At 65.7% G+C, this 226,316-nt stretch carries 204 protein-coding genes, 4 pseudogenes and 2 riboswitches (2 of these 210 only partly in view); of the genes and pseudogenes, 114 read left to right on the top strand and 94 right to left on the bottom strand.

The features are described 5' to 3' along the window. From OU995_RS00870 to OU995_RS00900, 7 genes are all read right to left on the bottom strand, one after another. On the bottom strand, positions 1-439 hold the beginning of the coding sequence (locus OU995_RS00870) for an MFS transporter (protein WP_267833463.1). Its footprint begins 947 nt before the window's first position; the window shows 439 of its 1,386 coding nt (coding positions 1-439); it begins with the start codon at positions 437-439; its stop codon lies beyond the left edge, outside the window. Positions 440-712: 273 nt separating this feature from the next. Next, positions 713-1,312, bottom strand: a complete 600-nt coding sequence (locus OU995_RS00875; RefSeq protein WP_267833464.1) for an exonuclease — start codon at positions 1,310-1,312, stop codon at positions 713-715. 227 nt (positions 1,313-1,539) lie between these two features. Further along, entirely contained in the window at positions 1,540-2,859 is a 1,320-nt protein-coding gene (gene hisD / locus OU995_RS00880) for a histidinol dehydrogenase (RefSeq protein WP_267833465.1), read from the bottom strand. 23 nt (positions 2,860-2,882) lie between these two features. Further along, entirely contained in the window at positions 2,883-3,551 is a 669-nt protein-coding gene (gene hisG / locus OU995_RS00885) for an ATP phosphoribosyltransferase (RefSeq protein ID WP_267833466.1), read from the bottom strand. 94 nt (positions 3,552-3,645) lie between these two features. Continuing rightward, positions 3,646-3,912 carry a BolA family protein gene (locus tag OU995_RS00890; RefSeq protein WP_267833467.1) on the bottom strand — a complete coding sequence of 89 codons (267 nt, stop codon included), beginning with the start codon at positions 3,910-3,912 and terminating at the stop codon, positions 3,646-3,648. A 16-nt stretch (positions 3,913-3,928) separates the two neighbouring features. Next, positions 3,929-4,714, bottom strand: coding sequence for an ABC transporter permease (locus OU995_RS00895; RefSeq protein ID WP_267833468.1), 786 nt, complete (start codon positions 4,712-4,714; stop codon positions 3,929-3,931). After that, positions 4,711-5,667 (bottom strand): ABC transporter ATP-binding protein, encoded by a 957-nt coding sequence (locus OU995_RS00900; protein WP_267833469.1) that lies wholly within the window; start codon positions 5,665-5,667, stop codon positions 4,711-4,713. The genes OU995_RS00895 and OU995_RS00900 overlap by 4 nt, the downstream gene beginning before the upstream one ends. 139 nt (positions 5,668-5,806) lie before the next feature. On the opposite strand from OU995_RS00900, the gene OU995_RS00905 reads away from it, so the two are divergent. Both OU995_RS00905 and OU995_RS00910 read left to right on the top strand, forming a co-directional pair. Continuing rightward, positions 5,807-6,538, top strand: coding sequence for a TetR/AcrR family transcriptional regulator (locus OU995_RS00905; RefSeq protein WP_267833470.1), 732 nt, complete (start codon positions 5,807-5,809; stop codon positions 6,536-6,538). A 161-nt stretch (positions 6,539-6,699) separates the two neighbouring features. Beyond that, complete coding sequence (locus OU995_RS00910; protein ID WP_267833471.1) at positions 6,700-7,035, top strand: hypothetical protein; 336 nt, start codon at positions 6,700-6,702, stop codon at positions 7,033-7,035. A gap of 40 nt (positions 7,036-7,075) precedes the next feature. On the opposite strand, the gene OU995_RS00915 is transcribed toward OU995_RS00910, so the two are convergent. Beyond that, positions 7,076-7,909, bottom strand: coding sequence for an enoyl-CoA hydratase-related protein (locus tag OU995_RS00915; protein WP_267833472.1), 834 nt, complete (start codon positions 7,907-7,909; stop codon positions 7,076-7,078). Between the two features lie 267 nt (positions 7,910-8,176). Between OU995_RS00915 and OU995_RS00920 the strand changes: the two genes are divergently transcribed. Then, on the top strand, positions 8,177-8,920 hold the full coding sequence (locus OU995_RS00920; protein WP_267833473.1) for a DUF695 domain-containing protein: 744 nt from the start codon (positions 8,177-8,179) through the stop codon (positions 8,918-8,920). A 134-nt stretch (positions 8,921-9,054) separates the two neighbouring features. Here the strand turns inward: OU995_RS00920 and OU995_RS00925 are convergent, their stop codons facing one another. Together OU995_RS00925 and OU995_RS00930 are read right to left on the bottom strand one after the other, a co-directional pair. Then, complete coding sequence (locus tag OU995_RS00925) at positions 9,055-9,888, bottom strand: alpha/beta fold hydrolase (protein ID WP_267833474.1); 834 nt, start codon at positions 9,886-9,888, stop codon at positions 9,055-9,057. Between the two features lie 423 nt (positions 9,889-10,311). After that, complete coding sequence (locus OU995_RS00930; RefSeq protein WP_267833475.1) at positions 10,312-11,802, bottom strand: wax ester/triacylglycerol synthase family O-acyltransferase; 1,491 nt, start codon at positions 11,800-11,802, stop codon at positions 10,312-10,314. A 108-nt stretch (positions 11,803-11,910) separates the two neighbouring features. Between OU995_RS00930 and OU995_RS00935 the strand changes: the two genes are divergently transcribed. Together OU995_RS00935 and OU995_RS00940 are read left to right on the top strand one after the other, a co-directional pair. Further along, entirely contained in the window at positions 11,911-12,162 is a 252-nt protein-coding gene (locus tag OU995_RS00935) for an acyl-CoA-binding protein (protein WP_267833476.1), read from the top strand. A gap of 8 nt (positions 12,163-12,170) precedes the next feature. Then, complete coding sequence (locus OU995_RS00940; RefSeq protein ID WP_267833477.1) at positions 12,171-12,527, top strand: polyhydroxyalkanoic acid system family protein; 357 nt, start codon at positions 12,171-12,173, stop codon at positions 12,525-12,527. A gap of 2 nt (positions 12,528-12,529) precedes the next feature. Here the strand turns inward: OU995_RS00940 and OU995_RS00945 are convergent, their stop codons facing one another. Together OU995_RS00945 and OU995_RS00950 are read right to left on the bottom strand one after the other, a co-directional pair. Then, positions 12,530-13,639, bottom strand: a complete 1,110-nt coding sequence (locus OU995_RS00945; RefSeq protein WP_267833478.1) for an aminopeptidase — start codon at positions 13,637-13,639, stop codon at positions 12,530-12,532. A 206-nt stretch (positions 13,640-13,845) separates the two neighbouring features. Continuing rightward, complete coding sequence (locus tag OU995_RS00950) at positions 13,846-15,936, bottom strand: molybdopterin-containing oxidoreductase family protein (protein WP_267833479.1); 2,091 nt, start codon at positions 15,934-15,936, stop codon at positions 13,846-13,848. A gap of 200 nt (positions 15,937-16,136) precedes the next feature. On the opposite strand from OU995_RS00950, the gene OU995_RS00955 reads away from it, so the two are divergent. The 4 genes from OU995_RS00955 to gshA all read left to right on the top strand — a co-directional run bounded on the left by OU995_RS00955 (position 16,137) and on the right by gshA (position 21,048). Then, positions 16,137-17,273 carry an ABC transporter substrate-binding protein gene (locus OU995_RS00955; protein WP_267833480.1) on the top strand — a complete coding sequence of 379 codons (1,137 nt, stop codon included), beginning with the start codon at positions 16,137-16,139 and terminating at the stop codon, positions 17,271-17,273. A 289-nt stretch (positions 17,274-17,562) separates the two neighbouring features. Beyond that, complete coding sequence (locus tag OU995_RS00960) at positions 17,563-18,756, top strand: M20 aminoacylase family protein (protein ID WP_267833481.1); 1,194 nt, start codon at positions 17,563-17,565, stop codon at positions 18,754-18,756. After that, the gene (locus OU995_RS00965; RefSeq protein WP_267833482.1) at positions 18,753-19,340 is read left to right on the top strand and encodes a DUF1415 domain-containing protein; all 588 of its coding nucleotides are present in this window, start codon (positions 18,753-18,755) and stop codon (positions 19,338-19,340) included. The genes OU995_RS00960 and OU995_RS00965 overlap by 4 nt, the downstream gene beginning before the upstream one ends. Before the next feature lie 181 nt (positions 19,341-19,521). Continuing rightward, positions 19,522-21,048: a glutamate--cysteine ligase gene (gshA, locus tag OU995_RS00970; protein ID WP_267833483.1), complete on the top strand. Its 1,527-nt coding sequence runs from the start codon at positions 19,522-19,524 to the stop codon at positions 21,046-21,048. Positions 21,049-21,280: 232 nt separating this feature from the next. On the opposite strand, the gene OU995_RS00975 is transcribed toward gshA, so the two are convergent. Next, positions 21,281-21,766 (bottom strand): acyl-CoA thioesterase, encoded by a 486-nt coding sequence (locus OU995_RS00975; RefSeq protein WP_267833484.1) that lies wholly within the window; start codon positions 21,764-21,766, stop codon positions 21,281-21,283. 189 nt (positions 21,767-21,955) lie between these two features. Between OU995_RS00975 and OU995_RS00980 the strand changes: the two genes are divergently transcribed. The 3 genes from OU995_RS00980 (at position 21,956) to OU995_RS00990 (ending at position 25,297) form a co-directional block, all read left to right on the top strand. Continuing rightward, complete coding sequence (locus tag OU995_RS00980; protein ID WP_267833485.1) at positions 21,956-23,629, top strand: FAD-dependent oxidoreductase; 1,674 nt, start codon at positions 21,956-21,958, stop codon at positions 23,627-23,629. 202 nt (positions 23,630-23,831) lie between these two features. Continuing rightward, positions 23,832-24,038, top strand: a complete 207-nt coding sequence (locus OU995_RS00985; RefSeq protein WP_267833486.1) for a hypothetical protein — start codon at positions 23,832-23,834, stop codon at positions 24,036-24,038. Next, positions 24,035-25,297, top strand: coding sequence for a PepSY-associated TM helix domain-containing protein (locus tag OU995_RS00990; protein WP_267836417.1), 1,263 nt, complete (start codon positions 24,035-24,037; stop codon positions 25,295-25,297). The genes OU995_RS00985 and OU995_RS00990 overlap by 4 nt, the downstream gene beginning before the upstream one ends. A gap of 567 nt (positions 25,298-25,864) precedes the next feature. On the opposite strand, the gene OU995_RS00995 is transcribed toward OU995_RS00990, so the two are convergent. Both OU995_RS00995 and OU995_RS01000 read right to left on the bottom strand, forming a co-directional pair. After that, positions 25,865-26,776, bottom strand: a complete 912-nt coding sequence (locus OU995_RS00995) for a 2-hydroxyacid dehydrogenase (protein WP_267836418.1) — start codon at positions 26,774-26,776, stop codon at positions 25,865-25,867. 225 nt (positions 26,777-27,001) lie between these two features. After that, positions 27,002-28,981 (bottom strand): DUF2968 domain-containing protein, encoded by a 1,980-nt coding sequence (locus OU995_RS01000; protein ID WP_267833487.1) that lies wholly within the window; start codon positions 28,979-28,981, stop codon positions 27,002-27,004. A 455-nt stretch (positions 28,982-29,436) separates the two neighbouring features. Here OU995_RS01000 and OU995_RS01005 point away from each other — a divergent pair, with 455 nt between their 5' ends. Together OU995_RS01005 and OU995_RS01010 are read left to right on the top strand one after the other, a co-directional pair. Next, a complete protein-coding gene (locus OU995_RS01005) occupies positions 29,437-31,164 on the top strand; it encodes an ABC transporter permease (protein ID WP_267833488.1) in 1,728 nt (575 codons plus the stop codon). Positions 31,165-31,184: 20 nt separating this feature from the next. Next, complete coding sequence (locus tag OU995_RS01010; RefSeq protein ID WP_267833489.1) at positions 31,185-32,498, top strand: nitrate/sulfonate/bicarbonate ABC transporter ATP-binding protein; 1,314 nt, start codon at positions 31,185-31,187, stop codon at positions 32,496-32,498. 37 nt (positions 32,499-32,535) lie between these two features. Here OU995_RS01010 and OU995_RS01015 read toward each other — a convergent pair whose 3' ends face one another. Next, positions 32,536-32,934, bottom strand: a complete 399-nt coding sequence (locus OU995_RS01015; protein ID WP_267833490.1) for a DUF3331 domain-containing protein — start codon at positions 32,932-32,934, stop codon at positions 32,536-32,538. Between the two features lie 112 nt (positions 32,935-33,046). Between OU995_RS01015 and OU995_RS01020 the strand changes: the two genes are divergently transcribed. After that, on the top strand, positions 33,047-33,781 hold the full coding sequence (locus OU995_RS01020) for a TetR/AcrR family transcriptional regulator (protein WP_267833491.1): 735 nt from the start codon (positions 33,047-33,049) through the stop codon (positions 33,779-33,781). A 445-nt stretch (positions 33,782-34,226) separates the two neighbouring features. Here OU995_RS01020 and OU995_RS01025 read toward each other — a convergent pair whose 3' ends face one another. From OU995_RS01025 to OU995_RS01035, 3 genes are all read right to left on the bottom strand, one after another. Continuing rightward, a complete protein-coding gene (locus OU995_RS01025) occupies positions 34,227-35,051 on the bottom strand; it encodes a fumarylacetoacetate hydrolase family protein (protein ID WP_267833492.1) in 825 nt (274 codons plus the stop codon). A gap of 162 nt (positions 35,052-35,213) precedes the next feature. Next, positions 35,214-35,555 carry a hypothetical protein gene (locus OU995_RS01030; RefSeq protein ID WP_267833493.1) on the bottom strand — a complete coding sequence of 114 codons (342 nt, stop codon included), beginning with the start codon at positions 35,553-35,555 and terminating at the stop codon, positions 35,214-35,216. Between the two features lie 11 nt (positions 35,556-35,566). Next, on the bottom strand, positions 35,567-36,430 hold the full coding sequence (locus tag OU995_RS01035; protein WP_267833494.1) for a helix-turn-helix domain-containing protein: 864 nt from the start codon (positions 36,428-36,430) through the stop codon (positions 35,567-35,569). A 295-nt stretch (positions 36,431-36,725) separates the two neighbouring features. Here OU995_RS01035 and pobA point away from each other — a divergent pair, with 295 nt between their 5' ends. Next, complete coding sequence (gene pobA / locus OU995_RS01040) at positions 36,726-37,904, top strand: 4-hydroxybenzoate 3-monooxygenase (protein ID WP_267833495.1); 1,179 nt, start codon at positions 36,726-36,728, stop codon at positions 37,902-37,904. 43 nt (positions 37,905-37,947) lie between these two features. On the opposite strand, the gene OU995_RS01045 is transcribed toward pobA, so the two are convergent. Then, on the bottom strand, positions 37,948-40,587 hold the full coding sequence (locus tag OU995_RS01045; RefSeq protein WP_267833496.1) for a hypothetical protein: 2,640 nt from the start codon (positions 40,585-40,587) through the stop codon (positions 37,948-37,950). A gap of 630 nt (positions 40,588-41,217) precedes the next feature. On the opposite strand from OU995_RS01045, the gene OU995_RS01050 reads away from it, so the two are divergent. Both OU995_RS01050 and OU995_RS01055 read left to right on the top strand, forming a co-directional pair. Then, positions 41,218-42,759 carry a methyl-accepting chemotaxis protein gene (locus tag OU995_RS01050; RefSeq protein ID WP_267833497.1) on the top strand — a complete coding sequence of 514 codons (1,542 nt, stop codon included), beginning with the start codon at positions 41,218-41,220 and terminating at the stop codon, positions 42,757-42,759. A gap of 102 nt (positions 42,760-42,861) precedes the next feature. Beyond that, positions 42,862-43,722, top strand: a complete 861-nt coding sequence (locus OU995_RS01055; RefSeq protein WP_267833498.1) for an isochorismatase family protein — start codon at positions 42,862-42,864, stop codon at positions 43,720-43,722. Positions 43,723-43,803: 81 nt separating this feature from the next. Here OU995_RS01055 and OU995_RS01060 read toward each other — a convergent pair whose 3' ends face one another. From OU995_RS01060 to OU995_RS01080, 5 genes are all read right to left on the bottom strand, one after another. After that, entirely contained in the window at positions 43,804-44,187 is a 384-nt protein-coding gene (locus OU995_RS01060) for a VOC family protein (RefSeq protein WP_267833499.1), read from the bottom strand. Between the two features lie 80 nt (positions 44,188-44,267). Continuing rightward, the gene (locus tag OU995_RS01065; RefSeq protein ID WP_267833500.1) at positions 44,268-44,756 is read right to left on the bottom strand and encodes a hypothetical protein; all 489 of its coding nucleotides are present in this window, start codon (positions 44,754-44,756) and stop codon (positions 44,268-44,270) included. A 188-nt stretch (positions 44,757-44,944) separates the two neighbouring features. Then, the gene (locus tag OU995_RS01070; protein WP_267833501.1) at positions 44,945-46,195 is read right to left on the bottom strand and encodes an MFS transporter; all 1,251 of its coding nucleotides are present in this window, start codon (positions 46,193-46,195) and stop codon (positions 44,945-44,947) included. A gap of 89 nt (positions 46,196-46,284) precedes the next feature. Further along, positions 46,285-48,315 carry a M13 family metallopeptidase gene (locus OU995_RS01075; protein ID WP_267833502.1) on the bottom strand — a complete coding sequence of 677 codons (2,031 nt, stop codon included), beginning with the start codon at positions 48,313-48,315 and terminating at the stop codon, positions 46,285-46,287. Positions 48,316-48,466: 151 nt separating this feature from the next. Then, positions 48,467-49,327 carry a cyanophycinase gene (locus tag OU995_RS01080; RefSeq protein ID WP_267833503.1) on the bottom strand — a complete coding sequence of 287 codons (861 nt, stop codon included), beginning with the start codon at positions 49,325-49,327 and terminating at the stop codon, positions 48,467-48,469. 256 nt (positions 49,328-49,583) lie between these two features. Here OU995_RS01080 and OU995_RS01085 point away from each other — a divergent pair, with 256 nt between their 5' ends. From OU995_RS01085 to OU995_RS01110, 6 genes are all read left to right on the top strand, one after another. Beyond that, positions 49,584-50,069, top strand: a complete 486-nt coding sequence (locus OU995_RS01085) for a (2Fe-2S)-binding protein (protein WP_420714912.1) — start codon at positions 49,584-49,586, stop codon at positions 50,067-50,069. Beyond that, positions 50,066-51,175 carry an FAD binding domain-containing protein gene (locus tag OU995_RS01090; protein ID WP_267833505.1) on the top strand — a complete coding sequence of 370 codons (1,110 nt, stop codon included), beginning with the start codon at positions 50,066-50,068 and terminating at the stop codon, positions 51,173-51,175. Before OU995_RS01085 ends, OU995_RS01090 begins: the two co-directional genes overlap by 4 nt. Beyond that, positions 51,172-53,523 (top strand): xanthine dehydrogenase family protein molybdopterin-binding subunit, encoded by a 2,352-nt coding sequence (locus OU995_RS01095; protein ID WP_267833506.1) that lies wholly within the window; start codon positions 51,172-51,174, stop codon positions 53,521-53,523. Before OU995_RS01090 ends, OU995_RS01095 begins: the two co-directional genes overlap by 4 nt. A gap of 123 nt (positions 53,524-53,646) precedes the next feature. Then, entirely contained in the window at positions 53,647-55,200 is a 1,554-nt protein-coding gene (locus OU995_RS01100) for a methyl-accepting chemotaxis protein (RefSeq protein ID WP_267833507.1), read from the top strand. A 184-nt stretch (positions 55,201-55,384) separates the two neighbouring features. Next, positions 55,385-56,575: a glycerophosphodiester phosphodiesterase gene (locus OU995_RS01105; protein WP_267836420.1), complete on the top strand. Its 1,191-nt coding sequence runs from the start codon at positions 55,385-55,387 to the stop codon at positions 56,573-56,575. 363 nt (positions 56,576-56,938) lie between these two features. Then, complete coding sequence (locus OU995_RS01110) at positions 56,939-58,066, top strand: ABC transporter substrate-binding protein (protein WP_267833508.1); 1,128 nt, start codon at positions 56,939-56,941, stop codon at positions 58,064-58,066. 221 nt (positions 58,067-58,287) lie between these two features. On the opposite strand, the gene OU995_RS27395 is transcribed toward OU995_RS01110, so the two are convergent. The 12 genes from OU995_RS27395 to OU995_RS01170 all read right to left on the bottom strand — a co-directional run bounded on the left by OU995_RS27395 (position 58,288) and on the right by OU995_RS01170 (position 72,873). Beyond that, positions 58,288-59,790, bottom strand: coding sequence for a PA domain-containing protein (locus OU995_RS27395; protein ID WP_324288686.1), 1,503 nt, complete (start codon positions 59,788-59,790; stop codon positions 58,288-58,290). A 5-nt stretch (positions 59,791-59,795) separates the two neighbouring features. Further along, positions 59,796-60,215, bottom strand: coding sequence for a post-PEP-CTERM-1 domain-containing protein (locus OU995_RS01120; protein WP_267833509.1), 420 nt, complete (start codon positions 60,213-60,215; stop codon positions 59,796-59,798). Between the two features lie 25 nt (positions 60,216-60,240). Beyond that, on the bottom strand, positions 60,241-60,885 hold the full coding sequence (locus tag OU995_RS01125) for a choice-of-anchor J family PEP-CTERM protein (RefSeq protein WP_267833510.1): 645 nt from the start codon (positions 60,883-60,885) through the stop codon (positions 60,241-60,243). 552 nt (positions 60,886-61,437) lie between these two features. Continuing rightward, positions 61,438-62,565: an acyl-CoA dehydrogenase family protein gene (locus OU995_RS01130; protein WP_267833511.1), complete on the bottom strand. Its 1,128-nt coding sequence runs from the start codon at positions 62,563-62,565 to the stop codon at positions 61,438-61,440. Positions 62,566-62,577: 12 nt separating this feature from the next. Beyond that, the gene (locus OU995_RS01135) at positions 62,578-63,246 is read right to left on the bottom strand and encodes an SDR family oxidoreductase (protein ID WP_267833512.1); all 669 of its coding nucleotides are present in this window, start codon (positions 63,244-63,246) and stop codon (positions 62,578-62,580) included. Then, positions 63,246-64,424 (bottom strand): acetyl-CoA C-acyltransferase, encoded by a 1,179-nt coding sequence (locus tag OU995_RS01140; protein WP_267833513.1) that lies wholly within the window; start codon positions 64,422-64,424, stop codon positions 63,246-63,248. The genes OU995_RS01135 and OU995_RS01140 overlap by 1 nt, the downstream gene beginning before the upstream one ends. A gap of 94 nt (positions 64,425-64,518) precedes the next feature. Next, positions 64,519-66,369 carry a bifunctional isocitrate dehydrogenase kinase/phosphatase gene (aceK, locus tag OU995_RS01145; RefSeq protein ID WP_267833514.1) on the bottom strand — a complete coding sequence of 617 codons (1,851 nt, stop codon included), beginning with the start codon at positions 66,367-66,369 and terminating at the stop codon, positions 64,519-64,521. Positions 66,370-66,435: 66 nt separating this feature from the next. Then, positions 66,436-67,131 (bottom strand): carbonate dehydratase, encoded by a 696-nt coding sequence (gene can, locus OU995_RS01150; RefSeq protein ID WP_267833515.1) that lies wholly within the window; start codon positions 67,129-67,131, stop codon positions 66,436-66,438. Positions 67,132-67,187: 56 nt separating this feature from the next. Further along, entirely contained in the window at positions 67,188-68,366 is a 1,179-nt protein-coding gene (locus OU995_RS01155; protein ID WP_267833516.1) for an isovaleryl-CoA dehydrogenase, read from the bottom strand. A gap of 334 nt (positions 68,367-68,700) precedes the next feature. Beyond that, positions 68,701-69,849, bottom strand: coding sequence for a PrpF domain-containing protein (locus OU995_RS01160; protein WP_267833517.1), 1,149 nt, complete (start codon positions 69,847-69,849; stop codon positions 68,701-68,703). Between the two features lie 267 nt (positions 69,850-70,116). Then, positions 70,117-70,584 carry a DUF1854 domain-containing protein gene (locus OU995_RS01165; RefSeq protein WP_267833518.1) on the bottom strand — a complete coding sequence of 156 codons (468 nt, stop codon included), beginning with the start codon at positions 70,582-70,584 and terminating at the stop codon, positions 70,117-70,119. A gap of 15 nt (positions 70,585-70,599) precedes the next feature. Continuing rightward, entirely contained in the window at positions 70,600-72,873 is a 2,274-nt protein-coding gene (locus OU995_RS01170) for an ABC transporter ATP-binding protein (protein WP_267833519.1), read from the bottom strand. 174 nt (positions 72,874-73,047) lie between these two features. On the opposite strand from OU995_RS01170, the gene cphA (OU995_RS01175) reads away from it, so the two are divergent. From cphA (OU995_RS01175) to OU995_RS01185, 3 genes are read left to right on the top strand one after another with little or no spacing between them, the layout of a single operon-like run. After that, complete coding sequence (cphA, locus tag OU995_RS01175) at positions 73,048-75,225, top strand: cyanophycin synthetase (protein WP_267833520.1); 2,178 nt, start codon at positions 73,048-73,050, stop codon at positions 75,223-75,225. A 26-nt stretch (positions 75,226-75,251) separates the two neighbouring features. Then, complete coding sequence (gene cphA, locus OU995_RS01180; RefSeq protein WP_267833521.1) at positions 75,252-77,840, top strand: cyanophycin synthetase; 2,589 nt, start codon at positions 75,252-75,254, stop codon at positions 77,838-77,840. Then, positions 77,837-80,062: an FUSC family protein gene (locus tag OU995_RS01185; protein WP_267833522.1), complete on the top strand. Its 2,226-nt coding sequence runs from the start codon at positions 77,837-77,839 to the stop codon at positions 80,060-80,062. Before cphA (OU995_RS01180) ends, OU995_RS01185 begins: the two co-directional genes overlap by 4 nt. On the opposite strand, the gene OU995_RS01190 is transcribed toward OU995_RS01185, so the two are convergent. The 3 genes from OU995_RS01190 to OU995_RS01200 all read right to left on the bottom strand — a co-directional run bounded on the left by OU995_RS01190 (position 80,063) and on the right by OU995_RS01200 (position 83,102). Beyond that, the gene (locus OU995_RS01190; RefSeq protein WP_267833523.1) at positions 80,063-80,521 is read right to left on the bottom strand and encodes an Hsp20/alpha crystallin family protein; all 459 of its coding nucleotides are present in this window, start codon (positions 80,519-80,521) and stop codon (positions 80,063-80,065) included. A 50-nt stretch (positions 80,522-80,571) separates the two neighbouring features. Continuing rightward, on the bottom strand, positions 80,572-81,039 hold the full coding sequence (locus OU995_RS01195; RefSeq protein WP_267833524.1) for an Hsp20/alpha crystallin family protein: 468 nt from the start codon (positions 81,037-81,039) through the stop codon (positions 80,572-80,574). 152 nt (positions 81,040-81,191) lie between these two features. Next, positions 81,192-83,102: a diguanylate cyclase domain-containing protein gene (locus OU995_RS01200; protein ID WP_267833525.1), complete on the bottom strand. Its 1,911-nt coding sequence runs from the start codon at positions 83,100-83,102 to the stop codon at positions 81,192-81,194. A gap of 171 nt (positions 83,103-83,273) precedes the next feature. Here OU995_RS01200 and OU995_RS01205 point away from each other — a divergent pair, with 171 nt between their 5' ends. Both OU995_RS01205 and OU995_RS01210 read left to right on the top strand, forming a co-directional pair. Continuing rightward, complete coding sequence (locus tag OU995_RS01205; protein ID WP_267833526.1) at positions 83,274-84,449, top strand: low temperature requirement protein A; 1,176 nt, start codon at positions 83,274-83,276, stop codon at positions 84,447-84,449. 75 nt (positions 84,450-84,524) lie between these two features. Continuing rightward, positions 84,525-84,716 carry a hypothetical protein gene (locus OU995_RS01210; RefSeq protein WP_267833527.1) on the top strand — a complete coding sequence of 64 codons (192 nt, stop codon included), beginning with the start codon at positions 84,525-84,527 and terminating at the stop codon, positions 84,714-84,716. A 74-nt stretch (positions 84,717-84,790) separates the two neighbouring features. Here OU995_RS01210 and OU995_RS01215 read toward each other — a convergent pair whose 3' ends face one another. From OU995_RS01215 to OU995_RS01235, 5 genes are all read right to left on the bottom strand, one after another. Continuing rightward, positions 84,791-85,156, bottom strand: a complete 366-nt coding sequence (locus tag OU995_RS01215) for a GFA family protein (protein WP_267833528.1) — start codon at positions 85,154-85,156, stop codon at positions 84,791-84,793. Between the two features lie 210 nt (positions 85,157-85,366). Then, the gene (locus tag OU995_RS01220) at positions 85,367-86,779 is read right to left on the bottom strand and encodes an efflux transporter outer membrane subunit (RefSeq protein ID WP_267833529.1); all 1,413 of its coding nucleotides are present in this window, start codon (positions 86,777-86,779) and stop codon (positions 85,367-85,369) included. 36 nt (positions 86,780-86,815) lie between these two features. Further along, complete coding sequence (locus OU995_RS01225; RefSeq protein ID WP_267833530.1) at positions 86,816-90,079, bottom strand: efflux RND transporter permease subunit; 3,264 nt, start codon at positions 90,077-90,079, stop codon at positions 86,816-86,818. Between the two features lie 122 nt (positions 90,080-90,201). After that, positions 90,202-91,434 carry an efflux RND transporter periplasmic adaptor subunit gene (locus OU995_RS01230; RefSeq protein WP_267833531.1) on the bottom strand — a complete coding sequence of 411 codons (1,233 nt, stop codon included), beginning with the start codon at positions 91,432-91,434 and terminating at the stop codon, positions 90,202-90,204. Between the two features lie 135 nt (positions 91,435-91,569). Beyond that, positions 91,570-92,427: an alpha/beta hydrolase fold domain-containing protein gene (locus tag OU995_RS01235; RefSeq protein WP_267833532.1), complete on the bottom strand. Its 858-nt coding sequence runs from the start codon at positions 92,425-92,427 to the stop codon at positions 91,570-91,572. Between the two features lie 272 nt (positions 92,428-92,699). On the opposite strand from OU995_RS01235, the gene OU995_RS01240 reads away from it, so the two are divergent. Beyond that, positions 92,700-93,710, top strand: coding sequence for a LysR family transcriptional regulator (locus OU995_RS01240; RefSeq protein WP_267833533.1), 1,011 nt, complete (start codon positions 92,700-92,702; stop codon positions 93,708-93,710). Between the two features lie 33 nt (positions 93,711-93,743). Here OU995_RS01240 and OU995_RS01245 read toward each other — a convergent pair whose 3' ends face one another. Together OU995_RS01245 and OU995_RS01250 are read right to left on the bottom strand one after the other, a co-directional pair. Next, on the bottom strand, positions 93,744-95,228 hold the full coding sequence (locus OU995_RS01245; RefSeq protein WP_267833534.1) for a sensor histidine kinase: 1,485 nt from the start codon (positions 95,226-95,228) through the stop codon (positions 93,744-93,746). 20 nt (positions 95,229-95,248) lie between these two features. After that, on the bottom strand, positions 95,249-95,929 hold the full coding sequence (locus tag OU995_RS01250; protein ID WP_267833535.1) for a response regulator transcription factor: 681 nt from the start codon (positions 95,927-95,929) through the stop codon (positions 95,249-95,251). A gap of 134 nt (positions 95,930-96,063) precedes the next feature. Between OU995_RS01250 and OU995_RS01255 the strand changes: the two genes are divergently transcribed. The 4 genes from OU995_RS01255 to OU995_RS01270 are packed head-to-tail and all read left to right on the top strand — an operon-like array spanning position 96,064 to position 98,530. Further along, entirely contained in the window at positions 96,064-97,002 is a 939-nt protein-coding gene (locus tag OU995_RS01255) for an alpha/beta hydrolase (RefSeq protein ID WP_267833536.1), read from the top strand. Continuing rightward, on the top strand, positions 96,986-97,261 hold the full coding sequence (locus OU995_RS01260; RefSeq protein ID WP_267833537.1) for an acyl carrier protein: 276 nt from the start codon (positions 96,986-96,988) through the stop codon (positions 97,259-97,261). The genes OU995_RS01255 and OU995_RS01260 overlap by 17 nt, the downstream gene beginning before the upstream one ends. Positions 97,262-97,301: 40 nt before the next feature. Continuing rightward, a complete protein-coding gene (locus tag OU995_RS01265) occupies positions 97,302-97,439 on the top strand; it encodes a hypothetical protein (RefSeq protein WP_267833538.1) in 138 nt (45 codons plus the stop codon). After that, complete coding sequence (locus tag OU995_RS01270; protein ID WP_267833539.1) at positions 97,436-98,530, top strand: beta-ketoacyl-[acyl-carrier-protein] synthase family protein; 1,095 nt, start codon at positions 97,436-97,438, stop codon at positions 98,528-98,530. The genes OU995_RS01265 and OU995_RS01270 overlap by 4 nt, the downstream gene beginning before the upstream one ends. A 194-nt stretch (positions 98,531-98,724) precedes the next feature. Here OU995_RS01270 and OU995_RS01275 read toward each other — a convergent pair whose 3' ends face one another. Both OU995_RS01275 and OU995_RS01280 read right to left on the bottom strand, forming a co-directional pair. Further along, positions 98,725-99,345 (bottom strand): response regulator transcription factor, encoded by a 621-nt coding sequence (locus OU995_RS01275; protein WP_267833540.1) that lies wholly within the window; start codon positions 99,343-99,345, stop codon positions 98,725-98,727. Continuing rightward, entirely contained in the window at positions 99,342-101,300 is a 1,959-nt protein-coding gene (locus OU995_RS01280; RefSeq protein WP_267833541.1) for a sensor histidine kinase, read from the bottom strand. Before OU995_RS01280 ends, OU995_RS01275 begins: the two co-directional genes overlap by 4 nt. A 195-nt stretch (positions 101,301-101,495) precedes the next feature. Here OU995_RS01280 and OU995_RS01285 point away from each other — a divergent pair, with 195 nt between their 5' ends. The 4 genes from OU995_RS01285 (at position 101,496) to OU995_RS01300 (ending at position 105,543) form a co-directional block, all read left to right on the top strand. Continuing rightward, complete coding sequence (locus OU995_RS01285) at positions 101,496-102,515, top strand: TRAP transporter substrate-binding protein (protein WP_267833542.1); 1,020 nt, start codon at positions 101,496-101,498, stop codon at positions 102,513-102,515. A gap of 39 nt (positions 102,516-102,554) precedes the next feature. Continuing rightward, entirely contained in the window at positions 102,555-103,187 is a 633-nt protein-coding gene (locus OU995_RS01290; protein ID WP_267833543.1) for a TRAP transporter small permease, read from the top strand. Further along, positions 103,184-104,512, top strand: a complete 1,329-nt coding sequence (locus OU995_RS01295; protein WP_267833544.1) for a TRAP transporter large permease — start codon at positions 103,184-103,186, stop codon at positions 104,510-104,512. Before OU995_RS01290 ends, OU995_RS01295 begins: the two co-directional genes overlap by 4 nt. Positions 104,513-104,847: 335 nt before the next feature. Then, on the top strand, positions 104,848-105,543 hold the full coding sequence (locus OU995_RS01300; protein WP_267833545.1) for a hypothetical protein: 696 nt from the start codon (positions 104,848-104,850) through the stop codon (positions 105,541-105,543). Between the two features lie 29 nt (positions 105,544-105,572). Here OU995_RS01300 and fdhD read toward each other — a convergent pair whose 3' ends face one another. From fdhD to OU995_RS01320, 4 genes are all read right to left on the bottom strand, one after another. Further along, positions 105,573-106,448: a formate dehydrogenase accessory sulfurtransferase FdhD gene (fdhD, locus tag OU995_RS01305; protein ID WP_267833546.1), complete on the bottom strand. Its 876-nt coding sequence runs from the start codon at positions 106,446-106,448 to the stop codon at positions 105,573-105,575. Then, complete coding sequence (locus OU995_RS01310) at positions 106,445-106,819, bottom strand: hypothetical protein (RefSeq protein ID WP_267833547.1); 375 nt, start codon at positions 106,817-106,819, stop codon at positions 106,445-106,447. The genes fdhD and OU995_RS01310 overlap by 4 nt, the downstream gene beginning before the upstream one ends. 13 nt (positions 106,820-106,832) lie before the next feature. After that, positions 106,833-109,187, bottom strand: a complete 2,355-nt coding sequence (locus tag OU995_RS01315) for an FdhF/YdeP family oxidoreductase (RefSeq protein ID WP_267833548.1) — start codon at positions 109,185-109,187, stop codon at positions 106,833-106,835. Between the two features lie 248 nt (positions 109,188-109,435). Continuing rightward, positions 109,436-111,106 (bottom strand): OFA family MFS transporter, encoded by a 1,671-nt coding sequence (locus tag OU995_RS01320; RefSeq protein ID WP_267833549.1) that lies wholly within the window; start codon positions 111,104-111,106, stop codon positions 109,436-109,438. A gap of 707 nt (positions 111,107-111,813) precedes the next feature. Here OU995_RS01320 and OU995_RS01325 point away from each other — a divergent pair. From OU995_RS01325 to OU995_RS01340, 4 genes are all read left to right on the top strand, one after another. Continuing rightward, positions 111,814-112,524, top strand: coding sequence for a YoaK family protein (locus tag OU995_RS01325; RefSeq protein ID WP_267833550.1), 711 nt, complete (start codon positions 111,814-111,816; stop codon positions 112,522-112,524). 217 nt (positions 112,525-112,741) lie between these two features. Beyond that, entirely contained in the window at positions 112,742-113,131 is a 390-nt protein-coding gene (locus tag OU995_RS01330) for a hypothetical protein (protein ID WP_267833551.1), read from the top strand. 37 nt (positions 113,132-113,168) lie between these two features. Next, the gene (locus tag OU995_RS01335; protein ID WP_267833552.1) at positions 113,169-114,017 is read left to right on the top strand and encodes a hypothetical protein; all 849 of its coding nucleotides are present in this window, start codon (positions 113,169-113,171) and stop codon (positions 114,015-114,017) included. A gap of 79 nt (positions 114,018-114,096) precedes the next feature. Continuing rightward, complete coding sequence (locus OU995_RS01340; protein WP_267833553.1) at positions 114,097-114,654, top strand: cysteine hydrolase family protein; 558 nt, start codon at positions 114,097-114,099, stop codon at positions 114,652-114,654. 81 nt (positions 114,655-114,735) lie between these two features. Here the strand turns inward: OU995_RS01340 and OU995_RS01345 are convergent, their stop codons facing one another. The 3 genes from OU995_RS01345 to OU995_RS01355 all read right to left on the bottom strand — a co-directional run bounded on the left by OU995_RS01345 (position 114,736) and on the right by OU995_RS01355 (position 116,554). After that, a complete protein-coding gene (locus tag OU995_RS01345; RefSeq protein ID WP_267833554.1) occupies positions 114,736-114,954 on the bottom strand; it encodes a hypothetical protein in 219 nt (72 codons plus the stop codon). 359 nt (positions 114,955-115,313) lie between these two features. Next, complete coding sequence (locus tag OU995_RS01350) at positions 115,314-115,454, bottom strand: hypothetical protein (RefSeq protein WP_267833555.1); 141 nt, start codon at positions 115,452-115,454, stop codon at positions 115,314-115,316. Then, complete coding sequence (locus OU995_RS01355) at positions 115,451-116,554, bottom strand: cation diffusion facilitator family transporter (RefSeq protein WP_420714791.1); 1,104 nt, start codon at positions 116,552-116,554, stop codon at positions 115,451-115,453. Before OU995_RS01355 ends, OU995_RS01350 begins: the two co-directional genes overlap by 4 nt. Positions 116,555-116,592: 38 nt before the next feature. On the opposite strand from OU995_RS01355, the gene OU995_RS01360 reads away from it, so the two are divergent. Both OU995_RS01360 and OU995_RS01365 read left to right on the top strand, forming a co-directional pair. Then, complete coding sequence (locus OU995_RS01360; RefSeq protein WP_267833557.1) at positions 116,593-116,868, top strand: metal/formaldehyde-sensitive transcriptional repressor; 276 nt, start codon at positions 116,593-116,595, stop codon at positions 116,866-116,868. Between the two features lie 276 nt (positions 116,869-117,144). Next, on the top strand, positions 117,145-120,813 hold the full coding sequence (locus OU995_RS01365) for a CheR family methyltransferase (protein WP_267833558.1): 3,669 nt from the start codon (positions 117,145-117,147) through the stop codon (positions 120,811-120,813). A gap of 9 nt (positions 120,814-120,822) precedes the next feature. Here the strand turns inward: OU995_RS01365 and OU995_RS01370 are convergent, their stop codons facing one another. Beyond that, positions 120,823-122,007: an acyltransferase family protein gene (locus OU995_RS01370; protein WP_267833559.1), complete on the bottom strand. Its 1,185-nt coding sequence runs from the start codon at positions 122,005-122,007 to the stop codon at positions 120,823-120,825. A 340-nt stretch (positions 122,008-122,347) separates the two neighbouring features. On the opposite strand from OU995_RS01370, the gene OU995_RS01375 reads away from it, so the two are divergent. Both OU995_RS01375 and OU995_RS01380 read left to right on the top strand, forming a co-directional pair. Next, positions 122,348-123,016 (top strand): hypothetical protein, encoded by a 669-nt coding sequence (locus OU995_RS01375; protein WP_267833560.1) that lies wholly within the window; start codon positions 122,348-122,350, stop codon positions 123,014-123,016. A 229-nt stretch (positions 123,017-123,245) separates the two neighbouring features. Further along, positions 123,246-124,349 (top strand): catalase family protein, encoded by a 1,104-nt coding sequence (locus OU995_RS01380; RefSeq protein ID WP_267833561.1) that lies wholly within the window; start codon positions 123,246-123,248, stop codon positions 124,347-124,349. 42 nt (positions 124,350-124,391) lie between these two features. Here the strand turns inward: OU995_RS01380 and OU995_RS27400 are convergent, their stop codons facing one another. Both OU995_RS27400 and OU995_RS01395 read right to left on the bottom strand, forming a co-directional pair. After that, complete coding sequence (locus OU995_RS27400; RefSeq protein ID WP_324288687.1) at positions 124,392-125,486, bottom strand: sensor domain-containing diguanylate cyclase; 1,095 nt, start codon at positions 125,484-125,486, stop codon at positions 124,392-124,394. A gap of 26 nt (positions 125,487-125,512) precedes the next feature. Beyond that, entirely contained in the window at positions 125,513-125,830 is a 318-nt protein-coding gene (locus tag OU995_RS01395; protein WP_267833562.1) for a hypothetical protein, read from the bottom strand. A gap of 160 nt (positions 125,831-125,990) precedes the next feature. Between OU995_RS01395 and OU995_RS01400 the strand changes: the two genes are divergently transcribed. Then, positions 125,991-126,278 carry a hypothetical protein gene (locus OU995_RS01400; RefSeq protein WP_267833563.1) on the top strand — a complete coding sequence of 96 codons (288 nt, stop codon included), beginning with the start codon at positions 125,991-125,993 and terminating at the stop codon, positions 126,276-126,278. Between the two features lie 13 nt (positions 126,279-126,291). Here OU995_RS01400 and OU995_RS01405 read toward each other — a convergent pair whose 3' ends face one another. From OU995_RS01405 to OU995_RS01415, 3 genes are all read right to left on the bottom strand, one after another. Beyond that, the gene (locus OU995_RS01405) at positions 126,292-126,471 is read right to left on the bottom strand and encodes a hypothetical protein (RefSeq protein WP_267836431.1); all 180 of its coding nucleotides are present in this window, start codon (positions 126,469-126,471) and stop codon (positions 126,292-126,294) included. Positions 126,472-126,537: 66 nt separating this feature from the next. Further along, positions 126,538-126,768 (bottom strand): hypothetical protein, encoded by a 231-nt coding sequence (locus tag OU995_RS01410; protein ID WP_267833564.1) that lies wholly within the window; start codon positions 126,766-126,768, stop codon positions 126,538-126,540. Positions 126,769-126,984: 216 nt separating this feature from the next. Further along, positions 126,985-127,998: a LacI family DNA-binding transcriptional regulator gene (locus OU995_RS01415; RefSeq protein ID WP_267833565.1), complete on the bottom strand. Its 1,014-nt coding sequence runs from the start codon at positions 127,996-127,998 to the stop codon at positions 126,985-126,987. Positions 127,999-128,151: 153 nt separating this feature from the next. Between OU995_RS01415 and OU995_RS01420 the strand changes: the two genes are divergently transcribed. The 4 genes from OU995_RS01420 (at position 128,152) to OU995_RS01435 (ending at position 130,030) form a co-directional block, all read left to right on the top strand. Next, the gene (locus tag OU995_RS01420) at positions 128,152-128,451 is read left to right on the top strand and encodes a hypothetical protein (RefSeq protein WP_267833566.1); all 300 of its coding nucleotides are present in this window, start codon (positions 128,152-128,154) and stop codon (positions 128,449-128,451) included. Next, positions 128,423-128,608, top strand: coding sequence for a hypothetical protein (locus OU995_RS01425; RefSeq protein ID WP_420714792.1), 186 nt, complete (start codon positions 128,423-128,425; stop codon positions 128,606-128,608). Before OU995_RS01420 ends, OU995_RS01425 begins: the two co-directional genes overlap by 29 nt. After that, the gene (locus OU995_RS01430; protein WP_267833567.1) at positions 128,605-128,928 is read left to right on the top strand and encodes a hypothetical protein; all 324 of its coding nucleotides are present in this window, start codon (positions 128,605-128,607) and stop codon (positions 128,926-128,928) included. Before OU995_RS01425 ends, OU995_RS01430 begins: the two co-directional genes overlap by 4 nt. Positions 128,929-129,049: 121 nt before the next feature. Then, on the top strand, positions 129,050-130,030 hold the full coding sequence (locus tag OU995_RS01435; RefSeq protein WP_267833568.1) for an aldo/keto reductase: 981 nt from the start codon (positions 129,050-129,052) through the stop codon (positions 130,028-130,030). A 105-nt stretch (positions 130,031-130,135) separates the two neighbouring features. Here OU995_RS01435 and OU995_RS01440 read toward each other — a convergent pair whose 3' ends face one another. Next, positions 130,136-131,200, bottom strand: a complete 1,065-nt coding sequence (locus OU995_RS01440; RefSeq protein WP_267833569.1) for an NAD(P)H-dependent flavin oxidoreductase — start codon at positions 131,198-131,200, stop codon at positions 130,136-130,138. A gap of 85 nt (positions 131,201-131,285) precedes the next feature. Then, on the bottom strand, positions 131,286-132,224 hold the full coding sequence (locus OU995_RS01445) for an amino acid ABC transporter substrate-binding protein (protein WP_267833570.1): 939 nt from the start codon (positions 132,222-132,224) through the stop codon (positions 131,286-131,288). A 261-nt stretch (positions 132,225-132,485) separates the two neighbouring features. Here OU995_RS01445 and OU995_RS01450 point away from each other — a divergent pair, with 261 nt between their 5' ends. Continuing rightward, entirely contained in the window at positions 132,486-132,728 is a 243-nt protein-coding gene (locus OU995_RS01450; RefSeq protein ID WP_267833571.1) for a glutaredoxin domain-containing protein, read from the top strand. A gap of 12 nt (positions 132,729-132,740) precedes the next feature. Here OU995_RS01450 and OU995_RS01455 read toward each other — a convergent pair whose 3' ends face one another. Then, entirely contained in the window at positions 132,741-135,107 is a 2,367-nt protein-coding gene (locus OU995_RS01455) for a S9 family peptidase (protein WP_267833572.1), read from the bottom strand. A gap of 299 nt (positions 135,108-135,406) precedes the next feature. On the opposite strand from OU995_RS01455, the gene OU995_RS01460 reads away from it, so the two are divergent. Continuing rightward, complete coding sequence (locus OU995_RS01460; RefSeq protein ID WP_420714793.1) at positions 135,407-136,246, top strand: transporter substrate-binding domain-containing protein; 840 nt, start codon at positions 135,407-135,409, stop codon at positions 136,244-136,246. Positions 136,247-136,252: 6 nt separating this feature from the next. Further along, on the top strand, positions 136,253-136,906 hold the full coding sequence (locus OU995_RS01465; protein WP_267833573.1) for an amino acid ABC transporter permease: 654 nt from the start codon (positions 136,253-136,255) through the stop codon (positions 136,904-136,906). Positions 136,907-137,008: 102 nt separating this feature from the next. Here OU995_RS01465 and OU995_RS01470 read toward each other — a convergent pair whose 3' ends face one another. Further along, positions 137,009-137,764 (bottom strand): MBL fold metallo-hydrolase, encoded by a 756-nt coding sequence (locus tag OU995_RS01470; RefSeq protein ID WP_267833574.1) that lies wholly within the window; start codon positions 137,762-137,764, stop codon positions 137,009-137,011. 137 nt (positions 137,765-137,901) lie between these two features. Between OU995_RS01470 and OU995_RS01475 the strand changes: the two genes are divergently transcribed. Then, complete coding sequence (locus OU995_RS01475) at positions 137,902-138,825, top strand: LysR family transcriptional regulator (protein WP_267833575.1); 924 nt, start codon at positions 137,902-137,904, stop codon at positions 138,823-138,825. Here the strand turns inward: OU995_RS01475 and OU995_RS01480 are convergent. Next, a complete protein-coding gene (locus OU995_RS01480; protein ID WP_267833576.1) occupies positions 138,798-139,679 on the bottom strand; it encodes an NAD(P)-dependent oxidoreductase in 882 nt (293 codons plus the stop codon). The genes OU995_RS01475 and OU995_RS01480 overlap by 28 nt on opposite strands. 31 nt (positions 139,680-139,710) lie before the next feature. Continuing rightward, a complete protein-coding gene (locus OU995_RS01485) occupies positions 139,711-140,229 on the bottom strand; it encodes an SRPBCC domain-containing protein (protein ID WP_267833577.1) in 519 nt (172 codons plus the stop codon). Between OU995_RS01485 and OU995_RS01490 the strand changes: the two genes are divergently transcribed. The 4 genes from OU995_RS01490 to OU995_RS01505 all read left to right on the top strand — a co-directional run bounded on the left by OU995_RS01490 (position 140,219) and on the right by OU995_RS01505 (position 145,584). Continuing rightward, positions 140,219-140,785, top strand: a complete 567-nt coding sequence (locus tag OU995_RS01490; protein WP_267833578.1) for a DUF2946 domain-containing protein — start codon at positions 140,219-140,221, stop codon at positions 140,783-140,785. The two genes, OU995_RS01485 and OU995_RS01490, sit on opposite strands and share 11 nt — an antisense overlap. A gap of 260 nt (positions 140,786-141,045) precedes the next feature. After that, the gene (locus OU995_RS01495; RefSeq protein ID WP_267833579.1) at positions 141,046-143,211 is read left to right on the top strand and encodes a TonB-dependent siderophore receptor; all 2,166 of its coding nucleotides are present in this window, start codon (positions 141,046-141,048) and stop codon (positions 143,209-143,211) included. A gap of 92 nt (positions 143,212-143,303) precedes the next feature. Beyond that, the gene (locus OU995_RS01500) at positions 143,304-144,722 is read left to right on the top strand and encodes a PepSY-associated TM helix domain-containing protein (protein ID WP_267833580.1); all 1,419 of its coding nucleotides are present in this window, start codon (positions 143,304-143,306) and stop codon (positions 144,720-144,722) included. 25 nt (positions 144,723-144,747) lie between these two features. Then, entirely contained in the window at positions 144,748-145,584 is an 837-nt protein-coding gene (locus OU995_RS01505; RefSeq protein ID WP_267833581.1) for a DJ-1/PfpI family protein, read from the top strand. Positions 145,585-145,675: 91 nt separating this feature from the next. On the opposite strand, the gene OU995_RS01510 is transcribed toward OU995_RS01505, so the two are convergent. The 5 genes and pseudogenes from OU995_RS01510 to OU995_RS01530 form a co-directional block, all read right to left on the bottom strand. Beyond that, positions 145,676-147,775: a TonB-dependent receptor gene (locus tag OU995_RS01510; protein ID WP_267833582.1), complete on the bottom strand. Its 2,100-nt coding sequence runs from the start codon at positions 147,773-147,775 to the stop codon at positions 145,676-145,678. A gap of 17 nt (positions 147,776-147,792) precedes the next feature. Beyond that, positions 147,793-149,922, bottom strand: a pseudogene (locus tag OU995_RS01515) (TonB-dependent receptor). Positions 149,923-150,030: 108 nt separating this feature from the next. Then, positions 150,031-150,414, bottom strand: a complete 384-nt coding sequence (locus OU995_RS01520) for a DUF2946 domain-containing protein (protein WP_267833583.1) — start codon at positions 150,412-150,414, stop codon at positions 150,031-150,033. Between the two features lie 121 nt (positions 150,415-150,535). Further along, positions 150,536-152,887, bottom strand: a complete 2,352-nt coding sequence (locus OU995_RS01525; RefSeq protein WP_267833584.1) for a PAS domain-containing protein — start codon at positions 152,885-152,887, stop codon at positions 150,536-150,538. Further along, complete coding sequence (locus OU995_RS01530) at positions 152,884-153,918, bottom strand: ABC transporter substrate-binding protein (protein ID WP_267833585.1); 1,035 nt, start codon at positions 153,916-153,918, stop codon at positions 152,884-152,886. The genes OU995_RS01525 and OU995_RS01530 overlap by 4 nt, the downstream gene beginning before the upstream one ends. An 812-nt stretch (positions 153,919-154,730) precedes the next feature. Here OU995_RS01530 and OU995_RS01535 point away from each other — a divergent pair. Then, positions 154,731-156,638: a DUF1631 family protein gene (locus OU995_RS01535; protein ID WP_267833586.1), complete on the top strand. Its 1,908-nt coding sequence runs from the start codon at positions 154,731-154,733 to the stop codon at positions 156,636-156,638. A gap of 11 nt (positions 156,639-156,649) precedes the next feature. Continuing rightward, positions 156,650-158,557 (top strand): AAA family ATPase, encoded by a 1,908-nt coding sequence (locus OU995_RS01540; protein ID WP_267833587.1) that lies wholly within the window; start codon positions 156,650-156,652, stop codon positions 158,555-158,557. A gap of 40 nt (positions 158,558-158,597) precedes the next feature. Here the strand turns inward: OU995_RS01540 and OU995_RS01545 are convergent, their stop codons facing one another. Further along, positions 158,598-159,173, bottom strand: a complete 576-nt coding sequence (locus OU995_RS01545; RefSeq protein ID WP_267833588.1) for a hypothetical protein — start codon at positions 159,171-159,173, stop codon at positions 158,598-158,600. A 212-nt stretch (positions 159,174-159,385) separates the two neighbouring features. Here OU995_RS01545 and OU995_RS01550 point away from each other — a divergent pair, with 212 nt between their 5' ends. Continuing rightward, the gene (locus OU995_RS01550; protein WP_267833589.1) at positions 159,386-159,892 is read left to right on the top strand and encodes a hypothetical protein; all 507 of its coding nucleotides are present in this window, start codon (positions 159,386-159,388) and stop codon (positions 159,890-159,892) included. A gap of 22 nt (positions 159,893-159,914) precedes the next feature. Next, entirely contained in the window at positions 159,915-160,238 is a 324-nt protein-coding gene (locus tag OU995_RS01555; RefSeq protein ID WP_267833590.1) for a hypothetical protein, read from the top strand. A gap of 30 nt (positions 160,239-160,268) precedes the next feature. Here the strand turns inward: OU995_RS01555 and OU995_RS01560 are convergent, their stop codons facing one another. Next, positions 160,269-161,183, bottom strand: coding sequence for a 4-hydroxy-tetrahydrodipicolinate synthase family protein (locus tag OU995_RS01560; protein WP_267833591.1), 915 nt, complete (start codon positions 161,181-161,183; stop codon positions 160,269-160,271). A 250-nt stretch (positions 161,184-161,433) separates the two neighbouring features. Further along, entirely contained in the window at positions 161,434-162,147 is a 714-nt protein-coding gene (locus OU995_RS01565) for a hypothetical protein (protein ID WP_267833592.1), read from the bottom strand. Between the two features lie 156 nt (positions 162,148-162,303). Between OU995_RS01565 and OU995_RS01570 the strand changes: the two genes are divergently transcribed. The 6 genes and pseudogenes from OU995_RS01570 to OU995_RS01595 form a co-directional block, all read left to right on the top strand. Next, complete coding sequence (locus OU995_RS01570; protein ID WP_267833593.1) at positions 162,304-162,804, top strand: GNAT family N-acetyltransferase; 501 nt, start codon at positions 162,304-162,306, stop codon at positions 162,802-162,804. Between the two features lie 199 nt (positions 162,805-163,003). Next, positions 163,004-163,510, top strand: a complete 507-nt coding sequence (locus tag OU995_RS01575) for a hypothetical protein (protein ID WP_267833594.1) — start codon at positions 163,004-163,006, stop codon at positions 163,508-163,510. Between the two features lie 77 nt (positions 163,511-163,587). Continuing rightward, a complete protein-coding gene (locus OU995_RS01580; RefSeq protein ID WP_267833595.1) occupies positions 163,588-164,004 on the top strand; it encodes a hypothetical protein in 417 nt (138 codons plus the stop codon). A gap of 126 nt (positions 164,005-164,130) precedes the next feature. Beyond that, complete coding sequence (locus tag OU995_RS01585; RefSeq protein ID WP_267833596.1) at positions 164,131-165,120, top strand: LacI family DNA-binding transcriptional regulator; 990 nt, start codon at positions 164,131-164,133, stop codon at positions 165,118-165,120. Between the two features lie 32 nt (positions 165,121-165,152). Continuing rightward, a complete protein-coding gene (locus OU995_RS01590; RefSeq protein WP_267833597.1) occupies positions 165,153-166,391 on the top strand; it encodes an AGE family epimerase/isomerase in 1,239 nt (412 codons plus the stop codon). A gap of 61 nt (positions 166,392-166,452) precedes the next feature. Continuing rightward, positions 166,453-166,569: pseudogene (locus OU995_RS01595) on the top strand (GNAT family N-acetyltransferase); the annotation flags it as partial. A gap of 63 nt (positions 166,570-166,632) precedes the next feature. Here the strand turns inward: OU995_RS01595 and OU995_RS01600 are convergent. After that, positions 166,633-168,273 carry a cellulase family glycosylhydrolase gene (locus OU995_RS01600; RefSeq protein WP_267833598.1) on the bottom strand — a complete coding sequence of 547 codons (1,641 nt, stop codon included), beginning with the start codon at positions 168,271-168,273 and terminating at the stop codon, positions 166,633-166,635. Positions 168,274-168,491: 218 nt separating this feature from the next. Here OU995_RS01600 and OU995_RS01605 point away from each other — a divergent pair, with 218 nt between their 5' ends. Next, positions 168,492-168,920, top strand: a complete 429-nt coding sequence (locus OU995_RS01605; RefSeq protein WP_267833599.1) for a VOC family protein — start codon at positions 168,492-168,494, stop codon at positions 168,918-168,920. An 81-nt stretch (positions 168,921-169,001) separates the two neighbouring features. Here OU995_RS01605 and OU995_RS01610 read toward each other — a convergent pair whose 3' ends face one another. After that, positions 169,002-170,096 (bottom strand): glycoside hydrolase family 5 protein, encoded by a 1,095-nt coding sequence (locus OU995_RS01610; protein WP_267833600.1) that lies wholly within the window; start codon positions 170,094-170,096, stop codon positions 169,002-169,004. Positions 170,097-170,790: 694 nt separating this feature from the next. Between OU995_RS01610 and OU995_RS01615 the strand changes: the two genes are divergently transcribed. From OU995_RS01615 to OU995_RS27410, 18 genes and pseudogenes are all read left to right on the top strand, one after another. Further along, positions 170,791-171,408, top strand: a complete 618-nt coding sequence (locus OU995_RS01615; RefSeq protein WP_267833601.1) for a PEP-CTERM sorting domain-containing protein — start codon at positions 170,791-170,793, stop codon at positions 171,406-171,408. A 17-nt stretch (positions 171,409-171,425) separates the two neighbouring features. Continuing rightward, on the top strand, positions 171,426-173,636 hold the full coding sequence (locus tag OU995_RS01620) for a phosphocholine-specific phospholipase C (RefSeq protein ID WP_267833602.1): 2,211 nt from the start codon (positions 171,426-171,428) through the stop codon (positions 173,634-173,636). 30 nt (positions 173,637-173,666) lie between these two features. Beyond that, a riboswitch (cobalamin riboswitch) is annotated at positions 173,667-173,885 on the top strand. A 129-nt stretch (positions 173,886-174,014) separates the two neighbouring features. Continuing rightward, positions 174,015-174,695, top strand: coding sequence for an energy-coupling factor ABC transporter permease (locus tag OU995_RS01625; RefSeq protein ID WP_267833603.1), 681 nt, complete (start codon positions 174,015-174,017; stop codon positions 174,693-174,695). Continuing rightward, positions 174,692-175,240, top strand: coding sequence for an energy-coupling factor ABC transporter substrate-binding protein (locus OU995_RS01630; protein ID WP_267833604.1), 549 nt, complete (start codon positions 174,692-174,694; stop codon positions 175,238-175,240). Before OU995_RS01625 ends, OU995_RS01630 begins: the two co-directional genes overlap by 4 nt. Further along, positions 175,230-176,000: a CbiQ family ECF transporter T component gene (locus tag OU995_RS01635; RefSeq protein WP_267833605.1), complete on the top strand. Its 771-nt coding sequence runs from the start codon at positions 175,230-175,232 to the stop codon at positions 175,998-176,000. Before OU995_RS01630 ends, OU995_RS01635 begins: the two co-directional genes overlap by 11 nt. Next, positions 175,997-176,866 (top strand): energy-coupling factor ABC transporter ATP-binding protein, encoded by an 870-nt coding sequence (locus OU995_RS01640; protein WP_267833606.1) that lies wholly within the window; start codon positions 175,997-175,999, stop codon positions 176,864-176,866. Before OU995_RS01635 ends, OU995_RS01640 begins: the two co-directional genes overlap by 4 nt. Before the next feature lies 1 nt (position 176,867). After that, positions 176,868-177,647 (top strand): precorrin-4 C(11)-methyltransferase, encoded by a 780-nt coding sequence (gene cobM / locus OU995_RS01645; protein WP_267833607.1) that lies wholly within the window; start codon positions 176,868-176,870, stop codon positions 177,645-177,647. Beyond that, entirely contained in the window at positions 177,644-178,699 is a 1,056-nt protein-coding gene (locus tag OU995_RS01650) for a sirohydrochlorin chelatase (RefSeq protein WP_267833608.1), read from the top strand. Before cobM ends, OU995_RS01650 begins: the two co-directional genes overlap by 4 nt. Beyond that, positions 178,696-179,418: a precorrin-8X methylmutase gene (locus OU995_RS01655; protein ID WP_267833609.1), complete on the top strand. Its 723-nt coding sequence runs from the start codon at positions 178,696-178,698 to the stop codon at positions 179,416-179,418. The genes OU995_RS01650 and OU995_RS01655 overlap by 4 nt, the downstream gene beginning before the upstream one ends. Next, entirely contained in the window at positions 179,415-180,626 is a 1,212-nt protein-coding gene (locus OU995_RS01660; RefSeq protein WP_267833610.1) for a cobalt-precorrin-5B (C(1))-methyltransferase, read from the top strand. Before OU995_RS01655 ends, OU995_RS01660 begins: the two co-directional genes overlap by 4 nt. 12 nt (positions 180,627-180,638) lie before the next feature. Next, positions 180,639-181,973, top strand: coding sequence for a precorrin-6y C5,15-methyltransferase (decarboxylating) subunit CbiE (gene cbiE, locus OU995_RS01665; protein ID WP_267836143.1), 1,335 nt, complete (start codon positions 180,639-180,641; stop codon positions 181,971-181,973). Then, entirely contained in the window at positions 181,966-182,820 is an 855-nt protein-coding gene (gene cobI, locus OU995_RS01670; protein ID WP_267833611.1) for a precorrin-2 C(20)-methyltransferase, read from the top strand. Before cbiE ends, cobI begins: the two co-directional genes overlap by 8 nt. Next, positions 182,817-183,683, top strand: coding sequence for a cobalamin biosynthesis central domain-containing protein (locus OU995_RS01675; RefSeq protein WP_267833612.1), 867 nt, complete (start codon positions 182,817-182,819; stop codon positions 183,681-183,683). The genes cobI and OU995_RS01675 overlap by 4 nt, the downstream gene beginning before the upstream one ends. Further along, the gene (locus OU995_RS01680; protein WP_267833613.1) at positions 183,680-184,090 is read left to right on the top strand and encodes a cobalamin biosynthesis protein; all 411 of its coding nucleotides are present in this window, start codon (positions 183,680-183,682) and stop codon (positions 184,088-184,090) included. Before OU995_RS01675 ends, OU995_RS01680 begins: the two co-directional genes overlap by 4 nt. Next, positions 184,087-185,097 (top strand): precorrin-3B C(17)-methyltransferase, encoded by a 1,011-nt coding sequence (gene cobJ / locus OU995_RS01685; protein WP_267833614.1) that lies wholly within the window; start codon positions 184,087-184,089, stop codon positions 185,095-185,097. Before OU995_RS01680 ends, cobJ begins: the two co-directional genes overlap by 4 nt. After that, positions 185,094-185,510 carry a (2Fe-2S) ferredoxin domain-containing protein gene (locus OU995_RS01690; RefSeq protein WP_267833615.1) on the top strand — a complete coding sequence of 139 codons (417 nt, stop codon included), beginning with the start codon at positions 185,094-185,096 and terminating at the stop codon, positions 185,508-185,510. The genes cobJ and OU995_RS01690 overlap by 4 nt, the downstream gene beginning before the upstream one ends. Before the next feature lie 11 nt (positions 185,511-185,521). Beyond that, positions 185,522-185,746 (top strand): annotated as a pseudogene (locus tag OU995_RS27405) (uroporphyrinogen-III C-methyltransferase); the annotation flags it as partial. 80 nt (positions 185,747-185,826) lie between these two features. Next, the gene (locus OU995_RS27410) at positions 185,827-186,273 is read left to right on the top strand and encodes a uroporphyrinogen-III C-methyltransferase (RefSeq protein ID WP_324288688.1); all 447 of its coding nucleotides are present in this window, start codon (positions 185,827-185,829) and stop codon (positions 186,271-186,273) included. Here OU995_RS27410 and OU995_RS01700 read toward each other — a convergent pair. Further along, the gene (locus OU995_RS01700; protein WP_267833616.1) at positions 186,263-187,339 is read right to left on the bottom strand and encodes a DUF4886 domain-containing protein; all 1,077 of its coding nucleotides are present in this window, start codon (positions 187,337-187,339) and stop codon (positions 186,263-186,265) included. The two genes, OU995_RS27410 and OU995_RS01700, sit on opposite strands and share 11 nt — an antisense overlap. A 308-nt stretch (positions 187,340-187,647) precedes the next feature. On the opposite strand from OU995_RS01700, the gene OU995_RS01705 reads away from it, so the two are divergent. The 3 genes from OU995_RS01705 (at position 187,648) to OU995_RS01715 (ending at position 190,554) form a co-directional block, all read left to right on the top strand. Next, on the top strand, positions 187,648-188,013 hold the full coding sequence (locus tag OU995_RS01705) for a glyoxalase superfamily protein (protein WP_267833617.1): 366 nt from the start codon (positions 187,648-187,650) through the stop codon (positions 188,011-188,013). 338 nt (positions 188,014-188,351) lie between these two features. Then, positions 188,352-189,410 (top strand): glycosyltransferase family 9 protein, encoded by a 1,059-nt coding sequence (locus tag OU995_RS01710; RefSeq protein ID WP_267833618.1) that lies wholly within the window; start codon positions 188,352-188,354, stop codon positions 189,408-189,410. Positions 189,411-189,465: 55 nt separating this feature from the next. After that, a complete protein-coding gene (locus OU995_RS01715; RefSeq protein ID WP_267833619.1) occupies positions 189,466-190,554 on the top strand; it encodes a glycosyltransferase family 9 protein in 1,089 nt (362 codons plus the stop codon). Here the strand turns inward: OU995_RS01715 and gmhB are convergent. The 5 genes from gmhB to OU995_RS01740 all read right to left on the bottom strand — a co-directional run bounded on the left by gmhB (position 190,529) and on the right by OU995_RS01740 (position 194,218). Continuing rightward, positions 190,529-191,125 carry a D-glycero-beta-D-manno-heptose 1,7-bisphosphate 7-phosphatase gene (gene gmhB, locus OU995_RS01720; RefSeq protein WP_267833620.1) on the bottom strand — a complete coding sequence of 199 codons (597 nt, stop codon included), beginning with the start codon at positions 191,123-191,125 and terminating at the stop codon, positions 190,529-190,531. The genes OU995_RS01715 and gmhB overlap by 26 nt on opposite strands. Beyond that, positions 191,125-191,631 (bottom strand): adenylyltransferase/cytidyltransferase family protein, encoded by a 507-nt coding sequence (locus OU995_RS01725; RefSeq protein ID WP_267833621.1) that lies wholly within the window; start codon positions 191,629-191,631, stop codon positions 191,125-191,127. The genes gmhB and OU995_RS01725 overlap by 1 nt, the downstream gene beginning before the upstream one ends. Continuing rightward, positions 191,628-192,572 carry a D-glycero-beta-D-manno-heptose-7-phosphate kinase gene (gene rfaE1 / locus OU995_RS01730; protein ID WP_267833622.1) on the bottom strand — a complete coding sequence of 315 codons (945 nt, stop codon included), beginning with the start codon at positions 192,570-192,572 and terminating at the stop codon, positions 191,628-191,630. Before rfaE1 ends, OU995_RS01725 begins: the two co-directional genes overlap by 4 nt. Continuing rightward, positions 192,569-193,138, bottom strand: a complete 570-nt coding sequence (locus tag OU995_RS01735) for a D-sedoheptulose-7-phosphate isomerase (RefSeq protein WP_420714794.1) — start codon at positions 193,136-193,138, stop codon at positions 192,569-192,571. The genes rfaE1 and OU995_RS01735 overlap by 4 nt, the downstream gene beginning before the upstream one ends. A gap of 111 nt (positions 193,139-193,249) precedes the next feature. After that, positions 193,250-194,218 (bottom strand): MBL fold metallo-hydrolase, encoded by a 969-nt coding sequence (locus tag OU995_RS01740; RefSeq protein WP_267833624.1) that lies wholly within the window; start codon positions 194,216-194,218, stop codon positions 193,250-193,252. Positions 194,219-194,550: 332 nt separating this feature from the next. Next, positions 194,551-194,640: riboswitch (cyclic di-GMP riboswitch) on the top strand. 60 nt (positions 194,641-194,700) lie between these two features. On the opposite strand from OU995_RS01740, the gene OU995_RS01745 reads away from it, so the two are divergent. The 5 genes from OU995_RS01745 to OU995_RS01765 all read left to right on the top strand — a co-directional run bounded on the left by OU995_RS01745 (position 194,701) and on the right by OU995_RS01765 (position 200,610). Beyond that, on the top strand, positions 194,701-197,358 hold the full coding sequence (locus OU995_RS01745; protein ID WP_267833625.1) for a S53 family peptidase: 2,658 nt from the start codon (positions 194,701-194,703) through the stop codon (positions 197,356-197,358). 228 nt (positions 197,359-197,586) lie between these two features. Further along, a complete protein-coding gene (locus OU995_RS01750) occupies positions 197,587-197,886 on the top strand; it encodes a DUF2282 domain-containing protein (RefSeq protein ID WP_267833626.1) in 300 nt (99 codons plus the stop codon). Positions 197,887-197,902: 16 nt separating this feature from the next. After that, the gene (locus OU995_RS01755) at positions 197,903-198,784 is read left to right on the top strand and encodes a DUF692 domain-containing protein (protein ID WP_267833627.1); all 882 of its coding nucleotides are present in this window, start codon (positions 197,903-197,905) and stop codon (positions 198,782-198,784) included. Next, the gene (locus tag OU995_RS01760) at positions 198,781-199,554 is read left to right on the top strand and encodes a DNA-binding domain-containing protein (protein WP_267833628.1); all 774 of its coding nucleotides are present in this window, start codon (positions 198,781-198,783) and stop codon (positions 199,552-199,554) included. Before OU995_RS01755 ends, OU995_RS01760 begins: the two co-directional genes overlap by 4 nt. A gap of 279 nt (positions 199,555-199,833) precedes the next feature. After that, on the top strand, positions 199,834-200,610 hold the full coding sequence (locus tag OU995_RS01765) for an alpha/beta fold hydrolase (RefSeq protein WP_267833629.1): 777 nt from the start codon (positions 199,834-199,836) through the stop codon (positions 200,608-200,610). 57 nt (positions 200,611-200,667) lie between these two features. Here the strand turns inward: OU995_RS01765 and OU995_RS01770 are convergent, their stop codons facing one another. Next, positions 200,668-201,759 carry a tartrate dehydrogenase gene (locus tag OU995_RS01770; protein ID WP_267833630.1) on the bottom strand — a complete coding sequence of 364 codons (1,092 nt, stop codon included), beginning with the start codon at positions 201,757-201,759 and terminating at the stop codon, positions 200,668-200,670. 67 nt (positions 201,760-201,826) lie between these two features. Here OU995_RS01770 and OU995_RS01775 point away from each other — a divergent pair, with 67 nt between their 5' ends. Together OU995_RS01775 and OU995_RS01780 are read left to right on the top strand one after the other, a co-directional pair. Further along, positions 201,827-202,459 (top strand): alpha/beta fold hydrolase, encoded by a 633-nt coding sequence (locus OU995_RS01775; RefSeq protein ID WP_267833631.1) that lies wholly within the window; start codon positions 201,827-201,829, stop codon positions 202,457-202,459. A 119-nt stretch (positions 202,460-202,578) separates the two neighbouring features. After that, complete coding sequence (locus OU995_RS01780; RefSeq protein ID WP_267833632.1) at positions 202,579-202,968, top strand: GFA family protein; 390 nt, start codon at positions 202,579-202,581, stop codon at positions 202,966-202,968. On the opposite strand, the gene OU995_RS01785 is transcribed toward OU995_RS01780, so the two are convergent. After that, on the bottom strand, positions 202,959-203,372 hold the full coding sequence (locus OU995_RS01785; protein WP_267833633.1) for a TetR/AcrR family transcriptional regulator: 414 nt from the start codon (positions 203,370-203,372) through the stop codon (positions 202,959-202,961). The two genes, OU995_RS01780 and OU995_RS01785, sit on opposite strands and share 10 nt — an antisense overlap. Positions 203,373-203,690: 318 nt before the next feature. Between OU995_RS01785 and OU995_RS01790 the strand changes: the two genes are divergently transcribed. The 4 genes from OU995_RS01790 (at position 203,691) to OU995_RS01805 (ending at position 206,715) form a co-directional block, all read left to right on the top strand. Further along, the gene (locus OU995_RS01790) at positions 203,691-203,996 is read left to right on the top strand and encodes a hypothetical protein (RefSeq protein ID WP_267833634.1); all 306 of its coding nucleotides are present in this window, start codon (positions 203,691-203,693) and stop codon (positions 203,994-203,996) included. 54 nt (positions 203,997-204,050) lie between these two features. Beyond that, positions 204,051-204,329, top strand: a complete 279-nt coding sequence (locus tag OU995_RS01795) for a hypothetical protein (protein ID WP_267833635.1) — start codon at positions 204,051-204,053, stop codon at positions 204,327-204,329. Positions 204,330-204,421: 92 nt separating this feature from the next. After that, positions 204,422-204,703, top strand: a complete 282-nt coding sequence (locus tag OU995_RS01800) for a hypothetical protein (protein WP_267833636.1) — start codon at positions 204,422-204,424, stop codon at positions 204,701-204,703. A 95-nt stretch (positions 204,704-204,798) separates the two neighbouring features. Then, complete coding sequence (locus OU995_RS01805) at positions 204,799-206,715, top strand: hypothetical protein (RefSeq protein ID WP_267833637.1); 1,917 nt, start codon at positions 204,799-204,801, stop codon at positions 206,713-206,715. Between the two features lie 31 nt (positions 206,716-206,746). On the opposite strand, the gene OU995_RS01810 is transcribed toward OU995_RS01805, so the two are convergent. Further along, positions 206,747-207,070, bottom strand: a complete 324-nt coding sequence (locus OU995_RS01810; protein ID WP_267833638.1) for an antibiotic biosynthesis monooxygenase family protein — start codon at positions 207,068-207,070, stop codon at positions 206,747-206,749. 23 nt (positions 207,071-207,093) lie between these two features. Between OU995_RS01810 and OU995_RS01815 the strand changes: the two genes are divergently transcribed. The 5 genes from OU995_RS01815 (at position 207,094) to OU995_RS01835 (ending at position 211,988) form a co-directional block, all read left to right on the top strand. Then, positions 207,094-208,008: a TauD/TfdA dioxygenase family protein gene (locus OU995_RS01815; protein ID WP_267833639.1), complete on the top strand. Its 915-nt coding sequence runs from the start codon at positions 207,094-207,096 to the stop codon at positions 208,006-208,008. Positions 208,009-208,029: 21 nt separating this feature from the next. Further along, positions 208,030-208,644 carry an NADPH-dependent FMN reductase gene (locus OU995_RS01820; RefSeq protein ID WP_267833640.1) on the top strand — a complete coding sequence of 205 codons (615 nt, stop codon included), beginning with the start codon at positions 208,030-208,032 and terminating at the stop codon, positions 208,642-208,644. Between the two features lie 83 nt (positions 208,645-208,727). Further along, positions 208,728-209,291, top strand: a complete 564-nt coding sequence (ribA, locus tag OU995_RS01825; protein WP_420714865.1) for a GTP cyclohydrolase II RibA — start codon at positions 208,728-208,730, stop codon at positions 209,289-209,291. 20 nt (positions 209,292-209,311) lie between these two features. After that, entirely contained in the window at positions 209,312-211,006 is a 1,695-nt protein-coding gene (locus OU995_RS01830; RefSeq protein WP_267833642.1) for a WD40 repeat domain-containing protein, read from the top strand. Continuing rightward, on the top strand, positions 210,978-211,988 hold the full coding sequence (locus OU995_RS01835) for a formylglycine-generating enzyme family protein (RefSeq protein ID WP_267833643.1): 1,011 nt from the start codon (positions 210,978-210,980) through the stop codon (positions 211,986-211,988). The genes OU995_RS01830 and OU995_RS01835 overlap by 29 nt, the downstream gene beginning before the upstream one ends. Positions 211,989-212,114: 126 nt before the next feature. On the opposite strand, the gene OU995_RS01840 is transcribed toward OU995_RS01835, so the two are convergent. The 4 genes from OU995_RS01840 to OU995_RS01855 form a co-directional block, all read right to left on the bottom strand. Continuing rightward, positions 212,115-212,450, bottom strand: a complete 336-nt coding sequence (locus OU995_RS01840; RefSeq protein WP_267833644.1) for a hypothetical protein — start codon at positions 212,448-212,450, stop codon at positions 212,115-212,117. 44 nt (positions 212,451-212,494) lie between these two features. Continuing rightward, positions 212,495-214,000 carry a DASS family sodium-coupled anion symporter gene (locus OU995_RS01845; RefSeq protein ID WP_267833645.1) on the bottom strand — a complete coding sequence of 502 codons (1,506 nt, stop codon included), beginning with the start codon at positions 213,998-214,000 and terminating at the stop codon, positions 212,495-212,497. A 374-nt stretch (positions 214,001-214,374) separates the two neighbouring features. Then, entirely contained in the window at positions 214,375-214,986 is a 612-nt protein-coding gene (locus OU995_RS01850; RefSeq protein WP_267833646.1) for a DUF4865 family protein, read from the bottom strand. A 23-nt stretch (positions 214,987-215,009) separates the two neighbouring features. Next, positions 215,010-216,161: an alpha/beta fold hydrolase gene (locus OU995_RS01855; protein ID WP_267833647.1), complete on the bottom strand. Its 1,152-nt coding sequence runs from the start codon at positions 216,159-216,161 to the stop codon at positions 215,010-215,012. Positions 216,162-216,265: 104 nt separating this feature from the next. Between OU995_RS01855 and OU995_RS01860 the strand changes: the two genes are divergently transcribed. After that, positions 216,266-217,171 (top strand): LysR family transcriptional regulator, encoded by a 906-nt coding sequence (locus tag OU995_RS01860; RefSeq protein WP_267833648.1) that lies wholly within the window; start codon positions 216,266-216,268, stop codon positions 217,169-217,171. A gap of 178 nt (positions 217,172-217,349) precedes the next feature. On the opposite strand, the gene OU995_RS01865 is transcribed toward OU995_RS01860, so the two are convergent. From OU995_RS01865 to OU995_RS01875, 3 genes are all read right to left on the bottom strand, one after another. Beyond that, positions 217,350-217,643, bottom strand: a complete 294-nt coding sequence (locus OU995_RS01865; RefSeq protein WP_267833649.1) for a YciI family protein — start codon at positions 217,641-217,643, stop codon at positions 217,350-217,352. A gap of 587 nt (positions 217,644-218,230) precedes the next feature. Beyond that, positions 218,231-220,396, bottom strand: coding sequence for a sensor histidine kinase (locus OU995_RS01870; protein ID WP_267833650.1), 2,166 nt, complete (start codon positions 220,394-220,396; stop codon positions 218,231-218,233). Beyond that, positions 220,371-221,066: a response regulator transcription factor gene (locus OU995_RS01875; RefSeq protein ID WP_267833651.1), complete on the bottom strand. Its 696-nt coding sequence runs from the start codon at positions 221,064-221,066 to the stop codon at positions 220,371-220,373. Before OU995_RS01875 ends, OU995_RS01870 begins: the two co-directional genes overlap by 26 nt. A gap of 339 nt (positions 221,067-221,405) precedes the next feature. Between OU995_RS01875 and OU995_RS01880 the strand changes: the two genes are divergently transcribed. The 6 genes and pseudogenes from OU995_RS01880 to istA form a co-directional block, all read left to right on the top strand. Beyond that, entirely contained in the window at positions 221,406-222,233 is an 828-nt protein-coding gene (locus OU995_RS01880; RefSeq protein ID WP_324288754.1) for an AAA family ATPase, read from the top strand. Next, complete coding sequence (locus OU995_RS01885; RefSeq protein ID WP_267833653.1) at positions 222,230-222,706, top strand: hypothetical protein; 477 nt, start codon at positions 222,230-222,232, stop codon at positions 222,704-222,706. The genes OU995_RS01880 and OU995_RS01885 overlap by 4 nt, the downstream gene beginning before the upstream one ends. After that, entirely contained in the window at positions 222,703-223,203 is a 501-nt protein-coding gene (locus OU995_RS01890) for an HORMA domain containing protein (protein WP_267833654.1), read from the top strand. Before OU995_RS01885 ends, OU995_RS01890 begins: the two co-directional genes overlap by 4 nt. Next, on the top strand, positions 223,203-224,108 hold the full coding sequence (locus OU995_RS01895; protein ID WP_267833655.1) for a CBASS oligonucleotide cyclase: 906 nt from the start codon (positions 223,203-223,205) through the stop codon (positions 224,106-224,108). The genes OU995_RS01890 and OU995_RS01895 overlap by 1 nt, the downstream gene beginning before the upstream one ends. Positions 224,109-224,115: 7 nt before the next feature. Beyond that, positions 224,116-224,883 carry a DUF6602 domain-containing protein gene (locus tag OU995_RS01900; RefSeq protein ID WP_267833656.1) on the top strand — a complete coding sequence of 256 codons (768 nt, stop codon included), beginning with the start codon at positions 224,116-224,118 and terminating at the stop codon, positions 224,881-224,883. A gap of 432 nt (positions 224,884-225,315) precedes the next feature. Further along, positions 225,316-226,316, top strand: a pseudogene (istA, locus tag OU995_RS01905) (IS21 family transposase) (it continues 551 nt past the right edge of the window).

Raw genomic sequence — 226,316 nt, forward strand, 5'->3', positions numbered from 1 at the left:
GCAGCCCGCCCAGCGGCGGGCCCAGCACCGGGCCGAAGAGCGCGGGCCAGACCAGCAGCGCCTGGATGCCAACGATGTCCTGCTTGCCTGCACCACGCAGTGCCATGGTCCGCCCGAGGGGCAGCAACAGGCCACCCCCGATGCCTTGCACCACCCGGGCCAGCACCAGTTGAGCCGGCGTCTGCGCCAGGCCGCACAACAAGGAGGCGAGCGTGAACACACCAACGCCGATCAAGAACATCTTGCGCAGCCCGTGCCGCTCGCCCAGCCAACTGGACAAGGGCAACACCGCCGAAGCGGCCAGCAGATAAGCGGTGACCACGGCACTGAGCGCCAGCGGCGGCACCCCCTGCGAGGCAGCAATGGCCGGCAACGAGGTGTTGAGGATGGAGCCATCCAGCACCAGCATGAACATCACTGCCGCGATGGCAAGCGTCATCCGGCGGCTTTGGGGAGCAAGAGACATTTGGGGGGGGTGTTGGCCGCGGCGGCGTGCAGGGAACGACCCCGCCGGCCACGTGATCGGGTCTTGTCGGAAAGACGGTCAGCTTAGGCGCGACCGTTGACAAGGTCAATCAATTGAGCCGTCTGAGGGGCTGTTCATCGCCCAGGTTTCCGCTGCGCCTTGGCCTCACTCAGCGGCCGCTGAGAGCGGCTACTGAGAGCTGCCGCTGAGAGCTGCCGCAGTCGGCGGCAGAGGCAGCGGAGGAGCTCAAGGGCCAGAGGTCGGGGCCGGACCTTGCTTGCCAGAGGCCACGGCATGCGCAGGGTTCTCGCGCAGGATGTTGCAGAACAGGGCGCCTTGCTCGATGGCATCGTCGAGTGCCACGTGGGTATGGGGCAAGCGGTCGAACCAGTGTCTGGGCATGCGGCGTTTGGTGGTGTCGCGGAAGGGGGTGCCCAGCACCGCCATGGCGTAACTCTTGATGTCCAGCGCGGAGAAGCTGAACGGGCTCTGGCCCGTGAAGCGGATGAGATACCAGTAGACAAACAGGAAGTCGAAACCTGCGGGATATCCGACAAACACGGGCTTGCCGGGCAAGGTGGCGATCCAGTCCACATAGCGCCGCATGGCCGCTTCGGGTGCTTCCAGGTCGGTTCGGCAGGCCGCCCAAGCCTCGGGCTGCGTGGCCCACCAGGCGGCCGTCTGCGGATGAGCGGTGGCGCCAGGCAGGGTTTCCAGATTCGCCGCGAAGGTCCCGATCAGTTGCTTGTCGGCGGTGTACGCCGCTGTGCCGAAGCTGAGCATCGAATGCGGGCCCGGAATCGGCCCATCGGTTTCAACGTCGGTGCTGAGGTAGATCTCGTTCATGACCTGGATTGTGCGCGGAGGTCGCCGCGCCCGCAGCCTTGTCTTGACACCTCACTGTTGTCACCTGAACTACGCCCCCCCCTGCTTCGGGCTTCCCGCCTATTCGCGCAAGCACGCTGACGCCGCGCGGGATGGCTCCCCCGCCCGTGCCGACCCGTGGCATAGACGCGCTGCGAATCCACCTAGGCGGCCTGGGCAGCCCCCCAGGTCCGGGCTTCAGCCGATCGTCAGTCGGCGGCCTTGCGCAGCCGGAATTCGGCCGCCTGCGCGTGCGCCTGCAAACCTTCACCGTACGCCAGCGTCGCCGCGATCGGCCCGAGCACCTGCGCGCCCGCTTCGCTCACCTCGATCAGGCTGGACCGCTTCTGGAAGTCATACACGCCCAGCGGGGAGGAAAAGCGCGCCGTGCCGGAGGTCGGCAGCACATGGTTGGGCCCGGCGCAATAGTCCCCCAGCGATTCGCTGGTGAAGGCGCCGAGGAAGATCGCGCCGGCATGGCGCAGCAAGGGCTCCCAGCGATGGGGATCGCTGCTGGAGACTTCCAGATGCTCCGGCGCAATGCGGTTGCTGATCTCGCAGGCCTCTTCCATCGACCGGGTATGGATCAGGGCCCCGCGTCCTTCCAGCGAAGCGCGGATCACCGCCTGGCGCGGCATGCCCGGCAGCAGGCGTTCGATGGCTTCCCGCACACGACCGATGTAGTCCAGGTCCGGGCACAGCAGGATGCTCTGCGCCAGTTCGTCATGTTCGGCCTGGCTGAACAGGTCCATGGCCACCCAGTCCGGCGGTGTGGTGCCATCGGCCAGCACCAGGATTTCGCTGGGGCCGGCGATCATGTCGATGCCGACCTGACCAAACACATGCTTCTTGGCGCTGGCCACGTAGGCGTTGCCCGGGCCGGTGATCTTGTCCACCCGCGGGATGGTGGCCGTGCCATAGGCCAATGCAGCCACCGCCTGCGCGCCGCCCACGGTAAACGCGCGATGCACACCCGCCACATAAGCGGCGGCCAGCACCAGCGGGTTTTTCTCGCCGCGCGGCGTGGGCACCACCATGATGATTTCCGGCACGCCAGCCACCTGCGCCGGAATGGCATTCATGAGCACGCTGGAGGGATAAGCCGCCTTGCCGCCCGGCACATAGATGCCGACACGGTCCAGCGGCGTGACCTTCTGGCCCAGCAGCGTGCCGTCTTCATCGCGGTAGCTCCAGCTTTCACCACAAGCCTTCTTCTGGCGCTCGTGATAGTGGCGCACCCGCTCGGCGGCCTGCGTCAGCGCTTGGGCCTGCGCCGGCGGCAGGCCTTCAAACGCGGCCTTGAGTTCGTCGCGGGTCAGTTCCAGCTGCCCGACCGAAGCCGCCTGCAGATGATCGAACCTGGCGGTGTAGTCCAGCACGGCCGCATCCCCGTGTTGACGCACCGCTGCCAGGATGTCGGCCACGCGGGACTCGATCTCCGCATCGGTCTCGGCGGACCAATGCAGCACCTGGCGGAAGGCCGCCTCGAAGTCAGCATCGGAGGTGTGCAGGGTACGAAGGTTCAGCATGGGGAACTCCAGGATTCCAGAACTCAGGCGTGGCGGCCGGCGGTAGCAGGTGCGGGCGCGGCCACCGCAGCAGCAATCGCGTCGATCATGGGTTTCAGGATTTCACGCTTGAGCTTGAGCGCGGCCTGGTTCACCACCAGGCGGGACGAGATGTCCATGATGCGTTCCACCTCCACCAGCCGGTTGGCTTTGAGCGTGCTGCCGGTGGAGACCAGGTCGACGATGGCATCGGCCAGGCCGGTCAACGGCGCCAGCTCCATGGAGCCATACAGCTTGATGAGGTCGACGTGTACGCCCTTGTCGGCAAAGTGCTGCCGGGCAATGCTGGTGTATTTCGTGGCCACCCGCAGGCGGGACCCCTGCTGCACCACACCGGCATAGTCGAAATCGTCGCGCACGGCCACGCTCATGCGGCAGCGGGCGATCTGAAGATCCAGCGGCTGGTAGAGGCCCACGCCGCCGTGCTCGATCAGCACGTCGCGTCCCGCCACGCCGATGTCCGCGCCGCCATATTGCACATAGGTGGGCACATCGGTGGCCCGCACCAGCACCACACGGACCTTGGGCTGGTTGGTGGGCAGGATGAGCTTGCGGGAACTCTCCGGATCTTCCAGCACCTGGATGCCGGCACTGGCCAGCAGCGGCAGGGTCTCTTCGAAGATGCGGCCCTTGGAAAGTGCCAGGGTGATCATGCGGTGTCCTCGTTGAACGTTGGGTTCAGCGGGACGGCAGCGGGATCACCGGACGGCGCCACACCGCCACCCGCTGTTCAGAGCTGGGTGGCTGTCAGGAATGGTGATGCAGGACGGTGCCCTGCTGGGCCCATTCAGCGGGAGTGAGGGTCTTCATGGACAGCGCGTGGATCTGTTCACGCATGCGGTCGCCCAGGGCCTGGTAGACCCGCTGATGGCGGCGCACCCGGCTGAGGCCCTCGAATTCGGCCGAAACGATGGTGGCAAAGAAATGCCGCCCATCACCTTCCACCTGCAGTTCGGTGCAGGGAAGGCCCTGGGCGATGTAGCTTTGCACTTCGGAGGGGGTCGGGTCAGCCATGGCCACGAGTTTACCCTCAGCCGCGAATCTTGTAGCCGCGGCGCAGCAGCTCCAGCGCGGTGCCGGCCACCACGCAGAAGCTCAGGCCCACCACGGCCAGGCTGGTCCAGGGGGAGACATCACTCACGCCGAAGAAGCCGTGACGGAAGCCGTCGATCATGTAGAAGAACGGATTCAGATGGCTCACGCCCTGCCAGAACGGCGGCAGTGAATGCACCGAATAGAACACGCCGGAGAGGAAGGTCATCGGCATGATGATGAAGTTCTGGAAGGCCGCCATCTGGTCGAACTTCTCCGCCCACAGGCCGGCGATCAAGCCCAGCGACCCCAGCATGCCGGCGCCCAGCACCGCAAACACCAGGATCCACAGCGGCTGGGCCAGGCCCGGCGGCGCAAACCAGCAGGTGACCAGGAAGACGCCCATCCCCACCATCAGGCCACGCACCACCGAGGCCCCCGCATAGGCCAGGTACCAGGCCCAATGGGACAGCGGTGTCACCAGCAGGAACACCAGATTGCCGGTGATCTTGCTCTGGATGAGCGACGACGAGCTGTTGGCGAAGGCGTTCTGCAGCACGCTCATCATCACCAGGCCGGGGATCAGGAAGCTGGTGTAGCCCACCGTCCCATACACCTTCACATGGTCTTCCAGCACATGGCCGAAGATCAGCAGGTACAGCACAGCGGTGAGCACCGGGGCCCCGACAGTTTGAAAGCCCACCTTCCAGAAGCGCAGCACTTCCTTGTAGAACAGGGTGCGGGCGCCCGCCAGGCGCATACCGCTGAAGATGCCGCCGCTCATGCGTGCGCTCCTTGCATGATTTCGAGGAAGACGTCTTCCAGGTCCGCCCGGCCGATCTCCAGATCTTCCACCGGGCAGGCGGCTTCCCGCAGCGTGGCCAGAATGTGCTCCACCTCGGCCGCGTCATGGGCCTTGATCTGCACGATCCGGCCAGTGATGCGGGACTGGTCCCGCAGCGACACCGGCAGCGCCGCATCCGTCTTGAACTGCAGCATGGTCGAGGCCCGGCCAGCCAGCAGCTCCGACGTACGGTCCAGCGCCACGATACGGCCGTGCTTCAGCATGGCGATGCGGTGGCACAGGGCTTCCGCTTCTTCCAGATAGTGGGTGGTCAGCAGGACGGTGTGCCCTTCGCGGTTCAGGCGGGCGATGAACTGCCACAGCGTCTGGCGCAGTTCCACATCCACCCCGGCCGTGGGCTCGTCCAGCACGATGACGGGCGGGCGATGCACCAGCGCTTGCGCCACCAGCACCCGGCGCTTCATGCCGCCGGAGAGTTGCCGCATGTTGGAGTGGGCCTTGTCCGCCAGACCGAGGTTGAGCAGCAGCTCGTCGATCCAGTCATCGTTGTTGCGCACACCGAAGTAGCCACTCTGGATGCGCAGGGTTTCGCGGACGCTGAAGAACGGGTCGAACACCAGCTCCTGCGGCACGATGCCCAGGCGCTTGCGGGCGTCGGCGTAGTCGTTCACCACATCATGACCGAGCACCGACACCGAGCCGCCACTGGCGCGCGACAGGCCGGCCAGGATGCTGATCAGGCTGGTCTTGCCAGCACCGTTCGGGCCCAGCAGGCCGAAGAACTCACCGGGCTGGATGTCAAAGCTGACCTCATCCAGCGCCTTGACCTGGCCGGAGCGGTAGGTCTTGCTGACCGAGTGAAAGCGGAGGGCGGGCGGACCGCCGGCCGGCGGCGACAGCGGCGCCGGCGTGGGAGGGGAGCTAACGGGCATGGGCCGGGATTGTAGGGAGCCCCTCGGGAACTCGCTGATTTGGGGAATTGGCCCACGATTGCCCCTCGAAGAAGGGCCCAGTGCAAGCATGGAGGGGTCCGCTTGATGACAGAATCGCCGCAAATTAGTATCAGACCCCATGGCCACCAAGAAGCCGCGCCGCACCGCCGAACGCATCCTCGAAGTCACGCTCGACCTGTTCAACCGCTTTGGGGAACCGAATGTGTCGACCACGCTGATCTCGGCGGAACTCGGCATTTCGCCGGGCAACCTGTACTACCACTACCCGGCCAAGGACGAGCTCATCAACGCCCTGTTCGGCCGTTATGAGAAGTCCCTCTCGGAGCTGCTCACGGCCACCGAGAATGTGCGCAATGTGGAAGACGCCTGGCTGTTCTTCCACATGCTGTTCGAACTGATCTGGCAGCACCGCTTTCTCTACCGGGACCTCAACGACCTGCTGTCCAAGAACCGCAAGCTGGAAACCCACTTCCAGAATGTGCTGAACCAGAAGAATCAGGCCATGGTCAGCATCCTGACCGGGCTGCAGCAGGGCGGCGCCCTGAGCATGCAGGTGCGTGAAGCCGTGCCCACCGCCAATGCAATGGTGGTGCTGCTGAGCTACTGGCTCAGTTATGAATATGTGCGAGACCCGCGCAACGCGCTGGAACCCGAACGGGCCGGCGAAGCCTTGATGCGCGGCGCTTTCCACGTGCTGGGCCTGCTGCTTCCCTATCTGGAACCGGCTTCCCGGGAGCATCTGTTCCAACTCGTCGGCCAATATCAATCGACACCGGCCCCGGTCCTGGGGCGCACGCCGCACGGAGGCCCGGGGCCGGCCAACGGCGGCAGCGCCGGGACCTCAGCCTGAGTCGGCAGCACGGGTCTGGTCTCTAGCAGCAAGACCGCCCCAACTCCTCGGCAGAAACCCTGAAAGCGGGCCGATCCGGACCCCCTGGGTGATGGTTGGCGCCGTAAAAAGCAAGCCTATAAGCTAGGGGGTCTTGTCACCGAATCATGGAGTGCAATTCAATGAAGCGCCTGCTGAGCACCGCCGCCGTTCTGTCCCTGGCCCTGGCCTCGATGGCCCAGGCGGCCACCGCCGAATCTTCCGAAGCCCAGGCCCTGCGCGCTGAATGCGCGGCCAAGAATGAGGTGAAGTTCGACGCACCGGCCGGCGACAACGAATACCGCTTTGTCTACAGCAAGGGCCAATATCGCGGCGAAGCCAAGGACGGCACCGCCATCGACTGCAGCGCCAAGCAATACACCCAGTTCCTGGCCAGTGCCGATCCGGTGCGGGTGATGGAGGCCTATCCGACAGCCGCCGGCCGCGCCAAGGTAGGCGCCAAGGCTGCCAGCAAATAAGTCGGGTTCTCCGGGTCCGCACGACGCCGCCTGCGGGCTCTTACCCCTCCCGAAAGAACTTCAGCGGCGCCAGGTCCGGAAAGACCGTGGGGCGTTTCCCCTGGGCGGCCGCAAAGGCTTCCATCAGGTTGGCGTTCTGCCAGATGGCCGCCTGCAACCAGCCCATCTGCTGCAGGCTGTCCTTGACGCTGTGATCGCGGGCGTAATGCAGCGCCTGCTTGCTGCCCCACACCGCCACCGGCGGCTTTTGCGCGATGTCCCGGGCGCACTGCAACGCGGCCTGCACGCAGGCCTCCTGCGTGCCCAGCACCTCGTTGACCAGGCCGACCGCCAGCGCTCGCGAAGCCGGCATCCGGCGTCCGGTATAGGCCAGCTCCTTCACCACACCCAGCGGCATCAGCTTGGGCAGACGCTGCAGCGTGCCGAGATCGGCGGTCATGCCGATATTGATCTCCTGGATGCAGAAGAAGGCATCTTCACTGGCAAAGCGAAGATCACAGGCTGCCACCATGTCCACCGCACCACCGATGCATCCCCCGTGAATCGCTGTCACGGTCGGCACCCGCAGGTCGTCCAGCCGGTTGAAGGCGTGCTGCATGTCGGCCAGTAGATCCACCACGGCGGCGCGGCCTTCGGCACTGCGGTCATCCAGCGTCACGGCGCCGCTTTTGAAGACATCCAGCGACATGCCCGCACTGAAATGTCGCCCGGTGGACGAGATCACCAGCGCCCGCACCGAGCTGCTGCGGTGCAGCCCGTCCAGCAGGCTTTCCAGTTCCCGCCACATCTGCGGCGACATCGTGTTCATCTCCGCCGGACGGTTGAGCACCAGGTGGGCCACGCCCGCGTCTTCGGTGAGGCTGAAGCATTCCATGCAGGTCTCCGTGATCAGCCATGATCGGCATTGATGGGGGAATGCTAGCGGCTGCCTCCTTGCGCACGCGTCCGGTTGGTGACGCCGCAAGGGCACAATCAGGGCATCAACGGCATCAACGGCAAACGGCATCCAGCGCGGCAGCCCCAACACTGCCACACCCACCCTGCCACACCCGTCTCTGCCACACCCACCCCTGCCACACCCGCTTCCGCCACCCCCGCCCCTGCCCTCGCCGCCTCCCTCCCCCTGCCAAACGAGCCTCCAATGACCGACCACTGGGACTTCTATTTCCTGCACATCGATGAGCACCCCGCGTCGATCTATGTGGATCTCGGCATGGAGTCGCAGGCGCCGCTGGCCGCCCTGCCGCACCTGGCGCTGTTGCGCCTGCCGATGCTCCGGCCGCGGGGCGACGGGCTGTCCAGCCGGGAAGAGTTCAACACCCTGTCGGCCATTGAGGACGCCCTCACGGCGCAAGTGCAGGGAGACGATGCAGGGTATGTTGGCCGCAATACCTGCGAGGGCCACCGCGACTTCTTTTTCTATGTGGCCGACCCCGCCGCCTGGGCCAAGCGGGTAGACCACGTCATGGCGCAGTACCCCGACTATCAGGGCCGCACCAGCACGCGGGAAGAGGCCGACTGGTCCACCTATTTCAATGTCCTGCTGCCCGGCCCCGCCAACCGGCAGAGCATGGAGAACCGGCAGGTCTGCGAGCGGCTGGAGGAACTGGGCGACCCCTTGACCGCTGCCCGCCAGTTGGACCATTGGAGCTATTTCCCCGACGAAGCCTCCGCCAGAGCCTTCATCGAAGAAGCGCAAAGCCTGGGCTTCTCCCTGACCGAGGGCCCGCTCCAGGCGGAAGACGGTGGCGCGTTCAGCGTCCAGTTGGCCCGTACCGACATCCCGTCTTTCCAAGGCATCGACGCCGTCACCCTGCCGCTGTTCGAAGCCTCGTTGCGCCACGGTGGCGATTACGACGGCTGGGCCTGCCACGTCGAGAAATAAAAAGACCCGCACTGCTGGCCTTGCGGACAGCGGGTGCGGGTCAAACACGGAGTCAGCGAGACTCTTTCACTGCCCCGGCCAAAGCCGGGTTGCAGGCGCCCGCCGCGAGGGGAAGCGGGACGCGCGTGCGGGGATCAGGCCTTGAAGAAGGCCAGCAGGTCCGGATTGATCACTTCCGGGTGGGTCGAGCACATGCCGTGCGACAGGCCCGGATAGACCTTCAGCGTGGAACCCTTGACCAGCTTGGCCGACAGCAGCGCCGAGTTGGCGATCGGGACGATCTGGTCGTCTTCACCGTGCAGGATCAGCGTGGGCACGTCGATCTTCTTCAGGTCTTCGGTGAAGTCGGTTTCCGAGAAGGCCTTGACGCCTTCATAGTGCGCCTGGATGGAGCCGGCCATGCCCTGCAGCCACCAGTGTTCGCGGATGCCTTCGGACACCTTGGCGTTCGGACGGTTATAGCCGTAGAACGGAATGGTCAGGTCCTTGTAGAACTGCGAACGGTTGCCCGCCACGCCGGCACGGATGCCGTCAAACACATCCATCGGCAGGCCGCCGGGATAAGCGGCCGTCTTCAGCATGATCGGCGGCACGGCGCCGATCAGCACGGCCTTGGCCACACGCTTGCTGCCATGACGGCCGATGTAGCGCGCCACTTCACCACCGCCGGTGGAATGGCCCACGTGGAGGGCGCGCTTCAGGTCCAGGTGTGCGGTCACTGCGGCCAGATCGTCGGCATAGTGATCCATGTCGTGGCCGGTGGCCACCTGGCTGGAACGGCCATGACCACGGCGGTCATGGGCAATGACGCGGTACCCCTTCTGGAGGAAATACAGCATTTGCGTATCCCAGTCGTCCGAGCTCAGGGGCCAGCCGTGGGAAAAGACCACGGGTTGGGCCGACTTGTCGCCCCAGTCCTTGTAGAAGATCTGGACGCCGTCCTTGGTGGTGACGAAACTGCTGCTCATGGATTGTTCTCCTTGCGGGTGATGGGAGTGGGACTGAGGGCTGTTGGGCGTGGCGGCAAGTGCTGCGCCCGGCAGTGCCAGGGACGCCGCCAGGCCTGCGCCACTCAACAAAAGGTCACGACGCGAAAGGTCCGCGGCGCTCAACGGGGGAGGTGTGGACACCTGAAGACTCCTTGGAGTTGCCTGAAGATTCGGGGTTACCGCCGAACTGCTGGTAGGCAGTGCAACGATTATTCGAAGACCGGCGTGAAAGCGCTTCCCGCGCTCGCCAGTCGAGGCTCTACTCCTTCCGGGCCATGCGGCCCTGCCCCCTTCTGCGCCCCTTCTGCGCCCGCTCTGCGCCGGTGCTGGGCCGGTTCTGCGCCCGCCCTCCACCCGTGCTCCGCCCGTGTTCCGCCCGTGTTCCGCCCTTGACGCAGGCCTTCAGCCGCCAGCTTCCCACGGGAGCATCAGCGCCAGCGTCAGCAGTTGCTGAAACTCCGGCTCGAACGCATCGATGATGGCCTGCGGGTCAGGGCACAGGCCGGCATCGGTGAGCAGCCCGAACTGCACCTGCCCGGCATAGGTCAGCAGGCTCACGCCCACGCCGACATCACCGGACTGCGGCACCCAGAACATCACCCGCTCCACCGTGGCGCCGCAGAACTGCAACGGCCGGTCCGGCCCCGGCACATTGGTCATCACTGCCGTCGCCTTGCGCTGGAAGTCATTCAGCAGCACCTGCTGCTCCGGTTTCAGCAGGCCCGCAGCAGCCATCAGACCAAAGGCCAACACCGGCTGAAGGCTGGATTTGAGGTCTCTCATCCGACTGTGCACGGCATACAGCCGTTGCACCGGATTGCTGATGCCGATCGGCAGCACCAAGGGCACCACACCGAAGCGATTGCCCAGTTGCCAGGCCTCCTCCATCGGCCGCAGATTCACCGGCACCATGGCGCGGATCTCCTGGCCACGAGGATCGTCGCCGTGGGCACGCAGGTAGGCACCGATGGCACCGGCCACACAACTCATCAGCAGGTCATTGACCGACACGCCCAGGGATTTGCTCACGGCCTGGACCGCATCCAGCGGCAGGCCCGGACTCCAGGCCACTCGCTTGGACACCCCGGGGCGGCCCTTGAGCCGGGTGGGGGAGTCGTCTTCCACACAAGCCAGAGCGGCCATGTCGCTGGCCACCTGGGCACTGAGGAAGTCCGCCGCATCGACGGGGGTCGCGCCCTTGGCCGACGGGCGCAACTGTCCAGCGCGCTGCTGGAGGGCCCGCACGGTCCAGTCGTTGATCGGTTTGAGGAAGGCATCGGTCCAACCGTCGGCTGGGGATGAGACTGTGCCCGCAGTCGCCGTTGTGGTCGCCGCTGCAGCCGCAGATGCAGGTGCCGCCGCTCCGCGACCCGAGCGAGGCCCGCCATCGGTGATGGACAGGATCACCGCAATCAACGCCAACCCGTCCGCAATGCAGTGGTGCACCCGCACGATCAGCGCGCTGCCACCGTCATAGGCTTCCACCAGATGCATCTGCCAGAGCGGATGGTCCGGGTCCAGCGGCTCGGCCGCCAACGCGGCCACGCGCGCTTTCAAGGCCGATTCCAGGCCCTGAGTGCGCTTGCGGGGCAGTGTCTCCGCCACCACCTGCTGCGCCAGATCCAAGGTGTCGTCCTCCACCCAGAGCGGCCCATCGGGGCTTTCCACCACCCGCTGGCGGAACCGGTCATGGCGCAGCAACCGCTCACGCACCCGTTCCCGCAACTGCGCCAGGGTGATCGACGGACGCAGCAGCCACAGGCTGAGAATGACCATCCGGCTGGAGGGCGATTCCAGCCGAAGCCAGGCAGCATCCATGGCGGCCATGCGTTCACCCTTCAGCGATGGCAGGCGCGGCGGCGCAGGGGCCACGGTGTCCCGGCGTTTCTTCATGAAGTAGAGAGCACGCCCCAGGCGGGGAAGCGCGGCAGGATGGTTAACATTGAGCGCAACCACCCCATTGTCATCAATGGGGCGACGGTCCACATTCTGGGAGACACCATGAGCCTCAAGGAACAATTCGACGCCGCCGTTGCGGATTCCAAGCAACTGCCGGAACGCCCGGACAACATGACGCTGCTGAAGCTGTATGCGCTGTTCAAGCAAGCCAGCAGCGGCGATGTGGACGGTGAACGCCCCGGCTTCACCGACATGGTCAACCGCGCCAAGTACGACGCATGGAAGGGTCTGGAAGGCACCAGCCAGGAAGACGCCATGCAGCAGTACATCGACCTGGTCGAAAGCCTGAAGTAAGGTCTCCCATGGCCGACATTCACGTCCATCGCGCCCATGCCTTCGGGCTCACGCGCGCCCGCGCCATTGCCTTGTCTTGGGCCGAAGAGCTGGAGGAGCGCTACCGGATGGACTGCACCATCCATGAAGGCGACGACAGCGACACCGTCACCTTCGTGCGCGACGGCGTGAACGGCAGCCTGGAGGTGCGGGCCGACAGCTTCGAGCTCCAGGCCAAGCTCGGCTTCCTGCTCAGCGCCTTCCGCCAGCAGATTGAAGCCGAGGTCGGCCGCGTGTTGGACGCCCTGCTGGCCAAGGAGGCCGGCACGGCGGGCAAGACACGCGTCAAGACAACCAGCAAGCCCACGAAGCCGCGCAAGCGCTGAGCTCATCCGCCCGCCGCGAGCTGGGCCCGCCGTTCATCCTTGGGCAGCTTCGCCAGGCGTTTGACCTCGGCATAGAAACGGTCCCAGTCCCGGCCCTGGCGCTCGAAAAGACGGATGAAGTCCGGCACCAGGTCGGTATAGCTGCCTTGGATGGCCAGTGCCGGAGTGTTGAGTGTCGAGAACCAGCGGTCGAAGCGGTCGTCACCCTTCCACTGATCGCGCTTGAGCACTTCGTACTGCTGGCGCAGCTGGGCAAAAACCTCGGCCTTGCCGGCCCGCTTTTCGTCATCACTGACGGTGCTCTGGAAGAGTTCCCGCAGCCGGTCGCGGCTGTTGCGCAGCAGCGCCTGCATCTGGTCCTGCCGCTGGCGTGAGTTCTCGTCCGAGGCCAGCGCCTCGGGCCGTTGCGCCAGCCACCGCGCCACGCCGATCTGCTCAACGGCCGTTGCGAAGCTTTCGTTGAAAGTAGTGTCGTCGTCCGCATAGGCCACCTGATGGGCCAGTTCGTGGAAGACCATCCGGGCCAGCTGACCTTCGGGATAGTGGATGAACGTGTTGAGCAGCGGATCACCGCCCATCCAGTTGCTCCAGCCCAGCGAGGAATAGGCAGGCACCCCATACACATACGGTTCCAGGCCTTCGCTCTTGAGCTGCGAGGCCAGCGCCAGCGCGTCCTCCCGCTTGAAATAGCCCCGGTAGCCGGCACACCCCATGATCGGATAACACCAGGTCTTGAGCTGCAGGCTCAGGGGCGGTGTGGCCACCACATTCCAGACGGCCGAGCTCCGGTGCAGGTCGGCGTACTGGCGATAGCTGCGGTTGTCCGGCAGATGCAGCTCGGTGGTGGCGAAGTCGCGCAGATGCTTGGAAAGCTCCAGTTGCTGGCGCAGCGTCGGGTCCAGGTCCGGTTGGGCCAGCCAGTCGTCCACCGGCTTGGCGGCCCGCACCAGCGACAGGTGGCCGGACAGCGACTGACCGTAATAGCCCCACTGCGCGCAGCCGCCCAGCGCACCGACCAACAACAGGGGGAGCAGGCGCAGTGGGCGCGTCAGGCGCGTCAGGTGCGTCAGGCGCGTCAGGCGCATCAGGCCCAGCAGAGGCCTCTGGCGCATCCACCAGGCGCGTCTGCGATGGTGGCACTGCACCGTGGTGGAGCCCCCCCAAACAACGACCCGGGCAGCCGCACCAGACGCAACAGCAGACACGACAGCACACGCGACCAGAGACGCAACAGCAGTTAGCCCAGCAGATACCGCAGCAACTAGCGCAGCAAATACCGCAGCGGATACCGCCGTGCAGGCAACAGCAGCGCGGGCCATCACGCCGCACTCACCTCTACGAGGCAATCGTAGAAGCACGGAGCCCGCCCCAGGTCGGTCAGTTGCTGATGCGTCACCTCATTCACATTGCGCCCGTCCAGGCCCAGCTTGCGCCACCAAATACCCAGACCATGCACCACCCCGGGCCGCGCGCGCGGCGAAATCGCCAGCCGGCAGCGGTAGCTGCCCCGGTCATTCAATACCCGCACCGTCTGCCCGTCGGCCAGTCCGCGGGCCTGTGCATCGGCCTCGTGCATTTCCAGCAACTGTTCCCCTTCGATATCGCGCAGGCTGGTGACATTCACAAAGCTGCTGTTGAGGAAGTTGCGGGCCGGCGGCGAGATCATCGCCAGCGGATAACGGGCCGCCAGCGCGGGCGCACTGCGCCGGCTTTCATAGTTGGGCACATAGTCGGCGCCCACGGCATTGGCCTTGCCGTTGGCCGTGGGGAAACCGCCGTTGGCAAACGGGGCTTCCGGCAGCGGCAGCGGGAACCAGCCGCGCTCCCGCAGTCGGTCCACCTCCACCACCGGACCAAACGCCTGCCGCAGCAGCGTTTCGTCGTCTTCCTGCAGGGCCGGTTCGTCCAGGCCCATGGCCGCTGCCAGGTCCCGGAAGATCTGGGTGTTGGACCGGGCCTCGCCCAGCGGCGCCACCGCCTGCTCGTTGATCAGCACATCGGTATGCCCATAGCTGGTGTGAATGTCCAGATGCTCCAGCTGGGTGGTGGCCGGCAGCACATAGTCCGCCAGGTCAGCCGTGTCGGTCATGAAGTGCTCCAGCACCACCGTCAGCAGGTCCGGCCGCTGGAAGCCCGCCACCACCTTTGGGGATTCAGGCGCCACCGCCACCGGGTTGCTGTTGTAGACGATCAGCGCCTCGATGCGCGGGCCAAACGTCGGCGAGGCCGGACGCAACAGGTCGTCCCCGATGGTGCTCATGTTGATGGTGCGGCTGGGCCGGCCGGCCCGGAGGTCCGCCCGCTCCAGCGCCGGATTGCGCACCGGGGCAAACCAGCCGGAACTCGACAGCAGCAGCCCGCCGGCACGATGCCGCCAGGCGCCGGCGAGACAGGGCAGCAGGGCAATCAGCCGCACGGCATTGCCACCGCCACGCACCCGCTGCATGCCGTAGTTCAGCCGGATGGCGGCCGGTGCGGTGGTGCCGTACTCCCGGGCCAGTGCGCGCACCACATCGGCCGTGAGGCCACATTCCTCGGCCGTACGCTCCGGCGTCCAGGCCAGCGCGCGTTCCCGCAGTTCGTCCCACCCCTCCACATGGCGGGCGATGTAGTCATGGTCCAGCCAGTCATGGGCCACCAGCTCGTGGATGAGGCCCAGGGCCAGGGCACCGTCGGTGCCGGGCAGCAGGGCCACATGCTGATGACACTTGTCGGCAGTTTCGGTCTTGCGTGGATCGATGCAGATCAGCCGGGCGCCCTGGCGCTTGGCCTGATTGGCAAAGGTCCAGAAATGCAGGTTGGAGGCGATGGAGTTGCTGCCCCAGATCAGGATCAGCTTCGATTCGGCATAAAACGGCAGGTGCATGCCCACCTTGTGCCCATAGGTGGCCGCCAGCCCGGCACCACCGGCCGAGGCACAGATGGTGCGGTCCAGGCAGGAAGCCCCCAGCCGGTGAAAGAAGCGGGCCGCCATCCCCTCCCCCTGCAGCACGCCCATGGTGCCGGCATAGCTGTAGGGCAGGATGGCCTGCGGGTCCCGGTCCGCGATCGCCTTCAGACGTCCACCGATTTCCGACAGCGCCTGTTGCCAGGTGATTCGCTCGAAACGAGGCGTATCGTGCTTGGCGCTCACCCGCTTCAGAGGGTGTAGCACCCGGTCGGGATGGTAGGTACGCTCCGGATAACGTGACACCTTGGTACACAAGGCGCCGTGGGTGCTGGGATGGTCCGGCTGGCCTTGCACCTTGACCACCCGGCCGTTGTCCACCGTCACCCGCAGGGCACACGTGTCCGGGCAGTCGTGGGGGCAGGCACCTTTGACGATGCGCTGCGCTGATGGGGAGGCTGGCAATACGGCCTCAGGCTGTGGCGTAAGGTTCACGGAAGATCCAGAGAGGACGACACTCATGCGCCAACTATTGCACAGCCGCCAAGCGCTTTCGTTTTCTTACCGAACGAGCCCTTCACAAGCAGCTAAGCTCGTGCAAATTAAGGCCTTTTTTGTCAGTCTGTTTTCCGGACAATCGCGTCAACAATACAAGTTGGCCTGTCGCCCGGTCTGTTGTCCCGCCTGACAGGTCCGCTACAGCCATCTCCGGGGAGTCCCTCTTGCATCGTCGTCAAGTCCTTGCCTCCATCAGCGCCCTGGGTGCGCTGGCCACTGTTCCCTTCAGCGCGCCTGTGGCGGCTCAGGATCGTCGCCGTCTGGTCCTCGGCCAGTCGGCCCCGATGAGCGGCCCGTCGGCCCAGTTGGGTCTGCAGATGCAGGCAGGCGCCCGGCTGTTCTTTGACGCCCAGAATGCGGCCGGTGGCATCAACGGCACCACCATCGAGCTGCGCTCGCTGGACGACGGCTATGAGCCGGATCGTGCCAAGGCCAACACCGAAAAGCTGATTGCCGATGACGTGTTTGCGTTGTTCGGCTATGTGGGTACACCCACCTCGCTGGCGGCGCTGCCGCTGGTCAATCAGGCCAAGGTCCCTTTCTTTGCCCCGCTGACGGGTGCGGAATCCCTGCGGGAGCCGTTCAGTCCGTGGGTGTTCCACATTCGCGCGTCGTACTACGACGAAACCGCGCTGATCGTGAAGCAACTGACCCATCTGGGCCTGATGCGCATCTCGGTCTTCCATCAGAACGACGCCTACGGCAAGGCCGGCCTGGACGGTGTGGTCCGGGCGATGAAGCCGCTGTCCATCCAGCCGCAGGCGATTTCCACGGTGGAACGCAACAGTGTGGACGTGGCCAAGGCGGTGAAGGAGCTGGTGCAGACCGGGTCCCCGCCGGAAGCGATCGTGATGGTGGGCGCGTACAAGGCCTGCGCAGCGTTCATTCGTGCGGCGCGCAAGGCCGGGTATGGCGGCGTGTTCTACAACGTGTCGTTTGTGGGCACGCAGGCCCTGCTGGATGAATTGGGCCCGGAAGCCATGGGCGTGGTGGTGAGCCAGGTGATGCCGTATCCCTTCGGGAATGGCATCGGCGTGGTGGGTGAGTACCAGGCAGCGGCCACCAAGGCCGGGCAGAAGTTCAACTACACCGCGATGGAAGGTTACATCGCGGCCAAGGTGATCAGTGAAGCCATCCGGCGCATGGCGCGCCCGACCCGTGAGGGGCTGGTGGCGGCGCTGGAAGGCATGACCAGCTACAACGCGGGCGGGTTCAACGTGGGGTTCCGGCCCAACAAGCATGTGGGCTCCGGGTTCGTCGAGCTCTCGATGTTGACGAGTGACGGGCGGGTGAGGAGGTGAGCCCCCGGTTCCGCGGGTACGCGGAACCACCCCCCGAGGGGGTGACCCTCGCTCGGGGCGAATGCCCCGAACTCGGGTCGATGCGGCCGGCTTGGGGCGGCCCGGCGCCAGCGCAAGTCGGTCAAGGCACGGACTGCGTGTGACAGGCTGGCGGGCGGGCGGGCGATTTCCTGCGCTTGGGGCGAGGCGGGCCGCTTGGGCGGCTTGGGCGGCTCGGGCATTGGGGCGGCGGTACACTGGGTTGATGGCGCGTCTTTGGGGGCGCAGCCTGTGATTTGGGAGCCCGTCCATGAAGCTGATCGAACCTATCCTGGCCGACGCCCCGGCCATCGCCGCATTGCGACGTGACTTGCATGCGCATCCGGAACTCTGCTTCCATGAGGACCGTACGTCCGACCTGATCGCCAAAACACTCACCGATTGGGGAATCCCCGTGCACCGGGGACTCGGCAAAACCGGCGTCGTCGGCATCCTGAAAGGGCGCGCTGGGCCTCGAACCCTCGGGCTGCGCGCCGATATCGACGCCCTGCCCATCACCGAACACAACACCTTCCCCCACGCGAGCAAACACCCCGGCAAAATGCACGCTTGTGGCCACGACGGCCACACCGCCATGCTGATGGCCGCCGCTAAACACCTGGCCCAGCATCGCGACTTCGAAGGCACCGTGTATCTGGTCTTCCAGCCCGCCGAAGAAGGCGGCGGCGGCGCCCGGGAAATGATCAAGGACGGCCTGTTCGATAAGTTCCCAATGGACGCCATGTTCGGCGTACACAACTGGCCCGGCATGGCCGCCGGCCAGTTCGCACTAAAGACCGGCCCAGTGTTCGCCTCGTCCAACGAGTTCAAGATCACCATCAAGGGCAAGGGCGCCCACGGCGCCATGCCCCATCTGGGCAACGACCCCGTGATCGTGGCCACCCACCTCGTCCAGGCCTTCCAGACCATCATCACCCGCAACAAGCGCCCCATCGACGCCGGCGTGATCTCGGTCACCATGATCCACGCCGGCGAGGCCACCAACGTCATCCCGGAAAGCTGCGAGATGCAGGGCACCGTGCGCACCTTCACGCTCGAAACCCTCGACCTGATCGAGCAGCGCATGCGCACCATCACCGAAGCCACCGGACAGGCCTTCGAGGTGAGCTGCGATTTCCACTTCCATCGCAATTACCCCCCCACCATCAACCATCCCGCCGAAACCGAATTCGCTCGGCAGGTGGTGGTCGACATGGTCGGCACCACCAATGTGCAGGAGTTCGAGCCAACCATGGGCGCGGAAGACTTCAGCTACTACCTGCAGAAGGTCCCCGGCTGCTACTTCCTGATCGGCAACGGCGACGGCAGCCATCGCGAGGGCGGCCACGGCCTCGGCCCCTGCATGCTGCACAACCCCAGCTACGACTTCAACGACGATCTGATCCCTCTGGGCGGGTCAATGTGGGTCCGCCTCGTGGACGCCTGGTTCAAGCAAGCCCAATGACCGACGCCCAGGTATCCACCGTCCGCAACGACACCCATCGCTGGGTGCAGCGCGCCGTGATCGGCCTGAACCTCTGCCCGTTCGCCAAGAGCGTGGAAGTGAATCAGCGCCTGCGCATCGTGGTGAGCACCGCAGACACCCCCGAAGCCCTGCTGCAGGACCTGGCCCGCGAGCTGCTGGCCCTGCGCCGCGCCGACCCGGAACAGATCGAGACCACCCTGCTGGTGCACCCCCGGGTGTTGAACGACTTCCTCGACTTCAATGACTTCCTCGGCGCTGCCGATGCCCTGGTGGAAGACCTTGAACTCGACGGTCTGCTGCAGGTGGCCAGCTTCCATCCGGACTACCAGTTCGAAGGTACCGAACCGGATGATGTGGACAACTACAGCAACCGGTCGCCCTACCCCACACTGCACCTGTTGCGCGAGGAAAGCATCGAGAAGGCCATGGACAGCATGCCGGACACGGACGCCATCTACGAAGCCAACATCGACACCCTGCGTCGCATCGGCCTGAAAGGCTGGGCCGCGCTGGATGTCGGCCCCCACGCCGTCGACCTGCCAAAGCCCCGCCAGGACGACTGACCCCGCCCTACGCTCCCTCCAACCTCGCTCCAACCTCCCCCAAACCCCCATCAACCCTCCGCCAACCTTCCCTCAACGGGAATGGCCTTTATGTGCCTAACACACCGCGCATTAATCCGCGTCAAGCGGGTTTCGCACACTTCTGGTAACTTGCGCGCCCACGACGAATAAGGAGCGGGTTTTGAGCGATTGGTTGCAGCGATGGAAGGCCTTGGATCCGGCACGGCTGGCGGGTATGCGCCGGGGTGTGGAGAAGGAGAGCCTGCGTGCGCTGCCTGGCGTGAGCAGCCTGGCGCTGACGCCGCACCCCGCCGCGCTTGGGTCGGCCCTGACCCATGAAACGGTGACCACCGACTTCAGCGAATCGCAGCTGGAGCTGATCACCGGCGTGCATGCCAGCGCCGAGGCCTGTGTGGGCCAACTCACCGAAATCCATCAGGCCGTCTACCGCAGCCTGGGTGAGGAACTGATGTGGGCCTCCAGCATGCCCTGCCTGCTGCCGCCGGACGAAACCATTCCGCTGGGCCGTTATGGGTCGTCCAACATCGGCCGGGCCAAGAGCGTCTACCGCATGGGGCTGGGCCACCGCTATGGCCGGCGCATGCAGACCATCTCCGGCATTCACTACAACTGGTCGCTGCCCGGGCTGGGCAATGAAGAGTATTTCGGGCTGATCCGGAACTTCCGCCGCCATTCCTTCCTGCTGCTCACCCTGTTTGGCGCCTCTCCGGCCCTGTGCGGCAGCTTTGTGGCAGGGCGTGACCACGGCCTGCAACCGCTGGGCACCAACGGCGATGGCGCGCAGCACCTGCCCTACGCCACCTCGCTGCGCATGGGCCGCCTGGGGTATCAGAGCGATGCCCAGTCCACACTCTCGGTGAGCTACAACAGCCTGGACGGTTACGCCGCTTCGCTGCAGGAGGCGCTGACCCGCCCCTACCCGGCCTACGAACAGATCGGCATCGTTAATCCAGGCGGCGAGTACAACCAGCTCTCCACCACGCTGCTGCAGATCGAAAACGAGTTCTACGGCACCATCCGGCCCAAGCGCACCATCCGCTCCGGTGAGCGTCCGCTGCACGCGCTGCGCGAGCGCGGCGTGGAATATGTGGAAGTGCGTTGCATGGACCTGGACCCGTTCGAGCCGGTTGGCATTGCCGCCAGCACGATGCGCTTCCTGGACATCTTCCTGCTGCACTGCTGGCTGACCGACAGCCCCAACGACTCTCCCGCAGAACTGGCCGCGCTGGCCCGCAACCAGCAACGCACCGCCTCGGCGGGCCGCGAGCCGGGCCTGCAACTGGAACGGGGCGGCAGCACCATCACCCTGCAAGCCTGGGGCCAGGAACTGCTGGAAGCCTTCGGCCCGATTGCAGAGCGTCTGGATGCCGAATTCGGCGGCCCGCTTTACACCGAGGCCCTGGCGCAGGCCCGCCAGAAGTGGGCGTCACCGGAACAATTGCCCTCCGCCCGGGTGCTGGCGGTGATGCAGGAACGGCATCACGCCTCGCACCTGCAGTTCATCGGCAGCCAGTCCGAATGGGCGCGTCGTCTCGTGCTGGATCAACCGGCGCCTGAAGGACTGATGGAACGCTTTGAAGCGTCGGTGCGCCGTTCCCAGGAGGCGCAGGCAGCGATTGAAGCGGCGGATACCCTGGACTTCGAAACCTTCCGTCAGCAGTACATCGACCCCGCCCATCTGCGCTGAGGTGGGCTGAGGTGAGGTGAGGTGAGGTGAGGTGAGGTGAGCTGAGGTCAGCGGATTCACCGGATCTGGTCTTCTCCCTTTGGGTCGCTGCTAGGCCGCGGCCCGTCCACTGCCAGTCCGCCGCCTCACTGGCGTCTGACCGCGGCCTCACCACGACTGGCCGCTGCCTCACCGCTGACTCACCGTTACCGGCCGCTATTTGGCCGCTGCCAGGCCGAAGACTTCACCTGGCCTACAGCACCGAACTGCGCAGCTCGTCCTGGCGCTTCTGAAGTTCCATGCGCAGCTTCTTGCGCTCCTTGGCCGCTTCGTAGCGCCGCTTTTCATCAGGTGTGGCGGGCTGCAGCGGCGGCACAGCCACCGGGCGCCCTTCATCGTCCACCGCCACCATGGTGAAAAAGCAGCTGTTGGCATGCCGCACCGCCTGCTCCCGGATGTTCTCGGTCACCACCTTGATGCCGATCTCCATCGACGAGGTGCCGGTGTAGTTCACCGACGCCAGGAAGCTGACCAACTCCCCCACATGGACCGGCTGGCGGAACATCACCTGATCCACCGACAGGGTCACCACATACCGCCCGGCATACCGGCTCGCGCAGGCGTAGGCCACCTGGTCCAGCAGCTTGAGGATGGTGCCGCCGTGGACATTGCCCGAAAAGTTGGCCATATCGGGCGTCATCAGCACCGTCATGGTGAGCTGGTGGGAGGGCAGATCCATATCAAAGCTCCTGGGGAACGGACAAGAACGGCATCCTGCCAGAGTTCGAACCGGCTGACGCCAGCACGAGACCTCCTGCGTGCGAGGCCCCACCCCGGCAGTATTCAACTTCTGGAGCCGTCTGGCTCTACCCCTAACGGCGCTTGCCGCCACCCCCGCCCTCGGTTAGGGTAAGCGCAGGAGATATGAATGGCTCAGCCCAATCACTTGGACAACCGGCGTGATCAGATGTTCCCCACCCTGGGGATGGCGGACATGGCACGCGTGGCCCGTTTCGGCCAGCTGCGGCGTTATTCGGCCGGCGAGTGGGTGGTGCGGACCGGCGAAGAAGGCATGGGCATGCTGCTGGTGCTCAGCGGCGAAGTGGCCATCACCCAGCGCGACAGCCTGGGCCACAGCACCCCCATCGTGACCCACGGTCCCGGCCAGTTCATGGGCGAGGTGGGCCAGCTCAGCGGCCGACCGGCGCTGGTGGATGCGCAAGCCCAGAGCGAGGTGGAAGCCATCGAGGTCTCGCCGCCACAGCTGCGGGCCTTGCTGATTGCGGAAGCCGACCTGGGCGAACGGCTCACCCGTGCCTTCATCCTGCGCCGCGTGGGCCTGATTGAAACAGGCGCCAGCGGCGCCACGCTCATCGGCAGCCCGGGCGCGGGGCCGGTGATGCGGCTGCGCAGTTTCCTGGGCCGCAACGGCTTCCCGCATCAACTGCTGGACCCCAGAGACAACAACGACGCCCGCACCATCGCCCAGCAATACATGCAGGACGGCACCGAGCTGGTGGTGCTGTGCCCGGATGGTGCGGTGCTGGTGAATCCGTCAGATGACGAGGTGGCGCGCTGCTTTGGCATGGTGGATGGCCGCGAGCGGCCCGACCTGTTGGATGTGGTGATCATCGGCGCCGGGCCGGGTGGCCTGTCGGCGGCGGTGTATGCGGCCTCCGAAGGCCTGTCGGTGCTGGTGGTGGACTGCCGCGCGTATGGCGGCCAGGCCGGCGCCAGCTCCCGCATTGAAAACTACCTGGGCTTCCCCACCGGCATCTCCGGTCAGGCGCTGGCGGGACGGGCCTTTGTCCAGGCCCAGAAATTCGGCGCCGACATGCTGATTCCGGCCAAGGTCACCCGCATGACCTGCCACCGGGAGAGTGATCAGCGCGAACTGCGCCTGACGCTGGAGGACGGGCGCACCCTGCGCGCCCGCACCGCCGTCATTGCCACCGGCGCCCGTTATCGCCGTCCGGACATCAACGAACTGCAGCGCTTCGAGGGACGCGGCATCTTCTATTGGGCCTCACCCATCGAAGCCCGGGTGTGCAGCCGCAAGACCGTGGTGCTGGTCGGCGGCGGCAATTCCGCCGGGCAGGCCGCCGTGTTCCTGGCCAATCATGCGGCCCGGGTGATCATCCTGGTGCGTGGACCTGGCCTGGCCGAGACGATGTCCCGCTACCTGATCGACCGCATCAAGAGCACGCCCAACATCGAGCTGATTCCCCATCAGGAGATCTGCCGGCTGGAAGGCGGCGACAGCCTGGAGGCGGTGACCTGGCGGGATCGCCGCAACGGCCAGGAGCGTCGGCTGGCCACCCAGCATCTCTTCCTCTTCATCGGCGCCGAGCCGGAAACGGGTTGCGTGGTGGATTGCGGCCTGGAGCTGGACAAGTCCGGCTTCATCATCACCGGCCAGGCTTGTGAGTGCTCGCTGGGTACCTATGCGCCGTCCTTGCTGGAATCCAGCGTCCCTGGTGTGTTCGCCGTGGGTGATGTGCGGGCCGGTTCAGTCAAGCGGGTGGGCGGCGCGATTGGTGAAGGCGCCCAGGTGGTGGCCAGCATCCACCAATATCTGGCTCGCGAAGCACAGGGGGCCTGAGCGACGTCCGCCTTCCGTCCGCTCTCCGTCCGCTCGCCGCCCGCTCGCCGCCCGACTCCCTCGGGCTTCCCAAGGCCTCCTCACGGGGTTCGCCCCACCCCCACATCGGGAAGACGCGGATACGCAGCGGCCGCCGGCCCTGCGGAATTGGAGGCCCCTCCGGCTAAGATGAGAACAGCTTTCATTTGAGAAGACCTCGCAAATGTTTTCATCGGAATTCCGCCGGCTCTGGGGATGGCCGCTGTTGCTGGGGCTGTTGACCGCCAGCGGGCTGTTCAGCGCGCTGGTGTCGGACCACTGGGGGGACGTCTGGTCCTGGATCGCCCTGGGCCTGCCGGTGGGCGTGATGGCCTGGTTCGGGTGGCGACGGGCGCCCGCCACGCACTCCCCAGGACGCAAGCCATGCTGAGCGCCCGCGCCATTCGCACGTGGACCTGGTGGCACAAATGGACCAGCCTGATCTGCACGCTGTTCATGCTGATGCTGTGCCTGACCGGTCTGCCGCTGATCTTTCATCACGAAATCGGCCATCTGCTGGGGGACGAGATCGAAGCCCCGCCACTGACCGCCGCCCAGGCCCATCTGGCCGAGACGCCGCCCGTCAGCCTGGATGTGATGGCACAGGCCGCAAAGGCTCGCTATCCGGACCGCGTGATCCAGTTTGCCGGCCCCAGCGAGGACGACCCGCATCTCTGGTGGTTCACCATGACCCCGACGCCGGCCCCGACCAACGACTACAAGTCGATTGCGGTGGACACCCGCACCGGCCTGGTGGTGGGCGACTACAAGGTGGGTGAAGGCTTCATGGACCTGATGCTGAGGCTGCATGTGGACATGTTTGCCGGCCTGCCGGGCAAGCTCTTCCTCGGCTTCATGGGCCTGCTGCTGCTGGTGGCGTTGGTGAGCGGCGTGGTGCTGTATGCCCCGTTCATGCGCAAGCTGGCCTTTGGAGAGGTCAGACGGGAGCGCTCCACCCGCATCAAGTGGCTGGACCTGCACAACCTGATGGGCATCGTCACCCTGGTCTGGTGCTTCGTGGTGGGAGCCACCGGCATGATCAACACCTGGGCCGACCTGCTGGTGAAGTATTGGCAGTATGACCAGCTCAGCGCCCTGCTGGCCCCGTACAAGGACGAACCCGTCACGCCGATGGCTCAGCGGGGCTCGCTGCAACAGGCAATGGACAACGCGGTGAGCCACGCGCCTGACATGAAGGTGTCCTTCATCGCGTTTCCGGGCACCGCCTACTCCAGCCCTCACCACAACACGGTGCTCCTCAAAGGATCGAGTCCGCTGAAGTCCCGTCTGCTGGCGCCCATGCTGATGGATGCCAAGACCGGTGCCCTGACCGCCGCGCCGGAACTGCCCTGGTATCTGACAGCCCTGCTGGTGTCGCAGCCGCTGCACTTTGGTGATTACGGCGGCATGCCGATGAAGGTGCTGTGGGCGCTGCTGGACGTGGCCACCCTCCTGGTGCTGGGGTCGGGTGTTTATTTGTGGCTGCGCAAACCGCAGGGGGCACGGCGCAAGGCCGGAGCACCGGCCACGGCGGCGACGCTGGCGCTGGAAGAAGCGCTGGATGAAGCACTGGATGAAGCGGGGAGTGGATCATCAGCGGGATCGCCGGAGGGATCGCTGGAACAAGCCCCTGCCGCTTCGACGGCTTGATGCAACAGCCGTTGACTACTGTATGCCCATCCAGTACATTGGCTTCGTCGCGGTGGGCGCTTCGAGGGAGTTCGAAGCTGCCAACCCAACCCGCCCGGGCGGGGCATGGTGGCCAACCCGCTAGGGCAGGTCGTGGTGTCCCCATGGTCCGGCCTTCGAGGCAGCAACAGGGAGATGGCAATGCAAGTGCTCAAGCAACGAGTCTGGTCTTCATTGAACAACGCGGACGCCTGGGTCCTCGGCATCGGTCTTTTGTCCTGCCTCGGTCTGGTCACTGGCGTGCTGGGTTAACCCCCCACACCGCGGTTCGTCATTTCAGTTCAAACCCCCTTGGTCCGCCCTGTTGGAGCGGCCTGACGCCGGTGCTTGCACCTTCGTCGGCCCTCCCGGGCGGATATTTTTTTGGCGGCCTTCAAGAAGGCGCTTCGACGCCCCCTGTGAGGTGGCTCTTCGGCTGCTCTTCGGCTGCTCTTCGGCTGCTCTTCGGTCGCTCTTCGGCTGCTCTTCGCTAGCTCTTCGCTAGCTCTTCGCTAGCTCTTCGGTAGATCTTTGGGTGCCTGTGGGGCTTTACAGCGGCGTTTGCAGCGGCTGCCCGTTCTGCCAGCGCTCCACATTCAGCAGGAACAGGTCCACCGTGGCCTGAATCGATTCTGGCGACCAGCCCGCAATGTGCGGCGTGAGGATCACGTTCGGGAAGCCCAGCAGTGCCTCAGGCGGATGCGGCTCCGATTCATACACATCCAGCGCGGCGCCGGCCAGTTGCCCGGCTGCCAGCGCTGCCGCCAGGGCCGCCGTGTCCACCAGGCTGCCTCGGGCAATGTTCACCAGATGCCCCTGTGGGCCCAGCGCTTGCAGCACCTCGGCATTGATGATGTGCCGGGTGCCCGGGCCGCCGGGCGCCGCCACCACCAGAAAATCCGCCCACTCGGCAAGGCCGAACACGGAATCGACATACAGGCAGCCCTGCGCATCGTGGCGCTGGCGGCGGTTGTGATAGGCCACTTCCATGTCAAAGGCCAGGGCCCGACGTGCGATGCGCATGCCAATGGTGCCCATGCCCAAAATGCCCAGGCGGCGTCCGTTCACGCTGGGGCGCAGCGGTAGATCGTCACGCCAGAGACCAGCCCGCAGCGCCTTCTCCTGTTGCGGCAGTGCCCGCACGCTGGCCAGCAGCAAGGCCATGGCATGGTCGGCCACGCAGGCGTCATTCGTCCCGGCGCCGTTGGCCAGCACAATGCCGCGGGCCTTGGCAGCGGCCACGTCGATGTTTTCGTAACCAGCCCCCAGCGCAGCGGCAAAACCCAGCTTGGGCATGGCCGCGATTTCGTCGGCCCGCAGGCCCACCGCACCAATGGTCAGCACCAGTTCGATGCTGTTGCCTTGCTCGGCCACCGCCCGGGCGCGCAAGTCGCCGGTCGGAGCGTAGATCACGTCAAAGCGCTGGCGCAGCTGCGCCTGATGCTGCTCAGCCATGGGCATCAACAGCAGCAGGCGAGGAAGGGCGTTGGTGGCGCGCGGACGGGTGTCGTTCACAGGAGTCCCCAGGATGATCACATCGCTGGGGATGATAGGACGCTGGCCCAGAAAGACGGCCGGCGAAGGGGCGGGCAGCGCACCGCGTGCAATCTGCCTGCCCCAGACCCAGAGCGCATTCAGGGTGCGCATTCAGGATGTGCCTTAGGGGCTCGCGTTCAGGGCTCGCGTTCAGGGCGCCTGGGTACGGGGCCGTCCGTCCGGGCCACACAACGGAAGTTCTCGCTCCGCCGCCGACACCGGTTGACCCGGTCGCGCCACGCGGCAGTCGGCCTGCCCGCTCCTTCTTCCACCGGCCGCAACACCGGTCTGTGCGGCGGACGGATCCAGTTGCCGACGCAGTTCCATGACTCGTCGCTGTTCCGCTTGCAACTGCTCCTGCAGCTTCTGCCGCTGCTGCTGCAGCGCAGAGACATCGGCACGACTTTGCGACTCCTGGGCTTCGATCATGGCGCGGTAGCGACGGTCCGCTTCCAGTTCCAACGCCATCTGGCGCGCCTGCGCCTGCGCCAGCTTGAGCTCACGCTGCGCCGCTTCGGTCTGGGCCTTCAGTTCCAGACGGCGGATTTCGTCGGCAGCCAGCGCGGCCGACTGCCCGGCCAGGTCTTCATAGATTCGCAAGGCCTGGGCACTGTCGGTGGCCTGCACCACACGCCAGATGTCTTGGCCCTGGGAGAGCAGGACGAAATAGCGGGCCGTGTCCGCATGGAACAACAGGTTGGCATTGAAGCCGCCGTTGTCGGTGCGGCGCATGGTCGTCAACTGGCCCACCGACTGGAGCCGTTGCACCTCCTCCATCAGCGGGGAGCGAAGCGGACGGATGGGGGTGTCCGAAGGACTGGCCCCGACAGTGGCCCCGGCACTGGCCCCGGCACTGGTCGCCGCCGCAGGGGCGGCAGGCTGGCCCGAAGCACTTGCACTGCTGGCGGTGTGAGTCGCGCTCAGCGATTGGGAGGCACCGCTGCCGGTGCTTGACGCAGTTGCCCCCGTGGAAGCACTGGAGACGGAGGCGCGGATGGCGCTAGCGGCGGACGCGTTGGTGGCGTTGGTGGCGTTGGTGGCGTTGGTAGCGTTGGACGCGATCGTGGCGTTGGACGCGATCGTGGCCGAAGAGCCCTGACGCGCCGCCATCGGTACACCCCCAGGTGCCACTGCGCCGGTCGATGTGGGCCGAGCAGTAGAGACCGGCGCCGACGTGTTCTCTGCCCGGGTGGCGGTCGTCGAGGCTAGGTTGACGGTCGGATTGGCCGAAGAGACAGATGCCGCCGTTGCCGTTGCCGTCGGCGCAGGTGCAGGGGCAGGTGCGGCCCCTACACCAGAAGGCCTCGCAGCAACGGCCATCCCGGGAAAGGAGGACGTAGCAGCCACAGTGGCAACTTGGGCCGCTTGTGCGGATTGTGCGGGTGGAGTCGATTGAGCGGATTGAGTCGACGGAGCGGACGGGTTCCGTTGCGCCACGTGAGTCACCTGAGCCACTTGCGTCACCTGAGCCCGCTGCGTGCCCAGTGCTCCTGGACTCCCTGGACTCCCAGGCGTTCCCTGATCCACCCCGGCTCCAACCAAGGCTGACGCCACGCCGCTGGAGCCGCTGGATGTTGCCGAGCCAGTTGCTGCAGCAGCGCCCGGCGATGCCGCCGCCCCCACTGCTGGAGGCGGGGTCCCACCCCCTGCTCCACCCCCAGCCCCAGCAGGGGCCATCGCCGACAAGCGCTCCCCCATCAAGGCAGGCCGCCCAGCTTCGCCCTGCCCGGCCAGGCGTCGGAAGTTCTCGAACCCGATCAGCGCCACACGCTCGTTGTCCGCTTTCACCACCCGCCGGACCTCACCACGCAGCGTGGTCACAACGATGTAATGCACATTGGTCTTGGCATGCAGCAGCAGCTCGATGGTGCCCTGATCCATCTTGATCTTGCGCAGCGACACCAAGGCCCGCTGGGCCTGCAGCACCTGCAGCTCGATCACGTTGTTCGCCTCCTGCGGGGTCGCGGTGGCCGGCACCTGTGCAGGGGGCTGAGCACCCGCATGGGCGTGCCACAAGGCCAGCAGCAGCAGAGGCATCACCCCCACCATCGCGCCGATCCATGGGCGCTGCAGACGGCGGACTCGCGCCCCCAGCCAGGCGCGCCACCAAGCCCCCAACACCATATGCATGGAACGCCGCATCGGTGAACGAAACACGCTCCGCACACCGTTGGACGGACCGACGCGGTGGATGCTGCACAACCGATTCCACCATCCGGCGTTCACCGGGCTGGGTTCAGAAACAGCCCTGCCGTGGACAACGAGGGGCGCGGCAGAAGGTCGCAGTGCAAGGCGCTGAGTCATGGAAGAAGGGTCCGGGCTTTCAGGGACTCGCATTGTTGGAAGCCTCCGCCAGGACTCGGACTCGAATTGATCAACATCCCGCCAGAACCACCAACACTCGTCATTCATCAACCCCTCATACAGGTCGTCCACCTACAAACTTTCATGAGGCGCCTGCACCATTGGGTGGGTGCTCTGACCCTGTGGAGGGTCAGGACAAGACAGGTTTCTGAAGGGCACTTGAGGCATGCTGCGCACCTGACTGTCGCCCCTCGACAGACGTCTCCCGAGAAAGACATGCCATGAACCGCCGCGAATTTTTCCCGCGGCAGGTGGTCGACGCGGGCGCGAACCGCTGGGACTGGGCCCTGCTGCCCCTGGTCCTCGCTGCACTGGTGCTGCTGGCCTATGGCGCCACGCAGATGGCCCGTCCGTTCGAGCTCGGCGACCCACTGCCCCTGTCGCTGGATCCGTCCCGCCTGCCGTATTACCTGTTGCGCACCAACCTGCGCATGTTGGCCGCCATGCTGCTGGCCTTGCTGTTCAGCGCGGCCTTTGCCGTGCTGGCGGCCAAGGTGCGCGCGGCGGAGAAGTTGCTGGTGCCGATGCTGGACATCCTGCAGTCGATTCCCATCCTGGGTTTCCTGTCGATCACGGTCACCGGCTTCATTGCCCTGTTCCCCGGCAATCTGCTGGGTGTGGAATGCGCGGCCATCTTCGCGATCTTCACCTCGCAGGCCTGGAACATGGCGTTCAGCCTGTACCAGTCGCTGCGCACGGTGCCGACGGAATTGCAGGAGGCTGCGCAGGTGTTCCAGCTTTCGGGCTGGCAGCGTTTCTGGCGGCTGGAGCTGCCCTACGCCATGCCGGCGCTGCTGTGGAACATGATGATGTCGATGTCCGGCGGCTGGTTCTTTGTGGTGGCGTCGGAGGCCATCTCGGTCTCCAACCAGAGCATCAAACTACCGGGCGTGGGCTCGTACATCGCACTGGCCATCGAGTCGCAGAACCTTCCAGCCATCGGCTGGGCGATTCTCTGCATGTTTGTGGGCATCCTGCTGTATGACCAGTTGGTGTTCCGTCCTCTTGTGGCCTGGGCCGACAAGTTCCGATTCGAGGACAGTGGCAGCGAGGCCGCACCGGAGTCGTGGATGCTGAACTGGCTGCGTCGCACGCAGATGACCCGCCGCCTCGGCAGTTGGTTTGTGGACCGGCTGGAAAGCAGCCTGGTCTGGTTCAGCCGCTCCCATGACGGCACCTCCATCCGCGCGCGCCAGCGCCAGTCAAGCCCGACGTCCCAGCGCCTGTGGGACGCCGTACTGGCCGCCGCCGTGATGCTGGCGCTCTGGCGCCTGGTGGATTTCGTGCACAGCGAGGTGGGCTGGGCCGAAGCCGGCCACGTGTTTGTGCTGGGCTGCATCACGATGCTGCGAGTGTTGCTGCTGATTGCACTGGCGGCCCTGGTGTGGGTGCCGGTGGGCATCTGGATCGGCCTGAACCCACGATGGAGTGGCCGGCTTCAGGCCGTGGCCCAGTTCCTCGCGGCCTTCCCGGCCAATCTGCTGTTCCCGGTGGCGGTGATGGCCATCGTGCACTGGAAGCTCAATGCGGATCTGTGGCTGTCCCCGTTGATGATCTTCGGCACACAGTGGTATTTGCTGTTCAACGTGATTGCGGGCGCTTCCACCATCCCCGCCGAGCTGCGCCATGCCGCCGGCAACCTGGGCCTGACTGGCTGGCTGAAGTGGCGTCGCTACCTGCTGCCCGCCGTCTTCCCCAGCTTCGTGACCGGCGCCATCACCGCCAGCGGCGGCTCATGGAATGCCAGCATCGTGGCTGAATACGTGAGCTGGGGGGACACCACCGTCCAGGCCCATGGCCTCGGCGCCTACATCGCGCAGATGACGGCGCAGGGCGACTTCCCGCGGATTGCGCTGGGCATCGGCGTGATGTGCATCTTCGTCATGGGCCTCAATCATTTTGTCTGGCGCCGCCTCTATCGGCTGGCCGAAGACCGCATGCATTTCTGAATCGGATCGAAGGAGTTTTCATGTCCGCCACCATCCTCGAACTGACCGGCGTCGGCAAGACCTTCCGTTCCGCTGACGGGCACCTGCGGCCGGTGCTGGAAGACGTTGACTTCCACCTGCGCGACGGCGAAATCGTGGCCCTGCTGGGGCAGTCCGGCTCCGGCAAGAGCACACTGCTACGCATCATGGCCGGGCTGGTGAAGGCCGACCACGGCCAGGTGCGTTATCGCGGCCAGCCGCTGTTTGGTCCGGCCCGTGGCATCAGCATGGTGTTCCAGTCGTTTGCACTGTTCCCCTGGCTGACCGTCCAGCAGAACGTGGAACTGGGGCTCGAAGCCCGCGGCATGCCCAAGGCGGATCGGGAGAAGCGCGCCGAGGCCGCCATCGCGCTGATCGGCCTGGCCGGCTTTGAAGGGGCGCTGCCCCGTGAGCTGTCCGGCGGCATGCGCCAGCGGGTGGGCATTGCCCGCGCCCTGGTCACCGAACCGGATGTGCTGCTGATGGATGAGGCCTTCTCGGCCCTGGACGTGCTCACCGGCGAACGCCTGCGGGAAGACATCCTGGAGCTGTGGCAGGGCGGCGGCATGCCGACGAAGGCGATGCTGGTGGTCTCCCACAACATCGAAGAAGCGGTGCTGATGGCCGACCGTGTGCTGATCTTCGCCAGTGACCCGGGCCGCATCCGTTGCCAGCTGTCGGTGCAGTTGCCCCGGCCGCGGGATCCGGACAGCGCCGACGTGCGTGCGCTGATCGACGAGGTCTATGCGCTGATGACCGCCGGCCGCCCTGGCCGCGCTCACGGCACGGTGGAGGCCGGTGTGGCTGCGGCACCGCCGCTGGTGGAGCGGCTGCCGACCGCCGACGTGGCCCGCATGGACGGCCTGCTGGAACTCCTGGCCGAACCGCCCTTCGATGGCCGGGCCGACCTGCCCCAGCTCAGCGAAGAATCCGGCCTGCCGGATGCGCAACTGCTGCCGGTGGCCCACGCGCTGGCCCTGCTGGGCCTGGCCCAGCTCGACAGCGGTGACCTGCAGCTCACGCCCTTGGGCCGTCGTTATGTGGATGGCCCCCATGAACTGCGCCGCGACCTGTTTGGCCAGCAGCTGATGCTGCAGGTGCCGCTGATTGCGCACATCCGCCACAGCCTGGAGCAGGAGCCGACCGGCCAGTTGATGGATACCCCGGTGCGGCGGCTGCTGAGCGAGCACTTGGACGATGCGGAAGCCGATGCGGTGATGAAGACCGCCGTGACTTGGGCGCGGCACGGGGAAGTCTTCGAGTACGACTACAACACCGGCAAGCTGAGCCTGCCGGCGGGTGATACCGAAGCGTGAGCCTGGAGGAGGAACCTCCCCCGGCAGCGCTGACGGTTCAGGCGTCCACGTAGGCCGCCGCGATCATGGCCCCGGCATTGACCGGGGCTTCTTCTTCACGCGGGCAATAAACGATGTCGCCGATCTGGATCTTGCTGCCGGTCAGCACGCAGACCCCGGTCCGCTTGGCCGGGGCCATGTCCCAGATCTGATAGCCGTAGTGGCAGACCCCGGGGTCGGACCACGAAATCGCCGCCGTACGCGGCGTGGGCCGATCCAGCACATGGATGGTGGCCGGGGGACGCACCGGCGCGGCATCATGGACCGCACGGCGCACAGGCGCCCGGCTCGGCGGCCGCCATGAGGATGCCCGATGGTCGTCAGCACCACGCGCGCCCAACCATGCGATGGTGCGCAACCAGCCCTCCTGGGCCATTTCTTTGTGCTCGCTGTGCATGCCTGCAACACCTTTCCACGACTGTCAGCCCGAAAACATCCCTTCAGGCGTCGTTGTCAGAGACTTCTGAAATAATTCAACGAGTGATGAATATAGCAAAGAACGGGGCGTCATGAGCCAGGACCCTCCTCGCATCAAGCCTTCTTCCGGATCCGCCGTGGAGCACTCCTCGGAACATGCGCCGGAACCTTCCGACAACGCCTGCCCACGATCCGGCCCGCGGGCGCGGCGCAGCCGCGGGCGCCCCTCCAGCGAAGCCGCCCAGGGCGCGGATGCCTTGTTGCGCACGGCGCGCGGCATCTTTGCCCGGCGCGGTTACGAAGCCACCAGCGTGCGGGACATCGCCCGGCAGGCCGGCGTGGACGCAGCCCTGATCGCCCATCACTTCGGCTCCAAGGAGGCGTTGTGGATCGCCGTGGTGGACCAGATCGCCGCACGGATCCATCCGCTGCTGGAGGTCGCCACCGAGTTGCGCAGCCGCGCGGACCTCTCGCCCCGCAAGCGCGTGGAGCAGGCGATGGTGCACTTCATGGACAAAGTGTTCGAGGACCCGGACATCGGCATGTTCTTCTCCACCGCCGCCACCGAAGAAGGGGCGCGGCTGGATGTGCTGGTGGACCGTATGGTCAAGCCTTTCCATCAGGTTTTCCTCCCCCTGATGGAAGACGCGATGGCGGCCGGCGACTTCCAGGGCTGCGACCCTGGGCTGATGTTCTCGATGCTGACCCAGGGCATCAGCAAGACGGTGGCCTATGCGCATGTGCTGCGCGCAGTCTCTCCGCTGACTCACGACCCGGAGACCTTCAAGCGGGAGCTGTTGAAGGTGGTGTTGACGCTGCTGGCCTGATTTCCGTGCTTCCGACGGCGATGGGGACAACTTTCAGCCGCTTCGACGCCTGTTCACGAGTTCTGTGGACAAGCCTGTTGGAAGCACGGGCAGGGATGCTGCAAGTGCTTGTCAGCATTGGAAGAAGCCTGCAGTGCCTCACTTTGAGGCAGTGGGGGCAACAAGCCCGACGAGGGCCCTGCCGCGTGCGGATGGCGACTCACACCCGCGTTTTCCACCCGCGCGGCGATTGACAGCCATCGCCTGGGGACAACTTTTCCAGCCCGTCGCTTTCGGCGCCGGACTGTTCACCCGTTCTGTGGACAAGTCTGTTGGAAGGGCGGGCAGCAGTTTCACAACCTGTTGATTCCAAAGGGAATCCATTGCAGCGCCTCATTTTTAAGCAGTGTCCACAGCCGGGGCGCCGGCGGACCGACGGCGGGGGACAACTCCCCCGCCAACAGGCTCACACGATGCGGATGCCGAGGTTGGGCAGACCGTCGATATGGCAGTCGATCACATCCCCCTTCACCACCGGCCCCACGTTCTCCGGCGTGCCGCTGTAGATGATGTCGCCAGGGTAGAGCTCGAAGGCCTTGGACAGATTGGCAATCTGCTCGGCAACGCTCCAGATCATCATGCTCAGATCAGCGCTTTGCCGGGTGTCGCCATTGACCTTCAGCCAGATGGCGCCCTGTTTCGGATGGCCGATCCGGCTCACCGGATGGATCGGGCCGATGGGAGCGGCATGGTCGAAGCTCTTGCCGATCTCCCAAGGCTTCTTTTCGTTGCCCATGGCCCGCTGCAGGTCGCGACGGGTCATGTCCAGGCCCAGGGCATACCCGTAGACCAGGTCCAGCGCCTGCGCCACCGGCACATCACGGCCGCCCTTGTGGAGCGCGGCGACCAGTTCCACTTCGTAGTGATAGTTCTTGGTCAGGGTCGGATAGGGATGATCCGCCACCGTGCCGGGCGCCACGTTCTGGATGGCGTCGGTCGGTTTCTGAAAGAAAAACGGCGGCTCGCGGGTCGGGTCACTGCCCATCTCGCGGGCATGCGCGGCGTAGTTGCGGCCGATGCAATAGATGCGGCGCACCGGAAAGCGCAGATCGCTGCCAATGATGGGGACGGTGGTGGGCGTGACCTCGAACGGGGTCTTGAATGCGGCCGCCTTGGGCTCGTTCTGCGCCTGGCCAGGCAGGGCGCAACCGGCCACGGCACCGGCGGCCATCGCCGCCGAGGCGGTGAGCATCGAGCGGCGGCCCAGCCGCCGGGAGGAACTGTCGGTCATGGAAAGTCTCCTGGATGTGTGAGGCGAAACCAGGCAACAGACTAGACCTGAAGGCCGTTGGGGGCCTATCCGCGTTTGCCACGAAGCGGTTCACTGCGCTGCGAATAGCGACTCAAACGTGCGGTGCAGGCGTGGCGCGCCGAACAGACGGGCCAGGGGCGTTCACGCCTGCCAGACCCCAAACCCCGCTTCCCGCAGGCCGATGGCCAGTTCCACTTCCATCTCCCGTGCCGCCTCGTAGGGCATCGGGTTGTAGACCTCATAGAGCTGGGGCAACAGGCGGAGTCCGTAGTCCAACACAAAGCGGTTGGACTGAATGCCGGCCTTGTGCTTGTCAAAACGCAGGTCCGGGTCCAGCCCCGTCATGCCCACGTACACAAAGGGTTTGCCCAGTTGATAGTCCGGGTTGGCCTTGCGAAAGCGCGGCTCGTTCCAGACCCGGTCGGACAGTTCGACGACATAGACGTGGTGGTGGTGGTGGTGGCGGTGGCGGTGGCGCGGCATCGGGAACACTCTCAGCCGCCACTATGCCGCACGCGCCACTCGCTGGGCGACAGGCCGGTGGACCGGGCAAAGAAGCGCGTGAAATAGGCCGGGTCGCTGAAGCCCAGCCCATCGGAGATCTGACGCACCTGCAGATGGGTGTAGCCCAGTTCCCGCTGCGCCTCCAGCAGCAGCCGGTGATGCAGCACCGCCAGCGCGGAGCAGCCGAAATGCTTGCGGCAGAGCCGGTTGAGCTGAGTGGGTGTGATGCCCAAGGGCTGGGCGAGCGCGGCGACGCTGGGCTGCTCGCGGTAGCGCCGCTCCACCTGCTCGCGGTAACGGGCCAGATGCTGCAGGCCACGGCCTTCCTCCCGTGGGGCTCGTTGGGGCTGCACCCGGGCCGCGTGGGTCAACAGCAGCCCGACGGCATGGTCCAGCGCCAGGCTTCGCCAGGGCGGGGTGCCGAAGTAGTCCTGATGCAATTGCTCCGCCACGGCCAGCAGGCTGCGCGTGAGCGGCGATCGGGCCTCCAGCGGTTGCGCACGCGGTCCGCGCAGGTTGTCCAGCAGGTCGGGCGCGCCAGCCAGCAGGCGGATGACCCGCGTGTGCTCCAGGGTCAGCACCAGGCCTTGGGTGGCCTCACCAAACCGGAATCCATGCACCGCCAGGGCGGGCACCCACACCAGCGCCGGGCCGCGCAGCACCCGATGTTCAGCATCTAACTGCACGGTGGCCGGGCCGCGCTGCACCAGCAGGAGTTGAACCAGATGCGCATGGCGGTGCGGCAGTATTTCCCAATTGTGCAAGCGGCTGCGGGCGGCAATCGACTCCAGGTGCAAGCCATCCAGACCCGCCGCCTTGGGGTTTTCACCATACAGCTGATACACCGGCGGCATCGACTGGCCCACAGAGGGTCCGCTCTGGCGCCCACCCGACGGGCGAGAAGGCGCCAGTAAGCCTGTGGCTGCACCGCCCACTTCTGCGGGTCCACCAGCCTCCAGGCCCTGGCGGCCGACTGCTGATGGGCCCTGCCCCGTGGTCTGCCGAGATCGCCTCATAGGTTCCGATTGTGCAAGCCCAGGTTCGCTGCGTCTATTCCGCCCTCGGCCTGCCCGGCCTACGCTTCCACCCGGAGACAAGCCCGTGCAGTTGCCCATCGAGGCAGCGCGCGAGCGCCGCAGGAGCCATCCAATGAAGACTCACCGCACCCAGGTGCTGATCGTGGGCGCCGGCCCATCCGGCCTGTTGCTGGGCCAGTTGCTGCATCGCGCCGGCATCGACAGCCTCATCGTCGAACGCGCCTCCGCCACGCATGTGCGCCAACGCATCCGTGCAGGCGTGCTGGAGCCGGGCACGGTGGCCTTGTTGGAAGAAGCCGGTGTGGCCGACCGCCTGCACCGGGAAGGGCTGCTGCACCACGGCATCGAGCTGATGGTGGACGGTTGCCGCCATCGCATCGACTTGCAGGCGCTGGTGGGGCGTTCCGTCACGGTCTATGGGCAGACCGAACTGACCCGCGACTTGATGGAAGCCCGCGCGGCCAGCGGACGGCCTTGCTGGTATGACGCGCAACAGGTGCATCTCGACACCTGGGACGGCTCAGAGGTGCGCGCCCGATGCGAGGTGGAAGGTGTCACCCGGGAGATCGTCGCCGACTTCGTTGCTGGCTGCGATGGTTATCACGGCATCTGCCGCGCCTCGGTGCCCGCCGAGGCCCTGCGCTGTTATGAGAAGGTCTATCCGTTCGGTTGGCTGGGCTTGCTGAGCGACACGCCACCGGTCTCCCACGAACTGATCTACGGCCGCCACGAACGGGGCTTCAGCCTGTGCAGCATGCGCTCGCCCACCCGCAGCCGCTACTACCTGCAGGTGCCGCTGTCCGAGCAGGTCCACCACTGGAATGACCAGCGCTTCTGGCAGGAACTGCGTTGCCGCATGGACCCGGCCACCGCCGAACAGCTGGTGACCGGCCCCGCGCTGGAGATGAGCATCGCGCCGCTGCGCAGCTTCGTGGCGGAGCCGATGCGTTTTGGCCGCCTGTTCCTGGCGGGCGATGCTGCGCACATCGTGCCCCCCACCGGGGCCAAAGGCCTCAATCTGGCGGCGTCGGACATCCGCTACCTGTCCCAGGCCCTGATCGAGTTCTACAGTGGTGGCCCCCCCACCGGGCTGGACCACTACTCCAGCCGCTGCCTGGCGCGCATCTGGAAGGCCGAGCGCTTCTCCTGGTGGATGACCACCCTGCTCCACGGCTTCGACCATGAGCCGCCCATCCAGCACAAGCTGCAGCGGGCCGAGCTGGACTATCTGCTCAGCTCGGAAGCGGCGCAGCGGGTGCTGGCGGAGAACTATGTGGGGCTGCCAATCTGAATGGCTGCTGCCGAAGCTGGAGGCAGAACCTGAGATCCCGCCGTCAGGGCCAGAGCCGCCCCACCCAGGCATTGAGGGTGTTGATCCGCGACGCATCCGCCCCGAGCTGCTGGGCCTTCCAGACCGAATACTGCAGCTTCTGCTCCGGCGTGATCCGGTCGCCCACCGACGTCATCCCGTACACACCGGGCGACAGCAACGGCAGCGCCCGTTTGCTGCGGTCCACACAGAAGGCAAAGCCCGCCGTCGGTTCCGGCTCGCCCAGATCGTTGTTGTTGGGATCGCAGCGACGCCAATCCGCCGGGTTGGTGGAGGCATACACCTGGTTGAACTGCTTCAGCGCTCCATTGAGCACCAGCAACGGCAGGCCTGACTGCAACTGGCTCAGCCCTGAGAACTGCGAATAGGCGGTGCCCTGCGTGGAGCTGGCATCCATGAAACTGGTCGGCATCAGATGCTTGAGCACCTGCCCTCGGCCGAAGCGGCCCCGGTTGTTGATCAACGAGCCGGTGTCGGAGGCCACATAGAGCGGGATGGCGTTGTTCACATACTGCGCGGACTTGATGCGCGCCTGCAGCAGCCGGATGCGGCTGAGCAGCCCGGCCGTGCCCTGCGCTGACGTGGTGCCGCCGATCTCATTGGCCAGATATTCATCGAAGCCGGTGAGATAAGGCCAGTCCACCGAGAAGTTCACCCAGTCGCTCTGCGCCCCCGGATTGATGCTGACCTGGGCCTGATACCAGGCATTGGTCCGGTAGTAGGAGCCCACCCGGTTGCCGGTCTCCCAGGCCAGGATCCATTCCCGTGTCACCTTGCCGCTGCTGTCGGTGTCGGTCTGGTAGACCATGTGCGGCGCCAGGTAGAAGGCACTGACGGTGTTGAACGGCCAGCCTCGCGCCTCTCCACGGCCCTTCCAGGTCTTGGTGCTGGCGTCGTAATCACCAATGAACCATTGCTGATTGCCTTCCAGGCCGTAGCGCTGTGCCCATTCCCAGTGCTGCACCACATTCCACTGGAAGAGGCTGCCCACCGCTCGCTCGATGAACGCATGGGTGGTGAAAGCAGCCGGCTCACGGGCCGTGTTGGTGCTGGACGCGAGCTGCTGCAGATTGGCGGCACCCACCTGCGCGCCATAGTGGCCGGAACTGGCAATGTGATTGCCACGACCGCCGCCGGCAAAGGCATACAACTCAAATCCGGACGGCTGCAGCAGGCTCTGGATTTCATTGCGCTGCTCCGGCGTCAGATGACTCCAGTCCCCATGCACCCCATTGGGATTCTGATGAGACTGGAACCAGGCCCCGATCTTCTTGTAGGTGCCCAGCGGGTCCAGCTTGCCATTGCCGGCGAAGGTGGCACCGGTCTCCCAGGCGCCACCGGCACTCCCCGACGGCCAGATGTCCATCGGGTGCATCGCCGGCAGATAGGCATTCCAATCCGGGAACTGGATCGGCATGGCCACTTCACGCGTGTTCAATGTGGCGGTGGCATCCATCACGCGGTCCACATCGGTCTGTGTCAGGGCCAGCGCGGTCCCGTCGCGCGGCTGTCCAAAGAGCGCCTTGACGGCATCGGCCGGGCTGTCCACCACGGCGTCCAGGCCGGCACCGGCCGACCATTCCGCCAGGGGGCGGCTGTCCAGTCCCGGCCCGGGCTGATAGGGCGGATTCCAGGGAGCGGCCTGGGCCACATGCGGCACGCTTTGCAGGCTGTAGCGCAGGAAGGCCGCAATCTGCTGGCCCTGGGCCTGACTGAGCCCGTGGAAGCGCGACCGCTGCACGATGGCATGGTTGGAATAGTTGAAGTACTGCAGGTCGCGCCCGTCGGAGGCATGGCAGGAGGCGCAGGCCGCCTGGATGCTGCGGCCGGTCAGCGCCGACTTCAGCAGCAGGCCTCGTCCATTCCACAAGGTCTGGCCGGCGGTGACGGCATCACTCATGGTTTTGCCAGCGTCCTTCTCCAGGGCGATGTTGTCTCTCTGCACCGCATTGGTGGCCAGGCTCTGCCCCGCCGCATTGCGCACCTGCAGCGCAATCACGCGGAAGCCGTTGGATTCACCATCGGTGCCGTTGAAGCGGAACTGCACCAGGTTCATGCCATTCACCAGCCGTGCGCGCGTGTTGGCATCCAGCGCATAGCTGATTCGCACGGTGTAGAGCCCCCCGCGATTCAGGCCGCCCTGCACCCGTTCGGCATCGGCCAGGGTCACGGTGCTGTCGGTGATATCGACCCAGGGGATGTCCGCCGCGTTGTCGGCGGAGACGCCGCCCAGCACCCGCAGGCTGGCTTTGATCTGCGTCGGCGCATATCGGGTGGCTTCGAACTCGGGCGGCCCGAAGAAACCGCAGCGGTGACATTGGAACCAGAGCTGGGTGGCCGCGCCGACGCCGGCCGCATCCAGCGTGAGATTGGCGGTGGCCACCACCGGTGTGTTGGGCAGACCGTCGCCCAGCACCTCCAGGGGAAGCTGCAGCGCGGTGGTGGGCCCGGAGGCGGCCGGTGATGGCGTGGTGGGCGTGGTGGGCGTGGTGGGCGTGGTGGGCGTGGTGGGTGTGGTGGGCGAGGCCGGTGAGGAGGCCGGGTTCTCCGCTGGCGGCGTGGTGCCCACCGGCCCAGTGTCGGTGCCACCACCGTCGCCGCCGCAGCCCACCAGCAACCCTGCGGTCACCATCACAGCGGCCACGGGTCGCCAGAGGCTCAAGCCCAAGCTGGCCAACAAACGGTGGCGCTCGCGCCGGGGAGTGGAAGACGTTGCCAATTCAAACCTCGCTGCCCGCCGGGAGCAGGCTCCGCGGCGTTGGGTGGCCTCAGCGGCCAGGGAATGCAATGCAAGGTCGATTTCGCCCAGACGGCCCCGGAGACACGGGAACCCACGAGGCCGGCGGGGGCGATCAACCTGCGAATCAGCGGCGGATTGGAAGGCGACAGCCAGACGCTTTCAAGCGTGCAGGCGTGACTGAAACACTGCTTACTTTCGGGGCGGCTTTCAACCAACACTTGCGGGCGGCGCCAACCCTTTCGGGGAATGGCCCATCCTTTACAAACACGATATTGAGTGTCTGCACTGCGCCTCATGACGTGAGTCCTGCAGACATTCCTTCAGGCACTCCACGACGGGCCGTAGTCCGTGGCGGAATTCGCACTGAACGTGGCCCGATGCCAACGGCCATGACAGCGGTACCGTCAACTTTCAGCGCAATGTGCCCACAAAACACGAAATGCATGGTGAAGCTGGGCCTCCTCCCCCTGTCGGATGGGGGGTCGGGTGACTACAGTGACTGTCATTCGCAGACATGCAAGAGGGGACACCCGAGTGAAATTGAACAATATGAGGCTGGCCTCGCGCCTGGCCATGGGTTTTGGGGTGGTGCTGGTGCTGCTGGCCGCCATTGTGTTCATCGGTGGCATGAGCCTGGGCCGCACTGCGGAGTCCACTCGCCAGATGATGGATGTGCCGCTGCAGAAGGAACGGCTGGTGAGCGAGTGGTACATGCTCACGCTGGTGGGCGTGAAGCGCTACACCGCCATTGCCAAAAGCTCGGACTCGTCCCTGGCGGATTACTTTGTGAATGACGTGAAGGTCTCCACCGCGCGCGGCAATGAGATCATCAAGGCGCTCGATGCAATGCCCAAGAGCGACGAGGAAAAGAAGGTCGTCGACAAGCTGATCGAAGCCCGCAAGGTCTACACCGGCACTCGGGACCGGATCGGCGCCGCCAAGAAGGCCGGCAATGCGGACGAAGCCATTCGCATCCTGGAGCAGGAATTCCGCCCGCAGGCGGACGTCTTCCTCGGCAACATGGTGGACTACCTGAAGTTCCAGCAGAAGACACTGGACGACATGGCCAAACAGGTGGATGAAGCCACCACGTTGGCCCAATGGCGCATCGGCCTGATCGGCGCGCTGGCGCTGGTGGTGGGCGCCGTGTTTGCCTGGGTGCTGACGCGTTCGGTGACCGTGCCGCTGAGCCGCGCCCAGCAGATGGTGGAGGCCGTGGCGGGTGGCGACCTGACGCGCTCGGTCGCTGCCGAAGGCCGCGACGAGATCGCACAGATGATGGCCCAATTGGACGCCATGCGCCTGAGCCTGCAACGCGCCATTTCGACGGTGCGTGACTCTTCCGAGAACATCCAGAATGCCTGCCAGGAAGTCTCCGCCGGCAATCAGGACCTGAGCCAGCGCACCGAACAGACGGCCGGCAATGTGCAGCAGGCCGCCAGCGCCATGGAACAACTGAACGGTACGGTGGGCCAGACGGCTCAGTCGTCCCGCGAGGCCAACCAGCTCGCCACCAATGCGGTGGAAGTCGCCACCCGTGGGGGTCAGGTGGTGGCGGAAGTGGTGTCCCGCATGCAGGGCATCCACGGCAGTTCACGCAAGATCGCCGACATCATCGGTGTGATCGACGGCATCGCCTTCCAGACCAACATCCTGGCCCTGAATGCGGCCGTGGAAGCCGCGCGGGCCGGTGAACAGGGCCGCGGCTTTGCGGTGGTGGCCACCGAAGTGCGCAACCTGGCGGGCCGCTCGGCGGCCGCGGCCAAGGAGATCAAGTCGCTGATCGAGGCCAGCGTGGAGCAGGTGGAAGCCGGCACCAACCTGGTGAACCGCGCAGGCGAGACCATGAACGATGTGGTCACGGCTATCCAGCGGGTCACCGGCATCGTGGGTGAAATCAGCGTGGCCAGCGCGGAGCAGGCGGAAGGTGTGTCGCAAGTGTCCGGTGCGGTGACGCAGATGGATGCCGCCACCCAGCAGAATGCCGCGATGGTGGAAGAGATCGCCGCCGCCGCGTCGAGCCTGCGCGGCCAGGCCCAAAGCCTGGTGGAAGCGGTTCGGGTGTTCCGGCTCTGATCCAGCACGGATTCAACGCTGATCCGACAGGGATCGAATGCAGGGCGCGTCGCGCCCTGCAGCTTTTTATACTCACAGACACCTTCAGTCTGCGAGTTCATCATGTCCGCTGCATCGCCTGTTGTTGCTCCCCATCCGTCGTCGCGCTGCCAACTGCTCATCGTCGACCCGCAGAACGACTTCTGCGATGGAATCGAAGGTGCGACCCTGCCGGTGCCGGGGGCCCATGCCGACCTGCAACGCGTGGCCGGCTTCATTGAAGCGGCCGGCAGCCGTCTGACGGATATCGTGGTCACGCTGGATTCGCATCCCGCTTATGCCATCGAACGCCCTTCGTTCTGGCAGACGGCCGACGGCGGCCCGGTGGCCCCCTTCACCCAGATCACCCTGCAGCAGGTCAAGGACGGCGCCTACGCCCCGCGTGACCGCCACCTGGCCGAGCATGTGCGCTTCTATCTGGGCGCGCTTGAAGCCAGCCCCAAGCAGTACCGCCTGATGGTCTGGCCCACCCACTGCGTGACGGGCACCCCAGGCCACAACATCCATGCCGACGTGGCCCAGGCCTTGGCCGCCTGGGAAAGCCGGTCGCTGCGGGTGGTGGAGAAGGTGCTCAAGGGCCGCCATCCGCTGACCGAGCAATACAGCGCCGTGAAGGCCGAGGTGCCGCTGCCCGACGATCCGAGCACCGGCATCCATCATGTGCTGGTGGACCGCATCGTGAGCTTTGCCGGTCTGACCTTCATTGCCGGCGAAGCCAGCAGCCATTGTGTGGCCGCCACGGCGGAAGATTTGCTGGAGGCGATGACGCCGGAGCGGCGCCACCGCGTGGTGCTACTGCGGGACTGCATGAGCCCGGTGACCGGCTTTGAAGCGGGGGAAGCCGCCTTCTTTCAACGCGCGGCGGACTGGGGCGTGCGGTCGATGACGGCGGCCGAGGCCCTGGCCCTGGTTGCGGCGGGCTGATCGCCCTGCCGGCCGTGACCTCCCCGGCCACCGCCCCGGCAGCACCACAGAGCGGCACCACAGCAGCCCCCCACAGCGGCTTCAACCTTCGTAGAGCTCCAGCGGCAACCCATCCGGGTCCGCAAAGAAGGTGAAGCGCCGGCCGGTGTATTCATCCACCCGCACCGGCTCCACCGTCACGCCCTGAGCCTCCAGACGGCGCTTGCAGGCGTCCACATCCTCCACCGCAAAGGCCAGATGCCGCAGGCCCTGCGCCTCCGGGTAGGACGGACGCGGTGGCGCACCAGGAAAGGAAAACAGCTCGATCTGCGAGCCATCCGGCAGCGCCAGATCCAGCTTGTAGGAGCTTCGGGCTTCCCGGTAGTGTTCCGCCAGCACCTGCAGCCCCAGCACCTCGGTGTAGAAGCGCTTGGCGCGTGGGTAGTCGGAACAGATGATGGCGGCGTGGTGCAGTCGTTTCAGCATGGCACGTGCAGGAGATCAACAGCCCGCATTAAGCCAGAACCGCGCGGCTGGATTCCCTGCTTCCCAGCGGCCGCCGTCGTTCAGCGTTGAACCGAAGGCAGCGCCGGTGCTGCGGCCACGCCCGCGTCCTTGATGCCAGCGGTGAAATAGCGGTAGCCCGACTCGTCCTGGCGGTTGGCCAGGGCTTGCGTGCCGTTCAGCGCATAGCTGTGCACATGCACCACATCGCCGCCCTGGTCGAACTGGCAATGGCCCGCATGCTGCGTGCCCTTGGCGGTGCGACGCTGGATGTCGTCGTGGTCGTCATCAACATCCACATTCACCCAGACGTAGTCCAGCCCGCTGGCGCCACGCTCGGCCGAGGTGGACCGCACCGGAGCGCCCTGCCAGGCGGAGCGCAGCAAGGCCACGCAGCGCTGATGCTGTTGCTGCTCGAAGGCGGACAGTTCCGGCCCTTCATAACTGGGCAGCCGGTCACAGGCGGTCAGCCCCATCGCCACGGCAGCCAGCGCCACGGTCGACACCAGGCCGCAGGCCGAAGAAATGCGAAGGGGCAGACGGGACAGCACGGGAGGACTCCGGAACGGATAAGGGTTACCCCGGAGCCTACGCCGATCAAGCAACTCGCATGTGAAGCCAACCTGAAGACCGCACACTGATACGGGCACCATTCGCTCGGAATGAGCGCCAATCGCCCACGCATCCACTCACGCAGGAACTTGCGCGATCAGCGCCCGTTTGACTCTGAATCGTCCGCTCAATGAACCGGCGCCTTGGCGTTCGCCACGATCCGGATCAGCACCGCCGCAAGCAGCGTGGAGCCCACCACCACATAGCCGACCAGCGGGAAGTCCTGCACCTGGCCCTGGGGGCCGAGGGTCACCAGATGGCCTGCCACCAGCGACGCCACCCCGCCGGCCAGTTGCTGCAGCGCACTGTTGATGGCGCTGAAGGCGCCGCGTTGCTCCGGGGACGGAATGCCGCTGACCATGGCCTGCCAGGGAATGATGCGCGAGAAGATGCCGACAAACATCACCACATTCACCACGATCAGCAGCGCCAGCGACGATGGCCCCAGGTGGGTGTAATACAGCACCATCACCACTGTGAGGGCGCAGCCGGTATAGAACACCGGCATCGCCCCGAAGCGGTCGGAGCAGCGGCCGATCAGCGGAGAAAGCACCAGCGTGGACAGGCCGGTGATCAGATACACCATCGGCAGATGGTCCAGCGACACGCCGATGTTGTGCACCACAAAGGCGCTGGCAAACGGCATCAGCATGAAGCCGCCGGTGGTCAACAGCGCCGTCACCGCAAAGGCGACCCAATGGCGAGGCTTGGACAGCGTGTGCCGGAGATGCTGGGCCACGCCATCCGCGCGGCCGGCCGCCAGATGGCCCGTGACCGGCTTCATGCCGAAGGCGATCAGCAGCCCGGCGATCAATCCCAGCGCCACCAGCGCCAGAAACGGTGCATGCCAGCTCCAGCGCGACGCGAGAAACAGCCCGAACGGCAGGCCCAGCACCTGGCTGGCCGCAAAACCGCCCTGCAGCAGGCCCATCACCCGGCCGCGCTGGGCGGGCGGGAACAGGTCGGCGGTGATCGCCATCACGATGGAGCCGATCACCCCACCAAACAGCCCGGTGACCACACGGGCCAGCAACAGCGTCTCGTAGCTGCCCGCCAGGCCGCACCACAGCGTGCCCAGCAGAAAGCCGACATAAAAGAACAGCAGCAGCCGCTTGCGGTCGAAGCGGTCGGCAAAACCGGCGGTCAGCAGCCCGGAAATGCCGGCGCTGAAGGCATAGGCCGACACCACCAGGCCGAACTGCTGCGCCGACATCGACATGGCCGGCATGATCATCGCGCCCAGCGGCGACATGATCATGAAGTCCAGGATGACGGCGAACTGCAGCAGCGTCAGCATCGCCGTGGCAAAGCGCTGATAGGGCGTGAAGGCCGGCGGTGCGCCCGCCGGTGAACCGGGAGTCATGGGGGTGACGGACATGCAGAACCCTTATGAGAAGGGCGCCGTTGTAGCAGGCTTTGCGAAATCCATGGTTTCACGCGGCAAGAAAGCAACGGGACGCCCGTCGGTCACCACACCTGAATCGGATGCGGCGCCACCATCGCATCTCCTGCCTTGCAACTGAAGGCCTGGCCAAAGGCCGGCATGTTGGACATCGGCGCCAGCACGCGGTATTTGCCCGGCGAATGCGGATCGGTGCGGAGCTGGTTCAGCAGCGCTGCCTCGCGCGTCTTGTTGCGCCACACCAGCGCATTGGAGAGGAAGAAGCGCTGCTCCGGCGTGAAGCCGTCGATCTTCTCGCGCTGGCCGGAGCGCTTGAGCGCGTTCTGCAGCGCATCAAAGGCGATGGGCATGCCGGCCATGTCGGAGATGTTCTCCCCGAGCGTCAGGCGACCATTGATGTGGGTGCCCTTCACCGGTTCATAACTCTCGTACAGCGCCACCACCCGGTCCGCATTGGCCTTGTAGGCCGCCGCGTCGGCAGGGGTCCACCAGTCGTTGAGGCTGCCGATGCTGTCGAACTGGCGGCCACGGTCATCGAAATGGTGGGTGATTTCATGGCCGATCACCATGCCGATGCCACCATAGTTGACGGCGTCATCCGCCTTGGCATCAAAGAACGGCGGCTGCAGGATGCCGGCCGGGAAGGTGATTTCGTTGAGTCCCCCCGCCTGCGCATTCACGATGTAGGGCGACATGGTCCAGCGGGTGCGGTCGCTCGGGCGGTCCAGGTCCTTGAGCTGTTCCTGGTGGGCCCAGGCCGCTGCGCGCAACTGGTTGCCGGCAAAGTCGCGGGCATCCAGCGCCAGGCCATCGTACTGCGGCCAGGTGGCCGGCGCACCGATCTTGGGCTGCATCGCCGCCAGCTTCTCCAGGGCCTTGGCCTTGGTGTCCGGGCTCATCCAGGCGACGTTCTGGATCTTCTGGCGCATGGCCGCCTTCACGTCATCGATCAGCAGCGTGGCGCGCCGCTGCGCTTCGGGTGAGAACGCACGGGCCACAAACAGCTCGCCCAGGGCCAGGCCCAGGGGCGCACCGCCGGTCCGGCCGCCCATCATCATGATCACTTCCTGGTCACGCGGCTTGTGCTGTTCCAGGCCGGTGATGGTGCGGTCGTAATAGTCGAAGTGGGCATCCGCAAAGGCGGCCGGCAGGCGTGCGGCGCTGTTGTCCAGCACACGCAGGCGCAGATAGGTCTTCCAGGTGGCCACCGGCGTGTTGGCCGCCAGTTCGGCCACGCGCTGCATGAAGCCGGGCTGGCCCACGATCACACGCTCCACGCCGTCCGTCCGTTTACCGTTGAGCGTGAGCGCCTGGAGCCAGACCTGCCAGTCAAAACCCGGGGCCTTCTCGGCCAGTTGCGCCGGCGTCATGGGGTTGTAGCTGGCCAGCGGATCGCGCAGCGCGGCGCGCGGCACAGTGGCATCGGCCAGACGGGCTTCAAAGGCCATCAAGTCGTCCAGTGTCTTCTCGGACGCGTCCGCACCGGACGCCTTGAGCAGCCGCTCGGCATACAGCCGGTAGGCGGCACGAAGTCGCTTGGCCAGATCGGTGTCCTTCACATAGTCGTCGCGGTCGGGCAGACCCAGGCCGGACTGCATCAGGCTCAGCACCTGCACGCTGGTGTTCTTGGCATCCGGACGCACGAAGGTGCCCACGGGCGCGCTGATCTGCACCCGGCCCAGCTCGGCCAGCACCGCCGGCAGGTCGGCAGGCGTCTTGATGCCAGCCACACGGTCCAGCAGCGGCTTCACCGGCTTCAGGCCACCGGCGTCGATGGACGCACGGTCCATGCCGCTGGCGAAATAGGCCGCGACCTGGCGCAGGCCCGGGGTGGTCTGCAGTTCGGGCTTGCGCACCAGCTCGGCCAGGGCGTCAGACAGCAGCCGGTCGTTGGCCACACGCAGCGCATCAAAGCTGCCGATGCGGGTCTGGTCGGCCGGCAACTGCGTGCTCGCCACCCAGGGGCCGTTCACATACTCGTAGAAGTCGGCGCAGGGCGCGACCTCCTTGGAAAAGCTCTGGACATCCAGGGCCTGGGCCGGCGCAGTGGTCAGGGCGGCTGCAGCAGCGGCAGCCAACAGGGCAAGGCGGAACATGGCGGTGGCCCCCAGCGGGGCAGGTCAGCACAAGAAGGACGCGAGGCTAACGCGCCCCGGGGGCCGAGACCATCCGCCATTGCCCGGGCGTGGCTTTTGGCACCCGTCGGCGGCGCGGGTTTTGAGCCATACGGGCGAGCAGCGGACAGCCTCAGTCGCAGGACGCCCGTTCAAACAAGCCCATCAAGGCCTGCGGCGTACCGTCCGGCAGCCGCTGGCGCTCCAGCCGCATGCCCGGTGTGAGCAGATGCAGCGAGACGTCTTCCAGCGACCAGCATTCCCCCTGCCCCATCGCCTGCAGCCGGGTGCCGGGGCCCCCCCCCGCCACCACCGTCACCCTGCCGCTGCCCACCACCTCCAGGGTGTCGGTGGGATGCAGCAACAGGGCCGTGTCCTCATCCAGCCCCAGCCCCAGGTGGCCGGGAGAGACCCCCAAAAACTGGATCAGCCGCGAGAGGCGTTTGCGTTCGGAAAAGTGCTGGTCCACCACCACCCGTGACCACAGCCCCAGGCCGGGCGGCAAGGGGCCCGGCGGCCCTCCCGCAATCTGCGAGCCTTCATCCCCGCGGGGCATGCGCGCGCCCAGCGCCGATGCACCCGCGCTGGTGCCGGCCACGGCCATGCCCTCCAGCGCATGGCGGCGCGCCAGCAGCGACCAGGCGGGTGTGTCACCCACGGTCTCCAGCAAGCGATGCTGGTCGCCCCCGGTCAGGAAGACCAGGTCGATGCCCGCCAGCCGTGCGAGCACCTCTGGGGACGCCAGCTCGGCCGCTTCGCGTGCATCCAGCCACGAGGGCTCGGCACCCAGCGCTTCAAAGGCCGGCCCGTAGTGATGCCAGAGGTCGGCCGGTGCACCGCTGGCAGCGGTCAGCACCAGCACCTTGGGCCGTTGCATCGGCAAGGCCCGCACCAGCGCCCCCAGGACAGTCCGAAGCCCGTCCCGATCTTCATTGCCACCAATCACCGCCAACAGTCCGCGACCGTCCCCGGTCGCACTGCCCTTCATCGCCATCTCTGTGGGTCTCCAACAACTGCCCGCATCCTCTCATGAGGCGCCTGCCCGGCGCCATTGGGAACACAGCTTGCTCGATGCCTTCCATCAACCCGTCACGATGGCAACGAGGTCAGGAAAAGGACGAGACATGAACAACCCATCCGTAGCGTCCAGCCCCGCCGGGCTCGACACCATCGAGGCTTCCGGCGATCTGCGCGATATCGCGCTGCCTCCGGGGCTGCCGCTGCAGGTCCAGATCAACGGCGCCACGGTGATGCTGCAGGTGGCGCCTTGGGTCACGCTGCTGGACCTGCTGCGCGAACAACTGTTGCTCACAGGCAGCAAGAAGGGCTGCGACCACGGCCAATGCGGCGCATGCACGGTGCTGGTGGACGGTGTCCGCATGAACAGCTGCCTGCTGCTGGCGGTCAGCCTGGACGGCCACGACATCACCACGGTGGAGGGACTGGCGGAACTGGCCGGAGACGAGGCCTGTGGCCCGAATGCCCTGCACCCGCTGCAGCAGGCCTTCATCGACTGCGACGCCCTGCAATGTGGCTACTGCACGCCCGGGCAGTTGTGCTCGGCGGCAGGGCTGCTGAATGAACATGCACCGGCCAATGCCAACGAGATCCGTGAACGGATGAGCGGGAACCTCTGCCGATGTGGGGCCTATCCGCAGATCGTCGAAGCGGTGTCCCGGGTGGTGCTGGCGCGCCGTGCGCCGACCGCCGACATCACCGGGGGCGCAACACCATGAACCCGTTTGACTATGCGCGGGCCCTGACAGTGGACGAAGCCCTGCTGCAACTGCAGCGTGGCGCCGCCCGGCAGCCACTCACCAACGCCCCCGGCGCCGAGATCCGTGAACGGGCCCGGTTCCTCGCTGGCGGCACCAACCTCGTGGACCTGATGAAGGAAGGGCTGATGCAACCGGTGCGTCTGGTGGATGTGACCCGGCTGCCGCTGACCGGGATCGAATCCACGCCGGACGGCGGCCTGTGGTTGGGTGCCCTGGCCACCAATGCCGCGACGGCCCAGCATCCGCTGGTGCTGGCGCGTGCTCCGCTGCTGCGCACCGCGATTCTGGCCGGCGCCTCGCCACAGATCCGCAACCGCGCGACCAACGGCGGCAACCTGCTGCAACGCACGCGTTGCCATTACTTCTATGACGCCGCCGTCCCCTGCAACAAACGCGCCCCGGGCAGCGGCTGCCCGGCAGCCACCGGCATCGCCCGCCAGCACGCCATTCTGGGCGCCAGCGAGCAGTGTGTGGCCACCCATCCGTCCGACATGTGTGTGGCGTTGGCCGCCCTGGATGCCACCGTGCATGTGCAGTCCCCACGGGGCACGCGGGAGATTCCATTTCTGGAGTTCCACCGCCTGCCCGGGAAGGCGCCCGAGCGCGACCACGCCCTGGCCCCGGATGAACTCATCACCCACCTCACCCTGCCGCCTTCCCCGTTTGCCGATCACAGCTGCTATTTGAAGCTGCGCGAGCGTGCGTCTTATGCCTTCGCGCTGGTGTCGGTGGCGGCCGCGCTGGCGTTGGACGAACACGGCCGGATTGCGGCGGTGCGGCTGGCACTGGGCGGTGTGGCCCATCGGCCCTGGCGCGATCTGTCTGCGGAATCGCTGCTGATCGGAGAGACGCCCTCCCCCCAAGCTTTCGACGCGGCCGCGCAGCACCTGCTGCGGCCCGCACGAGCCTGGGGCGGCCCGGCCCTGCCGGAAAGCCTGCCGGGCAACGCTTTCAAGATTCCCCTGGCGCGTCGCGCCATCGTGCGCGCGCTGACCATGGCCCTGGCGGGCGTGCCCACCAACACGGGCGAGGACTTCTTCCGCCTGGACGGAGATGCCGCATGAATGACCGATCTTCCCTTCCCGACACAGGCCTGGACAGCCTCCACACCACCGACCTGGCGGATCTGGCCATCGAGTCGGACCAACAACCCCGTGCCGATGCCGGCACCGGGCTGGTCAGCATCGGCACCGGCCTTCCGCGCATCGATGCCCTGGCCAAGGTGACCGGCCGGGCGCGTTATGCCGCTGAACATCCCCCTGAACCTGGCACCGCTCCCCTGCTCCACGGCTGGGTGGTCAACACCGCCGTGGCCTGTGGCCGCATTACCGCGATCGATGCCAGCGCCGCGCTCGCCCTGCCCGGCGTTGTGACGGTACTCACCCATGAGAACCGCCCGAAGATGCGCTCGCTGGACCTGTTCTACAAGGACATGACCGCGCCGGCCGGTTCTCCCTTCAAACCGCTGCATGACGACCACATCCACTACAGCGGCCAGCCGGTGGCGCTGGTCGTGGCCACCTCGCTGGAGCTGGCACGGCATGCGGCACGGCTGGTGCAGGTGCGGGTGGAGGCCGCCCCGCACGAGACCTCCCTGCTGGCCCACCGTGACCGCAGTCACGTCCCCTCGTCTCTGAAGGCGGGGTACTCGCCGCCGCCCAAGCCGCGCGGAGACGCCGATGTGGCCTGGGAATCGGCCTCGGTGCGGGTGGACACGGAAAGTTATGCGGGTGTCGAGCATCACAACCCGATGGAAATGCACGCCACCACCGTGCTGGTCGGCAAGGACGGCCATCTCACCGTCTATGACAAGACGCAGGGGTCGCAGAATTCCCGCTGGGTGATCTCACGTGTGTTTGGTCTGCCGGCCCGCAAGGTGACCGTGCGCAATCCGTTTGTGGGCGGTGCTTTCGGGTCCGGGCTGCGTCCGCAATATCAGTTGCTGCTGGCCACCATGGCGGCGCTGCATCTGAAGCAATCGGTGCGGGTGGTGCTGACCCGCCAGCAGATGTTCACCTTCGGCCATCGCCCCGAAACCTGGCAGCGGGTGCGGCTGGCGTCCGACCATCACGGTCGTCTGACCGCCGTGATCCATGAGGCCCTGGCCGAGACCTCCCGCAAGGAGGACTATGTGGAAGTGGTGGTGAATTGGTCGGGCCAGCTCTACCACTGCGACAACGTGCGGCTGGATTACCGCCTGGTGGCCCTGGACCAATACAGCCCCATCGACATGCGCGCCCCTGGCGCCGCGCACGGCGTGCATGCGCTGGAGGTGGCCATGGACGAACTGGCCCATGCCACCGGCCTGGACCCGTTGGACCTGCGGCTGCGCAACTATGCCGAACGGGATTCCGCCAGGGACCTGCCCTTCTCCACCAAGGCCCTGCGGGAGTGTTACGCCCAGGGGGCCGAGCGCTTTGGCTGGTCGCGGCGGGCCCCGCGCCCCCGGGCCCGCCGTGAAGGCGATGAATGGGTAGGCTGGGGCATGGCCACCGGCACCTGGGATGCGATGCAGATGTTTGCCCGTGCTCGGGCCACGCTCAGGGCCAACGGCGAGCTGGTGGTGGAAAGCGCGGCGAGCGACATCGGCACCGGCACCTACACCGTGATGGCGCAGATTGCTGCGGCAGCCATGGGCCTGCCGATGGAACAGGTGAGCTTTCGCCTGGGCGACAGCACCTTGCCGGTCGCGCCGATCGAAGGCGGCTCTTCCCACGTCACCACCGTGGGGTCTGCCGTGGAAGGTGCTTGCGAGAAGATCCAGCTTGAGCTGTGGAAACGCGCACGTCAGCATGTGGACGGTTTTGCCAAAACCCGCTTTGAGGAGGTGTCCTTCTCCGACGGCCATCTCCGGCTGAAGTCCGGCCCACAGGCCATTCCGTATGCGCAATTGGTGCAGGTGAACGGGGATCAGGCGATCGAGGCCCGCTACCTCTTGCTGCCCAATCTGCTGAAGCAGAAGAACTACGTGCGGGCGGTCCATTCCGCCGTGTTCTGCGAGGTGCGCGTGGATGAAGAACTGGGCACGGTGCGGGTGACGCGGGTGGTGAGCGCGGTGGCGGCCGGCCGCATCATCAATCCGGTAACGGCCCGCAGCCAGGTGGTGGGGGGCGTGGTGTGGGGCATCAGCCAGGCCCTGCTGGAAGAAACCCTGTCCGACCACGCCCTGGGCCGCTTCATGAATCACAACCTGAGCGAGTACCACGTGGCCGCCAATGCCGATGTGGGGGAGATCGACGTGCTGTTTGTGGAGGAGGATGACCGCATCGTCAGCCGCCTCGGCGCCAAGGGCGTGGGCGAGATCGGCATCGTGGGGGTGGCGGCGGCCATCAGCAATGCCATCTTCCATGCCACCGGGCGACGGTTGCGCAGCACCCCGATGACGCCGGACAAGGTGATGCGCCGCGATTGACGGATTTCACGTTCGACGCCACTGCTTGATCGGTTTTTCCTGAAGGTGGTAGCGCCTCAGCCTTCAAAGTGCCACGATCCGAACTGCACGGGCCTCCCGCCCGAAGTGCTTGCGGAGACAACCATGGCGACAACAACATTGACTGGCCGCTCCATCGGCCGGCGTTTCGGGCTGGTCCAGGCCCTCGTGCTACTGATTGCACTGATTGGCTCCGGCATGGGCTATTGGGGGCTCAGCCGTGCTGCAAACGATACGGAATCCATCTACACCGATGCATTGGCCACCGAGCGGATCGCGTCGGACTGGTATCGCAATGTGCTCAATGGCATCACTCGCACCACCGCCATTGCGGTGAGCACCGATGCAAACCTGCCCGGCTTCTTTGCCCAGCAAGCCGCTGAATCTTCCAAACGCTCCACGGAATTGCAGCAACAGCTGGACAAGCTGCTGGTGACCCCAACGGAGCGTGCCGCTTTCGACAAGATCTCGGAACTGCGCAAGACCTACCTGTCCACCCGGGACGCCATTGCCGCAGCCAAGAAGGAAGGCCAGACGGAACGGGCGAAGGAGCTGTTCGACAAGTTCTCCGCCTCCTCGGCGACTTATCTCGACAGCATTCAGGCCGTGGTGCAGGCTCAGCGAGCGCAACTGGACGCCGCCATTGTGAGCCTGCGTGAAAGCAACCGCCGGGCACGCATTGCCCTGGTGGTGTTCGGCTTGGTGGCCCTGGTGACTGCGGGCGCCATGTCCTGGTGGCTGACACGCTCCATCACCGGCCCGTTGAATCAGGCTGTTGAAGTGGCCGATGCCATTGCCCATTTCGATCTGACGCGCAGCATCGACATCCGCACCGATGATGAAACTGGCCGGCTGCTGCACTCCCTGCGAAGCATGCAAACTGCATTGACCGGGCTGATCGGTGACGTGCGCAGTTCCACCGACAGCATCAACACCGCCAGCGCGGAAATCGCCACCGGCAACATGGATCTCTCTGGCCGTACCGAGCAGACTGCCTCCAATCTGCAGGAAGCCGCCGCCTCCCTCACCCAACTGACCGGCACGGTGCGCCAGACGGCGGACGCGGCCACCACGGCCAACCAGCTGGCCAGCCATGCCACCACCACCGCCCAGCGGGGTGGCACGGTGATGAGCCAGGTGGTGTCCACCATGGGTGAGATCAGCGACAGCTCGCGCCGCATCGGCGACATCATCGGCGTGATCGACGGCATCGCCTTCCAGACCAACATCCTGGCGCTGAATGCGGCCGTGGAAGCCGCACGCGCTGGTGAACAGGGCCGGGGCTTTGCGGTGGTGGCCAGTGAAGTACGCTCGCTGGCGCAGCGCAGTGCCGCTGCGGCCAAGGAGATCAAGGGCCTGATCGACACCAGCGTGGAGCGGGTGGAGTCCGGCTCGCGGCTGGTCTCCGACGCCGGCACCACCATGAACGACATCGTGAACAGCGTGCAGCGGGTCACCGACATCATTGCCGAAATCAGCGCCGCCACCCATGAGCAGAGTGATGGCATTCAGCAGGTCAATGCGGCGGTGGGTCATCTCGACCAGATGACGCAGCAGAATGCAGCGCTGGTGGAAGAAGCCGCCTCGGCGGCGGAAAGCCTGAAGGAGCAGTCGCAGCGTCTGGCGGGGGCCGTGTCGGTGTTCCGGCTGACGGCTTGAGGTGCTGTTGAGGCGCTGCTGAGGTGCCACGGCGGCACCGCGCCGCCGCGCTCCCTTCCCCCGATGGCCCGACCGTGGCCCCGCAACCGGGGACACGGTCGGGCTTGTGACGCTTCATCATCAAATCTTCATCGGCCGCCCCCTACCCTGGCGCTCCACATTCAAGAGGAGAGCTTCCGTGAAGATGCTTCGTCTGATCCTGTCGGCCACCCTGGCTGCCGCCACGCTGGGCGCTGCCGTACTGCCCGCCGCCGCCCATGCCCATGGCCGTCCTGGCGCATCGACGCCTTCGCCGCTGCTCATCGCTCATCGGGGCGCCTCGGGTTACGTGCCGGAGCACACCCTGGCCGCCTACTGGCTGGCCATCGAGCAAGGTGCCGACTTCGTTGAGCCGGATCTGGTCATCACCAAGGACGGCGTACTGGTGGCCCGCCATGAAAACGCCATCGCCATCCTGAATGCGGATGGCACGATCCGCGAAGCCACCACCGATGTGGCCGAGCACCCCGAATTCGCCAGCCGCAAGGCCACCAAAGTGATTGACGGCGTGAGCATCACCGGCTGGTTCACTGAAGACTTCACACTGGCGGAACTCAAGACGCTGCGCGCCCGGGAGCGCATTCCCGCCCTGCGGCCGGCCAACACCCGCTTCAACGACATGTTCGAGGTGCCGACCTTGGAGGAAGTGCTCCAGCTGGTGCAGCAGGCCAATGAGCGCCGCCGTGCAGAAGCTCGCGACGTCCGGGGGGACCGCCACGGCAAACCATCACGGGCATTCCAGCCCATCGGCGTCTATCCGGAAACCAAGCATCCCAGCTACTTCGCGGGCATCGGTCAGCCACTGGAAGAGCCGCTGGTGCGGGTGCTCCACCAATACGGCTACCGGGATGCGGACGCACCGGTGTTCATCCAGTCGTTTGAAGTGGGCAACCTGCGCAAGCTCAAGCGACTGACGCGCCTCCCGCTGGTGCAACTGATGGACGCCTCCGGGCGGCCCTATGACTTCGTGCTGAGTGGTGACACCCGCACCTATGCCGATCTGGCCAAGCCGGCCGGTCTGGCGGAAGTGGCCACCTATGCACGCGGCGTGGGCGTTAACACGGCGGTGATGATTCCGCTGGTGAATGGCCGCCTGGGCACACCCACCAGCTTCGTCCGGGATGCCCATGCCGCCGGCCTGGTGGTGCATGGCTGGACCTTCCGTGCCGAAAACTACTTCCTGCCGACGGACTTCGACAGCAGCACCGACCCGACCGCGCTCGGTGATCTGGCTGGCCAGATCAAGACCTTCCTGAACCAGGGGCTGGACGGCCTGTTCAGCGATCAGTCCTTCCTGGCGCGCAAGGCGATCGACAGCTGGAAGGCGGCGCAGTAAGCGCGGGGATACGCGGGGATACGCGGGAATACGCGGGAATACGCCGGACCGGCGCGGCCCTCACCGCGCCGGTTTGAAGCCTCCGCGCCTGACCTCCACTCACGGTCACTCACGGTCACTCACGCGTGCTCACCCGTAAGCACCGGCTGTAACGCCTGGCAACAAACACGGTTACGTCCAGACACGCTTGATACGAACGTGTTCATGCACCGCGCGCAGAGCGTCCACCAGAGGGGAAACGTGGGGAAGTCGCCGTGACTTTGTTGACGCGCAACGACAAAAAACGCCCCTCGCACAGTCTGGGGCTATCGCCAAGGTGACACCTTCACGGAAGATGATGGCCCCACGCTGTTCGGACCGTCCATGAAACGCCGCCAACTTCTCACCCAGCTGTCCGCCCTTGCCGGCGCGACCGCCCTGCCGGTACTGCCGGCGTTTGCAGACAATTCCAAGATCGTGCTGGGCCAGTCGGCGCCGCTGAGCGGTCCGGCCAAGGAACTGGGCGAGCAGTTCCGCGAGGGGGCCCTGCTGGCTTTTGACTACATGAACCAGCGTGGTGGCGTGAACGGCCGCCGCATCGAGTTGCGCAGCCTGGATGACGGCTATGAGCCGGAGCGCTGCGTCGCCAACACCCGCAAGCTGCTGGACGAGGGCGTCACCGCCCTGTTCGGCTACATCGGAACACCCACGTCGCTGGCCGCCCTGCCGCTGGCCAGCGCCGCGAAGGTGCCGTTCTTTGCGCCCTTCACCGGCGCCGAGGCCCTGCGCACCCCGTTCAATCGCTATGCCTTCCACATCCGCGCGTCCTACGACGACGAATGTGATGAGATCGTCCGGCAGCTGAAGTCGGTGGGCATCAAGAAGGTGGCGGTGTTCTATCAGAACGACGCCTACGGCCAGGCCGGCCTGAGCGGCATGGAGGCCGCGCTCAAAAAGCATGGCATGGCGCCCGTGGCCACGGCCACGGTGGAACGCAATTCCGTGGAAGTCACAGCGGCGGTCAAGGCCATCATGGCTGCGCAGCCGGAGGCCATTGTCCAGATCAGCGCCTACAAATCCTGCGCCGCGTTCATCCGCCAGGCGCGCCATGCCATGTTCCTGGGCAACTTCTACAACCTGTCCTTCGTCGGCGCACAGGCGCTGGCCCACGAGTTGGGCAAGGACTCGCGCGGTGTTGTGGTGTCGCAGGTGGTGCCCTTCCCGTTCAGCGGCACCAACCCGCTGGCGCAGGAATATGCCCAGCGTGCCAAGGCTGCGGGTAAGGAGCTGGGCTATACCGGGATAGAGGGCTTTGTGGCCGCCAAGGTGCTGATCGAAGGTCTGCGTCGCGCCGGCAACAACCTCAGCTCCGACAGCCTGATCAGCGCTCTGGAAGGTCTGCGGGACTTTGATGCGGGCGGCTTCTTCATCAACTTCAATGCCCAGAAGCACACCGGCTCGAAGTTTGTCGACATGACCATCCTGACGGCGGACGGCAAGGTCCGTCGCTGAGTGTCACGGCCAGGGCTGCCTGTTACGGCCCCGCCCCGCTCATCTGGATACGCCCCTTGCCTCGGCGCTGGGTCCATGCCCCGCGTCACCCTTGCCCAGGCGAGATCAGCGGCACACGGTCCCCAACAAAAAGGCCCGGTGCAGCACGCACCGGGCCCTTGAAATCAAAGCCGTCAGGCGGGGTCCGGCCGGTGGAGGCCGGCCAGCGCGGGCCCGCCGATTTACCAGCCGAGGTCCTTCAGCAGCGGACGGGTCAGGTCCTTGGGAGGCACCAGGACGGTCGTCAGGTCGCTGTTGATGCTGGGTTCCATCAGCAAGTTGGGCACCGCCGACACATCCCAGTGGGACACCGACGAGCCGGAGGCCAGCACCGACGGCGTGTACAGCAGCGGGCGGCCAAGGGCATCGGCACCGGCACGACGGGTCGGGTCGGTGGACAGCGAGGCGGACACCTGGCCAGGGCCGCGACGGCTGCCGTACGGCACCGAAGCAGTCACAGCAGCCTTCAGCGTGGCGCCGTCAGTCTGGGACACGCTGATGGCGGGGATGACCACGGTCGGGTCGGAACCACCCAGGCCAGGGGCTGCACCGCCCGTGTTGTTGGCGATGATCACGCCGATGGCGCCAGCGTTCTGGGCATTCTTGGTCTTCACCGCGAAGCCGCAGGTCCCGCGATCGATGATGGCCACCTTGCCGGCCACCGCAGTGGCGGTGGCGGCATCAAAGGCCAGGCAGCCTGCACCGTTGACCGGGTCCGCCGGCACCACCGCCAGCGCACCCAGGTTCAGGCCGTTGGCCACCGCAGGCCCGAAGGACGCGGTGTTGTAGGCGTAGAAACCGGAATACCCGGGCGCCGACGTGGTCGTCTTCAGCACCGGCAGCGGGTTCAGCGTCACCGCTGCACCTGCCACGGCCTGCGGGCCGATCCAGGCCAGACCCAGCGCATTCGTGGTTGAGACCCGGCGCTCTGCGCTGGTCATGTTCAGCCACGTCTTGCCGGCGGTGTTGTCGTACATGTACTGTTCCCAGATGCTGGGAAGCCCGCCGCTGGCCTGGTAGGCCGTGCCGTCCGCGTTCAGGCGGTAACCCACGGCGCTCGACACGCTGCCGGTATAGACCGTCAGCACCGAGAAGCCCAGGCCGTGGCCCAGTTCATGCAACAGCGTTTCAACGAAGTTCACCGCGTCGCCGGCATTGCCGTCCACGCCCAGGTAGAACGGGCTGCCTTCCAGGCATCCGGTCGTGCCGAGGTTGACGTTGAACTGCGTCTTGATGTCCACGTTGCCGTAGCCGCTGCCGTCGTCCGGCACGCCGTCGGTCAGGTTGACGCCCGCCAGCTTGTTCGCCAGCGCCTGGGGGTACCAGGTGCCAGGCTGGCTGTTGGGGAAGTCATGCCAGATGTTCCAGGCGCCGGCGCTGCCCAGCGTGGCGGAGGTGGCGGTGCAGGTCAGCGCTTCCCAACCGGCGTTGACCGTGATGGTCACGTTGCTGTCGAGCTGCTTTTCCCAGATGTCTGCCACATAGCGGTAGACATACAGGCGTTGCTCACCCAGCGTGGTGCCAGGATTGCCGCCCACCGGGGCCACCGGCGTCGTGTCATTGAAGCCCACGCCGGCCGGGTCCCGGCTTTGAATCACGATGGTGGCGGCCTGGCTGGCACCGGCGGCGCACAGGGCGGCCAGCAGGCTGGCGCGCACAGCGAAAGTCTTGATGCTCTTGTCCATGGTGCTCACTTGGTGGGGAGTTCAGCCTTGGCCGCGAAGCCCTTGGCCACAGCGGCGTCTGCTTCCTGCTTGGTCGGGAAGCACTGCTCTTCCAGGGTGCCGTCGGCACGACGGACGACCACGGAGTAGCTGATCATGTCGTCAGTCATGCGCACACCGGTCGCGCCGGTGGCATGGCGCTTGAGCTGCGGCGTGGCGGCCACGGCGCTCAGCGCCACGGCACGCTTGGAGGCGCGCAGGGATTGCAGGGAGGCACGCTCCTCATTGGTGGCGGCGCGCAGCTTGCCGGTGTCGGCATCCCGGACCACCACCAGGGTGTCCTGGGCGGCTTCGGTCACCGGCAGCGAGCCTTCGGCGGCGGAAGCGGCCAGGGGCAGCAGCGCGGCAGCGCAGAGGGCGGTCAGGGAGAAGGTTCGATTCAGCATCTGGGGCTCCTTGTGCAAGGCACGCTCAACGGACCTGACGGCGGCGGCGGACGGCGACCAGGCCAACCAGACCCAGCCCGGCCAGGGCAACGCTGGCCGGTTCCGGCACGGCGCTCACGCTCAGGTTGTCCACACCGACATAGTTGGCGAGGTCGGCACTGCCGACGTATTCGATGGCGAAACGGCCGCTGGTGCCCGCGCCCAGGCTCGCCAGATTCAGGGTGTATTGGGCCCACTCACCGGTGACGGTCACGGTGGTGTCCAGCACCAGGCTGCTCGGGTTGCCGGCGGCATTCACCAGGCCGAAGGTCAGCTGGTCGAAGTAGCCGTCGACGATGTCAGCGCGGGCCCAGAAGGTGACGACCAGATCCGTGGCGGTGGAGAACACCGGCGTGATCAGCCAGCTGGACAAATTGCCCAGTTCACCAGCATTGTTGAAGTTGCTGGAGATGAAGGAGTTGTCAGCGCCGCTCAGCGCGGTGAAGAAGGTCTGGTCGCCCTGCACCCAGGGGGAGGTGCTGCCAGCCGGCGTGCTGAGGTTGAGGATCTGCCACCCGGAGGAGGTCAGATTGGCGACGTTGTCAAATCCCTCGCTGATGAGGGTGGCGTCGGCGTGCGCGGATGCCATTGCACCCACCAGCGCCAATGCCGCGCAGGCTTGCTTGAACATTGCAGGTCCTTCAGGAGAAAGCGGTGGGATGTCCACCCTGGCTGTTGGAGACACGCTCACCGTCATGCGGGTCGCGCCAGATTTCCGCGGGTCGGTCCAGACTCCCCCGCCCCGGGGCTGACTGATTGTGTGACGAGCTTCACGAACAGGCAGCCTTGGGAAACGCCAGTCCCCCCCTGGACGGAGGGGTAGTTGTTTCCCTAGTCGTCATCGGATTGGCATGGAAGACGCCTGGAATGCGCCTAAAAGGTCGGGCCGGATGGGGCGGCGCCACGGCCAGCGCCCGGTTCGTGGCTGCCTGTTGTGGCGCGCTTGGTGAAAGTCCGGATGGCAAGGACTGACCCCGGGACCTGCGCCGGGGCACGAACGCCAGGTGGCGGCGACCGTCACCTGCGCCTGCACGGTGTCAGGCGCTTATAGGGACACGGTCACCGTGACGATCACCGATGGAGCTCTCGTTCAGCAACCGTTGAGCAACCGTTGGGCACCCGTTGATTGAGCACCCCCTTGAGCATGCCCAAGGGCTGAGCGTGCTCCCGGCGAGGCTGACAGTTACAGCGCGCGCCCGATGAGGATCTTCTGGACCTCGGAGGTGCCTTCGTAGATCTGCGTCACCCGGACATCGCGGTAGATGCGCTCCACCGGGAAATCGCTCACATAGCCGTAGCCGCCGTGGACCTGAATGGCGGCCGAGCAGACCTTCTCCGCCATCTCGCTGGCAAACAGCTTGGCCATGGCGGCTTCTTTCAGGCAGGGCAGCCCCGCATCCTTGAGGCTGGCCGCATGCCAGATCAGCTGCCGAGCGGCTTCGATCTGGGTGGCCATGTCCGCCAGCTTGTGCTGGATCGCCTGGTGCTCAAAGATCGGCACACCGAACGCCACCCGCTCTTTGCTGTACTTCAGCGCCGCCTCCAAGGCCGCCCGCGCCATGCCCACCGACTGCGAAGCGATGCCAATGCGGCCGCCCTCCAGCCCGGACAAGGCGATCTTCAGCCCCTGCCCCTCCTCACCCAGCCGCCAGGCCACCGGCACGCGACAGTTCTCGAACAGGATCTGGGCGGTGTCGCTGGCATGCTGGCCCATCTTGTCCTCCACCCGAGCCACCGTGTAGCCAGGGGTCGAGGTGGGAACCAGAAACGCGCTGATGCCCTTCTTGCCGGCCGCCTTGTCGGTCACGGCCATCACGATGGCCAGGTCGCCGTTCTTGCCGCTGGTGATGAACTGCTTCACCCCGTTGAGCACGTAGTCGTCGCCGTCCCGCACGGCGGTGGTCTTCAGCCCGCCGGCTTCGGACCCCACATGCGGCTCGGTGAGGCAGAAGGCGCCGAGCATGTCGCCCCGGGCGAGCGGCTTGAGGAAGCGTTCCTTCTGGTCCTCGTTGCCAAAGGCCATCAGGATGCTGCACACCGGGCAGTTGTTGACGCTGACCACGGTGGAGGTGGCGCCGTCGCCGGCCGCGATCTCTTCCAGGATCACCGCCAGGGCGAGATAGTCCAGGCCCGCGCCGTCGTAGTCGGTCGGCACGGCCACCCCATAGCAGCCCAGCGCCGCAAGGCCCTTGAGCTGTTCCGCCGGGAACTGGTGGGACTTGTCCCAGGCAGCGGCATACGGGGCGATCTGGTCCTGCACATAAGCACGCACGGCATCCTGCACCGCGCGGTGGTCTTCAGAGAGCAGCATGGGTCCGGTTCCTCACCACGGCAGCGGCTGGCCGTCATAGTTGAAGAAGGCGCCGTTGTCGCCCGGCGTCAGGCCGTCCAGCACCTGGCGCAGGCTGGCGGCGCTGGTGGCCACGTCGATATCGGCTTCCTGCCCGCCCATGTCGGTCTTGACCCAGCCCGGGTGCAGGCTGACACACAGCGCGCGGCCGTCCAGGGACAGGGCGATGTCCTTCATCACCGAGTTCACCGCCGCCTTGGAGGCCCGGTAGACCCAGCCGGCCGAATTGGCCCGCAGCGTCAGCGAGCCCATGCGCGAGGACACGATGCCGATGCGGGCATCCGGTGCCAGCGCATCCAGCAACTGCGGCAGCACCCGCATCGGGCCCAGTACATTGGTGTGCATCACCGCATCAAAATCCGCCTGACTGGGCGGTTGCAGGCCAAGGGTGCGGGGGCCGTAAACACCGGCCACGTACATCACGCGATTGAACTGGAAGCCGTCCAGCTGCCAGGCCAGGCCGGCAATGCTGACCACATCGGACACATCCAGCTTGATGGCGGTGGCGCCCAGGGCTCGCAGCCGCTGCAGGCTCTCTTCGTCGCGGGCCGTGGCCACCACCTGGTCGCCGGAGGCCCGATGCTGGCGCACCAGTTCCAGGCCGATGCCGCGCGACGCCCCAATGATCAGAATCTGGGTCATCAGATCAGCTCCACGCCCACGGCGGTGGCTTCACCGCCGCCAATGCACAGGGCCGCCACACCGCGCTTGAGCTGGCGATGCTTGAGCGCCCCCAGCAGCGTCACCAGGATGCGGGCGCCGGACGCGCCGATCGGGTGGCCCAGGGCCACGGCACCACCGTTCACGTTGACGATCTCATGCGGCAGCTTGAATTCCGCCATGGCGGCCATGGTCACGGCCGCAAAGGCTTCGTTCACCTCCCACAGGTCTACGCTCTTGGCGTCCCACTGGTTCTTGGCCAGCAGCTTCTGGATGGCGCCCACCGGGGCGGTGGTGAACCATTCCGGCGCATTGGCGTGCACGGCGGTGCCAACGATGCGGGCCACCGGCGTCAGGCCACGCGCCCGGGCGGTGGATTCACGCATCAGCACCAACGCGGCGGCACCGTCACTGATGGACGACGAGGTCGCCGCCGTGATGCTGCCGTCCTTCTTGAACGCGGGCTTCAGGCTGGGGATCTTGTCCAGCTTGGCCTTGAAGGGCTGCTCATCGCGGGCAATGACGGTGTCGCCGCCCTTGCCGGCCAGTGTCACCGGGGCGATTTCCCAGGCGAAGCTGCCGTCTTCATTGGCGCGCTTGCTGCGCTCGGTGGAGGCGATGGCGAACTGGTCCTGCGCTTCACGGCTGAAGGCGTACTTGTCCACGCATTGCTCGGCAAACACACCCATGGCCTTGCCGCGTTCGTAGGCATCTTCCAGGCCGTCCAGGGCCATGTGGTCGTACATCTGCGCGGCGCCATATTTCACGCCCTTGCGCGCGAACATCAGGTGCGGTGCATTGGTCATCGACTCCATGCCGCCAGCCACCAGCACATCGGCGCTTTCAGCCTTGAGCGCATCGTGGGCAAACATGACGGCCCGCATGCCGGCGCCGCACATCTTGGACAGCGTCACCGCGCCCACCGATTGCGGCAGGCCCGCCTTCAGCACCGCTTGGCGCGCCGGGGCCTGGCCCTGGCCGGCCATCAGGCAGTTGCCCATGAAGGTCTCGTTGATGGCATCGCCGGGGATGCCGGCGCGCTCCACCGCAGCCTTGATGGCAGCGGCGCCCAGTTCCCAGGCGGACAGCCCGGCGAAATCACCCAGCAGGCCGCCGATGGGCGTGCGGGCGGCAGACACGATGACGATGGAGTCGGACATGACAGTCTCCTTGGTTCAGCTTGTGACTCGGTGGCCCCGAAGGGCCGATGGCGCAGTGAAGGCCGGGGGCGGCTGGCGCGAGCCCCGGTGCCTTTTATTGAATCGGCAGTTCGCGATGCTCCAGTTCCGGGATCTGCGGGGCCTGCGGGGCGGGCGGGCTGGCCTGCACCCGAAAGCGTTTGTGGGGGTCATAGGGAAACACATCGTGCACATGGCCCGCCAGAATGCGCTGCTTGTGCGCCTGCCAGAAGGCCGGGTCCAGCAGATCGGCATGGTGGGCCATGAACGCCTCCCGCACCTCGCCGTGCCCGAGCAGGAAGGGGCCGAAGGTCTCGGGAAACACGTCGTGCTTGCCGACGGCATACCAGACCTCACCCGACATTTCCTCTTCTTCATTGCGCGGTGCAGGCACCTCGCGGAAGTGGCAATCGGTCAGGTATTCAATCTCGTCGTAGTCGTAGAACACCACCTTGCCGTGGCGGGTGACGCCAAAGTTCTTCCACAGCATGTCGCCCGGGAAGATGTTGGCGGCCACCAGGTCCTTGATGGCGTTGCCATATTCCACCACCGCATGCTGCAGCTGCTCAGGCGAAGCCTCCTGCAGATAGATGTTGAGCGGCACCATGCGGCGCTCGATATAGAGGTGATGGATGATCAGGTCGTCGCCACTTTCCTCCAGCAGGCTGGGGCAGAAGTGCTTCAGCTCGGCCACCAGTTCCTCCTCGAAGCGATGGCGCGGGAAGGCGACACGGGTGTATTCCAGGGTGTCGGCCATGCGGCCCACCCGGTCGTGTTGCTTCACCAGCAGGTACTTGGACTGGATCTGCTCGCGGGTGGTGTCCTTCTGCGGCGGATAGAAGTCCTTGATGACCTTGAACACAAAGGGATAGGACGGCAGGTCGAACACCAGCATCACCATGCCCTTGATGCCGGGCGCGATGCGGAACTTGTCCGAGCTGTGGCGCAGGTGGTTGAGGAAATCGCGGTAGAAGAGGTTCTTGCCCTGCTTCTGCAGGCCCAGCGCGGCATAGATTTCCGAGCGCGGCTTGCGCGGCATCAGCGAACGCAGGAACTGCACGTAGGCGCTGGGCACTTCCATATCCACCAGGAAATAGGCCCGTGCAAAGCTGAACAGCATCAGCAGGTCGTCTTCACCGAACAGGGCCGCATCGATGTAGAGCAGCCCTGGCCTGGTGTGCGCGGCGGCTGAGTGGCCCGGGGCTTCCTCCAGATGCAGGATGGGCAAGGCAAACGCTGTTTCGGTGAAGCCGTTGACGATCTTGCCCACGATGTAGGCGCCCTTGTTGCGATAGAACAGCGACGACAGCACCTGCACCTGGAAATTGGTGCGCCAGCGGAAATTGCCCAGCTCGCGGCTGATGGCCTGCAGCACGTGGTCGATGTCGCGCGCCAGATCTTCAAACTCCAGATCGAGCTGGAAGTTCCACACGATGCGCATGAAGGTGTCACGCAACGTGTCGTGCGAGGGGTAGTAGCAGCGGTAGGTGGGCTGGGCGGCGGGCTCGTCGTTCTCGATGTATTCGGTCGAGATGGCGGGCCGCACGAAGATGAAGTCGTTGTGGAAGTAGCTGTGGTGCAGCAGCCGGGTGCAGACCGAATTGAAGAAGGTCTCGGCCAGCTCGGGCTGCCGATGGTTGGTCAGCAGGCCGATGTAGTGCAGCTTGACCTGCTGCCAGACCTCGGTGGGCAGTTGGCTGGCCTGGTAGCGGGCCTCCAGTTGGGTGACCGCTTCGTCCACCCGCAGGTCGTAGAACTCGATGCGCTCGCGCTGGGCGCGTTGCTGGCCGCGCCAGTCGGCCTGCTCGAAGCGTTGCTTGGCGCTGGCGCTGGCCGCACGAAACAGGCGGTAGTGCTTGTTGAACCCCTCCAGCAGGGCCATCGCGATCTGAAAAGCGCGAGGATCGGTCAGTTCATGAGGAAACATGGGCCTGCCTGCGGGTTGGGGGTGCGCCAGTGTTGCGCCCGGGAGGGTCGGTAACGGCCGGCCCGGTCAGCCCTGCACGGCGGCTGAACCGGCGCCGGTCGCCGCTTCATACCGCTGGTGCAAGGCCGCCAGGGCGCGGCGGTAGGCCGGGCCCACGTCGCCATGATGGCCTGCGGTGACCTTCAGGTCCTTCAGCAGGCCGTTATGCAGGCCGTAGACCCAGCCATGCACCGACACCTCCTGCCCGCGGGCCCAGGCGTCCTGCACCACCGTGGTCTGGCAGGCATTGCGGGCCTGTTCCAGCACATTGAGTTCACACAGGGCGTTCACGCGCTGGTCCTGCGGCAGTTGATCCAGCCACTCCTGATGATGGTTGCGCACGTCCTGCACATGGCGCAGCCAGTTGTCCGCCAGGCCCACGCGCAGGTCCTTCAGGGCGGCGCGCACGCCGCCGCAATTGCTGTGGCCCACGATGATGATGTGGCGCACCTTCAGCTCATCGACCGCAAACTGCATCACCGACAGGCAGTTGAGGTCGGAATGCACCACCACGTTGGCCACGTTGCGATGCACGAACAGCTCGCCGGGCAGCAGGTCCACCAGTTCGTTGGCGGGGACACGGCTATCGGCGCAGCCAATCCACAGGTATTGCGGGGTCTGCTGCTTCAACAGGCGGGAGAAGAAACCGGGGGTTTCGTCTTCCGTTTGCGCGGCCCAACGCTTGTTGTTGTTCAGCAGGTCTTGGAGTTCGTTCGTGCTCATGGCTGCGATTTTGTCACTGCGCGGCGGAAGGGCCGGTGCTCCGGCCGCGGCGACCCTCACATCGTCTCGGCGAACAGCTCGCGGCCGATCAGCATGCGCCGGATCTCGGACGTGCCCGCCCCAATTTCGTAAAGCTTGGCGTCACGCCACAGCCGGCCCAGGGGATAGTCGTTGATGTAGCCGTTGCCACCGAAGATCTGGATGCCTTCGCCGGCCATCCAGGTGGCTTTTTCAGCGCACCAGAGAATGACCGACGCGCAGTCCTTGCGCACCTGGCGCACATGGGCGCCGTCCAGCGCGTCGAGGTTTTTGCCCACGGTGTAGCAGAACGCGCGTGCGGCCTGCAGCACGGTGTACATGTCGGCCATCTTGCCCTGGATGAGTTGGAACTCGCCGATGCTCTGGCCGAACTGCTTGCGGTCGTGGATGTACGGGATGACGTTGTCCATCACCGCCTGCATGATGCCGATGGGCCCGGCGGCCAGCACGGCGCGCTCATAGTCCAGGCCGGACATCAGCACCTTGGTGCCGCCGCCCACCGTGCCCAGCACATTCTCGGCCGGCACTTCCACATCCTTGAACACCAGCTCGCCGGTATGGCTGCCGCGCATGCCCAGCTTGTCCAGCTTCTGCGCGATGGAAAAGCCCTTCATGCCCTTGTTGATCAGGAAGGCGGTCATGCCGCGGGCACCGAGTTCGGGTTCGGTCTTGGCGTAGACCACCAGGGTGTCGGCGTCCGGGCCGTTGGTGATCCACATCTTGCTGCCGTTGAGCAGGTAATAGCCGCCCTTGTTGTCGGCGCGCAGCTTCATGCTGACCACATCGGAGCCGGCGCCCGGCTCGCTCATGGCCAAAGCGCCCACATGTTCACCGCTGATCAGCTTGGGCAGGTATTGGCGTTTCTGGGCGTCGGTGCCATTGCGCTTGATCTGGTTGACGCACAGGTTGCTGTGGGCGCCATAGCTCAGGCCGACGGACGCAGAGGCCCGGCTGATTTCTTCCATGGCCACCATGTGAGCCAGGTAGCCCATGCCGGCGCCGCCGAATTCCTCCGGCACGGTGATGCCCAGCACACCCAGGTCGCCCATCTTGCGCCAAAGGTCCATGGGGAACTGGTCGCTGCGGTCGATCTCGGCGGCGCGGGGGGCGATTTCCGCATCGGCGAAGGCCCGCACGGTGTCGCGCAGGGCTTCAATGTCTTCGCCCAGGAAAAAGTTCAGGCCAGGCAGGTTCATCGGTTGTCTCCTCGACCGCCTCTGCCGGCCAGAGGCCGGGCAGGACAGATTCTTTGATGTTTCGAGCTGGGGTTACGGCCGGGCCGCGCGCGTTGCCAAACGTCGGACCGACATGCGCGGACCGTCGGCCCGACAGTCCGCCAGACAGTCCGCCCAGCATTCCGCCGAAAGCGAAGTTGTATGACGCGCACGGCACAGCATTAACGTTCACGTCAATTCTAAGGTGAGTGAAGGCGGGTTGGGCGTAGCGCAAAACTACTTAATGGCGGGGGATGGGAAAAGCAGTCTCGGATGGGACGCTTCGCGACCCGGCAGCAACCGCCGCCGAACAGAATCAGGCCGAAGCGATGGCTTCCAAGGCCTGTCGGAGCGGTTCCGACGCGTTGTAGAGCGGCACCGTCCCCTTCAGCAGCACCTGGGCGCTTCTCTGGTAGGCCGCCGAAGCAATGGTGATCTGACCCGAGTCGGCAGACGCGACCACGGTGGTGGACAGCACCCCGGCAGGATTCTCGATGTTGACGCTGAATTCGCGCAGGGTGGCAGACGCCACTTTCGGCGCCAATTCATGGGCGACCGAACCGGGGATCAGGGTGGCAGACGCCAGGCAGCAGCCGCCCGACACGGCCAGCGAGGCATGGGCGGTCTGCGGCGTGAAATAGCGGACGGCCAGATCGGCGCTCCCACGCGCCGGGCCCACGATGCAGACCTTCGGAATGGTCTCGCTCAGTGCCAACTGCTCGGCGGTCATCAGGCCGCCGTCCTTGCGGCGCAGCTGCATCCGCAGCCCAGCCTCCACCCACAGCGACTTCAGCCGCTGCAGGAAGGCGGTGTCGGTTGACAACTCCTGAAGGGACTCATGGGCCGTCTTGCCCAGGTCCTGTGCGCGGATGATGAGCATCGGCACCGCCACGTCCACGCAACTGACCTGCACCCCATCGATCACATCCCGCGCCTGTCCGGTGGGCAGCAGGCGTCCGGTCTTGGCTCCGGCGGGTGCGTGCAGGAAAAGATCCACGGCCGGGTGCCGGCCCATCACGCCGGGAATCTCGGCCTGGACCCAGGGGCCCTCGGGGGACAGCGTCATGCGGGAGGTCGTCAGCACGCCGGTGTTGGTGTTTCTGATCTCCAGCGCGGTCGCTCCCTGGGCGGGGAGATCCACCAGGCCGGTGTCCATTGCCCAGAGTTGCAGAGCGGAAGACATGTTGCCGCAGTTCACGCTCCAGTCGATGCGCCCATGGTCGGGCGCGAGTTGTGCCAGGGTGCTGACCAGGCGAACGCCGGAGGCGCCTTGCTCCAGGTCTGCAAAGAAGACCTTGTTGCTGGTGGCCGTGCCTCGACCCAGGCCGGTGGCCTGCTTGTTGCCGGGCCGCTCGCCGTGGGCGGGAACACCCATCAAATGGCGCAGGAGCTCCTCCCGCAGCGCCTCGTCCCTGGGGGCGATCGGTTCCCAGATCACCAGGCCTGTGGAGGTTCCGCCACGCATGTGGTGGATCGGGAATTCCCAGGTGCAGTGTCTGAGTTGAGGACGGGGGAGAGAGCGCGTGCGGTGATCCATCCATATAGCTTAGCGGGACCGGAATGGCGGCTTGCCCCGTTCCGGCCTGCGAGCATCAACGCTTCACAGCGGCGTCAGGTGCGGGGTGGCGATGAAGTTCCACAACATGCGCTTCCGGTTGACGACGGGGGGCCGCCCCTCTTCAAAGGAAGTTGCCGCGCATCAAAATAGATCAATCACCGCATCCCCGGAGGGTCACAAAAACCTCTCCAACAACTTCCTCGACCCCCGATCCAGCGCGAACCGGTCCGGCACCAGGAAGTGAATGCCGTGGCTGCTGGCAATCAGCAGCCGCCCTTCGCCCAGCCGACGAATGTCTTCCTCGCTCTTGAGGATGAACGCAGTCTCGCCGCGGTCCGTCTCCACCGTCCATTCACTGGGCGTGGAGAACGTGGACACGTTCACCAGCCGCAGCACCGTCGGCATCAGCTCCCGCGTCGCGAATTCTTCCTTCAACAGGCTGCGCACCGCCTCCGGCTGAAGGTCCAGATGGTCGATCCAGGCAATCTCGTGGCCATCCTCGCCCACCAGCGCAATGCCTTCATCCGGCGCGCTCAGCGGGTGCGCCCGAACCGGCGTCACGTTCTCATGGGTGCGACCCTGCAGGTCCACCAGCAGCAATCGGCCCAAGGCATTGCGGGCCAGGTGTTGAATGTTGCTCATCAAAGGCTCCCGGCTTCAGGCGTTGGCAGTGTGGGCATTGGCATTGGGCGGCACGATCACCACCGCCTCCTCGGCCTCCTGGTCGACGCGGCGAGCCTGCGCCTCCCACAGCCGCCAGTACGCGCCCTGCTTGGCAATCAGCTCGTCATGCGGGCCCACTTCCACAATCTCCCCGCGGTCCATCACCACCAGCCGGTCGGCCTTGCGCAGCGTGGAGAGGCGGTGGGCAATGGCAATCGTCGTGCGGCCCCGCACCAGGTTGTCCAGCGCCTTCTGGATTTCCTTCTCGGTCTCGGTATCCACCGCCGACGTCGCCTCATCCATGATCAGGATGCGCGGGTCGATCAGCAGCGCCCGTGCAATCGAGATGCGCTGGCGTTCACCGCCGGACAAGCCCTGACCCCGTTCGCCCACCAGCGAGTCATACCCCTGCGGCAGCCGCAGGATGAACTCGTGCGCATGCGCGGCCCGCGCCGCCGCCACGATCTCCTCGCGAGTCGCGTCCGGCTTGCCGTAGGCGATGTTCTCCGCAATGGTGCCGAAGAACAGGAACGGCTCCTGCAGCACCAGGCCGATGTGCCGACGGAAATCCGCCAGGCGGAAGCGGCGCAGGTCCACCCCATCCACCTTGATGGCGCCTTCGGTCACGTCGTAGAAGCGGCAGATCAGATTGACCAGCGTGCTCTTGCCCGAGCCGCTGTGGCCCACCAGGCCGATCATCTCTCCGGGCTTGATCTCCAGATTCAGGTCCCGGATGACCGTGCGGTTCCCGTAACGGAAACCGATGTCCTGCAAGGTGATGCCGCCGTCCACACGCTCCAGCTTCACCGGATGGGTGGGTTCGGGCACGTTGGATTGGTGGTCCAGGATGTCAAAGATGCGCTTGGCACCGGCCGCCGCCTTCTGCGTCACGGACACAATGCGGCTCATCGAATCCAGCCGCCCGTAAAAGCGCCCGATGTAGGCCAGGAAGGCGGTCAGCGTACCGACCGTGATCTGCGAATGGGCAATCAGGTAGATGCCGAACGCCCAGACCACCAGCAGGCCGATTTCCGTCAGCAACGCCACCGTGGGCGAGAACAGGCTCCAGGTCTTGTTCAGCCGGTCGTTGACGGCCAGGTTGTGATCGTTGGCCTGCTTGAACCGCTGCGCCTCACGACGCTCCTGCGCAAACGCCTTCACCACCCGGATGCCGGGAATGGTGTCGGCCAGCACCGAGGTCACCTCGCCCCACACCCGGTCGATCTTCTCGAAACCCGTGCGCAGACGGTCCCGCACCAGGTGGATCATCCAGGCGATGAAGGGCAGCGGCACCAGGGTGGCCAGCGCCAGCCACGGGTTGGTGCTGAACAGGATCACGGTGATCATGCCCAGCATCAGGCAGTCGGTGATGAAGTCCAGGGCGTGCAGTGACAAGAACACGCTGATCCGGTCGGTCTCCGAACCGATGCGGCTCATCAGGTCGCCGGTCCGTTTGGTCCCGAAATATTCCAGGGACAAGCCCATGAGGTGTTCAAAGGTGGTCGTTCGCAGGTCGGCCGCAATCCGTTCGGACACCAGCGCAAGGATGTAGGTCTTGGCCCAGCCCAGCACCCAGGACACGATGGCCGCGCCCAGCAGGCCGCTGAGGTAGAGCACCACCAGGCTCGGGTCGATCTGCTGCCCCTGCTGGAAGGGAATCAGCACCTTGTCCATCAGCGGCATGGTCAGGTAGGGGGCCACCAGCGTGGCGCCGGTCGCCCCCATCATGAGCAGGAAGCCCAGCAGCAACTGCCCCTGGTAAGGCCGGGCGAAGCGCCACAGCCGCAGCAGCACCCAGGTAGAGGGGGGTGTGTGCAGTTCGCGGGCGCAGCTGGGGCATTCCTCACTGTCTTCGGGCAGCACGGCCTGGCAGCTCGGGCACAGTTCCGGCTCCTCGCTCTGGGTCCCGGCCGGTTCCCCGCGGGTGTTGAAGGCGTCCTGGAAGCGCTGGGCCTGCAGGTTCACCCGCATGGTGAACCGCCAGGCGCCCAGGCGCTGCTGGCCGTCGGTCAGTTCCAGCAGCCCCACGCCGGATTGATCGGTGAGCAGCAGGCGCAGCGCCGGGGTCAGCGGCCATTCCTGAGCCACCTGCCCGGCTTCCCAGGCCAGCAGACGCTGATCCGTGAGTTGCAGCACGCCCGGGGCAAAGCGCAATTGGGTGTCGAGGTCAACCTCCAGGGCGGCCCGGACGTTCTCGCCAGGGCGCAGGCGCTCTTGGAGGGCCTCCGCCGCCGGACTGGCCGACACGACAGGATGTGAATGCTGCATTTGTGATTGTTCTGAGGAAATGACCGTAACGGTATGGCAGGATTTTCCCCCAAGGAAACTCCCCCAGACCGTCCGCGGTTGACCCTGGCCCCCGAAGCCACGGTTTCTTGAGCGCACAATTGCGCTTTGCCCTTTCTTCCGGTAGCCGGTCCCCTCTTCCACGTCTCCCCCCAAATGAGCCGACACGACGACATCAAGCTCCTGCGCATCAACTACCTGCGCGGCCCCAATATGTGGACCTATCGCCCGGTGCTGGAAACCTGGCTGGACCTCGGGGACCTGGAAAACCACCCCTCCCACCTGCTGCCCGGCTTCACCGAGCGGCTCACCCAACGCCTGCCGGCCCTGGTGGAGCACCACTGCGGCGTCGGTGAACGCGGCGGTTTCCTGCAGCGCCTGACCGAAGGCACCTGGATGGGCCATGTGCTGGAGCATGTGGTCATCGAGCTGCTGAACCTCTCCGGCATGCCCACCGGCTTCGGCCAGACCCGTTCCACCAGCACCACCGGTGTCTACCGCATGGTGTTCCGCGCCCGGGACGAACAGGTGGCACGCGAAGCCCTGGCCCAGGGCCATGCGCTGCTGATGGCCACCATCAACGACCAGCCCTTTGACGTGGACGCCGCCGTCCATGCGATCCGGGACAAGCTGGACGACTGCTACCTCGGCCCCTCCACCGCCGCCATCGTGGCCGCCGCCACCGATCGCCGCATTCCGCACATCCGCCTGAACGACGGCAACCTGGTCCAGCTGGGCTATGGGGGCCGCCAGCGCCGCATCTGGACGGCCGAGACGGACATGACCAGCGCCATCGCCGAAGGCATCGCGCGGGACAAGGACCTCACCAAGGACCTGCTCAAGGCCGTGGGCGTGCCGGTGCCGGCCGGCCAGGCGGTCAAAACGGCCGAAGAAGCCTGGGAGGTGGCGCAAGACCTGGGCCTGCCGGTGGTGATCAAACCGTCGGATGGCAACCACGGCCGGGGGGTCACCCTGGACCTGCGTCGGCAGCCCGATGTGGAAGCCGCCTTCCATCTGGCCGATGCCGAAGGCTCTGAAGTGTTGGTTGAAAGCTACATCCCCGGCATGGAACATCGCCTGCTGGTGGTGGGGGGGCAGGTCGTGGCGGCTGCCCGTGGCGAAGAAGCCTGGATCACTGGCGACGGCACGCACACCGTCATCGAACTGATCGACCTGCAGATCAACACCGACCCGCGCCGCGGCCTGACCGAAGATTTCCCGCTCAACCGCATCAACATCCGCGAGGACGCGGTGGTGCTGCTGGAACTGCAACGCCAGGGCCTGACCGGTGACGGCATCCCTGAAGCCGGCCGCCGGGTGCTGATCCAGCGCAACGGCAACGTGGCCATCGACTGCACCGCGCAAGTCCATCCGGAAGTGGCCCATGCCGTGTCGCTGGCCGCCCGCACCATCGGGCTGGACATTGCCGGCGTCGATCTGGTCACCAGCGACATCAGCAAGCCGCTGTCCGAAACGGGCGGCGCGATTGTGGAAGTCAACGCCGGCCCCGGCCTGTTGATGCACCTGAAGCCGGCCGAGGGCATGCCCCAGCCGGTGGGCCAGGCCATCATCGACCATCTGTTTGCCGAGGACGAAAACGGCCGCATCCCCATCGTGGGCGTGGCCGGTTCGCGCGGCACGGCACAGGTGTCCCGCCTGGTGGGATGGCTGCTGCACCTCAATGGCCGCCATGTGGGCCTGGCCTGCGGTGACGGCCTGTTCCTTGGCACCCGCCGTGTGGAACGCAAGCCCAGCGCCCATTGGGCCGCCGGCCATCGCCTGCTGATGAACCGCTCGGTGGATGCCATCGTGGTGGAAAACAGCGCCGGCATCATCCTGAGCGACGGCCTGGCCTACGACCGTTGCCAGGTGGGTGTCATCACCGACATGGGCCGGGTGCCCGAGCTGGACAACCACGACATCCTCACCGAAGACCAGCTCTACAAGGTGTTGCGCACCCAGGTGGACGTGGTGCTGTCCGACGGCATGGCCGTGCTGAACGCCGAAGAGCCGCGCCTGGTGGACATGGCGCCGCTGTGTGACGGTGATGTGGTCTTTTATGCCCGCGACGCCGCCCACACCGCGCTGGTCGACCATCGCGCCAAGGAAGGCCGCTGCGTCTTCCTGCAAGGCGGCGCGGCGGTGCTGGCGCAAGGCAGCTCGGAAACCTCCGGCGCCAATGTGGACAGCCTGCAAGCCCGCTTCAAGGCCATCGGCCAGAACATCAGCGCCGAATCGGTGCTGGCGGCCGTGGCCACGGCCTGGGCGCTGGGCATTTCCCCCGAACTGATTGCTGCCGGTCTCGACACGTTCGTGCCCGAGCTGCCCCAATAAAAGAACAGACGAACGGAAGACGACAGATGGAAGTCTCTCGCACCCGCGCCCTTCGCGGTCCCAACATGTGGAGCCGCCATACCGCCATTGAGGCGGTGGTCCACTGCAGCGAAGCGGAACGCACGATTGCCGACATGGCTGGTTTCGAGGCGCGCCTGCGCGCGCTCTTCCCCGGTGTGGGCCCGCTGCGGCCCGCCAGTGCCGCCAAGACCCCGATCTCCCTGGCCCATGTGCTGGAGCAGGCCGCATTGGCACTGCAGGCCCAGGCGGGCTGCCCGGTTACCTACAGCCACACCCACACCACCTCGGAAGCGGGCACCTATCAGGTGATCGTTGAATACAGCGAGGAAGACGTTGGCCGCATGGCCTTCGACAAGGCGGTGGAACTCATCAATGCCGCGTCCACCGGCGGCACTTTCGATGCCGACGGCGCCGTGCGTGCGCTGCGCGAGACGGATGAAGACATCCGCCTCGGCCCCTCGACCGGCTCTATCGTGGACGCCGCCTGCAAACGCGGCATCCCCTTCCGCCGTCTCACGCAGGGCAGCCTGGTGCAACTGGGCTGGGGCGTGAAGCAGCGCCGCATCTGGGCCGCCGAAGTGGACGCCACCAGCGCCGTCTCCGAATCCATTGCCCAGGACAAGGACCTCTCCAAACGCCTGCTGCAGTCGGCCGGCGTGCCGGTGCCGGTGGGTGCGCCGGTCAGCACGGTGGACGAGGCCTGGGAAGTGGCCCAGGACATCGGCCTGCCGGTGGTGGTCAAGCCGCTGGACGGCAACCAGGGCAAGGGCGTGACGGTCAATGTGGCCTCGCGCGCGCATCTGGAAATTGCCTACAAGGCGGCCGAAGAGATCGGCACCGTCATGGTCGAGAAGTTCCTGCCCGGCAGTGACTACCGCCTGCTGGTGGTGGGCGACAAGCTCGTGGCCGCCGCCCGCCGCGATCCGCCCAATGTCATCGGCGACGGCACCCACACCGTGCGTGAACTGGTGGCCAAGGTCAATGAAGACCCGCGCCGCGGCGACGGCCATGCCACCTCGCTGACCAAGATCCGCCTGGACGACATCGCCATTGCCCGCCTGGACCTGCAAGGCCTGACACCGGACTCGGTGCCCGAGAAGGGCCGCCGCGTGATCCTGCGCAACAACGCCAACCTGTCCACCGGCGGCACCGCCACCGACGTCACCGACGATGTGCATCCCGAAGTAGCGGCACGCGCCATCGCTGCGGCCCAGGTGGTGGGCCTGCATGTCTGCGGTGTGGACGTGGTGGCCGAAAGCGTGCTGCGTCCGCTGGAAGAGCAAAACGGCGGCATTGTGGAAGTCAATGCCGCGCCGGGCCTGCGCATGCACCTGAGCCCGTCCTACGGCAAGGGCCGTGACGTGGGTGAAGCCATCATTGCCAGCCTCTACGGCCACGGCTCGCGCGGCGACAAGGGTGAAGACGGCCGCATTCCCATCGTGGCAGTGACTGGCACCAACGGCAAGACCACCACCTCCCGTCTGGTGGCCCACATGTTTGCCACGCAGGGCCTGCGGGTGGGCATGACCAACACCGACGGCGTGTATGTGGACGGCCGCCAGACCGACAGCGGCGACTGTTCCGGCCCCAAGAGCGCCCGCAATGTGCTGATGCACCCGGATGTGGAAGCCGCCGTGTTCGAAACCGCCCGGGGGGGCGTGCTGCGCGAAGGCCTGGGCTTTGACCGCTGCCAGGTGGCGGTGGTGACCAACCTCGGTGAGGGCGACCACCTCGGCATGAACTTCCTCAACACCGTGGAAGAACTGGCGCTGGTGAAGCGGGTCATCGTGCAGAACGTGGCGCCCAACGGCTACGCGGTGCTGAACGCGATGGACCCGGTGGTGGCCAACATGGCCGCCGTGTGCCCTGGCCAGATCATCTTCTTCGCCAGCGACCGCCATCATCCGCTGATGGCCACCCACCGCGCGCAGGGCAAACGCAGCGTCTACGTGGACGGCGACAACCTGGTGGCCGCAGAAGGCGCCTGGCGTGAATCCATTCCGCTGCGCGACATCCCCTTCACCCGGGGCGGGGCCATCCCCTTCCAGGTGGAGAACGCCATGGCGTCGGTGGCGGCAGCCTGGGGCGTCGGCCTGGATTGGGACACCATCCGCCGCGGGCTGGCCAGCTTCATGAGCGATGCCGACAGCGTGCCGGGCCGCTTCAATGTGATGGACTACCGCGGCGCCACCGTGATTGCCGATTACGGTCACAACGGTGACGCCATGAAGGCGCTGGTGGCGGCCGTGCAAGCCCTGCCGGCCCAACGCCGCTCGGTGGTGATCTCGGGCGCGGGCGACCGCCGTGATGAGGACATCCGGGTGCAGACCCAGATCCTCGGCGCGGCCTTTGATGACGCCCTCCTGTTCCAGGACGCCTGCCAGCGCGGCCGTGAAGACGGTGAAGTGCTGGCGCTGCTGCGTCAGGGCCTGGAAGGTGCGAGCCGCACCCGCCATGTCGAAGAGATCCGGGGCGAATTCAATGCCATCGACCGGGCGCTGGAGCGCCTGCAGCCGGGCGACCTCTGCCTGGTGCTGGTGGATCAAGTGGAAGAAGCGCTGGCTCACCTGGCCCAGCGCATCAAGGAAGCTTGAACCCGCGCCGCCTCGCCGCCGGTCCCCGCCGGTCCGGCCCGGGTCGGCAGCGCGGGCTGCTGTCCCTGCCGGGGGCCCGTGACGCCTCACTGGGCTGGTTGGTGCGCCACTGGCGCTTCTGGCCGGTGCACTGGTGGAACGGCCTGACGGTCGCCCTGGGCGTGGCGATGGTGCAGGTGGTGGTGTCGCTGCTGGCACCGCCGTCGCTCTCGCACATCGCCTCCCAACTGGCCATGGCCTGCGCCATCTGCGCCAGCATGGCCGATCTGCCAGGCAAGCTCAGCCGGAATTTCAAGCGGGTCGCCCTGGGCGGTGCCCTGGCCCTGCTGGCGGTGGTCTCGGTGGCCCTGCTGCGCCATCACCATGGATGGATGGGCCTGCTGGTGGCGGTGTTCGCCTTCTGCAGTGCCTTGATGCTCAGTTGGGGCTTGCGGGCTTCGGCCGTGTCCTTTGCGCCCATCCTGGCGATGGTGTTTGCACTCGCCTGGCCGCCCCTGCCGCTGCCGGTGGTGATGAGCAGCGGCGCTGCGGGCATTGGTTTGTATCTTGGCTGGGCCCTGCTCAGCGGCGCGGTGCTGCAACGCCGCTTCCGACGTTTGGCGCTGGCCGAAGCCCTGCGTGGCCTGGCCCAGCTGCTGCACGCACGCGCAGAACTGGTGGGCAGCGGCGGCGCTGCCCACGCCATGCAGGACTGGCTGGGCAATGAGGCCCAGCTCGCCGAGGTGCTGCAAACCGCGCGGGACCAGGTGTTTCCGCACGCGGAGGACGACCCGCGCAGCGTGGCCGTGCTGCTGCATGTCATCGAGCTGCGCGACCTGATGCTGGCCAGCCGGCTGGATCTGGAGCTGATCGGCGAAGACCCGGTCGGCCAGCAATTGCGACGCTCACTGGTGGAGCGCCTGGACTCCCTCACCCACGCCCTGGAGCGCTGCCGTGACACGCTGCTGAGCGAACGCTCACTCGGCGCGCTGGTGCTGCCGCCGGTGGCCTGGCCGTCGGTCCCTGCCCAGGACCCGCGCGCCCGGCTGCAGGCCCTGCTGCAGGACCGGCTGGCACATCTGGACGGCGAAGTCCTGTCCATCGCCCGTGCCCTGGACGGTGGCCTGCCGCTGCCGCCCCTGCCGCTGGATCTCGCGCAACTGCAGCAGTTCGTGACGCCGGAGGGATGGCCCATGGGTCTGCTGAAGGCTCAGCTGCATCTCGATTCACCGGTGCTACGCCATGCGGTGCGCAGCCTGCTGGCGCTCTCCAGCGCTTATTACATCGCGCTGGCCCTGCCCTGGTCCTCGCATCCGCACTGGCTGGTGCTCTCCGTGGCGGTGGTACTGCGCGGCACGCTGGACCAGACCCTGGCCCGGCGCAATATGCGGGTGCTGGGCACCGCCATCGGCTGTGGGCTGATCCTGCTGCTGTCCCAGGTGCAGAACCTGCTGCTGTGGATCATCGTGCTGCAGGTGGCCGTGGGCATTGGCCATGCCTTCATTACGCGCCGCTATCTGATCACCGCGATTGCCGCGACCGTCATGGCGCTGCTGCAAGCCCATCTGGCCGACCCCACCCATGGTGTGGCGGTGGTGGAGCGCCTGGCCGACACGGTGCTGGGAGCCGCCCTGGCCTGGGCCTTCAGTTATGTGCTGCCGGCCTGGGAGCGGCGCCACCTGCCCCGTTCGGTGAAGCGAGCGCGCAGCGCCTTGCAGCTGTATGTGAAGAAGGCCATGACGGCGGAATTGACCCCGGCCGGCGCCCTCAGCCAACGGCTGGCGCGACGGCAGGCGTATGACGCCTTGGCCGCCCTCTCCGCCGCCCTGCAACGCAGCGCCGCCGAGCCTCGCCGGGTGCGTCCGCCGCTGCAGGACCTCAACACCATGCTGGACCACGGCTATCGCCTCATGGCGCATTTGTCGATGATGCGCCAGACGCTGATGCGCCGCGCCGATGAACTGGGGCCGGAAGGCCTGGCGGAACTGCCGCCCTATGCGCGCCGGCTGCAGCGTGCGCTGGAAGGCCAGGAGCCGGTGCCCCCCACCTTGCAAACGCTGCAGGACTGGAGCCTGCTGCCGGACGTCGGCCCGCGAGAGAACCTGCGGCCCTGGATGCGTCGCCGCCTTCAGGTCAGCATGGACGACGCCGCTCGGGCCGGTCAGGCCGCCGCCTCCACCCTTGTCGCCATGGGCGCCGAGCTGGCGAGCGAGACGGTGCAGAGCAGCATCAATGTCGAGTGATCAGTTCAGGCTGACCTGAATCTTGCGCGGCTGTGCATGCGCGGCCTTGGGCAGGCGCACCTGCAGCACCCCGTTGGTCAGTTCGGCGCGGATCTGTTCGGCGTCCAGTTCCTTGCTCAGGGTGAACGCGCGGCGGTAATGCTGGCGGGTGACCTCGGCATGGCCGGCGCGCAGGCCTTCGGGCATGTCCAGGCGCATCTCGGCCTCGATGATCAGCTGGTCGCCATCCACACGCAGGTTCAGCAGCTCGCGGGGCACGCCCGGCAGATCGGCATACAGCGTGATGCCTTGGGCATCCTCGATCACATCCACCGGCGGCACCAGGGCCAGGTCGTCACGCTGACGGCTGCTGGCCTGGGAGGCCGGACGGGTGGCTGCCGAGCCAGCGGCAGTGGGCGGCACCTGAGCGGCGACGGCCGGATGGACGGTGGAAGGGGCTTGAACGGCTTGAGTGCTCATGATGTGTGTGCTCTTGAAAACGGTGGGGGGAAAGTCGCCGACAGGCGTTCTCAATGAATGTCGATGCGGCGCGGCTGGACGGCGGCCCGGCGCTTGATGCTGACGCGCAGCACGCCGTCGCGATAGCTGGCCTGCACCTGGTCCGGATCGATGTCGTCCGGCAGGCTCACCACACGGCGGAAGCGGCCACTGAAACGCTCGTTCTGGTGGACGATGCTGCGGGCGTCCGGTGTGGTGCCTTCCGGCTTGGCGGCGGCCTGTGCTGCCGTCTGGGACGCACGTTCACCGGCCAGGCTCAGCACGCCGCGGTCCAGGTCCACGCTGATGGTGGCGGGGTCCAGGCCGGGGGCGAAGGCATACACCTCCACCGCCTCCGGTGACAGGCCGACATTCAGCGCCGGATAGCCGCCGCGCCCCTGGCCACGAATGCTGGACGAGACATCAAAGGCCTGGCTGACCTCGCGCTGCAGGCGCTCCAGGTCGTTGAACAGGTCACGGGCGAACAGACGTTGGTACATAGGGCCTCCTTCACGGACTGTGGGGGAATTCGTTCGGCGACCGACGTGGCCGCCATGCATCCAAGTTTTGGACGACCCAGCGGTTCTTCAAGATCTTGAAATTGGGGGTGGGGTGCCCCCATATCGGCCGCCCGGCGGCGAATCCGTGGCCGTCAGTGCCGGCTATCGAGCCCCGGCCAGTGCTGGGCGGCGAAGCCATTGCGGCCCGCCCGTTTGGCCTGATAGAGCGCCCGGTCGGCCAGCGCCATGAGATCGCGCGCCGGGGCCTCCCCATCGGCCAGGGTGGCCACACCGACGCTGGTGGTGACGCTCAGGCCCGCCATCCGCTCGTTGCGCACCGCCTCCACGATCTTGGCCGCCACACTGGCCGCTTCGTCCGGGCGGTTCAGGTCTTCCAGCACGGCAATGAACTCATCACCGGCCAGACGCGCCACCAGGTCACTGGCCCGCACCGTGCGGCGCAAGCAGTGAGCAAACGCACGCAGCACCTCATCCCCCACGCTGTGGCCGTGGGAGTCATTGATCTTCTTGAAGCCGTCCACATCCAGGAACAGCAAGGCCATGGCACGACCCTCGCGGGCGTGGCGGCGCTGGCGGGCCAGTGCGCTGTCCAGCGCCCGGTCCAGCTCCCGCCGGTTGGGCAGGCCGGTCAGCGCGTCGGAGCTGGCCAGTTGGGCCAGTTGCGCTTCGGCTTGCTTCATCGGGGTGATGTCCATGGACAGGATGTAGAGACCGACCACCCGGCCCGCCGCGCCCACATCGGGCACATAGATGCTCTTGAAATGCCGCAGCCGCCCCAGTTCGAGATTGGCGGTGTCGAACTCCACGCGCTCGCCCTGCAAGGCCAACGCCAATTGCACCCGGCGCTGGGCGTACAGCTCCGGGCCCAGCAACTGTTCCAGCGTCTGTCCCAGTGCGTCCTCCAGATTCACGGCAAGCCAGCTGCGTACCGTTTCATTGGCATATTGCAGGCGCTGCTCCGCATCCACATAGGCCAGCGCAATGGGCAGGTTGTCGGTCACCGCCTTCAGGCGCTTTTCGCTGCGGGACACGCGCACCTCATCGCGGCGCCGCTCGGTGATGTCCATGGACACGGCGTAAAAGCCTTCGGGCTGTCCCGCCCCCCGGTCCGGCACAAAGCATTGATGAAAGTGGCGCAACTGCCCTTCCACCACCAGGTCGGCATCAAACTCCACCCGCTCGCCCGAGAGCACCCGGTCCACCTGCGGCAGCATCAGCGCCACGTCCTGAGCGCCGTGCAGGCCTTCCAGCGTCTTGCCCACCGCCGTCTCCGGCTCAAAGCCGAAGATGCGCGCAGCGGCCGCGTTGGCAAACAGCAGCCGGCCATGCCGGTCGAACTGGCCAATCAAGGCCGGGACGTTGTCGGCAATGCCACGCAGACGATGTTCCGAGCGCTCGGCTGCGCGGGTACGGCTGATGACCTGCGTCACCGCCAGCACGGTGAACACCGTCAGCGTGCCCAGGCCCCCCAGCAGCAGAAGCTCCGCCTGGCTGGCGTCCCGCTGCAGCCGCGCATTGATGGCCGCCCGCTCCGACTGAAGGTCCGTCAGCAATTCCCCCAGCAGGTCGCGCAGTTCGTCCATGTGGCCGGGGTCGCCCATCACCAGCTCCAGCGCCTCGTCATGCCGGCCGCTTTCGTGCAGGCGGAGCGTCTGGCTCATGTCGCTCAGTTTCATCAGCGCCAGTTCGCGCACCCGTTCCAGCCGAGGGCCGTGCATCGGGTCCGGATTGCGCTGCACCAGTTCGTCCAGCCGCTGCTCCAGCCCCAGCACCGCGTCCCGGTAGGGTTGCAGCGCGCTGCCTTTCTGGGTGAGCAGGTAACCCCGCTGGCCGGTCTCGGCATTGAGCAGGTCCTGCATCAGGCGGTTCAACTGCGGCAGCGTGCGGTTGATACGGTCGGCGCGCTGCAGATGGCCGAGGGAGACCTGGGCCCGCCAGGCCAGCAGGCCGGACAGCACCGTAATCGCCGCCAGCGACAGAAGCAGCCACCCCACGCCGCGACCCATCAGGGAGCGAAGCGTCTTGGAGAAGGGCGTGAGCATGCGGAAGCGGTCAGCAGGGCAATGGCGGACAGGGTCCTTGCGGGGCATTATCCGTGGCGCTGGTGACAGGCCGTCAAGGGAGGCGTGGAGGGGCGTCGTTCTACATCACCCCGTTCGACATCACCCCTTTGGCAGACGCGCAGCCACAGACCTGTCCCTACAGTCCCTGCTATGCCTGCCTCCGTCCGACATCGCCGGTCCCTTCTTCGTACCCCCGACCCTCACGGCCATGCCAAGGTCAGCTTTGCCGAGCTGTTTTTTGACCTGGTGTTCGTGTTTGCCGTCACGCAGCTGTCGCACCGGCTCATCGGCCATTTCACGCTGGAGGGGGTGCTGCAGACGCTGTTTCTGATGCTGGCGGTGTGGTGGGTCTGGGTCTTCACCTCGTGGGTGACCAACTGGCTGGACCCGGAGCTCACGCCGGTGCGGGCCTGCCTGTTTGCCTTCATGCTGCTGGGGCTGCTGATGTCGGGCGCCATTCCGGAGGCCTTTGATGGCCGGGCGCTGATGTTTGCCGGCAGTTACGTGGGCATCCAGGTGGGGCGCACCTTGTTTTTCCTCTGGGCGGCGCGCGGCGGCGGCCCGGTGCTGGTGAGGAATTTCCAGCGGATCCTGACCTGGTTGGCCTGCAGCGGCCTGCTGTGGATCGCGGGCGCCTTGGTGGACGAATGGCGGTTGCCCTGCTGGGTGGCAGCGCTGTCCCTGGAATATGTGGCGCCTTCGCTTGGGTTTGCGGTGCCGGGGCTGGGTCGGTCCGCCACGACGGACTGGGCGATTTCAGGTGGACACCTGGCGGAGCGCTGCGCGCTGTTTGTGATCATTGCGCTGGGGGAATCCCTGCTGGTGACCGGTGCCACCTTCTCGTCGCATGACGTGACGGCTGACACGGCACTCGCCTTTGTCGTGGCCTTTGCCGGCAGCCTGGCGCTGTGGTGGCTGTACTTCGACACCACCCACGACCTGGCCACCGGGCGCATCGCCCAAAGCCAGGACCCGGGTCGATTGGCGCGGCTGAGCTATACCTACCTGCATCTGCTGATCGTGGCCGGCATCATCCTCAATGCGGCGGGGGATGAGTTTGTGCTGGCGCATCCCATGGGCCCCACCGGGCTGCAGACGGCCGTCTGCGTGCTGGGCGGCTTTGGGCTCTACATCCTGGGCGTGGGGCTGTTCAAGTGGTCGGTGATGGGGCGCTGGCCGTGGTCCCACGCGGTGGCCATTGGGGTGCTGGGGCTGGCGAGCTTGGGCGCAGACCGGTGGCCGGCGGTGCTGACCAGCGCTGTGGCATGTGGGGTGCTGGTGGGGCTGGCGGCGTGGGAGCGGCATTCGCGCCGTCTGGCGGGGTGATACAGCCTCGTTGCTGAGAGCCGGGCTGGGGTGTGACGACGGGGGATACGTGAAGTGAGTCGAACGGAAAAAATCATGGCCGCCGTTGTTGTTGAAGAGGGCTGGCGTCCGGTCCACCTTCACGCGGACGGTAACGACCCACTCTGTGGCATTGAAACGGCGCTGATCGAGTCGATCGATCTACCAGGTCGAAAGCTGTGCGCTCGATCGGTCGGTCGGTCTGCATTTTCAATGACCGGCGCGGCGCGACTTGCCTCCGAATCCTGACGTCTGGCGAGGAGGTGTCGAGCGTGAGCATTGAAGGTTGGCGCTCCAACTGCCCTGACCCGCAGGCGGGCCCCTCACTCATCCAAAAACTCCCACGTATCCGCTCCATCAAATCGCCGCACCCGCACCGACGCAATCAAAGCCGGATCGAAATTCCCCAGGTGCACCCCATGTCTGGCCCCCGGCTCCAGCGGAATCGGCTCCCAGTGCGTCACGCAGCCGCAATGCTTGCAGCGAATGGTGCTCAAGGTTCGGTCGCCCTGCACATAGGACTCCGTCGATTCGGGATGGCCTTCAATCTTCACCGTGCCGAAATCGAAATAGACCCACGGCCCGCCAATGCGTCGGCAGAGCGAACAATTGCAGTCGGTGGCGACTTCGGGGGTGGAGGGAAGTGTCAGTCTCACTGCGCCGCAGTGGCACCAGCCTTCGTGGGTCATCAGGTTCTCCTGTGTGGGCTCGCGCAGCCAAGCCTAGCGCAGCCGCCACGGCGCGTCTGCCCCCAAAGCTTTGACCCGCCCAGCACCGCACGCCCCCCGCTCCTCCACAAAAAAAGGCGCCGAGAGCGGCGGAAACTCCGCTGCTGTCGGCGCCAAATACATCCCGGCTGTTGGCACTGACCGGGAGTCCTACTCAGGGCAATGGATCGATCAACCTGCCGGCGTCCAGCCCCCTCCGAGGGCCTTCACCAGACCCACCGTGGCCTGGTACTGCTCGGCCTGCACTTGCAGCGCCACCCGTCGGTTACGCAACTCGCTGCGGCGGGCATCCAGCAGGTCCAGCTGGCTGATGAAACCGTTGCGGTAGCGCGAGTCTGACAACGCCGTGGCACGCGCGGCAGATTCCACCGCCTGCGCCTGCACCTCGGCCTGGCGCGACAGCAGTTGCAGCCCGCTCAGGCTGTCTTCCACCTCGCGCAGCGCCTGCAGCAGTTGCTGCCGGTAACTGGCCATGGCCAGGTCCAGGCTCGCCTGCGCCGATTCGATGCCCGCCTTGCGGCGGCCACCATCAAACAGCGGCAGCGAGAGCAGCGCATCCACCGACCACGCGCGCGCCGACCACTTGAACACATCGCTCAGTTCCGGGGAGGCATAACCACCGGTCGCCGTCAGCGTCAGGCTGGGGAACCATGCGGCCTGCGCCACACCCACCCGCGCCTGCGCCGCCAACAGGCTGCGCTGCGCCGCCGCCACATCCGGGCGGCGCGCCAGCACCGCGCTGGGCAGCCCGGCCGGGATGGCTGGCAAGGCCGCCAGGTCCGTCGCCTCGGGCAGCGTGAAGCCCGACGCCGATTCACCCAGCAGCACCGCCAGCGCGTTTTCCAGTTGGGCGCGTCGGCGGTCCAGCGCCACGGCGTCGGCTTCGGTGGACGCCACTTCCGTCTGCACCCGGGCCAGATCCAGTTCCGCCACATCGCCCGCCTGATAGCGGCGCTGTGTCAGGGCCAGCGTTTCGCGGTAGGCCGTCACGGTGTCGCGCACCAGACGGCGTTCCTGATCGGTGAAGCGCAGCGACAGATAGGTCTGCGCCACATCCGCCTGCACCATCAAGCGCGTGCTTTGCAGCAGCGCTTCACGGGCCTGCGTGTCCAGTCGGGCCGCACGGCTGGCCTGCGACAGGCGGCCGGTGATGTCCGCCTCCCAGCTGGCATTGAGGCCGGCGCTGTACAGCGGCGTCAGGGCCGGGCCCTCCCCCGCCGTCGTGCCGCGATAAGCACCCACCGAGGCGCCCAACTGGGGCATCCGGTCCGCATCGGCGCTGCGCGACAAAGCCCGCGCCTGCGCCAGCCGCGCAACGGCCGATTGCAGGTCGGTGTTGTTGCGCAGGGCCCGCTGCACCAGATCATTCAGCTGGGCATCACCAAAGGCCAGCCACCAGTCGCCGCGCGGCTCGGCATCGGCGGGCGGCACCACCGCCCAGTGGCCATCGGCCACCGCAGCGCTGGCCGTCGCCCCCTTGAAGACGGTGGGGGTGGCCGGCAGGCGCGATTCATCCATCGGCGGCGGTGTGGCGCAACCGGCCAGCACCAGCGCAGCCAGCAGCGTTGTCATCATCAGTTTCATGGCAGGAATCCTTGTCTGTCTGCGGAACGGCGCGGGTCACTCATGGTCGTGGCGCGGTGCCGCCGGATGCGGATGGGCACCCGCACCGCCTCCGAAGTCATGGCCAGCGCCCTGCTCCGGCTGGGCAAAGGCCTCCAGGTGCGGCGTCTCCCCATGCTGCTTCAGCGGACGGTTGCCGGAGAGGCGACGCATCAGCACGTAGAACACCGGCGTGAGGAACAGGCCGAAGGCCGTCACACCAATCATCCCGGCGAACACCGCCACCCCCATGGCATTGCGCATTTCTGCACCAGCGCCATGCGCCAGCACCAGGGGCAGCACACCCATCACAAAGGCCATCGAGGTCATCAGGATCGGGCGCAGACGCAGCCGGCTGGCTTCGATCGCGGCCTGCAGCGGACTGCGTCCGGCAAACTCCAGCTCCCGGGCGAATTCCACGATCAGGATCGCGTTCTTCGCGGACAAGCCCACCAGCACGATCAAACCGATCTGCGTGAAGACGTTGTTGTCCCCATGGCTGAGCCAGACGCCGGTCATGGCGGCCAGCAGGCCCATCGGCACTATCAGGATGATGGCCACCGGCAGCGCCAGGCTTTCGTACTGGGCGGCCAGCACCAGGAACACCAGCAGGATGGCCAGCGGGAAGACCCACAGGGCGGAGTTGCCAGCCAGGATTTCCTGGTAGGTCAGCTCGGTCCATTCATAGCTGATGCCCGGGGGCAGCGTTTCGGCCGCAATGCGAGCGATGGCATCCTGGGCCTGACCGGTGGAGAAGCCGGGGGCCGGACCGCCGTTGATGTCGGCCGACAGGAAACCGTTGTAGCGCATGGCGCGTTCCGGGCCGAAGCTCGGTTCGATCTTCATCAGCGCGGACAGCGGCACCATCTCGCCGGTGTTGGAACGCACCTTGAGCTGGCCGATGTCTTCGGCACGGGCCCGGAACGGCGCATCCGCCTGCACCCGCACGGTGTAGGTGCGGCCGAACTTGTTGAAGTCATTCACATACAGGCTACCCAGGTAGATCTGCATGGTGTCGAACACATCGGTCACCGCCACACCCAGCTGACGGGCCTTGGTACGGTCCAGGTCGGCATAGAGCTGGGGCACGTTCACCTGATAGCTGGTGAACAGGCCGGCCAGTTCCGGTGCCTGCGAGGCCTTGGCCATGAAGGCCTTCACCGCCGAATCCAGGGCTTCATAACCCAGGCCACCACGGTCTTCCAGCTGGAGCTTGAAGCCACCGGTCGTGCCCAGCCCCTGCACCGGCGGGGGCGGGAACATCACCACGAAGGCGTCTTCGATCTTGCCGGCAAACTGGCCGTTCAGGTTGCCGGCGATTTCGCCAGCCGACAGGCCCTTGCCGGTGCGCTCGTCAAAGGGCTTGAGCGTGGCGAAGACGATGCCGGAGTTGGAGCTGTTGGTGAAGCCGTTGATCGACAGCCCCGGGAAGGACACGGCGTGGTCCACGCCCGGTGTCTTCATGGCGATGTCGCTCATGCGGCGGATCACATCTTCGGTACGGTCCAGGGTGGCACCGTCCGGCAGTTGGGCAAAACCGATCAGGTATTGCTTGTCCTGGGCCGGCACAAAGCCGCTGGGCACGGCCTTGAACAGGCCCACCGTCACCGCCACCAGCGCGGCATAGAGCACCAGCATGATCGCCTTGCGGGAGATCACACGGGTCACGCCACCGCTGTAGGCCTTGGCGCCGCGGTTGAACAGGCGGTTGAAGCCACCAAAGAAGGGGCCCAGCACGCGGTCCATGCCCCGGGTCAGCCAGTCCTTGGGTTCGTCATGCCCCTTCAGCAGCATGGCGGCCAGGGCCGGCGACAGGGTCAGCGAGTTCACCGCAGAAATCACGGTGGACATGGCAATCGTCAGTGCGAACTGGCGATAGAACTGGCCGGTCAGGCCGGTGATGAACGCCAGCGGCACGAACACCGCCACCAGCACCAGCGCAATCGCGATGATGGGGCCGGACACTTCCTTCATGGCGCGGTAGGTGGCCGCACGCGGGCTGAGGCCCGCCTCGATGTTGCGCTCGACGTTCTCCACCACCACGATGGCGTCGTCCACCACGATACCGATGGCCAGCACCAGGCCGAACAGCGACAGCGCGTTGATGGAGAAGCCAAAGGCATGCATCACCGCAAAGGTGCCGATGATCGACACCGGCACGGCCAGCAGCGGGATGATGGAAGCGCGCCAGGTCTGCAGGAACAGGATCACCACCAGCACCACCAGGGCCACGGCCTCCAGCAGGGTGTGCACCACCGATTCGATGGAGGCCCGCACGAACTGCGTCGGGTCGTAGACGATCTCGTAGTTCACGCCTTCCGGCATGCTCTTCTTCAGCTCGGCCATGGTGGCGCGCACGTTGTCCGAGATCTCGATCGCGTTGGAACCCGGCGCCTGGAAGATGGGAATGGCGACGGCGGACTTGTTGTCCAGCAGCGAGCGCAGCGCGTATTCAGCAGCACCCAGCTCGATGCGGCCGAGGTCGCGCAGGCGGGTGACCTGGCCGTTGGCACCGGTCTTCACGATGATGTCGCCGAACTCTTCCTCATTCCTGAGGCGGCCCTGGGCGTTAACCGGCAGTTGCAGGTCAATGCCTTGCAGGCCGGGCGAGGCACCCACCACACCGGCGGCGGCCTGTACGTTCTGCTCGCGGATGGACTGCACCACGTCATTGGCGCTCAGGCCATGCTCGGCCACCTTCTGCGGGTCCAGCCAGACGCGCATGGAATAGTCGCCGGAACCGAACAGCTGCACCTGCCCCACGCCCTGAATGCGAGCCAGGCGGTCCTTGACATTGAGCACCGCGTAGTTGCGCAGGTAGGTCATGTCATAGCGGTCGTTGGGCGACAGCAGGTGGACCACCATGGTGAGGTCGGGGCTGCTCTTGACGGTGGTCAGGCCCAGGCGGCGGACTTCTTCCGGCAGACGCGGCTCGGCTTGTGAGACGCGGTTCTGCACCAGCTGCTGCGCCTTGTCCGGGTCGGTACCCAGCTTGAAGGTGACGGTCAGCGTCATGTTGCCGTCGGTGTTGGCCTGGCTGCCCATGTAGAGCATGCCTTCCACGCCGTTGATGGCTTCTTCCAGGGGCGTGGCCACGGCTTCTGCAATCACCTTGGGGTTGGCGCCGGGATATTGCGCCCGCACCACCACCTGCGGCGGCACCACTTCCGGATATTCGGAGATCGGCAGCACGCGCAGGGCGAGCAGGCCGGCGACAAAGATCAGCACCGACAGCACACCCGCGAAGATCGGGCGGTCGATGAAGAATTTGGAGAGATTCATGGCAGTCCTTCTAGACAGCTGTATGGATCAGCGGCAATGGCGAGCCCGCCGCATCGGCCAAACCGATGCGTCAGGCGCGTCGATGTCCGGGCCGGACGGGTCCAGGCCCGGGTGCTGTCACATCAGGATTTGTCAGCCTTGGGCGAACCGTCCCGGGCTTGCAACTCGGTCTTGGCGTTCATCGGCACCATCTGCGGTTGCACCAGGGCCCCCGGGCGCACACGTTGCAGGCCGTTCACCACCACACGCTCATTGGCCTGCAGGCCAGCGGTGACGATGCGCAGGCCATCGACGCTGGCGCCGAGCTGCACTTCGCGGTAGACCAGTGTGTTGTCCTTGCCCACCACCATCACAAAGCGCTTGTTCTGGTCGGTCCCCACGGCACGCTCGTTCACCAGCACCGCCGGCCGGCTCTTGGCCTGGCCCAGGCGGATGCGGGCGAACTGGCCCGGCATCAGCGCTCCGTCCTTGTTGTCCAGCACCGCGCGCACACGCACCGTGCCGCTACGGGCATCCACCTGGTTGTCCACCAGTTGCAAGCGGCCGGTGTAGGGCGTGTCGTTCGTGGCGGAGGTACCGATCTGCACCGGCACCTTGTCCAGCTGGTTGCGGGCACCGGCGCCACCGGGCAGGTCGGCCAGGGCGCGAGTCACGGTGCGCTCATCGGCGTCAAAGCTGGCGTAGATGGGGCTCACCGACACCAGCGTGGTCAGCACCGGGGCGCTGGGGCCGGCTGCCACCAGGTTGCCTTGGGTGACTTCAATGCGGCCCACGCGCCCGGCCACCGGTGCTCGCACCTGGGTGTAGCCCAGGTTCAGGCGGGCGGACTGCAGCGCAGCCTGGGCGGCGCGCAGGTTGGCATCGGCTTCGCGGAAGGCATTGCTGCGCTCGTCCAGTTCGCGCTGGGCAATTGCATGCTCGCTCCATAGGCGATTGGATCGCTCCAGCTCGCTCTTGGTGTAGCTCACGCGGGCCTGGGCGGCGACCACCTGGGCTTCGGCGCGATCCACTTCCGCCTGGAACGGGGCGGGGTCGATGGTGATGAGCAACTCACCGGCCTTGACCAGCGAGCCCTCGCGGAAATGCACCGATTGGACGGCGCCGGCCACGCGGGAGCGGACATCCACGCGTTCCACCGCTTCCAGGCGGCCGGAGAATTCTTCCCAGGCGGCGACATCCTGGGTGGCGACGGTCGCCACCGAGACGGGAATGGCTTGCGGGGCGGCTGCCGGCGGATTGGCTTCCGCCTGCTGGCTGTGCAGGCCGACCACGCCGGCCGCGACCACGGCAGCAATGGCAGTCAAAGAGGTGGCAGTGATGGCGAACGGGCGCCGGGGGCTGAGCAGATTCTTCATTGTTGTAACTCCGTAGACGGTTCGAGACGGTTCTGGATCAAGGCGCAGAAGGCGGCAGACAGGGGGCGGGACGAGGGCGGTGGACATCGCCCCAGAGGCTGGTCGGGTGAAACAAGGTTCATGGCTGGCGGCTCCCTAGGTGGGTTGAGGCCGTGAGCCACGCGAGGAGGTCAGCGGCGGGATGGCGTGAAGAAATTCAAACAGCCGCTGGCGCAGCGCCTTGACCCAGGGCGGCTGCAGGCCCTGCAGAGAGGGCCAGCGCATCAGGCTGCACGGCCAGCCGGTGGGGCCCGGCAGGATGGTCTGCTGCACGTCCACACCCGCGCGCTGCATCGCGCGGGCATAGGCCACCGCTTCATCGCGCATCGGGTCGTCGTCGGTGCTCAGCACCAGGGCCGGTGCCAGACCGGCCAGGCGGTGCGTGCAGGCGGGCGCTGCGTAGGGATGGTCCCCCTCCTCGCATTCACCCAGATAGGCGCGCCAGCCATGGGTCCAACGGCATTCGCCGCTGCCCGCTTCTGCCTGCCGCAGCGAGGCCGTCGCCAGGCAGGGGTTGAGCATCGGCCCGATCAGAATCTGGCCGGCCAGCTTGCGGTGGCCCTGATCGCGCGCCATCAGCGCCAGTGCCGCTGCCAGGTTGCCGCCGGCCTCCTCACCCGCCACCAGCACCGGGCTGGAGCGGCCAGAGAGCCGGCTGCGGCTCTTGTAGATGCCGTGCAACAGTGCGTCGATGGCCCGGAGTGCGGTCGGAAACACCTGGTCCGGCCCGGTGGGGTAATCCACATCCACCACCACCGCGCCCGCCTCGGCCAGCAGGCGGGAGACGAGTTCACCGTCGTCCAGCGTGCCGCTGGTGAAAGCGCCGCCGTGCAAATGCAACACCACCGGGGCCTGCGGCCGCCGGGTGGCGCCCTTGTAGACGCGCACCGGCATGACGCCGTCGCCGGCGGGCATCAGGTCGTCGTAACAGGAGGTGAGCGGCAAGGCGTCCATGGCCGTTGAATCCTTGGGAAAACGGGGCGAAGGCGGGGCGAAGGCGGGGCGAAAGCGTGGCGAAAGCGTGGGAATGCTGCGGAGACAGCAAAGGCCTGCGCAGACAAGGGGCAGGCGTTCATGTTGCAATGCAGCGAAATTTAGAGATTCGGCCGCGTTCGATAAATGGCCGCCGACGCGAATCAATGTTTCGCGGGCGAAACAATGGATCAGGCAGGATGCGGCCTCGCGCGCGCATCAGCGCATCAGCGCAAGAGGAAGAGGAACGTCAGATGGACAAGCTCAATGCCATGCAGGCCTTCGCACGGGTGGTGGAGGCCGGGACCTTCACCAAGGCGGCGGAGTCGCTGGATCTGCCCAAGACGGCAGTGACGCGGCTGATCCAGTCCCTGGAGGACCACCTCAAGGTCAAGCTGCTGAACCGCACCACGCGCCGTGTGAGCGTCACGCCCGATGGCGCCGCCTATTACGACCGTGTGACCCGCCTGCTGTCGGACATCGAAGAGCTGGAGGGCTCGGTATCGAATGCGCGGGCCGCCCCCCGCGGGCGCATTCGTGTGGATGTGGCCTCGTCTGTGGCGCGGATGCTGATCATTCCTGCACTTCCGGAGTTTTATGCAAAACATCCGGACATTCAGATCGACCTCGGCGTGTCAGACCGTCCGGTGGACCTGATCAGCGACAACATCGATTGCGTGGTGCGCGGCGGTGAAATCACCGACCAGTCTCTGGTGGCCCGCCGCATCGGCGACTGGGGCTATGGCTGCTGCGCCTCCCCGGAATACATCCGCCGCCACGGCCTGCCGCAGCATCCGCTGGACCTGGAATCGGACCAGCATTTCGTGGTGAGCTATTTCTCGGCCCGCACCGGCAAGCGCTTCCCGTTCGACTACAGCAAGAACGGCCAGCGGTATGAGGTGTATGGGCGCTACCAGGTCTCGGTGAACGACGGCAATGCCTACATGACTGCCGGCCTCACCGGGCTGGGTGTGATCCAGGCGCCCTATTTCATGATCAAGCCCCACGTGGATGCGGGCGAGCTGGTGCCCTTCCTGTGTGACTGGGAGTCGGACCCCTTGCCGCTGTATGTGGTGTACCCGCCCAACCGTCACCTGAGCACCAAGCTGCGGGTGTTTGTGGACTGGGTGGCGGAACTCTTCGCCCGCCACACCGTGTGGCAGAAGCAGCTGATTGCCAGCTGTGATGCCAAGAAGGGCAATACCGACGCGAGCGTGACGGCAGAACCCAACGGCGCCAAGCTCGCGGTGATGAGCGCGGCTTGAGGTGAAGCGCTGGCGGGGGGGCGCCGTCCGCGTTCAGGCCCGCAGCGGCATGCTCAAGCGCACCCGCAGGCCCTGGCCGGAGGTGGCGTCCAGCAGCTCCAGCCGCCCGCCGTGGCGCTGGGCGATGTCGACCCCGATCGCCAGACCCAACCCGCTTCCCGTGGCCTTGGCCTCGCTGCCACGCTGAAAGCGCTGCAGGGCGCGGCTACGCTCTTGCGGTGGAATGCCCGGGCCGTTGTCTTCCACCTCCAGATAGGCCCATGCGTCCTGCGCGCCACTCCGCACCGTGATGCGCGCGGCCGGGCCCGCATAGTTGAGGCTGTTGTGCAGCAGGTTTTCCAGCAGCTCCCGCAGCAGGAAGGCCTGGCCCAGCACGGGCGCATCGCTCAGCTCAAAGCCCAGGTCCATGCCGGTTGCCAGCGCACGGGGCACCCAGTCTTCGGCCACCTGGGCGGCAATGTCCCGCAGGTCCAGCGGGCGCTCCCGCTGGGCCGGTTCGGCTTCGGCGCGGGCAATCGACAGCATCTGCTGCGCCAGGCGCGCACTGCGGTCCACCGATTTCTGCAGGCGCTTGAGCAGCGGCTCCACTTGCGGATCATGCGGTTCCAGCAGCGCCAGGTCGATTTCGGTGCGCAGCGAGGTCAGCGGCGTGCGCAGCTGATGGGCGGCATTGGCCAAAAAGTCCTGCTGGGCGGAGGACGCTCGCCGCAGGCGTTCAAACAAGCGGTTGAAGGCGGCGACCAAGGGACGCAGCTCGGCCGGCACTTCCAGCGCCATCGGCTCCAGGCGCGCCAGGTCCCGGCGCTCCAGTTCCGCGCTCAGCCGGGCCAGCGGCCACAGGCCCTCATGGGTGGCCCACCAACCGGCGGCGGCCAACAGCACGGCCATGCCGCCGATCAGCAGGCTGACCACGGCCAGCAGCTGGCGCTGCAACGCATCCCGCTTGTGCAGGGTTTCGGCCACCACGATCTGACAGGACTGGGCAAAGCGGCAGGCCGTCCCCAGCACCCCCACCCGAAGGGCCTCGCCGTTCAGCGTGGTAATGGTGAAGTACCACTCACCCGCCGCACGGCGTGGCAGGTTCAAGGCCTTGAGGGAGGCGTCGCCATGCAGCACATGGCCGTCAGGGTCCGACACCAGGTAATAGACGCTGTCGGTGCGGTCGAAACGCAGTGCGCTGTCGGTCGGGCCCGACACATCCACATAGATCTGCCCGTCCCGTTCATGGATGAGGCTGGCCACGGCGAGGGCGGTGTCCCCCAGGGACTGGTCCAGCCAGGAGATGGCGGTGTCATGCATCACCCGGTAGAGCACCGCGCCGGCCACCGGCACAGCCACCACCACCGGCACCATCAACCACAGGAGCAGCCGCTGCTTGAGACTCAGACGGGAGCGCCGCTCCGGCGGGCCGGGTCGGGTGGACGTGGACTTGGACTTGGACGCCGCAACGGGAGCTGCAGCGAGATCAGCAACGGGATCAGGAACGGGGTCGGACTTGTTATCGGCTGGCTGCTGCATGAGACGCCCGGAAGGAAGGATCAACGCTTGGCGGCCTGACCTTCTTCCAGCAAATAGCCCAGGCCGCGGACCGTGCGCAATTGCAGGCCGGCCGGTTCAATCTTGGCGCGCAGCCGGGAGACGCAGACCTCGATGGCATTGTCGCTGACGCCCTGCTCCCAGCCGTTGCTGGCCGAGCCGATCTGTTCCTTGGCCACCACCTTGCCGGCACGGGCCAGCAGGAAGCCCAGCACATCCCATTCGCGGGCGGACAGGGCCAGCGGCTCTTCCGCCACGTAGGCCCGGCGGGCCTCCAGGTCCATGCGCAGCGACCCCAGGCTGAGCTCATTGCCGGTACGGGCCTGGCTGCGACGCACCAAAGCACGGGCCCGGGCAATCAGCTCGCTCAGGGCAAAAGGCTTGACCAGATAGTCGTCCGCCCCCCCCTCCAGGCCGCGCACCCGGTCTTCCACCGCATCCCGGGCGGTGAGCAGCAGCACCGGCACGGTGCTGCCCTGAGCGCGCACCCGGCGCAGCGTTTCAAAACCGTCGATGCCGGTGAGGCCGATGTCCAGGATCAGCAAGTCATAGCGGTCCTCACGCAGCGACCGCGGAACCGGTTCTCCACGGCCGGTCACATCCACGACCCAGGACTGGGATCGCAGTGCCCGCGCCGTGGATTCGGCCAGGAATTCATCGTCTTCGACCAACAGAATACGCATGGGGAGAAGCATAAAGCCTGTGTCTTGCAGCCGTCATCCGGCTTCCTTGCAGAAACCTGAGGGCAACGGCAGGGACAGCTTTCTGCAAGCTTGGCGACAAGTACGCAACAGCGACCGCCGCCAGACTGCCGGACATGGTTGATTCATTCACTACCCCGTCTGCGGCCCCCGCCCAAGAGTCACGACGCGATCCACGTCCAGCCGTCCTGCTGCTGCATGGCCTGTGCGCCAATCCGCTGGAGCTGATGCCGCTGGCCCGCACGTTGCGCACCGCCGGTTATGTGGTCGATGCCCCGGCCCTCTCAGGCTATGGTGTCTCGCCCGATCAGCGAGATCGGGGCGCTGTCACCCGTTTCGAGGACTGGCTGTCGTTGGCGGTACGCCACTTCGACGACCTTGCTGCGCGCCATGAACGGGTGGTGGTGGGCGGGCTGTCGATGGGCTCGGTCCTTGCGCTGGCCGTGTCGCTGCGTCGGCAGGCGGCGGCCCAACTGCTGCTGTCCACCTCGCTGCATTTCGACGGATGGAACGTGTCGCCATGGCGGCGCCTGCTGCCGCTGGCCTTTGTGCCGCCGCTGCGCCAGTGGCTGAACTTCCGTGAACGCGCCCCCTACGGCATCAAGAACGAGCGTCTGCGCGCCTGGGTGGCACAGGCCATGGTGTCGGAGCACGTGTCGGCGGCGGGGGCTGACACCTTGTCTGCCGCCGCGCTCTACCAGGCCAGCCGCCTGATCCGCTTCGTGCGCGGCGGCCTGCCCATGGTGCAGGCGCCAACGCTGATCCTGCATGCCAGCGAGGACGACGTGAGCGGCCCCCGCTCGGTGCAGGAATTGCAGAGCCGCCTGGGCACCCCGGCCGAAGAGATCGAGATCCATTGGTTCCATCACAGCTATCACATGCTGACGCTGGACAACGAACGCAGCGCTGTGGCCAACGTGGCCCGCGATTTCCTGCTGAACCGCGTGCCCTTGGGAGCGCCCCAGGGCCACGCGGTGTCCCATCCCCCCTTTTCCAACCCAACGGCCTCGCGCCCCTTCCCCCACGAGGAGACATTCCATGAGCAACACGCTTGAATCCCTGCGCCAACTGGCCTGCCGTGAAATCGGCCTGACCGACGCGGATCTCCACAGCAACGCCACCTTCGCCGATCTCGGCCTGGACTCGCTGATGCTGGTGGACTTCATGTTCGCCGTTGAAGACCACTATCTGATCCAGATCGACCACGACACCGCCATGAAGACACCGACCCTGGCCGGCCTGGCGGATCTGGTCGATGTGTTGCTCGCGGCCCAGCCAGAGATGCCCGCCGGCCGCACGCCTGCCGTGGCGTGACCGTCGGCGCATTGAATCACCTCAGCAGGACCTCGTGGCCATGAGCGGAGAAGAGATATGGATCACCGGCATCGGCGCCTGCAGTGCGCTCGGCCCGGATGCGCAGGCGCTGGCCGACGCCCTGGAGTCGGGGCGCTCCGGCGTGCGGCTGCACGCGGGCGATCCGGCCCGGGGGTGAAGCCCTTCGCGGCGGCGTCGATCGAGGCCCCGCTGGGGCAGGAGATGCCGCCGGCCCAGCGCAATCTCTACGACCGGCACAGCCTGTTGGGCTTGCAGGCAGCCGCCGAGGCCTGGACGCAGGCCAATCTGCCGGCCACGGCCATGGCGCCGGACCGGGCGGCGGTGGCCTGGGGCACCGGGCTCGGTGGCTCCAACTCATTGCAGCAGTCCTATACGGAAGTGCTGACGAAGGAATCCCCGCGGGTGCATCCCTACACGGTGGTGCGGGTGATGAGCAACTCGGCGGCGTCCCACCTGTCGATGCGTTATCAACTGCGGGCGGCGATGCTGACGCTGTCGAATGCCTGTGCGTCGTCGGCGCAGGCGCTGGGCGAGGCGCTGCTGCTGATGCGTCAGGGCCGGGCGGATCTGGTGCTGGCGGGTGGCTCGGAGGCGATGCTGAATCCGGGGTCGGTGGCGGCCTGGCAGGCGATGGGCGTGATGGCGCCGCCGGAGGTGGACGATCCGTCGCAGAGCTGCCGCCCGTTCGACGACCAGCGGCGTGGTCTGGTGCTGGGCGAAGGTGCGGCGGCGCTGGTGCTGGAAACAGCGTCCCACGCCCGCGCACGCGGCGCCTCGGCGCTTGCCGTGCTGGCCGGTTATGGGCATAGCGTGGACGCGGTGCATCTTTCCCGGCCGGATGCGGACGGGCAGGAGCGTGCCTTGCGCGCGGCACTGGCCGATGCGGGGCTGACCCCGGACCAGATCGGGTATGTGAATGCCCATGGCACGGCCACCGAGGTGGGCGATGCGGTGGAAGCCGAGAGCCTGGCCCGGGTCTTTGGTCCCCGGGGGGTGCCGGTGAGCGCGACCAAGGCGCTGCATGGCCACCTCATCGGCGCGGGCGGCGCCCTGGAACTGGTGGCCTGCGTCCAGGCCCTGCGCCGCGGGCGTCTACCGGTGAGCGCCCATGTGCGCCAGTGCCAGCTGCGCGGGATCACGGACCTGATCGAAGGTACGCCACGCGGGCTGGCACCGGATCACGCCATCGTGTCCAACTCCTTCGCCTTTGGCGGCAGCAACGTGTCGCTGGTGCTCAAGCGAGCTTGACGTCCTCCCCACGCGAACCTTTGACCGCTGGCTGAGCCGTCTTCGAGACTTGCGGGCCATACGGTCCATCAACGCACGGATCGACCGTCTCGTCGATTCCTACGAGAAGGGTGACGCGAAGGCCGTCGGGCACAGTGTGCGAGAACTCCGGATTCGGGCAACTGTGCGCGCGTCCCATGGCCTCCTGACCGGCCTCACTTCAGCTCAAACCGCTCCAGCAGCGTCGCCAGCTCTGCGGCGGAGCGCAGGCCGAGTTTGGTGAATGCGCGGGCCCGGTGGACTTCCACCGTCCGGATGGCAATGCCGAGTTCATCGGCCACCTGCTTGTTCAGCTTGCCAGCCGCCACCCGCAGCGCCACCTCGCGCTCACGATCTGTGAGGCTGGCCAGGCGCCCAGCCGCATCCGCATGGGCCACCGCTTCCCGGTGCCGGTGCGTGTCCAGCGCCAAGGCGCGCTGGACCTTGTTCACCAGGGCCTGATCGTTGAACGGCTTCTCAACAAAGTCGATGGCGCCCTTCTGCATCGCATCCACGGCCATCGGGATGTCGCCATGCCCACTCAGGAAGATCACCGGAAGCTTGACGCCCCGGCGCATCAACTCGTCCTGCACCTGCAGCCCCGACAGCGGCTCCATGCGCACATCCAGCACGATGCATCCCATCGGGTCCGGCATGGCATCCAGCGCGGCCAGCAGCTCCGGGCCGCTGGCGTGGGCGGACACCTTCAGTCCGTGCGACCGCATCAGGAACGCCAGCGCGTCCCGCACCGCGGCCTCGTCATCGACCAGATGCACCGTCGAAGAAAGATCGGTCATGGTGTGTTCTCCTGTCCTGCCGCAGGGGTATCCGCCACCGCCTGGGTTTGTACATCCGCCAGGGGCAGGGTAAAGCTCAAACGCGCGCCGCCCAGCGGCCCCGTCCCGGCTTCCATGCCGCCATGGTGCGCTTCAATCACCGAGCGGCAGATCGCCAGCCCCATGCCCATGCCCTCCGGCTTGGTGGAATAAAACGCCGTCGTCAGCTGCTCGATGCCGCGCCCCTGCAGACCCGGCCCGTTGTCGTCCACATCCACCCGCATGAAGCGCTGGCCGACCAGGGCCGCGCTGATGCGGATGTGCGGGCGCGGTGCCGGCTGCTGGCGCCCCTGCAACTCATCGGCCGCATTGCGGATCAGGTTGATGAGCACCTGCTCGATCAGCACCGCATCCGCATTCACCGGCGGCAGCTCGGGCGGCAGAGCCTGCTCCACCCGCAGCCCGCGCAGGTCACGCTTGAGCAGCACCAGCACCCGCGCCACGATGTCCGCCACGGCGCACACCTCCGGCTGGGGCGCACGCCGCGTCAGGAAGGCCCGGATCCGCTGCACGATGCGCCCTGCCTCGGCGGCCTGCTCCCCCAGCCGGCGCAAGGCCTCCATCACCATGTCGTCCGGCGGGCCGCTGCGCTCCAGGATGCGCAGCGCCCCCGCGTTGTAGCCGGCGATCGCCGCCAGCGGCTGGTTGAGCTGGTGGGCCAGGGCCGACGCCACCTCGCCCAGTGTGCTGAGCCGCGCCTGATGCGCCAGGGCTTCGGTCTGGCGGCGCTCCCGCTCCTCGGCCATCTTGCGGGCGCTGATGTCCACGATGGACCCCATCCAGCCGATCTGCCGACCGGCCGCATCCACCAACGGCGCTTCAAAAATCATCACTTCAATGATTCGGCCATCACTGCGCAGCCAGCGCGCTTCGTAACCTTCACGCGGCGCGCCCCCCGCCATGTTGCGGCGGTGGCGGCGCAGGCTGTCTTCCATATCGTCCGGCAACCAGTACGGCATGGGCGGCAGGCTGCCCAACAGTTCCTCGGGCGAATAGCCCACCAGATCGCAGAAGGCCCGGTTCACATGGGTCACACGGCCTTCCAGATCCCGTCCCCGCAGGCCCACCGTCAGCGAGTCCTCCACCGCACGGCGCCACGCCGCTTCGGTCCGCGCTTCGCCTTCCGCCCGACGCACCTCCTGCATCTGCCGCCGCAGCATGGCACTGGCCAGGGCAGACAGCACGATGAACACCGCCATCAATGCCGCCGCCAGCGTGGTCCACCAGGGCACGTGGCGATCGCGGGTGTTGAGTTCCAGCCAGGTCTCGCGCATGGCCGGATCCATGCTGATGCGATAACTCTGCGTGCCCACCGGCACCTCTTCGTTGCCCGTCTGGGCCAGACGTTGCCCCAGCGCATCCACCAGCCGGACATCGTATTTCTGGGCCAGCCACCAGGGCAGCGTCTGACGCAACAGCACGTTCGGCGCAAAACGCACGATGAGCCGACCGCCCCCGGGACGATCCGCGCTCCAGTGGGCGGTCACCCCTCCATCGTCCAGGCTCACGCCAGTCCGCTCACGCGGCGGGGTCGGTTGCGGGGTCACTTGCGGGGTGAAATGCGGCACATGGGCCACCACCCGGTTGTTGGCATCCAGCACCGTCACGCCCACCCACAGCCGGCGCAGCCCTTCCGCCACCGCCGGATGATTGAGCAGCGAGGAATCATCCACCGCCCGCGGCAGTTGCAGGGCCAGCCGGTCCACCACCGCATGCTCGGCATTGAGCCAGTCGCTGATGCGGGCTTCCAGGGTGAGTGTGTCCGCAATCAGGGTCAGCCGTTCTTCCTCCAGATCACGTGCATCGCTGTGGCGCAGCCAGCCGGCCACCGAGGCCGCAAAGGCCAGCGCCAGCAGCAGCGGCAGGGCCCAGCTGACTCGCCGCACCGCTTCGAAACCGGGAAAGAACAGTCGCATGCCCAAAGTCTAGGTCCCCGCGCGCCGCCGCATGGGCGATTGGTACGCCGAAAGCCGGGCCGATGTGGAAGTCCACAACTGGGCGGCGGCGGCACAGATTTTCACAATCCGCCGCTGGCAGGGGGAGCCTGGACGCTCCGCGCTCGCGCTCCCGCCCCTGACACCACAACATCAGAAGTCCACCAGGAGACAGACATGTCCGTTGCCCTTCCCCGCCGCCTGTTGCTGTCCGCCGCTGTTGCGGTGGCCGGCCTGTCCATCGGTCTGAGCGCCTTCGCCCAGGCCCCCATCGTCATCAAGCTCAGCCACGTGGTGGCCCCCGACACGCCCAAGGGCAAGGGCGCGCAGCGCTTCAAGGAGCTGGTGGAAGAACGCAGCAAGGGCCGCCTGAAGGTGGAGGTCTACCCCAACAGCCAGCTCTACAAGGACAAGGAAGAACTGGAAGCGCTGCAGCTCGGTTCGGTGCAGATGCTGGCCCCGTCCCTGGCCAAGTTCGGCCCGCTGGGTGTGAAGGAATTCGAAGTCTTTGACCTGCCGTTCCTGTTCAAGGACGACGCCTCTTTCCGCAACACCACCCAGACCCTGGGCATGGAGCTGTTCAAGAAGCTGGAGCCTAAGGGCATCAAGGGCCTGGCCTTCTGGGACAACGGCTTCCACATCATGAGCGCCAACAAGCCGCTGCACCATGTGGCGGACTTCAAGGGCCTGAAGATGCGCATCCAGAGCTCCAAGGTGCTGGACGCCCAGATGCGCGCACTGGGCGCCATCCCGCAGGTGATGGCCTTCTCGGAGCTGTATCAGGCGCTGCAATCCGGCGTGGTGGATGGCACGGAAGGCGTGCCGTCCAACTTCTACACCCAGAAGACCTACGAAGTGCAGAAGCACACCACGCTCAGCAACCATGGCCATCTGGCTTATGCGCTGATCATCAACAAGAAGTTCTATGACGGCCTGCCGGCCGATCTGCGTGCGGTGGTGGACAGCAGCGTCAAGGACGCCACCGTCTACGCCAACGCCATCGCCGCCACCGAAAACCAGCAGGCCCTGGAGAAGATCCGGGCCAGCGGCAAGACCACCATCTACACGCTGACCCCGGCGGAAGTGAACGAGTGGAAGCTGGCCCTGATGTCCGTGCACAAGGACATGGAAGGCCGCGTGGGCAAGGGCACCATCGAAGCCGCCTACAAGGCTGCCGGCTTCGTGAAGCCCCAATAACCGCCACTCACACATGAACGCCGGCGCGGGGGACACCGTATGAAATGGCTGGATCGATTGGAGGAGGGGCTGATCAGTCTCCTCATGGGCGCGGCGACGCTGGTGATTGCGATGGCGGTGCTGCACCGCTTCCTCGCAGGCGTGCCGGTGCTGCAGGACTGGGCGATCCGTATCGACGTGAGCTGGGCGCAGGAACTGTGCATCTACATGTTTGTGTGGATGGCCAAGTTCGGCGCGGCTTACGGCGTGCGGGCCGGCACCCACGTGGGTGTGGATGTGGTGGTGCGCAAGCTCAAGCCGGCACATGCCAAATACCTGGTGATCTTCAGCCTGCTGGCGGGTGCGGTCTTCACCGCCACCATCGGCACGCTGGGCGCCACCTTCGTGTGGGAAAACGGCGCTCACTACGCCTTCCTGCACGCCTTCGGCATGGACACCGGAGAGATCCCGGAAGGGCCGACTTCCCCGGACATGGAGATCCCCACCTGGATCGCCTATGCCTGCGTGCCGGTGGGCAGCTACCTGATGTGCTTCCGTTTCCTGCAGGTGTGCTGGCACTTCATCCGCACCGGTGACGTGCCGCATGCCGACCACGGCCATGTGGAAGGCGTCGAAGACACCCCCTCGCCGGCGAAGCCGAATGCCCTGGCCCAGGAGGAGCTCAGCCAATGAACACCCTCATCATCTTCTCGCTGCTGGTGTTGCTGATGCTCACCGGCATGCCGATCTCGATCTCGCTGGGCCTGACGGTCCTGACCTATCTCTTCACGATGACCCAGGTGCCGATTGAATCGGTGGCCCTGAAGCTGTTCACCGGCATCGAGAAGTTCGAGATCATGGCGGTGCCCTTCTTCATCCTGGCGGGCAACTTCCTCACCCATGGCGGGGTGGCCCGAAGGATCATCCATTTCGCCACGACCATGATCGGGCATTGGTATGGGGGCCTGGGCCTGGCCGGTGTGCTGGCCTGCGCGATGTTCGCGGCCATTTCCGGTTCGTCGGTGGCCACGGTGGTGGCGGTCGGTTCCATCATCCTGCCAGCCATGACCAAGCAGGGATATCCCAAGCAATTCGGGGCCGGGGTGGTGACCACCTCGGGAGCCTTGGGCATTCTGTTCCCGCCGTCGATCAACCTGGTGATGTTCTCCATCGCCACCGCCGGCATGTCGGCCACCGGGCCGAATGGCGAGACGGTGGGCACCGCGTCGGTGGGCCAGCTGTTCATGGCGGGTGTGGTGCCGGGCCTGGTGCTGTCGCTGCTGCTGGGCGTGACCACCTGGTATCGCGCCAAGAAGTTCGACTACCCGCGCATGGCCCGCGCCAGCTGGGGCGAGCGCTTCAAGGCCTTCCGTGAGAGCTTCTGGGGCCTGATGCTGATCGTGGTGGTGATCGGCGGCATTTACAGCGGCAAGTTCACCCCGACCGAAGCGGCGGCGGTGGCGGCGGTGTATGCCTTCATCATCTCGGTCTTCGTCTACAAGGACATGGGGCTGAAGGATGTGCCCAAGGTGCTGCTGAAGGCGGCAGCCATGAGCTCCATGCTGCTCTACATCATCACCAATGCGGTGCTGTTCAGCTTCCTGATGGCCTCGGAACAGATCCCTCAGACGATGGCGGCCTGGATGTCGGCCCAGGGCTTTGGCCTGGTGGTGTTCCTGCTGCTGGTCAATCTGATCCTGCTGGGGGCCGGCAACTTCATGGACCCGGCGGCCATCGTGCTGATCATGGCGCCCATCCTGTTCCCGGTGGCGGCCAAGCTGGGCGTGGACCCGGTGCACCTGGGCATCCTGATGGCGGTGAACATGGAGGTGGGCCTGTGCCACCCGCCGGTCGGCCTCAACCTGTATGTGGCGTCCGGCATCACCAAGATGGGGATCACCGAGCTGACCGTGGCGGTCTGGCCCTGGCTGCTGACCATGCTGGGCTTCCTGCTGGTGGTGACCTACTGGCCGGGCCTGTCCCTGGCATTGCCGAGGCTGCTGGGGTTGGTGACCTGAGACCCCGCCGCTTCGCTTCCCGAGGGCCGCTGATGCGGCCCTTTTTCATGCCCTTTTCATGAGCTTTTTCATGCTTTTTTTCATTCCCCTCTCAGGGGCTTCCCCCAAACCTGGGACATTCCCCTAGGCCGGCGCGGGGGGACTTCAGCGCGCCTTCAGCCAGCGGGTTCACGCTGAGTGCACAACACTTGGCGGGAGGCCGTATGGCCAAGGACAGCGGTAACAGGGCATGGCGCGTTCGAGGCCGCTCACCGGGCGGCATTCGCTGTCGGCATTGGTGCAGGAGTGGCTGGCGTCTGGCGGTGCTGTGTGCCGCCGCAGGACCGGCTTGGGCCGTGCACAGTCTGCCCCCGCGCGACGGCGATGCACCGCCTCAGCAGGACTCCAGCTTCACGGCGCCGGGCCGCATGGGTGGCGCTGTTACCTCGGTGGGGCCGCAGCTGGCGCTGCTCAGTATGTCGTCCGTTGCGTCGTCCGTTGCGTCGCCCGTCGGAGCGTCCGTTGCGTCGTCCGTGGTGGCATCTTCCGTGGTGACGTCGGTCGCGCCATCACAGGCAGGGCCCTCCGGCCCTCCCTCGCCGGTGGCCCCCGCAGCGGATGCCCCTGCGGCTGGCGGTCGCAACGCGACGCCGGGCTCGTCGTTCGCCACGGCTTCAGCGCCGTCTGCCGCGTCCTCGCCGGTGTCCAGCTGGCTCAGCCTCCGTCCCCGCTTCAATATGCGGCTGCCCCTTCGCCCTCAGGACTGGCGCGCAATGGCCGCCACCGAGGAACGCAGCAAACTCAGCGCCTTGCCCACCATCCAGGTGGTGGAGTTGCCGAGGGAGCCTACGGTGATCGGGCCACCGCCCAAGCGCGCCCATCACGCCATCAGCGTCGCCATGGACGCGCCCAAGCAGTTCCTGCGGAGCATGGGGCTGGACGCCACCGAATGCGCCACCCGCTTCCGTCTGCCCTCGCGGCTGGGGAAGAACCAGAACGGCGACACCACGGTGGAGGTCTCGGCCCATCTCGGCCTGGGCTGCAAGTTCTGAGGACCGCTGCCCGTGCTGCGCCCGGGGACTCAGGTGCCGCTGTAGAGCGTGGCGCGTCCTTCACGGACAAAACCCGCCAAAGTCAGACCGCAGGCCTGGGCGGTACGAATGGCCAGGTGGGTTGGCGCAGAGACCGCTGCCAACAGGCCAATGCCCGCGCCGGCCGCTTTCTGCACCATCTCGAAACTGGCGCGGCTCGTCACTGCCGCGAAGCCTTGGGACGTGTCCACCTGGGCACGCGCCAGGGCACCCACCAGCTTGTCCAGCGCGTTGTGGCGGCCCACGTCCTCTCGGACCATCAGCACCTGCCCCTGCGGACTGCACCATGCGGCGGCATGAATGCCGCCAGTGCGCTGCTGCAAGGGCTGGGCCTCGGAGAGTTCCCGCATGGCGCGGGACAGCACCGGGACGAGCTGATCACGCTCCACCGGGACCGGCGGCAAGGGCTGGGTGGGGGGACGGAAGACCTGGTCCAGGCTGTCCGTCCCGCAAAGACCGCAGCCGGTGCGGCCGGCCAGCGTCCGGCGGCGTTCTTTCAGCATCAGTTCGCAGCGGGCGGTCACGCGCAGCTGCAAAGCCACGCCCTGCGGACGGGTCTGGACTTCCACATCCAGCAGGTCGGCGGGCGAGGCAATCAGGTTTTCGCTGAGGGAAAAGCCCAGCGCAAAATCCTCCAGATCCAGCGGCGTGGCCAGCATCACGGCATGGGACAGACCGTTGTATTCCAAGGCAATGGGCACCTCCTCGGCCACCCATTCCTCATCCCCACGGGCGGAAGCGCCCAGGCGCGTGGGTTGCACCGCCACCAGCGCGGCGGGCAGCGGGGCATCGTCGATGGGGGCCAGGTCACAGGCCACCAGGGCGGCGAGGGGAACGTCCGACGGAACGGAAGGGCTGCGGCTCATGGAGTGGAATGATCCCACTGTTCGGGATCCCCTCGCCCGGCTGCTGTCATGCTGGCCATCCAGCGGCCGTCCTCTTCCAGCACCAGCCGCACCCAGCCGGGGCCGACGCTGTCGCCCACACGCGCATCGCTGAGCAGGGTGAAGAGGCGCAGCAGCACACTCACCCGCAGGCCAGTGCGTTTGGCCAGCCGCGGCAGCGACACGCCTTTGCCGCCGTCGAGTTCCGCCAGCGCCTGCAGGGCCAGCCGGGCCTGATCCTCGAAAGCAGGTCCTTCAGCAGGTCCTTCTGCAGGTCCTTCTGCAGGTCCTTCTGCAGGTCCCTCCCCGTCCGGAGAGGGCCCGGTCCCGGACACAAGCGTCGATGCATCCATGCCGGGCATCCCCTCAGACCGGAGCGCCTTCGATCGAGCGCGCCTGTTCCTGCGGGATCGGCGTGTCCTGCGGACGCAACGTCAGCACCACCGGAATCGACTTCGATGTGGGCGTGCCCGCACCGATCGACACACTGGACAGCGGCACCATGCCGTTGGTCTCGGGGAAGTAGCTGGCCAGGCAGCCGCGCGGGATGTCGTACTCGATCAGCACGAACTTCTCGGCCCGGCGCTCCTGCCCGTCGCTGAAGACGCTGGTGATGTCCACCCACTCGCCGGCCTTCATGCCGATGGCCTTCAGGTCTTCCGGATGGATGAACACCACACGCCGATGGCCCCAGACGCCGCGATAGCGGTCGTCCATGCCGTAGATGGTGGTGTTGTACTGGTCGTGCGAGCGCACGGTGGCCAGGTTGAACACCACCGTCTTGTGCTCGCGCATGCGCTCGCGCGCCTGATGCACCGGTGTGTCGGTCGGCAGGGCGTAGGGAATGAACGTCGCCTTGCCGGCCGGTGTGGCCCACACCCGCTCGCTGGCGGTGTTGCGCAGACGGAAGCCGCCGGGCGTCTTGATCTTCTCGTTGAAGCCCTTGAAGTCGTCGAACACCTCCTCGATCTTGTCGCGGATGCGGCTGTAGTCTTCCACCAGCCACAACCACGGCGTCTTGCTGTGCTGGAGCGTGGCAGCCGCCATGCGGGCGACGATCATCGGCTCGGACAGCAAATGCTCCGAGGCCGGCGCATTCATGCCGCTGGAGAGGTGCACCATGCTCATCGAGTCTTCCACCGTCACGCCTTGCGGGCCACCGGCCTGCATGTCGATCTCGGTGCGTCCGAGGCAAGGCAGCACCAGGGCGTCCTTGCCGTGGATGGTGTGGCTGCGGTTGAACTTGGTGGTGACATGCACCGTCAGCTCGGTGTTGCGCAGCGCCTTCCAGGTCGCGGCGGTGTCCGGCGTGGCGGAAGCGAAATTGCCGCCCAGTGCGATGAAGACCTTGGCCTTGCCGTCCAGCATGGCCTGAATCGCTTCCACCGTCCCGTAGCCATGCTTGCGGGGCGGCTCGAACCCGAAGACCTTGCCCAGGCGGTCCAGAAACGCCGGGGCCGGCTTTTCATAGATGCCCATGGTGCGGTCGCCCTGCACATTGCTGTGGCCGCGCACCGGGCAGGCGCCCGCGCCTTCACGGCCCAGATTGCCGCGCAGCATCAGCAAAGCGGCGATGTGCTGGATGGTGGCCACCGAATGCTGGTGCTGGGTGATGCCCATGCCCCAGCAGATGATGACGCGCTTGGATTCGGCATACAGGTCGCCAGCCGCGCACAGTTGCTCCTGCGAGAGGCCGGATTCGGCTTCCAGGGTCTCCCAGGCTTCGGCACGGATGCTGTCGGCAAAGGCTTCGAAGCCGGCGGTGTGCTCTTCGATGAAGGCCACATCCAGCACGCGCTCGCGGCCGGCGGCCACGGCGGCATCGTCCAGCTCCAGCACCCGCTTGCACAGGGCCTTCATCACGGCCATGTCGCCGCCAATGCGCAGCTGGAAGTAGTGCGACGAAATCGGCGTGCTGCCCAGCGTCGCCATTTCCATCTTGCTCTGCGGATCGGCAAACCGCTCCAGGCCGCGCTCGCGCAGCGGGTTGAAGCTGACGATCTTGCAACCGCGCTTGGAAGCCTCGCGCAACTCGCCCAGCATGCGGGGGTGGTTGGTGCCGGGGTTCTGGCCGAAGACAAAGATGGCGTCGGCCTTCTCGAAGTCATGCAGCGTGACCGTGCCCTTGCCGATGCCAATGGTGGGCTTCAGGCCCTGGCCACTGGGTTCATGGCACATGTTGGAGCAATCCGGGAAGTTGTTGGTCCCGAACTCCCGCACAAACAGCTGGTAGAGGAAGGCCGCTTCATTGCTGGCCCGTCCCGAGGTGTAGAACAGGGCTTCGTCCGGATGGGACAGCGCTTGGAGCCGGGTCGCGATCAGCTCGAAAGCGGCGTCCCAGGTGGTGCGCTGGTAGGTGTCCGAGGCGGCGTCGTAGACCATGGGCTCGGTGATGCGGCCCATGTTTTCCAGGTCGTAGTCGGACTGCTCGGCCAGCCAGCTCACCGTGTGGGCGCTCAGCACGTCCGGCGTGGCGCGTCGTGCGGTGGCTTCGGCGGAAATCGCCTTGGCGCCGTTCTCGCAGAACTCGAAGGTGGAGCGGTGGTCGCGGTCCGGCCAGGCGCAGCCGGGGCAGTCGAAGCCATCGGGCTGGTTGGCCGACAGCAGCGTCTTGGCGCCCTTCACGGCAATGCCCTGCTCCTGCAGATGCTTGGCCACGCTGCGCAATGCGCCCCAGCCACCGGCGGGGCCCTTGTAGAAGTGGATTTTTTGTTCGCTCATCCGGTCCTCGGCAGTGGCGTCAATCACGGAGGGAAGCCATGCAGCGGCGGCGGCGGCTCGGAGGGCCGCGGCGGCCCGCGTTGCGTCCAGGCTCCCTAACGAAACTCGCCCCGCGGCGCCGACAACTGGCCGCCGACGGGGCGAAGCTGAGAATAGCTGCGAGCGCTTGGACGCGCTCGCGAAGGGTCATGCCCCGGCCCTCGCCGCCCGGAACGGGTCCAGGGCGGCAGGCCGGGTCAGCAGCAGGGTCAGGCGAACAGCTTGGCGACCGTCAGCAGCGTGCGGTACACGCCCCAGCCGAGCGGAATGCCCACGGCGGCCCAGGCCAGCACCACCAGCACGGTCGGCGTGGCCTTGCCAGCGCCAGGGCCGCTGCCCACTTCGTTGGCGGCTGCGCGCTCGCTGGCCAGCTGCTTCTCCACCGCCAGTTCGGCGTCGGACATGAAGTGCTTGTCGGCCACCGGACGCACCAGCAGGTTGGCGATCAGGCCGATCACCAGCAGGCCGACCAGGATGTACATGGTCTGGTTGTAGACCTGCTCGCGCGGAATGCCCAGGCCCAGTTGATAGTCGCGCATGTAGTTCACGACGATCGGGCCCAGGATGCCGGCGGTAGCCCAGGCCGTCAGCAGACGGCCGTGGATGGCGCCCACCATCTGGGTGCCGAACAGGTCACCCAGGTAGGCCGGAACCGTGGCGAAGCCACCACCATACATCGACAGGATCACGCACACGGCGCCCACGAAGGCCACCTTGTTGCCGGCAGCGGCGCTGCTCGGCAGGCTGGCATACAGCAGGCCACCCAGCACGAAGAAGACGGTGTAGGTGAGCTTGCGGCCCAGCTTGTCCGACAGCGTCGCCCAGACGAAGCGGCCACCGATGTTGAACAGGCTCAGCAGCGCGGCGAAACCGGCGGCAATGCCAGCAATGGCAGCCAGCTGGGTCTTGTCCAGCTCAGCATACTTGGCGTCCACACCAATCAGCGAGCCACCGAAGATTTCCTGCAGCATCGGGCTGGCCATGCCGATCACGCCGATGCCGGCGCTCACGTTCATGCACAGGACGATCCACACCAGCCAGAACTGGGGAATGCCCCAGACCTTCTTCACGTGCACATGACGTTGGGTGACCATGGCCTTGCCGGCCTGCGCCACCGGCGGCGTCCAGCCTTCCGGCTTCCAGCCCGACGGCGGCACGCGGTAGCCCAGGGCACCCGCCACCATGAAGGCGAAATAGATCAGCGCCATGACGATGAAGGTCTGCATCACGCCCGAGTCGGTCGGGGTGGAGAAGGACTTCATCAGTTCCACGGCCAGCGGGGACCCGATCATCGCGCCGCCGCCGAAGCCCATGATGGCCATGCCGGTGGCCATGCCACGACGGTCCGGGAACCATTTGATCAGGGTGGACACCGGCGAGATGTAGCCCAGACCCAGGCCAATACCGCCGATGACACCGGAGCCCAGAATCATCATCCACAGCTGATGGGTATGGATGCCCAGCGCCGAAATCAGCATGCCGCCGCACCAGCAGACAGCGCTCACCAGACCCGCCTTGCGCGGACCGGCACGTTCCAGCCAACCGCCCCAAATGGCGGCAGAGCAACCCAGGAACACGAAGAACAGGGTGTACATCAGGCCCAGGGTGGTCACCGTCCAGTCGCACTGGGTGGTGAACAGCTGGTCCAGGAAGCTCACGTCCTTGCCGCAGGCCGCGCCGGTACCGGCGGTTTGCATCAGCTTGGACAGGGGCAGCCAGAACACCGAGAAGCCATAGGCCATCCCGATGCAAAGATGGATGGCGAGGGCGCTGGGCGGCACCAGCCAGCGGTTGAAGCCAGGCGCGGCAATCGTGCGCTCCTTGCTCAGCCAGCTCGCGCCACTGGGCGCGACGCTCGGGTCGGTCAACACTGAAGACATGGGTCCTCCTGAAATGATGAATGGGCCAAGGGCCTCTTCTTCGGTTACTTCGGTTACTACACCAGCGTGCGGGACCCTCCTCCCGCCGCCAGCCAGGGCGCGCATCATGGAGGTTTCGCACCCCCGCGACATACGTAGAACTCCGAGCTGACAAGGGCTCGAAGCTCGTTTCCGTTAGGAACCACTCACTCGTTACATCCGGTAAAGATTGAATTGCTCAGCGCGGAAGCGCACATATTGACCGCTCGTTTTGACGAAAACGCACAACCCCACAGTTCGTACGGACGTATATGGCGTTCAAACGACAACTTGTGCACGTTTGCACAACTCCGTGCGGATCGCGTATGCACTGTTTATGCCCATCGCGGTGGGCGTGCGAGGGGGTGCTTCAGCCGACGGCATGCGGCTTCGGCCGATTCAGACGCTGCCAGGCCCCATGCACCGTGCTGAGGGATTTCCAGCCCATCTCGATGCAGCACGTATCAGGGCATTTCCGGGGCTAGGGAGGATGCCTATTGTTCAGATCGCGAAGTTTTGGGCGTGTAGGCGACCCCTGCCATCGATTCGGCGAATGACAACTTCGCCGGCGGGGAAGTGACTGCTGCCGCTCCATGGATGGGTGGATGCGCAACCGTGCCCGAATGGGATAAGACGATGGCCGGGCATGCGTTCACGATGCAGGGGTCCACTTTTGACCCGCAGTTCTCATGAGCACCCTTCCCCCTTCCGTCATTCCGGTCCCTGAGGGGGCCACCCCGCTGTCCTCCAACCAGAGCGCGACGCTCTTGGCGGCCGTTGGTGGCTATGTCGACACCCTTGGTTTTGTGGCCCTGTTCGGGCTGTTTACCGCCCATGTCACCGGCAACTTCGTGCTGATCGGCGCGGAGCTGGCGCGGCCTGGCCATGGCGTACTGCTGAAGCTGCTGGCCTTTCCGGCCTTCATTCTGGCGGTGGCGGCCTCCCGACTGATCTCCCTCTGGTGTGAGCGCCGGGGGTATCCGGCGGTGCGGGTGATCCTGGGCCTTCAGGCCTTGTTGCTGCTGGCCTTCATGCTGGCGGGCTTCTACGGCCACCCGATTCGCGGCGCTGAGCATCCACTGGCCATCACGGCCGGCCTGCTGGGCGCCGCCGCCATGGGCCTGCAGAACGGCATGGGACGCCTCCTGCTGAGCAAGCTGACGCCGCACACCGTGATGACCGGCAATGTGACGCAGCTGGTGCTGGACCTCACCGATCTGCTGCTGGGGCATGGCACGGCGGAGGTGAAAGGCCGGGTGCAGAAGATGCTGTGGCCGATCGTGGCCTTTGGCGCGGGCGCCATTCTGGGCGCGCTGGCCTTTGTGCAGGTGGGATGGCTGGCGCTGGTGCCCGCCGTGGGGGCCGTGGCATTTCTGGCGTGGAAGGGGATTGCCGCCTAGGATGGAAGTTGGGGATGGTGAAGGCACCGCCAGGCGGCCATGCTTGGGCGCTGGGCGGACCTGCCATCTACCTGCCATCTGCATCCCCCTGAATTCTTCCTTTTGTCCTACAAGCGCTGACGGCATCAACTCACGCACAGATCGCGGCGCAAGGTCCACAGTTGTTCCTGCCCGATCCAGCGATCGGCTTAGCCATTCAAGCCTGAAGGAGAGACTGATGAACCCGACCAAATCCCTTGTGACCGGTGCCGTCGCCCTGACCGCTTTTGCAAGCGTGCTGGGGCTGGCCTATGCGCAAGTCGAGAACACCCCCGACACCACGCAGACCCAATCGGCACAGCAGCCTGGGTCCCCCATGACCGACCCGTCGCAGCAGGCGGTGCCGGCCGAGCAAAGCATGGCCCAGTCCCAGGACCCGGCCGCCAGCAGCGCCAACCCGCAGCAGCAGACCTACAGCGAGTCACAGTCCAACCAGTCGCTGACCTCGCAGCAGGCCCAGACCCAGGACAACACCTGGCAAAACCAGAACGCTGCTTCCCAGCAGGACCCGCTGCCGACCGAGCCCACCTCGGCCGGTACCCCAGCGCCGCGGGCTGACCGCAATTAAGCGGCGTTGGGTCTGATGCCGGCCTGGAGGTTGCGCCATGCTGCGTGCTTCGAGTGGATATTTCAGCGGTGATGAACCACCGAAGGAGCCGGCTCCGCCGGTTGCTCCTTCCATCCGCGAGCGTGCAGCTTGGGCAGCCCAAGGCTTGGCGCTGGGCCTGGCGGCTGCGCTGCTCGCGTGGCCGGCCGCCACCTATCTGATGAAACAGGCGCGTGCGGTCCAACAGCCTCCTGTGGCCCAGGCCGCCGGGCCGCTGCGAGCAGCCGGGCAGATTCCACCGCGCCACCCGGTGGTGCTGGGCGGCAAGGCGGATTTCGGCAAGGTCAAGGCATCGGCTCAAGCACGTCAGTTGGCGGGCTGGGTGATGGCCGGTTATGACCATGGCGGACGCCCCTTCGCCATCCTGGACAAACGCCAGGCCCAGGTGTTTGTGTTCTACCCGGACGGCAAGCTGGCGGGCTCCACGCCGGTGCTGTTGGGTTACGCCGCCGGTGACGACAGCGTGGCCGGTATCGGCCTGCGACCGATCGCGGAAGTGCGCCCGTCTGAACGCACCACGGCGGCGGGGCGATTTGTGGCGCAACCCGGCCGCAATGCACTGAATGAAGATGTGTTGTGGGTGGACTATGACGCGGCGGTGTCCATGCATCGCGTACGGGTCACCACCCCTGCGGAGCGGCGACTGGAACGCCTGGCCTCCCCCACACCGAAGGACAACCGCATCAGCTACGGCTGCATCAACATGCCGGTGAAGTTCTTCGAAAACCAGCTGTGGCCCATCATGGGCAAGCGCGGCGGCATCGTGTACGTGCTGCCGGAGAAGAAGCCGATGGAGCAGGTGTTTGCCAAGCAGATGCAGCGGGCCAAGGCCGGATTGCCGACCTGAAGCAAGTGACGGCCCGGCCCGTCGATGACGCGTATGCTGGCGAGCTTGGATTTCAGCAACGCCATCGGCCCGCTTCATCATGACGCCTCGCACTGCCCTTCTTGTGATCGATGTTCAGCAGTTGCTGTGTAATGGCACCTACGCGTGCTTTGACATCGACAAGGTGACGGCCCGCATCAACGGGCTGAGTGAGCGCGCCCGGGACGCCCATGTGCCGGTCATCTTCGTCCAGCACGAAGATGAGGAGGGCAATGGCCTGCGCCACGGCTCTGCAGCCTGGCAATTGGATCATCGCCTGGTGGCAAAACCGGGGGATCCGCGCATCCGCAAGACGTCCCCCGATTCGTTTCACAAGACCGACCTGGATGCGCTGCTGCGCATGCTCGGTATCCGGCATCTGGTGATTTGTGGATTGCAGAGTGATTACTGCGTGGACACCACCGTGCGGCGGGCACTGTCATCTGGATATGACGTGACGCTGGCCGAGGACGCTCACAGCACCATCGACGACGGTGCGCTGACCGCCGCGCAGATCTCGGCGCACCACACCCGCATCCTGCGTCAGTTGACCAGCTTCGGTCCGGCCATGTCGGCCCGGCCGTCGGCGGAGATCGTCTTCTCTCGCCAGGAAGGCTAAGCCTCGCCTTGGTGGGTGGCTCACGCCTGCGCGCTGGATCCCTCTTGTCGGCAATGAAGTGAGCCCAGGCTCACTTCAAACTCACTTCTGGCCGTGGTTTACCACTTCCGCCCAGTCGTCCCAGGTGGATTCGGTCACTTCCAGGCCGTCCAGCGACGGATGCTCCGCTTCGGACTGCGAAGCGGCGGTGGTCAGCCGACGCTGCATCAGCACTTCGGTCTGGCGCAGGATGCGTTGCATCACCAAGCTGAACTGGTGGTGGTGAAGCGCCACGGAATGGTTGGCGAATCGGTGTCGCATGTCTTGATCTCCCCTCATGCCGCCACTATCGGGCGGAGCCGATGGACGTGCCATCCCACCATAGGGTGTACCCGGCCGTCCGCCAGCCCCTCGGGACGGACGGTGGAAGGCGCCCGGGTGGACGGCAGCCGGGAGACCTCCGGCAGGCCCCGGATGCCTGTGACAAGCAGGGGAAAAGTGAGCGAAAACTGGGGGGAAAGCGGGCGAAAGCGGAGGAAAGCGAAGAAAAAGCGCGGGAAACAGGGGGAGATGGCGGGACGGTTTTGCAGGGCGCAGCGGACAACAAATCGCCCCTGCGTGAGGCGCGCCCCCTCTCCCCCAACGGAAGGAGATGGAGGGAGCGAGTCCGTCCTGTGAGGTCAGATCACCTGACGCAGCAAGGCATACAGTGCGATCACCGCCGAAATGAGGCAGAACACGGTCTTCATCGAGCGGCTGCTGATGAATGCACCGAGGGTGCTGGAGACCAGGATGGCGGCGAGGAGATAGTTGGTTTTCATAGGGCCGCGATTGTGGCGCGGTTCACCTCGACCGTGATGTGACGCAATTCCTCATGAACGGCCAATAGTCGCTTGAAATCTTCCGGCTGGGCGTCCGTGGCCGTCACCACCGACAGGATGCAGGCATAGTGGCCACGCCCCACGCGCCATACATGCAGGTCGGCGATGCTGGCCGGCCAGGGGCTGGTGGCGATGACTTCCCGCACCTCCTGCACCACCGGTGCGTCCATTTCGGCGTCCAGCAGCACACGCCCGGTGTCGATCAACAGGCCACGCGCCCAGACCAGCACCAGCACCGCCCCCACCACCCCCATGACCGGGTCCAGCCAGGCGGCACCGAAATACCAGCCCGCCAGCAGCGCCGCGATGGCCAGCACGGAGGTGGCGGCATCGGCCAGGACGTGAACGTAAGCGGCCCGGAGATTCAGGTCCTCATGGCCATGGGGAGAGTGGTTCCCTTCCTCGTTGGGGTGGTCATGGTCATGGTCATGCCCGTGGCCGTGGCCGTGGCCGTGGCCGTGGCCGTGGCCGTGGCCGTGGCCGTGGCCGTGGCCGTGGCCGTGGCCGTGGCCGTGGCCGTGATGATCATGCCCCCCACGCAGCAGCCACGCACACGCCAGATTCACCAGCAGACCCAACGCCGCCACCGCAACGGCTTGCTCGTAATGGATCGGGCTGGGCGAGATCAGCCGCTCCACCGACTGCACGACCATCAGCACGGCCACCCCGACCAGCAGCAGTGCGCTGCTGAAACCACCCAGAATTTCAATCTTCCAGGTGCCAAACGCGAATCGCCCATCCCGGGCCCAGCGTCTTGCGGCACCGTACGCCAGCACGGACACCCCCAGCGCCACCGCATGCGAACTCATGTGCCAGCCGTCCGCCAGCAGCGCCATGGAGTTGAAGACATAACCGCCCGCAATCTCCACCACCATCATCACCACGGTCAGCAGCACCGCCCAGCGCGTGTTGCGCTCGGCCAGCGGGTTGCCCTCGTCAAAGAGGTGGGTGTGCTGGTGGGGTGCGGCAGAGAGTGCGGCAGAGGGTGCGAGGGATGGTGGGGTGTCTGGCACGGTAAGCGCTGCAATAGGCGAAGACATACTCCCCCCCAGTATATTCATCCTCCTAGAATGACCCCATGGCACACACCATCACCGGAAAGAAAAAACTGCTGGGCCGCATCCGCCGCATCCAGGGCCAGACCAGTGCGCTGGAGCGGGCCGTCGAGAACGAAGACGACTGCATCGACGTGTTGCAGCAGATTGCGGCGATCCGCGGTGCGGTGAACGGACTGATGGCCGAGGTGATGGAAGGCCATCTGCGCGAGCATCTGGCCGCTCCGGACGTTAACGAACAGACGCGGCTGGCCGATGCCGAAGCCGTCACCAGGATCATCAAGTCCTATCTTCGTTGATGGCCGCATCGGAGGTGCGCTCTGCGGCGACGAGCGCCCTCTTTCAACACGGCGCACGCCCACCGGGCACGCTGCCTGCTCCATGTGAATCCGGCCTGACAGCGTTCGCAAGGCCGGGGCGTCCATCGATCCCATCTGTCCCATTCGCAGGGCGGTGCGCGGGAGGGCTGATGCTCGGTTCTCCCGAGCGGCACAACGGTAGACTCGGGCCGCCAAATTCACAGCCAATTCACAGCCACAAGGGGCACAGGGGTGGACCCAGACCAGAATCCGGTAGTGCGTGTCGTTGTCCTGGGCGGCTCGGCCGGCAGCATCGAAGTGCTGAGTACCGTGTTGTCCGGTCTGCCGAGCGCACCAGGCTTTGCGGTGCTGGTCATCACCCATTTGCCACCTGACATCGAGTCCCATCTGGACGAGCTGCTTCAGACCCGCACTCCGCTGGCAGTGAAGCGGCTGCAGCATCTGACCAAGATCGAGCACGACCATGTCTACGTGCTGCCGGAGAACGCGCTGGTCCATGCGCTGGATGGCCATTTCCGTTTAACACGCCGCCAGCCGGGGCCGCACCTGCCCCTGGACGTCTGCCTGGGTTCGATGGCCCAGGACCCGGACGTGCATGCGGCCGTGGTGGTGCTCTCCGGCTCCGGGCGGGACGGCGCTGCCGGACTGGCCGATTTGCGCTCCGCCGGTGGCCTCGTCATTGCGCAGGCTCCCAACACCGCCGAACACGACGGCATGCCCACCGCAGCCATCAATACCGGGCTGGTGGAGCAGGTGCTGCCGCCGGCCGAGATTGCGCCGGCCCTGGTCAAACGCTTTGGAGACCCACAGCACGACACTGACGCAGGCCCTGTCGCGACCAACGCCGATGCGCTCGAAACCGCACTGGCCATCGTTCAGCAGAAGACCGGTGTGAACCTCGCTTATGTGAAGGACGTCAATTTGCGCCGTCGCTTCCTGCGCCGGGTGCTGCTGCAGAAGAACCGGGACGTGCCGGCCTATCTCCAACTGCTGCGAGCGGACGGCCAGGAGGCCGCCGCGCTGAGGGACGACGTGCTGATTGGCGTCACTGCCTTCTTCCGGGACGCCGAATTCGTCAACGTGCTGCGGCAGACGGTGATCCCCAAGCTGCTGGAACTGCGCCACGATCCAATCCGCATCTGGGTGCCGGCCTGCTCCACCGGGGAGGAGGTCTACACCATCGCCATGCTGCTGCGGGATGCGCTGCAGACCGAAGGGGTGAATCGCCGGGTGCAGATCTTCGGCACCGACATCAACGAGGCCTCGATTGAAACCGCACGCGCGGGCCGCTACAGCGCCGCTGCCGTGGAGAACGTGCCCGAGCCCTTCCGGGACACGGCCTTCAACGTCACCTCCGGCGGCTATCTGGTCAGCAAGGACTTGCGCGAAATGTGCGTCTTTGCCAGGCACAACCTGCTGACGCATGCGCCGTTCTCCGGCTTGGGGCTGATCAGTTGCCGCAACATGCTGATCTACCTGCGCAAGGAAGCGCAGCAGCATGTGCTGGAAGTGCTGCACTATGCCTGCCGCCCCGATGGGCTGCTGGTGCTGGGCCGTGCGGAAGCTGCCTCGCTGGCCGATGGCTTCGAGCACGCGGGCGCACCGCATCTCTACCGCAAGCTCACGTCGGCACGCCGGCAACGGCCGCTGTTCCCGATTGATGCGCTGCGCCCCTGGGCCAGCGAAAGTGCAGCGCCCCGCCAGACGCCGCAGCCGGCACCCGATCTGTTGGCTGATGCGGTCAACCGCGTGGCCCTGGCCCGGTATGTGCCGCCCGGTTTTGTGGTGGATGCCAATGGGGATGTGGTGCAGTTCCGCGGCGATGTGGCCGCCTTGATCGCCCCGGCCTCCGGCGAAGCCACGCTGGCCCTGCCGCGGCTGCTGCATACCGAGCTGAATGTGCCGGTGCGCACCGCGCTGATCGAGGCCAAACGCACGGCTGGGCCGGTGCGCCGCGAACGGGTGCAGTTCATGGAACGGCGGTATGTGCTGGAGGTGCTGCCGGTGGATACGAAGGCAGCGGTACCGCATTTTCTGGTGACGCTGGCTCCGCAGGTGGATGAAACCGGGCCAGCCATCGTGCTGCCGTCGCAGCCGCCGCGTGCGCGCATGGATGAACTGGAGCGGACGGTGACCACGCTGTCCGACGAACTGGAGGCCACCCAGGCCCAGTTGAAGACCGTCGTCATTGAATTCGAGTCGGCCAATGAAGAGCTGCGCACCGCCAATGAGGAGATGCTCAGCACCAATGAAGAGCTGCAGAGCGCCAACGAGGAATTGCAGAGTGCGAAGCAGGAGCTGGAGTCGGCCAATCAGGAACTGCTGTCGCTGAATGAAGAGCTCAAGTCGCGCAATGACCAGCTGGATCTGGTCAACGACGACCTGACCAATCTGGTGGAAGGCATTCCGTTGCCAGTGGTGCTGCTGGACCGCCAACTCAAGCTGCGCCATGCCTCACCACAAGCGGCGCAGCTGTTCGGATTGGCGGCAGAACACATCGGCCAGCCGCTGAGCGCCGTCAGCAACCGTTTCTCGCTGGGCGACCTGGAGCACCTGGTGCAGGCCGCCGTGCAGGGCCTCACGTCGGTCGAGCATGAGTATCAGGACAACGAGCGACGCTGGTGGATGGTGAATGTGCGGGCGTACCGCACGGCCGATGACCGCATCGACGGCGCCGTGATTGCCTTCCAGGACATCGACCAGCTCAAGCGTGCTCTCGACCAGGCGCAGGATGCACGCGTGGATGCGGAACGCGCCAACACGGCCAAGGACGACTTCCTGGGCATGGTCTCGCATGAACTGCGAGCGCCGCTGAATGTGATTGCCGGCTGGGCGTCCGTGCTGCGGCAGGCCCACGAGCGTCATTCCCTGAGCGAGGCCTTAACCGGCCGCGCCATCAGCACCATCCTCAAACATTGCCAGGCGCAGGCCCAGTTGATCGATGATCTACTGGACGTGTCGCGCATCACCTCGGGCCACCTGGCGCTGGAGATGCGCCCGATCGATCTGGCGGCCAGCGCCCGCGCGGTGATCGAGGGTCTGCAGCCCGCCGCGCAGGCCAAGCAACTCCAGTTGGTGGCGTCGGGCCTGCAGGAAACGCTGCGGGTGCAGGGTGACCCACGCCGTGTGCAGCAGGTGGTGTCCAACCTCCTTGGCAACGCGCTCAAGTTCACGCCGTCGGGCGGGCGGATCACGCTGAGCCTGAATCGGGTCGGCGCCATGATTGAGCTGGCGGTGGCGGACACCGGCATTGGTGTCAGCCCGGAACTGCTGCCGCATCTCTTCGACCGTTTCACCCAATCGGACATCAGCCGCACCCGCGAATACGGCGGGCTGGGGCTGGGGCTGTCCATCGTGCGCCATCTGGTGATGGCACATGGCGGCACGGTGGCGGCCCACAGCGATGGAGCCGGACGGGGCACCCGATTGACGGTGCGTTTCCCGGCGGTGGAACTGGGGCAGGACCTGACGCCCGCCTCGACGGCGGCGAGCAATGGCCCGGTGGACCTCACCGGCCTGCAACTGCTGCTGGTGGACGATGACGGACATGCGCTGGAAGCGCTGGAACAGGTGATGCGGATGGCCGGGGCCTCGGTGCTGACGGCAGGCTCGGTGTCGCAGGCGCGTGATCTGCTGGCACTGAATCGCTTTGATGCGCTGGTGAGCGACGTCGCCATGCCTGGCACGGACGGTTATGCGCTGATCCGCGAGCTTCGGGAGCAGGAGCATCGACGGCAGGTCTCTGGCCTCTCGCCGGAAACGTCCACCTCGCCGTTGCTGCGCACGACGGCCATCGCGCTCAGCGGTCTGGCCACGCTGCAGGACCGGGATGCTGCGATCAGCGCCGGTTTTGATGACCATCTGCCCAAGCCGGTGGACATTGACCGCCTGATGGAACGCCTCGGGTTGACCCGACGGCCGTGAGAGCGAGGCTCAGGCACTGCGCGCGGGGACGGTCCGTGCCGCCGGGCCCGCCGTGAGCCGCCGCCACAACGCCAACCAGGCGCCGGCCAGCAAGTAGGTCAGCCAGCAACTGACGCTGCCGGTGACCACAAACTTGATCAGCGGTGGTGCATGGACCTCTTGCCAGGCCAGTGACACGGCCACCACCACCGGTGCGTGCAGCACGAAGATGGCGTAAGCCCGGTCGGACAAGCGACGCCACAGGGGTGAAGCGGCCCCCGGCCAGTGCTGGAATCGCCAAAGCAGGCGAAGGATCACGCCCCAGGCCACCAAAGGCTCCCAGAACGCATACACAGCCGCCAGGGGATGCCATCCGCCTTCTGCCGGGCCTTGCAGTGCGGGCACGACGGGGGCCACAAGGGCCAGGACCGGCAACACCGGCAAGGTCACCCACATGACACGACGCCAGACCGACATCTGCGACGCGGACACCTGCTCCAGCCAACGCGAGGACGCGGCCGCATCACCGGCCCAGAACAGGGTGATGTAGCCCGCGAAATAGCCCAGTTGCAGCCCCCACCACTGCGTGCCCACCGGCCACCACAGGCGCAGCACAAACGCGGCAGCGCCGGTGAGGAGCGCAGCCAGTAGCAGCATGAGGTTGGAAGGAGAGCGAGGGACGGAGGCGGGCCGCCGGACGCATGCATGCACCACTGTCGCCGCCCCCGCGAATATCAGCAGGGCCTGGCAGAACCACAGCGGACCTCGTTCGAACTCGCCATCACGCCACAAGGACTGGAGCGTCGTCAGAACCTCCTCGCCATGGGCCGTCTGTGCCAATGCAATGGTGACGGGCCCCAGCACAAAACCGAAGAACAGCAGCGGCACGCCGAGACGCAAAAATCGCTCGCGCAGATAGCGCCAGGTGCCATGACGTTCGATGGCTCGTGGGGTGAAGTAGCCGGCCAGAAGGAAAAACAGGCCCATGAAAAAGGCCTGGTTGAAGGTGCAGAAGAAGATCAGCGCCTTGGACGACAGCGAGTCGTTGGGCAGCACCTCCTTGTAAAACCACCCGCCGATGGCGCCATAAGTGATGGCGGTGTGGTGGAAGACCACCAGCAGGGTCATGGCGGCGCGCAAGGCGTCCAGGCCAGGGTTCTTGGGCGCGCGGCCAAGGGCGGGGTCTGCAAGGGAAGTCAGTGGGGGGATGCTCATCTGGGGTCCCTGGGGGCCGGTGGGTCAGCACTGGAATCGCGCCCAAGCTGCCGCACGATGTATATCAGGCCCAACGCAGTCGATGTATGAGCGCTTCCCCGCAGCTGTCAACTGCAATCGTCTGCTCCTGCATTCTTCAACCAGTCACTGCAATGGCGGATCGCCTTCCACCGGGACAGACTTTGGCGCAATCCTCTCAATCGCTGCGCCAGAAACCGTCTGGTCGCCAAGTCAATGCAAGAAGCGGATGCTGCCTTCCGCGTGGGGTTAAAAGCCTGAGGTTGAAAAGATGGTTCGATTGCATGCGCTTCCGCGCCTTTGGCGCTACGCCACCTTCTCCTTGATTGCCAGCCTGCTGGCCCCGGAGACATGGGCTCAGGATGCTCCCCTCTTCCGACAGGCATTGAGGTTTGATCAGACGGGTGCCGTTTTTGATGAGGTCATCAAAGTTCCCAGGAGAAGAGGCCCTTACCTCGATCTCAAGCTCAACTTCTCGGACGATGTTCCCAACCGCCACGAACGGCAACTTCAACAGGCCACACCCGCATGGAACCGTGACCCTCAGCTGTGGCGAGGGGTCACTCTGTTCAGCGTCACAGGTCTCAGAGACGGCAACCCAACCAAGCGAAAAATCTCCAGTTCCATTGAGCTCTACGAGCATTCACACAAGTTCAAGTTGCTGGGGCTGCCAATACGTCTGCGGGTGCTCGTCACTCCCTTGGAGCCCAGGGACAGGGTCTCTTACGTCCCCGGGCAGTGGGCCTATGTGTGGACGGATCCACGCAACCTCGTCCAGAAGGTCGCTTCATTTGCCTTCGAAGAGGTGGACCTCTCTCGGGTTCAGCCAGAGACGAGCGGTCGAAGCTCAAGGAACAAGTACCTGCTCCAGTTTCAGTCCATGCATCCCGGCCACTCCTATCGAATTCAGATATTCAACCTAGCAGCGATTCAGCTACCTGATGGGATATCCGCAGTCCTGATTCTTCAAGAGCCTGAAATTTCCAAATAGCCCGCACCCAATGAATCACCTTGCCGTGAAGAACCTGCCGATCGAAGGGACCGCCTCGATTCGGAGCGTTTGAGCCACGTACGGATCGCGGACGACGTCATTGGAATCTCCTCCAGTTCATACCCTCCACAGCAGTCACTGGTGTTTGAATCATCGCTTCGCTGGAACACCCGTATTCATCGGGCATGCACCTTGCCGCGCTCCCCGTCAGCATCCTTGGAGCCTTCGCATGAGTCCATTCACCGACATCCAGCCGGTTGTCTTCACGCCAGACATGGAACAGCCCGCGCCGGACGAGATTGCCACCATCACCGAACTGGTCGAGGTCTTCCTTGGCATGGCACATACGGTGGCCGACTATGAAGGGCATGCCTTCCGCGCCGTTCATGCCAAGGGTCATGCCTTGCTGCGCGGCAAGCTCACCGTGCTGAAGGACCTGCCGCCCGCTTATGCACAAGGCCTGTTCGCGCAGCCCGGGGAGTACAACGCCATCATGCGAATGTCTTCCCCCCCGGCGGAACAATTGTCCGATCAGGTGTCCACACCGCGAGCCATCGCACTCAAGCTGATGAGTGTTCCCGGCGAGCGGGTCCCCGAATCGCGGGACCACGACACTCAGGACTTCCTGATGGTCAACGCACCGGCCTTCACGCGTCCGGGCCCCAAGGAGTTTCTCCGGGATGCCAAGCTGCTCGCCACCACCACCGAGAAGGCACCTGAAGCCAAGGAGATGCTGTCCACCGTGCTGCGCACCGCCGAGAAAGTGATCGAAGCGTTTGGGGGAGAGAGCGAGACGCTCAAGACCATGGGCGGTGAACCCGCCACGCACCCGCTGGGCGATACCTTCTATGCCCAGACCCCTTTCCTGTACGGTCCCTACATGGCCAAGTTCGCGTTGGCACCCGTGTCACCAACGCTGGTGGCACTGACGGACCGCCCCCTCGACAGTGAGGACGAGGACGCGCAACGCCACGCCATCTCCGCCTTCTTCCATGATGGCGGCGGCGCACCGGCCGAATGGGAACTGCGCGTTCAACTCTGCACGGATCTGGAACACATGCCCATCGAGGACGCCTCGGTGGAATGGCCGCAGGACAAGAGCCCGTTTGTGGCGGTGGCCTCGCTGGTGATGCCCCCTCAGCAGAGCTGGCTGCAGGGCCGCAGCCAGGTGGAGGAAGATGAGTTGGCCTTTGACCCGTGGCACACCGTGGCGGCCCACCGGCCGCTGGGCGCCTTGAACCGGGCGCGCAAGGTGGTGCTCGCGGCGTCGCGACACTTCCGGGGGGCTTTTAACCGCTGCCCGATTCACGAGCCGAAACTGCGTCGCGCCTAGGCCCTACGGCAAAGGGTCGCGCAGGCGGCGCCGCGACCGCCTTCAGCTGGCAACGTCCGCCGTTGCCAGACGCTGCTGCTGGCGCGCCCGTTTCACCTCATACATGCGCGCATCAGCCAGTTGCAAGGCTTCCTCAGCGGTCAGGCCGACCGGATTGAGCGGCACCACACCAACGCTGGCGCCCCCATACTGGACGAACTGACCGTCCAATTCGAAGCGGCCGACCGTGGCCAGGCTGGCCCGCTGTTCCAGCGTATGGGCGGCCTGCAAGGCGTCTGCGTGGTCAAGGCTGGGCCCGCTACTGGCAGGCCGTGCCCGCAGGTCGACGCCAGGGCCGACCACCACAAATTCGTCTCCGCCCATCCGGGCCAGCATGTCGGACCCGCGCATCTCCAGGGACAGGCGCTGCGCCACTTCCTGCAAGAAGCGGTCACCAGCCTGATGGCCCAGGCGGTCATTGATGGCCTTGAAACCATCCAGATCGATGCAGCCGACCAGCAGGCTGGACCCATCCCGGCTCGCGCGCTGGATCAGCCGCTGCAGTTCATCAAACAGGGCCCGGCGGTTGGGCAGGCCGGTCAATGGATCGGTCAGCGCGAAAGTGGCCAGTTGTTCGTTGGCCGCTCGCAATTCCTCCACCAGGCGTTCGCGCTCGATGAATTGGCCGACCAGGGAAGAAAACAGTGTCAGCACCGACAGCGCCTCGGGCCGGACCTCCTGCCGCTGCGCACTGGCTGCACACAAGGTGCCCATCAGCGCGCCATCTTCCGTCCGCACCGGGGTGCTGACGTAGGTCTGAATACCCAGACGGCGCGCCGGTTCGCTGTCACCCCAGCGCTCGGGCACATCGCTGCAGGCGACCACGCCCTCGTCCAGCGCTCGTTTGCACAGGGTGTCTTCCCAGGCCACGACCAGTCCTTCGGGAATCTGGAGGCTGCCCGCGTTGCGGGCCAGCCGCACCTGCTGCTGGCCGCCACGCTCATCCACCGAGGTCAGGTAGGTGGATTCGAGGCCCGTGACGGCCCCCAGCATGTCCAGCAGCGGGCGGGTGAGCTGTTCAAGATTCCGGGCCGTGGGAACGGTGCTGGACAACTGGGCAATCAGGGCATCCAAGATATAGCGCGTCGAGAGCGTCAAACGCGCTGATCTTAGCCTGAGGGGCCTCAGGCGCCGCGTGCGTAGTCTCCGAGCCCCGGAACCACCCCGTCACCGTCGTTGGAATCCCGGGTGGGGAAGCCCAGGGCCGGGCGGCTGTGGCGTTGCAAGGCCTCGCCGGGATTGGCCACCCCTGCGACCCTGGAAATGCCCTCGGCGGGCGGCGTGGCGGCCATGCCGTCACCACCGCTCTTCGGCATCAACAGCGGCTGGTCCGCACCGTGGCGTTGCCAGCCGCTGCTCAGCGAGGCGCGGGCGCCGCGCATGGCGTAATACCCCAGCGCGGCGACGCCGCTGAGCACTACGATTCGAGTCAGGCTACTCATGTGGATTCCTTGGTGGTTGGAGGGAAGTTGAGGCCACTCCGGCAGGCGGCGCGCCCAGGCTTTTCGGGATGTTTCCGGGTGGTTCTACTGGTCTCCGTCGCCCCCTTCCAGGCTCGCGACTTGCCACCCCCCTTCCATCCATTTCCCGAAGGAGCCCACCATGGGACAAGAAAGCACCTATCGCGGCGTGACCTATGGGGTCGAAGCCGTGCCGGTGGGCCAGGACGCCTGGCACGGCCGATTCCACCTGCTGGACGGCAGCGCCTCCGGAGACGTGGATGCACTGCATCCATCGATGGATACGGTCTGGGGCAGCGAAAACGAAGCGCTGACCTACGCCACCGAGGCGGCCTGCCACGCCATCGAGATCCTGCAAACCGGCCGTCCTCAGGGTCAGGGTCACGGCAGTCCGTCCTCGGAGCGACGCTTCAACAGCCTGGGTCAATGACAGGAGCGTTCCCTTACGCGCTCCCCCGCGCGCCCAACGCCCTCGACACCGCCGTGGCGCTGGCCTGATTGGCATGGTCGGCACTCATGCGCACCGCTGCAGTCAGCTGCTCCATGGCGGACGCTGTCTGCTCCAGGGCTCCGGCCTGCGCTTCCCTGCGGGCCGACAGGTCGGCATTGCCCTTCGCCACCACATGCAGGGTGAGATCTCTTTTGCCACCTCCTCCGCCAACGTAATCTGCAAACGAGGCATTCGAGCTTCAGGCCTGATCCGCAAATGTGGTGATGTACTGGCGTGCCACCTGATCCGCATGTCGCAAGGCTTCTTCTTCACTGGACCATTCATCGTCCAGTTCATGCCAGCGGGTGTTGTCCATCTGCCCTTCGTCCTGAGCACGCAGGATGAAGCGCCCCTGGAAGGGGCCGTTGCCTCGGGCGGCCAGCACGTAGGTGCGGCCTTTATGTTGGCGGAGGTTTTGTTGCTGCTGCATACACAAGGGCCCGGAACCGACGGCCCACGGGCGGTGCTGACAGACCACGGCAGGGCACTCGGTGCGACACCACAGCGAGTGGACGTGCCCGCGTTTTACACCCCAGCGCTGCTTCACAGTATGAAAAACCGCAATGGAAAAGCGTGATGCAGCGCAGCAATAAGCGGACTTTTTTCTGTCGATGCGGGAGGGACGGCCCGGCCCATGCCTTCCCGCTCAGGCGCTTTCGCGCGCCAGCAGTTCGCAATGGAAGGCGGTCATCCGGGGCGGGGTCTGGCCCTCGGCCAGGGCCAGGATCAACTGCGCCGCGCTGGCGCCGATCTCCCGGGCCGGTGGACGGATGGTGCTGAGGCTGGGCAGCAGCTTGTCGGAAAAGGCGTAATCCCCAAACCCAAACAGCGCCACATCGTCCGGCACGGACAGCCGCTGCCGCTGGGCTGCCAGCACTGCGCCGCACGCCAGGTTGTCGTTGGCAAAGAAGATGGCCCGGGGCCGGCCCCGGCTGCGGGCCAGCAAGGCATCCAGCGCCTGCGCCCCGGCGGCCAGTGGGTCGGCTTCCGTGGGGGTGTAGAACATCGGCTCCAGGCCGCATTCCTTCAGCGCTTCCGCATAACCTTCACAGCGCTCCTGCGCACTGAGGTCGCCGGCGGCGCTGTTGTGGACAAACGCAATCCGTCTGTAGCCCTGCCCAGTGAGGTAGCGCACGCCCTCCCGTCCCACTTCACGGTGGGAGAACCCGATCTGATAGGGCTTGCGGCGCGCGGCCAGGTCCCAGGTTTCAATCACCGGCACACCGGCCGACTCGATCAAGCGCTCCGTGCCCGTGCTGTGATGCCGGCTGGTAAGTACCAGCGCCGCAGGTTGCCAGCCCAGGAAGGCCCGCACCGCACGCTCTTCCGTCTCCAGCGAGAAATAGCTGGAGGCCAGCAGCAGTTGATAACCCGCCGACGACAGACCATCGGAGAGCGACTGCAGGGTGTGCGCAAAGATGGGCCCGGAGATGTTGGGGACCACCATCGCCACCACCTTGTTGTGCGCCGACGCCAGCCCCCCGGCCGCCAGATTGGGCACGTAGTTCAGCGCCTCCACGGCGGTCTGGATGCGCAGCCGGGCTTCTTGGCCCACCCGCGCCGGCTCATTGAAAAAACGCGACACGGTGATGGCCGACACCCCGGCCTGGGCCGCCACATCGGCGAGCGTGGGTCGGTCCGTGGCCCGGCGTTTACGCATGAACGGACTCAAGTCGGCGACGACGGAAATCGAGTAACCAAATCATCTTTTCTGCTTTGACGTTGAACTGCTGCGCTCCCGATGATGCGGGCCATGTTAGCGCTAACACAGCGCGAGTGTCGTTGATCGCTTCTGCAATAAACGGAGATCGTCATGCGTCCCACGTCTATCGGGAAAACGTCTTCCAGTCCGGCAACTGGGAGACCTGACCACCGTCCGCAACCCTGGTTGGGGGCCGCCATGGTGGTGGCGGCCGGCCTGGTGTCGGCCACACTGCCGGTGACGGCGCAGGCGGAGCCGGAAGCCGCCGATGTCAAGGCGGCTGCGGCCCCCACCGACAGCCATCAGCTCCCCACCGTCACCGTGACATCGGCCAAACGCAGCGAATCGCTGCAGACCCGGCGCCGCCGACGGCTTCAACCTGATGGCACCGGTGCTGCCCACCGGCTTTGAAGCCATCACCCGCCTGCTGGTGCCGGAGTTGCGCCGCCGTGGCCTGGTGCGCGAACGCTATGAAGGTCGCACCCTGCGCGACCACCTGGGCCTGCTCCGTCCCGCTCACCGCCGCCCGGCGGATCACGTCGCCGCTTTGCAGGAGCCTCAAGCATGAAACGCCGCCAATTCCTCACCTCTGCCTCCACCGCCGTGGCCGCCGCTGCAGCCGCCCTGCCGATCGCCTCCCCAGCCGCCGCCGCATCGGGCGACAAGGTGCTGCGTGTGGGTTTCCAGAAGGGAGGGCTGCTGCTGCAGTTGCAGCAACGGGTGCGCTTCGGCGCCCGGCTGCTGGACGACACCATTGCAGCCGACCAGCAACGCATGGCCGATGCCTTTGCCGCGCAGCGCCTGATCCCCCGACCGGTGCGCGTGCGGGAGGCCTGGGCGCCGGCGCTCTACCCGGGGAAGGGCGGCGGTGGGGCGTCAGGTGGGTGAGTCCCGGCCAGGTCCAGGGGGGAGTTTCAGGAAAGCCTCGGCTGTGTCTCAGGTGAGCGCATCCGACGCCACAATGCAGGCCACCGCCCGCAAGGATGGCGTTGCACAACGAGAGACCCCCATGCCCAGCCCATCGATTCCCCTTCAGCAGTCCTTCCCTTCCGTCAGCCCCCTGGCCTTTGGCTGCATGGGCCTGGGCGGTTCCTGGGACGAGTCCCCCTACACCGAAGACCATGTGGCGCATGCCCATGCCGCCGTCGAAGCGGCACTGGACATCGGTGTCACCCTGTTTGATCACGCGGACATCTACACCCGTGGCAAGGCCGAGTCCGTCTTTGGTGAACTGATGCGGCGCCAACCGTCCTTGCGCGACCGCATCGTGCTGCAGAGCAAATGCGGCATCCGTTTTGCAGATGCCGAGGGCCCCAAGCGTTTTGACCTGTCCCGCGACTACATCGTCTCCGCCGTGGAAGCCAGCCTGAAGCGGCTGGGCACCGAACGCCTGGACATTCTGCTTTTGCACCGCCCGGACCCGCTGTGGGAGCCGGAAGACATCGCCCTGGCCTTCCGGCAGTTGCGTGAGCAGGGCAAGGTGCTGCAGTTCGGCGTCTCCAACATGCATGCCGCCCAGATGGCCTGGCTGAGCCGCTCGCTGGACCAGCCGCTGGTGGTGAACCAGTTCGAGATCGGGCTGGGGCATCTGGAGCCGATCGAATCGGGCACCACCTTCAATGACCGGCAGGCGGCTCACCGCCCGGGCAGCCTGGCCTGGAACGGCACGCTGGAGCATTGCCAGCAGCACGGCATCCAGGTGCAGGCCTGGGCGGCACTGGCGCGCGGCCGGTTCAGTGGCGACACCGCCAAGGACCCCGCCGACGAGCCGGCCCGGCAACTGGTGCATCAACTGGCCGAACGGCACGGCGTGTCCACCGAAGGGGTGCTGCTCGCCTGGCTGATGCGCCACCCGGCCCGCATCCAGCCGGTGATCGGCAGCAGCCAGCCCGCACGCATCCGCGCCTGTGGGGACGCACTCCGGCTGCAGCTGACACGCGGCGAGTGGTATGCGCTGTATGAAGCGGCGCGCGGTCAGGCGCTGCCCTGAGGTCTCAAAGAGCGACCTGGCGAGAGATCCGGTGGGCGCGTTGGTGGGAGCGTTGGTGGGAGCGTTGGTGAGCGGCCCGTCCGGCCACTCGCTGAGCGCAAACCTTCAGTCAAACGCCTGCGCCAATTCCTGCACCAGCTCGGCGGCACCCACTTCCTTGAGCCCGCTGAAATTCTGACCGGCCCACAGCGGCGAGAAATCGCCACTGCCCTCGGCTTCGGCCTTGGCGCGCAGCGGCGCCAAGGCATTGCCCGCCAGGGGGAAGGCCGGCGCCAGCTCATTAATCGGTCCCACCTCGCGCATCAACCGGTTGACGATGCCGCGCGCCGGTCGCCCGGTCATCAGGTTGGTCAAGGCCGTGTGATGGCCGTCGGGCTGCCGCAGCACCTGACGGTGCGGCGCACTGGTGATGGATTCATTGCACAGCAGGAAGGCCGTGCCCAGTTGCACCGCGCTGGCCCCGAGCGTCAGCGCCGCCCGGATGCTGGCCGCATCCACGATGCCACCGGCGGCAATCACCGGAATGCGCAGCGCCTTGACGACCTGCGGCAACAGCGCCAGCAGACCGGTCTGGCGGGTCAGGTCGGTGCTGAGGAAATGGCCGCGATGGCCACCGGCTTCCCAGCCCTGCGCAATCACCGCATCGGCCCCGTGGGCCTCCAGCCAGACGGCTTCTTCCACCGTGGTGGCGCTGGACAGCACCCGGCTGCCCCAGCCCTTGACCCGCGCCAGCAGGTCCGGTGCCGGTAGCCCGAAATGGAAGCTGATGATGGCTGGTTTAAACGCCTCCACCACGTCCGCCATTTCATGGCTGAAGGGCTGTCGGCCAAAGCCGCCGGTGATCGTGCTGGGGTCCACACCGAACTCGTTGTAATACGGGGCCAACCGCTCGCGCCAGCGGGCTTCACGGGCCGGATCGGGCAGCGGCGGCACATGGGCGAAGAAGTTGACGTTGTAGGGCTGCTGCGTGCCAGCACTCAACAGCTGCAGCTCCCGTTGGAGCACGTCCGGCGTCAGTTGCGCAGCAGGCAAGGAGCCCAGCCCCCCTGCATTGCTCACGGCAACGGCCAGCTTGGCAAGCTGAGCGCCAGCCAATGGCGCCTGGATCAGCGGGAGCCGGGTGCCCAGCACCTGGGCGGCGAAGTCTGCGGGGGCAAGGGCAGTGGTCATGTCGGCGGATCCTGAGGGCAGGGAGTGATCACCCGCCCATCATCGCAAATCCGCGTCACCCCTGGCCCCGCAGGGGGCGCTCAGATCAGATGGAATAACCCAGCAGCATCGCCACGCCGGCCTCCTTGTTGGGACGCACAAAGCTGTCCCGCGTCAGGCGGCTCATCGGGATGGTCAACGTCGGCGTCTCGAACCACTTCTTGTAGACGTTCTGAATCTCGCCGCTGGCATAGATGCGGCTCAGGCTGCGGTCCACGATCTCGCCCAGGCGGGTGTCGCCCTTGCGCATCATGATGCCGTAGGGTTCCACCGAAAACGCCATGCTGGCCAGGCCCAGCGCATCCAGCGCCTTCTCCTTGGAGGCCAGCCCCTGCAGCAGCGCATCGTCCTGCGGGAAGGCGCGCGCCTTGCCCTCACGCAAGGCCTTGAAGGCCTCGTTGTTGTTGGCAAAGGGCATCAGCTGCATCTTGGCTTCGCCGGAGCTGTTGAGCTGCGTGAACAGTTTCTCCGACGTGGTGCCCTTGCTGAGCGCCACCGTCATGCCGTCCAGGTCCTTGAGCGTTTCCACCCGCGTGCCGCGCGGCACCAGCACCTTCATGCCGGCCACAAAGATGGTGTAGCTGAAGGCCACCTGCTCCTGACGCGATTTGGTGTTGGTGGTGGACCCACATTCCAGGTCGATCTCTTCCTTCTGCAGCTTTGGAATCCGCTCCGGCCCGGAGACCACCACGTAGTTGACCTTCAGGTCCGGCAGCTTGAGTTCCTTCTTGATTTCCTCCACGGCGACCAGGCACAGGTCGACCGAATAACCAACCGGTTGCTTGGCTTCGTTGAGATAGGAGAAGGGACGTGCGGCTTCTCGCACACCGAGGTTCACCGTCTTGGTCTCGCGGATGCGGGACAGCGTGTCGGCATGGGCGGCCACGGTGGCCAGGGAAGCCGCCAGACCGAGCAGGCTCACGGCCAGGGGCCGGACACAGACGGCCAGGGGCCGGACAAACAGACGCAGGTTGGAGGCAGGCATGGACGCTCTCAAAATGAATACAACAGCACGGGCAAGAGCGGCTGTGAACGCACCGGAACGGCGCGAACGCGGCACGGTACCTCAGCCTGAGTGTGGACGGCCAGCCCAGTGGTGAAGCGGCGACAGCCGTTCGTCGGAAACTATCGATGAACAGGACGTTTGCATGTCGCCTCCCCCTCGGATTTGCGCGAAATCCGCCCTTTGTCATGATGGTTGCGGTATCACCCAACGAACCGGCCAGCAGCCGCTACAGTCACGGCCATGGAACTCAAGATCGTTGTTTATTCGAAGTCGGCCTGCCCGCAATGCGACACGGCCAAGATGCTGCTCAAGTCCCGCTCGCTCACCTATGAAGAGATCAAGATCGACGATGAAGCGGAGCGCCTGGCCTTCTATGAGAAGTGCGGCCCGTCGGTGCGCCAGATGCCCCAGGTGTTCATCAACGACCAGCGGGTCGGCGGTGTGACCGGGCTGCAGGCCGCGCTCAAGCAGCTCGGTCTCTGACCCGCCCCCTCCTCATTCGGTGTCCGTCAGGCCCCAGGCCTTCAGCATGAAGGCATACACGCGCGCACGCTCCTTCAGGGCGTCATAACGGCCGGAGGCGCCGCCATGCCCGGCGGTGAGATTCACGTCGAACAGCAGCGGCTGGTCATCGGTCTTCAGCGTACGCAGCCGCGCCACATATTTGGCCGGCTCCCAGTACGGCACCTGGCTGTCGTTCAGGCCCGCCCGGGCCAGGATGGCCGGATAGGCGCCGCGTCGCAGCTGGTCGTAGGGGCTGTAGGCGCGCATCCATGCGTAGTCCTTGGGCTGCTTGGGATTGCCCCATTCCACAAACTCTTCCGTGGTCAGCGGAATGGTCTCGTCCAGCATGGTGGTGATCACATCCACAAAGGGCACCTCGGCCACCACGGCCTTGAACAGGTCCGGCCGGAGATTGGTCACCGCGCCCATCAGCAAGCCGCCGGCACTGCGCCCGGTGATCACCAGTTGATCCGGCCGTGTCCAGCCCTGCTGGATCAGCGCCTCTGCGGAGGCGATGAAATCGGTGAAGGTGTTCATCTTGTGGCTGAGCTTGCCGTCGAGATACCAGCGCCGGCCCATCTCGCCACCGCCGCGCACCGCAGCAGTGGCCAGCACCACCCCGCGGTCCAGCAGCGAGAGGTCGTTGGCATTGAAGCGGTGGTCCACGGAGAAGCCGTAGCTGCCGTAAGCGCGCAGCAGCATCGGGCGCGGCCCCTGGCCGCGTTGGGCCTTGGCATACAGCAGCGTCACCGGCACTCGTGTGCCGTCACTGGCGGTGGCCCAGATGCGCTCGCTGGCGTAACGTGAGGCGTCATAGCCGATCACAGTCTGCTGCTTGCGGATCTGGCGGCTGCCATCGCTGAAGCGGTAGTCCACCACCGTTGGCGGTGTGAGCAGGGACTGGTAGACGATGCGCAGCACGTCGCTGTTGAACTCGCGGTTCTCGCCTACCGTGGCGCTGGACAGCAGCTCGGGGAACGCGATGGGCTGCAGCTTCACGGGCGCAGCGGTGCGCCTGGCCAGACCGGCTTCATCCAGCACACCGAGCTTGACGGCACCATCCTCCCGCCACTGCACCACCATCTGCCCCTGGAAGGGCCGCAGTTGCTCCAGGGACACGTCTTCCCGATGTGGCAGCAGCTCTCGGGCCCGCGTCAATCGGGCATGTGTGAGCAACGGGCCCGGAGCGGGGGCCTGAGTCGTCGTGTGCCGCGGGTGGCCCGTCGATCCGGCTTCGGGAGAGGCCGGAGCCGACCGGCTCGCAGTGCCCTGATGTCGCCCCTCCGCGACCGGCGCTGGCAGTGGCACCTCCATCAATCGGAAATTGGGCCCTCGGTCATTGATCAGCAGATACAGCTGCCCGTCCCGGTGCTCCACCCGATATTCCAGCCCCACCCGGCGCGGCAGCACCACGCGCCAGTCGGCATCGGCCCGGAAGGCCGGCAGCCATCTCACCTCGGTGGTGTCCTTGGCATGGCTCATTAGAGAAAGAAAACGGCCATCCGCCGTCTGGCCCAGTTCCAGGTTGAATAGCTCGTCCTTCTCTTCAAAAATCAGCACATCGGGCCCGGCCCCATCCACCGCATGGCGCCAGAGCTGATTGCGGCGACGGGCTTCGTTGGAGGTGATGTAGAACACAGTGCGCCCGTCCGCCGACCAGACCGCACCGTCCGTGCGCTCGCCCACCCAGGGCAGATCCCGCCCGGTGCTCAGGTCGCGGATGCGCAGCTGGTAGTCGCGATAGCCGGTGTCGTCCATGGCATACAGCAGGCGCCGGCCGTCCGGGCTGGGCTCCACCAGGCTGACCGACAGGAATTGCCGCCCACGGGCCAGTTCGTTGAGGTCCAGCAGCACCTGCACCGTTGCGTCCAGCGGTGTCCCTGGCGGTGCCTCCCCCCTTGCTCCCGCTCTGGCGTGCGCCGCCCCCAGCGGCTGGGCGCCTGATGCAGCCCGGCGGATGTATTGCGGGTATTGATCGCCCGCCTGGGTCCGTTTTCCATACCACCAGTGGCCGCGACGCACCGGCACATCCTCGTCGGCGGGCGCCATGCGGGCGGCCATCTCCTGATAAAGGCGGTCCTGCAGCCCTTGCAGCGGCTGGAACCACTGATCGGCATAGGCGGCTTCGGCCTTGAGGTAGTCCAGAACCGCCGGGTTGTCCCGCTCACGCAGCCAGAAGTAGTCGTCGATCCGGGTGTCCCCATGGACGGTGACATCGTGGGGAATGCGGCGCGCCACCGGGGGTGGCAAGCGACCCTGCCGGGGCTGGCCGTGGGTCTCATCGCCCAGGGCCGCCTCCTGCCGGATGGCGCCCTGCCCTGCCGCACCAGACGCCGCTGCCATTGCTGCGGTTGCCATTGCTGCGGTTGCCGTTGCCGTTGCCGTTGCGGCCCCGGTTGCGGTTCCGGTTGTGGTTCCAGCTTCGGTTCCTGCTTTGGTTCCTGCCCGGGAGGCCCCCGGTGTCTGTCCATGGACGCCCAGGCTTGCCCCTGCCTGCAAAATCAACAAAACGGCCAGGATCTGCACTTTCATGGATGAATCACTCCCTGCGTGGTGGCCGCCTGCGCGACGCGGCTGCGGCGGATTGTGACGCCAGTGCCGCCGGTGCCAGGCGCTTGATGGCAAGATGCCGCCATCTCACCCGAATGAGGATCGCCATGAACGCCACCGTCACTGCCCTGCCCACCGTCCGCAGCCGCTGCCGTCTGATGGCGGCCCTGGTGCCAGGCCTTGCCGCCTTGCTGGTGGCCACCGCCCCCGCCGCCCGGGCCGCCGACCTGCTGGATGAAGTGAAGACGCGCGGCACCTTGCGCATCGCCTGCGAAGGCACCTACCCGCCGTTCAACTTCAAGAACGACAAGGGCGAACTGGCCGGCTTCGATGTGGACATTGCCAAGGCCATCGCCGCCAAGCTGGGCGTGAAGCCCGAATTCACCACCACCGAGTGGAGCGCCATTCTGGCCGGCCTGCAGGCAGGCAAATACGACGTGATCGTCAACCAGGTGGCCGCCACCGACCAGCGCCGCCAGACCTTTGATTTCAGCGGCCCCTACGTCATCTCCTATCCGCAGCTCATCGTGCGGGCCAACGAGACCCGCAAGCTGGACACACCGGCGGATTTGAAGGGCAAGAAGGTGGGCGTGGGCCAGGGCAGCAATTTCGCTGCGCTGGCAAAGAGCATTGAAGGCGTGGAGGTGCGCACCTATCCGGGCGCTCCGGAATATCTGCAGGACCTGGCCACCGGCCGCATCGATGCCGCCATCAACGACAGCCTGCTCATCCCCTACCTCAAGGCCAAGACCCGACTGCCGGTGAAGGCCGGGGCCGCCCTCGGCAAGCCGGAAAGCAATGCCATTCCGTTCCGCAAGGGCAGCCCCAAGTTCAAGGCCGCCATCGACAAGGCGCTGGACGACCTGAAGAAGGACGGCACCTACGCCAGGATCTCCACCCAATGGTTTGAGCGCGATGTCAGCCAGCCGCTGGCCGGTGCGCAATAAGGCCTGATGGACCTCGCCGCCCTGTTCGCCCTGGCGTGGCCGGTGCTGCTCAAAGGCACCGGCTACACGCTGTTCTTTGCCGTGTCCAGCATGCTGCTGGGGCTGCCGCTCGCCGGTCTGATTGCCCTGGTGCGGGTGCTGCGGGTGCCGGTGCTGCTGCAACTGTGCGCGGTGTATGTCAGCGCCATGCGCGGCACTCCGCTGCTGGTGCAGGTGTTCATCGTTTATTACGGGCTGCCCAGCATCGGCATCGAGTTATCGCCGGTGTCTGCCGGCATCCTGACACTGACGCTCAACGTGGCCGCCTACATGAGCGAAACCCTGCGAGGCGCCATCCATGCGGTCGATCAGGACCAATGGCTGGCCGGCACCAGCCTCGGCCTGACCCGCCAGCAGACCCTGCGCCATGTGATTGCACCGCAGGCGCTGCGGGCCGCGGTGCCGAGCTTGTCCAACAGCCTGATCAGCCTGATCAAGGACACCTCGCTGGTGTCGGTGATCGCGGTCACCGAGCTGATGCTGGCCACCAAGGAACTGATCTCCACCACCTTTCAGCCCTTCCCGCTCTACATGATGGCGGCGGTCATCTACTGGCTGCTGAGCTTTGTCTTCGAGCAGTTGCAGCGGTGGATGGAAAAGCGCATGGCCTACCCGCATTGAGCGGAACAGCCGTGGGCCAGGGCCGCCCTGGCCGTCCTGGCCGTCCGGCCAGCCCGATGTACCCAGCCCGCCCGATGTACCCAGCCCGCCAGAGGAGCCCGTCTACCCCGGAATGGCATAGTCCTTCTGCGTCACGAGGTCGATGCCGCAGGAGAGTGTCTGGATCCAGTCGATGAATTGCTGCACGGCGGCGCCTTCCAGAGGCGCGCCGTGCTGCGGCACAATCATCCGGATGGGCAAGGACTTGACCATTTCCGCCCACAGCCGCAGCACCTTGCCGCTGACCATGTAACGGCGGTGGAAGGCCAGCATCGACGGGATGTGCGGCTCCAGCTCGGTGATGGTGGTGCCGGGGTCCACGCCAATCGACACGCCCAGATCACCGGAGAACAGAATGCCGGCGGTGGGGTCCCAGAACTGGAAGTTGCCCTCGGAGTGCATGAAGTGCGCTGGCAGCGCCACCAGCTCATTCTGGCCCACCTGGATGCGCATGCCCCGGTCCGGCACGCCAATCACCCGCCCGCTGGTCTTGCCCGGCTTGCAGAAGTGCGGAATGAAACGTTCCCAGATGCGCGAGATGTAGACCGGCGCCGAGGTGGCCGTCATCCAGCGGTCCAGTGAGGCGATGATGTCCGGGTCCGCATGCGAGGCCAAGATGGCTGACAGCTTGTGCGGCGGGAAGCAGGCGGTGACACCGAGATACAGCTCTCCATAGGCCAGGTTGCCCCCCGGATCAATCAGCGCACCGGTGCCGCTGTCCACAATCAGAAACTGGTTGGCCTGTACGCCGTCTTCGTGGCCGAAGTCGGAAAACATGAGGCAGCGATGGCTGCCATTGTTGAAGAGTTCTATCGCCAAGGGGGCTCCGCGGAAGTCAGTCCCCGTGACCATAGTTCGCTCGCCTCAACATGCCACCACGCGACATGCGCCACTTTTGATTAATGGCAAATGAAGTTGCATCCATTTGCGAACCGAACTGCTGCTCCAATACCGTCATGCTGCTGCGTACCCTCGATCTCAATCTGCTCAAGGCCTTTGATGCCCTGATGGATGAACGCAATCTGACCCGGGCGGCGGAGCGCCTATCGGTGACCCAGCCGGCGGTCAGTGCCACCTTGAACCGCCTGCGCGAGGCCCTGGGCGACCCCTTGTTTGTGCGCACCCAGCGCGGCATGGCCCCCACGCCGCGCGCCCTGGCACTGGGCGGTCCGATCAAGCGCATCCTGGCGGACATCGAGACGGTGATCCAGCCGACCGAATTCGAACCGGCATCGGCCGCATTCACCGTCACGGTATCGGCCACCGACTACGCGCTGCGCGCCGTGGTGATGCCCTTCATCGCCGCCCTGCGTCCCCAGGCGCCGGGGGTGCGGGTGGCAGTGGTCCAGGCGCACGGCAACGACCTGCTGGAGCGCATGGAACGAGGTGAACTGGACCTGGCGCTGATCACGCCCCAGATGTCACCCCCAGACCTGCACAGCCGGACACTGTTTGAGGAACGGTATGTCTGCGTGATGCGGGACGGCCACCCGGCGGCGGCGGCCGACGGCCTCTCGCTGGACGTGTTCTGCGGCCTGGACCACGCCATGGTGTCGCTGATGGGCGGAGGCTTTGAAGGCCCGACCGATGACGCGCTGGCCCGGCTGGGACGCCAGCGGCGGGTGATGGTCTCGGTGCCCAGCTTTGGCATGTTGCTGGACCTGGTGCGGCATACCGACCTGGTAGCCCTGGTGCCCCAGCGTCTGCTGCCAGGCACGGCGGGCCTGACCGTCCGCCCACCTCCGCTGGAGGTGGCGGGCTTCACCAAGCTGCTGGTGTGGCATGCCCGCACCCATGCCGACCCGCGCCAGCGCTGGGTACGCGATCAGCTGGTGCGCGCCTGCCAGGCGGATCAGGGGGCGGGTGCTGAAGCGCCGTAGAGTCGGGCCACGGCGGTCATGTTCTCGGCCCCCATCGACTGCGCCAAGGCCTGGTGATAGACGTCCATCGCCGCAGCAGCCAAGGGCATGCGCGCCATGCCACCACCGGCGGACAGCGCATAAGCGAAGTCCTTGGCGATCAGCTCCACCGGGAATTGCGGACTGAAGTCGCCCTTGAGCATCGATGTGGACAGGTAGTGGTCCACCGGCGCCCAGACCGGCGTCCCTGCCACCGCCTGCAACACGGTCTGGGGCGGCACGCCCTGGCGGTGCAGCAGGCCCAGCAGTTCCGCCAGGGCCGCCACATGGACACCCAGCAGCGTATTGGTGACGAGCTTGGCCAGCGCGCCATGGCCCACGGGGCCGACATGCTGGACCGCCCCACCCATGGCTTGCAGCACCGGACGCGCCCGCTCAAACGGCTCCGCCGCGCCGCCCACCAGAAACACCAGCTGGCCGGCCTCGGCCGCCGGCCTGGAGCCGGACACCGGCGCATCCAGCAGATCGATGCCCGCCCGACCAGCCGCCTCCTGCAGGGTGCGCAGGCCCCCCAGCGAGAGGGTGGAACTTTCGATGGCCACACTGCCGGGCGCCATGGCCGTCAGCGCCCCGGTTTCCGGATGGCACCAGACATCTCGCGAGGCTTCGTCGTCGCGAACCATCGCAATGACAAAGTCGGCCCCATCCGCCGCTTCACGCGGGCTCAATGCGCGCCGCGCACCTGCGGACGCCAGCGCCCGGGCCGGAGCGGGGCTGCGGTTCCACACCATCACATGGTGGCCCGCCTGGACCAGCCGGGCCGCCATCCGGCTGCCCATCGCCCCCAAGCCCAGAAATGCAATGCGTGCGCTCATGCCAACCCCTGTCCGAAAAATTCAGGAACGATCATGCCAGCGTCGCCTGCCGTGCGGCATCCACAAGACCATTGAGCCAGTCCTGGTGGCCATTGATCATCGGATTGGGCTGGGCCTTGGCCAGCGCCTGGGCCGGCACGCCGCACTGCGTCTCCTGCGTGAGGATGCGCAAGCGTCCCCCCGACAGTTCTTCAATGAGCCAGGCGTGATGCACATCCAGACGGCTGTCGGTGCCGGGCTCACCGGCCCAGCCGTGCCAAGCCACGCGGGCCGGCTGACCCTTCACCGGCGGCACATGCTCCACCACACGCGCCTCGACCGGAAAGCCGAAGGTGGAGAAATAGAACCGAACCCCGGCTTCCAGTTCCGGCCCCTTGTTGTCATGGAAACGGATGTCCGCCGAATTGGCATAGTAGGTCGGCCAGCGGGTCGGGATGTTCAGGAAGGGCCAGACCTCCTCCACGGTCAGTCCGGTGACGATCACCTCGTTGGAGCAGAAGTTGTCGGTAAAGCCCGGCACAAAGCCGGCGGGCCAGAGAATGTCGCTCATACTGTGTTGCGTGGAGGACCATGGCGAAACTGCCAAGCCCGTTATGGTGCGCAACAGCGCGTTATCAGGGAACTCACAAGTTCTGATCGCTGACATCAGCCGGATTGATGTCGGCAGGGGGCGCCGCCTGGCCGCGTACACTCCGCGCATGTATGCCTCACGGCCTGTTGTCCACCGCCTGGTCTGGATCGTGTGTTTCGCGATCCTGCTCAGCGCACTGCTACCGCTGCTGTCGCACCTTGCGTTGCCGCGGGATGCAGCGGTGTGGACCGAGGTCTGTACGGTCACGGGCGCCAAGTTCGTTCGTGTGGACGTGAGTCCGTCCGATGAGCTTGTCCCGGCACCCAAGCCGGGCAAGGACACCATGGCATCAATGATGGAGCGTTGCGCCTACTGCGCCATCCATGCGGGGATTCCCGCCCTGCCGCCAGCAGCCATGAACTGGCGGTTGAACGAGTCGCTCAGTTTCGAGCGGCCAAGACTCTTCTATCTCGCTCCGCGACCGCTTTTCGCGTGGGCCAGCGCGCTCGCTCGCGCCCCTCCTCTCTCGGTTTGATCCTCTCCGCTGACTGACCTGCCCGACGAGGCCTGCGTGGCTCGTTCGGATGGGGCCGTGCAGCCGACCGCGGTGTGCTCACCTCTGAGCCGCCGCGCGGATGCAATCTGCCGTCCGGCCTTGGCGTCCGCTCCTGCAGGAGCCATCCATTCCGCACGGCACGACTCCGGCCATCACAAGCAGTGATCCACCACTCGGAACCGGCCATGGTTCGTCGGCCTCACCGGCGCATCAGGCGTTGCCGAACCAGAAAGAGAACAATGACATTCCAACGATTCACGCCCATCGCCTGCGTTGTTACCAACGCCGTCGCCAGCGCTGTTGCCTTCGCGATCTCCGCTCAGGCCCAAGCCCAGACCCAGACCCAGGAACTTGAACGCGTCGAGGTCACGGGCACGTCTCAGAGCTATCAGGCACCGGCCACTTCAACAGCCACCAAGACCGACACACCGAATCTACTCACACCGCAATCGGTTCAGGTCGTGCCTCGCGCGGTTCTGAACGACCAAAAGGCGCTGACCCTGACCGACGCCGTTCGCAACGTCGCCGGCACGGGCGGGGATTTCGGCTTCAACGGCAGTGCGCAACCACTCATTCTGCTGCGGGGCTTTCAGACCGAGTCGATGACTGCATCAGGCCCCATGTCGGGCATGTCCACCTATTACATCAATGGGGTCAAGGTCAAAGGCGTGCCGGTGAACATGGCCAACGTCGAGTCTGTTGAGGTGGTCAAGGGGCCGGCGTCGGTGCTCTATGGACGTTCTGAACCGGGTGGACTGATTAACATCGTGCCGCGCGCCTTGTCGGCCACGCCAACCCTGGGTTTTGAGCAGACGATCGGCCAGTACGATCAGTCGCGCACCATCCTCGAAGGCGGTGGCGCCTTGGACAGCAACAAGACGCTGCTCGGCCGTGCCAGCGCTTCGTACGACACCGCGAAGTCCAACCGGGACTTCGTCGAGAACCGACTGGCGGCCTTCAGCGGCACGATTGCCTGGATCCCAGACGCCGACACGCGCGTGTCCCTGGCCTACGACCGCAATGCGCAGAAATACCGCAACGACTTCGGCGTCTACGCGGATGGCAACCGACCGGCGCAGGTGCCGCACTCGTTGCAGTTCAACAATGCACCCGAGTTGTCTTCCTTCGACAGCCAATCACTGACGCTGGATGCCTCGACTCGACTGTCACCCGCATGGACGCTGAAGGCCCGTGCAGTGACGCTGCGCGCGAAGACGAAGGAGGTCGACATCTGGCCTTACCGGGTCGATCTGGGCGCTGGCACCGGCCCTGCCGACAGCTGCGTGGAGACCACTCCGCTGCAGCGCATGTGCCGCTACTACTATTACGACCGCCCTGACGGTCGAGTGCGCCTGGACCAGGCCACCGTGGACCTGCAGGGTGACATCGCCTGGGGCGGGCTGACGCACAAGCTGCTGTTCGAGCTGGATCACTACGAGACCCGGCGCACCGGGGCGCTGGTGTTCGCCCAGGTCAATGCGGTGGACGTCAATCACCCGGACTTCAGCGGCACCCCCACCATCGGCCAGACCCTGGCGCCCGGATCGGAGACACGGGACGTGCAGCGCTGGACCAGCCTCGTTGTGCAGGATCAGATCCAGCTCGGCAGCGGCTGGCACGCCGTGTTCGCGCTGCGCCACGATCACACGGCGGGCCTGTACAGCGCCGATCCATCGCTGGACCTGAACCGGCAGAGTTTCACGACGCCGCGTGTGGGCATCGTCTACGAGGTATCGCCCGGGCAGACGCTCTACTCGCAATACCAGGACTCGGTCGCCGCCAACAATGGCCGCAATCCCGACGGATCGCCATTGGCGGCCGAGCGTGCGCGACAGGTGGAAATCGGCTGGAAGAGCTCCGCGCTCGATGGCCAGCTCAACACCACGGTCGCCGTGTTCGACTTGGTCAAGCGCAACCGCGCGGACTACAGCTTGTATCCCACGATCACCACCATTGGCGAAGCCCGTTCACGCGGACTGGAAATCGACCTGCTGGGCCAGCTCACCCGGCAACTGGCCGTCATGGCTTCGTATGCCTACCTGGACGCGAACATCACCGACGCAGGCACCTACGCCGGCACACGTCTGGCGAATGCTGCGCGCAATTCCGGCAGCCTGTGGGGGCGTTGGATGTTCGATGCGCAATGGGCAGCCGGCGCTGGCGTGTTCTTCCAGAGCCAACGCGAAGGCGACCAATTGAACAGCTTCCAGCTACCCGGCTATGGCCGCGTTGATGCCATGTTGTCCTACGGCTTCCGGGCGGGTGCGGGCAAAGGTTCCGTCCAGTTCAATCTGAAGAACGTGTTCAACAGGCTGTACTACAGCGGCAGCCATCCCGGGGCCCGTGACTGGATCCAGACGGGCGCGCCCCGGACCGCATCGGTCACGCTGCGCCTGGACTATTAACAGAGGGATGAATGGCACAAGCACAACATGCAATGCCTCACACACGAGGCGAGTGCAGACAAGCCGGCAGTCCTGGAAACAGCAATGACCCTATGAACAAAGGCAACAACGGCAACAACGGCAACAACGAATCCGCACTGTACCGTCGCGTCTGGCGCTGGCACTTCTATGCAGGCCTGATCTGCTTGCCATTCCTGCTGCTTTTAGCGGTTACTGGCGGGCTCTATCTGTTCAAGGATCCCATCGAACACTGGGTCTATCGTCCCCTGCTGTGGGTGGACATCAAGCCGGGCACACCACTGACCGCCGAGGCGTTGGTGGCTCGGGCCATGGCGGCGGAGCCGGGAACGGCGGTGCGATACGTCTCACCGCCCGCGCCGGGCCGCAGCGCGGAGGTGGGGGTCAAGACCGCATCCGCAGGCGTGGTCGCGGTGTACCTGGATCCGGTTGATGGCCGCGTGCTGGGCCAGGTGGCCGATGACTCTCGACTGATGACGGTCATCAAACATCTTCATTCTTTGGCCCTGGTGGGCAAGGTCGCCAACCTGTGGATCGAGGTGGTGGCGGGGTGGGCGATCGTGCTGGTCGTCTCGGGGCTGTTCCTGTGGTGGCCGCGGGGCCGCGCTGGCGGGGTGCTGAGCGTCCGAGGACGGCCCCGGCAGCGGGTCTGGTGGCGGGACGTGCATGCGGTCACCGGCTGCATGGCCGCTGCTGCCATCCTCTTTCTGGCGGTGACGGGCATGCCTTGGTCCGCGTTCTGGGGCGAGCAATATGGTCGGCTCACCAGCACCTGGGGCCTTGGAACGCCGCGCTATGTCTGGGGCGGTGCACCGCCCTCCACGCTGCCGCTGGCGGGGCTGCCGGACGTGCCCTGGTCATCGAGCCAGGCCGCACTGCCCCGATCGGGTGGGCATGAGGGCCACGACGCCCATGAGGCACACCATCCACCAGCGCCGATGGCGGACAAGCCCGTATCGGCAGGTGCGCCCCCTTCTCTTGGCCTTGATCAGGCCTTGCAGATCTTTGCCCGCATGGGTCTGCCGGCCGGCACACCCGTGCGTCTCCCCAGCGGGCCCCAAGGTGTCTATTCGGCACTGCGCTTTCCGGATGACGTGCGGGACCTTCGGGTGGTGCATCTGGATCGATACAGCGGGGCCGTTCTGGCGGACATCGGTCTGAAGGATTACGGGGCAGCGGGGCGGATCACCGAGTGGGGCATCAGCCTGCATACGGGGCGTCAGTTCGGACTGTTGAACCAGTTGCTGATGCTGGCAGGGTGTCTGTCCATGGTCGTGTTGGCGCTGTCCAGCGTGGTGATGTGGTGGAAGCGCCGTCCCCGCGGGCGTCTGGCGGCGCCACCCCGCCGTGCAGGAGACCGGGCCGCTGTTGGTGCGGTGGCAACCGCCGTGTTGCTGGGTCTGCTCTATCCCTTGCTTGGTGCTTCCATGCTGGTGGCACTCCTGGTCGATACGCTGCTGCCGCGCCTCTGGCGGCAGCGGTTCGGCCTGTAGCCCGCTTTGTCCCCCAGGATCTTCCATGACACCTACCCAACGTCGGCACTTCCTTCGCGCTGCTGCGGCTGCCATGACCGCCTCACCTTGGCTGGGGCAAGCCGCCGATTCAGCAACAACGGCGCCCGCCACCAACGAGGGCATGCAGAACCTGCCTGCCCACTGGACCGGCAAAGAGCAGATCGGCATGCTGCTCTACCCCGGCATGACGGCGCTGGATTTTGTGGGTCCCCAGCACATGTTCTCTTCGCTCATGGGCGCCCAGGTGCATCACATCGCCAAGACCATGGCGCCGGTGACCAGTGACGCGAACCTCACCCTCCTGCCCACCACGACCTTGACGCGGGCGCCTCGCGACCTGGACATTCTGTTCGTTCCGGGCGGCGGGGACGGCACGCTGGCCGCCATGCAGGACGCCGCCGTGCTGGCATTCCTGGCCGACCGCGGCGGGCGCGCGAAGTGGGTCACCAGCGTCTGCACAGGCTCGCTGATCCTCGGGGCTGCAGGTCTTCTGAAGGGTTATCGGGCGACGTCGCATTGGGCGACGCGTGGGGTACTCAGCGACGCTGGCGCTATCGAGTCCGAAGGCCGTGTGGTGCGCGACCGCAACCGCATCACCGGGGCAGGTGTCAGCGCAGGCCTGGATCTGGGCCTGACGCTGGTGGGCCTGTTGCGAGATCAGTCCTATGCGGAGACGGTGCAATTGCTGGCCGAATATGCCCCGGAGCCTCCCTACAACGCAGGGTCACCCCACACCGCTTCGCCTGCGGTTCGGGCGATGACTGAAGCCATGTTCCCGCAGTTCAACCGCAAGGCCCGTGCAGCCTTGATCGCGCGCAAGGAGGGGCGCCGTCGCTCATGACCCGAAGTACCAAGCCGCCTGTCGCGAGGGCGCCCTGGCAAACCGCCCAGGCTCCCCATGCGACGGCAGCTCGTCGGTTGCGGGAGCGTGATCAGAACAGGTATCGGGCGGTCATGGCCACCGCCCGCCCCTCTCCGGGTGTCACCCAGCGCGCGACATGGAGATGACTGGAGACGTAATAAGCTTTGTCCAACACGTTGCGCAACGACAGTTGGAGCTCCAGGGTCTGATCCGTGCCGACTCTTGTGGACCAGCTCTGCAGCAGATCGACCCGCGCATAACCCGGAAGCGTCGTCGTATTGGCCTCATCCGCCCATCGGCGGCTCTGCGTTGCTACGTTGACGCCGGACTTCCAGCCCTGTCCCCACTCCCACTGCCCCCACAGGTTCAACACATGGCGGGCCACGTTGGGCACCTGCTTGCCGCCATAGGTGGCGTTGTATCCATACGTCGCCTGGGTGTAGGCATAACTGGCCTGGAGCGCCAGACGCTCGGTGAGTTTGCCGCCGAGTGTGGCCTCGATCCCGCGGGACGTGGCTTCCCCGGCCAAGTCGAAGTCGAACAGATTGCTGGGCGTACTGAGGTCGGAAGAAATCATGTTCCGCTGCTTCAACCGGTAGGCCGCCAGATCGGAGGCCAAGGCGCCGCCCAGCCATTGCGATTTCCACCCGATCTCCTGCTGCGCCGCGCGCCGACTCGGAAGTGACTGGTTGGTGGAAGAGGCCACCTGATTGGGCGAGATCCCGGTGCTGACATTGGCGTAGACCGTATCGGAGGCGCCCAGATGGCAGAGCACTGCCACTTTGGGTGACCAGCGCGACTCGTTCACCGGTAATACGCTGGTGGTGCCATACCGGAAGTTCTGGCGGTCCAGACGCGCTCCGGCCACCAGGGACCATTCGCCGAGGTCCACTTGATCCTGCAGAGAGGCACCAAAGGCATACAAGCTCTGGGTGGTGAGCGACATCGGCAAGGCGTCTGGATTCGCAGGGGCGGTCACTCGCCCGTACACCGGGTTGTAGACGTTAATGCTGGGGCTGGTGGACGCTGGAACCGAGCGGGTGGGCTGGAAAAGCGACTCTTCGTAGTAATCAAGGCCGATATAGAGCCGGTGCGTCATGCCCGCCAGCGCCTGATCGCGGCTGACCGAGCCGGTGACGGCATTGATGCGACGGGTGGTCCCGGGCTCCCAGGAAGACACGCGCGCCCAGGTGCCCGCAGGCTGGTTGGCCAGGGGAGACCCGTTCAGCACATTCTTGATCGAGGTGGAATCGGCCTCCAGGTGGGTCAGTTGAAGGGAGGCGCGGGTCAGCGCGTCCAGCGCGACATCGCCCGCGAGGTCCACGATCCGATTGCGGGTGGTGGAATCACCAAAGGGCTCGCTCAGCTGTCGGTCCAGCGGCACATCGACCGGGCGGCCGTTCAGTGAGGGCAGGCCGTAGTCAGGCTGGTAAGTTTGATTCGTGGCCTCCACGCTGGCACGCAGGTGATAGCGGGAGCCTCCGCTTTTGGCGACGCCCACTTTGACGCCGTTCAACTCATCGGGAACATGCCGCCACTCGCTGCTGGTGGACCGTGTGGCAGTGATGCGCCCCGCCCATTCAGTCTCGGCGGAGAGCACTCGATTCAGATCCACCGAGATTTCCCTCGCGTTGGACTGACCGACCGTGACCAGTGCTGAGCCAAAGTTCCTGAGCTGTGGCTGCTTGGTCACGATGTTGACCGTACCACCTGGCTCACTCCGCAGCGCGACCGCCGCGCCGGGGCCGCGAAGAACATCCACGGCCTCCACAAATGCGGGGGTGAACGGGTAGTTGGACAGCCGCACACCGTCCCGCATGACGCGATTGGACCCGGTGCCGCTATCGGTGACAGCGCCGCGCAACACAAAGAACTGCGTGTGAGAACCGTTGAAGCCTGAGTCCGCCTGGGCGCCCGGCACATTGCGAAGCACGTCCTGAAGTGTGGTTGCTCCCTGGGCGCGGAACAGGTCTGCCGGGACGCTGTTGATCGAAAACGGGGTCTCCAAAGGCGCGGCTTTGATGCCGAGCGCAAGCGCTGTGGCGGACGCTGCATCCGCCACAGCGGAAATTCGCACGGGAGGGAGCACTGCGTCGGGCGCCTCGGTGGACTGCGCAGCAGCAAAACCTGGCAGTACGGCCAGGGCTATGGTGAGTGAGGTGGCGGGCATGCAAGTGGGCTCTGAAGTCAGAAAACATAGCTGGCGGACAGACGGGCCGAGCGTCCTGCACCCGGCTGCAGCATGTAGTTGAAGGTGCTGGCACTACCGCCGGTGTAGTAGGTCCGGTCCAGTACGTTGTCCACGTTGAGCTGCAGCCGCCATGCGTCCTGTCGGTAGAACACGGCCAGGTCGCTCCGGACATAGCCGCTGAGCTTGTAGGTGTTGGGCAAGGTGGCCTGGCGGGCACCCACGTAATACACACCGGCGCCAATGCCCCAGCCAGGCAGGGAAGCGAGGTCCCAGGTCTACCACAGGTTGGCGTGATGGCGCGGCACATTCGTCAGCGCATCACCCGTGGGAATGCTGCCGTCGCGTTTCACAAACGCATCGGTATAGCTGTAGCTGCCCATGACCTTCCAGGTGTTGGTGATCGAGCCGGCGAGATCCAATTCCAGGCCACGGCTGGCTTGTTGACCGGTCAACACCTGGCGCGTCGGGTCGGTCGGATCAGTGCTCAGCATGTTGCTACGGTCGAGACGAAAGGCGGTCACGGTCAGCAGCAGCCGGTTGTTGAGCAGTTGCTGCTTCACACCCGCTTCCCACTGAGTGGCCACCTCCGCTTCGAAAGTGTTTTCGTTGGCACCGTGTCCCACATTCGGAGCATGGCTGCGGCTCCAGTCGGCGAACACCGAAGTCTGGGCGGTCGGCAACCACACCAGTCCCAGTCGTGGCGACCAGGCGGACTGGCTCTCCCGGCTGGTTTCGATGTCGGCCACCAGAGCACGGTTGCGAAATCGGTCCGCCCGCAGGGCAAAAGACGCCTGCCAGGTCGGGCTGAAGATCACCTGGTCTTGAACGAAGATCCCCAAGTCCCGCCCCTGTCCCTGATGCGAGGCATTGCTGCCCAGCTCGGTGAGCGGCAAGCGCACGCTGGAATCGGTCAGGTCCAGGGTCCATCCATAGCTTTGGGATCCTCGACCTCCCTGTTTGAGATAGCCGTAGTCCACACCCGCGCTGACTTGTTGTTGGAACCCGCCCAGACTGAGCGTGCCAAGCAGTTCAGACCGCCATCCATACTGCGTGGATTCCTCCAGAGACCCCGAATACACGGTGAAGTCCAGCAGGTCGTCAGTCGCAGTCGTGGTGTTGGGGAAGGTCTGGGTGGAGCGCTGTCGTGCGTAGCTGTATTGAACGGCGGTTCGCAGCGTCCATGTATCGTTGAATCGATGCTCCAATTGCGCCGTGACGGCACGGGTGTCATTGCGGCCGAAATCCCCAGAAACACCGGGGTACATGCCGTCGGTCAACCCGTAATAGCGTTTCGTGTCGAGCTTCTTGTAGTCCGGGACATTGGGCACACCAAAATCAAATCCCTGACGGCGCAGCCGATTGAACTCGGTCAGCAAGGTGACCGACGTGTTGGCGTCCACCGCCCAACTGAGCGCTGGCGCGATGGAGACGCTGTTGAATCCGGCGTGGTCTCGCTCCATGTCGTTGTGCTCGGCGGCTGCATTGAGCCTCACCTGCAGGGCCGGGCTGATCGATCGGTTCAGATCCAGCGCCGTCCGCGCTTGCTCGTAGGAGCCGGTGGTGACACGAAGCTCGGTGAGGTCCTTGCTCAATGGCTGCTTGGACACCGTGTTGACGTAGCCACCCACAGCGCCCACACCCCCATACAGGGCGCCCGACGGCCCCTTGAACACTTCGACGCGCTCAATGTTCTGGACGTCGCGAAATGCGAGGTAGCCGAAGTTCCTGAATCCGTCGCGCAGCCCGTTGTTTTCGCTGAAGCCGCGGATGTTGAAAAAGGTGGCGCCGTTTCCGCCGTAGGTGGACTCGGGCAGGACGCCGCTGACGTTTTCAATCAGTTGGTCGGTGCGCGTCACATTGCGATCCCGCAGGACCGCCTGGGGAACGACCTGGATGGCCGCCGCCTGCGCGCTCAGGGGCGTGGCAGTGCGGCTGACGTTGACGGATGCGTCCGGTAAATAACTGCCAGCCGGGGCTGTGCCCGTGACCAGGACATCCGGCAGCTTGCTGGCGTCCTGGCCCAGGGCGGGCATCAGAAAGCCTGCAGACAGAGCGGCGGGGAGAAACTTGAGGGCACCACGGTACCCAGAAACGGTTTCGCGCAAGGCGCGTTCGATCCTTGACATGGATCACTCCTGAACGGGGTGCTCCGGGCGGCAGTGCGCCGGGCGCCATCCACAAAGACGGGACCGAAGGCCGATCAGATCAGGCCGAGTTCGGACCGTGCCGGGGGTTCAAGCGTTCAAGGGTGGAGCGCGTGCCTGGATCGTGGCCCAGGCGAAGAGCGTGCGCGCTGCGCTGAAAAACAGCGGCGGCAACGGGTCCGCGAGGAGAGGCTCCCGCAGACCGACGTCTGGCGCGTGGGGCAGCCCGAGGTCAGGGGCGTGGGAGGCGCAGTAGCTGCAGCCCTTCATGCCGAAGGCTTTGGAGGAATCCGGGTGCGGGGCATCCAAGTCCACTTGCACCCGCTTGGCGCCGGTGACGCTGCAGACCTCGACCCAAGCGCCCGTCACGTCCGGCACCAAGGCCCACGACAGGCTGGGCGCGAGCGCAGCCCACAGGATTGCCAAGGTGGCGATCCATGCGGTGAATGCGTTCTTGCGCCGGGAATGCAGCATGAAAAAAGTATAGAGGGCTTGAGCGGCTGCAATTCAATGGCACGGCGATCCCATCAAAAACCTGAGCGCACGTTGCGCGAAGATCACAACCAAGGACATTGGTCGCGACCCACGCTCCGAGTCAGGCCCGACGTCCCCGCCCGGCCGCTTTCGCCGCATACACCGCGGCATCGGCGCGGTGGATCAAGCCTTGCCAGCCATCCACCGTGCCCAGCGCGATCCCCACGCTCGCGCCGACTTCCACTCGGTAAGGTCCCAACTCGAAGGGCCGATGCGCGACCACCAGCACTTTGTCGGCCACCAGTTCGGCATGCCTGCGGGACTTCACGCCCATCAGCGCAATCAGGAATTCATCGCCGCCAATGCGCGCCACCAGGTCGGTGGGCCGCACCTGGCTGCGGATGCGATCGGCAAAGGCCTTGAGCAGCGCATCGCCCACCGGATGACCGTAGGTGTCGTTGACCGGCTTGAAGCGGTCCAGGTCGATATAGAGCAGGGCCACGCCGTTGGTGTCCTCCAACGAGTGACGGGAGACGAAGGCATCAACCCCGTGCCGGTTGGCCAAGCCGGTCAGCGGGTCACGTTCGCTGATGCGGATCAGGCTGCTCTCGCGCTGCTTGTGGACCGTGATGTCTCGCCCGACCGCCACCAGCCCGTCCTGCGTGCCATCCGGCTGGCACAGCGGGATGAAGTTCACCAGGATGTCCCGGCGCTGCTGATTGATCTGTGTTTCCGCCTCGTAGCTCACCGTCTCTCCAGCCAGGGCTCGGGTCACCCAGGGCAGCACCTCCTCCAGTACGTCCGGCGGTATCAGTTCCTCCAGACGACGGCCGAGCAGAGCCTCACGCGGCTGCCCCATCCAGCGCTCGAAGGCGGAATTCACAAACCGATGACGGCCCTGCGCATCAATCACCGCGATGAAGTCGGGCAGCGCTTCGGCCACCGAGCTGAGCGTCTGCTGTTGGCGGCGCAACTCGGCCCGGGCCGCCACTTCCACAGAAATGTCCCGCATGACGGAGGAAAAGCGGCCCACACGCCCCTTCTGATCGCGGTGCGCCAGCACCATGTGGGTGACCGGCACAACGCCGGACGCCAGCACCACCGTGGTTTCGCCGAGCCAGGGGCGTCCGCTGGTCACCTGGGTCACGATCTCACGCTCGTACCGGGCCACCGTCTCGCGGGTGTTGAATTCAAGGAAGGATCGTCGTGTCACGTCCTCGTCCGGCCCGATACCGGCCGCCTGGCGTGCGGACGGATTCATGTAGGTGATCATGCCGTGGCGGTCGACCTGCACGATGTAGTCGGGCGCGGTTTCGATGATTTCGGTGAGCACCCGCAGGGCCTCTTCCGCCGCCTTGCGCGCGGTGAGGTCGATGGACACATTAAAGACGCCCACCACCGCGCCGTCCGCATCGAGGTCCGGGATCAAATGACAGTCGGTCACTCGATCCTGCCCGCCATAGGTTTCGGCATGCTCGAACTGCTGTTCATGTCCCAGCAAGGCCGCCGCCAGCGGCGCGGCTGTGATCACCAGGGTGTCCTCGTCCAGTAGCTCGCTGCGTGTTCGTCCGATGATGGCTTCGCGGGGCAACGACAGCCGCTCACAGGCCGCCTCATTGGCGAATTGATAGCGTCCTTGCGCATCAAAGTAGGCAATGCGTACCGGCAGATGGTCGGTGATGCTGCGGATGAATTGCTCGCTGTCGGCAATGCGCTGCTCGGACGCCTGGCGCAGCGCCACCTGTTCCTGCAGCTCGCGCTCCCGCAGGGCCAGCGCCTCGGCCATTGCGTTAAACCGGCTGGCCAGCGCACCCAGCTCATTGCTGGAGGAGAAGGTGGTGCGCGCCGACAGATCGCCCGAAGCCAGTGCCTGGGTCAGGGCTTCGAGTCGCCGCAGAGGGCGAAGCACCTTGGCCGCCACCAGCAGCACCAGCAGCAGCGCCAGCACCGCCATGATGCCCAGCCCGGTCAATGCCGCCCGCATGAACATGAGCCCGGCCCGGTGCTCCAGCTCGGAGGCCTTCACCGACCAACGGAAGATGTCGTCCGTCAGGGCCTGCGTGCTGATCAGCAGCTGATCCACCATCAGGGCGCGCTTGCGCTCGGCCAGGTCACTGTCCGGCAGGTCCTGGGTAGCGACGAAGCGCTCAAACTGCTGCCCCAGCGAGCGCGTGGCCTGCCGCAGTGATTCGATCTCCAGGGCCGCCATCACGCGGGTATCCGAGGTGAGTTGTGCCTCCAGCGCCTGGCGCTTGACCTCCCACTGCAGCGCCGTGCCGCTGCTCCAGGTCCGCGCATAGTCTTGCGTCAGCGGTAGCAGCGCCACCACCTCGCGCGCCGCTGCACGGGCGCGCTCCTGGTCCCGCTCAGCCGCGTGGCGGCCCTGCGCCGCCAGCCACACACCATGGCCCACCACGGCCACCACCAGGACCACCAGCAGGACACTCAGCCGGAGCAGGTGGCTGATCTTCATGGCTGGCGTCCGCTGGCCACGGCCTGAGGGTTGGCCCTGCGCAGCGGCTCCACATCAATGACCGCGCTGAAATCCGGCTGCGGCCCCGGCTGCACGTGTTGCTCACGCACCGCCCAGCGACCGAGGCTTTCGAGGCCCTTGGCCAGATTGGCATCCAGATTGAGCCGGAACTGCAGGCCGGCGAAGATGCGGTCGGCCAGCTCCGGATGCAACTGCAGGCGCTGGCGCATGGTCTCCCGGGCCTTGCGGGGTTCGCGCTGGATGTAGGCAATGGCACGGTCCAGCCCACGCAGCAGCGCGACTTCCTGATCAGTGCCCGGCTGCCCCGGCAATCGCGCGCTGACCACGGCGAAGATGGGTCGGTAACCCGAGTGATCGACCAGCACCGCTGCCGCCGGGCCCACCGCCATCAGGGCCTGGGTGGCAAAGGGCTCCCCGACCGCCACTGCGTCCAGTTGGCCCAGCGCCAGTTGGTGGGCCGCATCTTCCGGCTGTACCGGAATCTGCTTCACCGCATGGGGATCCACGTCCTGATTCAGAAGAAGCGCATCAAAGAAATATTGGCTGGCGGTCGACGGGACGATGCCCACACGCAGCCCCACCAGTTGACTCGGCGCGCTGATGGCCTTGCCATTGCGCACCACCAGGCGGAGGTCGTCCTGCGAAGAGGCAAATGCGGCCAGCATGCGCCAATTGCGCCCCCGGAATGCATTCACCGCCACCAGCACATCCGAGGCGGTGGCGAAGTTGGCTCGCCCCTCCTGCATCTGGCGCAGGCACCGATGCACCCCCAGGCAGTCGGCCACGATCAGGTCCAGGCCCTCATCACGAAAGTAGCCCTGCTGCAGCGCGACGTAGAACGGCAGCGACATGGGCGCACGCGCCACCGCCATGGTGAGGCTGGCGGCGGACGCTGTGCCAAAGCCAGCCAGGCACAGGCCGATGCCCAATCGGGCACTGCGGAGCCAACCGGGCAGGTGATGGACACAAAAGATGCGCATGAAACCGTCGTTCTCGGAGACTCTCCCCATGCTAGGGAGACGCCTGCCACTTCCCTAGTGGGCAAGTCCGTCAGTTGCTGTAGGGCGCTTCCCTACACAGATGAATCAGAAGCTGGCCCTCTCGTCGTCGTTGCAGCGTTCAGCCACGGCCGTGGCGGGCGTGACGCTGGCAGCGACAGACCGGACGCAGGTCGCCACAAGCGCGACCAGGGCTGGCTGCTGTTGGACAGACAGTCGGTTCATTGGGGTCCGGAACGGCAAAGAGGTAGGGAGGCCCTGAGGCAAGGGGCGAATGCCTGCCAGACGACTCACCGGGACGGTTGGGGAGGCAAGCAAAAGCCGTGGATGGGAACCCGTCGAAGTGATGCAGCGAGCAAGGCGATCGCAATCCGATGCAGATGCTACGGACGTTCAACATATTGAACAAACCGGCCGGCCTGTTCGATTGTGATGGACTCCCCGTCAGGGTGGGCCTACCCCCTCAAATGGGGGAAAAGCGGGCAGAAAGAGTGATCCAAAAACGCGGGCGATTGGCGCGCAGGCCGGGGTCAAAACCGTGTCGGGTTCCTCATCCGGCCTTGGCTGGCCCGGTCGCAACCTGTCACCCGCCCTGACAATTCCGCTCGTGAGGCGCATCACCGACCCGCGTTTCCTACAGGTTGTTTCAAAAACAGACAGCCTTGAAACAAGCGCAAGGAAGCGGATACAGACAATTCGCGACCGCGCATGCGTCTGCGCGATGCCCTGTCTATCTGCTTTCCGTTGTTCGATTGCGCTGCGTTCCGTCCGAGTGACCAAGCTTCGGGGTTCCCGATAGCGCCCTGTGAGCCTGACCGTCAAAGATGGATGCCGTGCCCCTGCCCTGTGATTGGATCGAAGCCTGCCGCGCTGACTTGGTGGTGGCGGCTGCGGAATGGGTGAGCGCCACCGGAAGTGCGCTGGAGCGCGCCCAGAACCGCGCCGACAGTGTGGGCGAAGCCAACCGGCTGTTTCATGTGCAGCGGGCCCTGGACCGCTGGCAGCACAGCGCCCCCGAACGCATCGTCAACCTGCTGCTCTCCAGCATGAACGAACGCTGCAGCGAGCCCCGGTATGGCGCTGGTGGCCCGCCGATGCTGCCCAGCGAGATGGAGCTGGTGGATGACGATGTGGTGAGCGAAAGCATCGGCATCTCGCGTCTGGTGACCGGCATCTTTTCGGTGGCGGAATGGGAGATCCGCATCGTCGAGCGGGCCCTGTCGAGCAGCGTGACCGATTTCTCGGAACGCTCCAACCCCTTCCATCCCGAAGCCATCGCCCGCACCGTGTGGAAGCTGGCGGAAGACCTGGGCCTGCATCGTGAAGAACGCGCAGCCTGCCTGCGGGTTTCGCTGGAGGCCACCACTGCATTCGCCAAAACGACTTATGCGAATCTTGGCACCTGGCTGTCCAGCCAGACCGAGGTGGGGCCGCTGGCCATCCAACGTCAGTCCGCCCTGCAACACAACATTCCGGTGGATGTGCTGGCCGGGCTCAGCGGTGAAGCGCTGGCGCTGGAGCTGGAACCGATGCACGGTCGCCCGTTCGAGGGCGGCAGCGCACCACGGGCCGGTTCGCCCAAGGCCGGAGGCGAGGTGGTGTTCACGCGGCTGATCCGCAGCACCGACGACATCCTGGCCGATGTGCGGCTCACCCATGAACTGCGCCGTGTGCTCAGCGGCCTGCAGCTGGCCGTGCTCCGCTTTGCCTTTGGCACGCCGTCGGCGCTGTATTCCGCCCAGCACGACATGTGGGAGATCAGCAGCGTGCTGGTGCAGTACGCGCTGAACCACTGCCTCAAGGACCGGGTGGTGCACGACGACTTCGTGCTCTTTGCCGACCAGACCATCCAGCGCCTGCTGCAGCTGGACGTGAGCCGGCTGCATGAGCTGGACAAGGTGCTGGTCCGCATCCGTCGATATCTGAAGGAGCGTCCGGCCGAGCTGGTGGAAAGCCGTCGCCATGCATCGATGCAGTTTGCGCGGCTGGAAGAACGCCGCCGGCAGATCCGCAGCGTCTCCATCAATCGTCACCGTGAACGGATCAATGGCGCGATTGCGTCGCAGGAGATTCCATACCGGCTGCGGCAGTTTCTGCTGGTGGACTGGGCGGAAGCGCTGGCCCATGCGGAAGTCGCCGAAGGCCCGAAGTCGCCCGCCTATGCCGAGCTGTGGGGCGCGGTGGAGCGCATGCTGCGCGCCGTGCAGAAAGACACCCTCACCGCAGACGCCAGCAGCCTGCAGGAGAAGGGGGAACTGCTCAAGCTGCTGGAGCGCGGCATTGCCTGCGTGGCGGTGCCCAGCGTCGAGAAATACGAACTTGCCGACATCCTGGATCGCTCCGGGATGATGTCGCGCGAAGGCGAGGAATGGTCCGACAGCGATGTGGGCAGCCTCGACAGCGCCCTGCCCCCACCGCCGTCCGCCCCCCGCAAGGACTTCTGGGGTGCCCAGCCCGGTGACCAGGCTTGGGCCGCCGCAGACGACACCACCGTGGGCTTCACCACCGCCATGCCGACCTCCGATGCAGAGCACTGCGTCAATGCGCTGCAGGAGGATGACCTCATCGAACTGTTCCTGGCCGGCACCTGGGTGGAAGTGCGCTTGGTCGAACTGGCCGAAGACGGGCAGATCTTCCTGTTTGAAGGCGAGACGGACGGCGGCGGTACCCATCAGCTGACACGGCGGGCGCTGTTGCGCCTGTTCCGTGAAGGTCTTGCCACCCCGATCTGAGGCTGATGGCCATGACCCGCGACACCCCCGTCTCCGACGAGATCCTCGAACGCAGCGCCACCATCCGGCTGTTGGGCGAGGCGGAATGCCGCAGTGACGACGGCACCGTCACCCGCATCACCGATGCACGCGTGGCCACGCTGGTGGCCATGGTGGCACTGGAAGGCGGTATCCCGCGCACCCGCGCGGCCGATCTCTTCTGGCCGCAGTCCGGCAGCACGGCCCGCACCAACCTGCGGGTGCTGCTGCATCGCATCCAGAAGACCTTCGACCTCAAGCTTTTCAGCTCCGGCGACATCATCGAGCTGGCGCCTCACATCCGGGTGGACCTGCAGGCCCCGGACAGCCAGCTGGTGCTGAACTGTCTGGCGTCAGGTGCCGCCGGCTTGCGGCTGCTCTCCAGCCTGGAACTGCCGGAAGGCCTGACCGAGGCCGGCCATTGGCTGGCGGCGGCTCGTGGACAGATGGAGCAACGGCTCACCCGCAGCCTGATCGGCTGGTTCGAACGCGCCGGCGAGGCCGTGGACCTCAGCCAGTCCATGGCCTTGGCGGAAGCGTTGATCAGCCTCAATCCGCTCAGCGAAGTGGGTTATCAGGAGCTGATGAAGGCCCTGGTGGCCAAGGGCGACCGATCAGCCGCGCTGGCGGTGTTCGAGCGCTGCCGCAAGGAACTGCAGGAACACCTGGGCACACATCCCAGCCGGACCACGGTGGAGCTGCACCGACAGATCCTGCGCTCCCGCGCGGAGGGCCAGCAGCTGGGCAGTGCCGGGCGGCTGATCCAGCGTGAGGTGGAGATCGAGCAGATCACCAACGCCATCAGCAAACGGCGCATCGTCATCGTGGAAGGGCCCAGCGGCATGGGCAAGTCCGCCCTGCTGCGCCATGTGGCGCAGGAGCGTGGTGATCTCTACTGGCGCATCACCGAGCAGGACAGCAGCCGCCCCCTGGCGAGCCTGCATCGCATCACCCTGCATCTGATCGACCGCCTGCGCGCCCACCCCGACCACCGCCCGCAGGACCTGGCGCGCGCCGAGCGCTTCCTGGAGCAATTGAACCCGACCCATGCACCGGAACTCGGCACACCGGCCCTGACCCGTTCGCTGCTGCAATCAGCCCTCGATGTCATCCAGCTGAGCCGACCGGAACGGAACACCGCCCTCATGGTGGACGACCTGCATCTGTGTGACGACGAAAGCCTGGACGTGCTGTCCACGCTGGTCACCGAAAGCGCAGCGCTGATGCCCTGGTGCGACTTTGTGCTGGCCTACCGGCCGATGCGGGCACGGCGCCGCCTGCGGGCCTTGTGCGAGAAGCTGGCGGCGTCTGGCCGCCTGAAGCTGGTGCAGCCGGCAGCGCTGACCAGTGCGTCGGTGCTGCGCATGCTCAACGAGGACGGGTCCGCCCTGCCGCCCCCATTGGTGGAAGAAGCCATCCGGCTGAGCGGCGGCACCCCCGCCATCCTGATGGGCTTGCTGCAGGCCTGTCAGGACCAGGGCAGCCTGGTGGGCGTGCCGACACCGGCCATGCGCTCGCTGCTGCTGCAGCGTCTGGGCTCCTGCAGCTCCACCGCCGAGGGCGTGGCGCGGCTGGCCAGTGTGGCGGGTGGCAGCTTCTCGGTGCGCATGGCCTCGGACATCACCGGGCTGTCGTCCTGGCGGGTGGCCGAGAAATGGAATGAACTGCTGCTGGCCGGCGTGTTTGACGCCAAGGGCTTTGCGTTTCCGCTGCTGGAAACGGTGGTGTATGAGTCGGTGCCGGAAACGGTGCGGCAGTTCATGCATGGCGAGGTCGCTGCCGTGCTGGAGCGCCATGGCGCCACGGCGGCTGAACTGGCCCACCACTGGCGGATGGCCAGCGACATGGCCCGTGCGGCGGACTATGAGCGCAAGCTGACGACGGGGTCGTCGTCCGACTGAGCCTGTGACCGGTCAGGCGTGACCGGTCAGGCATGTTCGGTCAGGCGTGTTCGGTCCGCCGATCGGGGCTGGGGTCCATCGGCACCGTATCCATGAAGACCGTGTCGCGCCAGGACGGCACCATGGCGGCGGCCTGGTCCTGCGCATCCAGCGGCGTCACCGCCGGGTTGCTCAGCGCCGCATCACCGGCGGTCAGCACCGCTTCCACCCGCGAACGGCGCTCCTGCAGGTGCCGATCCAGTTGCAGGCGCAGCACATCCAGCGTCGGCGACTGCCGGGCCGCCTGCTCCAGCTGCTTGATGGCCACATCCAGGGTGCGCGGTGGCAGGCGGGAAAACGGGTCGTCTCCGCTGGTCGAGCAGGCGAATTCCAGCAGGACCAGATGCCCATGCTGCTCCCGCAGCGCAGGCTGGGCCTGCAAGGCCGCACGCAGGGCATCCACCCGCAGCGGCACTGCACGGCCAGCGGGCGGCATCGGCGCCGGCTCCGCCGACGGGCGGGTCGGGGCGAACTGCCGCGTTTCCACCCCTGCGGCGGGCTTGCCGGCCAGGCCCAGCGAACGCGCAAAGGCGCGTCCGATGGTTCGGCACCACGACGTCGTCTTGGAGTCTTTCATGGGCAGGCAGGCGTGTCGGGCAGGGAGCATCACGGGTGCCGTAAGTGTGCGTAACAACCGTTTCACCAGCGTTTCGACAGGTGTAACAGGGACATCCGGACGAACCCTGATTCGGACACGCCAGGCCCGTAACGGCGGCACCTGGCACCGGAAACGGATGTGAAACGCCTGGGCGGGATAGTGCCGGTCATTCGAATAAACAGGGCACGGACATGACACTCGCGGCACGCATTGAAACGGCAATCAAGATACAGAGCCTGCTGAAGGACCATGCCATCTCGGTGGACGCGGTCCGGTTGGCCTGTGATGCGGATTACGCATCGGCCATGGAGCAGGTCTGCCGCCAGGTGGGCCAACTCGACGAGTGCCTGCACCTGCTCCATGCGCTGGTGGACACCGTTGTCCTGTCCGGTCTGCCGTCAGCGGATGAGGACATCCGCCTGGGCGACGTGCATCCGGAATTTGCCGACACCGTCTCCACCCACCTGCTGGATCTGGATGTGGATCAGGGCCCCGGCGTGGACATCGACCTGGACCAGACCGCCATTGCACGTTCCCACCGTCGCGTGCGCACCCACTTTCAGGCGGGCATCGACTACCTGCGCCGGGATGCGCATCCCAGCCATTTCGGCACCAGTCCGGAGCTATTGGCCGCCTTTGTGGTGGCTTCTGCCGCCGAAGTGCTGGCCAAGGCACTGACGCAGACCTCCCACAAATAACCCTTCGCCGTTTCATCGCCCCATGCAAGCGTTTCAACTCCAGCACTGGATCTTCAGCGGCTTTCTGGCCGGCGCCCTGCTGGGCGGATTCATGAACCCCATGCGGGTGATCAACCTGGCCGCACTGTGCGGTGTGGGCGCCTTTGCCGGCCTGTGCTTCTGGCCGGATGCCTTCGGCGGCCGGGGAGCGGATGTGTTCGGCGGCTTCGTGATGGCGGTGCCGGCCTGGGGCGGGGCCACGGCCGTGGGCGCCTTGATGAGCTACCCCACGGTCCGCATGCTGCGCAAGAAGGGCTACCTGCGGATCCGCAAGCGGGCCCGCTTCATGAACCATCCGGACGGCTGAGCGCGGGCACACCGCGCCCGGCCGGGCTGATCACACGGCCAGGGCTCTCAGCCGCTGCGCCAGGGCCTCGCTCACCGGCTGCATCGGCGGCCGAAGTTCATGGGCCATCCAGCCCGACTGCGCCAGCGCCGCCTTGACCGGCCCCGGATTCGGCTCGGAGAACAACAACTCGATCATCGGGACGAGTTGCGCCCACAGCGCTCGCGCCTCCCGCAGGTGGCCTTGCTGCACCCACTTCAACAGTTGGACCCAGCGCGCCGTCTGCAGATGAGCGCTGGCGGCAATCGCTCCCACAGCGCCCTGGGCCAGATGGGAGAACAGCTGCAAGTCTTCGCCAGCCAGAACGGCCAGGCGACCATCGGCCAGGACCGCCAGGGTCTTGCCCAGGTCGCCGCCGCAGTCCTTGATGGCCCGGATGCGGGGATGGGCAGCCAGGGCCAGCAGTGTGTCCCGGTGGACGCTGACACCCGTGCGGTAGGGAATGTCGTAGAGCACCAGCGGAAGCTCACCGCTGTCCGCCAGGGATTCAAACCAGCCGCGCACACCGGACTGGCTGGGGCGGACATATTGCGGGGCAGAGACCAACAGGGCCCGCAAGGTGGGCACCTGCGTCCGGGCCAGACGCCCGGCTTCACAGACACGCGCTCGGGCATGACCGAGGTGTTCACCGCCCACTCCCATCATCAGCGGCAGGCCGTTGGCATGGGCGGCCACGGTGACCAGGCTGGCCCAGGCCTCTTCGGGCTCCAGCGCCGCCGCTTCACCGGTGGAGCCGCACACCACGAAGCCGGCGATGCCGGCGGAGGCAAGATGGCGCGTCAGGCGGCCCAGGGCCTGATGGTCCACCTGGCCGGCCCGGAACGGTGTGACGATCGGGACCCAGAGCCCCGCGAAGGGATCGGCGAGCGTTGCCTCAGGATGAGACGCGGGCGTGAACATCGACATGCAAAAGTCCTTTCAGGGTGAGACCGAGGGTCACCGTTGAAGGACAAGCGAAGGGCGTGGTGTGTCGAGCTGGCTATCCACCCGGTTCCGTCGTTCATCCGACGACGGAACCACAGCTCCGGTCAGATGAGCTGGGTTTTTTTCGCTTTGCAGGCCATGCCTCCGGCCACGGCGGTTGCCGTTGGGCGGGGAAGCGTTCGGGATTGCATGAGAAGCAGTCTAGCAGCCGCCCCGCCAGGTCTGGTCTGGCTCAGGAACACACGCGGATGCGCTCGGTACGGATGTTGGTGTAGGCCTGCGCCGCCGTCGGGACTTCCTTGCGCTTGGCCAGGTAGCGGCGGATGGTGCCGTCCGGCTGTCGCTCTTCTTTCAGGCACAGGTCCGGATTGAGGTCCAGCGCCAGTTTCTCTTCCATCGACGGGCGCGGCGAGTTGCTGCGCGGGTCCAGCGTGGCGGGGTTGGCCAGCGAGCCGCGCAGCACCTCACGACTCGGACGGGTGGCCACCCGCTGCGCCCCGGAGGCGGCAGCAGCCGGCACATGCGCGGCGCCGTCCAGGCCCACCGTGCCGAAGGATTGAGGACTCTCGGCGGTCGTGCTGCTGTTCGGCACCGAAGCAGAGGTCCACTCCGCCGGCTCAAAGAGCAGATTGACCTGGGTGCGCAGACCGGGCGGCAACGCCGTGGACGGCGCGGCCATGGAGGGCGGGGCTGGCGGAGGAACCGTGGCAGAGGCCAAGGACCGGGCCGCGTCCGGTTGGGCGGACGGGGAGGGCAACAGGCGCAGCGTGCTGGAGCGGCGGTTGTCTCGCTCATCCGCAGGCGGCGGCTTCACATTCCAGGCCCACAGCAGCAGCAACAGATGCGCCAGCACCACGGCCGCCAGGGCGGGGCCACGGGAGCGGAACCAGGGAGGCGCGTTCCAACGCCATGCCACCACAGGGCTGTCTGACTGTATGAGCACCAAGGGCGATCGCCTCACTTCAAGCACGCCGCATGCTAAGCAAAGGACGTGGTCATGCGATGGCTGCATGCCTGCAACATGGTTGGGCAGAGGTAAAGACGCCGACATGAAGCGCGCGGATCACGACTACGATCGCCGCATTGCACTTCAGCCACCCCCATGACGCTCACCCTCCGTCCGGCGCTGCCTTCCGACATCGCGGCCTGCATCGACCTGCGCGGCCGTACCCGGGAGAACGCGGTCTCCGCCAGTCGCCTGGCGGAACTGGGCATCACCGAAGCCTCCTGGTCTGCGCAGGTGCGCGAGGCTGCGCTGCCGGGCGTGGTAGCGATCGTCCACGGCGCCCTGGCGGGGGACACGCTGGCGGGAGACCCCGTGGCTGGCGGCACATTGGCCGGGTATTGCTTTGGCGACGCCCATAGCGGCGAGATCGTGGTGCTGGCCATGCTGCCCAGGTATGAAGGCCAGGGCCTGGGGCGGCGCCTGCTGGACACGATGGTGGCCCACTTGGCCGCCCTGGGCCACCGGCGTCTGTTCCTGGGCTGTTCGGACAACCCCGCGCACCGCTCCCACGGGTTCTACCGCCGCCTGGGCTGGTCCCCCACCGGCCTCAGGGACGGCCTGGGTGACGAGGTGCTGGAATTGCGCCTGCCTTACTGAGCGTCGACGCGGGCCAAGCCCTGCCCCCATGAATACGCACCACTCCCCTGCAGAACCGTCAAGAAAAGACGGCAGAATGCCGACTTCACAAACACGACACGCACCCGCCGCCAATGAGCGGCTGGCCGCTGCGCCTTCAGTGCGCTGACCCAGACGGGTCCTGGGCGGCCCAGTGTGCAGTCACGGGAGGATCTGAAGCATGGCGCTCACACGCTGGAATCGACTGCGGCCGGGCCGGATCGGCCTGACGCTCCTGCTGGCCGCCTTGGCCACGGGTTGCAAGCCATCCCGGCTCAATGAAGACATGGTGCGCGACATGATCAACACGGGGCTGCAGGCCACGGCGAATCGCAATGCCACCGTGCTGTGCGACCAGATCGCCGACGATGCCGACATCCGGCTGGTGGTCTTCAAGTTCTCCGGGTCGGACATCCGCACCTTCAGCAAAGCCCAATGGTGTGATTACCTGCGCGAAGGGTTTTCCAAGGCCGAAATGCCGGGCATGACGATCAACGTACACATGAACATCGAGTCGCTGCAGATCGCGTCCGACGGCAAATCCGCCGATGTCAGCGCCGAAGTGCTGGAAGAAGTGGGGGTGGGCGGTCGCAGCCTGGTGCGCATGTCGTCGAAGCAGACGTTTTCGGTGGAAATGCGCAAGGGCAAGCCGAAATATGTGAAGCTGAGCGCCCGCTACACAGCCTGACGTGCGAACGTCACAGCGTCTGCCCCCGCGCCCTTACCCTTACCCTTGCCCTGGCCCCTCCTCTACCGGTCTGCACCATGTCCGAGAACGAACGCGACGCCCTTCCCAGCGACCCTGCGCCCATGGTGGTGCTGGGGCCCTGGCGTGCCTTTCGCTCGCCGATGGGCAAGTTGCATATCGCCAGTGAACTGGGCCCCGGCTCGGTGCGCATCACCTCCTCCCTCAGCGGTGTGGACCGGGTGGCGCGTATTGCCAAGACCAGTTCCGGCAACCTTTACCGCTTTGTCTCGCCTCCCGCGCAGGACCAGGTCACCTGCGGCATGCTGGCGGACTACGCCGGCCGCGCCGGACTGGCAGGCGCCAAGGACGTGAGCGCCAAGCTGTGGGAGGCCATTGAAGAAAAGACCGCCGAGCGCGCGGCCCAGAGGGCGGCGGAAGCCGCGGCTGCCCCCCACCACACGCTGGGTCCGGCGGTAGAACCACATCAGGCCTGAGCGCCAGCAGGCGCCTGACACTCGCGCCGCCCCACCGCCTGTTTTGTAAACAGCGCTAAACAACGCGCAAAAATCGCGGGCTTGTGTTGACCCGTCGCCGACCGGCTCAAAAAATCGGCGCCACCCATGAGTTCAGTCACCATCCGCGATATTGCCAAGGCATCCGGCCTGTCGATCGGCACGGTGTCGCGTGGATTGCGCAATCAAGGCGGTTTGTCGGACAACACCCGGCAGATCGTGCAGGACTGGGCGGCGCGCCTGGGATATGACCTCTCCCAACTGCGCAGCCATCGCATCCGGCGCGTGGGCTTCCTGCTGCACAGCCAGCACAACACGCTGGCTTCCAGCCCGTTTTTCTCGTCCGTGCTGCATGGCGCTGAAGAGGTCTGCCGCCGCGAGGGGCTCACCTTGTCCTTCATCGTGGCCGGCCCCACCGACCGGGTCATCGACCAAAGCCGCGAGCAGCAGTTGGATGCCTATCTCTGCGCCGGTTATTTCGAACCGGAAATCCTCGACAGCCTGCGCCGCACCGGCAAACCGATGGTGCTCGTGGACATGCATCGCCACGGCATTTCCTCCATCAATCCGGACCACCAGCACGGCAGCTTCCAGGCCACCAGCCACTTGCTGCGCAGCGGCCGACGCCAGATTGCGGTGATCGCGGGGTCACCGGCCCATTACAGCCTGCAGCAGCGCGCCCAGGGGTATCGCCGGGCCCTGTTTGACGCCGGCATCCAGGCCGACCCGGACCTGGAGGTCGTGGCCTCGCACCTGGGCGATGGTGATGCCGGTGTGGCCGCTGCCATGCGACGGCTGCTCAGCCTGCGCAAGCGGCCCGATGCGGTGGTCTGCTTCAACGACAACGCCGCCCTGGTCGCCATGCAGCATTGCCTGGGCGAAGGGCTGCGCGTCCCTCAGGACATCGCCATCGTCGGCTTCGACGACATCAGCGGCGCCTCCAGCGCTCACCCCCCCTTGAGCACGGTGCGAGTGAACAAGGAGGCGCTGGGCGCCCAGGGCCTGGAGCTGCTGTTGCGCAGCCCGCAGGCGGACACCCCTCAGGAGCGGGTCATGCCGGTGGAATTGATCGTGCGTGACAGCTCCAGCCTCGACTGAGGTTCAACCCAAATCCCGTCATGTCCACACCCATGTCTTCACTCCCGGATTTCCGATCTCCCGAGGTGCTGCTGGCCCATGTGCAGCACACCATGCGCTTCTATCACCCGCGCTGCATCGACCCCAGCGGGGGCTTCTTCCACTTCTTCCGGGACGACGGCAGCATCTACGACGCCCATCAGCGGCATCTGGTCAGCAGCACCCGCTTTGTTTTCACCTACGCCATGGCCTGGCGCCACTTTGGTGACCCGGCGCATCTGGAGGGGGTACGGCATGGCGTGCGCTTCCTGCGGGAGGCGCACTTCGACCCGGCGCAAGGTGCTTATGCCTGGCTGCTGGACTGGCGTGACGGCCAGGCCCGTGTGCTGGACGGTACGCGCCACGCTTACGGCATGGCCTTTGTGCTGCTGGCCTATGCCCATGCCCTCATGGCTGGCGTGGAAGAAGCCCGCCCGTGGCTGGCGGAGACCTTTGAGCTGATGGAGTGGCGCTTCTTCAGCGAGACCGACGGTCTCTATGCTGACGAAGCCAGTGCCGACTGGCGGGTGCTGTCGCCCTATCGTGGCCAGAACGCCAACATGCATGCCTGTGAGGCAATGCTGGCCGCTTATGACGCCACGAAGGAACTGCGGTATTTGCAGCGGGCCGCTCTGATTGCACGCAACATCACGCAAGGTCAGGCCGAGCGCTGTGGCGGGCTGGTCTGGGAGCACTACGACGCGCAATGGCAGCCGGACTGGATGTACAACAAGCATGACCCGGCCAATCTCTTCCGGCCTTGGGGATATCAGCCTGGGCATTTCACCGAATGGACCAAGCTGCTGCTGCAATTGGAGACCCATGACGACGCACTGCAGCAGGACCTGAGCTGGGTGCTGCCCACCGCCACGCAGTTCTTCCGGGTGGCCGTGCGCCGTGGCTGGGACGCCGAGTTCGGCGGCCTGTGCTACTCGCTGGCGCCGGACCTGACCGTCTGCGACGCCGACAAGTATTTCTGGGTGCAGGCCGAGAGCATGGCCGCCGCCGCCCTGCTGGCCGAACGGACCGGTGATGCCGTCTATTGGGACTGGTATCAGCGGCTCTGGGCCTACAGCTGGACCCATTTCGTCGACCATGAACACGGCGCCTGGTGGCGCATCCTGGATCGAGAGAACCACAAGCTCAGTGATGAGAAGAGCCCGGCAGGCAAGGTGGACTATCACACCATGGGCGCCTGCTACGACATCGTGAAGGTGCTGAAGCGACTGCCCTCGCAGGGCTGGCGACGCTGAAAACACCCTCGCCCCCCAGCCTCAAGGGAGACAAAACGATGACGACCATGAACGGAGCATCCGTCTGGGCGCCTTGAAGCAGAGCGATTCGAATCGCTTCTACCAGCGGCACGGGTTCGAGCTCACCGAAGAAGGAGAGTTGGATCTCTATTACCTCCGCGCACCGGTCGGGGTCTGAGCGCTGGCGTCAGTGACCGCAAAAACCTGCGGTCACTGACGGCTGTGAACACCCTGGAACGCCTTATTTGCAGACGTTCGCATCAACGGCTGAACCGTCCCACAGGCGCTTGAGGTTGTTGTACTTGTCCTGGGACACCGTCTGCCAGTCGTCTTGCAGGATGCCGCCGGTGTCTCCGGAATTGGGATTCCAGGACCAGTAGAAGAAGTTGCGCACGCCCTTGCACTTCAGCCAATCCACAAACTTGACCTGCCACTGGCGGTCCTTGTCGGTGAAGCGTCCACCGAATTCGCCCAACACCACGGCGTTCTGAGCCATGAAGCGGCCGAGCTGGTTCTGCCAGATCGGGGGCAGGTTGTTGGGGAAACCCGTGCCGTCATTGAAATACGGCTGGTTGCTCACCGAAGGGCCATAGATGTGCGGCGACAGCACCAGCTTGTTGCGCGGAATCTTGGTGGTGTCGATCGGGTAGCAGCTCACCGGCTCGATGTTGCCGCCCCACCAATGGGCATCAGGGTTCTCGCAGCGGCCGCCGTTGTCCGACACCCCTTCCACAAACACCAGCAGCTTGCTGTTGGAGCTGAGTACCGCGCTGCCGGCCCGTTCGGCTGCCAGCTTCCAGTCATTGTTGATGTCGCCCGTGCCCCAGAACGCCCCACTGCCCCCGGTGCTGTGCGGCTCATTCTTCAGGTCGATCGCAAAGACATTGGGGACATTCTTGTAGCGGTCCGCCACGAATTGAAGATCCGCCACCCATTGATCCAGCGTGTAGCCAGGAATCTGCGGTGTGGTGGAGATGGCATTGCAATCGGGCCGATGGTGATCCAGCAGCACATAAAAGCCCTGTGTGGCGAATTCAGCCACGATGCGGTCCAGCACCTGCAAGGGCGTCTTGTTGGCCAGGTCGGCGTTGACGCTGGTATTGAGGGCGCCACTCGGGCGGCCGATGGAACGCAGCGTGGTGGGGCAGAACGGCAGACGGACGGCATTGAAGCCCAGCGTCTTCATCTGGCTGATCATGTCCTTGTAATTGCGCTGCCACAGGCCGTGTGCCACCAGGTCCGGGGTTTCGAAACCAAACCAGTTCACGCCACGCAGAGACACCACCGCGCCCTTGGCGTCGAGGATGCGGCCATCCGTGGCCACGCTGAAGGGCAACGCAAACTGGCCTGCGGCGGGGACGGACAGGTCGCCACCGGGGGCAGGAGCAGGGGCTGGCGCTGGTGAAGGCGCTGGGGCCGGTGTGGGTGCCGGTGCCGGTGCTGGAGCCGGAGACGGGGCTGGGGCCGGTGAGGGCGCGGGAGCCGGGGACGGTGCAGGGGAAGGTGCCCCCGCTTCACTGATACGGAAGGACGCATTGCTGGGTGCCGTGCCAGTGCCGCAAAAGCCAATCTCAAAGCTCTGGCCCGCTGCGGCCGGCGAATTCCAGCTGAGACCAGTCACCGCATAGGTGGAAGCATTGACGCGAGTGAACTGCCCACTCCAGCTGTTGTTGATCTGTCCATTGGGCAGATCGAATTGCAGCGTCCAGGTGCCACTGGCCGAGGTGCCGGGATTGCGAATGGTGACGTGGGAGCAGAAGCCGCCCGTCCAGACGTCCTGCGCCACTGTGACGCTGAGGGCCGCATGGGCCGGTGCCATGGCGCCAAATGCCATGGCCACCAGACTGCTGCGCAGGAGAAATTGGCGAGGGAGAGCGCGCATGATGACAATGCCTCATTCACTTTGAAGGCAATCAGTGTGCGGCAGTGCCGGTAAGCATCCAGCAATAAATGGTAAGAGAACCTTATGGATGCTTTGCCGGAATGCAATGAAAGTGGTCCATTCGCAGCAAGCATTCCCCCCCTCACCGAATGTAGGGAGAGCGCCGCTGCCGCACCTGGAGTAAGCTGCGGCCGCACCTGACGGTGCATGGAGCAGGCATGTTCTCTCACGTCTTCCTCGGCGTTACCAATTTCAATGAAGCCAAGGCGTTTTACGACCCGCTCATGGCGCTGATCGGCGCGCGGCCGCGTTTTTCCGACCACTCGCGTCCATGGGCCGGCTGGGAATCGTCGCCCGGCGTGCGCCCTCTCTTCATCATCGGCAGCCCCATCAATGGAGAACCGGCCACGGCGGGCAATGGCACGATGGTCGCGTTTCAGGTGCAGTCACGCGACCAGGTGGATGCGGCCCATGCGCTGGCCTTGTCCGGGGGCGGGCGGGATGAAGGGGCGCCTGGGTTGAGACCGGAGTACCACGCCCACTACTACGCCACCTACTTCCGCGACCCGGACGGCAACAAGATCTGCGTGGTGTGCCATGCTCCGATCGAACGGCACAACGAGCTGCCCTACGGAAGCCCTGCCTGACGGCGCGACGCTGCGCGGACGACATCCACGCAGGTCACAAGAGCCTGCCAGGGTGCCGTCGCCGGGCAGCGGCCAGAGCGCTTATTGGCAGACGGCGGTATCCACCGCTGAACCGTCCCACAGGCGCTTGAGGTTGTTGTACTTGTCCTGGGACACCGTCTGCCAGTCGTCCTGCAGGATGCCGCCCGTGTCGCCGGAATTGGGATTCCAGGACCAGTAGAAGAAGTTGCGCACGCCCTTGCACTTCAGCCAATCCACAAACTTGACCTGCCACTGCCGGTCCTTGTCGACGAACTTGCCGCCGAACTCACCCAGCACCACGGCATAAGACCCCATGAACCGACCCAGCTGGTTCTGCCAGATCGCTGGCATGTTGTTGGGGAAGGTGGTGCCGTCATTGAAATACGGCTGGTTGCTCACCGACGGGCCATAGAGATGCGGGGACAACACCAGCTGGCTGCGCGGGATCTTGCTTGCATCCATCGGGTAGCAGCTCACCGGCTCGATGTTGCCACCCCACCAATGGGCATCAGAGTTCTCGCAGCGGCCACCGTTGTCCGAGACCCCTTCCACAAACACCAGCAGCTTGCTGTTGGAAGCGAGTACCGCGCTGCCGGCTCGTTCGGCTGCCAGCTTCCAGTCATTGTTGATGTCGCCCGTGCCCCAGAACGCACCGCTGCCACTCACGCTATGCGGCTCATTCTTCAGGTCAATCGCAAAGACATTGGGCACATTCTTGTAGCGATTCGCCACGAACTGCAGGTCTGCCACCCATTGATCCAGCGTGTAGCCGGTGATCTGGGGCGTGGTGGAAATGGCATTGCAGTCCGGCCGGTGGTGGTCCAGCAAGACATAAAAGCCGTTGGTGGCGAATTCCGCCACCACCCGGTCCAACACTTCCAGCGGGGTCTTGTTGGCCAGATCCGGATTGACGGTGGTGTTGAGTGCGCCACTCGGGCGGCCAGTGGAATGCAAGGTGGTCGGGCAGAACGGCAGACGGACGGCATTAAAGCCCAGCGTCTTCATCTGGCTGATCATGTCCTTGTAATTGCGCTGCCACAGGCCGTGTGCTACCAGGTCCGGGGTTTCGAAACCAAACCAGTTCACACCGCGCAATGACACCACTGCACCTTGGGCATCCAGGATGCGGCCGTCGGATGCAACGCTGAAGGGCAAGGCGAAGCTGCCGGTGGCGGGGACCGACAGGTCACCGGCGGGTGCGGGTGCGGGTGCGGGTGCGGGTGCTGGGGCGGGCGACGGCGACGGCGACGGAGCCGGTGTGGGCGCTGGAGAAGGAGCGGGGACCGGCGCGGGAGCGGGCGACGGGCTCGGTGCGGGTGCCGGAGATGGGCTCGGGCTCGGCGATGGCGAGGGTGCCGGAGATGCCGTCGGCGGCGACGCCGGCCCGGCGCTTGCATCCGTCTTGTCAGAACCTCCGCCGCAGGCTGTCATGGAAGCGGCGGCCAGCAAGGCAGCCAGGCTGGAAGTCAGAGGAGGACGGGGGCACTTCATCGCGGCGGTGGAATCCAGGAGAACAGGCCCGCGATGTTCGTTGAAAGCGCTTTACCACTTCGTCACATTGTGTCCCTGCGGCGGACAACTTCGTCTCCATTGGTAAACGTCTCCAGGGGTCAACAACACCCCGGTGCTCCAAGAACGCGCCGCCGAATGACAGCCTCTTGAAGCGCAGGTAACAGCACCGTTTCCGGGGACACGCCGCCGATGCCCTCGCCGCCGCTCCGGCATTGACACAAAGCATTCACCCGACTGTCAAACGCCCTCCTGAAGATGCAGCCGGCTCGCAGCGGCGCGCACAAGGGCCCTGCCCCTGCCGACCGCCCCCAAGGTCCGATCTTCAGGAGCTTTCCTCATGCGTGTTTCCATCCCGCGTCTTTCCATCCCGCGTCTTTCCATTCCCCAACTTTGCCGCCTGGCCCTGCCGCTTGCACTGGCGCTGACCACCTCGCTGCTCCCGTCGCTGGCGTCGGCCACGGTCCTCACCTTCGACGATCTGGGTGACGACGGCGATGTTCCGGTCCATTACGGCGGGCTCGACTGGTCGGGCAGCAGCTGGTTCCAGTACGCCGGTGAACAAGCGCCGTTTGCGGCCCATTCCGGCGACCGCCGCGCCACCCTGGGCTGGGACGGCGGCGCCGACACCAGCGCGGTCCGCTTCCAGACCGCCAGCAGCTTCGCCGGGGCCTGGTTCGCCGGTTATGAGGGCGTGTCCGTCACCATCGACCTCTACAGCGGCGGCACCCTGGTGGCCAGCACGGCCACGCTGGACCTGAGCGCCTCGCCGGTGTTCCTCGCCTCCAGCTACAGCGGCCTGTTGGACCGCCTGGTCTTCCGCAGCAACGACCCGGCCAACTTCGTGATGGACGACCTGACCTTCACCGCCGCCGTGCCGGAACCTTCCACCGCCGTGCTGAGCCTGGCCGGCCTCGGGCTGGTCGGTTTTGTCGCCCGCCGCCGTCGCCACGCCTGAGCCCAAGGAGCCCTGCCATGTCCCATTCCGATTCGCCCTCCCCATCCGCCGCGCGTCGGCAGTTTCTGCGCGCCATGGCCGGCACGGCCGGCGCCACCGCCGCCCTGGCCAGCTTTCCGCCCGCCATTGCACGCGCCCTCTCCATCCCCGCAGCCCGCCGCACCGGCACCATCCGGGATGTGGAGCACATCGTCATCCTGACGCAGGAGAACCGGTCGTTTGACCATTACTTCGGCACGCTCAACGGCGTGCGTGGTTTTGCCGATCCGTTCCCGATCCCGGTCGCGGATCAACCGGCCGCCGGCATCGTCGGCAAGACCGTCTGGACGCAACCCACCGTGGCCGGCACCGCCGTGCCGGCGATTGCGCCCTTCCACCTCAACACCACCCAGAACTTTTCGGTGATGCGGGTGAGCGGCACGCCCCACTCCTGGACCGATGCCCAGGCTGCCTGGGACCAGGGCCGCATGAATGCCTGGCCGCGCGCCAAGCAGAACCATTCGATGGGGCATTACCAGTCGGCCGACCTGCCCTTCCAGTACGCGCTGGCGAATGCCTTCACGCTCTGCGACGCCTACCACTGCGCCACACAGACGGGCACCAACACCAACCGGCTCTTTCTCTGGACCGGCACCAATGACCCGCTGCGCAAAGGCAATGGCCCGTCCACCGACAACAGCCACGATTGGTTCAACGCCAATCCCGCCGATGACTACACCTGGACGACCTATCCCGAGCGTCTGCAGGCCGCCGGCATCAGCTGGCAGGTCTACCAGAACATGGACGACAACTTCACGGACAACTCGCTGGCCGGCTTCAAGGTCTTCCGCGACGGTTGGTATCAGCGCCCGGGATATTCACAGGCCCTGAAAGACCGCGGCATTTCCACGCGCGACCTGGACCTGCTGCGCGAGGACGTGCTGAACAACCGCCTGCCGCAGGTGTCGTGGATCGTGGCCACCGCCGAGGGTTCCGAGCATCCCGGCCCGTCCAGCCCCGCCCAGGGCGCGGACTACACCGCCAAGGTGCTGGATGCGCTGACCGCCAATCCGGAGGTCTGGAGCAAGACCGTGCTGTTCGTCAACTTCGATGAAAACGACGGCTTCTTCGACCATGTGCCGCCCCCGGCCGCACCGTCGTATGTGGCCTGGGATGCGGACCCCGCCAAGGCCCTGCTCGCGGGTGCCTCCACGGTGGACACGACCGGTGAGTACCACGAGATTCTGAATGGCTCCGCACCGCAGACCCTGCACCGCCCCTACGGCATGGGCCCGCGTGTGCCGATGTATGTGATCTCACCCTGGAGCAAGGGTGGCTGGGTGAACTCCCAGGTGGCGGACCACACCTCCTTCCTGCGCTTTGTGGAGGCCCGCTTCGGCGTGATGGAGCCCAACATCAGCGCCTGGCGCCGCGCCGTGGCCGGTGACCTGACCTCCTGCTTCAACTTCGCCGACCCGGAGGACAGCGAATTCTTCTCCAAGCTGCCCACCACCATCGCACTGGCAAACCGGGCCCGCGCGCTGCCCGGCACCACCACCCCGGTCCTTCCCGGCAGCGTGGTTGCACCGAGCCAGGCCACGGGTGTGCGGCCCGCACGGCCACTGCCTTATGACCTGCAGGTCAGCGCCCGGATTGCACCGGCCGCCGCGCTGGGGGCCTCCACCGTCGCTCTGAACTTCGAGAACACCGGCCGCGCCGCTGCGGTGTTCCATGTGTACGACCGCCTGCGTCTCCCGGAGCTGCCACGCCGCTACACGGTGGAACCGGGCAAGCAGCTCACCGGCAGCTTCACGCCGGCCAGCAGTGGTGCCTACGACCTGTGGGTGATGGGCCCCAACGGCTTCCATCGCCACCTGGCAGGCAATGCCCGACGCGCGGCCGCCGCCGGCCAGCCCAACCCGGATGTGGGAGCCCGCGCCGAGCCGGCCAGCGGTGAACTGGTGCTCACGCTCACCAACACCGGCCCGGTGGCTGCCAGCTTCACCCTGGTACACAACAAGTACCGGCAAGTCCCGGCGCAGACGGTGAATGTGCCGTCACGCAGCAGCAGCGTACTGCGGATTCCGGTGTCCACCAGCGCCCACTGGTATGACGTCTCGGTGCGTGTGGGCGGCCAGGCGGACTTCCTGCGCCGCTTTGCGGGCCACATCGAGACCGGCCAGCCGTCAGTGTCGGACCCGGCCATGGAAGGTGCGGCGGTGACCGAGCAATTCCGCGTCGCGGGTTGATCGAGATGCCCGCCACCGCCCGAAGCGGTTAACATCCGCCTCGCCTTGGGTGCGTTCTTTCCGATGGGGAAGAGCGTTAAACGGGAAACCGGTGACGTGGTGGGATCGCAAGGCCCCACCACCAGTCCGGTGCAGCCCCCGCTGCTGTAAGCCAGACGAACCTGCATACCAGCCACTGTGAATGTCACGGGAAGGCGCAGGCAAGGATGACGGCGAGCCAGAATACCGGCCCGATGGCGAGATGTCAGCACCATTCCCCGGGGCGAGGGAAGCCGCTGTCGGTACCGCACCGCCCTTGATGGCCTTGTGGTTGCTGATGTTGCCGCCGTAGCTCCCGTGATTGGTGTCGAGTTTGAACCATTCGACGGGAGGTATCGAATGCACATCATGGAGGGCTTCCTGCCTTTCAAGCATGCGCTTGCGTGGACGGTGGCGTCCGCACCCTTTCTGGCCTGGGGCCTGGCCTCCATGGGCCGCCGCCTGCGCGCCCATCCCGAGCACCGCATGCTGCTCGGCGTCAGTGCCGCGTTTGCCTTCCTGCTGTCGGCGCTGAAGCTGCCTTCGGTCACCGGCAGTTGTTCGCATCCCACCGGCGTGGGGTTGGGGGCCCTGCTGTTCGGGCCTGCGGCCATGGTGCCGGTGGGGTTTGTGGTGCTGCTGTTCCAGGCCCTGCTGCTGGCGCATGGCGGCTTGACCACGCTCGGGGCGAATGTTTTTTCGATGGCCATCGTGGGGCCCTTTGTGGCGTACGGTGTGTTCCGCCTGGGCTGTGCGCTGGGGATGGGGCGCAGCCTGTGCGTCTTCCTGGCGGCCTGCCTGGGGGACCTCGCCACCTATGTCACCACGTCGCTGCAACTGGCGCTGGCATTTCCGGACCCGGTGGGCGGTGTGCTGCTGTCCTTCGAAAAATTCGCCGGCATCTTTGCGCTGACCCAGCTGCCGCTGGCCATCACCGAAGGGCTGTTGACGGTGTTGGTCGTGAATGCCATGGCGCAATTCAATGCGCGTGAGCTGCGGCTCATGCCGGTGCTGGCCCATGCGCGGAGGGCGGCACCATGAGCCAGCGCATCCGCCCACCGATATCGGATGGCGTGAGTGAGACGATGAGCGAGGCGCCGGCCACCCCAATGAGCCGGGTCGCGACCTGGACGATGTGGGCAGCGGTGCTTGCACTGACGGCGCTCCCACTGATGTGGGTGAGCAAGGCTCCGGCGAATGCCAGCGGCGCGGAAGGGGAGCTGTTTGAAGGGGCGGACAGCCGTGCCCAGCAAGCCATCACGCAGATCGCACCGGATTACAAACCCTGGTTCAGCCCGGTGCTGGAACCGTCCAGCAATGAAATCGCGTCCTTGCTGTTTGCGTTGCAGGCGGCAGCGGGCGCCGGGGTGATCGGTTATTGGTTGGGTCTGTCGCGGGCACGTGCGGCGGCGGCAAAGGCTGCCACTGCTGGCCATGTGGTGGGTACGGCCACCGCTACGGACAATACGGCAGATGCGGTCGATGCCGCAGCGGAGCTGCGCATCTCCGTGGCCCATGACCGGCGGCCCGATGTCGACGCTGAAGGAATGCCCTCGCCCACTCAGAACGGTCGCCGTGAGCATTGAGCGTCTGGCCTATGCCAGCCGGTGGCGCCCCCTGGCGCCGTCGGCCAAGGCCCTGTTCTGTGGCGGCGCCATGGCGGCGGCCTGGCTGGCTGCGTCCCCTTGGACCACCCTCGCGCTCGCGGGTCTGATGGCCACACTCACTGTGGTGGCGGCGGGCGTTCCGATGCAGGCCTATCTGAAAGTGGCGCTGGCGCCGCTGGGCTTTCTGTGCATCTCCTGCCTGACGATGCTGGTGACGCTGGCTCCTGGGAACAGCGGTCTGCATTGGCGGCTCGCGCCCGAGTTGCTGCCTCAGGTGGCCATGATTGTCAGCCGTGCCGCAGCCTTGTGCACCACCCTGCTGCTGCTGGTCCTCACCACGCCGCTGGGCGATCTGCTGGGGCTGCTGCGCCGGCTGCATGTGCCGGCCCTGCTGCTGGATCTGATGGCCCTGGCCTACCGCATGCAGGCGGTGCTGGCCGAAGCGATGCAGGACGGCCTGACCGCGCAGCGTGCGCGGCTCGGTTATGGCGGACGCCGTCAGGCCTTGCGATCCAGCGCACTGCTGATCAGCCGGATGGCGGTGCAGATCTGGGCCCGCGCCAGTGCGCTGCAGGCGGCTGCGGATGCCCGCAACTTCAATGGCGAACTCCGTGTGCTGCCCGCCAGCTATCCGCGCTGGCGGCTGCAATGCGCCGTCGCCGTGCTGGGTGGATTGGTGTTGATCGCGGGCGCGGCGTGGGTCGGTGCCGCAGGCGCCGGCAGCGGGAGCGCCGCATGAATCCGCTGATCGAGCTGGTGTCCGCCACCTATCTGTATCCCGACGGCACGGCCGGGCTGCGTGACTGCAGCCTCGCCTTGCGTGCGGGTAGCCGCAACGCGTTGCTGGGCCCCAATGGCGCGGGCAAGACCACCCTGATGCAGCACCTCAACGGTCTGCTGAAACCCGATGCTGGCCGCTTGTGCTGGCAAGGCCGGGGCGTCGACCATGGCCGTGAAGGGCTGCGCGCGCTGCGCCAGCAGGTCGGTCTGGTCTTCCAGAATCCGGACCGCCAGTTGTTCGCGGCGCATGTGGAAGAGGACGTGTCCTTCGGCCCGCTCAACCTCGGATTGAAGGAGCGGGAGGTCCGCGAGCGCGTCTCCGAGGCCTTGCACGCCGTCGGCATGCAGGCCCACGCGCGCACCCCCGTGCATCACCTCAGCTTCGGCCAGAAAAAGCGGGTGTGCCTGGCCGGGGTACTGGCCATGCGGCCCCAACTGCTGGTGCTGGACGAGCCGATGGCCGGCCTGGACCTGCCCATGCAGCAAGACCTCCAGCGCCTGCTGGACAGGCTGGTGTCGCAAGGCGTCACGGTGTTGCTCTCCACCCATGACGCCAGCTTCGCCGCTGACTGGGCCGACGAGATCCACGTCATGACGGCCGGCCAGTGCCGACTGTCGGCCCCGGTGGAAACGCTGCTGGCACAGCCGCAAGCCTGGCGGGACGTCGGCCAGTCCCCCCCGCCGGTGATGGCCTTGCATGCGGAGCTGGTCCGCCAGGGCCTGCTGCCGGCGCAACCCGTGCCCCGCTCCATCGACCGACTGCTGCACACCCTGCGTGCGCAGCCGCTCTCCCATTCTCAAGAAAGCGCACTCCATGAAGGCTGACATGCCAGGCACCGTCTGGTTCGTCGGGGCCGGCCCGGGCGATCCCGAACTCATCACCGTCAAGGGCCAGAAGCTGCTCGCCCAGGCGGGCGCCGTGCTGTTTGCCGGCTCGCTCGTCGACCGTGCGGCCACCACCTATGCACCGCCCGGCTGCGACATCCGCGACTCCAAGGACATGACGCTGGAGGAGATGACCGACTGGCTGGTGACCCGCACCCGCACCCACGGCACGGTGGTGAGGCTGCAGACCGGCGATCCGGCGTTATATGGCGCACTCATCGAAATGGCCCGGCCACTGGATGCGGCCGGCGTGCCCTGGCGCGTGGTGCCCGGTGTGTCGTCGGCCATGGCGTCGATGGCGGCGGCCGGTGAATCCATGACCCTGCCCGAGGTCACCCAGAGCGTGATCCTCACCCGCGTCGCCGGCCGCACGCCGATGCCGGAAGGTGAAGACCTGGCCGCACTCGCCGCGCACCACACCACGCTGTGCATCTTCCTGTCCATCACCTTGCTGCACAAGGTGGAGGCGGCCCTCCGGCAGGCCGGCTGGGCCGAGGACGCCCCGATGCTGGTGGTGCACAAGGCCAGTTGGCCGGGCGAGGAAATCGTCATCCGCGGCACGCTGGCCGACATCAAGCAGCGCTGCCGTGAGGCCGGTGTGGTCAGCCAGGCCATGATCGTGGCCAGCCCCACGCTGGGCTCGCGCCATTGGGAGACGCTGGCCCGCTCCAAGCTCTACGACCCCACTTTCACCCATCGATTCCGAAAGGCCACCGCATGATCAGCGCCACCGACACCATCCTGATTGTGGGCCACGGCTCGCGCGAGGACTCCGGCAACCAGGAGATCCTGGCGTTTGCTGCGCAATGGCAGACGCGCCAGCCGGACTGGCGAATCCAGGTCTGCTTCATTGAATTCGCACCGCCTTCGCTGCAGCAGGGGCTGCTGGAGGCCGCGCGCCAGTCCAGCCGCGTGCTGGTGGTGCCGCTGATCCTGAACGCTGCGGGCCACGTGAAGATGGAAGTGCCCGAAGCAATCGAGCAGGCCCGGGCGGCCTGCCCCGGCACCGAAATCCTGCTGGCACCCCATCTCACCGCCTGCGACCCGGTACTGACCGTGCTGCGACGCCGCCTGCGCCATGCCATGCAGGCGCTGGACATGCCGGACCCCACCACCACGGGCGTGGTGCTGCTGGGCCGCGGCTCGTCGGACCGGGGTGCCAACGGCGACATGGCGAAGATGGCCCGCTGGCTGCTGGAAGTGGGCGACCATGAACTGGTGGACCTGGCTTTCACCGGCATCACCTGGCCGCGGCTGGAGCGGGTGGTGCAGCGGCAGGTGCTGCTGGGCATGAAGCAGATCGTGGTGCTGCCCTACTACCTCTACACCGGCACGCTGATGCAGCGCATTCACCGGCAGGTGGACCATCTGCGGACGCAGTACCCGCAGGTGCGCTTCAAGAGCACCGAGCATTTCGGGTTTGAGCCGGAGATCTTTGACCTGATGAGCCAGCGCGTGCTGGACCTGGACGCCCAGGTGCCGGACAGCCGCCTGCCCTGTGACGGTTGCAGCTACCGGGAGCTGGCCCATGAAGCCGGCCACGGCCATTCGCATGAGCATACGCACGCTGCGCCAGCAGGCACTGCAGCCAAAGAGCAGCCGATTCATCTGCATGGGCATCAGCACCATGAGCATGAGCATGCACATGGGCACGAGCACCATGAGCATGAGCATGCACATGGGCACGAGCACGAGCACGATCACGGGCATGCGCACCACGATCATGGTCAGCATCCCGCCGCATCCTTGAGCCGCGAGGGCCAGACGGCATGAGCACCGTCAACGTCATCACCGAGCAGCTCACCCGGGCCGGTCAGGCCATCGAGCACGACAGCTTTTCCATCATCGATGCAGAAGCCGGCCCGCATGCTTACACCTCGCAGCAATGGGCCATCGTGCGGCGGATGATCCATGCCAATGCCGACTTCGACTTCAATGGCCTGACCGATTTCCATCCGGAGGCCGTGCATGCCGGCGTGGGCGCCATGCTGCGTGGCGGCACGCCGGTGGTGGCCGATGTGGAGATGATCTGCTCCGGCCTGTCCCGTCCGCGCCTGAACCACTTCGGCATGAAGACCTGGCAGTTCATCAGCGACGAGGATGTGATCGCCGCCGCTCAGGCGCAAGACACCACCCGCGCGGTGCAGGCCATGCGAAAGGCCCATCGGCAGGGCTTGCTGGATGGCGCCATCGTCGGCATCGGGAATGCGCCCACCGCGCTGATCGAGCTGGTGCGCTTGATCCGTGAAGAGGGGGTGCGCCCTGCGCTGGTGGTGGGCATGCCGGTGGGTTTTGTGTCCGCCGCAGAGTCCAAGGATCTGATGGCCGAGCTGCAGCAAGTGCCCTGGATCGTCATCCGTGGCCGCAAGGGCGGCTCCACCTTGGTGGTGGCGGCGCTGCACGCCCTGCTTGCACTGGCGGAAGCGCATCAGCGCAGCGCAGACGCGGCGCCCCAGGGGACTGCGGCAAGGCCCCAAGGGGCCGGTGCATGAAGGACAACAGCCAGGCAGCGCCACGCGGCACCCGCACCGGTTTCACCACGGGCGCCTGTGCGGCCGCGGCAGCCCGTGCCGCCGTACTGGGGCTAGCTGGCGGCGAGATCCCTGCCCGCATCGAGAGCCTGCTGCCCAACGGGCAACGCGTCTGGTTCGACGTTCACAACGGGCGCAGCGACGAGACCACGGCCCATGCCATGGTCATCAAGTTCGCGGGGGATGACCCCGACTGCACCGACGGGGCCCACCTCACCGTTGATCTGACGCTGCTGCCGGGCCAGGCCCAGGAGGTGACTTTCCACGCAGGGGACGGCGTCGGCATGGTCACCATGCCGGGCCTCGGCCTGGAAGTGGGAGGCCCCGCGATCAACCCGGTGCCGCGTCGCAACATTGCGGACAACCTCCGCGAGGCGGCCCCGCAGTTGCTGGCGCAACATGGCATTGCCGTCACCATCAGCGTGCCGGGCGGCCAGGAGATGGCCCGCAAGACCACCAATGCCCGCCTGGGCATCCTCGGCGGCATCAGCATCCTGGGCACCACCGGCATCGTGCGGCCCTACTCCACCGCCGCCTGGCGCGCCAGTGTGGTGCAGGGCGTGCAGGTGGCCGCCACCGTGGGCCATGGCCTGGTGGCGTTGACCACCGGCGGGCGCACCGAAAGCTTCGCCATTGCCGCGCTGCGCAGCGAACGTCCGGAATTGCCACAAGCCTGCTTTGTGCAGATGGGCGACTTCCTGCGTTACGCACTGGATGAAGCCGTGGCCCAGGCCATCCCGCTGGTGGTGCTGGCGGTGATGGTGGGCAAGCTCACCAAGATCGCCCAGGGCGAGACCATCACCCATGCCAATCGCAATGTGGTGGATACCGATCTGGTGGCCGAGATCGCGCGCCGCATCGGTGCCAGCGATGACGACTGCCAGGCCATTGCCGCCGCAGAGACCGCGCGCTTTGGTGCCGAGCTGATGGTGGAACGGGGCCTGGGCGATGCCTTCCACCACGCGCTGGCGCAGGCCGCCATCGACACCCTGCTGGCGCCGGATCGTTACGACCATGCCTTTGCCCTGCGGGTCATGGTGTGCGACTTCAACGGCCAGTGCGTGGCCGATGTTCGCTCCGCCCCGGCTCGCCCACGCGAGCGCCCGGCCACCGCTGGACGCACCGGCATCGACCATCTGCTGGACACGGACACCGCCTCGGACCTCTGAGGCCATCAAGGAATTCGAGTGAAAGATCCCAACCCTTGTCACATCGTCGGCGTGCTGGATGACGGCATGGCCAGCCTGAGTGCCACGGCCGGCGCACTGATCCGGTCGGCGGATGTGGTCATTGGCGGCAGCCGCACGCTGGAGCTGTTTGGCACCTGGTTCAAGCCGGGCGCCGTGCGGCACGACCTGACCGGCGCCTTGAGCCACGTACCGGAGTGGGTGCGCAGCGCGCGTGAACAGTTGCTGCGCTGCGTGGTGCTGGCCACGGGCGACCCCTTGTGCCATGGCATTGCGCCCTACCTCGCGCAGCATCTGTGCATCGATGCGCTGGAGATCCATCCCAACCTCTCTACGCTGCAACTGGCGTGTGCACGCATCGGCCTGGCCTGGCAGGACGCCCGCATTGTGTCGGCCCATGGCAAGGATGCCGGCGAATGGCACCGGGGCAACGGGCCCAGCCATGGCCTGTATCCGCTGGCGCAGGCGCTGCGCCAGCACGACCGGCTGCTGGTGCTCACCAGCCCCTGCAACAGCCCGGACCGCATTGCCCGTCTATTGAAGGCGGAAGGTCTGGCGGATGACTTCCATATGGCCGTGGCCGAACGGCTGCTGCAAGCGGAAGAGCGGGTGTTGCCGCAGCTGTCGCCAGCGGAGGCGGCGGAGATGACGTTTGCCGAGCTGAATGTGGTGCTGCTGTGGCGCCACGTGCCGGCCCCCCGGCCGGTGCGTTTCGGCCTGCCGGATGCGGCCTATCACCAGCGACAGCCGGAGAAGGGCCTGATCACCAAACAGGAAGTGCGGGCGGTCAGTCTGGCCCGCATGCAGTTGCGTGCGGACAGCGTGGTGTGGGATATCGGGGCCGGCTCCGGTTCGGTAGGCCTGGAAGCCGCCCGCCTGTGCCCGCAGGGGCATGTGCATGCCATCGAGAAAAATGAGGCGGATGTGGCCATTGCCCGCCGCAACCATGAAGCCTTTGGCGTGAGCAACTACAGCCTTCACTGGGGCAAGGCCCCGGAAGGGCTGGACACGTGGCCAGCCCCGGACGCCGTGTTCATCGGCGGCTCCGGCGGTGAACTGGCCACGCTGATCGGCGGCATTCTGGAACGGCTGCGTCCGCAGGGCCGGCTGGTGATGAACTTCGTCACGCTGGAAAACCTGGCCACCGCTACCGCCGCGCTGCAATCGCTGGTCGACCAGGGGGTGATGTGGGACGTGCTGCAGATCCAGGCGTCCCGCAGCAAGCCGATCCTGCACATGCATCGCATGGTGGCGGAGAACCCGGTGTGGATCGTCTGCGCCTGGCGCGGGCAGGCCACTGAAGGCGTCCAGGGAGGCCAGGATGAGTGACACGATCGGCGCGCCCGCATCCGCGCCCGTTAGCGCGCCCGTGACCGCCGCCACGCGTCCAGGCACCTTGTGGGGGGTGTCGCTGGGGCCGGGCGACCCCGGCCTGATCACACGCGCGGCCTGGCAGGCGCTGCAGCGAACCGATGCCGTCTGGGTCTATCCCGCCCGCAGCGGCAAGACGCCCAGTTATGCCTTTGACATCGTTCAGCGTGCCGGGCTGACACCGCCGGCCCAGCACACGCAACTGCTGTTCCCGATGACCCACGACGGCGAGAAACTCGCCCGCGCCTGGTTGAAGGCGGCCGACACGGTGCTGCCGTGGTTGCAATCCGGCCTGGATGTGTTGTTCCTGGTGGAAGGTGATGCCAGCACTTATGCCACCTTTGGGCATCTGGCACGCACCGTGCGCCATCTGAATGCCGACATTCCGGTGCAGACCATCGCCGGCGTGAATGCCTTCACCGCCGCGTGTGCCAGCGTGGACACGCCCTTCGCCGAGCAGGACGACACCGTGGCCATCGTGCCGGCGGCTTATGGCGTGAGTGCAGTGGAGCGCCTGCTGCCGGACTTCGACACGCTGGTGCTGATGAAGATCAAACCGCTGATCGGCGACCTGCTGGATTGGCTGGAGCAGCGTCGACTGCTGGACGGCGCGCATTTCATTGAACGGGTGGGGGCACCGGACGAGCGGCGCCTCTCCGGGCCCGCCCTGTTGTCGCTGCGCGGAGAGAAGGTCAGTTATCTCTCGCTGCTCATCGTCAAGAACCCGCATCGCATTCGCGGTGAACGCATCAAGGGCTGCCTCAAGAAGAGCAGCCCGATTCCGGACGTATTGGAAACGCCATGACCGCCTCCCAGCCCTCCTCCCCCGCGAACCTCCCCACAGCGACTGCAGGCGCGACCACCGTCGTCACCACCGCCACCTCCACCACGAGTGCCAGCACTAGCGCCACGGACCCGCGTGTGTGCATCGTTGCCATCACCAAGCATGGCGCCGCCCAGGCGGCCAAGCTGGCAGCCGCCCTGCCTCAGGCGCAGGTCTGCACTTCCGCCAAATTCGCCGAGGCCTTTGCCGGCCTGCCCAACACGGTGAAGGCCTATGACGGCGCGCTGCGGGACCAGATCGGCCCGCTGTTTGCCGAGCAGGACCAGTTGGTGTTCTTTGTGTCGCTCGGCGCCGTCGTGCGGCTGATTGCGCCGCACCTGCGGGACAAGGATGTGGACCCCGGCGTGATCGTGGTCGATGACGCCGGGCAATACGTCATTCCGGTGCTGTCCGGCCATGTGGGCGGGGCCAACGAATGGAGCGAGCGGGTGGCTGACCTGATCGGCGCCACACCGGTGCTCACCACCGCGTCCGATGTGGGCAAGACCATTCCGGTGGACATTCTGGGCCGCCATCTCGGCTGGCGGGTGGAAGCGCCGAAGATCAACATCACCCGGGTCTCCGCCCATGTGGTGAATGGTGAGCCCATCGCATTTGTGCAGGAGGCCGGCAGCCGCCACTGGTGGACACGGCCAACGCCCTTGCCGGGCAACGTGCATCTGTTTGACCACTTCAAGGACGTCGATCTCTCCCGCTTTGCCGCCGTGCTGTGGGTGACCCATGCGCCGGTGGCGCCCACTCTGTGGGAGCAGTTGCAGGAGCGGCTGGTGGTCTACCGTCCGCCCGAAGCCAACCAACCGGGCACCCCCGGGGCGGCTGCATGACGCCCTTCCTGGTCACCCTGGGCATCGGCTGCGACCGGGGGACGGCGCAGGCCACGATCCAGGAAGCGGTGGACCTGGCCCTGGCGCAGGCCGGGGTGTTGGCCGGCCAGGTCAAGGCGGTGGCCAGCATCACGCTCAAGGCCGATGAACAGGGCCTGCTGGACCTCGCCGCCGCACACGGCTGGCCGCTGCAGTTCTTCCCGCCGGAGGCTCTGGCCGCTGTACCGGTGCCCAACCCGTCGGAGACCGTTCGCCGCCACACCGGCACGCCCTCTGTCAGCGAGGCGGCCGCCCTGCTGGCCGCCGGCCCCCACACCCCCATGACCGCACTGGTGCTGGAGAAACTGCGCCACCGCGGCAACGATGGCCGCCACGCCACCGTATCGATTGCAAGGAAAACGCCATGACACAGGACACCCCCGCAGCCGCAGCCCCCAGCGCCGGAAAGATCATGCTGGTGGGCATCGGCCCCGGCAGCGTGGAGCACATGACCCAACGCGCGCGTGATGCCATTGCCGAGGCCGATGTGGTCATCGGCTATGTCACCTACATCAAGCTGGTGGCCGATCTCATCGAGGGCAAGGAGATCATCCGCAAATCCATGACGGAAGAGCTGGACCGGGCAGTGAGCGCTCTGGAAGCCGCCCGGCAGGGCAAGAAGGTGGCCCTCATCTCATCGGGTGATGCCGGGGTGTACGGCATGGCCGGCCCGACCTATGAAGTGCTGTTCCAGGCCGGATGGACGCCCGAAGACACGGTGCAGGTGGAGATCATCCCCGGCGCGTCGGCACTGAACAGCTGCGCGGCCCTGGTCGGTGCACCGCTGACGCATGACTTCTGCGCCATCTCGTTGTCCGACCTGCTCACCCCCTGGCCCACCATTGCCCGCCGGCTCGATGCCGTGGCCATGGCCGACTTTGTGGTGGCGCTCTACAACCCGAAGAGCGGCCGCCGCACCCGGCAGATCGTGGAAGCGCAGCGGCTGTTCCTGCGGCACCGTCGGGCGGACACGCCAGTGGCCATCGTCAAGAGTGGCTATCGGCGCCGACAGAACATCGTCTTCACCACGCTGGACCAGATGGCGGAGGCGGACATTGGCATGCTCAGCACCGTGCTCATCGGCAACAGCAACACCTTCATCCGCCACGGGCTGATGGTGACACCACGGGGTTATGCCAACAAATACGACATGGCCGATGGCGGCAGCACGCGTGAAGGTGAGAAGGCGGGACGTTCCTTGTCCACCGGGCTGCTGGGCTGGCTGCAGCAGGTGAAGCTGGAGCATGCAGAAGGGGCGGACGTCGCCGCGCTGGCCCGGCGCCATCGCCTGCCGGAAGACTACATTGCCGAGGTGCTGGCCGAGCCGGAAGAGGCCCTGGAAGAACCCGCGCAGGCCGAGGAGGATGTGGCATGAGCCAGCCGGAGATCATCAAGCCCAAGATCGGCGACTACCGGCGTCACATCCTCGTGTGTACCGGAGAGCGATGCACCAGTGACGGCGCGTCTCAAGCCCTGTTTGACAGCCTGGGGGACAAGTTCAAAGCGGCCGGACTCAACGCCGGCCCACTGCGGGTCAAACGGACCCGGGCCAGTTGTTTTGCGGCCTGCAAGGGCGGGCCGATTGTGTGTGTGCAGCCTGACGGCACCTGGTACTACAACGTGACGCCGGAGAATATGGACCGCATCATCGAGCAGCACCTCTGCGGGGGGCAGCCGGTGGAGGACCTGGTGTTCCATCAGGCCCAGTCACCGGAAGAAGAAGCGGCGGATGCGGCCGTGGGTGCGTCCGTGGATGCGGCCGTGGATGCGGCGGGAGCCACACGGTGAAGTCGGAGGTGATGCTCAGCCCGGGCAGCGTTGCCCTGGTGGGCGCCGGACCCGGCGCGGCCGATCTGCTGACCATCCGCGCCTGGCATTGCCTGCAACAGGCGGATGTGGTGCTTCATGACCAGTTGGTGAGCCCGGACGTGCTGGCCCTGCTGCCGGATCGTGCCGAGTGCATCAGCGTCGGCAAGGCCGGTGGTCGGCACAGCTGGGCTCAGCGCGACATCTGCAGCCTGATGGTGGAGAAAGCCCGCGCCGGCCACCGCGTGGTGCGGCTCAAGGGCGGCGACCCGTTCATCTTTGGCCGGGGGGCGAAGAGATGGAGGCGCTGCTGGCGGCCGGCATCGCGGTGCAGGTGGTGCCCGGCATCACCGCCGCCGTGGGTGCGGCGGCGTGGCTGGGGGTGCCGCTCACGCATCGGGATCATGCCCACAGCTGCATCTTTGTGACGGGCCATCTGCAGCACGACACCCTGGCGCTGAACTGGGCCGCACTGGCCCAACCCCGGCAGACGGTGGTCATCTACATGGGCATGACCGGTGTGGAGACCATCTGCAGGGAGTTGCAGGCGGCAGGGATGCCCGCCAGCACGCCGGTGGCGGTGGTCCGGTATGCCACTCGGCCAGAGCAGGAAGTGTGGACGGCCACCGTCGCCACGCTGCCGGACCTGATCCAGCAGCGGGGGCTGCAGCCCCCGGCGCTGCTGGTGATCGGCACCGTGGTGCGTCTGCTGGACGGTGCCCTTGGCGCGGACGTCAGGTCTTGAGGCTCCCGTGGGGGCTCGCAGTGGTGCTCGCTGTGGTGCTCCCCTTGGCGCTCCCCTGGGTGCCTGCATTGAGGCTGCGATGGGCGCCGCCCTCCCGAGAGCGATCGACGCCACGCCTGCGCCACATCACCAGCAGCCCCACGCCGGTCAGCAGCATGGCGTAGGTGGCCGGCTCCGGCACCGGTGCCGCCAACTGTTCAAACGCCAATTGCTGAAGCGCGCTGGCCTGCGCGGTCGTGATGCCCAGCTGGGCGGCCGACGTCTCATTGGCGCCCAGGCTGCGAGGGTCCAGGCCGGTGATGTGACCGAAGATGGTCAGCGCCTCCAAATAGCTGCCGTAGACGCTGGCGTGGTAGTTGTCGTTGGCCCAGAGCTTCACCTTGCCAGGGTCAATGCCGTCATACGGATTGATGTCGGCAAAGCCCTGCGACATGGCCCGATTCCAGGCCAGCCCCACCGGAATCACGCCCTGGATGTTGTCCGAAGCCGCATCGGCCAATTGATAACCGGCATTCACATCCAGCGCCATCTGGTAGATGGATTGCCCGTACCAGGCTCCCGTGGTGGGATAGGTCTGGTCTGCGCGTGACCAGGTGGCCAGCAGTTGCACATCCACCTGGCTGTTCCTGGCCTTGAAGGTGTTGGCCAGCAGGCCGGCATATTGAATCAGCTTGGCCGGATTGCCGGGGTGGTTGGCATCCAGCGTGCTGTAGCTCTGCAGCACCACCTTGTCCCAGGGCTTGTCCAGCACCGCCAACTTGTTGTTGTAGTGATAGTCCAGCCCCTGGCCGCCGGCAGTCTCCAGGCTCACGTCATAACTCAGGCCCGCCTGCACGGTAAAAGCCTTGAAGAGCGCGGGAATGCCACCGATGCCCTGCTGGTTCAGGTCGGTGACGGTGTTGGCATGCCAGTACTTGACGGCGGAGCCTTCCGCGTAAGTGAAGCTGTTGCCCACAAACAGGATGGTCTCGGCCTGTGCAGCGCCAAGGCCCCAGGTGAGCGAAACGCCCACCAGCAGGCCTCCCAGGGGTCTGCGCCATGCAGTGCGGGTGGCAAGTCGCTTCATCACGTGCTGTCTCCTTGGGACCTGAACTTCGGTCTGTGGTGGGAGCAACTGATCGTGCCGATGTGCCGGGCTTTGACCAGACAATGGCGTCACCACTGGGAGCGACAGGTCTGTCCCTTGCGTGGAGCGCTCCGTGGCCCATCGCTTGCCGTGGGGTCTTTGCCGTACGGTGCACTCAAGCTGTTTCCGTGCGCCGGGCCGGGCGACCCGCACATGCGTTGCGACACAATGGCCACCGCCATCACCGCCATCACCGCCATCACCGCCGCTAGCGCATTGAACACTTCAGCATTCAGGGAGAGAGGGTCATGAGCCTCGGCGCCGTCACACCCATTCTGCGCATCTTTGATGAAGCCAAGGCGCGGGAGTTCTATGTGGACTTCCTGGGCTTCCAGGTCGATTGGGAACATCGCTTCGAACCCACGCTTCCGCTGTACCTCCAGATTTCTCGTGACGGCTGTGTGCTGCACCTGTCCGAACATCACGGTGATGCCTGCCCTGGCGCGGCCGTGCGGATCGACACCACCGACATTGGCACCCTGCATGCTGAGCTGCTGCAGCGGAACTATGGCTATGCCCGTCCGGGCATCGAAGACGCGCCCTGGGGCGCTCGCGAGGTGTCGGTGAAAGACCCTTTTGGCAATCGCCTGACCTTCACCATGGAGTTGCCATAGTGCCTCCGTTCTGCTGAGAGAGACCTTCCGCGGAATCGCGCACCAAGGAAGCAAGAGGCCCAGGGGATACAGCCCAGGGAATACAAGCTGCCCAAGGCCTGACCCTGCAGGAATTGTCCAGACGGAAGCGGTGGCCCCTTTCCTGACGCACGCGCATTTTTTTCCAGCTCGACACATTGAGCCGCACGGGAAGGCCCATTCCACCGGCATTGCCAAGTTTCGTAGCGGGTTTTCAAAGTTTCGGTAAAGCCCGCTCCCGGAGCCTGGCACTGGGCTCATGATGCTGCCGAAATTCGGCGGCCCGCCTTTGCGGCCGCGCCTCACGCCCCACCGCATTCATGAGCCCCACGTCCCCTGCCCCGCTTCGCCCCCGCACCGCCGTCCTGCATCAATGGGTCGGCATGGGGGACCTGGTCTGGCATGTGCCCTATCTGCGGCGCATTGCCGAGACCAGCAGCGAGGGCAAGGTGTCGCTGATCGCCTCTCCCACCACCTTTGCGCGCGACCTCGTCGGCCACGAGCCCTGGCTGCACGAAGTGATCGACTTCGACCGGCATCCGCGCCGTGAGGAAGGCCGACGCGGCCGACATCGGGGGGTGGCCGGCCTGTTCCGCATGGGCCGCGAACTCCGCGCTTATGGCTTTGAACGCATCATCCTGCTCACGCATCACACCAACCGCTCGGTGGTGGCCAATGTGGCGGGCATTCCGCAGCGGCTGGGATATGGAAGCAGCTGGCTGCAACGTCGCCTGCTGAGCCAGGGGCCTTTCATCCGCCCCTATGCCGGCCCCGCCGTGAAGGCCTACAAGGACGTGACCGCCTTCGCCATCGCCCAGGGATGGGCCTCCGAACCCATCGTACCCAGCTTGGTGGTACGACCGGAGGCGCTGGAAACGGCACGTTTGCGGTTGATCGGTCTACCGCGCCCGCTGGTGGCCCTGGCCATTGGCGCCTCCGAGCCCTACAAGCAGTGGGGCGCTGAACGCTTCTCCGCCCTGGCCGCCAGCCTGGCTCATGCCGGATGCGGTGTGGTGCTGCTGGGCGGCCCTGCGGAACGCGCACTGGCGCAGGAAGTGCGGAACACCCTGGACGCTGCGCTGAGGCCGCAGGTGCTCGCCATCACGGACGGCAGCGTGGCGGAGACCGTGGCCACGCTCTCGCTGATGCATGTGTGCGTGGGCAACGATACCGGCGCTGCGAATATTGCCGCCGCAGTCGGCACGCCGACCTGGGTGGTCCTCGGCCCCCGCCCGCCCCTGGAGCACGACCCGCAGACGCTGCGGGGCATCGTGTCGCCACGGCTGGAGGACATCACCGCCGGTGATGTTGTGGCCCGGATGATGAGCGCCTTGCGGCGGGCCCCGGCGGAACTGAAGCGCGAGCCGGCGGTGCTCTGATCCAGGCCCCCAGGCTCCAAGCTCCCCCCTCCATGACGCACGCCCCTGATCCATCGTGACCCGACCCGACGCCGACCTGCGCCCCGTCACCGCCGTCCACATGCGCCACAACGGCATGGGCGACCTGGTGTGGCATGCCGAATATTTCCGGCTGGTGGCGGCCACCAGCCGGGATGGCCAGGTGACGATTGTGGTGCCGCCCTCCACCATGGCGCGAGAACTGCTGGGCCACGAGCCCTGGGTGCGCGAGGTGATCGACTACGACCGGCGCCCCCGCCGCAGCGAAGGCCGTCAAGGCCGCCACAGTGGCCTCACCGGCCCGCTTCGCTTCGGCGCGGTGCTGGCCCCCCTGGGCCTGGAGCGCATGGTGCTCTTCTCCGACCGGCCGATGCGCACGCTGGTGGCCTGCTTTCGCGCCGGCATCCGCACCCGCCTGGGTTACGGCAACACCTGGCTGCAACGCCGCCTGCTGACCCGGTCCCGCTGGATCGAGCTCTACAACGGTCCTGCCGTCGGGCTTTATCACGACGCCAGCCGGTTCGCAATGGCGCAGGGCTGGTGCACCGCGCCCGTGGTGCCTCGGCTGACGGTACGGACCGATGCCGTGCGGCGCATGCGTGCCCGTCTGGCCTCGCTGCCCTGGCCGCTGCACGTCCTGGCCATCGGCGCGTCCGAGGCCTACAAGCAGTGGGGGGCGCGGAACTTCAGCGCCCTGGCCAATCTGCTGGCCACCCGGGGCCATGGCGTGGTGCTGCTGGGGGGGCCGGCCGAAACCGCGCTGGCCCGGGAGATCCTGGCGGGCATGCATCCCGCACTGCGCACGAAGGTGCTCGCCTTGACCGACACAACAGTCTCCGACAGTGCGGCGGTGCTGTCGCTGGCCCAATCCTGCATCGGCAATGACACCGGCATGACCAATATTGCGGCTGCGGTCGGCACCTCGACCTATGTGGTGCTGGGCCCGCGTCCGCCCCTGGAGCATGACCCCGGACGCATGACCCTGCTGCAGGCGCCCGCCTTGAGCGACATTCGCGCCGATCTGGTGGCACAGCGGGTGCTGCGCCTGGAGACCGCCACCCCGGCCGCCAGCACGCCGGTGGCAATGACCGGCAGCGGATTCAATCGTCCCCTGGGGGCGGCCTGACGCCCAACAGCGCCCCCACGGCGGACGCCAGGGACCGATGGCAGGGGGTGTCTCGCAGCGCGTCCGGCAATGCGCCGGGCAATGATTCCGGACGCCCTTCGCCATTCGTCGCCAGCAGGGCGTAGTGGGCCACGCCGGCATTGCGCGCCGCTTCAATGTCAGACACCTTGTCGCCAAACAGCACGGACCGCGTCAGATCAATGTCCAGCGCACGTGCCGCCCGAAGAATCAAACCGGGGCCAGGCTTGCGGCAGTCACAGTCCACCGCATAAGCAGCCACCGAGCCACCAGGCAGATGCGGGCAATATTCGATGGCATCCAGCGTGATGCCCTCGCACAGCAGATGTGCACGCAGTTGGTCCCCCAGCCGCTGCACGTCCGCCTCGGTGTAATAGCCCCGGGCAATGCCGGACTGGTTGGTCACGATGACCAGCGCATATCCGGCGTCCTGCAAGCGCCACAGGGCCGCGACGGCCCCGGGCACGAACTGGAAGTCTTCCCACTTGTGGACATAGCCGTGATCGATGTTGATCACGCCATCGCGGTCCAGGAACGCCGCCGGACGGCCCATCAGTCCGCACCTGACTGACGGATGCGCTGCACCAGCGCGGTGGTGGAATAGCCGGAGACAAAGGGAATCGCCAGCGACGAGCCACCCCAGGACCGCACGAGACGGGTCTCCGCCAGCGTTTCCATGTCGTAGTCACCGCCCTTCACATAAATCTCCGGCCGCACCCGCGACAGCAATTCGCACGGGGTGGGTTCATCGAAGAACAGCACGGCATCCACGGCGCTCAGGCCAGCCAGCACCAGGGCGCGATCCAGGTCGCGGTTCAGCGGACGGTCGGGCCCCTTGCCAAGGCCGCGGGCAGACGCGTCGGAATTCAAGGCCAGGATCAGGCTGGCGCCCTGCTGGCGTGCCGCATGCAGGTAGGCCACATGACCCCGGTGGAGCACATCAAAAACGCCGTTGGTGAACACCCAAGGACGCGGCAGGTGGGCCAGCACCTGCTGGAGCGCGCCCTCTGGCAGGGTGCGGCCATCGATCAGTTTGTCTTCCAGCGCCGGTGCGCTCATGCAGCCAATTCCTCGTAACTCACGGCGGCAGTGCCGAACTTGCCAACCACGATACCACCGGCCTTGTTGGCCAGCCGCATCGCCTCGCCCAGCGGCTGCCCAGCCGCCATCAGGGCGGCCAGGGTGGCAATCACCGTGTCGCCGGCACCGGTCACATCAAACACCTCCCGCGCGCGGGCCGGCTCATGCTGGATGGCCTGCGGCTCGAAGAGGGTCATGCCCTCTTCCGACCGGGTGAGCAGGATCGAAGGAATGCGGATTTCGTTGCGCAGCGCGTCCACCCGGCGCACCAGGTCGGACTCGTCGCGCCACTGTCCAATCACCTGCGCCAGTTCCGCCCGGTTGGGCGTGATCACGGTGGCGCCAGCATAACGACGGAAGTCGTGTCCCTTGGGGTCGACCAGCACCGGCTTGCCGGCTGCGCGCGCCAGGGCAATCATTTGTTCCACCTGGGCCAGCGCGCCCTTGGCGTAGTCCGAGAACAGCACCACGTCATGGTGCTGCACCTGCTCGGCGAACGTCTGCGTCAGGCGGTCCAGCAGAGGCGCGGCGGGTGGCCGCTCCACATCGATGCGCAACAGCTGCTGTGCCCGACCGATGACCCGCAGTTTGACGATGGTGGGCACCGCCTCATCCGATTGCAGCAGGGGGACCACGCCGCTGCGCAACAGCAGGCGGCGCAGGGCATCCGCCGCCGCGTCCTCACCGGTCACCGTCAGCAGCGTGGCCTGGGCACCCAGCGTTTTCACATTCATCGCCACATTCGCGGCGCCGCCGAGGCGGTCTTCCTCCCGCTCCATCCGAACCACCGGAACGGGGGCTTCCGGCGAAATGCGGTCCACCACGCCGTGCCAATAACGGTCCAGCATCACGTCGCCCACCACCAGCACCCGGCAGGCGGCGAGCGCTTCCGGGGCGGGGATCGAGAGCTCCGGTGTCATGCCACACCCAGCTCGATCTCGATCATCCCGCACAGCGTGTGACCGATCAGCAGATGCGCTTCCTGGATGCGTGCGGTGACTTGGCTGGGCACCACGATGGCGGTGTCGCAGACCTCGCGCAGGCGGCCGCCGTCCCGGCCCAGCAGGCCCACGGTGAACACACCCAACTCACGCGCGGCTTGCACCGCCTTGAGTACGTTGGCGGAATTGCCGGACGTGGAGATGGCCAGCAAGGCATCACCCGGCCGCCCCAGCGCCACCACCTGGCGCGCAAAGACGTCGTCAAAGCTGTAGTCGTTGCCGATGCAGGTGAGCGCGGAGCTGTCGGTGCTCAGGGCGAGGCCGGCCAAGGGGCGGCGGTCCTTCATGAAGCGGCCGGTGAGTTCGGCCGCGAGATGCTGGCTGTCCGCCGCAGATCCCCCATTGCCGCAGAACATCAGCTTGCCACCATGGCGAAGCCGTTCGCCCAGGGCCTTGCCCGCCGCCGTGAGCACACCGTCGAGCGCGGGCAGTTCGGCCATCAAGGCCTGATGGCTCGTTAGATTGGAAAGAAAGAGTGAAGTCATGGCACGCAAAACAGTCGCCGAGATCATGCGTCGGCGACCGCTAAGCGTGCGTCAGGCGGCTTCAAAGAAAGGTAAAGAGACTTGGGCGCACTGACAAGAAGTGAATGGGTGTCACCGCGTCGGGGCCGCCTCGAAATTCACGGGCACCCATTCAAACCCGCCGGAGGTCTCACGCACATGGCCCAGGCCGGGGAAGGACACATGGGCGGCGGCAAGCAGCCACCGCCCGCGCGCCGCCGCCCGCAGTTCGGTGACACGCGACTGGCGCGCGGCAGTGCCGTCACTGTCGTACTTCACCGTCACTTCGGGGTGTGGCAGTTGAAGGGCCGCCACATGGATCAGGTCGCCCATCACCACCAGCGTCTGGCCACCACTGGTGAAGCTGTAGCTGAGGTGGCCGGGGGTGTGGCCCGGCGATGTGATGGCGGCAATGTCGTCGCCGATCGGGCCGGCGCCTTCGATGGGCCGCAGTCGCCCCGCAGCCTTGTACGGGGCCAAGGCCTCCACCGCCGCATCGAAGAACGACGCCAGGAAGTCCGGGGCTCTGGCCTTGGCGGTGGTCGAACTCCAGTAGTCCAGATCGGCCTTTGACGCACGAATCACGGCATTGGGAAAGAGCGCGCGTCCGGAGGCGGTGATGCCGCCGACATGATCCTTGTGCAGATGGGTCAGCAGCACCACGTCCACCTGCTCCGGTGAATAACCGGCCGCGCGGATCTGCTGCAGCACCTGACCGCAACAGTCCCCATACAGCGCCCCGGCGCCTGCATCCACCAGCACCAGCTGCTGGCCGGTATGGATCAGGAAGGCATTGATGGAACCGGCCGGCGGGCGGCCCAGGAACTCGTGATCCAGGGCCTTGCCAATCTCCGTGTCGGTGGTGCCCACCATGACGGTGTCGACCGGGAAGGGATGGGTACCGTCGGACAGTGCCGTCACATCGAGTTGCCCAAGCTTGAAGCGGTAGATGCCGGGGGGAGGCACCTTTGACACATCGGCCGTGGCCTGCACGGCGCTGCAGAACAGCAGCCCCGACAGACAGGCGGCCAGGACAGGACGGAAGGAGAACGTGCGGCGCATCGTGAGTCTTTGCCAAGTGAGGGGTGGAGGCGCCATCGTGGAGCGCATCAGGCCGATCCTTCACCCCCAATGGAAAGAGTCGGAGCTCCCGCGTTTGCGAGGCCCTTCGTTTGTCATCCCCACCCCAGACAGCTCATGACAATCTCGCCGCCGCCTCCACGAACCTGAAGCGAAGCTGACGGCATCGGTGCAATCCCATGCACTCATGCATGAGGTCACACAAGCGATGGAATGGGCACGCCACCCGGTTCAGACGGAGGACAGCGGCCTTGCTTTCGGGAGGCACTCGTGGAAACAATTCGTTAACGCTTTGGCAAAGGTTCGATTCCGCCAGGCGCCAAGGGCAAACCAGTCGAAAGGCTGGGGCGCAAAGCTTCCGGCCTACCGCATGCAATCCATGCCACGGCAGCGGGGCCGCCGAAGGGTCTGCCGTTGCAGGCCGGTGGGTGGCTGCGCGGCCCTGGCGCACTCCTTGACCCGCCATGACGCCACGTACGCCTCGGTCTCTTCGCCGCCCCGCCGCCCTGGTGGCCGCCAGCGCCCTCTTCTGCCTGACCCTCGCCTTGACCGCCTGTGGCGGCGGCGGTTCCGACACGGCGTCTGCCACCCCAGCGGCTGCAGCCGCATCCGACGCTGGCAGCGCCGCAAGCCTGGCAGCGCAAGTGCAGTTGCAGCCCACCTACCACCTGTCTCCGGTGCTGCCAGGCGACCCGAGCGATGTGGACCGCAACGGCAGTTCGGCCAGTGCCTACATGCAGCCGCGTTCGGTGGACATTCCGGCATCGCGTCAGGGCATCAACACCCGCGCGCTGACATTCCAGGAACTGGAAGACGGCAACGCACGAGCGCGCGCCCTGGGCGCTGGCTCCACGACAACGACTCCGCAGGCTGCCGCTGCCACCAGCGTCACCTACACGCCGGCGCAGATTCGCGCGGCTTACGGACTGCCGCCGGTCCCCACCAGCCTGACCGGGCTGACCGCCCTGCAAGCCGCGCAGCTGGGTGCGGGGCAGACCGTCTATGTGGTTGATGCCTTCCACGACACGTATGCCTTCAACGAACTGGCCGCGTTCAGCAGCCAGTTCGGCCTGCCGGCCTGCACGAAGAAGACGCTGGCCACCACCGCCGCCCTGCCGCTGGCGGCTCCCAGCACCACGCAGCCCGGTTGCGAGTTCTATCAGGTCGCCAGCACCTCCAGCGGCACGGTGGCGGCCACCTTCCCGCGCTACGACGCCCAGTGGGCCACCGAGATCGCCCTCGATGTGCAGTGGGTGCATGCGATTGCACCACTGGCCCGCATCGTGCTGGTGGAAGCCTCGGACGCCAGCATGGCAGCGATGAATGGCGCCATCCAACTGGCCAACCGCATGGGCCCAGGGGTGATGTCGATGAGCTTCGGCGCGCCGGAAGGCAGCTACGTCAGCAGCCTGGACGCTCTCTTCAAGACCCCCGGCATGAGCTACTTTGCCGCCACCGGCGACAACGGCACGGCGGTGAACTGGCCGGCGGCTTCGCCCAACGTCGTGGCGGTGGGCGGTACCAGCCTGCGCTACAGCGGTACCGGCAGCCGCACCGAAACCGCCTGGTCGCTGGCCGGCGGCGGCATCAGCGCCTATGTGGCCTTGCCGAGCTATCAGAACGCAACCCTGCTGCGCACCACCGGCATCACGCGCCGCTCCGTGGCCGATGTGTCGATGAATGCCGATCCGACGACCGGCCATTACGTGGCGATCATTCCCAATCAATCGACCTGCACCTTCTGCCAGGTGAGCTGGGTGACGACCGGCGGCACCAGCCTCTCCACCCCGCTATGGGCCGGCTTGACGGCCGTGGCCAATGCACTGCGTGCGCAGGCGGGCAAGGGCCCCATCGGCGCAGCGCATGCCACGCTGTACCAGGCCATGGCCAACACCACCACCTACACGAGCGCCTTCCTGGACGTGGTGCAGGGCGCCAATGGCAGTTGCAGCACCTGTGCGGCCAAGGCCGGCTATGACGGCCCCACCGGACTGGGGACGCCCAACGGGCTCGCGATGCTGAGCCTGCTGACCAACAGTGCCGGAGCCACGTCGACGCCCACGGCGCCGGTCGCCCCCACCGTGGCGTCCGCCACCGTCAACGGTGCGTACGGTCAGGCCATCAGCTTCACACCGTCGGTGTCCAGCGCCAATGCGTTCACCCTCTCGCTGACCGGTGCTCCGGCCGGCATGGTGTTGTCGGGCACGCTGGTCAACTGGCCCAGCCCGGTCACGGGTACCTTCAAGGTGAACGTCGTTGCCAGGGATGCGAAGACCGGCCTCACCGGGACGGGTGTGTACACCGTGGTCGTGACACCGCCGCCGCCGCCCATCGTCGGCAACGGCAGCCTGACCGCCACCGTCGGCAAGGCCCTGAGCTTTGCGGTAGGCGCGGCAGACCGCTACCCCGTCAAGCTCAGCCTGGTGGGCGCGCCGGCCGGCATGACCCTGACCACCACCACCGGCTCCAATGTCGGCACCGTCAATTGGCCCAAGCCCTTGGCGGGCATCTTCCGTTTCGGTGTGCGGGCCGACTCCACCCGGACGGGACTGTGGACCCAGGGCACCTACACGGTAGTGGTGAACCCAGTGGCGGCACCGCAGGTCGCCACCGGCCAGCTCGCCGCACGCACCGGATCGGCTTGGAGTGCTTCGGTCCATGTGGTGGCAGCCAACCCGTACACGCTCAGCCTGACGGGCGCACCCGCCGGATTGACCATCAATGGTGCCGGCCTTCTCTCCTGGGCCTCGCCAGTGGCCGGCACCTATGCCATCACTGTGCAGGCGCGCGACACCAAAACCGGCGTGGTCGGCAGTGGTGTGATCAACCTGGTGGTGGGCAGCGGCACCGGCCCTGCCGTGTTCAGCACCGTGATGACCGGTGTGGTGGGAAAACCGCTGAACGGCACGATCCTGATCACCGATGCCACGGCGAGCCTGATGGGTGTCGGCTTCAGCGCCAATCAGGCCGGCATCAAGTTCACCACGGCCCTGGGCATGGGCACCACCACGGTCAGTTGGCCGACACCGGTGACCGGCAACTACACCATCCTGGTGTCGGTGACGGATTCGGTGGGCAAGAGCACGGTGGCGTCCATCCCGGTGGTGATCAACGCCAAGTGATGGAACTGCATCCGGAGAAGGGCAGCGCCGGAAGGCGCTGCCTGGAGGGTGTGATGCAGGGTCACCGGTGAACCGTTGGCATCCGGCGACGCACAGACGCTGGAACCCGCGGACGCGACCTGCGCGCATGCACCGCCCATGGGGCCGTGCGGCCGCAGCGAGCCCTGCTACAAGCGGGCCTGCGGCTTCACACATTCACGTCCTCTCTCCTCTGCATGGAGTTCACTGATGAACCGTTCTGTCACGCCCCTGTCTGCAGCGGCGCTCGCGCTGGCTTTGACCACGGCCTTCGCCACCCTGCCGGCCGCAGCGCAATCCAAAGACAAAGAGAAGTGTTTCGGTGTCGCCCTCAAAGGCAAGAATGATTGCGCCGCTGGTGCGGGCACCACCTGCGCAGGCACCTCCCAAACGGACCATCAGGCGGATGCCTGGTCCTACGTGCCCAAGGGCACCTGCGAAAAAACGGTCTCCAGGACCTCCCCCACCGGCTTCGGCCAGTTGATGGCATTCAAGGCCGAGAAGCGCTGAGCGCCGGGGCCGCCAGATGCATGCCACACCTTCCCGGCTCCCGGCCCGATCGGGCATCGGGCTCAAGCCGCAGCATGTCCACCAGGTGCTGGACACACGGCCTGACATCGGCTTCTTCGAGGTCCATGCCGAGAACTACATGGTGCCAGGCGGCCCCTTTCATCACGGCCTGAGCCGCATTCGTGAGCACTATCCCCTGTCGTTGCACGGTGTGGGGCTCAATCTGGGTGGGCTGGATGCATTGGATGAGCTCCACCTGAACCGACTGGCCGAGCTGTTGAAGCGTTATGAGCCTGCCGCGTTTTCCGAACACCTGGCATGGACCCACCACGGCGGGGTGTACTTCAATGACCTGCTGCCGCTGCCCTACCACCCGGCGGCCCTCGACCGGGTGTGTGATCGCATCGATCAAGCGCAGGAACGGCTGGGGCGACGCCTTTTGCTGGAAAACCCGTCCACGTATCTGGCGTCGTCCGCATCCACGATGAGTGAAGCCCAGTTTCTCACCGAGGTTCTCCGGCGCACCGGTTGCGGCCTGCTGCTGGACATAAGCAATGCCTATGTCTCCTGCGTCAACCATGGGTGGGATGTGACCCGCTACCTCAACGATCTGCCCCTGACGGCGGTGGGAGAAGTGCACCTCGCGGGATTCTCCCGAAGTGAGGACGCTAGCGGTGCGCCGCTGTTGATCGACAACCATGGCAGCCCGGTGGACGCCGCAGTGTGGCGCTTGTTCAGCGATGTGGTGGCGCGCATCGGTAGCGTCCCCACCCTGCTGGAACGGGACCATCACATTCCAAGCTTTGATGCCCTGTATGCCGAGGCGAAGTTTGCGGAACGGCTGCTGCGTGGCAGCAGCCACGAAGCGGTGGTGCCGCAAGAACAGGTGGCGTCATGAACCTCGACGAAGAAGCATGGCACGGCCCTTTGGCGCGCGCCCTGCTGGACCCTCGTGAGGCAGGGCCCGCGTCGCTGCACACCTCAAACGGGTCCGCTGTCTCCACCCGGTTGGCGGTCTACCGGAACAATGTGATGGCCAGCCTGATCAACGGGCTGGCGGAGACGTTTCCCGTGGTGCAGGCGTTGGTGGGCGAGGCCTTTTTTCGAACCCTGGCCGCGCGTTTTGTGCGCGCCGCCCCCCCGCGCTCACCGGTGCTCTGCGAGTACGGCGCAGGCTTTGCGGACTTTGTGGCGAGCTTCGAGCCCGCCGCGTCCGTGCCCTATCTACGGGATGTGGCGCGCCTGGAATGGCTGCGCGTGCGGGCGTATCACGCGGCGGACGCCTCGCCGGTGGCGCGGTCGGTGTTCCAGAACGCTGCGGCGCTGGGGGACGCCTTGAATGGGGTCACCGTGCGGCTTCACCCTTCTGTCCATGGGTTCGAAGCCCCCTGGGCGGCAGTCTCCATCTGGGCCGCCCATCAAGGCAGCGGCATGCTGGAGCAGGTGGCGGTCGAGTTGCCGGAATACGCGCTGGTGCTGCGCGCCCCTCTGGAGGTGCTGGTGCTGCCGACTTCGGAAGCAACGGTGCGGTTTGTCCAGGCACTCCAGGCCATGGAACCCTTGGGGGCTGCGGCAGCGGCTGCACAGGCTCATGACCCCGACTTCGCGCTGAGCGCCGTGCTGGCGCAGCTGCTGGCCTGGGGGGCCATCCACGATCTCGTCACCTGATGCCAGTGGCCGCGTCGCGCGGCAAACGGTTCAGCAGTTGCCGGCCACGGAAGGGGCCTCTCGCAGCCGATCTGGTGGTGCCCTGGACAGTCGCAGGGACGATGGCCGCCAGCCTTCCCGCCCCCTCTCTTCTGGGCGACACCCGGCTTTCTCCTTGGATGCTGGTTGAGACCGGCCCGAGCGAGAGACGTCAAAACGCGGGCCACCCACTACCGTTGCATCGTGAGGGGCCATGCCCCATTGCAACGCCTGCGGGCCCACTTTTTGAAAGAAGACACCATGCGCAAATTTCTCCACAGCCTGATCGCCGTGAGCACGCTGAGCCTCGCGGCCACGGCCGCCGTCGCCGCAGACCCGAAGCCGACCATCGTGCTGGTCCATGGCGCGTTTGCCGGTTCCTCCAGCTGGAACGGCGTCGTCGGCGAGCTGTCCAAGAAGGGCTACACCGTGGTCGCAGCGGCGAACCCGCTGCGCGGCGTGGCCAGCGACGGGGCCTATGTGGCGGCACTGGCGAAGTCCATCAACGGCCCGGTGGTGCTGGTGGGGCATTCGTACGGGGGCGCGGTGATCACGGCGGCGGCCAATGGTCTGCCCAACGTCAAGGCGCTGGTCTATGTGGCGGCCTTTGCGCCGGACCAGGGGGAGAGCGCGCTGGACCTGACCGGCAAGTTCCCCGGTTCGACCCTGCCACCGACCCTGGCCGCACCGGTGAAGCTGCCCGATGGCGGTGAAGATCTGTACGTGCAGCAGGACAAGTTCCCCAAGCAGTTCGCGGCCGATGTGCCGCTGGCGCAGGCCCGCGCCATGGCCGCGACCCAGCGACCGGTCGCGACCGCAGCATTGAAGGAAGCCGCACCGGCGCCGGCCTGGAAGACGGTGCCGAGCTGGTCCATCTACGGCACGGGTGACCTGAACATTCCCCCCCAGGCCATGGCCTTCATGGCTGAGCGTGCGCAGTCCAAGAAGACCGTGGTGCTGAAGAACGGCTCCCATGCGCTGATGGTGTCGCATCCGCGAGAAGTGGCGGCGCTGATCCAGGAAGCGGCTGGGAGCTGATCCTCCAGGTGGGGCCGGCGGGGGCGGCTGCAGCGGTCGGCAACCGTTGATAGGGGGTCAGGCCCGGCCCGTGTCACCCCCGGCCAGCACCAATGCCTCAATGGCCTGCCCGACCTCCCGGGTGGTGGCGGTACCGCCCAGATCCGGTGTGTGCGGCCCGTTGCGCAACACGTCTTCGATGGCCTGAAGAATGGCGTCATGCGCTGCACGATGGCCCAGAAAGTCGAGCATCAAGGCGCCGGACCAGATCATCGCGATCGGGTTCGCAATGCCCTTGCCGTAGATGTCCGGCGCAGAGCCGTGAACCGGCTCGAAGAGCGATGGGAACTTCCGCTCCGGATTCAGGTTGGCGGACGGCGCCAGGCCAATCGTTCCGGTGGTCGCCGGGCCCAGGTCGGACAGAATGTCGCCAAACAGGTTGGACGCCACCACCACATCAAAACGGCCGGGCTGCAGCACGAAGCGGGCACTCAGGATGTCGATGTGCTGCTTGTCGACCGTCACCGTTGGATAGGCCTGGCTCATGGCATCGGCACGTCCGTCCCACCAGGGCATGGAGATGGCAATGCCATTGCTCTTGGTCGCCACCGTGAGGTGCTTGCGTTGTCTTGAAGCGGCCAGGTCAAAGGCGTATTTCAAGACGCGGTCGGCGCCGAAGCGGGAGTAGACGGACTCCTGAATCACGATTTCGCGATCCGTCCCTTCAAACATCACGCCGCCCAGATTGGTGTATTCACCTTCCGTGTTCTCGCGGACCACCAGGTAGTCGATGTCTCCTGGCTTGCGGTTGGCAAGTGGGCACGGCACGCCTTCAAACAGGCGTACCGGCCGCAGGTTGATGTATTGATCGAATTCACGGCGGAACTTCAGCAGGGAGCCCCACAGCGAGATGTGATCGGGCACCACGGCCGGCCACCCCACAGCGCCGAAGAAGATGGCGTCCATGGGCTGGAGCTGCGCTTTCCAGTCGGGCGGCATCATGGCGCCGGTGTGCGCGTAGTAGTCGCAACTGGCCCAGTCGATATGTTCGAACTGCAACTCGATGCCAAAGCGCCTGGCGGCGGCGTTCACCACCCGCAAGCCCTCGGGCATCACTTCCTTGCCGATGCCGTCACCCGGAATCGCAGCCACCTTCAATGCGGAACCCATGAATGTCCTCGGTTGAATCGATGCGGCCATCCTAGTCACTTTCCGGCGGCGAAGTAGCATGCTGTTCATGGCGACATTTCCGAAAATCAAGTTCCTTCCGGGCGCGTCCGGAAACACCGAGTTCTGGAAGCCTGTGGCGGCGGCGATGCAGGTGCCAGAGGCGATCACGGAACATCTGGGCTGGCCCGGCCTCGGCCCCACGCCGGTGGACCCCGCGGTGTCGTCGCTGGACGATCTTGTCGCACAGCTCAGTGAGCGGATCACGGAACCCACGGCCTTGGTGGCGCAGTCGATGGGGGGCGTGGTCGCGCTGAAAGTGGCGCTGAAGGTCGCACGGGACCGGCCGCATCTGATCACCCATCTGGTGTTGGCCGCGCTCTCCGGAGGCATTGACGTGCAGCGCCATGGGGCACGGGATTGGCGTCCTGCGCGCGCCCAACTTGATCCCGGCAACCCCTCTCATCTGTTTGCCAGGTATGACGGCGATCTGACGCCCGCCCTCGCCTCCATCCAGATTCCCACCCTGTTGCTCTGGGGAGGCGCGGACCCGATCAGCCCGGTCGCCGTGGGGCAGTGGTTGAGCGGCGTGCTACCGCGCTCAGCGCTGCACGTGGTGGAGGATGGGGATCACTCGTTCTGCCATTCCCGGGCCGATGGGGTGGCACCGTTGATTGCGAGGCACCTGGTGAGCGGCGGCTGAGCGTGCGCCGGTGCTTGGCGGCCTCTTGATGGGGCTCGGTGCCGGAGCCTGGGAAGGGTCGTTCAGAATCAACAAGGTCGGCGCCGCCAAGGTGTTGGCCTCGATTTCAGGAGACTGGCATGGACCGATTCACGGGAAGTTGTCTGTGTGGAGATGTCCAGGTGGTGGCCACCGGGCAGCCCTACCGGGTGGGCCTTTGCCATTGCCTGGATTGCCGTAAACACCACGGCGCGTTGTTCCACGCGTCGGCCATCTTTCCGGACACGGCGGTGACGGTGACGGGAGAGATTCGCCAGTACGCAGGCCGTGGATTCTGCCCGCGTTGTGGGTCGTCGGTGCTGAGCCGGTCGGGGGACGAGGTGGAGGTGAACCTCGGTGCGCTCGACAACATCGATCAGTTCAAACCGACCTACGAGTTGTGGACGATTCGGCGTGAGTCCTGGCTGCCGGCGTTTCCACTCTCGCGGCATTACGAGCGGGACCGGGACGGCCCGCAGCGTCAGGAGTGAGATGAGCGTTGTGCCGGTTGCCGAAGGGGCCACCCCAGGCCCAAGGCTACCTGCAACACACAACCGCACAGGAAGATCAGCAGCCACGCCAGCAGTGCGCCTCGCACGATGGGATCGTCGGGGCCGTGAGCCACCGGATGACCGGCCGGAAGACGCTCTGCCACTGGGTCGTTGAAGTGCTGCTTCAATCCCGACAGCGCTTCCGGTGCATCCTCCCGATATTGGGACACGGCCGCTTTTACCAACGCTTCCTTGCTGGGAAAGTGATGATGGATGCTGGCCCCGGTGATGTTGCCCCGCTCGGCGACCTTGGCGTAGCTGAAGCTGTTGTACCCACACTGGACCAACAGTTCACGCGTAAAGCTCAGAAACTCAGCGGCCTTGGGGGATAGCTCGGGACGCATGGGGCGCCCGGTTGAACAGACGCTTGTTGGGCTTGCAGCGTCGTCGTTTGGCTCGCCATCCACGCGTTGGTAGGCTGGCTGTTGATAGGCAATGGGCAATGGGCAATGGGCCTGAGCGGGCGGTTCCAAATCGTGACATTTTGCCGCTCCGTCCCCCTCAGGTGCGATTGGAGGCGCCCTGCACTGCGGCTCCAATGCCCTCCGGGGACGACCCGCCCCACCCATTCAATTCATAGTTCATAGAGGGAGCTTCACATGCAAGGGTACGGAGGTTTTGGTAGCAGCGGCCGCACTTGGCAACCCCATCCGTCAGGTCGGGTGGCCGGCACACTCAAGATCGTCGCTTATGGGTACCTGGCCTTCGCGACGCTGTCAGCTTTTGTCTTTTGCCTGTCGCTGAAGGGCCGAGCCGACATGAATCCGCTGTATACGGCGCTCATTCTGGGTGCCCTGGGCGGATTCCACCTGTTCTTGTCGGATGCGGCTGATCGGAAGCAGGACTGGTCGCGCTCGGTCAGCGTGCTGGTTGCCGTGCCGCTGATCTTTGGCTTTCCGATCGGCAGCATCTTTGGCTTCATCATCATTGCCAATTCATTGAAGGACTGGGAAGTCGATCCAGAGTAAAACGACCCTCCATTGGGCGCCGTCATGGCGCCCATGACGGGATGAGCCCGCCCCATGAAACGCGTGCTGGCGCAGCAAGAGGGTCCGGCCTTGCTGGTCGGGCACTCCTATGCCGGCTTCTGGCGCGAAGAATCATCCCGGGCGAAAACCGGTGACGGATTCGGACTTGGGCTGGCCATCGTGCGGGCCGTGGCACCCATGCAGGGTGGCGACACCTTCGTGGGCAGATCACCAGTGCAGGTCGCTGCTGCGGAGCAGCACCGGGGGACTGCCACCGAGCACTACAACTGCATTGGCTTCACCATGAAGGGCGTGGTGGCCCCGAGGACGTGAGCGTCCACTGTATTGATGACGGCAGCACTTCGTGCGCGTTGACGTCACCATTTGCGCGTGAATAAATTCGGATTCCAACCCAGGAGAATCCAATGGACAGCGATTCGATCGATCTCAAGAAGCTTTCAGGCGTATTTGGCAGGCTCGCCAGCGATTCAGGGGATACGGCTCTCGCATCTCTGGACGCCGGGCTTGAGGGCTTTCGTTCGAAGCTTGGTGTTGAACTCAATGACGCAGAGTTCAAGTATCTGAGTTCGGCACTCGTCAGCCAACGCAGCAATCACTACCGGGCTGATGTTTCGCACTCCTCGCTTCGCTCGTCCGATGCGGGCGCCAACCTGGCTCGCGGGTTCTTCATCAAGGCCAAGATCTAAGGCGCAATCGCGCTTTTCCAGGGACTGCCGCAGTCGTCTCGACTGGCAGGGGAGGCAGTGGCTCAGGGACCAGTGTGCGTGTCACAAGGTGCGGGATGCTTGCAGCAAGAAACAACCTTTCGATGTGCCTGCATCCCGACGAGCGCCTGCTTTTCGCAGGATCACTTTCGGGCCAGATATTGACGATAGACGTTGACGACTTCGTCATCAGGCACCGTACCCAGGCACATGCCGGAGGCATTCACGCCATCGCCTGCCACCCCACGCTTCCGTTTGTGGCAGCCATGTCGACAGAACGGGCGTTCTCGATTTGGCGTATCAATGACGAGGACGGACAACTCACCCGCGTGCTCTTCCAGGATGTTCGCACCCTGCCCTGCACCAATGATCCAGAACCCGTCCCGTTCATCCAGTCGACAAGCCAGGCCCTTGCTTTCCATCCGACCAAGCGCCGGCTCCTGACTCGGACGGGTTCCGGGGGTCTCCTGGAAGTCGAGTTCACGGATCAAGGGGATATCCACATCGTTCAATCGACCCGCGTGCATGGCCGAGAAGATCTCGTACAGGCACGCTATCTGGACGATGGTGAACGCATCCTCACAATGGCGAACTTCGGCGATGTGGCCCTCTCCGAGGCAGGGCATGTGCTTCGCCGGTGGAAGTTTGGCCACCACAACGTTCATTGGGCGGAGCACCTGGAAGGCAGCACCTACCTGCTGGCCAGCGATACACGGCAGGTCATCCGCCTGGACGTTTCGGCCGAAAACGAACCCGTGATCGGACCAATGATTACCCGCGATGACCTTGAGCACGTGACCTTGAACCGGCGCTCAGGACGCGCGTTCCTCGCCGGGTTTGATGGCGATGTTCACGAGATCAACACTCGAACCTGCGCCTCGCTGGGTGTCCGGTACAAAGCGCCTTTCAAGTGCCGCTGGGTGAAAACGCTTGAACGCCACCCCGACACCATGATCCTGCAATGCCGCAATGGGGGGCTCCACAAGATCAACCTGGCCAGCGGAAGGCGCGTTGCCTTGATTCGGGAGACCCCGGAAGCCATCTGGAGCGCAGAGGCGCTGCCGAACGGAGACATTGTCATGGCCGGCGAGGCCCGGGCGCTGTACCGCCTGAAGATCGAATCGATCGATGCACTCTCCCGCCTTCCCAAGATGTCGGTTCTGCGCACGCCGATCGCCATTGACGGTGATGGACATTTCAAGCGACTGGGTGTGCACCCTGCGAGTGGTGAAATCATTCTCGGCCGTAGTGATGGGCAGGTGTGGATCGGCGAAGGTGGGCAATTCCGGCCTCTGTGCAACCTTGCCATGCCAGTGCGCGACCTGTGCCTGCACCCGAAGCAGCCCATCGCCTTCGTCTGCACCGAGGGCGGTCGAGTCTTCAAGATTGATATCTCCCGAGGCGAGGTCGTGCGCGAGTTCGAATCGCCGATTGGTCAACCCATCTGGGTGATCGACTACAACCCACAGGCTGATCTCCTGGCGTTTGCGGAGCGTGAGGGGTCGCTCTACATGGTTCGCGGCGAGGACTTCCGGCCGGTGACTCAGATTCTCGACATTCGCCGGCCCAAGCGTCTGAAGTGGCGGGACGCCGAGACGCTGCTCTGGTCCCGTAGCGTCGAGATCTATCGGCACGATCTTTCGACCGGGCAAACCCGTCTGTTTGTGCGGGAAACCGGGAATTCGATCGAGGACTTCATCTGGGATCCCGAGCGTCGCTACCTGGTCGTGATGAACTACAACTGCCTCCTCATCCTGTGCGACTACGAGACAGGCGACTTCATCGACGTGACGCCGGATCGAATGGACTATTCAAAGGGACTCGTCTGGGTTCCGCGAGTTTCACCAGAGTCTTACCCGCTTGACTTTCTGTCGCTTGGGCGTTCGGGCGTGGCCAATCTCTTCCGAATTCACGACGAGAAGATCCTCAGCCTCGGACCTGCCGCCATGGATGGCTGGTTTCCCAAGCCTGGCGAGCCGCGCAATTCAGCATGACACTGCCATGATCGCTCTGCTCGACACGACGCTATGGCCCGGCAACCAGCGACGGAACCAACAAATCGTGGATGACCTCCATGCGAAGGTCAGGCTTCAGGCGAACCGCGCTGTCGCTGATGACGCGTCGCAGGTGGACCGTCTCCTCGGTCGGTTCAATGTCGTCCGACGCCTCCCAGGCCTCGTAGCTGGGCCATTGCGCATAAGCCACGTAAAGGCCGTCCTCCGCGATGTGAAGCCGCGAGCCGAGGCTGCCCTCTCGCTCACGGATGATCTCGGTCATGCGAAGCCACGCGTCGACGAACTGCCGTTCGCGGCCAGGATGGACACGCCAGCGATAGATCAATGTGAACATCATGCGTTCAAGGGTGGCACAAATTGAGGTGGATTGGAACGCTGCGCGATGATTTTGGCGCGATATTGGAGGGGGACCGGACGCAGTTGCTGGAGCTGGAAGACATCGCGCTCCTCCAGCTCGTGCGCAGGCACGGCGTCGCGGTCTTCAGAGGGCGCGGCGCCACCATCGAGGACTTCGAGCGGTTCAGCGCCAAGTCGGCCGGGACCTTTTTTGTGCAGCACGGAACAGGGCGCCGCTTTGTCGATCCGGGTGGCACCGTCGCCAGCGTGGCGCCGGGATCTTCCGCCATTCCGCCACACGTCGAGAGGGGCTATGCCCCACCCGTGCCTGATCTGCTGTTCTTCTATTGCAAGACCGCGCCGTCGCCCGCGTGCCGTGGCGGAGCAACGACGGTCTATGACGGATTTCAGCTCTTCTCCGCCATGAGCGCTTCCTTGCAGCGCCACTTTGTGGATGCTCGCCTGCGGTGGCGGACATGGGTGCCCCACGAGATGCTGGCTCAGATTTTCGATGGCGACGCTCATCTGCAACCCGATCACATCGTCAACTTCTATCAGGACAAGCTGGCGAATCCCCGGTACCAGGAACGCATCGAAGCAACGTTCATGGACGGCGGATTGCGGGTTGACTTCGTCGCGCCCGCCGCGATCCGTGCACCGCGCAAGGACGGGTGGGCGTTTTCGAACTCCGGATTGTCGTACCTCGGAAGCTGGATGAGGGACGAAGAGATTGAACTACTGTCCGAGGACCGACGGCCTTACCCCACGGAATTTCTCAGCGGGGCCTTGGAGTACGCGAATCACGTGGTGGTGCGCATCGAATGGCAGGCCGGGGACATCGTCGCCATCGACAACCGAACGGTGCTCCATGGACGCGAGGCCTTTGATGATCCGGGACGGGAGGTGTATGTCCGAATGTGTTTCGCCGATGTCTAAGCCTGGGCCTGGAGACCTGATGTGAACGACCTCGAGCACATTGTCATCGTCAGCGGCAGCCACCGGGTCCACTCGCAATCCAGGCGCGTCGCCGAGTTCATCCGTGAGACCTTGGGCATCAGGTTCGGCACTGCGACCCACGTCATCGACCTCGCGGAAGCCGAAATCCCGATGTGGGAAGAAGGGGTTCGCTCGGGTGGCACGGTATGGGCCAAGGCGTGGGCGCCCGTGGCCAGACAGCTGGAGACTGCCGACGGCCTTGTGCTTGTGGTGCCTGAATGGGCTGGCATGGTGCCGCCGGCGGTCAAGAATTTCCTCTTGCTCTGTGTCGCTGAGCTGGCGCACAAGCCAGCCTTGATCATCTCGGTGTCTGCAGGCGATGGCGGGGCCTACCCCGTCGCCGAACTCAGAGCGTTCGGGTTCAAGAACAACCGTGTCTGCTACATCCCTGACCACGTGATCCTGCGCCACGTGGATGAACTGCTTGAAGGTTCGGAGGCGATCCACCCTGCGGATGCCAATGCCCGAGCACGAATTCGCCATTCGCTGAGCATGCTGCTTCTCTACGCTTCGGCGCTGAAACAGGTCAGACAGGCCCCCGAATATGACTTGTCGCAGTTCCCATACGGGATGTGAAGACACCAGGAGCTCAAATGAGGTTGGACTTCACTTCCCACACCCCCGCGACGCCCTCGGTGCGCAACGTGGTGAAACTTCCGATGACACTGCCCGACGGGAAGCAGCTCCGCGGGGAGCTGATCAGCTTCTCCGGGCTCAGCGACCAGCGCGAGCACTTCGCGGTCCGGTTTTCGGGTGGCTCACTGGCCGATCCGCTGCTCCGGCTGCATTCCGAATGCGTCACTGGAGACGTCTTGGGGTCGCGCCGCTGCGACTGCGGTTCGCAGCTCCATGAAGCGCTGCGAATGCTTGACGAGTGTGGTGGCTACCTGCTCTATCTTCGTCAGGAGGGGCGTGGCCTTGGTCTGTACCGGAAGATCGATGCCTACCGGCTGCAGGAGCAGGGTTCTGACACGTTCGAGGCCAACCGGATATTGGGCTACGCGGACGACGAGAGAAGCTATGCGGTGGCCGTTGAAATGCTGGAAGCGCTCGGGCTACGCGCGGTCCGCCTCCTGAGCAACAACCCCGACAAGGCGCAACAGCTGGAGCAGGCCGGCATCCGTGTGACCGAACGCATCCCGACCGGCGTCTTCATGAACGACTGCAATCGGGGCTACATAGAGGCCAAGGTTCGCAAGGGCGGACACACAATGCATCTCTAAGATGGAGAGGAGTCCATTCCGTGATCGAACACCAGTCCCCCATCAGCGGCATTGCTACGTACGGTGGTCGCCTCGTCGCAACAGCAGGTTACGACAATCACGTGATCCTCTGGGATCATGCTCTTCGCCTTGCGATTGCACGAGGTACGCATGACCACCTCGCCAACCATGTGGCGTTCAGCCGCGACGGTCGCCATCTGGTGACGTCGTCGAGCGACCATACGGCGCGGCTATGGTCGGTACCGGAGATGAAGTTGCTGGCCGTCATTTCATCTCACCACGATGATGTCGAGATGTCGGCATTCCACCCGTTCGACCGCTACATTGCGACCGCCTCCCGCGACCATGATGTCTTGATTCATGACTTTTCCGGGAGGTTGGTTCAGCGGCTAGCCGGGCATACGGCCGACGTCATCTCTGTCTGCTGGTCGAGCGATGGCCGCGAGCTGGTTTCGTCCAGCGATGACGGCACGGTCAAACGCTGGTCCTTTCACGATGGTCGCTTGCTTGATGACTATGACCTCGGCGGTGCGGAAACCGATGCGGTCGTGGTTTCGGCAGATGGAACCATCTTCGCCGGCAACGACGACGGCGAAATCGTCGTCTTGCGAGAAGGGGGCGCAGCACGTTGGCGTTTGCATGCGGCGGGCATCAAGCGCCTCGTGCTGGACGAGGGCGGTCGTTTGCTCGTGAGTCTCAGCTACGACCGTGCGCTACGTGTCTCGGATGCCGGCGCCAGTAGCCTGGTGCCTCACGCGGAGTCGATGATGCCGGAGGTGGTCTGGCCACGCTCGTGTGCCTTTCTCAACCCCGGCACACTCGTCTTCGGCACCTTCGGATCGGCTTATGCGCTGCACGATATCCGCCGGGGCACCTGGGATACAGACTCCGTCCGGGCAACACGCGGCGTCAACGCAGTGGCTGTCCATGACGGCCGCCGCTTGACCATTGGCGACAGCGGGGTGCTCCGAATCGATGGCAAGGAAGCGACGCACATCGGAAGCCTCTGCAACTTCCTCACACCCGTTGCAGGCCGCGTCTTCACCGGCGGACAGATGGGCGCAGTTTTCGATGCACTCTCAGGCGAGCAATTGCATCAGCATCGTTCGCCAATCAATTGTGGTGCGGCCTTCAATCTCGATGGGGCATCACACGTGGTCCTGGGCACCTACACGGGTGAGGGACTCGTGTTCAAGGTGTCGGAGAGCGGCGCCGTCTTGCTGGTCGCAACGCTGCCGTTGCACAAGAACGCTGTCAAGGGCATCGCCGTCTCCGGCGGCAGAATCTTCGCGGTCTGTGCGGATTGCAGCGCCGCCTGGTTCTCCACAGAAGATTTCAGCGAACTTGCGCGGGTAAGCGCCGCGCACGGGCGCATCGCCAACGGTTGCGCGCGACTGCCAGAGGGGCGATTCGCGAGTGTCGGGCGGGACCACAAGTTGCGCCTTTGGACTGGCACACAAGCAGTCGTTGTGGACACGCCGCACACGCATTCGATCAAGTGCGTGTCCTGCTCAGGCGACGGACGCTTCGTCGCCACGGGTTCTTACTACGGGGTGGTCGCCATTTACGATACTTTCAACGCCTCATGGACCGGCGTAAGAAGGGTCTCCGCAGCCGGTATCTCATCGTTATGTTTCGACGCGCTGACACAGTGCTTTCTTGCCGCCAGCTATGACGGCGACGTCCATGAGCTTGTCACAACGGTCGGTGGATAAAGTCCTAGCCAACCCCAACGAAGTGTCGTCACGCGAGGCGATGGGGCTCTCCGAGAAATTCGAGGAGCGGCTCGATCCGCACCTGTTCGCATCTCACAGGGATCTTCTTGCTCAAGATGCGTCTGCATTGGTGCGTGAGTTGTCCACGGCTTCTCATTCCGCTGATCGCCGCATTGCTGCCGGAGCCGTGCTCGGCATTCTGGGTGACCCTCGCCTCTGTACCCTCAGGCCGGACATGGTGCGGTTGCCTGGCGGGGCAGTGACCCTGGGGCTCGACGAGTCCCGTGTGGACGAAGTTTACGAACGCTGGTCCCATGTCGGTGTGCAGCGACACTGGATCACCAAGGAGTGCCCCGCGCATGTGATGCAGTTGAAACCATTCGCTCTAGCACGTTATCCGGTCACCAACCAGGAATATCGCGATTTCCTCCTCGACACTGGGGCTCACTTCCTGCCGAGTAGCTGGACACATGGCGTCTATCCGATCTTCGCCGCCAACCATCCCGTCTGGACTGTTACGCCCGACGCGGCCGATGCGTATGTCGCCTGGCTTTCCGCTCAGACCGGTCGCAAGTTCCGATTGCCGACGGAATCCGAATGGGAATACGCGTCCTCGGGCGGTGGAGGACAAGAGTATCCGTGGGGGAACCAATTTCTGCCCGACCACGCGAATACCGTGGAGACAGGTCCGCTGACGACAACACCGGTAGGTTGCTATCCCGCCGGGTTCACGGCCACTGGACTGGCAGACATGGCCGGCAATGTCGAGGAATACACGGCAAGCACGTATGCGCCCTACCCGGGTGGAACGCCGGTCACGGACGATTTGGCAAGTGTGGAGCCCGGGTATCGGATCGCGCGTGGGGGAAGCTTCTCCCGCTACGGCGACCTCTGTCGGTGTAAGAGGCGCCATGGCTGGTATCGGTCGCCGATCTACGCGATGGGCTTCCGGATCGCGGAGACGCTTGCGACGAACGCTTGAACCCATGCCTGATGACCGCTGTCGCAATCCTGGAATTCCGCTTCATTGCAAGCCGCTTGACTCGCGAGTCGAAAGGCCCACACACATCAAGCGTCTCTTGCCCATCCGTCCTCCCACAACAAACACTCATCGCAGCTGATCCAACTGCGGGCCAAGCCTGTGGGACAGCCGTTCCTGCACGGACCGAACGAGTGACCGGGCATCCGCCTCCGAGGAGCAACTGGCCAGCTTTTCTTCAATTGCAAAATGCAAGAACAGCAGGCCACGCAGCTTGGCAAAAGCCGGTGATGGCTCCACACCGATCAGCGCGGTGTTGTTGTCCAGGATGTGGCCCAGTACCGTCAGGTCCAGCAAACGAACCTGGCAAAGCAGGGCCAGTTGAATGATCTCCAGATCGACTGCATCGATCTGATGCGCCCACTCATTGACGGTGTGGGGGTTGGCGGGGGACATGGGTGGCATGAACGACTCCTTGAAACTTCGACTGAGCTGTACCGAGAGGTCGATCACCACAACCCCAAGATGGACCACCACAGGCTTCCGAGCGTGGCGAAGACCGCCAGCTCCAGCACACACATCACCGCACCGACTCGCCACCACAGCCCCATGCTGACGTACCCACTGCCGAAGATGATGGGCGAGGTGCCGGTGGCGTAATGAGTCAAGGTCATCATGATGGCGGAGCCCGCCGCCATCATGAGCATGAAAGGCACTGCGTAAGCAGCAGGGATCAGCTGGACGCCGACCGTCAGGAAGGCCAGCATCATGGCGCTGATGTGAGCGGTGGTGCTGGCAAAGAGATAGTGGGAACACACGAAAACGCCCACCAGCACTGCGGCCACGGCCGGCCACCCGAGGCCGGACGCGATGATGGCGTCCCGCATCAGATCGGCAAACCAGCGAATGACGCCCATCTTGTTCAGCTGTTCGGCCAGCATGACCAGTGCGCCAAACCAGATCAGGGTGTCCCAGGCTGTTTTCTCCCCAAGCACATCATCCCAATCCAGCGTGCCGGTAATGATCAATGCGAAGAGCCCGACGAACGCCACCACGGTGGGGTCGAGCGTAAAGGCATCGCCCAACACCAGCGCCGGCACATTGGCCCACAACAGAAGCATCAAGCCGAACACCCCCAGCATCACACGCTCCTTGCCACTGAGCGGGCCCATGCGCGCCAGTTCACTCCGGGCAAATGCCACCGCATTGGGCGTCTCCTTCAGCTCGGGCGGAGAGATCCAATACACCACAAGCGGCATCAACAGCAGACACAACAGACCGGGCAGCGCCATGCAAAGCGCCCAGGTGGTCCAGCTCAGATGCAGGGCGTGGCCGGAGGCCTTGCTGATGTAGTCCACCACCAAGGGGTTGGGGGCGGTAGCCGTCAGGAACATGGCCGATGTGATCGGATTGGCGTGATAGTTGACCAACGCGAGATAGGTTCCGACCTTGCCTTGGGTGCCCTCCCCCGGATCGGAGCCAAAGGCCCCGGCAATCGATTTCATGATCGGATGCACGATGCCGCCGCCCCGCGCGGTGTTGCTCGGCGTGAAGGGCGCCAACACCAGTTCACAGATGGCCAGCCCATAGCCGATGCCGAGCGTGCGGCGCCCGAGCAATGAAATGAAACCCATGCCGATGCGGTTGCCAAGGCCAGTCTTCTTTAAGCCCCGGGAAATGAGGATCGCCGCGACGATGAGCCAGATAAGGGGACTGGAGAAGCTGCTTAACGCATCCGCAATCGCCGCCTTGGACGACCCGGCGGTGACCTGCGACAGTGACACGGCCATGATCGCCATCATGGCCATGACGCCGATGGGCATCACCTTCAGGATGATGGCCACGATGGTGGTGAGGAAGATGGCCACCAGATGCCAGGCCGCCGGCTTCAGGCCGTCGGGGACCGGGGTGGCCAGCAACGCCAGCAAGACAGCGGTGGTGATCAGCGCCGGCCCGAGCCGGAACGGCACCACCGACATGAAGTAGCGAACCATCGCCTTCACCGTTTTCAGCATCTTCCATCCTTGTCTTGATCATCCGCAGGGAACAAATCGCTGTCGCCGTTCCCTGACGGGTCGATTTCAAGTGGAGTGCGGACGGAAGGCCTTGACGTGGATCAAGCGCGGCGGGAGGTGTGGGCGGTGGATGTCGCGTGGAGGTGGTCGGCGAGATGTTGCGCGCGATGCATGAAGGTGAAGACACCCGAAATGAGCAGAGCCCCGAGGGCGAAAGCTGCAATGGCGGGCATCGTGTGCAGGCGTACCGCGAGCGATGCTGTGAGGGGAGGCTCCAGAGACATTACGAATCCTCGGTGGTGACGACACGCAGTGTTGGTGTACTCGCCGATGCTCAGCGTGGCGCCTGCTGATCGAGGCCTTCAGGCTGCGGCTTAGTGGCGAGGGTCGGTGCGGCGGCGATCGCAGGCCCAGGTCGCGAGCGCGTCGATCTTTGCACCGCTGATGTGCAGCACCTGCCAAACGCGGCCGCAGTCCGGCGGAACGTCGTCAAGCCACAGCGCGAACGTCACGATCTGCCAGCGCTGCGGATCGACCACGACGGCCGCCGAATGAAGCCCCGGGTATCCGGAGAGCCGCTCCAAGGCCGCCACTGCGGCATCGACGGCGGCCGTCGGATCGCTGTCGTCGGGGATCGACGTGGATAGCCGGCTCGCCCGAGTCGGTGCGAGCGCCTCGCTCGGACCGCGACGAAAGTCGACACCGACGAAGTGGCGCACCGGTGGCCGGCCGAACGAGCCGACGATATTGGTGAAGCCGGTACCGGTCCAGAGGAAGCGGTTCATCCCCGCGACCCCGTTCCAGAGATAGAAGGGGGCGTACTCGTTGTTCAGCGCGCCATCGATGCCCCTCTCGCGGATCAGGTAGGCCTTGAGGCCGAGGTCCGGATAGCCATCGGTCAAGTGTCCTTTGCTCTCGACACGCTGGCGGATGATGTCCATGTCGTAGTCGGCGGGCAGCGGAATTTCGTATTGCATCGCGTACATGGTGGTGGCCTTGTCAACCTCTCTCAGGCAAGACGGGAAACAATCGCGGCGGCGAGCTCGGCGGGCTTCTCGAGCGCGACCATGTGCGGGGCATCTTCGATCACGTCGAAGGTCGCGCCGGGAATTGCCGCAAAGCCCTGCATCAGTGACGGCGGCGTTGATGCATCCTTTTCGCCGGCAATGACGTGCGTGGGTACATTGATCGACGGCAGCAGGGTCTCGATCGAGATGCTGGCGAGAGCTCGCCAACTCGCAACCCAGTCGGACACGATGGCGCGACGGACCTTTTCGCGTGCCCACCGGACGGCAGGGCCGTCTTCGGCGAGCGCAGCCGGTGTGAACCAGCGGGTCAGTGTCGGGACGATCTGGGCCGCCATGCCGTCCGTTTCGGCGGCGACAGCCCGCGCTTCGAAGGCCGGGTTGGCCCATGCGGTGGCAGCGACGATCGTCAAGCTTCGGAGTCGATCGGCCCACGCCGCGGCAAATCGCGTGGCGATCGAACCGCCGAGCGACAAGCCCACGAGGTGAACCTTCGCCAGGCCAAGGCGATCGAGGAGGAGGCGCAGGTCGTTGGAGAACATGTCGAGCCCGGTGGTGGCCGGGGCAGCCGCTGCGCGTCCGTGGCCTCGAAGGTCGTAGGCGATCACGCGGTGCCGCGCCGCGAGCGGACCGACCACACCCTGCCACATCCGACGGTCGAGGCCGAGTGCGTGCACGAGCACGATGGGAACGCCGTCACCGCCGGTGTCGGTCGCTTCAGTCTCATGGTCACCCAGATCGACGATCCGGCTCGGTGTCGGCGGCTCGATGCCGGCCTGTCCGAGCGTCCGGTCGATGACGTTGAGGAGGTTCAGACCGCGCGGGAAGCCGGCATACACGGTCAAGTGCTCGGCGAGCGCCACCAGCTCGTCGCGATCCACGCCGCAGCGGAGTGCTGCGGCGACGTGGACGGCCAGCTGCGGCTCGGCACCTCCAATGGCGCCGAGCGCGGCGACGGTGGCGAGTTCGCGTTCCCGCCGGCCGAGAACCGCGCGGGAGAAGACATCGCCGAAGGCATGTCCAGACAACGCATCCGCCAGTGTGGGGGACAGGCGGCCGATCGACGCGATCGTGGCACGAGAGCCATCGCCGACGACGGCAGCGATCTCGTGGTTTCCGACGACTTGTCTGTTCATGTCCTAAGGCTCCATCGGTGATTCGATTGCTGTACTCTAGTCTCCGGATTTGGTTTGATAAACGTTCAAATCTTGAGAGTCAACATCAATATTTGGAGATTCCGATGCGCTGGGACGACGTCCGCATCTTCTTGGCGGTCGCTCGTGGCGGCAGCCTCATCGCCGCCGGTGAGCAGCTCGACATGTCGCCAGCCTCCGTGGCTCGTCACGTCGAAGAATTGGAGCGGCGCCTGGGCGTGACCCTGTTCCTTCGAAGCCGCAACGGCTATGCGCTGTCCGATGCCGGCTTGGCCGTGATCGCGGACGCCGAGCGCGCCGAAGGAGCCCTGGCCGCGCTTCTGCACGGTGCGACCGGAGCTGCGGCGTCGCTGGTTGGGACGGTGCGTGTCGCGATGCCCGAGACCTTCGCGTCGGATCTGCTGATGCCGCGGCTCGTCGGCCTGCTGGCCGACCACGAGGGCCTGAGGTTGGAGATCGTGACCGCCGTCAACGTCGCCGACCTCACCCGCCGGGAGGCCGACATCGCGCTGCGTCTGGTTCGGCCGTCCGCAGGGAATCTGGTGATCAGTCGCATCGGAAGCATGGCAGTTGGCCTCTACGCAGCGCCGGGCTATCTTTCGCGCCGACCGCCGGGGCTGGCAGACGGTGGGCGGGGGCATCGCGTGATCGGCTGGGACGAAAAGTTCCGGGATCTCAAGGCAGCACGCTGGCTGTCGGAGCAGTTGCCCGAGGCGAGCCTCGCGATCAGCACAACCAGTGCGGGCGCGCAGATTGCCGCCTGCGAGACCGGCATGGGAATCGCCGCACTCCCTCACTTCCTTGCTGGCACAAGACCGGGGCTGCTGCGAGTCGGCGGGCCGCTGGCGTGCTACGCGCAGGACATCTGGATGGTTGTGCACCAGGACATCGCGGCCACGGCACGCATCAGGGCCGTGGCCGACGCCCTTCGAATCGCCATCCGGGATTCGGCACCGGTCCTGTCCGGGGATCGCGCGGCCTCCGCCGGGTGAGATCCCTGGAAGCGATGGTGGGCCATCGCGAGTCACGGCGATCGATCGGGACGCGCGAGGCGATAGGTCTGCTGATCACCTGCGCCCGCCTCTGTGCGGGCACGGCGCGCCGATGCGGCCGCCGGCACGTCAAGGGAGATGCACTTGAACGACCCGAACGCGAGAACTGACGCTGAAGTCAGAAGCTCGGCACGAGTACCGCCTCAGCCCCCCACGGGACCTTCGTCGGAATGAACTCGACAACTTGGTAGTCCGCAACCCGCTCGCAATGAAAGGGGGCCTCGGCCAACACCTCGTCGAGCTGCTGGTGCGACAGGCCCCGGGCGAGGATGACGCCACCGACCCGGGGCACCTGGGCGCCGGAAGCAATGAATCGTCCTGAGGCGAAAGGGCGGTCCCCAAAAGCACGGTGCTCTTCCAAGAGCCGCTCGACCGCGTCAATGGGCTGCACGTCGTGAAGCACGAACAACACACACTGGACCTCGCCTCTTGACGACGGTGCTTGTTGAGCATCCAACCCCAATCTGGCACGACTCGCACCGCAGCGCGGCGCGAACTGCCCAGGGGACTGCAAACTGTTGGCGCCGACCGAAAACTGAGCCACGGCTCAAAATTCGGTCGGCGCCAACAATCAGGTCCTGCCAGCCCCTCGTAGAGCTGTTCAGCGCTCGACTCTTGCGCATTGAGGACCGAGGAATCCTCATCGGCGGTCGAGAGGAGTTCTGGGACCGCAAGCGTAAGACCGAGTATCCGCAGGTGCTATGGGCCTGGCCCATTCCTCCCGAGACGCCACAACCGCCTCCACGGGCTAACACCCAGAGCCCAGATGTGGCCCGCCTCCTAGAGGCCATTGAGGCAATTTCGTAAGTCTCAAGTTCCGCCCTTGGGGCTCTCCAGGAGGGCAAGCACAAACCGAGGATAAATCGCTGGGCTAGACCAACGCTGCTGGATGGAGGGGGCTAGACTCGCCGCGGACAGCAGATGGCGCAAGTGGAACGTCAGGCGACAATCTGAGCCCTTGTGTGCGCTCCCGTTGGGCCAACCGAACGTTGTTCGTCCTCACTCTGCTTTGAGCCTAGGGAACTGAAGCACCAGTGACACGCCGTTCTCCTTGTTCCTTGCGTGCAGAGTCAGCCGCATCGCCAAACCGTAGATGCGAGATGCAAAGAGCCCCAGCCCGCTGCTGCCTTGCGCGTTGCTATCGGAAACTCCGAGGTCGAATATTCGCTCCAGATGAGCAGCCGGAATCGCTGGCCCCTGGTTGAACACCTCGACCGTGACGTCATCCTCGTACTGAACTAGACGAAGCTCGATGTCCGTCCCAGGAATTCGATAGCGCTCAGCGTTGTCGAGAAGGTTGTCGAGAATTCTCCACAGCTGAATTGAGTCGATATCGACGATGACGGGAGTCGAAGGTCCTACGTAGACGACGCTCCTGCCGTCGGCAACTAGGTTGTTCGCAAATCTCTGAAGCCAATCAGCCAAATCGTGCGGCTCCATGGCGATTTCGCCGGAGCGCAGACCATCCTCCACTGAAGTGGCCTCATGCAGCGCTTCGACTGCACGGCGAATTCGCGCAAGCTTCTCCTGCACGGCAGGGTCCTCCTTGGTCGTGTTCAGGAGCGACTGCAAAGGTGCACGAATTTCATGTCCGATGGCATCAAGAATCGCCTTGCGGTTTTGAACGTGCGCTTCAGCTAGCCGTAGACCCTCAGCTCGTCTTGCTTCTGCGGCCTTAAGCCGTTTGACTAGGTTCTCGTCGCGCGACCGGTTGCGCTTCAGAAGGATGTTGAAGACCCGCCCCAAAGTTCCAATCTCATTCTTCGCGGCGAACTTCTGAAGGTCGCCGCCACTGGATGGCCTGACCGCCATAGAGTACGCAGTACTTCGGAGAGCACGAAGCTTCCAGACATACAGGCTCCAGTCTCCCGCCAGAATGACGATGACGACGAAAGCTGCGGAGACCCAGATGAAGGCGCGAGTCGCAAGGTCAGGCAGGGTGAACGGGGTCGCAGTGAGAGTTGCACTCGCGTTGCCGACCCGAGGCATTCGAACGGCCTGAGACGCGCTGATTGGTGCGGCCTGAAGCGCAGTCTTCGAGATGATGAGTTCCGACCAGCCATCAGCCAGCGACTGCCACAGGCCTTCCAACCTCGTAGTTGACTGGCTGATTCCCGCATCGTCCGAGCGCCAGAGAATCCGTCGTGCGTTACCCGGCCCAGGGGCGCTAACCTGCAGCGAGGCCCGCGATGGAACCGCCGCCAAGTAGGCTTGGGTTAGCGACACAAGCGGCGTTCCAGCCCTACCCGGAGGGACGTCAAATCTGACCTGAGGCTCATCGTCGGAGTTCCCCTTGTCGTACACCTTCACGCCAATGACTACCTTCTTCGCGGCAGCGGAGGGCCAATCGTCCTCCTGCGCGGACGGCTGAAGTAGCGCCGCATCAAGGCGCCCAACTACAGTGACGAAGTTCCTGGCGACGCGACCTTCCTCTTCGTCGGGCCTCTCGAAGGCTTGGCCGCTTACCAACCTAGAGGGCTGGCCACCTTCGCCGCTTGCAAACGCTGTGACCTCGTGAACCTCCGTGAACCGAGACAGTTGAGAGGGGTACCGGGAACGCGCCAGCGGAGGAACCTGATACGCGAGTGTGAGTCTGCTCTCCTTCGCACCTCCGAACGTCAGCACGACGCGGTTCACCTCGGACAACGGACGGCCAGAACGGTGACGCTGAATCTTGCTGGACGGGTAGCGCAGCGAGAAGTAGATGTACCGCCCGGCCTGGTCGCCAGGGACTGCGGCAAAGCAGGCATGCAGACTATCGCCTTGCACTCCCGGGAACTCGACCTGGCAGGCGCGAGGCGCTTCGAAATTGATGTCCCCGACCTGGAACGTTCGCGCGTTGCCGGTCTGCAGCAGGTATGTGAAGAAGGACCTTCGGAGGGTGACAACACTTAGCGGACGTGACACCGCAGAGAACTCCTGAGGGTTCTCTAGAAGAGTCGAACCATCAGGTTCGCGAATGCTCAGCAAGAACTGAGCAAGTTGCCCGCGAAGTTCGGACTCCTGAACTCGATGTTCCTTCTCGCGCGCAGAGATGCTGACGTCGAGCACAGCCCCCGCAAGGAACACCACCAGCAACGAAAGCCAGAAGATGTTCCGTAGGGTGAAGTCCCAACGGATGACGCGCTGGAGCCACCGCCTATGTCGTTTTCCAGAAGTAGCCACGACCGGGTTCGTTCTCAATCTTGTTGAAACCCGGGTCAACGTCCCGGAACGCGGCGCGAGCTCCGGACACCTGGGTTGCAATTGCCTTCGGGGAGCCACCAGACTTCAAGTTCCTGATGAGCCGCGCGTTCTCCACGACTTGGCCTGGCTTCTCGACCAGACATTGGACGATGCTCAACTGGGTGATGGACAGCTGAACCAGTTTCCCCTTCCAAAGTAGCTTGTTCTTCCTTTGGGGGTCGAGCTCAAGGCCTGGAGGAAGTCCCTGGTCGGCGTCAAACCCCTTGTTGGCATCTGAGCGGGACCACTCGAGCGCCCGCTCAATCTTGTTGATGAGGTCTTGCTCATCAACTGGCTTCGCGATGAAGTCGTACGCATGCAGCGCCAGAGAGAATCCTCTTAGGTTGTCTTCAGGCATTCCAGAAACAACAATGGTGGCCCAGTTGCCCTTGAAGTCGCTAAGTAGGCTTAGCCCTGCATAACGGTTCTTCGGCCCGCCGCCCAGCTCCACGTCCATGATGACTAGGTCGAACCTCTCGTTGCTAAGAAGCTGCTCGGCCTCAGACTTGCTAAACGCCTGACGCACCTCGGCATCGAGCGACTTCTCAATCAGCGACTTCATGTTTTCGCTGTCGATGAGCTCGTCTTCGATGATGGCGATGCGTGTCATATGGGCCTCGGGGGAGGGTTCTTGGGAGGCTTAGAGCATCTCACGAAGAAACGCAATTCCCGACACCGGCTGGTTCAGGTTTCTGAACCGACCACATGTCCGGTCAAGAAACCAACGACGGCATCGCCGGAAACGTGTAACTGTCCAAGAGACCTGAACCGGCGTTCCCCCCAACCGTTTCCACCCGGGTGAAACACTTCTGTCCACGGAAACAACGGCGCCCATCTGGGCGGGACAGACTTGAACGCAAACACCCACGCACAGCATCTGGTGCGCCCTGAAGACCTCCCCCGCGGCATCTCCGCCATCCGGGCGCTACCCCATGAAGCGCTTGACGCGATGTGGGACAGCATCATCGTCGCCGAGGACATCAAGGAACGGCTGCTTTCGCAGGCGGTCTTGAACTTCACCCTCAGGCCGAAGGTCTCACGCGACCAGTTGCCGATGCACGGTGTCATCCTTCTCGTCGGCCCCCCAGGCACGGGCAAGACCTCCCTCGCGCGTGGCCTTGCCAGCAGGGTCGCCAGCCTCATGCAGAAGGCCAAACCCCGCCTTGTCGAGGTCGACCCCCACGCGCTGACCAGTTCGGCGATGGGGAAGACTCAGCGGGCGGTCAGCGAGCTGTTCTCTCAGACCATTTCGGAACAGGCCTCCAACGGTCCGACCATCGTGCTCTTGGATGAGGTCGAGACTCTGGCCGCGGACCGCTCGCGGATGAGTCTCGAGGCTAACCCGGTGGACATTCACCGCGCCACCGACGCGGTGCTCGTCCAGCTCGATTCGTTGGCCGAGCGCCATCCCAACATCCTGTTTATTGCCACCAGCAACTTCCCGCAGGCCATCGATGACGCGTTCACCTCGCGCTGCGACCTGGTTATCGAGATTCCTCCGCCTGGTCACGAGGCTGTCCTTCAAATCCTCCAGCACTGCCTGGGGAGCCTGAAGCAGTTTCCTGACCTCGCGACCATCGCCAGCTCGACGGACCTCATCAAGGTCGCTCGCGCTTGCGAAGGTCTCGACGGTCGCGCCATTCGCAAGATGGTTGTGAACGCGATGGCACAAAGTCGCGAGGTCGCGGCGAACCCCAACATGTTGACGACTGCTCACTTGTCGGCCGCGGCGAAGGATGCGAAGGCCGCTCGCTCGCGCAAGGAGACGAGCAAGTGACTACCGTCCGCCGAGATTTTCGAAGCGTTCCGTCGCGCGATGCGTCTGAGACCTGGGTCGCCATCGTCGACCTCATCACCGCCAGTAGTTCCAGCACGGATGCGCGCAAGGAGCTCATGAGCGTGGCCGGCATTGTGTCCAGCGTCATCGCCGACCAGACCCCGAAAGCCAGCCCCATCGTCGTGTCCTGCGATGGTCCGCGTACGCGCATCTACTGCCTGTACGACGATGACGCGCTCGAAGACTCGAGCAGCAACGAGTCGATGCTGGGGTTCGACGCAACAAAGGGTGATTGGAAGGTCTCCGTGGCAGTTTGCAGCGATGACCTGGCCTGGGTCCAAGCGGCCCTGAAGAACCACACCCTCCGGGTCGTCGCTCGCGATGCCTCGTCCGGCTTTGAGGTCGACACGAGCGCAAAGGCCGCGAGTGCATCCGCGGTGGCGCTCGATATGGAGGGGTTTCTGAAGTCATGAGCACCGTTTCCGTCTACTCCTATACCCACTCGGTCACTTACGTCACGGACAACGTGCTGAAGAGCTTGAAAGACGTCATCCGTCTCAGCGGTCTATCCCCCGAAAACCTGGTCAACACCTGGGACAGCAAGCACCGCGCAATCAAGACCTGGATTGAGTCACAGCATCTCGAGCGCGTCGAGCTGGAAATTTACAACCCCGCCACCAACGCCTTGATTCTTCGATGGGACCTGGACATCGTCTATCAGTGGTCCAGCGGGGACGGCTCGTTCTACACGGATACCGAGCAACTGAAGTACGCCATCAAGAAGTCCGGCGTAGCTCCGGAGAACGCACGCTACGAGGTCATCCTGAAAACAAAGGCCGGAAGGCCCGATGTCGTGGGCTGGGGGCCCTGCTCCTCCCGCTCCACAGAAGGCATGGTGCGTCAGAGCCTTGGCTCAACTGTTGAACATAGTGGCCTCGGAGCGAGTGCTGCGTATTGGAGGACCCGTTGATGATTTCTTTGGACGATGCGTTTCGCAAGTTCAAGTCCCGGCTCGAGCTCAACGACCGGGAGCAGGCCAATGCCTCGAAGCGGCACACCGAGGTTCGGGAGCACATCCGCTCGAAGTTCTCGATTCAGCGCGACTTTCTGACCGGCTCGTACGCCCGCTACACGAAGACCAAGCCGTTGAAGGACATCGACATCTTCTTCGTCCTGGCCGAGGCCGAGCAGAAGAAGTACCGCGGTCAACCGCCGTCCGTAGTGCTAGACGAATTCTACAAGGCCCTTGTCGAGAAGTACGGCGCGGGCGCAGTACGCAAGCAAGGTCGCTCCATCAACGTCGACTTTGGCGTGGTGGTCGATGCTGAGGACAACACGGACTACCGCGTCCTCAGCGTTGACGTCGTCCCTGCAGTCGCGGCGGGCACCGACTACGAGATTCCCAACAGCGACACCGGCAGGTGGATGAAGACCAACCCAGATATCCACGCGAACAAGGCTCGCGACGCTCATCAGGCCTTCTCCAGCGAGTGGAAGGGTCTAGTGCGGATGGTCAAGTACTGGAACAACCATCCGAAGCACGGAGCGGATAAGCCGGTGAAGCCATCCTTCCTCATCGAAGTGATGGCGTTGGAGTGCCTTCATGGCGGATGGCAGGGGCGCTTCGACTATGAGCTGCAGGCGATGTTCTCGTCGCTGGCTGACCGCATCAAGGACGAATGGCCCGACCCTGCAGGGCTGGGCTCGCCCGTCAGCGATGGCATGGACGCCGCTCGCAAGGAACGCGCGCAACAGCTGCTGCTCGCTGCCAGTCGCGAAGCGTCCAACGCTATCAATCTTGCCCGCAAGGGTCAGAACGGCGAAGCCCTGAAGGCATGGCGCGCAATCTTTGGCCCCAAGTTCCCGCTGTCCTAAATCTCGTATGACCCGGAACCCTACTATTGAAACCGTGTCTGCGCTTAGCGCAGCGGCCGACGATACGACCTGGCTCAAGCAGGCGTTTGGAAAGGTGCAGGACAACCTGCGCGGACAGATGGCTCTTGCCAGCCAATCCATAAGCCATGCAGGAACCATGGGCTCCGTGAACGAGGAGCACTGGCTTGAGCTGTTGCGCTCGTACCTCCCCAATCGGTATGAGGTTGCGACCGGCATCGTTATCGACTCGAAGGGCAATCGCAGCGACCAGATTGACGTTGTCGTCTTCGACCGGCACTTCACACCAACGCTGCTGGACCAGAAGAATCACCGCTATATTCCCGCCGAAGCCGTGTACGCGATGTTTGAGTGCAAGCCCGAGGTGAACAAGGGATACATCGCCTACGCCGAGGGGAAGGCCGCGTCGGTTCGCGAGATGGCGCGAACTTCAGTGGCAATCTCACATGCCGGCGGCACCTTCCAGCCGAAGCCGCACTTCCGCATCCTGGCGGGTCTTCTCGCCCCGTGCTCTGGATGGGTGAACGGCCTCGACGTCACCTTCCTGGGTCACCTAGGAACTGCAGACCTTTCGTCCCTGGATTGCGTCTGCGCGCTGGACCATGGCTGCTACGACAAGTACGAGGGGACGCCGCAGGTGGTCACGGGACAAGGAGCGCTCATGTACTTCCTGTTCCGACTGCTTGGACGACTTCAAAGTCTTGGAACCGTCCCCGCAATCGACTGGTCAGCGTACAGCCGAATCATCAAAGACTGAACGGGCCACACTGCACCGCCCATACCAGCCATATCGCAGGACGAAGGCCGGCGCTCCCATTCGGATTGGACATTTATGCTTCTATACAAATACCGCGCTCCCGTTGACTTCAACGATGTCGATGGCTGCTACACGGCTAGCCTCTTCAAATCCTCACAGCTCTTCTCCGCTAAGCCATCCTCATTCAATGACCCGTATGAGGGGCACATTGAGTTGGACTTTAGTGCTCCACTGGAGAAGGCGAGAATTAGTCATATGTGCGTATTTCAGCCCATCGCGGCCACCCATTTCAGCGGAACGCGGACAGCGTTTCAGACGAAGGCGGACACCATTTCAGGCTGAACGCGGACAGCGTTTCAATCTGATCCCGGACACCCCGGGCGCGCGCAAGTGACCTGAGCCGTTGGCATGCTGACCGATTTTTCGGTCCTCATGCCCACCCCCAGGATTCACATGCGCCAACTACGTCAAACCCTTCGACTGCACCTGGAATCGGGCCTGAGCATGCGCGAGTGCTCGCGCGTTCTGGGCATCGCCAAGACGACCGTCAACAGCATCGTCATGAAGGCCCGCGCCGCCAGAGTGGATTGGGCCATCGCTCAGACCTTGGACGATGCTGCCCTGGAAGCCCGCCTGTACGGCCCGCCCGTGCCGCGTGCGAGCACCCAGCTCGAACCCGACTTCGCCCTCGTCCACCAGGAACTCAAGCGCCCCGGCGTCACCCTGCAACTGCTCTGGGAGGAGTACCAGCGCAGCCTGGCCGACGCCGGCTCGCAAGCCTACAAGTACACCAGCTTCTGCGTGAAGTACCGTACCTGGGTGACCGGCCTCAAGCGCTTCGATGCGCCAGGTCCACCCAGCCGGCGAGCGTCTGTTCATCGACTACGCCGGCCAGACCGTGCCGCTGATCGACGCTGCCACCGGCGAGATCAGTGCCGCCCAGATCTTCGTGGCCGTGCTCGGCGCCTCGAACTACACCTTTGCCTGTGCCACCCCGACGCAGACTGCCGCCGACTGGGTCGGTGCCATCATGGACGCACTGGAGTTCATGGGTGGCGTGCCCCGGCTGATCGTGCCGGACCAGGCTCGGGCCCTGATTGCCCGGCCGGACCGGTACGAAACCACGCCCGGCCGCCTGGTCGAGGAGTTCTGCGACCACTATGACGTGGCGATGCTGCCGGCTCGGCCCGCTCACCCCCGCGACAAGCCCAAGGTGGAGGTTGGCGTGCAGATCGTCGAGCGCTGGATTCTGGCGCGGCTGCGGCATCGACGCTTCTTCACCCTGGCCGAGCTCAACGCCGCCATCCGGGTCTTGCTGGTCGATCTGAACCAACGCCCGTTCAAGAAGCTGCCCGGCTGCCGGGCCAGCGCCTTCGCGGCCCTGGACCGACCTGTGCTCAAGCCGCTGCCGGCGGCCCGCATGCCCATCGCCC

Origin of the sequence: Roseateles sp. SL47, assembly GCF_026625885.1 — a bacterium.
In the GTDB taxonomy this organism is placed as follows: Bacteria; Pseudomonadota; Gammaproteobacteria; order Burkholderiales; family Burkholderiaceae_C; genus Roseateles.

What these genes read in the sequence shown, in the direction of transcription:
- OU995_RS00875 (WP_267833464.1), bottom strand. Translation starts at nt 1,312, where the DNA reads ATGAACGAGATCTACCTCAGCACCGACGTTGAAACCGATGGGCCGATT.
- hisD (WP_267833465.1), bottom strand. Translation starts at nt 2,859, where the DNA reads ATGCTGAACCTTCGTACCCTGCACACCTCCGATGCTGACTTCGAGGCG.
- hisG (WP_267833466.1), bottom strand. Translation starts at nt 3,551, where the DNA reads ATGATCACCCTGGCACTTTCCAAGGGCCGCATCTTCGAAGAGACCCTG.
- OU995_RS00890 (WP_267833467.1), bottom strand. Translation starts at nt 3,912, where the DNA reads ATGGCTGACCCGACCCCCTCCGAAGTGCAAAGCTACATCGCCCAGGGC.
- OU995_RS00895 (WP_267833468.1), bottom strand. Translation starts at nt 4,714, where the DNA reads ATGAGCGGCGGCATCTTCAGCGGTATGCGCCTGGCGGGCGCCCGCACC.
- OU995_RS00900 (WP_267833469.1), bottom strand. Translation starts at nt 5,667, where the DNA reads ATGCCCGTTAGCTCCCCTCCCACGCCGGCGCCGCTGTCGCCGCCGGCC.
- OU995_RS00905 (WP_267833470.1), top strand. Translation starts at nt 5,807, where the DNA reads ATGGCCACCAAGAAGCCGCGCCGCACCGCCGAACGCATCCTCGAAGTC.
- OU995_RS00910 (WP_267833471.1), top strand. Translation starts at nt 6,700, where the DNA reads ATGAAGCGCCTGCTGAGCACCGCCGCCGTTCTGTCCCTGGCCCTGGCC.
- OU995_RS00915 (WP_267833472.1), bottom strand. Translation starts at nt 7,909, where the DNA reads ATGGAATGCTTCAGCCTCACCGAAGACGCGGGCGTGGCCCACCTGGTG.
- OU995_RS00920 (WP_267833473.1), top strand. Translation starts at nt 8,177, where the DNA reads ATGACCGACCACTGGGACTTCTATTTCCTGCACATCGATGAGCACCCC.
- OU995_RS00925 (WP_267833474.1), bottom strand. Translation starts at nt 9,888, where the DNA reads ATGAGCAGCAGTTTCGTCACCACCAAGGACGGCGTCCAGATCTTCTAC.
- OU995_RS00930 (WP_267833475.1), bottom strand. Translation starts at nt 11,802, where the DNA reads ATGAAGAAACGCCGGGACACCGTGGCCCCTGCGCCGCCGCGCCTGCCA.
- OU995_RS00935 (WP_267833476.1), top strand. Translation starts at nt 11,911, where the DNA reads ATGAGCCTCAAGGAACAATTCGACGCCGCCGTTGCGGATTCCAAGCAA.
- OU995_RS00940 (WP_267833477.1), top strand. Translation starts at nt 12,171, where the DNA reads ATGGCCGACATTCACGTCCATCGCGCCCATGCCTTCGGGCTCACGCGC.
- OU995_RS00945 (WP_267833478.1), bottom strand. Translation starts at nt 13,639, where the DNA reads ATGCGCCAGAGGCCTCTGCTGGGCCTGATGCGCCTGACGCGCCTGACG.
- OU995_RS00950 (WP_267833479.1), bottom strand. Translation starts at nt 15,936, where the DNA reads ATGAGTGTCGTCCTCTCTGGATCTTCCGTGAACCTTACGCCACAGCCT.
- OU995_RS00960 (WP_267833481.1), top strand. Translation starts at nt 17,563, where the DNA reads ATGAAGCTGATCGAACCTATCCTGGCCGACGCCCCGGCCATCGCCGCA.
- OU995_RS00965 (WP_267833482.1), top strand. Translation starts at nt 18,753, where the DNA reads ATGACCGACGCCCAGGTATCCACCGTCCGCAACGACACCCATCGCTGG.
- OU995_RS00975 (WP_267833484.1), bottom strand. Translation starts at nt 21,766, where the DNA reads ATGGATCTGCCCTCCCACCAGCTCACCATGACGGTGCTGATGACGCCC.
- OU995_RS00980 (WP_267833485.1), top strand. Translation starts at nt 21,956, where the DNA reads ATGGCTCAGCCCAATCACTTGGACAACCGGCGTGATCAGATGTTCCCC.
- OU995_RS00985 (WP_267833486.1), top strand. Translation starts at nt 23,832, where the DNA reads ATGTTTTCATCGGAATTCCGCCGGCTCTGGGGATGGCCGCTGTTGCTG.
- OU995_RS00995 (WP_267836418.1), bottom strand. Translation starts at nt 26,776, where the DNA reads ATGCCCATGGCTGAGCAGCATCAGGCGCAGCTGCGCCAGCGCTTTGAC.
- OU995_RS01000 (WP_267833487.1), bottom strand. Translation starts at nt 28,981, where the DNA reads ATGCATATGGTGTTGGGGGCTTGGTGGCGCGCCTGGCTGGGGGCGCGA.
- OU995_RS01005 (WP_267833488.1), top strand. Translation starts at nt 29,437, where the DNA reads ATGAACCGCCGCGAATTTTTCCCGCGGCAGGTGGTCGACGCGGGCGCG.
- OU995_RS01010 (WP_267833489.1), top strand. Translation starts at nt 31,185, where the DNA reads ATGTCCGCCACCATCCTCGAACTGACCGGCGTCGGCAAGACCTTCCGT.
- OU995_RS01015 (WP_267833490.1), bottom strand. Translation starts at nt 32,934, where the DNA reads ATGCACAGCGAGCACAAAGAAATGGCCCAGGAGGGCTGGTTGCGCACC.
- OU995_RS01020 (WP_267833491.1), top strand. Translation starts at nt 33,047, where the DNA reads ATGAGCCAGGACCCTCCTCGCATCAAGCCTTCTTCCGGATCCGCCGTG.
- OU995_RS01025 (WP_267833492.1), bottom strand. Translation starts at nt 35,051, where the DNA reads ATGACCGACAGTTCCTCCCGGCGGCTGGGCCGCCGCTCGATGCTCACC.
- OU995_RS01030 (WP_267833493.1), bottom strand. Translation starts at nt 35,555, where the DNA reads ATGCCGCGCCACCGCCACCGCCACCACCACCACCACCACGTCTATGTC.
- OU995_RS01035 (WP_267833494.1), bottom strand. Translation starts at nt 36,430, where the DNA reads ATGCCGCCGGTGTATCAGCTGTATGGTGAAAACCCCAAGGCGGCGGGT.
- pobA (WP_267833495.1), top strand. Translation starts at nt 36,726, where the DNA reads ATGAAGACTCACCGCACCCAGGTGCTGATCGTGGGCGCCGGCCCATCC.
- OU995_RS01055 (WP_267833498.1), top strand. Translation starts at nt 42,862, where the DNA reads ATGTCCGCTGCATCGCCTGTTGTTGCTCCCCATCCGTCGTCGCGCTGC.
- OU995_RS01060 (WP_267833499.1), bottom strand. Translation starts at nt 44,187, where the DNA reads ATGCTGAAACGACTGCACCACGCCGCCATCATCTGTTCCGACTACCCA.
- OU995_RS01070 (WP_267833501.1), bottom strand. Translation starts at nt 46,195, where the DNA reads ATGTCCGTCACCCCCATGACTCCCGGTTCACCGGCGGGCGCACCGCCG.
- OU995_RS01075 (WP_267833502.1), bottom strand. Translation starts at nt 48,315, where the DNA reads ATGTTCCGCCTTGCCCTGTTGGCTGCCGCTGCTGCAGCCGCCCTGACC.
- OU995_RS01080 (WP_267833503.1), bottom strand. Translation starts at nt 49,327, where the DNA reads ATGGCGATGAAGGGCAGTGCGACCGGGGACGGTCGCGGACTGTTGGCG.
- OU995_RS01085 (WP_420714912.1), top strand. Translation starts at nt 49,584, where the DNA reads ATGCTGCAGGTGGCGCCTTGGGTCACGCTGCTGGACCTGCTGCGCGAA.
- OU995_RS01090 (WP_267833505.1), top strand. Translation starts at nt 50,066, where the DNA reads ATGAACCCGTTTGACTATGCGCGGGCCCTGACAGTGGACGAAGCCCTG.
- OU995_RS01095 (WP_267833506.1), top strand. Translation starts at nt 51,172, where the DNA reads ATGAATGACCGATCTTCCCTTCCCGACACAGGCCTGGACAGCCTCCAC.
- OU995_RS01100 (WP_267833507.1), top strand. Translation starts at nt 53,647, where the DNA reads ATGGCGACAACAACATTGACTGGCCGCTCCATCGGCCGGCGTTTCGGG.
- OU995_RS01105 (WP_267836420.1), top strand. Translation starts at nt 55,385, where the DNA reads ATGCTTCGTCTGATCCTGTCGGCCACCCTGGCTGCCGCCACGCTGGGC.
- OU995_RS01110 (WP_267833508.1), top strand. Translation starts at nt 56,939, where the DNA reads ATGAAACGCCGCCAACTTCTCACCCAGCTGTCCGCCCTTGCCGGCGCG.
- OU995_RS27395 (WP_324288686.1), bottom strand. Translation starts at nt 59,790, where the DNA reads ATGGACAAGAGCATCAAGACTTTCGCTGTGCGCGCCAGCCTGCTGGCC.
- OU995_RS01120 (WP_267833509.1), bottom strand. Translation starts at nt 60,215, where the DNA reads ATGCTGAATCGAACCTTCTCCCTGACCGCCCTCTGCGCTGCCGCGCTG.
- OU995_RS01125 (WP_267833510.1), bottom strand. Translation starts at nt 60,885, where the DNA reads ATGTTCAAGCAAGCCTGCGCGGCATTGGCGCTGGTGGGTGCAATGGCA.
- OU995_RS01130 (WP_267833511.1), bottom strand. Translation starts at nt 62,565, where the DNA reads ATGCTGCTCTCTGAAGACCACCGCGCGGTGCAGGATGCCGTGCGTGCT.
- OU995_RS01135 (WP_267833512.1), bottom strand. Translation starts at nt 63,246, where the DNA reads ATGACCCAGATTCTGATCATTGGGGCGTCGCGCGGCATCGGCCTGGAA.
- OU995_RS01140 (WP_267833513.1), bottom strand. Translation starts at nt 64,424, where the DNA reads ATGTCCGACTCCATCGTCATCGTGTCTGCCGCCCGCACGCCCATCGGC.
- aceK (WP_267833514.1), bottom strand. Translation starts at nt 66,369, where the DNA reads ATGTTTCCTCATGAACTGACCGATCCTCGCGCTTTTCAGATCGCGATG.
- can (WP_267833515.1), bottom strand. Translation starts at nt 67,131, where the DNA reads ATGAGCACGAACGAACTCCAAGACCTGCTGAACAACAACAAGCGTTGG.
- OU995_RS01155 (WP_267833516.1), bottom strand. Translation starts at nt 68,366, where the DNA reads ATGAACCTGCCTGGCCTGAACTTTTTCCTGGGCGAAGACATTGAAGCC.
- OU995_RS01160 (WP_267833517.1), bottom strand. Translation starts at nt 69,849, where the DNA reads ATGCGTGGCGGAACCTCCACAGGCCTGGTGATCTGGGAACCGATCGCC.
- OU995_RS01165 (WP_267833518.1), bottom strand. Translation starts at nt 70,584, where the DNA reads ATGAGCAACATTCAACACCTGGCCCGCAATGCCTTGGGCCGATTGCTG.
- OU995_RS01170 (WP_267833519.1), bottom strand. Translation starts at nt 72,873, where the DNA reads ATGCAGCATTCACATCCTGTCGTGTCGGCCAGTCCGGCGGCGGAGGCC.
- cphA (WP_267833520.1), top strand. Translation starts at nt 73,048, where the DNA reads ATGAGCCGACACGACGACATCAAGCTCCTGCGCATCAACTACCTGCGC.
- cphA (WP_267833521.1), top strand. Translation starts at nt 75,252, where the DNA reads ATGGAAGTCTCTCGCACCCGCGCCCTTCGCGGTCCCAACATGTGGAGC.
- OU995_RS01190 (WP_267833523.1), bottom strand. Translation starts at nt 80,521, where the DNA reads ATGAGCACTCAAGCCGTTCAAGCCCCTTCCACCGTCCATCCGGCCGTC.
- OU995_RS01195 (WP_267833524.1), bottom strand. Translation starts at nt 81,039, where the DNA reads ATGTACCAACGTCTGTTCGCCCGTGACCTGTTCAACGACCTGGAGCGC.
- OU995_RS01200 (WP_267833525.1), bottom strand. Translation starts at nt 83,102, where the DNA reads ATGCTCACGCCCTTCTCCAAGACGCTTCGCTCCCTGATGGGTCGCGGC.
- OU995_RS01205 (WP_267833526.1), top strand. Translation starts at nt 83,274, where the DNA reads ATGCCTGCCTCCGTCCGACATCGCCGGTCCCTTCTTCGTACCCCCGAC.
- OU995_RS01210 (WP_267833527.1), top strand. Translation starts at nt 84,525, where the DNA reads ATGGCCGCCGTTGTTGTTGAAGAGGGCTGGCGTCCGGTCCACCTTCAC.
- OU995_RS01215 (WP_267833528.1), bottom strand. Translation starts at nt 85,156, where the DNA reads ATGACCCACGAAGGCTGGTGCCACTGCGGCGCAGTGAGACTGACACTT.
- OU995_RS01220 (WP_267833529.1), bottom strand. Translation starts at nt 86,779, where the DNA reads ATGAAACTGATGATGACAACGCTGCTGGCTGCGCTGGTGCTGGCCGGT.
- OU995_RS01225 (WP_267833530.1), bottom strand. Translation starts at nt 90,079, where the DNA reads ATGAATCTCTCCAAATTCTTCATCGACCGCCCGATCTTCGCGGGTGTG.
- OU995_RS01230 (WP_267833531.1), bottom strand. Translation starts at nt 91,434, where the DNA reads ATGAAGAATCTGCTCAGCCCCCGGCGCCCGTTCGCCATCACTGCCACC.
- OU995_RS01235 (WP_267833532.1), bottom strand. Translation starts at nt 92,427, where the DNA reads ATGGACGCCTTGCCGCTCACCTCCTGTTACGACGACCTGATGCCCGCC.
- OU995_RS01240 (WP_267833533.1), top strand. Translation starts at nt 92,700, where the DNA reads ATGGACAAGCTCAATGCCATGCAGGCCTTCGCACGGGTGGTGGAGGCC.
- OU995_RS01245 (WP_267833534.1), bottom strand. Translation starts at nt 95,228, where the DNA reads ATGCAGCAGCCAGCCGATAACAAGTCCGACCCCGTTCCTGATCCCGTT.
- OU995_RS01250 (WP_267833535.1), bottom strand. Translation starts at nt 95,929, where the DNA reads ATGCGTATTCTGTTGGTCGAAGACGATGAATTCCTGGCCGAATCCACG.
- OU995_RS01255 (WP_267833536.1), top strand. Translation starts at nt 96,064, where the DNA reads ATGGTTGATTCATTCACTACCCCGTCTGCGGCCCCCGCCCAAGAGTCA.
- OU995_RS01260 (WP_267833537.1), top strand. Translation starts at nt 96,986, where the DNA reads ATGAGCAACACGCTTGAATCCCTGCGCCAACTGGCCTGCCGTGAAATC.
- OU995_RS01265 (WP_267833538.1), top strand. Translation starts at nt 97,302, where the DNA reads ATGAGCGGAGAAGAGATATGGATCACCGGCATCGGCGCCTGCAGTGCG.
- OU995_RS01275 (WP_267833540.1), bottom strand. Translation starts at nt 99,345, where the DNA reads ATGACCGATCTTTCTTCGACGGTGCATCTGGTCGATGACGAGGCCGCG.
- OU995_RS01280 (WP_267833541.1), bottom strand. Translation starts at nt 101,300, where the DNA reads ATGCGACTGTTCTTTCCCGGTTTCGAAGCGGTGCGGCGAGTCAGCTGG.
- OU995_RS01285 (WP_267833542.1), top strand. Translation starts at nt 101,496, where the DNA reads ATGTCCGTTGCCCTTCCCCGCCGCCTGTTGCTGTCCGCCGCTGTTGCG.
- OU995_RS01290 (WP_267833543.1), top strand. Translation starts at nt 102,555, where the DNA reads ATGAAATGGCTGGATCGATTGGAGGAGGGGCTGATCAGTCTCCTCATG.
- OU995_RS01295 (WP_267833544.1), top strand. Translation starts at nt 103,184, where the DNA reads ATGAACACCCTCATCATCTTCTCGCTGCTGGTGTTGCTGATGCTCACC.
- fdhD (WP_267833546.1), bottom strand. Translation starts at nt 106,448, where the DNA reads ATGAGCCGCAGCCCTTCCGTTCCGTCGGACGTTCCCCTCGCCGCCCTG.
- OU995_RS01310 (WP_267833547.1), bottom strand. Translation starts at nt 106,819, where the DNA reads ATGGATGCATCGACGCTTGTGTCCGGGACCGGGCCCTCTCCGGACGGG.
- OU995_RS01315 (WP_267833548.1), bottom strand. Translation starts at nt 109,187, where the DNA reads ATGAGCGAACAAAAAATCCACTTCTACAAGGGCCCCGCCGGTGGCTGG.
- OU995_RS01320 (WP_267833549.1), bottom strand. Translation starts at nt 111,106, where the DNA reads ATGTCTTCAGTGTTGACCGACCCGAGCGTCGCGCCCAGTGGCGCGAGC.
- OU995_RS01325 (WP_267833550.1), top strand. Translation starts at nt 111,814, where the DNA reads ATGAGCACCCTTCCCCCTTCCGTCATTCCGGTCCCTGAGGGGGCCACC.
- OU995_RS01330 (WP_267833551.1), top strand. Translation starts at nt 112,742, where the DNA reads ATGAACCCGACCAAATCCCTTGTGACCGGTGCCGTCGCCCTGACCGCT.
- OU995_RS01335 (WP_267833552.1), top strand. Translation starts at nt 113,169, where the DNA reads ATGCTGCGTGCTTCGAGTGGATATTTCAGCGGTGATGAACCACCGAAG.
- OU995_RS01340 (WP_267833553.1), top strand. Translation starts at nt 114,097, where the DNA reads ATGACGCCTCGCACTGCCCTTCTTGTGATCGATGTTCAGCAGTTGCTG.
- OU995_RS01345 (WP_267833554.1), bottom strand. Translation starts at nt 114,954, where the DNA reads ATGCGACACCGATTCGCCAACCATTCCGTGGCGCTTCACCACCACCAG.
- OU995_RS01350 (WP_267833555.1), bottom strand. Translation starts at nt 115,454, where the DNA reads ATGAAAACCAACTATCTCCTCGCCGCCATCCTGGTCTCCAGCACCCTC.
- OU995_RS01355 (WP_420714791.1), bottom strand. Translation starts at nt 116,554, where the DNA reads ATGTCTTCGCCTATTGCAGCGCTTACCGTGCCAGACACCCCACCATCC.
- OU995_RS01360 (WP_267833557.1), top strand. Translation starts at nt 116,593, where the DNA reads ATGGCACACACCATCACCGGAAAGAAAAAACTGCTGGGCCGCATCCGC.
- OU995_RS01370 (WP_267833559.1), bottom strand. Translation starts at nt 122,007, where the DNA reads ATGAGCATCCCCCCACTGACTTCCCTTGCAGACCCCGCCCTTGGCCGC.
- OU995_RS01380 (WP_267833561.1), top strand. Translation starts at nt 123,246, where the DNA reads ATGAGTCCATTCACCGACATCCAGCCGGTTGTCTTCACGCCAGACATG.
- OU995_RS01395 (WP_267833562.1), bottom strand. Translation starts at nt 125,830, where the DNA reads ATGAGTAGCCTGACTCGAATCGTAGTGCTCAGCGGCGTCGCCGCGCTG.
- OU995_RS01400 (WP_267833563.1), top strand. Translation starts at nt 125,991, where the DNA reads ATGGGACAAGAAAGCACCTATCGCGGCGTGACCTATGGGGTCGAAGCC.
- OU995_RS01410 (WP_267833564.1), bottom strand. Translation starts at nt 126,768, where the DNA reads ATGCAGCAGCAACAAAACCTCCGCCAACATAAAGGCCGCACCTACGTG.
- OU995_RS01415 (WP_267833565.1), bottom strand. Translation starts at nt 127,998, where the DNA reads ATGCGTAAACGCCGGGCCACGGACCGACCCACGCTCGCCGATGTGGCG.
- OU995_RS01420 (WP_267833566.1), top strand. Translation starts at nt 128,152, where the DNA reads ATGCGTCCCACGTCTATCGGGAAAACGTCTTCCAGTCCGGCAACTGGG.
- OU995_RS01425 (WP_420714792.1), top strand. Translation starts at nt 128,423, where the DNA reads ATGGCACCGGTGCTGCCCACCGGCTTTGAAGCCATCACCCGCCTGCTG.
- OU995_RS01430 (WP_267833567.1), top strand. Translation starts at nt 128,605, where the DNA reads ATGAAACGCCGCCAATTCCTCACCTCTGCCTCCACCGCCGTGGCCGCC.
- OU995_RS01435 (WP_267833568.1), top strand. Translation starts at nt 129,050, where the DNA reads ATGCCCAGCCCATCGATTCCCCTTCAGCAGTCCTTCCCTTCCGTCAGC.
- OU995_RS01440 (WP_267833569.1), bottom strand. Translation starts at nt 131,200, where the DNA reads ATGACCACTGCCCTTGCCCCCGCAGACTTCGCCGCCCAGGTGCTGGGC.
- OU995_RS01445 (WP_267833570.1), bottom strand. Translation starts at nt 132,224, where the DNA reads ATGCCTGCCTCCAACCTGCGTCTGTTTGTCCGGCCCCTGGCCGTCTGT.
- OU995_RS01450 (WP_267833571.1), top strand. Translation starts at nt 132,486, where the DNA reads ATGGAACTCAAGATCGTTGTTTATTCGAAGTCGGCCTGCCCGCAATGC.
- OU995_RS01455 (WP_267833572.1), bottom strand. Translation starts at nt 135,107, where the DNA reads ATGGCAACCGCAGCAATGGCAGCGGCGTCTGGTGCGGCAGGGCAGGGC.
- OU995_RS01460 (WP_420714793.1), top strand. Translation starts at nt 135,407, where the DNA reads ATGAACGCCACCGTCACTGCCCTGCCCACCGTCCGCAGCCGCTGCCGT.
- OU995_RS01465 (WP_267833573.1), top strand. Translation starts at nt 136,253, where the DNA reads ATGGACCTCGCCGCCCTGTTCGCCCTGGCGTGGCCGGTGCTGCTCAAA.
- OU995_RS01475 (WP_267833575.1), top strand. Translation starts at nt 137,902, where the DNA reads ATGCTGCTGCGTACCCTCGATCTCAATCTGCTCAAGGCCTTTGATGCC.
- OU995_RS01480 (WP_267833576.1), bottom strand. Translation starts at nt 139,679, where the DNA reads ATGAGCGCACGCATTGCATTTCTGGGCTTGGGGGCGATGGGCAGCCGG.
- OU995_RS01490 (WP_267833578.1), top strand. Translation starts at nt 140,219, where the DNA reads ATGTCGCTCATACTGTGTTGCGTGGAGGACCATGGCGAAACTGCCAAG.
- OU995_RS01485 (WP_267833577.1), bottom strand. Translation starts at nt 140,229, where the DNA reads ATGAGCGACATTCTCTGGCCCGCCGGCTTTGTGCCGGGCTTTACCGAC.
- OU995_RS01495 (WP_267833579.1), top strand. Translation starts at nt 141,046, where the DNA reads ATGACATTCCAACGATTCACGCCCATCGCCTGCGTTGTTACCAACGCC.
- OU995_RS01500 (WP_267833580.1), top strand. Translation starts at nt 143,304, where the DNA reads ATGAACAAAGGCAACAACGGCAACAACGGCAACAACGAATCCGCACTG.
- OU995_RS01505 (WP_267833581.1), top strand. Translation starts at nt 144,748, where the DNA reads ATGACACCTACCCAACGTCGGCACTTCCTTCGCGCTGCTGCGGCTGCC.
- OU995_RS01510 (WP_267833582.1), bottom strand. Translation starts at nt 147,775, where the DNA reads ATGCCCGCCACCTCACTCACCATAGCCCTGGCCGTACTGCCAGGTTTT.
- OU995_RS01520 (WP_267833583.1), bottom strand. Translation starts at nt 150,414, where the DNA reads ATGCTGCATTCCCGGCGCAAGAACGCATTCACCGCATGGATCGCCACC.
- OU995_RS01525 (WP_267833584.1), bottom strand. Translation starts at nt 152,887, where the DNA reads ATGAAGATCAGCCACCTGCTCCGGCTGAGTGTCCTGCTGGTGGTCCTG.
- OU995_RS01530 (WP_267833585.1), bottom strand. Translation starts at nt 153,918, where the DNA reads ATGGGGAGAGTCTCCGAGAACGACGGTTTCATGCGCATCTTTTGTGTC.
- OU995_RS01535 (WP_267833586.1), top strand. Translation starts at nt 154,731, where the DNA reads ATGGATGCCGTGCCCCTGCCCTGTGATTGGATCGAAGCCTGCCGCGCT.
- OU995_RS01540 (WP_267833587.1), top strand. Translation starts at nt 156,650, where the DNA reads ATGACCCGCGACACCCCCGTCTCCGACGAGATCCTCGAACGCAGCGCC.
- OU995_RS01545 (WP_267833588.1), bottom strand. Translation starts at nt 159,173, where the DNA reads ATGAAAGACTCCAAGACGACGTCGTGGTGCCGAACCATCGGACGCGCC.
- OU995_RS01550 (WP_267833589.1), top strand. Translation starts at nt 159,386, where the DNA reads ATGACACTCGCGGCACGCATTGAAACGGCAATCAAGATACAGAGCCTG.
- OU995_RS01555 (WP_267833590.1), top strand. Translation starts at nt 159,915, where the DNA reads ATGCAAGCGTTTCAACTCCAGCACTGGATCTTCAGCGGCTTTCTGGCC.
- OU995_RS01560 (WP_267833591.1), bottom strand. Translation starts at nt 161,183, where the DNA reads ATGTCGATGTTCACGCCCGCGTCTCATCCTGAGGCAACGCTCGCCGAT.
- OU995_RS01570 (WP_267833593.1), top strand. Translation starts at nt 162,304, where the DNA reads ATGACGCTCACCCTCCGTCCGGCGCTGCCTTCCGACATCGCGGCCTGC.
- OU995_RS01575 (WP_267833594.1), top strand. Translation starts at nt 163,004, where the DNA reads ATGGCGCTCACACGCTGGAATCGACTGCGGCCGGGCCGGATCGGCCTG.
- OU995_RS01580 (WP_267833595.1), top strand. Translation starts at nt 163,588, where the DNA reads ATGTCCGAGAACGAACGCGACGCCCTTCCCAGCGACCCTGCGCCCATG.
- OU995_RS01585 (WP_267833596.1), top strand. Translation starts at nt 164,131, where the DNA reads ATGAGTTCAGTCACCATCCGCGATATTGCCAAGGCATCCGGCCTGTCG.
- OU995_RS01590 (WP_267833597.1), top strand. Translation starts at nt 165,153, where the DNA reads ATGTCTTCACTCCCGGATTTCCGATCTCCCGAGGTGCTGCTGGCCCAT.
- OU995_RS01600 (WP_267833598.1), bottom strand. Translation starts at nt 168,273, where the DNA reads ATGCGCGCTCTCCCTCGCCAATTTCTCCTGCGCAGCAGTCTGGTGGCC.
- OU995_RS01605 (WP_267833599.1), top strand. Translation starts at nt 168,492, where the DNA reads ATGTTCTCTCACGTCTTCCTCGGCGTTACCAATTTCAATGAAGCCAAG.
- OU995_RS01615 (WP_267833601.1), top strand. Translation starts at nt 170,791, where the DNA reads ATGCGTGTTTCCATCCCGCGTCTTTCCATCCCGCGTCTTTCCATTCCC.
- OU995_RS01620 (WP_267833602.1), top strand. Translation starts at nt 171,426, where the DNA reads ATGTCCCATTCCGATTCGCCCTCCCCATCCGCCGCGCGTCGGCAGTTT.
- OU995_RS01625 (WP_267833603.1), top strand. Translation starts at nt 174,015, where the DNA reads ATGCACATCATGGAGGGCTTCCTGCCTTTCAAGCATGCGCTTGCGTGG.
- OU995_RS01630 (WP_267833604.1), top strand. Translation starts at nt 174,692, where the DNA reads ATGAGCCAGCGCATCCGCCCACCGATATCGGATGGCGTGAGTGAGACG.
- OU995_RS01640 (WP_267833606.1), top strand. Translation starts at nt 175,997, where the DNA reads ATGAATCCGCTGATCGAGCTGGTGTCCGCCACCTATCTGTATCCCGAC.
- cobM (WP_267833607.1), top strand. Translation starts at nt 176,868, where the DNA reads ATGCCAGGCACCGTCTGGTTCGTCGGGGCCGGCCCGGGCGATCCCGAA.
- OU995_RS01650 (WP_267833608.1), top strand. Translation starts at nt 177,644, where the DNA reads ATGATCAGCGCCACCGACACCATCCTGATTGTGGGCCACGGCTCGCGC.
- OU995_RS01655 (WP_267833609.1), top strand. Translation starts at nt 178,696, where the DNA reads ATGAGCACCGTCAACGTCATCACCGAGCAGCTCACCCGGGCCGGTCAG.
- OU995_RS01660 (WP_267833610.1), top strand. Translation starts at nt 179,415, where the DNA reads ATGAAGGACAACAGCCAGGCAGCGCCACGCGGCACCCGCACCGGTTTC.
- cobI (WP_267833611.1), top strand. Translation starts at nt 181,966, where the DNA reads ATGAGTGACACGATCGGCGCGCCCGCATCCGCGCCCGTTAGCGCGCCC.
- OU995_RS01675 (WP_267833612.1), top strand. Translation starts at nt 182,817, where the DNA reads ATGACCGCCTCCCAGCCCTCCTCCCCCGCGAACCTCCCCACAGCGACT.
- OU995_RS01680 (WP_267833613.1), top strand. Translation starts at nt 183,680, where the DNA reads ATGACGCCCTTCCTGGTCACCCTGGGCATCGGCTGCGACCGGGGGACG.
- cobJ (WP_267833614.1), top strand. Translation starts at nt 184,087, where the DNA reads ATGACACAGGACACCCCCGCAGCCGCAGCCCCCAGCGCCGGAAAGATC.
- OU995_RS01690 (WP_267833615.1), top strand. Translation starts at nt 185,094, where the DNA reads ATGAGCCAGCCGGAGATCATCAAGCCCAAGATCGGCGACTACCGGCGT.
- OU995_RS27410 (WP_324288688.1), top strand. Translation starts at nt 185,827, where the DNA reads ATGGAGGCGCTGCTGGCGGCCGGCATCGCGGTGCAGGTGGTGCCCGGC.
- OU995_RS01700 (WP_267833616.1), bottom strand. Translation starts at nt 187,339, where the DNA reads ATGAAGCGACTTGCCACCCGCACTGCATGGCGCAGACCCCTGGGAGGC.
- OU995_RS01705 (WP_267833617.1), top strand. Translation starts at nt 187,648, where the DNA reads ATGAGCCTCGGCGCCGTCACACCCATTCTGCGCATCTTTGATGAAGCC.
- OU995_RS01710 (WP_267833618.1), top strand. Translation starts at nt 188,352, where the DNA reads ATGAGCCCCACGTCCCCTGCCCCGCTTCGCCCCCGCACCGCCGTCCTG.
- gmhB (WP_267833620.1), bottom strand. Translation starts at nt 191,125, where the DNA reads ATGGGCCGTCCGGCGGCGTTCCTGGACCGCGATGGCGTGATCAACATC.
- OU995_RS01725 (WP_267833621.1), bottom strand. Translation starts at nt 191,631, where the DNA reads ATGAGCGCACCGGCGCTGGAAGACAAACTGATCGATGGCCGCACCCTG.
- rfaE1 (WP_267833622.1), bottom strand. Translation starts at nt 192,572, where the DNA reads ATGACACCGGAGCTCTCGATCCCCGCCCCGGAAGCGCTCGCCGCCTGC.
- OU995_RS01735 (WP_420714794.1), bottom strand. Translation starts at nt 193,138, where the DNA reads ATGACTTCACTCTTTCTTTCCAATCTAACGAGCCATCAGGCCTTGATG.
- OU995_RS01740 (WP_267833624.1), bottom strand. Translation starts at nt 194,218, where the DNA reads ATGCGCCGCACGTTCTCCTTCCGTCCTGTCCTGGCCGCCTGTCTGTCG.
- OU995_RS01745 (WP_267833625.1), top strand. Translation starts at nt 194,701, where the DNA reads ATGACGCCACGTACGCCTCGGTCTCTTCGCCGCCCCGCCGCCCTGGTG.
- OU995_RS01750 (WP_267833626.1), top strand. Translation starts at nt 197,587, where the DNA reads ATGAACCGTTCTGTCACGCCCCTGTCTGCAGCGGCGCTCGCGCTGGCT.
- OU995_RS01755 (WP_267833627.1), top strand. Translation starts at nt 197,903, where the DNA reads ATGCATGCCACACCTTCCCGGCTCCCGGCCCGATCGGGCATCGGGCTC.
- OU995_RS01760 (WP_267833628.1), top strand. Translation starts at nt 198,781, where the DNA reads ATGAACCTCGACGAAGAAGCATGGCACGGCCCTTTGGCGCGCGCCCTG.
- OU995_RS01765 (WP_267833629.1), top strand. Translation starts at nt 199,834, where the DNA reads ATGCGCAAATTTCTCCACAGCCTGATCGCCGTGAGCACGCTGAGCCTC.
- OU995_RS01770 (WP_267833630.1), bottom strand. Translation starts at nt 201,759, where the DNA reads ATGGGTTCCGCATTGAAGGTGGCTGCGATTCCGGGTGACGGCATCGGC.
- OU995_RS01775 (WP_267833631.1), top strand. Translation starts at nt 201,827, where the DNA reads ATGGCGACATTTCCGAAAATCAAGTTCCTTCCGGGCGCGTCCGGAAAC.
- OU995_RS01780 (WP_267833632.1), top strand. Translation starts at nt 202,579, where the DNA reads ATGGACCGATTCACGGGAAGTTGTCTGTGTGGAGATGTCCAGGTGGTG.
- OU995_RS01785 (WP_267833633.1), bottom strand. Translation starts at nt 203,372, where the DNA reads ATGCGTCCCGAGCTATCCCCCAAGGCCGCTGAGTTTCTGAGCTTTACG.
- OU995_RS01795 (WP_267833635.1), top strand. Translation starts at nt 204,051, where the DNA reads ATGAAACGCGTGCTGGCGCAGCAAGAGGGTCCGGCCTTGCTGGTCGGG.
- OU995_RS01800 (WP_267833636.1), top strand. Translation starts at nt 204,422, where the DNA reads ATGGACAGCGATTCGATCGATCTCAAGAAGCTTTCAGGCGTATTTGGC.
- OU995_RS01805 (WP_267833637.1), top strand. Translation starts at nt 204,799, where the DNA reads ATGCTTGCAGCAAGAAACAACCTTTCGATGTGCCTGCATCCCGACGAG.
- OU995_RS01810 (WP_267833638.1), bottom strand. Translation starts at nt 207,070, where the DNA reads ATGTTCACATTGATCTATCGCTGGCGTGTCCATCCTGGCCGCGAACGG.
- ribA (WP_420714865.1), top strand. Translation starts at nt 208,728, where the DNA reads ATGACACTGCCCGACGGGAAGCAGCTCCGCGGGGAGCTGATCAGCTTC.
- OU995_RS01835 (WP_267833643.1), top strand. Translation starts at nt 210,978, where the DNA reads ATGAGCTTGTCACAACGGTCGGTGGATAAAGTCCTAGCCAACCCCAAC.
- OU995_RS01840 (WP_267833644.1), bottom strand. Translation starts at nt 212,450, where the DNA reads ATGCCACCCATGTCCCCCGCCAACCCCCACACCGTCAATGAGTGGGCG.
- OU995_RS01845 (WP_267833645.1), bottom strand. Translation starts at nt 214,000, where the DNA reads ATGCTGAAAACGGTGAAGGCGATGGTTCGCTACTTCATGTCGGTGGTG.
- OU995_RS01850 (WP_267833646.1), bottom strand. Translation starts at nt 214,986, where the DNA reads ATGTACGCGATGCAATACGAAATTCCGCTGCCCGCCGACTACGACATG.
- OU995_RS01855 (WP_267833647.1), bottom strand. Translation starts at nt 216,161, where the DNA reads ATGAACAGACAAGTCGTCGGAAACCACGAGATCGCTGCCGTCGTCGGC.
- OU995_RS01860 (WP_267833648.1), top strand. Translation starts at nt 216,266, where the DNA reads ATGCGCTGGGACGACGTCCGCATCTTCTTGGCGGTCGCTCGTGGCGGC.
- OU995_RS01875 (WP_267833651.1), bottom strand. Translation starts at nt 221,066, where the DNA reads ATGACACGCATCGCCATCATCGAAGACGAGCTCATCGACAGCGAAAAC.
- OU995_RS01880 (WP_324288754.1), top strand. Translation starts at nt 221,406, where the DNA reads ATGTGGGACAGCATCATCGTCGCCGAGGACATCAAGGAACGGCTGCTT.
- OU995_RS01890 (WP_267833654.1), top strand. Translation starts at nt 222,703, where the DNA reads ATGAGCACCGTTTCCGTCTACTCCTATACCCACTCGGTCACTTACGTC.
- OU995_RS01895 (WP_267833655.1), top strand. Translation starts at nt 223,203, where the DNA reads ATGATTTCTTTGGACGATGCGTTTCGCAAGTTCAAGTCCCGGCTCGAG.
- OU995_RS01900 (WP_267833656.1), top strand. Translation starts at nt 224,116, where the DNA reads ATGACCCGGAACCCTACTATTGAAACCGTGTCTGCGCTTAGCGCAGCG.